The organism is Afipia sp. 1NLS2 (assembly GCF_000178995.1).
Lineage (GTDB): Bacteria > Pseudomonadota > Alphaproteobacteria > Rhizobiales > Xanthobacteraceae > Afipia.
On record NZ_ADVZ01000001.1, the window covers coordinates 110242 to 336681 of the forward strand.

Genomic DNA, 226440 nt, shown 5'->3' on the forward strand with positions numbered 1-226440 from the left:
ACCATGATCGGCAAAGGATTGGTACGAACGCGGCAGCCGCGGCATTCATGCCTCGCACCGCCGATTTGAAGTCCTGCATCACTTTCGCCCCCCGTTACAGGGCTTCACATCGAAAGCGGATCGAGTAGCCGGAGGACACCATGGCTCTAAAGGTCGAATTGAAGCCGCACGAAAAGATCATCATCGGCTCCTGCGTCATCACCAATACCGACCAGCGCGCCAAACTGCTGATCGAAGGCGAACGGGTTCCGATCTTGCGTGAAAAAGACATTCTGACTCCGGAAACCGCCGACACCCCGGCGAAGCTGCTCTATCTGGCCGTGCAACTGATGTATGTGGCGCGCGATCCGCAGGACCATCATCCGGTCTATTTCGACCTGATGCGCGATCTCCTCAGCGCGATGCCAAGCTCCGTCGAGATCATCCAGGAGATCAATAACCACATTTTAAGCGGCGACTATTACAAGGCGCTCAAGGAATCGCGAAAGCTGATCGCGCACGAGGCGGCACTTCTCGCCAAGGCTCGCCACAACGCCTCGGCTTCACCACTTCAAGGCGCCGCCTGACGACCTGCACACGGTCATGAAAAAAAGGGCTTCCAGAAGGAAGCCCTTTTTCATTTGCGGGGTGATGGCTGATGGCCGTCAACCGACAGGCAGGTATTTCACCAGGCTGAGCTGATAGAGCGATGCAGTGGTCTGGTACGAAGCCTGAAGGCTGGTCTGCAACGCGAGGATCTTCGCGGCCACCTCGTCGTCGTTGACGCCCTGAATCTGATCCAGCATCGTCTGCGCCATCGACGTCGTCTGCGTCTGCCTTGTACTGGCCGATTTCGTCGCCGACTGAGCGCCCGCGAACTGGGCTTCGATGTCCTCGACCGAGGTCGTGCCGGGCTGCACCGCAAGGTTCGCGTTGACCCGCTCGTTCAGTGCCGAGATCTGCGCATTGGCGAGATTCTGGCCGTTCGGATCATTCGGATCGACCGTCGTCGTCACCGCCGCATACACGGCCATATTCTGCAGCAGGTTACGGAAAGCGCTTTCGTTCGCCGTCGCGCCGTAGCTCACGGAAACCGAACCATCCACCTGTGCGACTGCGGTATTACGTGCATCGGCATCGGGATTGCCCAATTGTTCGCCGGTGTACCACTGTACGGTCGTGGCCGAACCATCGACCAGTGTGGTGGCGGTCGGCGAGACCGGCGAACCGCCGCCGACGCGCTGCGGTGGATTGTCGAAGAAATTCTGTCCGGCAGCCATCGCGGAGGCGGCCACCATCGGTCCCTTCACCAGTGTCTGGATCGAGGAATCGAGCGCGCTTTTCATGTTGGTCGCCGTGACCGTCGGGTCGGCGTCGATGGTGAAGCTGCCGTCCGGCGCGGGCGACGCCGTGGTCGCGGTGAGCTGCACCGTCTCCGTGGTCTGGTCCGGCAGCGTGAACGTGAAGGTGACGGTGTCGCCTTCCTTCGGTGTCGCGGCATTCAGATCGATCGTTTCGGAGGATGGCGTCGGAGGCCCCGCGGTCGCAGGCTGCGTCACCACAGCGCCATTGATCGACGTCGAGATGCGGCTAAGTTTCAGTCCGAAAGGCGAGGGATTGGCGTCTTCGCCAACCGTCACCACGCCGGGCGTGGTGGTGGCATCGGTCGTGAGGCGACCCATGTTGCCGGTGCCCTGATCGGCGATCAGCCGATCGGCAATCACCGCCTTCAAACCGTCCTTGCCGTCGGCGCCGTTGAGAATATCGTCGGCCGCCGCCGTGGAGGGCGTGTCGGTCGCGCGGCCGGAGAACAGATAACGGTCACCCGACTGCGTGTTGAGAAGCGAGATCGCCTGCGTGAAGGACGCATAGCCGATCTGCTGGCCCGAGGTCTGGCCGTTGGCGTTGAGAACCTGCGACGCGCCGGTGGCCGCCGATTGCACCTGCGTGCGCATATCGACAAGACCCTGCAGCGACAGGTTGGCGACATTGATGCGCGTCGTCACGTTGGTCTGCGTGTTCTGGTAGCCGGACAGCATCGAAATCTGCGAGCGCAGGCCGGTCGCGAATGCGCTGTCCAGGCCGAGACCGGAATAGGTCGTGGATTTCTTGCCGCTCGCCAGTTGCTGCGTCAGCGTATCGAGCTGCGTCTTGATGTTAAGCAGCGAGCTGCCGAGATAGGATGTCCGTCCGCTTACGCCTTCAATAGTCATTGCAGCCTCACACCGATTGCAGCAGCGAGTCGAACATGTCCTTGACCGTGGACATCACGCGGGCATTCGCCGAATAGGCGTTCTGCAATGCCAGCAGATGCGCCATTTCATCGTCGATATTCACGCCGGAAGACGAGTTCAGCTTATTCTGCAACGTCGAGAGCACGACATTCTGGCCGTCGGCCAGTTGCTGGGCGGAGGAAGCCGCCTGCCCCTGCATCGTGGTGAACTGTTGCAGGAAGCTCAGCATCGTGCCCTTAAAGGGCGTCGCATTCGAACCGATCCCGGTCTGCGGCGATACGTAGTAAGAGCTGTTCGTCAACTGCGAGAGAATGAAGTCGGACCGCGTGGTGTCGCCGGACTGCGTCCCCGAGCCGTACACAATCATCCGCGACGGATCGGCGAGCAGAAGGTTGTTGACGCTGATCCGTCCCGCAAGGCCCGTCTGCTGCGAGCCGGTCGCGGTGATTGCGCCCGTATATGGCACGCCATTATCGACGAACAGCGGCAACTGCGGATTGCCGCTCGTCAGATTCGTCATGGTGATCGTCGAGGACGCGGAATTGACCACCGCGGTGCCGCCTGCATCACCGCTGATCTGCAGCGTCTGTCCGCCCGAACTGGAGAATTGCAAACCCCTGTCGCCGAGCAACGCGGTCAACTGCGTGAGCGCCGGTCCCATGCCCTGAGAGAAGTCGACGCCGAAAACCTCGTCGTTGGGATTGTTGGTGGCGCTGTTCTTCAGCGGCAGCACCGAAGGATCGTTGACCTGCACCAGCGTGATGGTGTGGCTCTTGTTCGCCGTATCCGTATAGGTGAACTGGACGTTGTTGCCGTTCTGCAATCCGGTCAGATCGAGCGAGAACGTGTTGGGCGAGCCGCCATTCCCAGTGGAGTCGGTCGTGACCTTGTCCGACAGCGCGCTCGCCATCGAGGCCGCCAACTGGTCGATCTGCGCCTGCGCCTGCACCAGCGTCTGGTCGCGCAGTTGAAGGTTCGCCGCGATCGAGCCGGAGCGGATCGAATTGGTCGCAATGAGATCGATATCGCCGCCATGCGGGAAAGTCAGCGTCAGCGTGCCGAGCGTGCTTTTCGACGGATCGGAATTCCACGTTGTATTGGGCGTGACCGTGCCCTGCGCGTCGAACGTGATCTTCGCCGCTTCACTGCCGACGAGTTGCACGCCGGAATTGGTGAACACCGTGACCTGATTGCGGTCATTGGTGAGGACGCGAATGTCCATCAACTGCGACAACTGCGTGATGTACTGGTCGCGCTGATCGAGCAGCGAGGCGGCCGCAGCGTCGTCGCCGGTGGTCCCGAGCAACTGATTGTTGATGGTCGCGATCTGCTGCATCGCGTTGTTTGCAGCATCGACCGAACTCTTGATCGAAGACTCAGCATCGGCGCGCAGCGACTGGATGCCCGCCGAGGTCGAATTCAGCATCTGCGCGAGCGACTGCGCGGCATTCACCGCCGTCGAGCGCGCCGCCGGCGAATCCGAACTGGTGGACAGCGCCTGCAGCGCAGCCGTCAACTGGTTGAACGCCGCCTCCAGCGTCGTATCCGAACTGGGATCGCCGTAGATGCCCTGCAGCCGCTGCAAAGCGGCCGATAGCGTGCTGGCATAAGACGCGCCCGAGGTTTCGGTGAGAACCTGCTTCTGGACATAAACGTCCAGCTCACGGTTCACGCCGGTGACGGAAACACCGGCGCTTCCCGTTCCCGTGGTGGTTTGGACCTGATTGACGGTCTTGCGAACATAGCCCGGCGTCTCGATGTTGGCGACATTCGAGGAGACGAGCGAGAGCGCAGCCTGGTTCGCACGCAGACCGGACATCGCGGTAGCAAGAGCTTGTGTCAGACCCATAACTAACTGCCCATCTCAGCTACGAACGCGCGGAATATGCGCGCTAGTGGTCCGATTCCAACATTCGCATCCATTCTCAGCAGCCTCTCTTGCGAATGTTGAAATCCATGGACCACCAGCAATTATAAGTTTCTAGTGGAGTTTTGGATTTGACATTCGCTTTACGAACTCGCTGCCAGGGTGAGCGAATGTCAAATCCTCTCCACTAGCGCAGGACGTTCAGGAGATCCTGAACCATCTGGTTCGACGTGGTGATGACCTTGGTGTTCGCCGAGTAAGCCTGCTGCGTGACGATCAGCTTGGTGAACTCGTCGGCGATGTCGGTGTTGGAGCCTTCCAGCGAGGAGCCGACGATGGTACCGCCCTTGCCGAACAACGCCTGGCCGGATTCATCGGTCACCTCGAATGCGCCGCCGTCGACGCGCTTGAGGAAGTTCGGGCCGTTGAAGGTCGCGAGCGTGATCGCGGCGAGGTCGATGTTGCGGCCGTTGGAGTAGTTGCCGACGACGCGGCCGTTGTTGGAGATCGACACCGTCTGCAACTGACCGGCGGGGAAGCCGTCGTTCTGGATCTGGTTGACCTGCACGTTGCCGTTGGCGTCGGCGAACTGCGTCAGGCCGGTCGCGCCGAAATTCATCGTCACGTCGCCGAGCGCGATGCCGCCGATGGTGGCGTTGGTCAGCGTCACCGAGGGCACCGCCGGATTCATCTGGCCGTTGGCGCCGAAGGTGAAGTTCACGCCGACGTTCTGCCAGGCAACATCTGTACCGGTTGCATTTGGGTTGGTCTGGTAAAACAGGTTCCAGACGTCGCTATGTCCGGCGCCGAGGCTCGCGCTGTCGGTTTTCGCCCAGCGAAGCTGCAAACTGACCGGCGCGCCGGATACGTCGTAAGCGGTGGTCGCGCCGCCCGACACCGATTCGTCGATGAAATTCTGCGAATCCGATCCGATCACCGTGCCGGTGCCCGCGGTGCCGCCGCCAGTACGTGAAGCTGTCACCGTCGCGGTGGAGAAACCCAGCGCGGCAAACGCCGCAGCATTGCTGCTGGTGACGGTGAGGTTATTGGCGAGGCCAGTGTTCAGAGTGATCACGCCGCCGCTGACCGACGAAGGATTGGTCGTGTTTCCATTCGCCGCATCAATCTTGGCAAGCAAATCTGCAATGGTCCCATCGACTGGAATATGCGTGGCATCGTCGAGACCGCCTGAAGCAGTAAACGTGATCGTGGTTGTGCCATTGACGGTGATGGTATTACCGGCAGTGAAATCGGTGGCGATCGAATCGGTGTTGGTGGCACCCGAAAGCAAGGTGGCCGAAGTGATCTGCGTGGCCGTCGTCAGCTTGCTGTTCTGCACCGAGCCGTTCTTCGAACCATTGATGTAAGGCTGCGCGGGCGTGCCGACGATCAGCGGGTTCGCGGTGAAGTCGCCGACGTTGAGGAGTTCGGAGCCCGGCACCGATGTATCGTGCTTGGTGGTGAGCGGATAGCTCGCGAGGTTGGCGCGGTAGGTCACCGTCGTCGTCGGCTGCGCGGGCAGGAAGTCGTTGCCGAACTTCAGCACCGTCGGCACGCTGCCGGTGACGTTGCCGGTGGTCGGGTCGATCGGGATGCCTTCGAGGTAGTAGCCCGCGCCGTTGACGAGGTAGCCGTTCTTGTCGAGCGTGAAGTCACCGCGGCGAGTGTAACGATCAACGCCGTCGAACACCGGGTTGTTGTCGGTGAAGCTGCCGGGCTTCTGCACGGCGAAGAAGCCGTCGCCGTTGATCGCCATGTAGGTCGCGACCGAGGCGGCCTGCACGTCGCCCTGCACCGTGTTGGTTTCGCGCGAGCTCGAGCTGACGCTGCCGGCGAGCTGCGCGTTCGCACCCGTGTCCGGGATCAGGTCGAGGAAGCTCGTGTCGATGCGCTTGAAGGCGGTGGTCTGCGAGTTAGCGATGTTGCCGGAGATGTTCTCCAGGGCATAGGACTGAGAGCGCAGGCCTGCGACGGAGGTGGTGAGAGCGCCGAAAATACCCATTACTATCGTCTCCAGCTTCGAAATCCGGGCGGCCAGCCGGGTGCCGAAAAAAGCCGCATTCGAAGAAGGAGTCGCAAGCCTCGTGCCAAAGAAAAAAGCGAGGCTTGGTAATGAGTTATGAAAACGCCCCGGCCAGAATACCGGGGCGCTCTTGCCTATCCCCGGCAAGAATTGCCGCACGCATCAATCGAAAGATGCCGATCGATCGGGAATATCCGGGCGCCCTGCCTGCAACCTTATCTGCGGCCTCTGAGCGAGGTGACATCTGCTTGAACCGAGTAGCCCGGCATTTCAGGCGCTATTGTTCGGCCTGAAATATTTTCGTACGGCCATGTCGCGCGATGGTCCGAATTTTTATGACCGGGACTCTCGCGCCAGTCCTGCTCCGGCATCGTACCAGGATCGCGACGCCGTCACGATCTTAACGACCGACAGCATCACCGGCACTTCCACCAGCACACCGACAACAGTGGCGAGCGCCGCGCCCGAACTGAGCCCGAACAGGCTGATCGCCGCAGCGACCGCCAGTTCGAAGAAGTTACTCGCTCCAATAAGCGCGCTTGGCGCGGCCACGCACCATGCAACGCCCAGCCTCCGGCTCAGGAGATAGGCGATACCCGCGTTGAGGTAGACCTGAATCAGAATGGGCACGGCCAGTAGCGCGATCACGAGCGGCTGAGACAATATCTGCTGACCCTGAAACGCGAACAGCAGAACCAGCGTCGCGAGCAAGGCGACCAGCGAGACGGGTTGAAGCGTCCGCAGCGTCTGCTCCAGACGTCCCGGACGTCCGATGATGGATCGCCGCCAGCCCTGAGCGATCACCACCGGAATGACGATATAAAGGCCGACCGACAACAGGAGCGTGCTCCATGGCACCGTAATGGACGCAACGCCCAGCAAGAGGCCGACGAGCGGAGCGAACAGAAAGATCATAATCACATCGTTCAGCGCCACCTGGCTCAGCGTGTAGTGCGGCTCGCCATTGCAAAGATTCGACCAGACGAAGACCATCGCCGTGCAGGGTGCCGCCGCAAGCAGGATAAGCCCGGCGATATAGGATGAGATTTGCGAGGCCGGCAGCAGCGGCGCGAACCAGTGGCCGATAAAGAGTGAAGCCAGCAGCGCCATCGAAAACGGTTTGACCGCCCAGTTCACAAGCAGCGTGACACCGATGCCGCGCCAGTGCTGACGCACTTCCCCAATCGCCATGAAGTCGATTTTGAGGAGCATTGGAATAATCATCAGCCAGATCAGCACCGCCACCGGCAGGTTGACCTTGGCGACTTCCGCGCCAGCAATTGCTTCAAACAGCCCGGGGAAGAAATGCCCAAGAGCAATCCCAAGCACGATGCACAGAGCGACCCACAGCGAAAGATAACGCTCGAACACGCTCATGATTCAGGCCACATCGTTTTGACGCGACGTGCTGCCCTCGATTTTTCCAATCTCGTTGAGCTTCGTCTTCAGCGATAATTTATCGATGCTTGCGAGAGGCAGGCTCATAAACGCCTCGATCCGCTTCTTCATGAAGCCGAACGCGACAACAAAAGCCGTGCGTCTTGCGAATTCGGTCCCGACGACCTTGGCGGGGTCTTCAATGCCCCAGTGCGCCGTCGCCGGGTGGCCCGGCCAAACGGGGCAAGCCTCACCGGCGGCGTTGTCGCAAACGGTAAAGACAAAATCCATCACCGGAGCATCAGGCTGGGCGAACTCCAGCCATGTCTTCGAGCGAAGCCCCTCGGTGGGGTAGCCGAAATTCTCCAACGTCTGAACGGCGAGCGGATTGACGTGGCCATTCGGCGTGCTTCCAGCCGAGAACGCACGGAACCGTCCCTGCCCGTCCTTCCTCAGGATCGATTCGGCGAGAATGGAGCGGGCACTGTTGCCGGTGCAGAGAAACAGGGCGTTGTATATTCGATCGGTCATGTGAGCCTCACGCGCGTTCTTTTCGCCGGGTCTTTTTGCTGGCGGGCGTACAGCACGCGCTGGCCAGCAGGGGATCGCAGATTTCGGGGTGACCGCTGCAGCAATCCTTCATCAGGAAGGCGATCAGGCCGCGAAGCGTCTCGAAGTTTGCGGAATAAATGATGGAGCGGGCTTCCCGCCGCGAACTCACAAGACCTGCGTGTTCGAGGTCCTTCAGGTGAAACGACACGTTGGATGCGGCGACGCCGGCGCTTTCGGCAATCGAGCCGGCCGCCATGCCCAGGGGCCCTGCCTTGACCAACATGCGGATGATCGCAAGGCGCGTGTCTTGCGCCAGCGCACCGAACGCGGAGATCGCTTGACGTTGATCCATTGACGATCCTATATTTCAACAATTATCAAAATAACGAGGTACAGCAAATGTCCGAGCCTGGCAAGCCTGTTTTTCCCACCGACGAAATTCCGCTGGATTCGCTGCTGGGGACGCTGGAGGCGCATAAGGAAAAGGCGCTGGTCTTCCACTATGACGAGCGGGACGTGCGCCCGAGCTACCATGTGACCGAAGTGAAGACGGGTGCCTTCAATGCGCTCGATTGCGGCGCGAATCCTGAAAGCTGGCAGGAAACCTTCATCCAGCTATGGGACATCGTGGAAGACAATCGCGGTCACATGCCGGTCGGCAAGTTTCTGGCGATCATGAACAAGGTCGCTCAGAGCGTCCCATTCCCCCGAGACGCCAAACTGACCTTTGAGGTCAGTGACGGAGTTCGGCCGATGCAGCTTTACAAGGCCGATACGGTCATCATGGATGGGAATATCGTGCGTGTTCCGCTTTCGCCGCGCCCATCAAGCTGCAAACCGCGCGACCGATGGCTGGAAGAACAAAAGGCATCGTGCTGCACTTCCAAAAGCGCTTGATCGCTTAGGACGCCGATGGCGTGGCCGGTTTGAAGTTCAGCGCGAGACCATCCATGCAGTAGCGCAGGCCGGTCGGCTTCGGGCCGTCATTGAAGACGTGACCGAGATGCCCGCCGCAGCGGCTGCAATGCACCGCCGTGCGCACCATGAAGTAGCTGCGGTCAGTGGTGGTGCCAACGGCGTTCGGCAGATGATCGTAGAAGCTCGGCCAGCCGGTGCCGCTTTCGAATTTTGTCTCGGAGGCGAACAGCGCCTGATCGCAACCCGCGCAGGCGAACGTCCCCTTGCGATGCTCATTGTTGAGCGGGCTCGAAAAGGCGGGTTCTGTGCCTTCCTCGCGCAGGATGTGGTACTGCGCGGGCGTGAGCTGGCGCTTCCACTCTTCCGGAGTCTTTTCGACCGCGAATTTACCGGCCGCCTTTTCTGCCCGGGCCTTGCCCGAAAATGAAAACCAGCCTGCCGCAAGCCCCGCTGCCGTGGACAAAAGAACGCGCCGGTCGATCATGGCGATACCTCCGTAAGTGTGCCGTTTGTCCAAGGTACGAACCGGCCTCCCCGGCGTTACGTTCCAGCGGCAAATTTTCTACCCCGGCCGGAGCGTTTCCAAGCGAAGCATGCCCTCAGGGCTTGCCCCAAGGAAGGATGGTGCGGCCTCTAGTGTGGTGGTTCAGAAGTTCGCTTCATTTTCTCCACGAGTTCCTCAAGCGAACTTCGGATTCGGGGCACTAGCGCCGGTCCGACCCGAAGTCCTGCGACACCCGCTCGGTGCGCGCCAGCACCGCCGCGATCCGTGCGCTGCGGCGCTCCTCGCGAAGCCTCTCGCGCGCCGCCGCCCGTTCGCGCCAGCGCGCCAGCGCGCCGACAGCCGCGGAACGTCCGCGCGACAATCCATCGGCGAACTGGCCGACCACGCGGCCCGCCTTGCCTCCGGCCCAGACCAATTCGAACGGCGAGAACAGCCGCCAGCGGTCGTCGCCTTCTGTAATGCCTGCTGCGATCAGGCGTCCCGCCATCGCGCTGGTGTTCAGTCCCTGCCGGCCGAAGCCGCTCGCAACCCACAGCCCCGGCCGCAACTCTCCGATCTGCGGCATGCCGTGCACGGTCTGGCCGAACGCGCTCGAGAACACGCGTTCGATCCTCGCTTGCGCAAGCTGCGGAAAGACCGTCGCGATCCGGCGGCGGATCAGGCGGCCGAACCGCGCCGGCTTACCGCGCCATGTCGTCTCCGGGCTCGACCACAGCAGGCGGTCACCATCGACGATGCGGAAATGATCGATGCCGTCATCGTCGAGTACCGAACCGCGATAGGCGATCACCTCATTGAGAAGATCGCCGAGCGGTTCGGTCACCGCCGCGTAGCGCCACAGCGGCATCAAGGTGGAGGCAAGACGCAGCGCCGGCGTGCCGATATGGACGTTGCCCGCCAGCACGATCTGCCCGGCGCGCAGCCTGGCCGAGGGCGTGACGATGCGCTTGCGGATGCCCGCTGAATCGATGTTGATGACCGGCGTGTTTTCGAAGATGCGCACGCCCGCCTCTTCCGCAAGCTTCGCCAACGCGCGCAGATAGCGCGCACCGTCGATCTGAAACGCTCTGGGAAAATGCAGCGCATGAAAATAGCGGCGCGTCCGCAGCGCATCGCGCACTTGTTCGATCTGCCAGCCTTCGACCGCGGTGCCGAACTCGCCGCCGATGGTCTGCAGCCAGCCGATCAGCCGCTCGCCCACGTCGGTGGTGGAGACCTCGAGCGCGCCGGGTGTCATCGCGATATCCGGCACGGAGGTGGCGATGGTGTCGCGGATATAGTCGCCGCCCTCTTCCGCCAGCTTCCACAAGTCGCGCGCATGCGCAATGCCGACCCGCGCGATCAGATCATCGATCGGCACGCCATAGCCCGGCAGCACCGAGCCGAGATTGTGGCCGGAGGCGGCCCAGCCGACCTGCTGGCCTTCCAGTACCGCGACGCTCATGCCACGCCGCGCGGCTTCCCGCGCCGCCGTCAGCCCCGCGAGACCACCGCCAACGACGCAAATATCGACATCGAGGTCGAGCGACAATGCCGCGCGCGGCTCCGCCGCAGGCAAATCGCCCCAAAGGGCGTGGACAGGCGTCTCGGACGGAGGAATTGTCATTGGATTTATTTAGCGGCGGACGCCATGCTTGTCACGATGGGCCCTCACCAGACACCACCCATTATCTGCCACCCCCGGGAGACCAATGCGCCATTTAATCCTGCTGCGCCATGCCAAGACCGAACGCGATTCCGCGAGTGGCGAGGACTACGACCGCCGCCTCGATGAGCGCGGCCAACTGGATAGCGCGCTGACAGGCGCCTGGCTTTCCAGCCAGCCGGTGACGCCGGAGCTCGCGCTGGTGTCCGCCGCCGTCCGCGCGCGCGAGACATGGGACATCATCGCACCATACCTCCCCGGCTGCCGCGCCGAATTTCAGGATGCGCTCTATCTTTCGAATCCGTTGCAGATCTTCAAGGCGATCCGCCGCGCTCCGGATTCCATCACCACGCTGCTCGTGCTCGGCCACAATCCCGGCCTGCACGAACTCGCATGGAATCTGATTGGCGAAGCGCCGGCCGCCGAACATACCGCACTCGCCCACAACCTGCCGACCTGCGGCGCCGTGGTGTTCGATTGCCCGGTTTCCTCGTGGTCGAATCTCGGATTGCAGACCAACACGCTGCGGGAGTTCATGACACCCAAACAGCTCAAGGCCGAGAGCGACGCGCCCTAGGCGGCAATCCCGCGCGCTTGCCTGTCTGCATGCGCCATCCTACAACCGCGCAAACGGAACGATCCACGCCATGCCCGGCACGCCCTACTTCTCTCCCCGCCTCATCCTCGGCGCCGCCGCGATGTTCGGCATGCTGCTGGCGCTCGGCGTCCACATTCTCGGCCAGCGCTTCGGTCTCGATCTCGGCGATCTATGGGGCGCATCCAGCAACGGCGTCATTCCCGCAACCGCCGCCATCGCCTGGTGGCTGATCGCGGCGGTGGCCTTCGTCGGCGGATACGTCACGGCGTCGCTGTTATTCAGCGCGGTATCAGGCCATCTGCCGCGCCGATTGCAGCATGCGCTGATCGCGGGCGGGCTGCTTCTCCTGATCGCGGCCGGTCAGGCTGCCTCCGGCCCGAGCGCGGTGCCGACGTTGCACGGACTCTATAACGGCATTATCGCCTTGCTGCTGGGTGCAGCGATGGCGTTCGCGGGCGCCCATTTCGCGCTGGCCCGGCATTAAAAAAACGCCACGCAATGCCTGCGTGGCGTTTTTTTGAAAGCCTCAGCTCGCGGCCTTCAGATTGATCTTGGATTCAGCAAGCGCGGTGAGCTTCTTGTCCACCGCGCGCTCCTCATCCAGCGTCTTCTGCAGAACCGACGCGCAATCGTTGCGGCCAAGCTGCTTCGCCCATGCGACCAGCGTGCCGTAGCGGGTCATCTCATAATGCTCCGCCGCCTGTGCTGCGTTGATGAGCGCGGCGTCGAGCACCTCCTTGTCGGCCACCTCGCCCGATACCTCGTCGGCTTCCTTGATAATGCCGTCGATCGCGGGGCACTTGACGGCCTTCGCCTCGACGCCGTGCATCTTGAACACCTGCTCCAGCCGCGTCACATGCCCCTTGGTTTCTTCAAGGTGCGACAGGAAGCCCTGTTTGAGCTGCGGATTGGTCGCTTTGTCGGCCAGCGTCGGAATGGCCTTCACCAGTTGTTTCTCGGCGTAATAAATGTCTTCGAGCTGATGCACGAACAGATCGTTGAGTGTCTTGATATCCTTGCTGAACAGTCCCATCGGCGGCTCCCTTTGATGTGTGGCGGCGGCGCCTGAACGCCACCGCCGGATTGTGTACTGTCCGCTCAACGAGGACCGGCGCCGCAGGTTTCTGGGAAACGAGCTTTTTTATGCAGACACGCCAAATCGCGGTTTTGGCGCAATTGAGCCGCTTTTGTCGTCGATATGACATGGACCAAAGCGAATCCGCCCGCAGCCCGCCTGTGTTCTCTTGCGTCATGTTGTCCGTTAAGGCTTGCTATGCAAAGCCAAAATGGCCTGTTTTTCCGGTCCATGATTTGCCATATGAATACCCGGCTAGGCCGTTTGCGTTCGTATCCCTCAATCGGCTCATAACGGTCGCCGGAGGATGAATGCAGGGTTTGCTTAGCGCGTCGCGAAGCGTGTTCGACAGATGGATCGGTTGGAAACGGCTCGGCATTCTCGCCAGCCTGACCATCGTCGTCATCGCCGTCCTGCACCTCGTCAAGACGCTGAAAGGGATCGATACCTCGGCGGTTCTGGCGGCTCTCGAAGACAAATCCGCCAGCAACATCGCACTTGCCGCCCTCTGCGTGTTCTGCGCGTTCTGCACCCTGACCTTCTACGATCTGTTCGCGCTCCGCACGCTGGGTAAATTCCATGTGCCGTACCGCATCGCGGCGCTGTCGAGTTTCACGAGCTACACCATCGGTCACAATATCGGCGCCACAGTCTTTACCGGGGGCGCGATCCGTTTCCGCATCTATTCGGACTGGAATCTGACGGCCATCGATGTCGCCAAGATCTGCTTTATCTCGGGCCTGACCTTCTGGCTCGGCAACACCTTTGTGCTCGGCATCGGTCTGATCTGGCACCCCGCCGCCGCGGAATCCATCGTCCTGCTGCCGCAGGTGGTCAATCAGTTGATCGGCATCGGCCTGATCGCGGGCATCATCGGCTATCTGTGCTGGCTCGCAGTCGGCCGCAACCGCCGCGAACTCGGCAAGGATGGCTGGAAGGTGGTGCTGCCCTCGGCGCCGCTGACGCTGGTGCAGATCCTGATCGGCGTCGTCGATCTCGGCTTCTGCGCGCTCGCGATGTACCTGCTGCTGCCGAACGATCCGCCGATCGACTTCATGTCGATGGCGGTCGTTTTCATCCTGTCGACCCTGCTCGGCTTCGCGAGCCACGCGCCGGGAAGCCTCGGCGTGTTCGACGCCGCGATGCTCGTCGGACTTAACCAGTTCGGCCATGAGCAGCTTCTGGCCTCGCTGCTGATTTTCCGCATGCTTTATTTCTTCATCCCGTTCGCGATCGCGATCTCGATCATGGGAGTAAGGGAGCTTTGGCTCAGCGTCATCCTGCCCTGGCAGCAGAAGCGCAAGGCCTGCATGAGCCCGGCGCGGGCAACAGTGCCGCCGCCGTCGCAGAACAGAAACGGCTGACGGGCATTGTATCCCTGCAACCGCAACATGCAGTGAAAACAAACTCATGATCCGCCGAACCACCGCCCTCTTCGCACTCGCCCTCGCCATCCTGTCATGGGCCGGCGACGCGCGTGCCCAGGACACAGCATCCCCACCTTCCGCGGGCGGCATCCAGATTTCATGGGAAGTGCGCAACCGCTTCCGGCTGTTTCGCGAAGAGCGCGATTTCCAGCTTCAGGTCGAAGCCATGTCTTCCGGCCGCAGCGTGCTCGCCGCCGAGGACGCGCTTGAGATTCAGAGCGACGGCCGCGGCTGGGCGCGCAACACGGTCGGCAGACTTTGCATCGATCCCAGCGGGCACGTCAGCAATCCCTGCACGCGCGACGGCGTGAAGGAGGATTATCTCGCGCCGGTCGATCATGCGGTGACGGTCAGCCTGACCGGCGCGGTGCCGGTCGGCTCGGTATGCGCATGGTCGTTCAACGACAATGAAGGCCCGCCAATCCAGACCACGCTCGACTGCTCCGAGCCGATCAACTTCCGCGTCCGCAATGGACGCACCACGATCGCCAGCGTCGATGTTTCGAGCGGCGGCAGCGACACGCCGCTGCATGATTCCACCCAGATCGCGGTCCGCGACATCCTGATTGCCGGTCTTGGCGATTCCATCGCATCCGGCGAAGGCAATCCGGACCGGCCGGTGGCGCTGGCCGACGACGGGTTCTGCTTCCGCTCGTATCTGGAAGGCTCGACCGGGCAATACTACCGGCCAAGCCGCAAGGGCTATAAAGGCGCGCGCGCCTGTGAGAGCGCGGCGGGCTCGAATGAACTGTTCGCCTGGCAGAAATTCGGCGCGCAATGGTTCAACGCCGCCTGCCACCGCTCGCTCTACAGCTATCAGACCCGCGCCGCGCTCGCGCTCGCCATCCAATACACCCACATCGCGGTGACCTATCTGCCGCTCGCCTGTTCGGGCGCCACCATCGACGAAGGATTGCTCGGCTCGTTGCCCGCGCGCGAATGCCTCGTCACCAAGACGGCAATGAACTGCGCGGGGACCGTCGGTTCGCAGGTCGGCGAATTGAAGGAGGCTCTCGCAGCAGCGCAGCGCCGTCAGCCCGAGCGCCAGCTCGACCTGCTGTTCCTGTCGATTGGCGCTAACGATATCAACTTCTCCGGCCTCGTCGCCGATGTGATCGTGGACAGCACCACCGAACGCACGCTGTTCAAGCGCAGCGGCATGATCGGAAGCGTCGAGGATTCACGCAGCACGCTGACGCGCACGCTGCCGCAGAATTTCCAGCGGCTGCGCACTGCCTTGAAGCCGCTCGTCGGCGGCGACCTGTCGCGCGTGGTGTTCGTGTCCTATGCGAATCCAACGCTGTTCAACGGCGCGCCCTGTCCCGGCGGCCTCGCCGGTTTCGACATTCACCCCGCCTTCAACGCAGCACCCGAGCGCCTCGCGAAGACATCGCAGTTCGTCGAGAGCGAATTCCTGCCGCAACTTAAGAACATCGTACTGTGCACCGGCGGCACGATCTGCAACGGGCCGCGCGATGCGATGACGTTCGTCGATCAGCATCAGGTCGCGTTCCAGAACCACGGCTTCTGCGCCCGCGCCGCCACCGATCCCGCATTCGATCAGCAGTGCTTTTCCGCCGAGGGCAAGAGCTTCAACACCGATATCGTGGCGGCGGCATCCAATCCGCTGACCTGCGGCCAGGGTGCAAGCAAGTTTCGCGCTTATCTGCCGCGCGCGCGCTGGATCAGGGACGCGGACGACAGTTACTTCACCGCGATGACCTATCCGCTCGCGGCGAAAACGGCGAGCCAGCCCACCGATATTCATGACGCGACATGGGGCGTGCTGTCGGCGGTGTATGGCGGCGCCATTCATCCGACCGCCGAAGGCCATGCCGCGATGGCGGATGCCGCGTGGCCTGCCGCCGCCGCAATCCTCGGCCTGCCGCCAGTCGAGGCCGACGTCACGCGCGAGCCAATCGACCCGATTCAACAATTGAAGCGATAAAGGCAAATCGATGAATCGCGCGGCAACGCAGCCGCGCGATCATGCGCGTCTCAGTTGACGCCGAGCTTCTTCTGCAGGCTCGAGGACGACGTGGTGTACTGGAACACGACACGCTTGTCCGGAAACACGTAACGGCTGGCCTTCTGCGCCATCAGCGCGCCTTCGTGGAAGCCGGAGAGGATGAGCTTCAGCTTGCCGGGATAGGTGTTGATGTCGCCGATGGCGAAGATGCCGGGGACGTTGGTTTCGAACGCCTCGGTGTCGACCGGCAAGAGATTGTTTTCGAGCTTCACGCCCCACTCCGCGACCGGGCCGAGTTTCATGGTGAGGCCGAAGAACGGCAGGATCGTATCGCAGACGACCGTCGAGACGGCATTATCGCTGCCCTTGACCTGGGCGCCCTTCAGCACGCCGTTCTCGCCTTCGAGCGCGGTGACCTGACCGATCTTCAGATCCATCTTTCCGTCCGCCACGAGTGCGCGCATCTGCTCGACGCTGTGGGGTGCCGCACGGAAATCGTCGCGGCGATGCAGCAGCGTGACGCGCTTGGCGATCGGATGAAGGTTGAGCGTCCAGTCGAGCGCGGAGTCGCCGCCGCCGACGATCAGCAGCTCTTTGTCGCGGAACTGCTCCATCTTGCGCACGGCATAGAACACCGAGGAGCCTTCATAGGCCTCGATGCCCGGCACCGGAGGGCGTTTGGGCTGGAACGAACCGCCGCCCGCGGCGATCACCACGACCTTGGTCTCGAACACCTTGCCCGCGTCGGTGGTGACGCGGAACAAAGGATCGCCGATTTTCTCGACGCTCTGGATCATCTCGTTGAGATGGAAGGTCGGATTGAACGGCTTGATCTGCTCCATCAGCGCCTCGGTGAGGCCCTGTCCCGTCACCATTGGGATGCCGGGAATGTCGTAGATCGGCTTTTCAGGATAGAGCTCGGCGCACTGGCCGCCGATCTTGTCGAGGATGTCTACGACATGAGTCTTCATGTCGAGAAGGCCGAGTTCGAAAACCGCAAACAGTCCGCAGGGGCCTGCGCCGATGATCAACACATCGGTCTTGATCGCTTCGCTCATGATGGTGTTTCGTCGCCGTAAATGGAATGGAAGCGGCTCGGGCCAAAACGGCGGCCGCTGTCGGCGTCTGTCTAGCCAAGGATCGCCGCCGGGGAAAGGGCTAAAATACCACCCCCAGCCATACATCTAACAGATTGTAAGGATAGAAGAATTCTAAGCAGGCAGCGGCCGCTCAGGCCTGCCGCTCAGGCGTGCGCAGCACGAGGCCGTCCAGTTCGTCGGTGACTTTGATCTGGCAGGACAGGCGCGAATTGGGGCGCACGTCGTAGCCGAAATCGAGCATGTCTTCTTCCATCGGCGAAGGCGGGCCGACCTTCTCCTGCCAGGCTTCGTCGACATAGACGTGGCAGGTGGCGCAGGCACAGGCTCCTCCGCATTCGGCATCGATGCCGGGAACAGCGTTGCGGATAGCGGCTTCCATCGCCGTCGCGCCGGCATCGACGTCAACAGTGCGGGTGGTGCCGGCGTGATCGATGAAGTTGATTTTGACCATGGATCTCTTGGATGCGGCAGTGAGTTCGCAGCAGTCTATAGCCGCTCCAACAGCGTCATACCAGCGTCAAGCCGCGGATTATCTGGATAAATTGCCGCCCGCGAGATGTGCGTCGATCGCCGCGAAAGCCTCATCCACGCTGCCCCGAAGCTGCTTGAACGCAGCCGCAAAGCCGCTGTGTTCACGCAATCCGCTCTCCAGCGCATAGGCCGCCTCGCCGACCTCGAAGGCACCGATTGCGCGCGCGGAGCCCTTCAGCGTATGCGCAAGCTCGGCGGCGTTTTCAGGTCGCGGAGCGAGTTGCGCGAGCAGATCGCGGGTCTGCGCCTTGAACATCTCCAGCACTTCGCGCTCGAGCCGTATGTCGCCGAGCGTCATGCTGCGCAGATAGGACAAGTCGAGCGGCATTGGCATCGGGACCAGCGGCGGCGAAGGCATCCAGGGAACCTGTTCGATTGAAAACTGCATCGCACCCTGCTCGCAGGACGGCCTAACCGCCAGCGAACACGGATTCGGTTAACGCAATCTTTCCAAACCGGGCCCGTCATCCCCAACACGATTTTGCCACAATTTCAGACGGCCGCTAAAACAGCGGCTTTGGCGGGGGTGGCCATGGCCGTGTTAACGATGATTAAAATGTTCTTAACGCGAACCATTTCATTCGATCCAATCAGCCAATAGGATGTTGGCGGAAATGGGGGACAAGCCACCATCCGCAGCAGTCATGGCCTGCGGGATGTGGCAAGGACGGGCTGGCGCGGCGGCACATGGTTGCGGCTCCCCTCTTTAAGTGCGTGAATAAACAAGGGCGTACCAGTAAATGGCGAAAAATTCGAAGGTCAAAGACCCAACTGAAGTCGCCCTCTCCGCGATTCAGGAAGCGCTGAACATCTCCGATCCATCGCAAGCGGCCGATGACCAATCGTCCCTGTCCAACGAACCTCTCCGCGCGCCCGAAAACGATTTCGGCGATGTCCGTTTCGGCCGTCAGGCCGCCAATGACGACCGCGAAGCCATCGGCGCGGTCCTCCAGTCGCTTCAGCGCGGCCGCCCCCGCCGCAGCGCCTATACCTTCGCCGCCATTTTCTCGGGACTGTGGATTGCCGCCGCGGGCTTCCTGATCGTCTCTTTCCTGCCCTCGCTCGAAGCCATGGTCGGCTCGAACGGCGGCGCGCTGGCTCTCGTCGGCCTCGCCTGCGTGTTCGTCACGCCCCTCATCCTGTTCTACTTCATCGCGAGCGTTTCCTGGCGCAGCCAGGAACTGAGCATGATCGCCCAGTCCATGGCGCAGATGGCCGTGCGCTTCTCCGAGCCCGAGCACGTCGCGAGCGATGCCATGGTCACCGTCGGTCAGGCGATCCGCCGTGAAGTCGCGGCGATGGGCGACGGCGTCGAGCGCGCCATTGCGCGTGCCGGCGAACTGGAAGCCCTCGTCACCAACGAAGTTTCTGCGCTTGAACGCGCCTACAGCGACAACGAAGTCCGCATTCGCGCCCTGCTTCAGGACATCTCCACCCAGCGCGACAACCTCGTCGGCCAGGCCGAGCAGGTTCGCAACGCGATCTCGGGCGTGCAGATCGACCTGCGTCAGGACATCGCCATCATCAGCGACGCCATCGCCGCGCGCGTGGACGAGGTGACGAACAACATCACCCACATGCTGGAAGAGCGCAGCGACCACATTACCGGCGCGTTCGCTGCTGCCGGCGACAACATGATCATCGCGCTCGGCGAGCGCGGCGGCGACCTGCTCGACCGCCTCGAGGAAGCCAGCAACCAGACCGCCAACGCGGTGTTGGAGGCGAGCGAACAGCTCACCGCCAACCTCAATTTCAAAACCAGCCACATCCACGACGAATTCGCCGAACTCGCCGACAACATCCATGAGTTGCTCAACGACCGCGTCGAGCGCATCACCGGCGACTTCGAACAGCGTGCCAATTCGATCGTCGACGGCATCACGCTGCGCACCGAGCAGGTTCACGACACCCTCAAGAATTCCGGCGACTCGCTGCTGAACGAGATGGAGCTGCGCTCCATCGACCTCGCCGCGAAGGTGGACGAGGCCAGCACCCGTCTTGCGGACCACATCCTCACCAGCAGCGACAAGGTGAGCGAATCCCTCGACGTCACCATCAACACGCTGGTCGCCAAGGTCGCGAGCCAGACCGAAAGCACGCACGAAGCCCTCTCCTCCCGCATTGCCTCGTTCGAGACGCTGATGCGTGAACAGGGTGGCGAGCTGGCCGAGAAATTCGCCCGCGACAGCGGCACGCTCGGCGCATTGATCACGCGTCACGTCGCGGAGTTCGACCGCACGGTGAAGACCTATGGCGGCGAGATCGTCGAGCGCATGGGCCAGCACACCCAGGGCATTTCCGACAGCCTGAAAGCCTATGTCGACACCTTCGACACGCGCGTCACTACGCATGGCGCCCAGATCCGCGACACCCTCGACGAACGCCTTGGCGTCTTCCAGAGCGCTCTCGATTCCCGCGTCACCACGCTTGAAGTGTCGCTCGACACCACGATCAAGTCGTTCGACAACACCATCGACCAGCGCCTGTCCGCACTCGAAAGCTCCTTCGACAGGCGCGCCGAGACAGTCACTCAGGCCATCGACGCACAGAGCACCGCTCTCGCCGATACTCTCTCTACCCGCTTCGGCGAGATGCAGAAGGGCATCGAAAACCACGCAGGCTCGGTTGCGTCCGATATCGAGGCCCGCGTTGTCCGCTTCGAGAACCTGCTCGACATCCGCGTCGAATCCGCTGCCAGCCGCGTCGAGGCGAGCGGGCAGAAGGCCAGCGAGACCCTGATTTCACGCACCGAAGAAATCACGCAGAGCATCAAGGCCCGCGTCGAGGATTCGGAGCGCTCATTGACCAACCTCGCCGTGGAAACCAGCGAAGCGATCCAGAGCGGCGCCCGCAACGCCCAGCAGTCGCTGCTGGCCTTGTCCGGCGAAGTCGGCTCGCAGTTGCGCGCCACCACGACCGAGATGGAGCGCACCATCCAGACCAGTGCGCGCGAGACCGAGAGCACCCTCTTCCTCGCCTCCAACAACGCCAGTGCCCAGATCAAGTCGGCTTCCGCCGAGATCGAGCGCACCATCGCCACCGGCACCGAAAGCTTCGGCCAGACCCTTAGCAACAAGGTCGAGGAGATCACCGGCGGCGTTCGCGAACAGACTGACCGCATCGCGGCCATCCTCGACGAGAAGCGTGCACCGCTCACCGAGGCCATCACCGCCAAGACCGAACAGCTTGCGGCGATCCTCGGCGACAGAAGCGGCCAGCTCAGCCTGATGATCGATGGCAAGAGCGCGCAGCTTGTCGAGGCGCTCAGCACTAAGACACACGAGTTTGCCCATACCATCAGCGGCGCGACCACCAGCGCGCTCAAGGCGATCGAGACCCAGAGCAGCGACTTCACCGTGCAGTTGATGAACCAGAGCTCGGACATTTCGCGCCAGATCACCGCCGCGAGCGAGTTGGCCACCGGCTCCGTCGGCAGGGCGCTGAAGGACGTCGAGACCAGCACCCGCGCTGCGATCGACCAGTCGCGCCAGGTTGCGACCGCCGCCGTCACCGAAATGCAGGAGACCAGCAAGATCCTGCGCACGGATACGGTCGCGCTGTTCGAGCGGCTGCGTGAAGGCAACATCCTGCTGCAGGAAGTGCTCACCGGCGCCCACGAAAACCTCAACTCGCTGGAGCGGGCACTGGTCACGCGCGTCGCCGATTTCGTCACCGCGCTCAACGATGTCACCAGCCGCAACAGCGCCTCGACGAGCGCGCTGGAAGAACAGCTGCGCACCTTCAACGAATCCACCTCCGGCGCGCTGGAAGGCCTCAGCAGCCTCTCGGCCCAGTTCGAGAGCCATGGCCGCCTGCTGTCCGATGCGGTTCGCACCGTCGAAGAGAGCAACGAGCGCACCTCGCAGTCCGTCGCCGAGCGCCAGAGCCTGCTGGAACAGCTCACCACCACGATCGACACCCGCACCCTCGATCTCGACGAGCGCCTCAACCGCTTCGTCAGCCTGCTTGAGGAATCGCTCAACGCCGCCGAGCTGCGCGCGCGCGATATCGCGCGTGTCGTTGCCGAAAGCGCCGGGGCAAGCTCCTCCGCGGTTGGCCGTCAGTTCGAAGCCGTTCGCATGGCTGTCGAGGACGAGCGCCGCCAGACGCTCGAGGCGATGGGCGAGATTTACGATCGCGGCACTCAGGATGCAGCCAGCATGTTCGCGGAAGCATCCGACAAGTTCAGCAACATCGTCCACTCGATGAAGCAGATGGCTGCCGAACTGCATCAGGAACTTGACGCCACCCGCGCCGATCTGCGCCGCGGCGTGCTGGAATTGCCGCAGGAAGCATCCGAAAGCACCGCGCAGATGCGCAAGGTCATCGTCGATCAGATCGAAGCCCTGGCCGAGCTCAACCGCATTGTCGCCCGCCATGGCCGCGGCCTCGACGTTGCCGCGACGACGCGTCAGGAAGAGCCCGCGATGGCCGTAGCGAACAGCCGCAACGCAGCCCCTGCGCCGCGCAGCCGCGACTATGGCAGCGCCTCGAACCTGCCGCCGCCGGACCTCGGCGCGCCGAACGGCCGCCGCACCGAAGCACCGTCCGTCAGCCCCGCCGGCTCCGATCAGGCGCGCGACGGCTGGCTGTCCGACCTGCTCAATCGCACCGACGCGACCGTCAACGAACGTGGCCGCTCCTCTCAGACGGCCCGCGCTCCGAGTGGCAATCCGCTGGATGCCCTGTCACTCGACATCTCGCGTCTGGTGGATCGCGATCTCGCCGCCGAGATGTGGGACCGCTATCAGCGCGGCGAACGCAAGGCCTTCAACAAGCGCCTCTACACGCCGTCGGGCCAGAAGGCATTCGATGAAGTCGCCCGCAAGTATCGCGCCGACCGCGCCTTCAAGCAGACCGTGGACCGTTACATCAACGAGTTCGAACGGCTGCTGGACGAAGTCTCGCGCGACGAGCGTGGCCCGGCCGCGCTGCGTGGCCACCTGACGTCGGAAACGGGTCTGGTCTACACCTTGCTCGCCCACGCCGCAGGCCGCCTCGGCTGACAGCCACGCGAACGAATGAAATAAAAAAAGCGGAAGCTCAGGCTTCCGCTTTTTTATTTGGTTTCAGGCATCCACCTCGATCGGCACATTGGCGAGCCCGAGCAGCGCCGGGGATTCTTCGAGGATCAAGGGCGTGGGAACGGTTTGCAACCATTCGCGGAAGCGGCCCTTGCTCTCGAACTGCGCACGGAAACCGGAGGCTGCAAAAGCTTCCTTGAAGCGCAGCAGAATGCCGCCCGCGATGTAGATGCCGCCCGTTGCTCCCAACGTCAGCGCAAGATCGCCCGCGACCGTGCCCAGTATCTCGCAGAAATGTCCGAACGCCTTCACACAGGTCGGATCGGTGCCGCGCATGGCGTGGTCGGTGACATCGGCAGGCGTCAGCGGCGCAGCCATCGCGCCCTCGATCTCGCACAGGGCTTGATAAAGATTGACGAGACCGACACCCGACAATACGCGCTCGGCGGACACATGACCGAACCGCTTGCGGAGAATGACGAGAATCCGGTCTTCCATCTCATTGGACGGCGGGAGGCTGACATGACCGCCCTCTCCCGGAATGAGCGTCCAGCGGTCGCCGTTCGGCACCAGCGCACCGACACCAAGGCCGGTGCCGGGACCGATCACGCCGATCGGCCCTTTCGCACCGGCATGATCCGGCCCGATGGCAAAGCAATCGGCCTTCGGCAGATAGGGGATGGATAAGGCCGCCGCGGCGAAATCGTTGAGCACACGAAACGCTTTCAGGCCAAGGCGCTGCCTCATGTCCTCGGCGGAGAACGACCATGCAAGATTCGTCATCTTGATCTTGTCGCCGCGCACCGGTCCAGCGACATCGATCACAGCCACCGAAGGCTTCTTATCCGGCGGCAGCGCAGCGAGGTAATCCTGCATCGCCTCGAACAGCGAATTGTATTTGCCGACATCGCTGCGCCGCTCATGGCTGTACGCGCCATGCTGCGCCAGCGCGAAGCGTGCATGGGTGCCGCCAATGTCTCCGATGACCCGCAGGTCATCCAGTCCTGCGCTTGCCGTGACGTTCATCGCGCCGGCGGGCGGTGCGGCCGTGCCGGTGCGGGGGCCGGCTGCGGTTGCGGAGGTGCCGTGCGGTTGTCGGTGGCACTGGCGCCGAACAGCACACGGGTCGGGTTGCGATCGAAATTGTTCACCGCGCGGCTGATGTCGCCGAGCGTACGGCGGCTGTCGGAAATCAGCGCCCGTCCGTCCGATGTCAGCGCCGCTGTCCGCTTGTCGAGGTTGTCCGCCAGTTCGCGGAACGAGCGCGCGGCCTTCTGCAACTCACCGCCCTCGCCGTCCTTGCCGCCCATCAGCGAATCCACGCCGACCATGATGCTGTCGATGCGGCTGGAATTGTCGGCCAACGCCTTGGAGAACGTCTTCAAATTCTCCATGCTGTCATGCAGCGCCGCCTGATTGTCGGTCACGAGCTTGTTGACGTTTTGCAGCGTCGCCCGCACCGCCTCACCGATGTCCATGATCGCGTTCGGATCCGCCGTCAGCGTCGGCACGCCGTCATCGGCCACCGGAATGCCGCCCGCCTCCAATGAGCCGCCCTTCAGCGACACCGCCGACACGCCGGTGAGGCCCGCGAACTCCAGTCCGACAAGAGTGTCGGCGCGGATCGGCGCGCTCTTGTCGACGGAGGCGATCACCACCACACGCTTCGGATCGTCGAGCTTGATCGAGGTCACTTCGCCGATCTTGATCCCGTTGAAGTTGACGTTGCCGCCGGTGCGCAGGCCCGAGGCCGCGCCCTCGAAGACGATACGGATCGGCGAACGCTGCGCGACCGAGCCGAGGTTCTGAAACCAGAACACGAAGCCGAACGCCGCCGCGATCACGGCCAGCGTGAAGGCACCGATCAGAAGATAGTTCGCCCGCGTTTCCATCACTCAAACTCCGGTCTACGCAATAACAGTACGCGCACGTTTGCCATGAAAATATTCCCGCAACCACGGATGCTGGGACGCCAGCATGTCGTCCATGGTGCCGACGAGCAGCACTTTCTTGTCGCCAAGTACGGCGATCCGGTTGCATGCGGTTTTCAGGCTGTCGAGGTCATGCGTTACCATGAAAACGGTCAGCCCCAAAGCGCGCTGCAAGGTCATGACGAGTTCGTCGAAATCACCGGCGCTGATCGGATCGAGGCCCGAGGTCGGCTCGTCGAGGAACACGATCTCCGGATCGAGCGCGAGCGCGCGCGCCAAGGCCACGCGCTTGATCATGCCGCCGGACAATTCGGACGGATAGAGATCGGCCGTCTCGGGTCGCAATCCCACCATGGTGAGCTTGGCGACGACGATTTCATCGAGCAATCGCTCCGACACTTTCATGAACTCACGGACCGGAAACTGGATGTTCTGCCGCACCGTCAGCGAGGAGAACAACGCGCCCTGCTGGAACAGCACGCCCCAGCGGCGCTCGACCGCGCTGCGGGTCTTGTCGTCGGCCTCGTTCATATTGATGCCGAACACTTCGATCGTGCCAGAGCGCTTCGGCATCAGGCCGAGGATAGTGCGGGTCAGCACCGACTTGCCCGCGCCAGACGGGCCGACGAAGCCGAGGATCTCGCCGCGCTTCACGTCAAGACTGAGCTTGTCGAGGATCAGCCTGTCGCCGAATCCGACCGTAAGGTCGCGCACCCGGATGATCGCGTCATTCGCCGCATTCGCCATCGCTCAGACTCCGATCGAGGCGAAGAAGATGGCGAACAGACCATCAACGACAATGACGAAGAAGATCGACTTCACCACGGATGCCGTGGTGTGCTTGCCCAGCGATTCCGCGCTGCCCTGCACCGCCGCGCCCTCGACGCAGGCGATGATGCCGATGATGAGCGCCATGAACGGCGCCTTCACAAGGCCGACGGTGAAATGGTTGATCGAGATCGCCTCACGCAGCCGCGACAGGAAGGCGTCGGGCTGCACGCCACCATAGAGCCAAGCGGTGAGACCACCGCCGTAAAGCGCAGCCATCGCGCCGAGGAAAGCCAGGATCGGCATCGCGATCACCAGCGCAAGGATGCGCGGCAGGATCAGCACCTCGGTCGGATCGAAGCCCATGGTGCGCAGCGCATCGACTTCCTCGCGCATCCGCATCGAGCCGAGTTCGGCGGTGTAGGCGCTGCCCGAACGGCCCGCGACCATGATGGCGACCAGCAGCACGCCGATCTCGCGCAGCACCAGCACGCCGAGCATGTCGACCACAAACACGTCCGCGCCGAACTTGCGGAACTGGAAAATGCCCTGCTGGGCGATAATGCAACCGATCAGGAAGGTGATGAGCACCACGATCGGCACTGCGCGCCAGCACACCTGTTCCAGTTGATGAACAGTCGAGGTCAGGCGGAAGTGGCTCGGATGCAGAATCACGCGCCAGAACGCACTCAGGATGGAGCCTGTCATGTTGAGAAGGCCGAGCAGCGTATCGGCGACCCCGACGACGGTGCGGCCAACCGCCTCGACGGCACGGACCGGACCAAACGGCACCTTTGCCGGCTCCGGCACAGCCTTCACGCGCTTCACTTCTTCAACAAGACTCGCGTAATCCGCCGACAGGCCCGCAATCATCGGCGCGGTGTCGCCGCGCGTCAAAGCGCGGCGCAGCCTTTCGATCAGCCAGGCGCCGAACGTGTCCAGCCGCGAGATCTGCGAGACGTCGATGACAAGGCTCGCACGACTGCCATCACGGGAGCGCTCGGTGCGCTCCACAAGCTTCTCAAGCGCCGGCGCATGGTGCACGGTCCATTCCCCGCCCGCGCGTAATGCCACACCGGCGCCAAGCGGCGTCTGCTCGAGGGTTGGATTCCCGTTCACGAAAGGCTCCCGCATTTTTACGCCTACAGAACGCGAGCAATCGGTTCCCGGTCCGGCTTGTACGGAGAACCTCCTAAGAGCCATAATTGTGGCACAACGGCAAGCCCGTCATCAACCAAGCGTCACATTTCAATGACCTCTGTTCCTTTCCAGCTACAAGTCCACATCGAGCGCTGGCCGATCGCAGGCCGCTTCTCCATCAGCCGCGGCAGCAAGACCGAAGCGGTCGTCGTCGTCGCCGAAATCTGCCGCAATGGAATAACCGGCCGTGGCGAGTGCGTGCCCTATCCACGCTACAACGAGACGCCGGAAGCGGCCGTCGATGCGATACATTCGGTCGGCCACTGGACGAGTCTCACGCGCGAGATGCTGCGGGAGCGGATGCCGCCGGGAGCCGCACGCAACGCGCTCGACTGCGCGCTGTGGGATCTGGAAGCGAAGGAAGCGAAGCGGCGCGTCTGGGAGCTTGCGGGCCTTCTCGCGCCACACTCTCTCACCACCGCCTACACCATCTCGCTCGGCACGCCGGAGGAGATGGCGCTGGCCACATCGGCAGCCGCGCACCGCCCGCTGCTCAAGATCAAGCTTGGCGGCGAAGGTGACAAGGGCCGCATCGCCGCCGTACGGCGCGCAGCACCTGATGCGACCTTGATCGTTGATGCCAACGAGGCGTGGTCCGACACCAACCTGCAACGCAACCTCGATGCCTGCGCCGAAGCAGGCGTCGCTCTGGTCGAGCAGCCGCTTCCCGCGGGACGGGATGCCGCACTCGAACGGATCATCCGCCCGATCCCGGTCTGCGCGGACGAGAGCGCGCACGCCACCGCTTCCCTCAAGGAGTTGGTTGGGCGCTACGATGCGGTCAATATCAAGCTCGACAAGACCGGCGGCCTCACCGAGGCCCTGGCGATGAGCCGCGAGGCTGAGCGCCTTGGGCTGCGTGTTATGGTCGGCTGCATGGTGGCGACCTCGCTTGCAATGGCCCCGGCTCTGATCGTGGCGCAGCAGGCCTTTATCGTCGACCTCGACGGCCCGCTGCTGCTGGCGAAGGACCGCGAGCCCGCCCTGCGCTATGAGGGCTCGACCGTCGATCCGCCGGACGCAGCACTCTGGGGGTAGCCCAAAAATAAGTCGGTCGATAACTCAGTCTGGCCAATTGCCCGCCACACTCAAATCAGATTCGATGGGTCCGTCCGATTTGGAACCGTTTCCCCGCGGGTGGAATCACTTGCGCGGGCGAGTGTGAGTAACGTCCATGGCTGAAGAAGCCTTTGCATTGTCGCCGATTTCGGCGAGCGCTGCGGTCCCCACCGAGGCCGATTATCACGCTATCCGCGAAGCTTTCATGGAAACCGCGCGGGGGCGCTGGTTCCTGACCGAATACGCCAAGCGCAACCGCAACGCGGATACCGCCATGGTGCTGGAGGCGGTCGTGCGGATCGAGCAGAGCATTGGCGCGGCGCATCACGAAGCTGGAGCCTCGGCCCCTTCTGAAGCCCTCCTGGAAGCAGCACTCGAGAAGGCACGGGCGGCGATCCGCGAGCAGTTCACCGAAACCGGATTCGACCATACGTTGTTGCCGTGGCGCAAAAGCGCCCGGATCATTCGCGAGATCATCTGGGGCTTGCGAGAATCCGGGGCCGACCCCCGCATCTGCAATATCCTCGACGGTCAGGTCCGTGCCATCGAAGCGGCCTGCGACGACTTCCCTCTCGAGGCCATTCGCGACCGGATGCTGGCGGCCCTCGACACCGCAGTTTTGCAAGACCGTGAAGCCGCTCCGGCGACAACCGAGAGCGCAGGCGACGAACCCGCCGCCGCTGAAATCACCACGAACGCGACTCCTGCCCCGGTCCCAAACCTCGAAACGCAGCCGGAAGCTGCCGTTGCAGAGTCGGTCGTTACGGAAACTGCCGTTGTGGAGCCTCCCCTTGTGGAAACGGCTGTTGCGGAAGCCGTGACCGCGAAGATCGAGGCCGCGATGGAAACCATCGCGCCCGAGGCCCCTGCGCCTGAAATCCCCGCGCCTGAAGCCGCCTCTCTTGAAGTCGTCGCTTCGGAAGTCGAGGCCCTTCTTGAGGCCGCCGTCGAAGCTGCGCCTGCCGTAGCAGTTGCAGAGCTGCCGCAACCCGAACCGGCCCCGGCGGAAAGCGAGCCCGCTCCCGTGGCCGCAGCGCCGCGCTCGATCATGACGGCTTCGGCCTCGCAACCGGCCCCTCAGCCAATGGCCGACCCCGTGGCCGTCGAGGCATCGGTCGTGGCCACCGCCGCAACCCTTCCACAGGTTGCTCCAGCCACCGAACCGGCGCCCGAAACCACCATGGCGGCCGAGGCGGAAGGCGGCGGCTCCGAAGATCTCTGGGCCGACATCGAAGCCGAAATCGCTCCGCTGCCGCCTTTCGATCCGGTGCATGAGGCATCTCTTGGAGCCAGTCTGATCGCGCAGGGTGTCGTGGCGCGGCCGTCCAACGGCCGGGCGGATCTGCTTGCGCCAATCCGTCGCATGAGCCACGCCGAGCGGATCGCGTTTTTCAGCTAAAGCGTTTTCAAGCGAAGTGGGAACCGGTTCGCGTGAAGAAAACGCGTCAAGATTCTTGGCCCTCACGAATGGCGTCGGCATAAAGCCCGGCGTCGACATTGCCGCCGGACAGGACGATCACCACGGTCTTGCCGCGCGCGTCCATCCGGCCCGCCAGCAGCGCCGCCAGCGCCACGCTGCCGCCCGGCTCGGCCACCAGCTTCAACTCGCGAAACGCAAACGCCATCGCCTGCGCCACCTCGGCATCCGTCGCCGTGACGCCACCGGCGCCAAGCCCATGATTGATTGCGAATGTGAGTTCGCCCGGCTCGGGTGCCATCAGGGCGTCGCAGAAGGTGCGGTTCTGCGCGTGATGCCGCTGGCGCTGCCCGCTCGCAAACGAGCGCGCATGGTCGTCATAACCATCCGGCTCGGCGGTGAGGAATTTCGCCTGCGGAAAGTGGTGGTGGACCGCCAGCGCAATGCCCGCCATCAGCCCGCCGCCGGACGCCGGCGCGGACACGATGTCAGGGGCAACACCGAGCGCCCGCAGGTCCTCCACTATCTCGAGGCCCACGGTGCCCTGCCCCGCGATGATGCGCGGATCGTCGAATGGCGGCACCAGCGTCGCGCCGCTCTCCGTAGCAATGTTTTGCGCGATCTCCTCGCGGCTCTCGCGCTCACGATCATACAGAACCACCCGCGCGCCATAGCCCTTTGTGCGTTCGCGCTTGAACGCGGGCGCGTCCGCCGGCATCACGATGGTCGCGGGCAGGCCCAGCAACTGCGCGGCGGCGGCGACGCCCTGCGCGTGATTGCCGGACGAAAACGCCACCACGCCCTTGCCCCGCTCCGCCAAGGGAATCAGCGACAGGCGGTTATAGGCCCCGCGAAACTTGAACGAGCCGGTTCGTTGCAGCACTTCCGGCTTGAGGAATACACGCGCGCCGGTCTGCGCGTCGAGCGCGGGCGAGCTTAACAGGCGGGTTCTGACAGCAACCGGCGCAAGTGCTGCGGCCGCAGCCTCGATGTCGGCATAAACGGGCAAGGGAAGATGAGTCATGATCCCGTCTTATCGCGCCGGGCCATGGCCGATCAAGGCGCGCAGCCTTCACGCTGCCGTGCGCGTGGAATGCAGGCTGTCCCGGCGCGGATGGACGATATTGTCGATGAAAGCGCGCGCGCAGTTCTCCCAGGTGTGGTTCAGCGCGAAGGCCCGGCATCGCTCGGGAGAAATCGCCAGAGCGGCACGGCAGGCCGCGCCGAGGTCTTCACTGAGAACTCCGACCGGCGCATCGCCGATGACATCCTTCGGGCCGCTGACGGGGAACGCCGCCACCGGCACGCCGCTCGCCAATGCTTCCAGCAGCACCAGCCCGAACGTATCGGTGCGGCTGGGAAAGACGAACACATCTGCGGTCGCATAGATTTGCGCGAGCTGCTCGCCCTGCAGAGCGCCGAGGAAAATCGCATCCGGATATTTGCGCGCAAGTTCATGGCGAGCGGGGCCATCGCCCACGATGATCCTGGTGCCGGGAAGATCGAGGTCGAGAAACGCTTCCAGATTTTTCTCGACTGCAACACGCCCGACCGACAGGAAGATCGGACGCGGCAGCCCGAGATCGAATTGCCGCGGACAAAACAATTCCGTGTCCACCCCGCGCGGCCACAGCACCACGCGAGAAAAGCCGCGCTCGCGCAATTCTTCCGCCAGCGCGGGCGTCGCCGCCATCACTGCCTGACTTGCCGCATGAAATCGCCGCAGACCTCGCCATACCCATGATTCCGGGATCGGCGAGCGCGCCGACACATATTCCGGAAAACGGGTGTGAAAGCTCGTGGTGAACGGCAGCCCCCGCTTCAGGCAATAGCGGCGCACCAGCAAGCCAATCGGCCCTTCAGTCGCGACATGGATATTGTCGGGGCGCGCATCCGCGATCAGTTTCGCGATCCGCGCCGGGCCGGGAATGGCGACACGCAAATCCGGATAACTTGGCAGCGCGACAGTGGCGAAGGATTGCGGCGTGAGAAACGACACATCGACGCCGAGATCGCGCGCCGCATCCGCCATCATCGTCAGCGTGCGGACGACGCCATTGACCTGCGGGTGCCAGGCGTCGGTCGCGATCAGAATCCGCATCAGGCCGCCTGTGCCGCGATGGCGGGCGAAGGCGCGGCCTGCCGCAGCGGCGCGGTCCATGTGAGGATTTCAAACCGGCCGTCGTGATGCTCGACCAGTGCGGTGCAGCTTTCCACCCAGTCGCCGCAATTCATGTAGCGGATGCCGTCATGATCGCGGATCGTGGCGTAATGAATGTGGCCGCAGATCACGCCGTCCGCATTGTTGCGGCGCGCTTCCGCCGCCAGCGTCTGCTCGAACGCGCCGATGTAATTCACCGCGTTCTTCACCTTCTGCTTCGCCCATTGCGAGAGCGACCAGTAAGGCGAACCGAACATGCGGCGGAATACATTCACAAGGCGGTTGGCCTGAATCGCAAGATCGTAGGCCTTGTCGCCGAGATGCGCGAGCCAGCGCGCGTTCTGCACCACGAGATCGAACAGGTCACCATGAATGACAAGATAACGCTTGCCGTCGAATCCCTGATGGATCGCCTGCTCCACCACCTCGATGCCGCCGAAATGCGTGCCGTAATAGGAGCGCAGGAATTCGTCGTGGTTGCCGGGGATATAGAACACCTTCGCGCCCTTGCGGACGCGGCGAAGCATTTTCTGCACGAAGTCGTTATGCGATTGCGGCCAGTGCCAGTTCGATTTCAGTGCCCAGCCATCGATGATGTCGCCGACCAGATAGATCGTCTCGGCATCGTGCACGCGGAGGAAATCGAGAAGCCGCTCGGCCTGCGATCCCCTGGCTCCCAGATGGACATCCGAAATGAACAGAGTGCGGAAGGTCCGTTCCGGAGCGCCATCGGAGATGAAGGCTTTTTCCATGGGCGTGCAGCTAGCAGATTTGTGTGACAGACAAATGACGAAACAGGCCCGGCCTCACGCCGCAACCGGCCCCGTCCGTTCAAAAGAGACCAGCGTGTAGAAGGCCGCCACTTTCCGACGCTCGACGAGGGTCGCATTGTCGTTCTGCGCCCACGCGGCAAGCCGCGCGAACGGAAATTCGGGACGCAAGCCCAGCGCGCGGGTACGCTTCGCCGCCCAGCGCTCCACCGCAGCCGCAACACCTTTTTCCGAATACAGATGGTTGACGAGGATGATGCGGCCGCCCGGCTTCACCACCCGATGGCATTCGGACAGGACCTGCTCGGGATTGGCGACCAGCGTGATGACGAATTGCGCCACGACGCAATCGAATGTCGCATCGGGAAACGACATGTTGTGCGCATCCATCTGCAGCACGTCCCTGACGTGCGGATACCGGCCGCTCGCCATTTTCGCCCGCGCCTTGGCGAGCATCGGCGCGCTCATGTCGATGCCGGTGATTTCTGTCGCGGCGTTGTAATCGTCGAACGACAAGCCGGTGCCGACGCCGACCTCCAGAATTTTGCCACCGATGGCGCAGGCAGCGGCGGCAGCGGCGCGCCGTCCCTTGACCATCACAGGCCCGCATACCGCGTCATAGATCGGCGCCCAGCGGGCATACGCCGTTTCAACGGTTGATCGATCGAGGTCCGTGTTCATCGTGACGATCCAGACAGGCTCCGGGAATCGGAGCGTTGCGATGGATCGGGGGTAACAGCGCCATGCGACAGTTCGACGACAAGCGCCGTATCGCGCTTAATAGAAGGCGTGGAAATGGTGGATCGGGCCGTGATCGTTGCTGAGTTGCAACCGGTCCGCATTGGCGATGGCGGCGCTGACGTAATCCTTCGCCTGCCTCACCGCCGCCTCAAGTCCTTCGCCTTTGGCGAGGCCTGCCGCAATCGCGGATGACAGCGTGCAGCCCGTCCCGTGCACATTCTTCGTGTTCACCCGGACAGCAGCGAAGCGGGCCACCCGGTCCGCGGTGATGAGATAGTCGATGCTCGAAGGTCCCTCGCCATGGCCACCCTTGATGAGAACCGCAGGCACGCCGAACTTCAGGATACGGCGGCCTTGATCCGCGATATCGTCTTCGGTCCGCGCCACCTGCTCATCAAGCAGCGCGGCGGCCTCCGGCAGGTTCGGGGTCACCAGCGTGGCGCGCGGCATCAGCGTGGTGCGCATTGCCTCGATCGCGCCATCCGCCAGCAGGCGGTCGCCCGACGTTGCGATCATCACCGGGTCGAGCACCACGTTTTTCGCCTGCCAGTGCGCCAGCCGCTCCGCGATCACTTCGATGATCGGCTGCGAAGCCGTCATGCCAATCTTGACCGCGGCAACCGGCAGATCGCTCATCACCGCATCGATCTGTCTTTTGACGAAATCAGCCGGTGCTTCGTTGATGGCGGAAACGCCCTTGGTATTCTGCGCCGTCAGTGCCGTGATGGCGGTCGTGCCGTACACGCCCAGCGCGGCAAACGTCTTCAAATCAGCCTGGATACCCGCGCCGCCGATCGTATCGGAGCCCGCAATCGTCAGCGCAACCGGAAAAGCCATCGTCAAAACAACCCTCTAACCGTCGGAGCGACACTAGCGCCCCAATCAAGACTTCGCCAGCAATGAACTAAATGGCCGTGGCCGGGGTTGTAGAAGCGTTCCTCACCCTTTGTTCCGGGAGAATCCCATGTACGGCAAAACCATTGGTACCGCGGCCGTGATGCTCGCAGCAATTGCGATAGCCTCGCCGGCCAGCGCCGAAAAGATGACCATGAAGCTCAACCTCACCGGCGCGAGCGAAGTGCCGCCGAACGACAGCGCGGCCAAGGGCACCGCCGATGTCACTTATGACACCACCTCCAAAATGCTGACCTGGAAGGTGACCTATTCAGGGCTGACCGGCCCCGCCACCATGGCCCACTTCCATGGCCCGGCCGAGCCCGGCAAGAACGCGGGCATCATGGTGCCGTTCAAGGATGTCGCGAGCGGCGCACAAGGCAGCGCCACGCTGACGGATGCACAGGCCACCGCCCTGATGGACGGCAAGATGTACGTCAATGTTCATACCAAGGCACATCCGGGCGGCGAAATCCGTGCGCAGGTGACGAAGTAACAGCCATATCCGGTGCGGCTGTAACTCGCGTTACGGCCGCACCAGCGCCTTCAGCCAGCGCAAGCCGAACAGTCCACCGATGAGCGCGGCGTAGACAACGGCCCCAACCACAACCAGCATCAAGAGCGCGATCTCATCTCGCGCGGTGGGCAACGTTGCGATCCAGTGCGCCGAGGCGCGCGACGCCCCCCACAAGGCAGCGGCGAGCCCAAGTCCGGCCGCAGCGAATTTCATCAGCGATTGCACGAAGGCGCGGTCCATCTCAAGAAAGCCCCGCCTGATCGCAAAACCCGTCACCAGCAGCAGGTTGACCCACTGCCCAACCGCCGTCGCCAGCGCGAGGCCGATTTGCGCCAGCGATCCGACCAGCGCGAGTTTCAGCGCGAGGTTGACGGCAATGCCCGTCAGCGCCGACTTCACCGGCGTCGCGGTGTCCTTGCGCGCGTAGAAGGTCGCAACCGCGCTGCGGATCAGGACGAACGGAATGAGGCCGACCGCATAGGCCGCGAGCGTCGCCCCGGCAGCGGCAGCATCAGCCTTGGTGAAGGCCCCGCGCGCGAACATCGCACGCATGATGACATCAGGCACCGTCAGGAATGCCGCGACGAACGGCACCGAAAACAGCAGCGTGAAATCGAAGGCGCGCCGTTGCGCTGCCATCGCTCCCGCATGATCGTTCGCGCTGATCCGCCGCGACATGTCCGGTAGCAGCACCGTGCCGATGGCGATGCCGATCACGCCGATCGGCAATTGATTGAGCCGGTCCGCATAATACAGCGCCGACAGCGCACCGGAGGCGAGGAAGGTCGCAATGATTGTGTCGGCGAACAGCGCGATCTGCGTGCCCATCGAACCAACTGTCGCGGGCCCGAGCGCGCGGAAGAACCCGGTCACGTCCTCATCGAATTTGATCTTCGCGAAACGCGGCAGCACGCCGGTGCGCGCCGCGTCGCCCGCCAGCAGGAAATATTGCAGGAAGCCGGAAATCAGCACGCCCCACGCAGCCGCATGACCGGCGCTCGGGAAGAACGCCGCGAGCGCCAGCGTCATCATCATCGACAGGTTGAGCAGGATCGACGCCGCAGCCGCGCTGGCAAACCGCTGCATGACGTTGAGGATGCCGCCATAGAGCGTGACGAGCGTGATCAGCAGCAGGTACGGAAAGGTGATCCGGGTGAGTTCAATCGCAAGTTCGCGCCGGCCAGGATCGTCCGAGAAACCCGGCGCGAGCAGCGAGATCGCCTGCGGCATGAACAACCATGCCACCACCAGCAGCACGAGCTGGCTCGCGAACAACAGTGTGAAGATGCGGTCGGCGAACAGCCGCGCCGCCACGCCACCGCCCTTGTCCTGCACATGAGTATAGGCGGGAATGAAGGCGGCGTTGAACGCGCCCTCCGCGAAAATCGCTCGGAAGTGATTCGGCAGCCGCAACGCGACGAAGAAAGCATCCGCCAGCGGCCCAGCGCCGAGAATCGCGGCCAGCATGATGTCGCGCGCGAACCCAGTCAGGCGCGACAGCAGCGTATAACCGCCAACGGTGAAGATCCGGCCGAGCATCCGCCCGCTTCTAGCGCATTGGCCGCCGCCGCAAAATGGCTATGTCAGCCGGCGACTGCGTCGCGCACAGCCGAAATGATGCGGTCCTGCGTCGCCGTGTCCAGATAGGGATGCATCGGCAGGCTGATGCACTCCCGCGACAGCTTTTCACAGACCGGCAAGCCACCCTCCGCGACCGGGAAATGCCGGTAGGCCGTCTGCTGGTGCATCGACTTCGGATAATAGACCGCGGTCGGGACCCCCCTGGCTTTCAAGGCCTCGGCAAACGCCTCGCGGGTGCCGTCCTTGACGCGGATGGTGTACTGCGCCCAGACCGAGACATTGCCTTCCGGCACCTTCGGCACGTTCACCACGCCATCGAGGCCCTTGGCATAATAGCTGGCGACACGGTTGCGCGCTTCGATCTCGTCGGGGAAGATTTTCAGCTTCTCGATCAGGATCGCCGCCTGCATGGTGTCGAGACGGCCGGTGAGGCCGAGGCGGATGTTGTCGTATTTCTCGCTGCCCTGCCCGTGCACGCGCACGCTGCGCAGCGCCTCGGCAAGCGAGGCATCATCGGTAAAGATCGCGCCGCCGTCGCCGAAACAGCCGAGCGGCTTGGCCGGGAAGAAGCTCGTCGCGGTCGCCAGGCCGAAAGTGCCGAGCCGCTTGCCCTTGTAGGTCGCGCCAAAACCCTGCGCGGCGTCGTCAAGGACGAACAATCCCTCTTCAGCAGCCACCTTGGCCACCGCATCGTGATCGGCGCTCTGCCCAAACAGATCGACCGGGATGATCGCCTTCGGCTTCAATCCCGCCTTGCGGGCGGTGGCGATGCCACGCTTCAGCGAAGCGACATCGATATTGAAGGTCGTCTCGTCGACATCGACGAACACCGGCGTCGCGCCGGTCAGCGCCACGACCTCGCCGGTGGCGCAGAACGTGAACGACGGCACCAGCACCGCATCGCCCGGACCGATCTCCTTGGCCATCAGCACCATCAACAGCGCATCGGTGCCGCTCGCGCAAGCGACGACGTGCTTCGCCTCGCAAAACGCCGCGAGATCGGCTTCGAGTTTCGCAACCTCGGGGCCGCTGACGAACTGGCAATGAGTCAGCACGCGGCCAACAGCCTCATCGATCGCGGAGCCAAGCCGGCGGCGCTGCGCGCCAAGGTCGATAAACGCGACAGGATCGGGTCGTGGATTCATTGAATGTCACCAATCGGGAAAAGAAAAACGGAAGCGTATTACTTGGACGCCACATGCAGCTGGGGGGCCGCGACGGGCTTGGGGCGAGTCTCGAGGCACTTGATCGCGATCTCAAGGCTGGCGACACCTGCCTCACCGGTAATCGCGGGCGTGCTCCCCGTCTTGATCGCGTTGATGAACGCCATCAGCTCGGCGCGCAGCGGCTCGTCATGGCCGACCGGCAGATGCCGCATCGAATAACTGCCATCACGCTGGAAGCCAAAGCACTCCGTCACCTGCCGCGTCAGCAGGTCACCCTGGATATATTTGTTGCGGGTCGCGATGGTCGCGGTGCGCGCCTTGAACGGCGTCAGCCAGTTGGTATTGATGTGCGCGAGCACGCCGGACTCGGTGCGGAATTGCAATAGTGCGATATCCTCGCGCTCCGCCACCGCGCTGGTGAGTTGCGGCTGCACCTCAACGATGTCGGACCCCGTGAACCAGCGGATAAGATCGATGTCGTGCACGGCAAGATCGATCACCACGCCGACATTGGACATGCGCGGCGGGAACGGGCCAACGCGCGTAATGGCGACGGACAGAATCTCCTCACCCTGGATCGCTTCCTTGATCGTGGCGACAGCAGGATTGAATCGCTCAACATGGCCGACCATCAGCGTCACGCCCTTCTTGCGGGCGGCGTCGATGATCTCGCGCCCCTCCGCGCCGGTGGTCGCGATCGGCTTCTCGACGAGAACGTGAGCGCCGTAAGCGATGCAGGCGAGCGACACGTCGCGATGCAGGTGGGTTGGTGCTGCGATGGTCACCGCATCGACACCGGCCGCGAGCAGTTCATCGACCGTCGCGAAAGTCGGGCAATCGACGAAGCCGGTGATGCGCGAACGGCTTTCCGCCAGCGGATCGACAACGCCCGCGAGTTTCACGCCGGGCAATTGCGCCAAGACACGCGCATGGTTGCTGCCCATCACGCCCGCGCCGATAACACCCACGCGCAAATCCCCGTTGCCGCGCGTCGAATTCTTGGAAGTCATTGATCTTTTTACCCCTGAATCGCGGAACCCCGCGCCGTTTTCCTAGCACGGCAAAATCGCTCCGCCGACCCTCTGTGTTGAGTGTCAGAACACGTTTTGATGCAGAAAATGTCAGCCTTGCGGCGCGTTTGGGGCCGGAAAGCCTCCAAAATTCGTTAACGGCGGTAGTCATCCTCGATGCGGATGATGTCATCCTCGCCAAGATAGCTGCCGGTCTGGACCTCGATCAGTTCCAACGGGATTTTTCCGGGATTCTCCAGCCGGTGGGTCGCCCCGATCGGAATGTAGACCGATTCATTCTCGTGGACGACCTTCTCAAAATCATCGATCGTCACCTTTGCCGCACCCCGCACCACAATCCAGTGCTCGGAGCGGTGGTGATGCTTCTGCAACGACAGGCGCCCGCCCGCCTTGACGATGATCCGCTTCACCTGATGCCGCTCACCGGTATCGAGCGACTGATACGATCCCCACGGACGATGCACCTTGAGGTGATCCTCCGTCACCTGCGGGCGTACCTTCTTCAGCTTCGCGACAAGACGCTTGAGCGCGCCCGGGTCCTTCTGGCGCGACACCAGCACTGCATCCTGCGTCGCCACCACCACGACATCCTCGACGCCTTCCAGCGCCACCAGCGTCTTGTCGGAGGAGACGTTGCAGTTGGTCGCGCCTTCAAACACCGCCGCGCCCTGTGCCGCGTTGCCGTCCGCATCCTTCGGCGACAATTCCCACACCGCATGCCATGAGCCGACATCCGACCAGCCGCACGAGACGGGAATGACCGCCGCACGCGAGGTCTTCTCCATCACCGCATAGTCGATCGACATGGGCGTTGCCCGCGCGAAGGCGTCTTCCTGCAACGTCACAAAGCCGAGGTCGCTGCCTGCTTTCGCCACCGCCTCGCGCGCCGCTGCGACGCTGGCGGCGTCGGTCTGATCATACTCGTCGAGCAAAGCTCGCGCGCTGAACATGAAGTTGCCGCTGTTCCAGAGAAAGCCATCGCGCACGTAAGCCGCCGCTGTCGCCTCGTCCGGCTTCTCGACGAACTTCACAACCGACGACACATCACCCGCAATTTTGTCGCCGACCTGGATGTAGCCATATTCCGTCGCCGCACGCTCAGGCTTGATGCCGAAGGTCACGATTTTCCCGGAGGCTGCAACCTCGACCGCCTGACGGCAAGCCGCGACAAAGGCCGCCTCGTCGCCCACCACATGATCGGCGGCGAGCGCCAGCACCACCGCCTGAGGATCGCGGGTTGCCGCAAACGCTGCGCCCGCAGCAATCGCGGGGCCGGAATCCCTGCGGCAGGGCTCAAGCAGAATGTCGGCGTCGCGCTCAATCTCGGCGAGCTGCTCGCGCACCATGAAGCGATAGGCTGCGTTGGTGATGACGATCGGACGGTCGAACAGCGTGCCGTCACCGACCCGTGTCAGCGTGTCCTGGAACGTCGAGCGGCCACCGAACAACGACAGGAATTGCTTCGGCCGGTTCTCGCGCGACGCGGGCCAGAGCCGCGTTCCGGCGCCGCCGCACATGATCAACGGAACGATACGCTTCGTCATCGAAAACCGCTTTCCTGAAATTTTATGCGATCAGACCCGGTGATACTCGCGATACCATGCCACAAAGCGCGCGACGCCGTCAGCCAGCGGCGTGGAGGGATGGAAATCCACCTCCCGCTGCAAGTCGTCAATATCGGCATAGGTGGCATAGACGTCACCCGCCTGCATCGGCAGCAACTCCTTACGCGCAGTGCGGCCGAACTCTTTCTCAAGCGCCTGGACAAGATCCATCAGCTTTTCGGGCTGGTTGTTGCCGATGTTGTAGATTCGCCATGGCGCGCGGCTCGACGCGGGATCGGGATGCTGCGCATCCCAGGATGCATTGGGCGTCGCCGGGCGCTGTGCAAGGCGCACCACCGCCTCCGTCACGTCGTCGATGTAGGTGAAGTCCCGCATCATGTCGCCGTTGTTGAACAGGCGGATCGGCTTTCCTTCCGTGATCGCCTTCGCGAACAGGAACATCGCCATGTCCGGGCGACCCCATGGGCCATACACCGTGAAGAAACGCAGGCCCGTCGTCGGCAGCCCGTAAAGATGGCTGTAGGAATGCGCCATCAACTCGTTAGCCTTCTTGCTCGCGGCATAGAGGCTGATCGGGTGATCGACATTGTCGTGCACGGAAAACGGCAGCTTGGTGTTCGCGCCATAGACCGAGGACGAGGATGCGAACAGAAGGTGCTCGCAGCCATTGTGCCGGCAGCCTTCCAGCACGTTGGCGAACCCTTGAAGGTTGGCATCGATATAGACGGTCGGATGATCGATGGAGTAGCGCACCCCCGCCTGCGCGGCGAGGTGGATCACGACCGGGAAGCGGTGGCGCTCAAATATGCTTCGGGTGGCAGCACGATCCGCCAGATCGATCTTCTCAAAGGAGAAGTTCGAGTCATTGCGCAGGATGGCAAGCCGGGCCTCTTTCAGGCTCGGGTCGTAATAATCGTTGATGCTGTCGAGCCCGACGACACGATGACCGCCCTGCAACAGACGTTGCGACACATGAAAGCCGATGAACCCGGCCGCACCGGTTACGAGAATCGATTGCTTGGACATGATCTCAAACGGTTGACGGAAAAGATGGCCTCTTCACGGCTTTCCTATTGCTAGTTGCGGTGTAAAACCATACCACGCAGCGAAAATATATCCGTCCCGCGCGCAAATTTACGATACGTTTTCCTCACACGGCACAGACCGGCTCCGATGCGCCCCACCGTTTTCCTTCTCATCCGCATCCTGATGTCGGCCGGGTTATTGTACCTGTCGCTCCGCGGCATTCATTTCGACGCCCTCCGGGCACGCCTGGACCATTTCGGCTTCGGCTGGTTTGTGCTCGCCATTCTGGTCACCCTCTTCCAGATCGTCCTCAGCGCCGTCCGCTGGCGCGAAGTGACCAAGCGCTGCGACGCGCCGCTGGATGACGCCCGCGCGATCAAGTTCAACATGATCGGCACGTTCTTCAACCAGACCCTGCCCTCCTCGATCGGCGGCGACGCCATGCGGCTCTGGCTGCTCGGCCGCATCGCGGGCTGGCGCGAAGCGACCTATTCGGTGCTGGTGGACCGCGCCATCGGCCTGATCGCGCTTGCGGTCATCATCGTCTGCAGCCTGCCGTGGAGTTATCCGCTGATAACAAACCGGGAGGGGCAAGTGGCGCTCGTCGTCATTGGCTCGGCGGCACTCACGGCCAGCCTCGGTTTTCTCCTCGTCGGAGCACTCTCCTGGCCATGGCTGAAAGGCTGGTGGCCGCTGCGGCACGTCCACGCCTGCGGTGAGATCGCCAACAAAGTCCTGTTCAATGTCAAATCAGGCCTGACGGTAGCCGCGCTGTCGCTGGCGATCCATGTGCTCGCCGTCGTCATCGCCTGGTGCTGTGCGATGGCCATTCATGCGTCCGTGTCGTTCTGGCAGGTGTTTTTGCTGATCCCGCCGATCATGCTCATCACCATGCTGCCGATCTCGATCGCGGGATGGGGCGTGCGCGAGGCATCGATGACGGTGGCGTTCGGCTATGCGGGCCTGATGACCAGCGAAGGCACCGTGGTGTCGATCCTGTTCGGAATCGTTTATTTCATCGTCGGCGCAATGGGCGGGCTGATTTGGGTGTCGAGCCCGGAAAAGCACGACAAGGCAACAGCGGTCATACCCCGGCTCGATTAGAGCCGGACATCCTTATCCTTGATTGCTTCGCGCCCGGTTCACCAGCGATGTCGTGCTGTGGCCAGGAAGAATGTCGATCAGCACGACCTCGCCGCCATGCGCAGTGACGAACTCGTGCCCGACGACCTGCTCGCGGGTGTAGTCGCCACCCTTCACCAGCACGCTCGGCTTGACCTGACGGATCAATTCGAGCGGTGTGTCTTCTTCGAAGATCACGACGAGATCGACCGCCTCCAGCGCCGCCAGCACCTCGGCGCGGGCCAGCTCGGCCTGCACCGGACGGCTCTCGCCTTTCAGCCGACGCACCGAGTCATCGCTGTTGAGGCCGACCACAAGTCGATCACACGTTGCGCGCGCCTGCGTCAGCACCCGGACATGGCCCGGGTGCAGGATGTCGAAGCAGCCATTGGTGAAGCCGATCCGCAAGCCCTCCCGGCGCCAGTCATCAAGGCGCGCATCGATGTCCTTCCAGTTCGATACGATCTTCTCTTCCATCGTGAGGACCGCATGCGGCAGGATTTTCTTGCGCAGTTCGGCCTGGGTCACGCTCGCGGTGCCGCGCTTGCCGACAGCAACAGCCGCTGCCGCCGAAGCCGTGCGCACAGCATCTTCTTCCGCCGCACCGCTCGCGAGCGCCAGTGCCAGCGCCGCAGCTACCGTGTCGCCTGCGCCGGACACATCGCGCACCTTCACCGGATAGGCCGGCACATGCAGCACGTCGCCATTCTTCGCCACCAGCGTCATGCCGTTCTCGCTCTGCGTCACGAGCATCGCATCGCAGCCCGCGATCTCGATGGCGTCGCGCGCGGCAGTCCCGATTTCCTCCGGCGTACGGGCGCGGCTGCGGGTTGCCTCGGTGAATTCCTTGCGGTTCGGCGTCAGGATCGAGGCGCCGTGATAAACCGCGAAATTCAGGTTCTTCGGATCGACGATGGTGCGCTTGCTCATCTTGCGCGCGGTGTCGATGGTCTCGCGGATCACGCGATGGGTGAGCACGCCCTTGGCGTAATCGGACAGCAGCACGATGTCCGCGCGCGGCAACGCTTCCTTGATCGCGGCGATCAGCTTCGCCTCGGTCTGGGGCGACGCGGCCTGCGCCACTTCCCAGTCCGCACGCAGCATATGCGTGGCGTAATGCTCGGAGACGAAGCGCACCTTGCGCGTGGTCGGCCGCGACGGATCAACGACGAGATGCGCCTCAATGGCGGCATCCTTCGCCAGTTCGCTTTTCAGGGTCGCGCCCGCGGCATCCTCGCCGATCAGGCCGACGAAAATGCAGCGACCGCCGAGCGCTGCGATGTTGCGCGCGACGTTACCCGCGCCACCGATATTGAATTCGCTGCGCTGGGCCGCGATCACCGGCGCCGGCGCTTCGGGAGACACGCGCGAGACTTCGCCATAGACGAACTCGTCCAGCATCAGATCGCCGATGCACAAAACGGTCTGGCGCGACATCCGCTCCGACAGCGTATCGAAATCAATCATGAGTCACTCAACGATAGCGATCCGGACGATCGAGAAAATTTGTCACGTAAGAAGCAACCGAATCCTCGAGCGGCGTGAAGCCGCCATTATACCCGGCGCGGCGCAGGTGCTCGCCGTCGGCCTCGGTGAAATACTGGTAGCTGTTGCGGATCTGCTCGGGCATGTCGACATATTCAATGTTCTCTTTGGTGCCGAGCGCCGCATAGGCTGACACGATCAGATCGCGGAAGCTGCGCGCATGGCTGGTGCCGACATTGAAGATGCCGCTCACATTCGGGCTTTGCACCAGCCACATGACGACGCGCAGTACGTCGTCGATGTAAATAAAATCACGCCGCTGGTCGCCGTCGGCGATGCCGTCGCGATGCGACTTGAACAGCCGGATGGTCTTGCCCGCCTTGATGTCGTCGAAGGTCTTCGTGAGCACGCTCATCATCGCGCCCTTGTGATACTCGTTCGGGCCGAACACGTTGAAAAACTTCAAGCCCGCCCATTGCGGCGGCAGCTTCTCGCCTTTCGCCACCCGCGTCGCCACCGCGACGTCGAACAGATACTTGCTCCAGCCGTAGAGATTCATCGGCCGCAGCGCCTTCAGCGCATCGAGGCTGTTGTCGTCGCGGAAGCCCTGCTCGCCGTCGCCATAGGTCGCGGCCGAGGACGCATAGATGAAGGGTGTGGGGTTGGCAGTGCACCAGTCGAGCAGCCGCATCGACAGCCGATAATTGGTCTCGAACACATGGTCGCCGTCGGTCGCAGTGGTCGCGGAAATCGCGCCCATGTGGATGACGCCAGACAGCCTGCGCCCGCGCAGCCAGGCCATCAGCTCATCCGGTGGTACGATGTCGGCGATCTGCCGCTTGGCGAGGTTGCGCCATTTGCCCTCGTCGCCGAGATGGTCGGACACAACGACATCCGCATGACCCGCATCGTTCAGGGCCGCGACAATGTTGGAGCCGATAAACCCTGCGCCCCCGGTCACCAGAAACATCGAAACATCCCACTTTTTGCCAGTCTTGGCCGGGACCGCCTCGCCGCGTCCCTCGCCGGGAACAGGTCACGGTCCGCTCCGTCATATCCGACCGGCCGATCCGTCCCCCGGATAGCCTCATTCAGACAAAACGCTTCTAGACGGCCTTTCGGGAAAGCGATACCCCGATTGCCCATCCTTTGGCAGTCTCCTTAATTTGAGAAATGAATCATAATTCATCCATAGGGAATGTCCAACCGGACCCGAGCCAGACCGGCCCGATTCTGATTGTGCCGTATATGTGGATCGGCGATTTCGTCCGCGGGCATACCGCCGTCCGGCTGCTGAAAGAGCGCTGGCAGAACCGGCCGGTCGATCTTCTGAGCACGACATTATGCGCGCCGCTCGCGGACTACATGCCGGGGGTCCGGCAGGCGATCGTCTATGACCTACCGCGCGGCCGCATCGCCTTGGACAAGCAAAAGGCGCTGGCCGCGATCCTGCGCCAGCAAAACTACCAGACCGCGCTGATGATGCCGCGAACCTGGAAGTCGGCGCTGGCGCCGACGCTTGCCGGTATCCCGGAGCGCATCGGCTTTATCGGCGAAGCGCGGTTTGGCGTCGTCAACGATATGCGCCGGGGCGAACGCGCTCTGCCGCGCATGGTGGACAAGATGGCGGCGCTCACCCTGCCGCCCAATGCCGTGCACGAGGCGCGCGATTGGCCGATGCCGCAGCTTGAAGTGCCGCAAGCCGAGATCGCGGCATGGCGTGCGAAGAACGGTCTTGGTGATGGGCCTGCCATTGCGCTCGCGCCCGGCGCGGTCGGCCCTTCCAAGCGCTGGACTTATTACGCGGAAGCCGCGCGGCAGCTTGCCGAACGCGGCTTCGACATCTGGATCGTCGGCGGCCCCGGCGAGAAAGAACAGGCCACCGAGATTGCTGCCGCAGGAGGGCCGCGCGTGCGCGACCTGACCGGGACCGATTTGCGCAACGGCATCCTGGCGCTGGCGGCAGCGACGGAGGTCATCTCCAACGATTCCGGCCTGCTGCATGTCGCGGGCGCGATCGGCACACCGTCGATCGGCATTTTCGGCCCGACCAGCCCCTATCACTGGGCACCGCTGAACGGGCTCGCCGCCACCATGAAGCGGGCGACCAACCTGCCCTGCCAGCCCTGCCACAAGCCGGTCTGCACCGCGAACGACCACGCCTGCATGCGCGACATCACGGCCGCCGAGGTGGTGAACACCGCGCTGCGGGTGATCGCCGAGAAAACCCAAAACCGGCCGGTGTCCGGGTAGCCGCGCTCCGGCTTGCGCTGACCTCGCAGGCTGGCTACGACTGCCCCATCCTTTACCGACCAGGTGGCATGTGAGCGACAATCCGATTGCAGATCACTTCCAGAACTCGCTCGCGGGGCTGACGCGCGCCGTGCAAAGCGAGGCGCTGCAAGCGACCGTCAAAGCCATCGCCGACGCCATCGCGCAGGCCTTGCGCAATGGCAACAAGCTTCTCTTGATCGGCAATGGCGGCAGCGCCGCCGACGCCCAGCACATCGCCGCCGAGATCGTCGGCCGCTACAAGCTGGAGCGCCCGGCCTGGGCCGCCGTCGCGCTCACCACCGACACCTCGGCGCTCACCGCCATCGGCAACGATTACGGCATCGAGCAGATCTTCGCCCGTCAGGTGCAGGGGCTGGCGCGTCCGGGTGACGTGCTGATCGCACTCACCACCTCGGGCCGCTCGCCGAACATTCTCGCAGCGCTGCATGTCGCGCGCGGGATCGGCGTCACCACCGTCGGCTTCACCGGCACCAAGGGCGAAAGCATGCGGCCGCTCTGCGATCATCTGCTGGTCGCACCGAGCGACGACACGCCTGTGATCCAGCAGATCCACATGGTCGCCGCGCACGCGATCTGCGACGACGTCGAGCGCGCCGTGATGAACACGCCCGGCAAGGCATGAGCGAGACGACGCCCGAGCTTCGCCCGGCGGTGTTCCTCGACCGCGACGGCGTTCTCAATCACGACGACGGCTATATCGGCTCAACCGACCGCTTACGCTGGATGCCGAACGTGGCTGCGGCGATCCATCGCCTCAACGAGGCGGGCTATCTCGTCTTCATCGTCAGCAACCAGTCCGGCGTGGCACGCGGCCTGTTCACTGAAGAGGATGTCCGCGCGCTTCACCAATGGATGATCGAAGAATTGTCGCGCGACGGCGCACGCATCGACGACATCCGTTACTGCCCCTATCACGTCGATGGCACCGTTCCCGAATTCTGCGGCGACCATCCCTGGCGCAAGCCGAAGCCCGGCATGATCCTCGATCTGATGGTGCACTGGCCGGTCGATGCCGAGCGAAGTTTTGTGATCGGCGACAAGACGTCCGACATGGAGGCCGCGCAGGCGGCGAACATCGCGGGTTATCTGTTCAAGGCCGGCGATCTCGATGCGTTCGTCGCCGATGTTCTCGCGCAGCGCGCTTAAGCCTGCACGGACAACAGCCGGTTACTTTCCACCGCCGCGATTGCCTCACCGAACGCAGGCTGTGCGCCCTTGCCGCCCAGAATGACGATCGGCCCGCTGCCGACCGGCCCGGTCAAACCGGGATCTGTGGCCAGAAACACCGCGAGCAGCGGCACGCCATAGGCGGCGGCGAGATGCAGCAATCCCGTGTCCACGCCGACGACCAGCGCGGCATTGGCGATCACCTTCGCTGTCTCGTCCAGCGGCTGCCGGTCAAGAATACGGCTGCCCGGGATGCCGCCCGACAGACGCTGGCAGCGCAATCGCTCCCGCTCCGAGCCCCATGGCAGCACCACATCGAGCCCCTGCCCGCGCAGCCATTTGCCGAGGCCGATCCACTCACTCTCGCGCCATTCCTTGGTGGCTTTCGACGTGCCGTGAAGCAGCACCGCGTAACGCCCGTCTTTCCCCGCAGGCGGACGCTTGAGCCCGTAATCGGGCGCGCCTTCCGGCGCGTAACCAAGACTGAGACCCGTGAGAGTGCGATTGCGCACCACCGCATGCTGCGCGCGGGAGACGCTGTGCTTCACATCATAGAACAATGACGCCAGCGGCTCGCGGATGCTGGACCAGTCGTAGCCGTGACGCTTGCCGGGCGAAGCGCGCGCGATCAGGCCCGAGCGGATCAGGCCTTGCGTGTCGATCACCATTTCCGGCGAGGCATCGCGCAACCGCATCCTGAAATCGCCGATCTCCTCCCACGTCCCGGACGAGAACAGTTGCGAGCGCCAGCGCCGTGTCGCGACGGCAATGACGTCGGCCACACCGCGATGCAGCCGCGCGAGCGGCGCAAAGGATTCCTCGACGACCCACACAAGTCTCACATCGGGACGGTTCCTCCGTGCATCCGTCATCGCCGGCATCTGGTGCACGACATCGCCAAGCGAGGAGGTTTTCACGACAAGAACAGTTGTCATCGAACGGGCATGGTTTCGAATAATGGCCTTACGGTTTGGAAACCATAAAGCAGTTTCCCGGAGGAAAAGCCACGAAATCGGCCATCAAAGCCGCAGGTTTAATACTTCCATTCCCCGGTTGCGCGACACCATAGGTGTCGACAGAAGGCCGTCGCGACGTGCGGCCAATGATGGAAGCGCTTATGACCGTTCTCGTCACCGGCGGTGCCGGTTACATCGGCAGCCACACCGTTCTCGCTCTGGTCGAATCCGGCGCGAGCGTGGTGGTGATCGACAACCTTTCCACCGGCTTCTCGACCGCGCTGCCGGAAGGCGTGCCGCTGTTCATCGGCGATGCGGCCGACGAGAACCTCGTGGAAGGCGTGATCGCCGCGCACGGCATCACATCCATCATCCATTTCGCCGGCTCGGTGGTGGTGCCGGACTCGATGCGCGATCCGCTCGCCTACTACCGCAACAACACCATGACCACGCGCAACCTGCTCAATGCCGCGATCAAGGGTCAGGTAAAGAATTTCATCTTCTCATCGACCGCCGCCGTCTACGGCAATCCCGAGCAGATGCCGGTGCCGGAGATCGCGCCGACGCGGCCGCTGTCTCCCTACGGCTCCTCGAAGCTGATGACCGAGATCATGCTGCACGACGTGGCGACCGCGCACGACCTGAATTATGTCGTGCTGCGTTACTTCAACGTCGCGGGCGCCGACCCGCAGGCCCGCATCGGATTACAGACCGCCGGGGCGACGCATCTGCTCAAGATCGCGGTCGAGGCCGCCACCGGCCAGCGCGCCAAGATCGACGTGTTCGGCACCGACTACCCGACGCCGGACGGAAGCTGCATCCGCGATTTCATCCACGTCAGCGATCTCGCGCAGGCGCATCTCGCCGCATTGTCCTACCTCGCCCAGGGCGGTGAGTCGGTGACGCTGAATTGCGGATATGGCCGTGGCTATTCCGTGCTGGAAACCATCGAGGCCGTCCGCCGCGTATCCGGCCGCAACTTCGCGGTCCAGATGAGCCCGCGACGCCCCGGCGACATCATGACCATGATCGCCGATACCACCCGGATCAACGCGATGCTCGACTGGACGCCGCGCTACGACGACCTCGACACCATTGCCGCCCATGCCCTCGCCTGGGAGGAAAAGCTGCTTCAGGACCGCCTCGCCAACCGGCAGGAAGCGGTTCCGGCTTAAGTTTCAAGCCTTGTTTTGGCTTGAAAACCCCCGCCATTGCGGGCAATGAGGCGCATGTTTCATTGCAGCGCGGCATGGGAATGAGCAAGGTTCCCCGCAAAATCACCGATGACCCCTATGGCGCAGCCGAGCTGATCAAGCGGCTGGTGGCCGAACAGGGCCTCGCCTATTGGCGGCGCTACGCGGTCGCCTTCGGCATGATGGGATTGTCCGCGGCTGCGACCGCGGGCTCGGCCTATCTGCTCGGACAGGTCATCAACCAGGCCTACGTCAACCGCAGCATCTCGGGCATCGTCACCTTGTCCGCGATCATCATTGCGCTGTTCACGATCAAGGGTGCCGCGACCTACGGGCAGGCCGTGATCATGTCGCGGATCAGCAACGCCATTCTCGCCAACAACCAGCGCAGGCTGTTCGCCAAGCTGATGCGCGAGAATCTGACATTCTATTCGGAACGTCACTCCTCCGAATTCCTCGCCCGTCTCTCGGCCGGCGCATCCGCCGTCACGCAGGTGCTGGCGCTGCTCGTCACCTCGCTCGGGCGCGACTTCCTGTCATTAATCGGTCTCCTGGTGGTGATGATCGTGCAGGACCCGATCATGTCGCTGTTGAGCTTCGTGGTCGCGCCGCCTGCGTTCCTGTTCATCCGCAAGCTCGTCAAGCGCATCCGCCATCTCGCGCACGACCAGTTCACCGGCACCACGGACATCATGGAGACGGTGCAGGAATCGCTGCAGGGCATCCGCACCGTGAAGGCCTTCACGCTCGAGGAAGCGATGCAGGCCCGCATCAACAAGAGCATCGCCGACGTCGAAAGCTATTCCAACAAGATGGCGCGCGTCTCCAATCGTTCTGGTCCGCTGATGGAAATGCTGGGCGGCGTCGCCATCGCGGGCGCGCTGATGTATGGCGGCTACCGCGTGATCGCGACCAACGCTGCCCCCGGTCAGTTCGTCTCCTTCATTACCGCCTTCCTGCTGGCCTATGAGCCTGCCAAGCGGCTCGCGCGCCTCAACATCGACCTCAACGGGCTCCTGATCGGTGCACGCAAACTGCTCGAAATCATCGACAGCCCCGCCTCGGAGCCGAGCGACGACAACAAGCCGCCGCTGCAACTCACGCAAGGCCGCGTCGAACTGCGCGACGTGACCTTCTCGTATCGCCCCGACGAACCGGTGCTGAAGCGAATGAGTTTCGTCGCGGAGCCCGGCCAGACCACGGCGCTGGTCGGCCCTTCGGGCGGCGGCAAGTCTACGGTGCTGGCGCTGCTGCTGCGGCTCTACGAAGTGGATCGCGGCGCCATCGTGATCGACAACCAGATCATCTCCGACTGCTCACGCACATCGCTGCGCCAGCAGACCGCCTATGTCGGCCAGGACGTCTACCTGTTCCGTGGCAGCGTCCGCGAGAACATCGCCTTCGGCCGTATCGGCGTGACCGAGGATGAGATCATCGCCGCCGCAAAGGCCGCATTCGCGCACGATTTCATCATGAGCTTCCCGCAGGGCTACGACACGCCGGTCGGCGAGCACGGCACTCAACTGTCGGGCGGCCAGCGCCAGCGCATCGCCATCGCCCGCGCATTGGTGAAGGACGCGCCGATCATCCTGCTGGACGAAGCCACCGCCGCGCTGGATTCGGAATCGGAAAAATACGTGCAGGAGGCGATCGCGCATCTGTGCCAGGGCCGCACCACCATCGTCATCGCGCATCGCCTTCACACCATCATGCATGCCGACCGCATCCTCGTGATCGAGGGCGGCGAGATCGTCGAGACCGGCCAGCATGACGACCTGCTGCGCGCCGGAGGACGCTACGCCTCGTTCTTCCGCCTTCAGCAACGCGAAGAAGACAACGTCACGCCACTTGCCGCCAACGCCTAGATTTTTCGAGAGACATCCCATGAGCCTGCCCGAGACCGTGATCCCCGCGCTTGACTATCCGATGCTGCCGGTCGCCGGCACGGCGAAAAAATTCCCGGTGCGGCGGATCTGGTGCGTCGGGCGCAATTTCCTCGAGCACATCCGCGAACTCGGCAATGACGAGCGAAACCCGCCCTTCTTCTTCGCCAAGCATGCCGACATGATCGTGCCGAGCGGCGCGACCATTCCCTTCCCCGGCCTCACCAAGGACTGCCAGCACGAGGTCGAGATGATCGTCGCGCTGAAATCCGGCGGCGCCAATATCTCGCCTGAGACCGCGCTCGATCACGTCTACGGCTACGGCGTCTCCATCGATCTCACCCGCCGCGATTTGCAGATGGCCTCGCGCAAGAAGGAGCAGCCCTGGGAGATCGGCAAATCGTTCGACAACTCCGCACCCTGCGGACCCTTGCGCGCGGCCTCCGAGATCGGCCATCCCGCGAAGGGCAAAATCTGGCTCAACGTCAACGGCAAGGAACGCCAGATCGGCGACCTCAACCAAATGATCTGGAACGTGCCGGAAATCATCGCGCGGCTGTCGCTGCAGGTGACGCTTGGCGCGGGCGACATCATCATGACCGGCACGCCGAAGGGCGTGGCCGCGATCGCGCCGGGCGACCGCATCGAATGCGGCGTCGAAGGGCTGGAGCCGTTGTCGGTCAATATCGCCTGAGGCCAAGCGCGCGCCGCTCACCAGTGAACGTGCTGGCTCGGCACGATAAAGGACGTTTGCGTCGGGGCGATCTCGGGGCGGGTGAAATAGTAATAGCCCGCCAGCATCACGGCGAGCAGCACGACGATGCTGCCGATATCGATGAGGCGTCTGGCACGCCAGCCCGAGTCGCTTTCGCGAGGGTCTCGGAATGGTTCGATCCGCATCGCTCAGCACTCCTAAGGGGGCTGTAAATCAATGCGATGCTACACCCGCAGTTCCATGTGCGTCCGCAGCAAAATGCAAGGCTGACAGGGGTTTTTTGGACCGCCCTGGCTTAATGGGCGTCGCGCAACACGGTGTTGGCCTTGCCCTTCTCCACCATGTCGATGACGAGCAGCTTCACGACATCCTTGCCGGTGTTGGTGCCGAAGTGCCACTGGCCGACCGCCTCGACGATGAAATCGCCGGGCTTGAAATCCTCGCTCTTGCCGGTGTCGTTGTTGGTGACGCGAAGATGGCCCGCCTGCACGTAGGCGTAACGCGGAAACGGATGCTTGTGCACCGGCAGCACCGCACCGGGCGCGATCTCGTAACTGGAGACGACGACCTGCGCATCCTTTTGCGGCAGCACGATCGGCTGGCCGCTCGATGTCGCCGTGGCCGACGCCACCGGGCGGACGACGACAGGCTTCGCCGTTGTCTCGACGCGCGGGCTTTCGGCACTGCACGGCGACGCGGCAAACGCCACGGCGGCGACAACGGCAATCGATGCAATGTGCTTCATCGGCAATCTCCGGTTTGCGCCAGTCTAGGCGAAAGCCGTTAACGGATACCGCAGCACGCCGCGCCCCCTGTCCCGTTTGCGCCAAAACACCCTCCGTCGAGCCATCATGCGTGCGCCAGCCGCCCTGTTCTTTGAGACGCGGGCGCGTCTGAACGCTTCAACTGCGATCACCCTCAAACGAGGGCGCGCGGAACGCCGGATGCGCGCACGCATCCGCAGCCTCATGCGCGATAAAAACAAGCGCACGAGTAGAGTCACCACGGGCACGCCGCATCATCCGGCGTTCCGCACGCAATGGTTTTAACGGCTTGCTCCGCGAAAACCCCCGGTGACCGGCCCTTCGGTCCATCACCGCTGGAGGGGACTGCGCCGCTCTTCCTCTTGCGAGGAGAGAGAGTTGGCGCTGCCCCATGGCGCAAGGCGATGCGCCGGGATATCGCGACTTGGGCCGTCCGCTCACGGTGCGGCCGTCAGCCCGGGCAATAAAAAAGGCCCGGAGCTTTTTAAAGCACCGCGCCCGATCAATCGCCCGCGCATCGAACACCGTGCGCAGCCACCGCATCCCGCCCCGCGCATCGTGACGATCGCGAAACGCCCCTCAAACTAGGGACGGGACAGACACATCATAAGCGAGGTTTGGAGGGTGGGGATAACGATGCTCGGATTTTTTACGTCACCCCGCCGCCACCGAGTTCAAGGCGCAGCAACGGCGGCAAGCCGCGACAGGGAGAGGAAAGATAATGGTAGTGGGAATATTTCCAGAAGAACGATGAAAGCGGCTAAATAAATTTATCAAACTCTAACGCAAATTCTCGCTCAGCCTTTCTAGCTTGAAATACGCTCAAAGCTGGATTGATGGCTTTAGCAACTGACACCAGTTCCTCGCGGTCAGCTTCCGAACTGCGACAACCAAAATAAATGCCCGTCAATTCCGGAGGATTAAAAGGATTAAACTGAACTTCAGCATTGTCGGACGGCAAGTAAATTCGCCATTCATTTTCATACTGCCAGGCAGTCGCTTTATAGAAAATGGTCCTTTCCACAATTATTTCGTTCTGAAGATTTGCTTTGCCCGTTATCAAATCACGCAGCTCTTTTTCTTCGACAAAGCGCGGCATTTTATCAACATAGACAACCGGCCGAGCAACTGACCAAGAGCTATCTGTCTCTTCTAAGCAAGCTAAACGCAAAACCACTCCCCGATGATGATCCGCATAATGCGACCACATGAGAATGCTGTCGTTTATCGACGAAAGGCAAAGCACTTTGTACTTCGCAAAGTGCGCACGTAGGTCCTTGTGCATGACAGTGATATCTTTAGGAATATTCTGAATTGTTAATCGCAGACCATCCTCGATGAAACTGTCCAAAACAGTCGATGGTATTCGTGAAGCAGCCGCACGCAACCTCGACAAAACTGCTCCTAAACCAATACCGGGATCGAATTTTTGCTCCCCTAACAGTATCTTTTTGAAATCTGCCCTGCACGCCTCGACAAGGGCATCTTCATTAAACTCCAAATGAAGATCGAACTGCATATCGAATGGGTCATTAAATGCAGATGCAGGCGACCACTTCAACTTACGGCTCTGCAAAATCGCTCGAGCTCCGCGGATGTCGGTATATTTGAAGAAATAACCCCTGTCATGACGCCAATGTGCTGGTCGCGCGTGCAATGCCATTGAGGACTCAATCGAATAGTTGAACCGGTTTACCGTAGATACAATTTCACATGCGCGCTGGTGACGACGAATCGCACACAAAAAGATTCGTTTTCATCTTTACCGACAGATTCAGCATCGGGAGCAAAACAGACCTGTGGATTACATCAGCATTAAGCCATTGATTCAGAAAGAGATGCGGTTAATTACCCGCACCTGTCATGTGAATAAGTAAGTTGGTGCGTTGCAAGACCTCCGAAAGAAGCAGATAGATTCTCAATCCCCCCGCAGCTCTCAAATTTCAATGGAGAGCTACGTTATGTCCGAACGACCAAAGCTAGAAGTCGCTATCTGGGGTATCAGCATCAATGCGGAAGGGATCGCAGCAATAGCCGCAGCTTTTCTAATTGTGATGGTTATTTTGGCACTCTATCGGTTTTAATAATAGCTATCGCGAGCTTGGCCACGTCACTTCACTTCTCAATACCCCACCCTCGGAAACCACGTCTCCCCTCTCCCCTCCGGCATCATGTCTCGCCAATTCCATAACGGATCGGCCATGTCACCGGCGCGGTGGTGTTGCTTCCGCGCTGGTGGCGCGCAAACAAAAAGCCCCGGATCGCTCCGGGGCTTTTTGTTTCTCGCGATATCATTCCGGGATACGCGTTCTTCAAGCGCAGACCCGGAATCTCGAACTGCGGGATTCCGGGTTCGCTCGCTTCGCGAGCGCCCCGGAATGACGGGCACGACCTCCACTACCCACACAGCAAAAAGCCCCGTCATTTCTGACGAGGCCCCTGAACGTCTGCGTTTCAGTACATCCGTGAAACGAGGCGTGAAACTCTAAGCGCGTCCCGGTACATCCGCGGTGACGGCGCTTTTGAATCCCTGCATGGCGCCCACGTCATTCTTTGCGAATGACGGCAGGCGGCCGATGATTTGCTTAGAGAAGCTGGAGGTTTTCCGCGCTGGTCTTGCCGCGCATCTTGTCCGTCTTGGCTTCGAACTCAACCTTCTGCCCTTCGGCGAGGTTGGAAAGGCCTGCACGCTCGACTGCGCTGATGTGAACGAACACATCGGTGCCGCCGTCGGTCGGGGCGATGAATCCAAAACCCTTCTGGCTGTTAAACCACTTCACTGTACCTTGAGCCATTTGTCTCTGTCTTTCCTAAAGAAGCGCCAGGGCGCATTTCGCGCACCATTGCGCGAAGCATCCAATTTTCAGCATCGTCTTTGGGAAAGGAGCCTGGCGGCGCGTTAACAAAAGAAGGGCCAGCAATCGAATATAGCGATACGTAGCACGCCCTTTGCCAAAGCCAAAGGACTCAATTGTGTTCATTGGGGGGCGATATACCGCTTCCGGGAGCGAAAACACCCCGCAAACCCGATGTTTCCTGAAGATGGTGCGGCAAATGAGCCGGGAATGGACAAAGCCCCGGATCGCTCCGGGGCTTTATGTTTCTTACGATGGCATTCCGGGATGCGAGCGCAGCGAGCGAACCCGGAATCCAGCAGCTCGGGATTCCGGGTCTGCGCGTGAAGAACGCGCATCCCGGAATGACCCAATCATCAGTACCGGTAGTGCGCGGCCTTGTACGGGCCTTCCTGCTTCACGCCGATATAATCGGCCTGATCCTTGCGCAGCTCGGTGAGCTTCACGCCGATCTTGGCAAGATGCAGGCGCGCGACCTTCTCGTCGAGCGACTTCGGCAGCACGTAGACTTCCTTCTTGTACTTGCCGTCCTTGTTGTTGGCGAACAGCTCGATCTGCGCCAGCGTCTGGTTGGTGAACGACGCCGACATCACGAACGACGGATGACCCATCGCGTTGCCGAGGTTCACGAGGCGGCCTTCCGACAGCAGGATGATGCGATGACCATCCGCGAAGGTGATCTCGTCCACCTGCGGCTTGATGTTGGTCCACTTCAGGTTCTTCAGGGTCGCGACCTGAATCTCGTTGTCGAAGTGGCCGATGTTGCAGACGATGGCGCGATCCTTCATCGCGCGCATATGGTCGAGCGTGATGATGTCCTTGTTGCCGGTCGCGGTCACGAAGATGTCGGCGCGCGGGGCGGCGTCTTCCATCGTCACGACTTCGTAGCCTTCCATCGATGCCTGCAGCGCGCAGATCGGATCGATCTCGGAGACCAGCACGCGGCAGCCGGCCTGGCGCAACGATGCAGCCGACCCCTTGCCGACGTCGCCGAAGCCCGCGACCATCGCGACCTTGCCCGACATCATCACGTCGGTGCCGCGGCGGATGCCGTCGACCAGCGATTCACGGCAACCATAAAGGTTGTCGAACTTCGACTTGGTGACCGAGTCGTTGACGTTGATGGCGGGCCACAGCAGCGTGCCGGCCTTCTGCATCTCGTACAGGCGATGCACGCCCGTGGTGGTCTCTTCCGACACGCCCTTGATGCTGTCGGCGATCGCCTTGAAGTAGCCCTTCGGCTTCTCCTTGAGCTGCTTCTTCAGGAGCGCGAAGAACACTTCCTCTTCCTCGGAGCCGGGCTTGTCGAGGAACGCGGTGTCGCCGTTCTCGGCGCGCAGGCCGAGATGGACGTACATGGTGGCGTCGCCGCCGTCATCGAGGATCATGTTGGGGTGGCCGCCGCCGTGCCAGTCGAACAGCTTGGCGGTGTAGTCCCAGTAATCCTTCAGCGTCTCGCCCTTCACCGCGAACACCGGAATGCCGGCTGCGGCAATCGCGGCGGCGGCATGGTCCTGCGTCGAATAGATGTTGCACGACACCCAGCGGATATCAGCGCCGAGCGCCTTCAGCGTCTCGATGAGAACGCCGGTCTGGATCGTCATGTGCAGCGAGCCCGCGATGCGCGCGCCCTTCAGCGGCTGCTTCGGGCCGTATTCCTCGCGCGTCGCCATCAGGCCCGGCATTTCGGTTTCGGCGAGCGACAATTCCTTGCGGCCGAAATCGGCAAGGCCGATGTCGGCGACGATGTAGTCGGTGGCGGTGGTCATGTTGAGTGTTCCTGTCTCTGGCATGTCATTCCGGGGCGTGAGCGCAGCGAGCAAACCCGGAATCTGGAAGTTCGGGATTCCGGGTCTGCGCGCTCGATGCGCGCATCCCGGAATGACTTGGTGAAATCAAACCGCCTTCTTCAGCGCCTCGGCGAGATCGGTCTTCTCCCAGGAGAAGCCGCCGTCCTTGTCCGGCGCGCGGCCGAAATGGCCGTAGGCCGCGGTGCGCGCGTAGATCGGCTTGTTGAGGTCGAGATGCTTGCGGATGCCGCGCGGCGTGAGATCCATCGACTGGGCCACCGCCTTCTCGAGCGTCTCCTCCGACACCTTTCCGGTGCCGTGGGTGTCGATGTAGATCGACAGCGGACGCGCGACGCCGATGGCGTAGGCGAGCTGCAGCGTGCACTTGTCGGCGAGGCCCGCCGCGACGACGTTCTTCGCAAGGTAGCGCGCAGCGTAAGCGGCCGAGCGGTCCACCTTGGTGGAGTCCTTGCCGGAGAACGCGCCGCCGCCGTGCGGAGCCGCGCCGCCGTAGGTGTCGACGATGATCTTGCGGCCGGTGAGGCCGGTGTCGCCGTCGGGGCCGCCGATGAAGAACTTGCCGGTCGGGTTGATGTGCCAGATGGTCTTGTCGTTGATCCAGCCTTCCGGCAGCGCCTTGCGGATGTAGGGCTCGACGCGCTCGCGCACTTGGCTAGAGGTCATGTCCTCGATCAGATGCTGATGCGAAACAACGATCTCGCGCACCGCGACCGGCTTGCCGTTCTCGTACTGCACGGTGACCTGGCTCTTGGAGTCGGGGCCGAGCACCTTCTCGGTGCCATTGTGGCGCGCTTCCGAAATCAGGCGCAGGATCTTGTGCGCATAGTGCAGCGGCGCCGGCATCAGTTCCGGCGTCTCATTGGTGGCATAACCGAACATGATGCCCTGGTCGCCCGCGCCCTCTTCACGATTGGTCGGCTGCTGGGCATCGACGCCCTGCGCGATGTCGGCGGACTGTTCGTGCAACAGCACTTCGATGTCGACGGTCTTCCAGTGGAAGCCGTCCTGCTCGTAGCCGATGTCCTTGATCGCGTCGCGGATGACCTGCTCAAGCTGTTCCTTTGGCACGCTCGGGCCGCGCGTCTCCCCCGCGATCACCACCTTGTTGGTGGTGGCGAGCGTTTCGCAGGCGGCGCGGATCTGCCACGGATCGAGACCCTGCTTGGGGCCTTCGCGGAAGAACAGATCGACGATTTCGTCCGAGATGCGGTCGCAGACCTTGTCCGGATGACCTTCGGAGACGGATTCAGAGGTGAACAGATAGGACGAACGCATCTTGTCTTCCTTCGATATTGGCTGGCGGTTGTTTGGGAAATTCCATCAGGTGCGTCAATCGCGCCGTCGCGAAATGACGTAAGATTCATCGTAAAACCACAGTCCGTTATGCCGCCGCAGCACCTCGCGCGTGGCTTCCAGATAGCGGCCGCTTTCGGTGATGCCGGCGAGCCGCTCGTCCTCGATCTGGGCGACATAGACCGCCGCGTTCCAGGCCGCGAAAGCAGTCGAGGAGCCGATCGCGCCGGTGACCTCGTTGGGCAGGGCTTCCATATCATACCGGAAGATCGAGCGGTTATCGGCGTAGGCGTTAAAGTTAAGATCGCGCCCCGCCGAGCCGAGCTCGTATTTCACCGCCCGCAAAACCTCATGGCGGTTAACCGAGAACGGGTTCTCGTCCGGCCAGACCGACTGGATGATCTCCATTCCGGGGTCCTGCCCGTGGGAATGAATGCCGATCAGCCGCCCGCCGGGACGCAGCGCCCGCGCCAGCGGGCCGATGATGCGCTTGGCGCGGAAGTTCAGCGACGACTTGGCACGATAAGGCTGCGAGGCGATCACGAGGTCGAAATTGGCCTCGACCTTGCCTGCGCGCGGGATCACCGAATCCAGCATGAAGCGGTGGTCGTTGCGATAGATCACGATGGCGACCGGGCGCTCATAGACCGGCATGCCCGAGCGCGGCGAGACGTTCGCACGCCAGTTCTCCTCAAGGAACGGCTCAAGCTCGGCGATCTGCGCCTCGAACTCGCCTGAGGAGGAGCCGGTCAGCACCACTTCTTTCCAGATCATCCCGGCGGCGGCGGCGGCCGATTTCGGCGTCAGCCACGGGGCCTCGGCGTAGTTCATGTTGGTCAGCACGAACACGGTCGCCGGGTGCTCGAACAGCCGGTCCGGCACCTTGTCGAGCGTGAGCTTGACGTCCTCGAAGCTGATCTCCTTGCCCGCGACATAGAACGGCATGTGCGGAAAGCGGACGTGCATCGAGCGCATCACCCGCGACAGCACGGTGCCGTCGCCCACCCCGGCGTCAAACACCCGCAATGCGGGTGGGCTGGGGTGGATGCTCCCAAGCTCCAAAGCGACCCGTTGGGCAATGACGCGCTTCTCGCTACAGGTATGGACAAACAGCAGGTATTTCTGCCGGTTCTCGAAGAAACGGAAGTTGCCCGCCGGGTCGCGCTTCTCGATGGGCGGCTCCGGGAGCCGCCGCGCCGGGGTTCCATCGGCCATGAAGGCACGGATTCGCTCCAGCGTATCGACGGTAATGCGCTTGTTCTCGCGCAGCCGGGTCACGAGCTTGCCGTCGTTCACTGCGCGGCGGCCAAACGTTGATTCCGCCAGGCCCGCCTGGCGGCAATAGTCTGAAATCTCAGCCAAAAGGGCTTCGTTCTTCATGAGACCGCGCGGGAAGATGGAGTGGGCAGAATAAAATTGCGCGAGCTATCTACCACGCCATGCCCAACAATCAAATGACCAAAGAGGGGTTTTTGTTTGATTTGCCGCGCTGTTTTACCGCCCTGCCGGACGAACCATGACATCGGTACGCGCGACAAAGCCGATGATAACCTGTCGGGGCCCACCGTGATTTGGTCGGGGCCCCCGCTCTATTTCGCGAAAGTCATTTCAATGATCCGAGGCGCGAGAGCGTCTCTCGAAATCGCCCTGAGCCTGCCTGTCCAACCTGAGGTGGCAAGAGCCGCCGCAGAACGCATCGCCCAAGCCATTCGGGAGTTCATCAGCAAATGAGGGGCATTTTACTTTTCGGCGTAGGCTCTCCCATCATCGCCGACATTGAAGAGAGCCTTGATCGGGTTGAGATTCCGATTGTAGCTGGTATTCGCAACCACACTGATCCTTCCCAACTGTCGCGAGACATCCCGGTTATCGCCAGCGACGATATTCCCGCCGACAAGCTTTCCCTTCCTTTCCTGATACCTCTGTTCTCGCCGAACAATCGCCGAACAGCCGCCACGGAAGCGAAACGTCTCGGATTACATCGACCTTTCACCCTGCTCGACCCCACTTCAATCGTTCCGCGCGAGCTGGACGCGGCTGCCGGCACTTACATCAATGCCGGCTGCACGATCGGAAGCAGCGTTCATCTCGGCATGTTCAGCTTCATCAATCGCGGCGCCACCCTCGGCCATCATGCCCGGCTGGGCGATTTTGTCTCCATCGGACCGGGAGCCGTGATCGCAGGCAGCGTGACGATTGAAAGCGGCGCCCTTGTCGGCGCAGGCGCAACCGTCCTGCCCAAGATCACGGTGGGAGAAAATGCCGTGGTCGGAGCCGGCGCCGTCGTCACGCGCGATGTGCCCGCAGGGATGACTGTGATCGGAAACCCGGCGCGCCCGCTCGACACCTGAGGGATGGCTGATGAGCAAGCCAATCGTTCACCTGTATACGATCTGCTGGGACGAAGCGGACATGCTTGGATTTTTCTTCAGGCATTACGATTCCTGGGTCGATCGCTACGTGATCTACGACGACGGCTCGACCGACGGCTCGCTGGATATCCTGCGCGCGCATCCAAAGGTGGAAGTGCGCTCGTTCGCTCGCGTCGATCCGGATTCTTTCGTGCTTTCGCATACCATCATGCAGGATGGGGTCTGGAAAGAAAGCCGGGGCCAGGCTGACTGGGTCATCATCACGGCGATCGACGAACATCTCTGGATTCCGGGACAATCCATGGAGTCCTATTTGTCCGCGCAGCAGGAGCAAGGCGTGACTCTTATGCCGGCCCTCGGCTTCGACATGATCAGCCAGACCATGCCGCCAGACGAAGGACTGCTGATCGACCAGATCCGTCAGGGGCAACCATCAGTCCCATACAGCAAGCTCAGTATCTTCGATCCGAATGCCCTCAAGGAAACAAACTTTGCAAAGGGACGGCACGCCGCCCAGCCCGCCGGCAAACTGGTGCTGCCCGAATGCGATGAACTGCTCCTGTGGCACTTCAAGCGTCTGGGATTCGAGCGGACAATGGCTCGCGAGAAATTCCAGGGTGCCCGGCTTGGTCGCGTGGACATCGCCAATGCCTGGGGCTTCCAGTACCTGTGGTCTGCGGAAAAATTCGCATCCGAATGGGAGAAGTTCAGGCGGGATTCGATCTGCTTAAACCCGCGAAGTCTTCGATCTGCACGACCGAAAGCCAAGAAGCTCTGGTGGAATTCGTACCGGACTGCGGTTCGGGTGAAGGCGCGATGGTCCTGGCTTGGTAAAATCCTTCGGGCCGTCCTGCCCACCAGATGACGTGCACACCTCGCCCCCGGCGGCAATAGCCTGAAATCCTTAGCCAAAACAGCTTCGGTCTTCATATGGCCGGCGCGCACGGAACCGGATTTTGAGGATCGGCCCGATTTTTTTGAAGGGGCATGTCACTTCCGGGTCCCCCTGTCTCGTCTTGAAGCCAAATGGGCAAGAACGGCGTTCCTAGCAAGCGCCCAGAACTGCCGATCCCCGCTTCAGCGGCAACACACAGGAGGCACCATTGAAGATCGTCGTTATCGGAGGCTCCGGCCTCATCGGCTCCCGGGTCGTGGCCCGGCTGCGCCAGCGTGGCCATGAGGTTCTCCCGGCCTCGCCGTCCACCGGCGTCAACACCGTCACCGGCGAAGGGCTCGCCAAGGCGTTCGCCGGGGCGCAGGTCGTGGTCGATGTCGCGAACTCCCCCTCGTTCGAGCACAAGGCCGCGATGGCCTTCTTCGAGGCCGCGGGCCGCAACGTGCTGACGGCGGAAAAGGCCGCGGGCGTTAAACACCACGTCGCTCTGTCGGTGGTCGGCACCGAACGCCTGCTCGAATTCGGATACTTCCACGCCAAGCTCGCGCAGGAGCTTCTGATCGAAGCATCACGCCAGCCTTACACGATTGTACGTGCCACCCAGTTCTTCGAATTCGTCGGCGGCATCGCGCAAGAAGCGACGCGGGACGATGGCGTCCACGTCTCGCCTGCGAAGATCCAGCCGATGGCGGCCGACGATGTTGCCGCCGCCGTCGCGGATGCGGCCCTTGCCGAGCCCGTGAACGGGATGATCGAGATCGGCGGGCCGGAATCCTTTCAGCTCGATCAACTCGTCCGAAAATACCTGAGCGCGAAAAAGGACGGCAAAACAGTCATCACCGATCCTGACGCCCGCTATTTCGGCATCAGACTCGACGACCGCTCGCTGACTCCGGATACTGGCGCCCGTCTCGGCACCACCACATTCGACGCATGGCTCAATTCGCCTGCCGCCGCCCATTAACGAAGGAGCTACAACCATGACAGCACGCCTCAATGACCCCTACAAACTCGCCCCCGAGGCCATCAAGGCCATGCTGGCGCTTGAAGCCGCCATCAAAGGCAGCACGCTTGAGCAGAGCCTGATCGAACTCGTGAAGATGCGCGCCTCGCAGATCAACGGTTGCGCCTTCTGCCTGCACATGCATTCGACCGACGCGCGCAAGGCCGGCGAGACCGAGATGCGGCTCTATCTGCTCAACGCCTGGCGCGAATCCTCTCTCTACACCCCGCGCGAACGCGCCGCCCTGGGATGGACCGACGCGCTGACCCTGATTGCGCAAACCGGCGCGCCGGATGCGGACTGGGACGAGGTGAAGGCGCACTTCAACGAGGCCGAACAGGTCAATCTCACGCTGCTGATCGGCGCGATCAACTCGTGGAATAGGTTTGCGATCGGGCTGCGCATGCAGCACCCGAAGGGAGACAAGCTTGCAGCAGCCTGACGGCACAACGGACGTCTTCGAGACGCAACGGCCCCGGCTGGTGCGTCTCGCCTACCGCATGCTCGGCTCGCTTGCCGAGGCCGAGGATGTGGTGCAGGACGCATGGCTGCGCTGGCAGGATGTCGACCATGCCAAGGTCGAATCCGCGCCCGCGTTTCTCTCGCGCATCGTCACGCGGCTTTGCCTCGACGTGATGAAATCCGCGCGCATGCGCCGCGAATCCTATGTCGGTTCATGGCTGCCGGAGCCAGTCATCGAAGAGGATGACGGTCCGGATGAAGACAATCTCACCCTCACGCTGATGCTCGCGCTGGAACGGCTTTCGCCGCTCGAGCGCGCGGCCTTCCTGCTTCACGACGTGTTCGGCGTCGCGCTGAACGAAGTCGCGACCACCATCGAACGCGACCCCGCCGCCGTCCGGCAACTGGCGGCACGGGCGCGCCAGCACGTTCAGGACGCACGCCCCCGTTATACGGTCGCGCAGGATGAAGGCAGCCGCATCGCCGAGGCTTTCTTTACGGCGTCACGCAGCGGCGACATCGATGGCCTGCGCACGCTGCTGGCTCAGAATGTCGTGGTCACGTCCGATGGCGGCGGCAAGGTCCATGCCTTCCTCAATCCGATTGTCGGCCTCAATGCCGTGCTGCGGCTCTATGAGGGCCTGACGCGCAAACTCGGCATTACAGACGGCGGATTCTACAAGCCGGTGCGGATCGACGGCCTGCCGGGCTATGTCAGCTATGAGCGCGATAACGTCTTCCAGACCACGGCTTTTGAAATCGAGGACGGCAAGATCGTGACCGTCTACATCACCCGCAATCCCGACAAGCTTCAGCATGTCGCGAAGGCGCTGGCGATCACGCCGCCGAAGTCTCAATTGCGGCACTAGGCAGCGGGCTGTTGCGCGGATCAGTGCTCGCGGCCGGAGTTGTTGGGGTCTCGGACATCCTCGAAGGTCGCGAACTCAGCGTTCACATTCTCTCCGTTCACGGATTCGACCCTGCGCATGTCAATATTCTGCACGACCTCGCGGCTATGCCGGTCAATGGCGAACGGCCCGCGCGGGCTTTCCCATGCAGCCCCTTTCATTGCTTTCAGAAGCGCCTCGCCGTTCGTGTCGCCTTTCGCTGCCCGCAGCGCCTCGCGGATCAGGCGCGTGCCGTCATAGCCGCTCACCGCCATCGCGCCCGGCGTCTCGCCATAGGCCGTCCGGTAAGCCTCGACGAACAGCCGGTTCGTGCGCGAGGGATGCGCGGCCGAATAGAAATGCGCGGTCACGATTCCGAGTGCGGACGGCCCGAGAGTCTTCAGAATTGAATCGTCGGTGAGGTCGCCCGTCGCGATTAGCCTGATGCCATCTTGCCCGAAGCCTTGTTCCGCGATGGCCTCGAGCACCCGGTGTATCTGCCACGGCGCGATAAACAGAAACACCGCATCGGGCTTTGCCTGCTTGATCTGCATCAGCGGCGCGGCAAGATCGGGCTCGGTCAAGGCAATCCTGTATTCGTCGCTCACCGTGCGCTCGTCACCAGCGAACGCCCTGGAGAATTCCTTCAGCGCATCATTGCCCGGCGCATAGTCGGAGATCAGCGCGGCGACGTTGCGAATGCCGTTCTTCGCTGCCCATTTGCCGAGCGTCGCGGCGGATTGCGCCAGCGTCGCACCGCTGCGGACGATGAAGGGCGAACGGGTGGTGATGACCGAAGTCTGCGCGCCCATCACGACCATCGGAATTTTCGCATTGGTCGCGAACGGTGCCGCGACGGCGGCGGCAGGCGACGTGCCGAACCCCGCCAGCACATCGACCTTGTCTTCCTCGACGAGGCTCTTGACCGCTTCGCGCGTGTGATCGGGATTGCCTTCGTCATCGCGGACAATCACCTCGATCCGCGTCCCCTCGACGGTGTCGCCGTTCTGCTCAAGATAGAGCCGCATCGCGTCGTCGATCTGCTTGCCGGTCTCGGCGAGCGGACCCGACAGCGGCAGCACGAGGCCGATCTTTAGGGTAGGCTCGGCGGCAACGGCAGGCTGCGCCACGGCAATCCCCAGCGCGCCGGTCGCGACGAGGAGAAACTGCCGCAGCGAAAACGCCATCGCGCTCAATCCTTGAACACCACCGTCTTGCGGCCGTTGAGGATGACGCGATCCTCCAGATGATAACGCAAGCCGCGCGCCAGCACCTGCCGTTCGATGTCCGCGCCCTTGCGCACCAGAATCTCGGGCGGATCGCGGTGGCTGATGCGCTCGACATCCTGCTCGATGATCGGACCTTCATCGAGATCGCCGGTGACGTAATGCGCGGTCGCGCCGATCAGTTTCACGCCGCGCGCATGGGCCTGATGATAGGGCTTGGCGCCCTTGAAGCCCGGCAGGAACGAGTGATGGATGTTGATGCAGCGGCCCGACAGTTTCGCGGCAAGGTCGTCGGACAGCACCTGCATGTAGCGCGCCAGCACGACGAGATCGGTCTGCGTCTCCTGCACCAGCTTCCAGATCTGGGCTTCCTGCTCCGCCTTGGTGTCGCGTGTCACCGGCAGATAGTGGAACGGGATGTCGCCGAACTCGATGCCCTCATAGGTCTCGCGCGGGTGGTTGGAGACGATCGCGGTCGGCACCATCGGCAGGTCGGTGTAACGCCAGCGATAGAGCAGATCGGCGAGGCAATGGGTCGATTTCGACACCATCAGCATGACGCGCTGGTGCTCGCTACGGCTGCGCAACTGCCAGGTCATGCCGAACGGCACCGCGATGGCGCCGAAACCGCCGCGCAGCGTGGCTAGGTCGGAGGAGCCATCCACCGTGTTGAACGTCACGCGCATGAAGAACTTACCGGTTTCGGTGTCGTCGAATTGCTGGGCGTCGAGAATGTTCTGTCCGCTGGCGAACAGGAAGGTCGATACCGCCGAGACGATTCCGGGGCGGTTGTCGCAGGACAGGGTCAGAACGAATTGCTGGGCAAGCATGGGAAATCTGATCTTTTGGATGGGCGAGATGAGTGAAAGCGCGTCTGCTCTAGCACCCGCCTCCCCTTGCGCCAATCCTGTCCCGCCCGACATGATGAAATGGTATGACAAACCGACCCACCCTTCGCGAGGCACCATGGCCGGCAGACTAAGCGGATACCGCATCCTCATTCTGGAAACCCGCGAGGAAGCCCAGTTTTCCCGCCTGCTGCGGGACCAGGGCGCGGACGTGCTCCAGTGCCCGATGTTTACCATCGAGGACACGCCCGATCAGGACGCGGTCGGCGGCTGGATCAAAAACACGATCCACGAGCCGCTCGACGATCTGGTGCTGATGACCGGCGAGGGCGTGCGGCGGCTGGTGGCTGCGGCCAAACGGATCGGCCTCGAAAATGAATTCATTGCCGCATTGGCTCGGCCACGAAAATACGCGCGTGGCCCCAAGCCCGTGAATGCGCTCCGCCAGATCGGCCTCACCGCCGAAATGGTCGTGGAGCCACCCACAACGGAAGGCATCATCGCCACGCTGTCCAAAGCTGAATTGAAAGGCCATCGCGTCGGCCTGCAGCTTTACCCGGAGAAGGATCACAGCCCGCTGCTCGCCGCGGTGCGCGAGGCCGGCGCGACGCCCGTTCCGGTTGAGCCCTATGTTTATGATGCGCGAGCAGCGCAGCCGAACATCGCCGCCGCCATCGGCGAGATCGCCGCAGGGCGCGTCGATGCCATCGCGCTCACCAGTTCCGGGCAGGTGCGACGGCTGGTGGAGGCCGCGCGGGCGGAGGGCAGCGAAGAGCAGTTGCGGCTGGGACTCGCGCAGACGCCGGTGGCCTCCATCGGCCCCGTCGTCTCCAATGAACTGAAAGCCTACGGCCTGCAGACCGACATCTCTCCCGCCAACGGCGCTTATTTCATGAAGCCTTTAATTCAGGCCATCACCGCCCGACTCACGAAAACCCATCCGCTCCCGCACTGAGGCTCTGTAAAGGGATTTGCGGCGACAGGGCTGTGGATGACGCGGCTAATCCACAATTGCTAGCGGACAACGGCAGAACGATTTGGCAACCTGTGCGTTGAGGTGAACAGGCAGCCAGGGAACCGTGGAGCCGCATCATGACCTCCGCTCAGACCGCGACTGAACCCGTTGCGACCACCGTTTCATTTGAGGAGCAGTTGCGGCAGGCCCGCGCGCTGGTCGGCGAAGGACGCAGGCTCCTGCACATGGCGAACCGCAACTTGCGCACAGGCAATATTCTTGTCCGCCGCAGCCATCAGCGCCTCACCGACACTGAGGCCTATTTCCGCCGGACTCACCCGCGCTGAAATTTAGCCGCTGTTCCGCAATCCCGCCGAAATGCCGTTGATCGTGATCTGGATGCCGCGCAGCACCTGCGGGTCCTCGTTCTTGGCGCGATAGGCCTTGAGAAACTCGACCTGCACATGGTTGAGCGGATCGAGATAGGGAAAGCGGTGACGGATCGAGCGTTCCAGCAGCGGGTTGTGCCCGAGCAGCCGATCCTGCTCCATGATCTTCAACAGCCAGCCGATCGAATTCTGCCACTCGGTGCGGATGCGCAGGAAGATGGTGTCCCGCAACGTCTTGTCCGGCACCAGCTCGGCATAGCGCGAGGCGACCGCGATGCTGCTCTTGGACAGCACCATGTCCATGTTCGACAAAAGCATGCGGAAGAACGGCCACTCGCGATAGAGCTCGCGCAGGAAAGGCAGGCCCCTGTCCGGGTTCTTGCCGACCCATTCGCTGACCGCACTGCCGAAGCCGTACCAGCCCGGCAGCATGAGACGGCACTGCGCCCATGAGAACACCCATGGGATCGCGCGCAGATTCTCGATCCGCCGCGCCTTGCTGCGCGAGGCCGGGCGGCTGCCGATGTTGAGCGTCGAGATTTCGTTAATGACGGTGGAGGCCCAGAAATACTCCTCGAAGCCTTCCGTCTCATAGACAAGACCGCGATAGGAGGCGAAGGCGAGCGCCGACAATTCCTCCATCGCCGCGAGATACTCCTGGCGCGGCGCGGAGTGCTGCGGCTGTAACAGACTTGCTTCCAGCGTCGCGGCAGCGAGGATTTCCAGATTCTGCCGCCCGACCTCGGGGTTGGTGTATTTCGACGAGATGATCTCGCCCTGCTCGGTGATGCGGATCTGTCCCTGTACTGCCCCGCCCGGCTGCGCCAGCACCGCCTCGTAGCTCGGGCCGCCGCCACGCCCGACCGAACCGCCACGGCCATGGAACAACCGCAGCCGCACCCTATGCTTCTCGAATACCTCAACGAGGCTGATTTCCGCCTTGTACAATTCCCAGCCCGAGGTGACGAACCCACCATCCTTGTTGCTGTCGGAATAGCCGAGCATCACCTCCTGAAGGCCGCCGCGGCTGTCGACCAGACGGCGATATTCCGGCAGCGACAGCGCGCGATCCATGATGCCCGCGCAATTGCGCAAATCCTCGATGGTCTCGAACAGCGGCACCAGATTGATGTGGCTGACGCCATTGGGATCGATCAACCCGACTTCCTTAAGCAGCACCGCGATTTCAAGAAGGTCGGAGACACCTTCCGACATCGACACGATGCTCTGCGGAATACATTGACGCCCGAACCGCGCGTGAGCCTCGGCCGCCATCCGCAGCACCGCGAGTTCGCCGCTTGTCTCCTCGCCATAGCTTGCGAACGGGGAGATCAGGGACCGCGCGGTATGCAGTTCGCGCACCAAGAGCGCGCAGCGCTCATCTTCCGACCGATCAAGATAATTGGTGCCCGGCGCAACGGCTTCGAACAATTCCGCGATGGTGCGTTCGTGCACCGCCGAATTCTGCCGCAGGTCGAGACTGGCAAGATGGAATCCGAAGCAATCGACCGCGCGCCGCAACCGCCGCAGCCGTCCGCGCGCGATGACATGGGAGCCGTTCTCGATCAGCGAGCGGTTGATGATGTCAAGATCGCCGCGAAGGGCTTCGACGCTTTCGTAAGGCGCCGCTTCACCACCCGCCCGGCCGCCAGTGCGTACGCCGAACACACCCGCCGTCGCCTTCAGCCGCGAATAAACGCCATGGACGGCGCGGCGATAGGGCTCGCGGCCACGGTGCGCGGAGACGGACGGCGAACGCTCGATCAGCGCCTGCAATTCCTCCGTCACATCCACGAGATCCACGGCGAGAGACAATTCGCCATAGAGCTTCTGCAATTCCTGCAGGTAGAAATTCAGCACGCGCTCGCATTGCATCTGCAACGTGCCGCGCAAGACGTCGGCGGTGACGAACGGGTTGCCGTCGCGGTCGCCGCCGATCCAGCTTCCCATCTTCAGGAACGAGGCCAGTTCTTTTCCGTCCTCGTCGGCGCCGAGACGATCTTCCAGCAGGTTCAGCAGCCGCGGCAACTGTTTGAGGAAGGTATAATCGTAGAACGATAGGCCGTTCTGCACTTCGTCGAGCACGGTGAGCTTGGTCCGGCGCAACAGATTGGTCTGCCACAACGTCAGCACGCAGCGGCGAAGCTGTTCATCGTTGTCCGCAAGCTCCTCCGCCGTCATCTGGGTACGGTCGCGCTCCTCGAGCAGCGCCGCGATGTCCATTTCACGGTCGATGGTGCTCTTGCGGCGCACTTCGGTCGGATGCGCGGTCAGGACCGGGCTCACCAATGCGCCATCGAAAAAATCACGCAATTGTTTTGCCGAGAAGCCTGCCTCGCGGGCGCGCTCGACCGTCCCGGCGAGCGTCGTCGCCGCGGTCGCAAGCCCCGCACCGCTCTGGTTGCGGGTCTGGCGGATGTGGTTCTGGTCTTCGGCGATGTTGGCGAGGTGGGAGAAATAGCTGAAGGCGCGCACGATGCGCACCGTCTCGGCGATGGACCGGCCGTCCAGCATCGCCTCCAGTTCATGGCGGGCGCCGATGTCCTCGTCGCGATGGAAGCGGATCGACGCCTGGCGGATGCTCTCCACCAGATCGAAAACGTCATCGCCTTCCTGATCGCGAACCGTATCGCCCAGAATCCGTCCCAACAGCCGTATTTCCGCGCGTAATTGGGCGTCGGCCTGTGACGACAGGACATCCTCCCGGCTGGAGGGTTCGCTGGAACTGGAAAGAGGCTTTCGCTCGAAAGCCGAAACGTCGGACGCCATTGATGGATGCGCTTTCAAAAACTGCTTTCGACTTTCGTCGCAATTTTTGCAGGGCAGCGCAAGATAGTTTCATCTTTTGAAAAGATGTCCCACGGCCGTTGCCACGGGATTGGCCCTTTTAGCCCTTGCGCGGCTCCTTCCGGGCCTCGCCGGACTTTTTCGTGGTCGAAGGCTGCGTGACGCTCACCGGATCGGAGGCCGGAAACGTATCCCGCAGCCCCTTGTCGAGCTCCTTTTTCGCACGACGATCTTCCCGCGCGGCCGCATGCGGATTTTCCGCGTGCTTGTCATGCGGGGCCGGATCGAATTTGTCGTCCATCGCAACCTCTCCATTCACGTTCGAAATCGTCCGTGATGACCAATGCGCGGCGGCAGAGGATGTTCCGGCGGGAGCACCGGAACCTTCACAAGGTCCGCCGGTTGGCGCTGCGAACAAGGGAGCGAGATCATCATGGACGAGAAGCGTGTGGAAGGCGCGGCCAATTCGGTCGCGGGCAAGGCCGAAGCGGCCTACGGACGGTTGACCGGAGATGCGGCCGCAGAGGCGAAGGGCCGTGCGCGCGAAGCCACCGGCACCGTGCAGCGGATTTACGGACAGGCCAAGGATGCCGCGGCGGATGCTGCAGACAATCTCGGCGATGCCGCGTCCGATCTCGCCTCGCAGGCTGTAGAGACAGCCGGGCAGTATTACCGGCAGGGCAACCGCGCGCTCGCCTCCACCATCCGGCATCAGCCGCTGGGCGCGCTTCTTGCCGCCGGTGTGGCAGGCTTCGCACTCGCTCTGCTCATCAATCGCCCGCCGCCGCGCAGGCGTCCGCGCTGGATCGAACTGCGCGACTGGCGCGACCACCTGCGGTAAGCGGAGCGCGCACCGTCACGCCTATTGGACTGCACCGGAAGCGTGATTGAACGAAAATGCGCGTTTATTCCCGTTTCTGAAATGGCCCGCTTGCAGCGGGTCATTTCGATTTCCCATGCCGTTTTCCTTGCTGTAGAGAACGCAAAACCCCGGCACGGCGCTGGGGCGCACGCACTGACACATGACGGCACCCACCTCGAAATTATATCTGGAAGCGCCGCGCCGTTTGCGCGCGCTGGTCCGCGCGCGGGAATCCAGCCTGATCGTCCTCGCGGCGATCGTCGGTATTCTGGGCGGCCTTTTCGTGGTGCTGATGAGCCGTGCCGTCGGCCTGCTCCACGAGGTTCTTTTCAACATCCCTCACGGCGAACGGCTGTCGTCCCAATCGGTGCTGGAGCCGATGCGCGCGGTGATCATGCCAACCCTGGGCGGCCTCCTGTTCGGCCTGTCGTTGCTCGCCTTGCATCGCTGGAGACCCGGCCGGGAGGTCGACCCCATCGAAGCCAATGCTCTGCACGGCGGCAAGATGTCCTTCCGCGGCAGCATCATTGTCGCCCTGCAAACGATCTGGTCGAGCGGCGTCGGCGCCTCGGTCGGCACCGAGGCGGGCTATACCCAGATATCGAGCGGCACCGCCTCCGTGCTCGGGCAGGCGTTTCACCTGCGCCGCTCGGACCAGCGCATTCTCGTGGGGTGCGGCTCCGCCGCCGCCATCGCGGGCGCGTTCGGCGCACCGCTGGCGGGAGCCTTCTACGCCTTCGAACTGATCGTCAGCGGCTATACGCCCGCGAGCCTCGCCCCGATCGGCGTCGCCTCGATCACCGGTTATGCCGTGGCCCACCAGCTCGCACCGACCGTCCCCGGCATCATTCTCAGCCAGGTCGGAACGGTCACGAGTCAGGACATTGTCATCGCCGTGGCGCTCGGCTTTCTCTGCGCGCTGGCCGGCATCGCGGTGATGCGCGCGGTCGCGGTATGGGACACGGTCATGTCGCGCTCGCGGTTGTGGCTGCCGTTACGCCCGACCATCGGCGGCCTCGTTATGGGACTGTTCGCGTTGCAGGCCCCGCAGGTGATGTCCTCCGGCCATGGCGCGCTGCATACGACCAATGTGGTCACGCTGCCGGTTTTGATGGTCGCGTTCCTGTTCGCGCTCAAAATTCTCGCTTCGGTGATTTCTCTTGGCTCGGGCTTTCGCGGCGGTCTGTTCTTCTCCTCGCTGCTGAGCGGCGCGCTCGGCGGCCACCTGTTCGCGGCGGCCATGAATACACTGGTGCCGTCGCTGCATCTCGACATCAGCGTCTATGCCGTCATCGGCATGAGCGCGCTGTCGGCCGCCGTGGTCGGCGGGCCACTGACCATGACCTTCATTGCGCTGGAGACCACCGGCAATCTCTGGCTCACAACAGCGGTTCTGATCGCGGTCATCGTCTCGACCCAGGTCACGCGCGAGCTGTTTGGCTACTCCTTCGCGACCTGGCGCTTCCACCTGCGCGGCGAAACCATCCGCAGCGCGGCCGACATCGGATGGATTCGCGACCTCACCGTCGGCCGCATGATGCGCGGCGACGTCACCACCGTGCCGGTGGAGATGCCGATCGACACCTTTCGCCAGAGCTATCCGCTCGGCTCGAAAACACAGGTGATCGCGGTGGATTCGGAACAGAAATATGCGGGCATCGTCTTCGTCGCAGACGCCTACGCCTCACTCGACACGCCGGCCGACACGGTCGGCGACATCATCCGCTATCAGGACGCCTGCCTGTTGCCCGACATGAACGCACAGGATGCGGTGGCGGCGTTCGATCGCGCCGAGGCGGAATCGCTCGCGGTGATCGACAAGGCCGATACGCGCCGCGTCATCGGCATCCTGACGGAAGCGCATGCGCTGCGCCGCTATGCCGAGGAAACCGACCGCCATCGCCGCCACTCGATCGGCGAGGCATAAAAAATCCGCACGAGCGCATTGCGCCGCGGATCATGGTCGTTGAACAGAACTTATTGAACGGCCGGCGTTGCCGACGCGGAATGCTGATGCGCCCCCGCAGCAACCTTCGGCACGCGATGACCGCTGCGAAGCGCCGCCAGAATCTGACCCATCGTCCGCGCTTCCAGACGCGGCGACTTGTCCATGTTGAAATGGTTGATGTTCGGATCGCCGGCCAGATCGATGTTGGTGATCGCCGCGCGCGATCCGGGGCCGCGCACCGCAACGCCGCCCACGACACCGTAATAATTCACCACGCGGCCAACATTGGCCGGGATCACCTGCGTGCCGGGCGGGCCATAATTGACGATCAGTGCCACCTTGGCGCCCTGCTGCTGCATGATCTCAGCCATCTGGGTCGAAGCCTGACCGCCAAGCGAATGACCGACGATCACGATCGGGCCCTTGCCCGCCTTGTAAAGGCGCGCCGCCTCCATCGCGAGGCCCGCTGCTTCGCTGTGATTGGCGACAGTCACCGGAATATGGCGGCGAGACAGTTCGGCCGCGTAATTATCCAGGCCGGTCGAGAACACGTTCGCAAGACCCTTGAGCAAATACACATGGCCCGGCGCCGCCTGGGCGCCCACCGGAGCGAAAACCAATCCAACTGCAAAAACAATCGCCAACCAGAACGTGCGCATCTTCCACCGTCATGAAAAGAAGTTGTCCTAACGGGGGTCACTTAAAATAGCCGGCGGCGTGAAATCAAGCCGCCTGCCGCCGTTCCGCCGCATGGCCGTCTTTATCGCCATGCGTGTTGCATAATTCTCTCACTTGGGAACCGAATCGACTGGGCTTTGCGACGATCCGGTAACGCCCTGCGGGTGGCTTTCAGCGCCGGAGTATGGGATAGAGCCCCCGTTTCATTTGATACCTTTTGGGTAGAACAGGACGGCCGTGCTTCTTCTGGCGAGCAAGATTATCTGGGCCATCGGCGTGGTCGGGTGGTTCATCATCCGCCTGCCGCATGATCGCCGCTCGAAGCGCACGCCGAAAGCCCGCCAGGCTTCGGGGTTGCGCGAAAAACTGCTGCTCAGCGCCTCGACCACCGGGCTTGGCATCCTGCCCGCGCTCTACGTGTTCGGCCACGCCTTCCGCTTCGCCGACTACCCGCTGCACCCGCTTCAGGTCGTGATCGGCGGTAGCATTTTCGCAGCCGCGCTGTGGATGTTCTACCGCACCCACAAGGATCTCGGCCGCAACTGGTCGGTCACGCTCGAAGTCCGCGAACAGCACCGGCTCGTCACCGGGGGCGTCTACAACCGCGTTCGCCACCCGATGTACGCGGCATTCTGGCTGTGGGCGCTGGCGCAGGCGTTCCTGCTGCCGAATTGGATCGCAGGTCCGGCTGGCCTCATAGGCTTCGGCATCCTGTTCTTCATGCGCGTCGGCCGCGAGGAGCAGATGATGATCGACACCTTCGGCGACGAATACCGCGCCTACATGCAGCGTACCGCGCGCGTGGTGCCGGGCATCTACTGACCGGTGGAAGTGACCGCCAGCCGTTCGGGATTTTGCAGCGTCTCGCGCATGGCGGCGAGAAAGCGCCCGATCTGATAGGCGTCCGCAAGCCGGTGGTCGGCACGCATGAACAGCGGCATCACGCGGATTTCAACCGGCGCGCCGTCACGCATCACCAGTTTCGTTTCCGCCGGCCCCAATGTCAGATTGATCGAGTCGCTGCCATCGGCAAAACGGCTCGGCTTGTAGCTGCGCATCGGCGGCGAACCCGCATGCGAGAGGTCGTTCACCATGGCGCTGCCGCCGCGCAGCTCATCGAGACGGCTGACAGCAGGCAGGTGGAAATGGCGGTCGAGGAAACCGTAGAAGCGCATCATCTGCCGAAACCAGAACGCAGGCACCTTGCGCATCCGCGCCAGATCGCGGTCGCGGCCGCCGTTGCCGCGCGCGGCCTCCAGCAAGCGCCGCCAGACTTCCCCGGCGATGTCCTCGACGCTTTTTTTATCCGGCGATGTCACCAGCAGCAGATCGATTTCGTTGGCCTTGCGATGGAAAAACGCCATGCGAATGCCGATATCGCGAAAGCGGTAGACACGGCGTCCGACGACGCGGGTATTCATCTCGGGGAATTGCGCGAGTGCAAGGCCGGTCGCACGGATCAGCGCGTGGGCGGTGGTGAGGATGATGCCACCCTTGCGATTTTTCTCCTGAAGAAACGCCAGCAGCGCATCCGCCTCGAATTCGGTGCCCATCACGATCACCGGATCGACATGGCTCGCCTTCGGTGCGTGGAGGTAATAGCGGTTGTAGAGCGGGATTTCCGCGTTCGGCAGCGGGCGGCTGACGAGAGGCCATTTCATCGGTGTGCGACCCTCACGCCTGCGCCGCCGCGCTCTGGCTCATCACCAGATCGACGATCGCTGCGGGCGAACGGAAATGCACAGGGCCAACATGTTCACCGCCGAGCTTGATGCCGTACCGCTCCTCGATTTGAAAAATCACGTCGATCAGGAGCAGCGAATCCAGAAGCCCCTCCTCCAGCAGGTCGGTATCGAGCGCGAGGCCGGGATGGTTCGGGCAGCGCGACGCCACGAACTTCAGAATATCGGCCTCGACCTGTGTCCGCTCCGGCATCATCTTCACTCGATCTCCACTCACCATCCGCGCGGTTGCGCGACGCCTCTCATAGCCCAATTTCAGGGAAAAGTACGGTCTCAGCCAGCGGGCAGCCGCCCGGCGAGAGCCGCCCGGTCCACCTTGTAACCCGATGTCAAAGGAAGCTCGTCCAGAATCTCGACATGCACGGGAATTTTATAGGACGGCAATTCACGCTGGCAGGCTGCACGGAGATTGGCGAGATCGACCGCCGCCACGCCCTGCGGCGCCACGAACAGCGCAAAACGGGTTTCCCCGGCATGAAGCATCGGTACCGCCACGGCGCGGACGCCCGGAAACGCCACCTCCACCACGCTCTCGATTTCAGCGGGATGAACGCGATAGCCCTGCACCTTCACCAAGAGGTTCGCGCGGCCCTCGATATAGAAATAGCCATCCGCATCGGCGCGAGCGAGATCGCCCGTGCGCAACCAGCCGCCGCTCAATGCCTCCGCGCTCGCGGCCTCATCCTGCCAGTAGCCGAGCATGACGTTGGGCCCGCGCGCACAGAGCATCCCGGCCTCGCCCTGCGGCAAGGCCCGGTTCGATTCATCGAGAACCGCAAGCTCGACACCCGACAGCGCGCGGCCAATTGAGCCTTCGCGAACTTTCAACTGATCCGGCGGCAGCACCGCGAGCCGGGCGGCTGCCTCCGACTGGCCGTACATCACGTAGAACGCGGCGGGCGCGATCAGCTCCGCCATTTGCATCGACAGATCGTGGCGCAACCCACCGCCCGCGACCGACATGTAGCGCAGGCTCGGCATCTTCTGTTCGCCGAGGCGGCCATACTTCATCAGCATGCCATAGACTTCCGGCACCGCTGAAAAACTCGTGGCATCGAACTTGGCGATGGCCTGCGGGATCGTTGCCGGAAACATCAGCGCACCCGCGAACACCATGGTCGCGCCTGCCAGCATGTGTGTCTGCAAAATCGAATTGCCGAACGCATGGCAGAACGGCAGCAGCACCAGCGCACGCTCGTCCGCCGTGATCGGCAGGTCGTGCAAAATCGAACGCGCGTTGGAGAGAAGATTGCCGTGACTGAGCATCACGCCTTTCGGCAGACCTGTGGAGCCCGAGGTGAACAGCAGCATCGCCAGCTCGTCACGGCCGCGTGTGGGTGTTGGGCGTCGAACATCCACGGCGGATTCCGCGATCAGCGTCACCGTGTCAGCCGTCTCAGTCGCGAAATTCTTCGCGACGATCAGAATGTCGGGGCGGCAGGCGTCCTCGATCTGCTTGAGCCTCATCGGCTCCAGCGCCACCGGCAGCGGCACCACCACGCCATCCGCAAGCAGCGTACCGTAATAGGCCGCGACGTACTCCGGCGAGTTCGCAAGCTTCAGCGCGACGCGCGCGCCGGGCGCATGATCGGGACGGCTGCACAAATAGCGGCGCACGCTCTCGGCGGCGCGCAGCAGCCAGCCATAGGTGAAGGTGGCCTTCTCCGTGACGATGGCCGGATGATCGCCGCGCGCGCGGGCGACATCGAAGAACGCAAGCCCGAGGTTGGCGACACCTTCAAGCGACGGCACCCCATCGCCCGCCGCCGCATGCGCGGGCGTCTCGTCATCGCCGAATTGCAGGACAACTGTATCCATCACGTCTCACGCCGGGAACGGCGCAATCCTTGCCACATCACAACGCCGCACGATAGATGCCAAGCGCAGCGGCCTGCGTCATCTCGCGCGGATTGTTGATCAGGAGCCGCGTCTGCTTCATCGCGTCTTCGGCCAGCGCATCGAGATCGGTTTCCCTAATGCCGACATCGCGCAGCCGTGTCGGCAGACCAAGCGCGACAGGCAGTTCCGCGAGCCATTCGACCAATGAGGCCGCATCATTGCCTTTGCCCGGCATGAGAATGTCGGCGATCTCGGCATAATGCCCCTCGGCGGCCGGTGCATTGAATTGCAGCACCTGCGGCAGCACCAGCGAATTGGACAGGCCATGCGCGACATGGAAGCGCGCACCAACCGGATAGGCCAGCGCATGAACGGCGGCGACCGGCGCATTGGCAAACGCCATGCCCGCAAGCATCGAGCCGAACAGCATGTTGTGCCGTGCCTCGATGTTCGCGCCGTCACGGCAAACGATGCGGATATTGCCGCCGAGCAGCCGCAGCGCTTCACGCGCCAAGGCATCCGACATCGGGTTCTTCAGCCGCTTGCTGGTATAAGCCTCGATGGCGTGAACCATCGCGTCGATGCCGGTCGCGGCGGTGACATGCGCGGGCAGACCGAGCGTCAGTTCGGCATCGAGCACCGCCCAGTCCGGCAACAGCACCGGAGAGACAACGCCCTTCTTCTCGTTCTCACCCGTGGTGACGATCGAGATCGGCGTGACTTCCGATCCGGTGCCCGCCGTGGTCGGCGCCAGCACCAGAGGCAGGCGTTTGCCCTTCACCATGCCGACTCCGTAGATATCCGCGAGCTTCTCGTCGCCATGCGCGAGCAGCGCCACGAGCTTCGCCACGTCCATCGAACTGCCGCCGCCAATGGCGACGACGCCATCGGCCTTCGCCGCGCGCGCCATCGCGACGGCGCGCGCGATGACATGCACCGGCGGATCGGCCTCGACCTCGGAAAAGACCGTGACGGCGACGCCTGCTTGTCCGAGCCCCTTTAATCCGGCCTGCAGCAATCCTGCTTTCATCACGCCGGGGTCGGTGACGAGCAGCACCGAACGACAACCAAGCGCCTTAACAAGCTCACCGATGCGCGCGGACGCGCCCGGCTCCATCAAGAGCGATTTGGTCGATTGAAACGTAAAACCCGGCATCGCGGCTCCTGATCGATTTGCGGGGGATTGTTCAGCCGCCGCCGCAAAGGGTCAAGACGACTTCATTCCAATCGCTCGACCTTGCGCAAGGCCGGAAACAGCCGCATCCACGTCAGCGCGATCAGGATCGTGGCGATACCGCCGAGCAGCGCCGCGGGGACCGCGCCGAGCCAGGCCGCCACCACGCCGCTCTCGAATTCGCCGAGCTGGTTCGAGGCATTGACAAATAGGTAGTTCACCGCACCGACCCGACCGCGCATGTCGTCGGGCGTCGACAACTGCACCAGCGAGAAACGGATGACCACGCTGACGGTATCGACCGCACCCATCGCCGCCAGCGCCAGCAGCGACAGCCAGATGTTTGTCGACAGAGCGAAGATGATGGTCGCACCCCCGAACGCGATCACCGCCTGAAACATTCGCAGACCCACGCGGCGATTGAGCGACAGATGCGCGAGAACGACCGTCATCGCCAGAGCACCGACCGCAGGCCCTGCCCGCAACAGGCCGAGACCCCACGGCCCGGTTTGCAGAATGTCGCGCGCATAGATCGGCAGCAGCGCCGTGGCACCACCAAACAGCACCGCGAACAGATCGAGTGAAATCACGCCGAGGATGGTCGGGTTGTCGCGCACGAACCGTACCCCACCGAACAGCGCACCAAGCGTCGGCATCTCCTTCGGCACCGCCGGTCGCTCGAAGTGAATCGCCCGCGTCATGACCGAGGCGACAAACCACAGCACGGTCATGAGTGCATAAGGCACACCGGGCGAGATGGCGTAGACGAAGCCGCCGAGCGCCGGGCCGACGATGGTCGCCATCTGGTTGCCCGCCGTCGACAATGCAGTTGCCTGCTGCAACCGGCCGGGCGGCGCCACGGCAGGCAGGATCGCGGCCGTCGCCGGGCTTTCGAACGCCGTCGCGGTGCCGAGAACCGCAAGTGCCGCAAAGATCCATGGCACGGTGAGAATGCCGAGGAAGTTGCCGAGCGCCAGCGCCACGGCTGTCAGCCCTTCCACACTCTGGCAGGCCTGGAGCACCCGGCGGCGGTCGTAACGGTCGGCAACATGGCCCGCCAAAAACACCAGAATCGCGGTCGGCAGGAATTGCGTGAGCCCGGCAAGGCCGAGGTAAAGCGCGCTGCCGGTCAGATCGTAGATCTGCCACCCGATCGCGACGGTCGAAATCTGGGTTGCGAAGCGGGAAAAGCTCCGCGTCACGAAGAAAAACTGAAATGGCCGATGGCGCAAAATATCGCGCGGAGAATCGAATTCCATTCAGCCGTCATACCTTCGGTAAGGCAGCAGCGAGTGCTGGCCGGTGCAATATATCGCGTCCGTGCATGGCGCAGATCGGCCAGCATTGGCAAGACCTCGCATCGCGTGCGTGGCCTGCAACGCGTATTATAAGATCACAAAAGGGGGAGGTCGGCCGTCTTAGGTGTCGAGGTGGGCAACCACGACGAGCTTCTTCACTTGCTGCTTCTTATAGGCCTGAAGGAAGGCGTTGTAGTTCTTGAACGACACGCATCCGTTGGAGTCGCCGTTCGGCCCCAGCATGTAAGTGTGCGCCAGAAGCCCGGTGCGGCCGTAGACGGTGCTGTCCACCGGAGTCAGGCGGATCGCCTCGACGCCGTGGAACAGGGATTCGCGCAACTTCAGTTCATAGGTCGCGGGTGGCGTGGCGCCGCGCATGCGCTCGTTGACATAACGCGGATCGTCGAGGCGGCTGCCGAGACCGGAATGCGCTTCAAGCTTGGTGCCGTCCGGCATGTAAACGGTGCGCGCCGAAATGTCATAGACGGCGGTATGGGGATCGTAGCGGCCGCCGATGCGGCTCGTGCCGTTGCTGAAGATGCCGCCATCCGGGGAGGCATAGGCCAGCGTGGTGTTGGCCGGGCGCAGCTTGCCGAACAGTCGCTCGAAGATCGACGGCTGCTTGGCCGGCTCGGCGAGCGCAACGTCCTTGTTTTCCTGCGCCGCATCCTGGCGTGAGGGGCCGTTCTTGGCGACCTCGACGGACGGACGCGGCAACGGCAGCGGAACGGCTTCCGCGGTCTCCTGTGCGACATCGTCAGGCGGTGTCACAGACGCGGTGGCGGCCACATCGACCTTGGCCTGCTTCGGAGCGGGTTCAGGTGTGACCGCTGCCCAGCGGTCCTCGAAAGCTACTCCCGACCAGCGCTCTTCAAACGCGATCGGACGGTTGAAAGACGTCGCCGGACCAAGTGGCGAGGTGGCATCCAGCAAGGCGGCGTATTGTTTTGGAAAGGCGGTCGGGGCGGGAACGGTAGTCGCGAGATCGAACGGAGGTATCGGTTGGGCCGGGAGGGCCGCTTTGCCGAGACTCGCGTTCAGAATCCAGAGGCAGGACAGACCGCCGCCGGCCAGCAGGATGCCGCCAACGAAAGTCTGCCGGATCGCCTTACGGGCACGCACCTCGCGCTCAGGCGCGCGCGGAGGTACCGGCCTGCGTGGGCGTGACTTCATCTGCCTCGTGGTATGCACTACGTCCCCCGGGCCCCCTTCGTGCATGTGGTGCACACATGCCGATAGGCCATTCAATTGCGGATTTGTCATGACGGCAACCCCGTATTTACCGGGATTCCCCCGCGACGTGCCGATGACCCATTAAATGCGGGTTTTAGTTAAATGCGGATTAAATGCCGCGAGGGTTCGAATACGCCCTATTCGCATGCGTCCGCGCACGCCGAGTTTCAGGCAAAAAGCCTTGTTCCGGCCAGCCGGATTCATCCTAACTACTTGAAAGAAGTGATGATTTGGTGGGCGATGTAGGGCTCGAACCTACGACCCGCTGATTAAGAGTCAGCTGCTCTACCAACTGAGCTAATCGCCCGGCTCCGACCGGATTAAATGTCCGTGGAAGAGGCCGTCGTTTAGCAAAGGCATCCCCTGATGTCCAGCAAAGGCGGGCATGATTTTGTTCGTAAAATCATGGCCTCCGGCGTGGACTGTGGATGACCTGCCACCGCCACGGCAGGCCTTCCCCCTGAACGCAAAAACCGCCGAAACCGGCGGCTTTCACGATTCGGACCCTCGGCAGCCCCTGTCCGCTCTCTAGAGCATCCCGAGCATGCGTGGCAGCCACAGCGAGATTTCCGGAATGAACGTCACCGCCAGCAGGAACATCAGCATCGTCATCAGCCACGGCCAGACCGCGATGGTCAGTTCGGTGATGCCCATCTTGGCGATGCCCGAAGCGACGTAGAGGTTGAGGCCGACCGGCGGGTGGCACATGCCCACTTCCATGTTCACCACCATCAGGATGCCGAGATGGACCGGATGGATGCCGAGCTTCACGGCAATCGGGAATAGCAGCGGCGCGGTGATGAGCACGATGGAGCTTGCCTCCATGACGTTGCCCGCAACCAGCAACAGCACGTTGACGAAGATCAGGAACGTCACCCAGTTCACGCCGTTGCCGATGATCCATGACGTCAATTGCTGCGGAATCTGCTCGCTCGTCATCAGGAATGAGAACAGCACCGCGTTGGTGATGATGTAGAGGATCATCGCGCTCATATTGGCGGAGCCGAGCAGTACGCGCGGCACATCCTTCAGCGTCATGTCCTTGTAGACGAACACCGCAATGAAGAACGCATAGACCGCGCTCATCGCCGCCGCTTCGGTCGGCGTGAACCAGCCCGCATAGATGCCGCCCAGCACGATGATGATCAGCAGGAGGCCCCAGATGCATTCGCGGAAGGTCTTGATGCGTTCGGCCCAATCCGCGCGGGGAAGCCGCGGGTAGTCGTTCTTCCAGGCACGATAGAATGTCGTCACGCCGAGCAAGGTTGCCAGCATGATGCCCGGAATGACGCCCGCCATGAACAATTGCCCGACAGACGCCGACAGCACGCGTTCTCCGTTCGGCCCGAGAGCGACGCTACCGCCGGTGGCGACCGAATAGATCACCATCACGATCGAAGGCGGGATCAGGATGCCGAGCGCGCCCGAGGTCGTGATGACGCCTGCACCGAACCGCTTCGGGTAGCCCTGCTCCACCATCGCCGGCAGCAGGATCGAACCGATCGCGATCACGGTCGCCGGCGACGAGCCGGAGATCGCCGCGAACAGCGCGCACGCCATAACGCCCGCAAGCCCGAGGCCACCGTACCAATGGCCGACCATCGAGGTCGCGAACTTGATCATGCGTCTGGCGACGCCGCCATGTGTGAGGAAATTACCCGCGAGAATGAAGAACGGGATCGCCATGATCTCGAAATTCTCGATACCCGTGAACAGCTTCAGCGCCACCGACTCGATCGGCACCGTCGTCATGACGAACAGGAACGTCAGCACGGTGAGGCCGAGCGCGATCGAAATCGGCATGCCGGTCAGCATCAGGGCGATGAGAAGAAGGAAAATGAAAAGCGTACTCATCGCTGGCCCTCCGGCGTTGGGCCAATTGCATTATCGACTTCGATTCCCTCGACATGCGAATGATCGTGGTGCGGCAACTCATCGGTCCGCCAGTAGCCAAAGGCGACCTGCAGAAACCGGAAGCACATCAGATAGGAGCCGAGCGGAACGCACAGATAGACGATCCAGCTCGGCCATTCGAGATCCGGCGTGGTCTGGTCGGTCAGGCTGAGGCCATAGACGAATTTCGCGCCCATGGTGCCGACAACCCCCGTGAATAACGCGCCGCACAGCAGTCCGAACAGGATCGTGGCCTTGCGCGATTTCGGCGGCAGTTTGAGAACCAGCACGTCGACGCCGACGTGAATGCCGGTGCGCACACCGTAGGCGGCACCGAACTTCGCCATCCACACGAACATGAAGATGCACAGTTCCTGCGCCCAGGACATGTGGATTTGATGCAGATACGGATAGAGAAACGAGACGCCCGAGCCGTAGCGATGCACGACCGCGATAAAAATGATCACGGTGGCCGCCCCGATCAGGAAGGTAATCAGAATTTCCTCGAGTCGATCGAGGACTCTCAAGAACAACCCCACGGCAGCCCCCCGGTACCGGTTATCGATCCGGCCTTTCGCCGGTCAGCCATAGCACGATATGATTTATCGCTTGCTGGCAAGCCGTAAACGGCCCGGCTTACCGCCGGGCCGTTAGGCTTTTCACATCATTTGCCGGATGCGGCCGCTTCCTTGCGGAACTCGGCGATCAGCTCCTTGCCGACACGGCTGCCAACTTCGTCCGCAACCGGATCGAGCGCCTTGCGCCAGGCGGCCGTTTCTTCCGGCGTCAATTTGTAGAAGGTGGTGGTACCGGCCTTCTGCATTGCCGCCAGCGCATCGTCGTTTTCCTTCTGGGCGATGTCATTGGCATAGGTGGTGGCATCCGCCATCGCCTTTTCGAGCTGACCACGCACATCCGCCGGCAGCCCGTCCCAGAACTTCTTGTTCACGATCACGGCGTAACCGAGATAGCCGTGGTTCGAGAGCGTGGCGTGCTTCTGCACCTCGTTCATCTTCTGGGTGTACATATTGGACGGCGGATTTTCGGTACCGTCGACAACGCCGGTCTGCAGAGCCTGATAGACTTCCGAGAAAGCCATCACCTGCGGGATCGAACCCAGCGCGCGCATCTGCGCTTCGAGCACCTTCGAAGACTGGATGCGCATCTTCAGGCCGCGGAAATCTTCCGGCTTATGCAGCGGCTTGTTGGCGCTCATGATCTTGAAACCGTTGTCCCAGAAGGCCAATCCCTTGATGCCCTTGGGTTCGAGCTTCGCGAGCAGCTTCTTGCCGACCTCGCCATGCGTGACGCGATTGAGCGCCGCCTTGTCCGGCATGATGTAGGGAATGTCGAAAACCTCGAATTCCTTGACGCCGAGCGGGCCGAACTTCGCCAGCGAAGGCGCAAGCATCTGCACTGCGCCAAGCTGCAGCGCCTCGACTTCTTCCTTGTCCTTGTAGAGCTGCGAGTTCGGATAGACTTCGACCTTGACCTTGCCGTTGGTGTATTTTTCAGCGAGTTCCTTGAACTTCTCGGCGCCCTTGCCCTTCGGCGTTTCCGGGGCAACGACATGGCTGAACTTGATGACGATCGGCGGCGTCTGCGCATTGACCGGTCCGACCATGAAAGCAGCGGCAAGCGAAGCTGCGGCGATAACGATTTTCCTCATAGACGTACTACCTCCCAGGCCCATAGAAATCTTGACAGCTTTTTTTGATAGCGGATCGCAACCGACCATTACAGATAATGCCGGTCAAGCCTATTGATCCTTCGCAGGAATACGACACAATTTAGAAAATAAAAAAGCGGCGCAGGGCGCCGCTTTTTTGCATCCGCGAATAAAGGTGTGTCAGCTTGCCGCAGCCGCCGGTACCTCACGCTGCCGGCGCGATATAATTTTGTTGAGCGCGCTGAGATAAGCCTTCGCCGAAGCAACCAGCGTATCAGGATCGGAACTGCGCGCCGTGACCGAACGGCCATCCTGGGACAGCCGCACCGAAACCTCGGCCTGCGCATCGGTACCGGCCGTCACGGCGTGGACCTGATACAGTTCCAGCTTGGCCTCGTGCGGCACCAGCGCCTTGACGGCATTGAACACCGCGTCCACCGGACCATTGCCCTCGGCCTCGTCGATCTGCACCTTGCCTTCGACCTCGACCTTCATGGTGGCGCGTTGCGGGCCGTTGGTGCCCGCGATCACCGTCAGCGACACCAGACGCAGCCGATCATGCGACTGCGCCAGTTCCTGATCGACCAGCGCCTCGATGTCCTCGTCGTAGATGTCCTTCTTGCGATCGGCGAGCGCCTTGAAGCGCACGAAGGCATCCTGCAACTGATTGTCCGCCAGTTCGTAGCCCAGTTCCTTCAGCTTGTGCTGGAAGGCATGGCGGCCGGAGTGCTTGCCCATCACCAGCGAGGTCTGCTTCACGCCGACGCTCTCGGGTGTCATGATCTCGTAGGTCTGCGCATTCTTCAAAACGCCATCCTGATGGATGCCGCTCTCATGCGCGAAGGCGTTCCGGCCGACGATGGCCTTGTTGTACTGCACCGGGAACGAGGTCGCCGCCGACACCACCTTCGAGGCGCGAGTCAACGCGGTGGATTCCACATCGCACCAATACGGCATCACGTCGCCGCGGGTCTTGATCGCCATCACGACTTCTTCCAGCGCGGCGTTGCCCGCCCGCTCGCCGATACCGTTGATGGTGCACTCGATCTGCCGCGCGCCGCCTTCGACGCCCGCCAGCGAGTTCGCGACCGCGAGCCCCAGATCGTCATGGCAATGCACCGAGAACACCGCCTTGTCCGCGTTCGGCACCCGCTCGCGGATGGTCTTGAACATGCGGCGATATTCTTCCGGCACCGCATAGCCCACCGTGTCGGGCAGATTGATCGTGGTCGCGCCCGCCTTGATCGCGGTTTCGACGCAGCGGCACAGATACTCGATCGGCGTGCGGGTCGAATCCATCGCCGACCACTCGACGTCGTCCACCAGATTGCGCGCCTGCGTCACCGTCGCGGTGATGATGTCGAGCACGTCTTCTTCACTCTTGCGCATCTGGTGCGCCAGATGGATCGGCGAGGTCGAGACGAAGGTATGGATGCGGCCACGCTTGGCATGGCGCACGGCTTCACCCGCGCGGGCGATATCGGCGGGGATGGCGCGAGCGAGACCCGCGATCACCGCGTTCTTGGTCTGCCGCGCGATGTCGGCGACCGCCTCGAAATCGCCGACAGAGGCGATCGGGAAGCCGGCCTCGATGATGTCGACGCCCATGGCGTCGAGCATTTCGGCGACCTCCAGCTTCTCCTCATGGGTCATGGTGGCGCCGGGGCATTGCTCGCCGTCGCGCAAGGTGGTGTCGAAAATGACGACGCGGTCCTTGCCGGACGTGGTGGGGCTGGTCATGAAATTATTCCTTTGGTCAGGGGCGCCGTTCTGGTCAAACCGGACAGGCGCAATTGGGGGTTCGAGGCTTCTTCACGGTCCCCTGAGTGCCCAGGCTGCATGCCCAGACGGCCCTCAGGGGCGGATAAGAAGCAGGAGCCCGCCAAGAAGCGAGGCGCGGACCTTCAGAGCGGCAGCCGGGCGCACGGTGAAACCGGCGGCCAAAACCGCCCTTCCCTGTGCTGCGTAGGTCATTCCGCTCGACATCGATCGCCTTGATTGCTTCCGGTGGCAACATCCTCCGCCCAAACCGTTGAGGCTTGGTTGAAACCGCCATCCGCTGTTTGTTTTAGACGATTTGACCGCTACCGCAACGCCAAATAAACGTCAGGAACGCTGTCCATTTGATGCCGCTGGCTTGGCGCCACCCACGGTGTCGGCGATCTCCTTCGGCAAGGGCGGCCTCGGGACAACCTTTGAAACGGCCTTGGCAGTTCGCTTCGTGGAAACGGCCTTGCGGCGTGGCGGCCCTTCCTTTTCCAGCGCAACCTGCGCCTTCTTCAATTCCGACGGCGAGGCTTCTGACTTGGTCGGATAAGACAGGCCGAGCTTTTCGAGCGTCGAGACGATCGTAGAACTGATGACGAGGCGCGAGAACCATTTGTGGTCCGCCGGCACCACATACCACGGCGCATAGGATGAGGAGGTGTGACGCAGGACCTCCTGATAGGCGGCGTAATACCGGTCCCACAAGGCCCGTTCCTTGACGTCAGCCAGTGAGAACTTCCAGTTCTTTGAAGGCTCATCGAGACGTTCCAGAAAGCGCTTGCGCTGTTCCTCCTTCGAGACGTGAAGGAAGAACTTCAGGACCACCGTGCCGTTGCGCGTGAGATAACGCTCGATATTGGACACGTCCTCGAACCGTTCCTGCCAGACGTTCTTGGTGACGAGACGTTGCGGAATTTTCTCCTGCGCCAGAATCTCGGGATGAACGCGGACGACGAGCATTTCCTCATAGTAGGAACGGTTGAAGATGCCGATGCGCCCGCGCTCCGGCAGCGCGATCATGCTTCGCCACATGAAGTCGTGATCGAGTTCCTTCGTGGACGGCTGCTTGAAGGAAAACACCTGACAGCCCTGCGGATTGACGCCCGACATCACATGTTCGATGGCACTGTCTTTTCCGGCCGCATCCATGCCCTGAAAGATCAAAAGCAGAGACCAGCGGTCATGTGCGTACAACGTCTCCTGCAACGCGCGAAGCCTCAGGCGGCTCGCATCGAGCAGATCCTTGGCCGTGTCCTTGTCGAGTCCGCCCTTTTCGTCAGTCTTGTGAAATTTTAAATGAAATTCTCGCGAACCATCGACCCTGAACGGATCGACATAACGTGAGAGATTGACCTCGCCGCGGGACGCTTTGCCGTTCTTCTTAGCCATCGCACTCTCCCTTCACGCGGGTCAACGCTACAGGACCGCGGATGGGTTCGCCAGCGCTGCTTTCCTGCCATGCGAGCAGCGCCGGATATGCGCGCGCTAGCGGCTAAACAACGCGACGATGGTGCCGACACCCTTGGTATGGCCTTTGAGCTTCGCCACCAGTTCGTCGCGCGTGAGTCCGGACTCAAGAGCGTTCGGCTCAAGGTCGGTCGCAATCAGGCTGAAATTGTAATGATGCAGCCCGGTGTTCGCAGGCGGGCATGGGCCAAGATAGAAATTCAACCCCGCCGTATTCTTGCCGCCGACAAACTTGTCCGATGGCTGGCCGACCTCGCCTTCCGCGAAACTGCGGCGATCAGGCGCGATGCCGTAGGCGACCCAATGATAGACGCCAAGTCCTCTGCCGCCGTCGGGATCATAGACCACAAAAGCGAAACTCTTTGTGCCTTCCGGTGGATCGGTCCACGCGAGAGCCGGCGACACGTTTTCGCCGACGCAATTCGGGTTCGTCTTGAGGGCACCGGCATGTTTCACCGGCAGCTTTCCGCCATCCGTGAAATTCGACGACGTCAGAACCAGAGGATCGGCAAACGATGCGACCGTCGCGCCCAGAAGCAGCACGCCCGCCACCGCGCAAGATCCGGCGAACCTGAAACCAGTCATGTCCAACCTCCCCTATTTTTATGTCGGGAGGAAAAATGCGAAACGCGCGGCAGCCGATCAAGCCACCGCGCGCTCACATTGAGTTTATGGAATAAACTTGAGGCTCTTAGTTCTTGGCCTTGTCGACCAGAGCGCCCTTCTTGATCCAGGGCATCATGTCGCGCAGGCGCGCGCCGACTTCCTCGATCTGGTGCGCGTTGTTGTGCGCGCGGGTCGCCTTGAACGAAGGCTGGTTGACCTTGTTCTCGAGCATCCAGTCACGCGCGAAGCGGCCGGACTGAATGTCATCGAGAATGCGCTTCATCTCCTTCTTGGTCTCGGGAGTGATGACGCGCGGACCCGACCGGTACTCGCCATATTCGGCGGTATTCGAGATCGAGTAGTTCATGTTGGCGATGCCGCCTTCATAGATCAGGTCGACGATCAGCTTCAGCTCGTGCAGGCATTCGAAATACGCCATCTCCGGCGCGTAGCCGGCTTCCACCAGCGTCTCGAAGCCGGCGCGGATCAGTTCGACGGTACCGCCGCAGAGCACGGCCTGCTCACCGAACAAGTCGGTCTCGGTTTCTTCGCGGAACGACGTCTCGATGATGCCCGCACGGCCGCCGCCGATGGCGGAGGCATAGGACAGGCCGAGGTCGTGAGCGTTGCCCGAGGAGTCCTTGTGGATCGCGATCAGGCACGGCACGCCGCCGCCACGCTGATATTCGCCGCGCACGGTGTGGCCGGGACCCTTCGGCGCCACCATCAGCACATCGAGATCTTCGCGCGGCTCGATCAGGTTGAAGTGGACGTTGAGGCCGTGGGCGAACAGGAGCGCAGCGCCCTTCTTCATGTTGTCGTGCAGATGCTCGCGGTAGATGTCGGCCTGCAGTTCGTCGGGCGTCAGCATCATCATGACGTCGGCCCACTTCGCGGCTTCGGCAACGTCCATCACCTTGAAGCCGGCGCCTTCCGCCTTCTTCGCGGAGGCCGAGCCCTTGCGCAGCGCGATCGCGACGTCCTTGACGCCGGAATCCTTCAGGTTCAGCGCGTGGGCATGGCCCTGGCTGCCGTAGCCGATGATGCAGACCTTCTTGCCCTTGATGAGGTTCAAATCGGCGTCGCGATCGTAATAAACTCGCATGGTGCTTTCCTTGTGGATGTGGGGCTTTCAGGCCCGAAACGGGCCCTTCAGGACCGGACGGCCCTCGAAATTCCCGGGTTGTCTAATGCATTTTGATGGGAAGTAAAATCGGGTTTTAGCGCGGAGCGGGCCCTCACATGCCGTCCGGACCGCGGGCGATGGCGGCCACGCCCGTGCGCGCCACCTCGACGAGGCCGAGCGGCGCCATCAACGCCACGAACTGGCTGATCTTTTCGCTGGCGCCGGTAATTTCGAACACGAAACTCTCGGTGGTGGCGTCGATCACGCGGGCCCGAAACGCATCCGCGAGCCGCAGCGCCTCGACGCGGGCATCGCCCGTGCCCTTCACCTTGACCATCGCCAGTTCGCGCTCGATGGAGCGGCCGGTCAGCGTCATGTCCACGACGCGAAAGACCGGAATCATCCGGTCAAGCTGGTGCTTGATCTGCTGGATCACCATCGGCGTGCCGGTGGTGACGATGGTGATGCGCGACATGTGCTTGTGCTGCTCGGTTTCCGACACCGTCAGGCTTTCGATGTTGTAACCGCGTCCCGAGAACAGGCCGATCACGCGCGCCAGCACGCCCGGCTCGTTCTGCACCAGCACGGAGAGCGTATGCGTTTCGTTGGGATCGTGCCGCTCTTCCATGAAGTAGGCGGAAGCGGGCTGTTCGTTCGTCTGCTTGTCCATCGCCATTACACCAGTGCCGTTTAAACCAGAGCCTTGCCGCCGGCGAAGGCCGCCGCAGTCGTTTCATCGTTGGCTTCCGCGGGCAGAAGCATTTCGTTATGCGCCTTACCCGACGGAATCATCGGGAAGCAGTTTTCCAGCGCCGCGACGCGGCAATCGAAGATCACCGGCTTCCGAACCTTGATCATCTCCTCGATCGCGCCGTCGAGATCGCCGGGCTTCACCACCTGCATGCCGACACCGCCATAGGCTTCCGCAAGCTTGACGAAATCAGGCAAGGCTTCGGAATAGGAATGCGACAGGCGGTTGCCGTGCAACAACTGCTGCCACTGGCGCACCATGCCCATGTACTGGTTGTTGAGGATGAAAATCTTCACCGGCAGATCGAACTGAACCGCCGTCGACAACTCCTGCAGCATCATCTGGATCGAAGCATCGCCCGCGATGTCGATGACGAGGCTCTTCGGATGCGCGACCTGAACGCCGATGGCGGACGGGAAGCCGTAACCCATGGTGCCGAGGCCGCCGGACGTCATCCAGCGGTTGGGCTGCTCGAAGCCGTAGAACTGCGCGGCCCACATCTGATGCTGGCCGACCTCCGTGGTGATGTAGGTGTCGCGGTTCTTGGTCGCCTCGAACAGGCGCTGGATCGCGTATTGCGGCAGGATCACATCGTCGCTCTTCTTGAACGCCAGTGAATTGCGCGCGCGCCACTTTGCGATCTGCGCCCACCACGGCTTCAGATCAGGCCGCTTGCTCTCGGCCTTGAGGCCTTCCAGCAAGTCCGCCAGCACGTTGGCGACGTCGCCGATGATCGGCACATCGACGCGGATGTTCTTGTTGATCGACGACGGGTCGATGTCGATGTGAATCTTCTTCGAGTTCGGCGAGAACGCATCCGGCCGCCCGGTGACGCGGTCGTCGAAGCGCGCGCCGACGCACAGCATGACGTCGCAATCGTGCATCGCCATGTTGGCTTCGTAGGTGCCGTGCATGCCGAGCATGCCGAGCCAGTTCTTGCCCGACGCGGGATACGCGCCGAGACCCATCAGCGTCGAGGTGATCGGGAAATTGGTCGTGCCGACCAGTTCGCGCAGCAGGCGCGTCGCTTCAAGGCCGGAGTTGATGACACCGCCGCCGGAATAGATCACCGGCCGCTTGGCGGAGGCCAGCAGCGCCACCGCCTTGCGGATCTGTGCGGCATCGCCCTTCACCCGCGGCGTATAGGACACATGGACATCGTTCTTGCGCGGCGGATGATAGGTGCCGGTCGCGAACTGCACGTCCTTCGGAATGTCGACGACGACCGGACCGGGGCGGCCCGTGGTCGCGACATAGAATGCCTCGTGCAGGATTTTGGCGAGATCGTTGACGTCGCGCACCAGCCAATTGTGCTTGGTGCAGGGCCGCGTGATGCCGACCGTGTCGCACTCCTGGAACGCATCATTGCCGATCAGGTGCGTCGGCACCTGCCCGGTGATGCAGACCAGCGGGATCGAATCCATCAGCGCGTCGGTCAGCGCCGTCACCATGTTGGTCGCGCCCGGCCCCGACGTGACAAGCGCCACGCCCGGCTTGCCGGTGGAGCGCGCATAGCCTTCGGCCGCGTGGCCCGCGCCTTGCTCGTGGCGAACGAGGATGTGCTGGACGGCGTCCTGCTGGAAAATCTCGTCATAGATCGGCAGCACCGCACCGCCCGGATAACCGAAAATGTGCTGAATGCTGTGATCCTTCAGCGCCTGCACGACCATTGCCGCGCCGGTCATCTGCCGGGATTCAGTTTTCTTCGTCTCGCTCATCTTTCGCTCCGCTGCGCCTCATGGCGCCGTCTTGGATCACGCAGGTAATAAAAAAGGCCCCCGAGAGGACCCTGTGCACACCGCCTGTCTTGGGTCGCGTCAGCTCCCCCCGGCGATGCGCCCAGGTACGACTACGACAATAAGCAAACTTGTAATTTTATTGCGCATAAGTCGATTTCTATTTCCAAAGGTTGCGCGCCTTATAGACCTCTTCGGAGAGATGTCAAGGCTGCCTCGCAGCGCACTATAGCCGCCAATCCGACGGCGGCAGAATGCCGAAAAGCGCATGGGAGCCTTTCAAACGGAAACGGTCCTGCTGATCGAAAGTCCCAGTCTGGTCTCCAGCCACGCCTGCGCGGCATCGGGCGCGACCCACTCGAACTCCGGCAACTGATGCCTGAACCAGGTGAACTGGCGCTTGGCATAGTGGCGGGTGTCGATCTGGCCGATGGCGATGGCCTCCTCCCGCGACAGCTCGCCCGCGAGATGGCGGATCAGCGCCGGCACGCCATGCGCCTTCATCGCGGGCAACAGCGGATCGAGTCCGCGGCTGCCGAGCGCCCGCGCCTCCTCCAGCGCGCCGCGATCCATCATCGATTCAAAGCGGCGGTCGATTTGTTCGTAGACCACCTTGCGATCCGGCGCGAGAAACAGCGCCACCACCCCCTGTGGCGGCAACAGCGGCGGCAGGCCATGCGCATGCCATTCCGCCAGCGGCCGACCGGTGGCCTCCACCACTTCCAGCGCGCGGGCGATGCGGACACGATCGCGCGGCTTCAGCCGTCCCGCCGCCTCCGGATCACGCTTTCCGAGTTCCTCGTACAGGGCTTCGGGACCATTCTGTTCGAGCCGTTGGCGGATCGCTTCACGAACGGCATCCGGCACCGGCGGCACGTTGGAGAGCCCCCGTGTCAGCGCCTTGAAGTAAAGGCCCGTGCCGCCGATGAAAATCGGTAGCCTTCCATTCGCCTGTGTCTCCGCCAAAACCGCCGCCGCATCATTGACCCACGCGCCCGCCGAATAATTCACCGCAGCATCGACATGGCCATAGAGCCGGTGCGGAACACGCGCCTCCTCGTCCACCGTGGGCCGCGCCGTGAGCACCCGCAGGTCGCGATAGACCTGCATCGAATCCGTATTGATGACGGTACCGTGTGCGGCCTCGGCCAAATCGAGCGCCAACGCCGACTTGCCGCTGGCGGTCGGCCCTGCGATAAGCACCGCCTTCACACTATTCCGGCCCGAATTCATGTCCCTCGTCGCCACTCTGATCTGCAACCCCGCGCAGCCATCGCTCGATAGCACGGTCCTTGAGGCCGCGCGCGCGATATTGCCATCATCCTCGCTCGCCGAATGGCTCGATGCCGGGATCGCCGCCGACATCCCGTTCGCAAGCGAAGAGCCGCCGCACGCCATCGCCGACCGGCTGCGCGACGCGTTGCAGAGAATCCCGGTCGACATCGTCGTGCAGCCGCGCATCGCACGCCGCAAGAAGCTGCTGCTCGCCGACATGGACTCCACCATGATCGGTCAGGAATGCATCGACGAACTCGCGGCATTCGCAAACCTGAAAGACCACGTTGCGGCGATCACCGAACGCGCGATGCGCGGCGAAATCGAATTCGAGCCCGCATTGCGCGAGCGCGTCGCGCTGCTCAAGGGTCTGCCGGTGAGCATCGTCGACGAGGTGTTCACCAAGCACATCACGCTGACGCCGGGCGGCCCCGCGCTCGTGAAAACCATGCGCGCGAACGGCGCACACACCTGTCTCGTCTCGGGCGGCTTCACGCTGTTCAGCGAGCGCGTCGCTGCTGCGATCGGCTTTCAGGAAAACCGCGCCAACACCCTCATTGTCGAAGATGGCAAGCTCGCGGGCCGCGTACAGGAGCCGATTCTCGGCCGCGCGGCGAAACTCGCCACGCTGGTCGATCTCTTGGAAACATTTGAACAGGACGATATCGACACGCTCGTCATCGGCGACGGCGCCAACGATCTCGCGATGATCGAAAAAGCGGGCCTCGGCGTCGCCTATCACGCCAAGCCTGCGGTCGCGGCAGCAGCGGCCGCGCGGATTGATCATGGCGATCTCACCGCGCTGCTCTACGCGCAGGGTTACAAGCGCAGTGAGTTTGTAACCGAATAGTTGTCGTTCCCGCGAAGGCGGAAACCCAGCCCTTCAAATAAAGCTGACACAAAAATACGGGTCCCCGCCTATGCGGGGACGACGCTTTTTATATTGAACGCCTTAATTTACCGCGATTGCCACGAAGCGCAGTTCGCCTTCGGTGTTCGACACTAGAAGCAGGATCGACTTCTTGCCGTCCTTCTTGAGCTGGTCAATGCGCTTCTTGACGTCGGCGGGCGAATTCACCGCTTCCTGCGCGACCTCGACAATCACATCGCCCGCAGAAAGCCGCCGCTCGGCCGCATCCGAATTGCGGTCGACGCCGACAATGACCACGCCCTTGACCTTATCCTTGATCTTATAGCGCGTGCGCAGGTCCTTGGAGATCGCCGCAAGATCGAGCCCGAGCGCCTTCTGCGTCACCGTCTTGTCCGGCTCCGGCGCTGGCGTCTTCAGCGAAGCCTCGACCGGCTTGTCGCCATCGTCGAGACGGCCAAGCGTCACCTTATGTGTTTCTTCCTTGCCCTTGCGGATCAGCACGACATCGACGGTCTTGCCGACCGGCGTATCGGCCACCGCGCGCGGGAGATCCTTCATCTCGCGGATCGTCTTTCCGTCGAAGGATGTGATGACATCGCCGGCCTCGATGCCCGCAGGCTTGGCAGGCCCCTTGTCGTCGACGCCCGCAACCAGCGCGCCGCGCGGCGGCTTGACGCCGAGGCTATCGGCGATCTCGTCGGTGACCTGCTGGATGCGCACGCCGAGCCAGCCGCGCCGCACTTCCTTGTACTGCCGCAACTGGTTGACGATGCCGACCACTGTGTTCGAGGGCACCGCGAAGCCGATACCGATCGAGCCGCCCGACGGCGAGATGATCGCGGTGTTCACGCCGATCACTTCGCCATCGAGGTTGAACAGCGGACCACCCGAATTGCCGCGATTGATGGCGGCGTCGGTCTGGATGTAGTTGTCGTAAGGGCCAGAGTTGATGTCACGGTTGCGCGCCGAGACGATACCCGCCGTCACCGTACCCCCTAAGCTGAACGGGTTGCCGATGGCGATCACCCATTCGCCGAGCCGCAGCTTATCGGAATTACCGAACTTCACCGCCGTCAGCTTCTTCTCCGGCGGCTGGAATTTCAGCACGGCGAGGTCGCTCTTCTTGTCGCGACCGACAAGCTCCGCCTTGATCTTGGTGCCGTCATTGAGAATGACATTGATCTCGTCGGCATCCGCGATGACATGGTTGTTGGTCACGACAATGCCGCTGGCGTCGATGATGAAGCCGGAGCCGAGCGAATTGACCTTATGCTGGCCCCTGTCGGCGCGACGGTTCTTGAAGAAATCGTCGAAGAATTCGTTGAAGGGAGAATCCGGCGGCAGTTTCGGATTGGCCTTGTTGCGGCCCTCCTTCTGGGGTGTCGCTTCCTCGCCCTTCTCGTCCCGGCCGTTGACGGTCTGCGACGTGGAGATATTCACCACGGCGTCGATCACCTTCTCCGCGACGTCCGCAATGCTGTCAGGACCCCGCGCGAACGCAGGCTGAGGGGCGCTCGCCGCCATCATGAGAAAACCACCCGCGACGGCAAGCGGAAGCAGGCGGCTCAATCGCACAGGGGCGTGGAACATCGAAAACTTCTCCCGGAACGGAAAATGTCGTTAGAGCCGAGACTGCGCCCGGCCTCCTTGATCCGCAAGCGTATCAACGCGGCGAATAAGGCGGAAATACCGGCGCCCGGCTCACATGCCGTAGCGTATGAACCAGATCAACAGCAGTCCCGCCACTGCGACCGAAAGTCCCGTTATGCGCAGCAGGTTCTCGGAATGCTCGAGGGCCGCCTCCATCGCGCGGCGCATCGCCTGAGGGAACGCCGCGAAGGTCACGCCTTCGATGACGCAGAGGACACCAAAACCAATCAACAGCTCTTTCATGACAGGATTTCACCAGAGACCCGAGCAAAGGGAAATCCCGTTGACGAGATAAATTGCGTTTATCTTGGCGCCGCCGGAGCCACCGCCTTCAAGGGCGTCCCATTGACCGAGTTGAAGAACCGGAAGAACTCCGAATCCGGCTTCAGCACGAAACGGGTGTCGTTGTTCTTCAGGCTGGTCTCGTAAGCGGCCATCGCCCGGTAGAACGCGAAGAACTGCGGATCCTGGGAATAGGCTTCCGCGAAAATCCGGTTGCGCTCACCGTCGCCCTCACCGCGGATCTTGTCCGCCTGCGAATTGGCATCGGCGACGATCACGGTCGCCTCGCGGTCGGCCTTGGACTTGATCTCCTGCGCCTTCTGTCCGCCCTGGGCGCGGAATTCGGCGGCCTCGCGCTGACGCTCGGTCTGCATGCGCTGGTACACGGCCTGACTGTTCTGATCCGGCAGGTCCGCGCGACGGATGCGCACGTCGACGACTTCGATGCCGTAGGCGCCCGCCTGCTTGTCGAGCTGGTCGCGGATGCGGCCCATCAGCACCTCACGCTCGTCACGCACCACCTGAATGAACGTGACCTCGCCGAGCACACGGCGCAGGGCCGCGTTCAGCAACGCGGTCAACTGGAGGTTCGCCGCCGAAATGCTGCCGACGCTCTGATAGAAGCGCAGCGCATCCTTGATGCGGTAGCGTGCGAAAGCATCCACCACCAGACGCTTCTGGTCGGAGGCGATGATTTCCTGCGACGGATTCTCCAGGTCGAGAATCCGGTTGTCGATGCTGATGACCGTGTCGATGAACGGCGCTTTGAAGTGCAGGCCCGGATCGGTGATCGGGGCGCCCACCGGGGCGCCGAGCCGAACCACCAGCGCCTGTTCGGTCTGCCGGACGGTGAAAATCGAGCTGTAGCCGACGATAATCAGCAACAACAGAACGACGAGGGCGACGACGCCTGACAGCCCGCTTTTCATCGGCTTGCTCCGCTCTGCGAGGCCGGTGCGGCGGGCGCGGCAGTTGTCTTACGGCCCAATTCGTTGAGCGGCAGATACGGCACCACGCCCTGCCCGGACGAACCCGGATCGAGAATGACCTTGTCCGCCGGTCCGAGCACATGCTCCATGGTTTCGAGATAGATGCGTTGCCGTGTCACTTCGGGCGCCTTCTTGTATTCGTCATAAACGCTGAGGAATCGCGCGGCCTGACCCTTGGCCTCGGCCACCGTCTGCTCCTTGTAGCCCTGCGCCTGCTGCAGCACCTGGGCGGCACGGCCGCGCGCATCCGGGACGACGCGATTGGCGTAGGTCTGCGCTTCGTTCTGCAGACGCTCGAGGTCGGCGCGCGCCGCCTGCACGTCGCGGAACGAGTCGATCACCTGCTGCGGCGGATCGACCTTCTGCATCTGGACCTGCTGGACCATAATGCCGGCGCCGTAGCTGTCGAGCGTCTTCTGCATCAATTGATGGACCGCGCTTTCAATGGTGTTGCGCGCGCCGGTGAGGATCGGCTGGATATCGGAGCGGCCGATGACTTCGCGCATCGCGCTCTCGGCCACCGCCTTCACCGTGCCTTCCGGGTTCTGGATATTGAACAGGAATTTGCCGACGCCGTCCGGCGCGATGCGCCACAGCACCGTGAAGTCGACGTCGACGATGTTCTCGTCGCCGGTCAGCATCAGGCTTTCTTCCGGTACGTCGCGCACGACGCGACCTCGGCGTCCACTGTCGTCGCTGACCGTCATGCCGATATTGAGCGTGGAAACGCGCAGCGCCTTCGGCAGCAGCACGGTCTCAATCGGGTACGGCAGATGATAGTTCAGGCCGGGCTGCACCGTGCGCACATGCTTGCCGAAGCGCAGCACCGCACCGAGTTCGTCCGGCTGCACGCGGAAGAAACCGGACAACAGCCAGATCGCAATGCCTGCAATGACAATGAGTGCGATGCCCATGCCGCTCATATGGCCGCCCGGCAGCAATTGCTGAATCCGGTCCTGACCACGGCGCAGGAGATCTTCAAGATCGGACGGCTTGGGCCCTTGTGATTGCGGACCCGAGCCCCAGGGCCCCTTCGGACCGGGACCCCATGGACTTCCGCCTTGATTCTTCCAGGCCATCAGCAAGCTCCTTCGCGCCGTCTCGCGGCTGCGACCGGTTTATAAGAGACGCAGGGCCGCGGTACAACGCGGCCCTGCGCAGTTTCTAGCAGCTAATCCGCGTGCGGAAATTGTCAATGCAAACATTGACAAGCGGGGTTAATGAGCAGCCGCGCGAGCATATGTCGCATAGGAAAAATCGGCACTGTCCTCAGGCCCGCGCGCAGGGCGGGTGCGCGCCACATCCTGCCATTCCGCCATCTCGAACCGGAGGAACGTGTCTCCGTCCGGCTCGGCGTGGACATGCGTGATCTCGAGACGGGTGGCGCGCGGCATCCATTGCTGGAAAATCTCCGCGCCGCCGATCACCATGATTTCCGAGGCACCGCGCCGCAGGATATCGCCAAGCGCAACCTCATAGGCCGCATCGAGCGACGGCACGACCACCGTGCCTGCCGCGCGAAAACCGGGATCGCGCGTGACCACGATGTTGGTGCGCTTCGGCAGCGGCTTGCCGATCGAGAGATACGTCTTGCGGCCCATGATGACCGGCTTGTTCAGCGTCAGCTGCTTGAACCGCTGCAGGTCCGAGCGCAGGTGCCAGGGCATCGCATTGTCGCGGCCGATCACGCCGTTGTCGGCAACGGCGACGATGAAAACGATGTCAGGAGCGGCTCCAAGTGCGGTCACACCGCGACCTCGGCCTTGATGTGCGGATGCGGATCGTAGTTCTCGAGTTTGAAGTCCTCGTAACGGAACCCGAAGATATCCTTCACCGCCGGATTGATGTGCACGGCCGGCAGCGCGCGCGGCCGCCGCGTCAGTTGCAGGCGCGCCTGCTCCAGATGGTTGGAATACAGATGCGCGTCGCCGAGCGTGTGGATGAAATCGCCCGGCGCAAGATCCGTCACCTGTGCGATCATCATCGTCAGCAGCGCATAGGACGCGATGTTGAACGGCACGCCGAGAAACACGTCGGCCGAACGCTGATAGAGCTGGCACGAGAGTTTGCCGTTCGCGACGTAGAACTGGAACAGGCAATGGCATGGCGGCAGCGCCATGTGATCGACATCGGCCGGATTCCATGCGCTGACGATCAGCCGCCGCGAATCCGGCGTGGTGCGGATCATGCGGATGAGGTTCGCGATCTGGTCGATGCTGCGGCCATCCGGCGCCTGCCATGAGCGCCACTGCTTGCCGTAGACCGGACCAAGATCCCCGTTGGCGTCCGCCCACTCGTCCCAGATGGTGACACCATTATTCTGCAGATAGCGCACGTTGGTGTCGCCGGCGAGAAACCACAGCAGTTCGTGGACAATCGCCTTGAACGGCAGCTTTTTGGTCGTCGTCATCGGAAAACCGGCGGCGAGGTTGAAGCGCATCTGATGACCGAACACCGACAGCGTACCCGTGCCGGTGCGGTCGCCCTTCTGTGCGCCGTCGCTCAAAATCCGCTCAAGCAGGTCGTGATACTGATGCATGGCCGTAATCTATGTCGCTTAAGCGGAACGGACCACATCCGGGGCCGAATCAACAACCGCTTTCCCGCGTTGTCCCATCAAAAGTAGGCACCGCCTCCCGCGCCCGAAAGCACTTGCGGGATCAGACAAACCCGGCAAATCCCAGAATTCCCGCCACCGCGAGCGGCCAGAGCGGATTGATCCGGGTTCCCACCGCGACCAGCGCCGTGGCGAAAGTCACAAGCGTGGCAGCCAGCGACGTATCGACCGTGACCGCCAGCACATAGCCGCCCGCCGCCATCAAGCCGATCGAGACCGGCACGAAAGACGCCTGAATGATAGAGGGCCAGAACGAATGGCTCGAGCGGTGGAAGAAATTCGCCACGAAATAGGCCAGCACGCCCGCCGGGCCGCACATCGCGAACGTCGTCACGGCCGCCCCGGCAAGCCCCGCGACCTGATAGCCGATCAGCGTGACGATCAGCACATTCGGTCCGGGCGAAAACTGGGCGATGGCGAACATGTCGGCGAACTGCGCATCCGTCAGCCAATGGTTCACATCGACGGCGACACGATGCATTTCGGGAATCGTCGCGTTCGCGCCGCCGACCGCGAGCAGCGACATCAGGCCGAACGTCCACAACAGATTGAGATATGTGCCGAGCCCCGGATTCATGCGGTCGCACGCCTGCGCCAGAAATATGTCACGATAATACTGAGCGGCAACGCGATCAGCAGGACGACGGCAAGCGGCAGCCGCCCAAGCCCGACCGCAGCGAACACGGCGATCATCAATCCGATTTCGACCGGATTCTTCCGCGTCAGGAGCGGTCCCATCATGCGGATGATGACGGCCAGAAACAGGCCGACAGCCGCACAGGCGATTCCTGTCAGCGTCCGCTGCAATCCCGGCAGGTCGCCGAAATGAGAATAAAGGATACCGAGCGTCGTGACGATAAGCGTCGGCGGCAGCAGCAGGCCGAGAAACGCCGCGATGCTTCCGGCTGCGCCGCGAAACCGGCCGCCGAAGACAATCGACAGATTGACGATGTTCGCCCCCGGCAGCAGGTGGCACAGCGCGAAGGCTTCGTTGAACTCGTCCGGCGTCATCCAGCGGTGCTGCTCGACGATGGCGCGGCGGGCCCACACCAGCACGCCGCCAAAACCGGCCAGCGACATTTTCGAGAAGGCGAAAAACAGTTCAAGCAATCCCGGCGGCTCGGAGGCGAGATCGCGGGCAGCCGTATCGGAAGGCGGCGTAGGCTGGTCCATGGGTTCGTTCAGATCGTGAAGAAGATGGCGTCGGGACATCGTTTAGATGTGTCGTATCGCCCGGCCAAATCTTTTCCGGCGACGTGACGCTCTCTCCATTCAACTTTTCGCGGGCGCACGATCTTACCCGGACCGGGATAAGGCCCGCGCCTCCTGAAAGCCTCTTTTAAGAATGCCTGTCGCAGGGGCTATTTTCGGCAACCATTGCCGCCTATATTAAGCGTGCCGGTTCGCCGGCTATGGAAATAAATGGCCGTCGCAATAAACCATTCGGACCCGGGGGCAGCACCCGGCGCCTCCACCAAAGTTCCGCAAGGCGGGATTTCGGCGGGGGCGAAACAGGATCGACGAGGGCGTAAAGGGCGTGTTTTTTCCCGGTATTGTTCCGCCGTTATCGGGCTTCTCAATAGTTGCAAACGACAACTATGCTCCGGTTGCTCAGGCTGCGTAACGCAGTTTGAAATACCGACTTAAAGTCCTGATGGATTAAGCCCCGTCAGGCGGGGTTCGGAGGCACCTGGCAACAGAAGCCTCCACTTCATCTCTCCGATTTGATTCATTTGTATGCGTGCTGCGATCCGCGGGCTGGGGTGTCAATTTAGGCATCTTCCTGTCCTTGCGATGCAACAAGGCTGCTGACGCAGGCCGCCGGAGCAGTTAATCTGGCATGAAAGGGTTTGTTCACGAAAAGAGTGGCCAACGCCGCCTTCCATCGCGGACAGACTTGCTAACCACCATCCGCATGGAACAAAAGTGCGAGTCGGCTCCTCTCCTACCGGCACGCGACCCTTCGTTTTGACAGGACCGACCGATGGCCACCGATCTGATCCGCTATGATGTTCTGACCCGCGATGCGCTGCGCGGAGTCCTGCGGCGCGTGCTGAGCGACGCCGCCGAAAGCGGATTGCCGGGAGACCATCACTTCTACATCACCTTTCTATCCACCGCCGAAGGCGTGAAGCTGTCGCCGCGGCTGTTGTCGCAGTATCCGCAGGAGATGACGGTGATCCTCCAGCACCAGTTCTGGGATCTGGTCGTGACCGAGGATCATTTCGAGGTTGGCCTGTCGTTCGGTGGCATTCCCGAGCGGCTGGTCGTGCCGTTCAGCGCCATCACCCGCTTCTTCGATCCCTCCGTGCAGTTCGGGTTGCAGTTCGAGACGGCGGAAGCCGCAATCGGCGACGCCGAACCTGCGGCGGCCGAGGTCGAAAAGGCCGATCCTCCCGCTTCGCCAGACTCGCCCGACAATCCGGATGACGACGGCGGCGGCGGCGGCGGCGACCACCCGCGCGAAGGCGCGCAGGTGGTGCGGCTGGATCGCTTCCGCAAGAAATAAAACGCCTCTAATCGAGAGTCTCGTCTGCCCGTGCGGCATGGCTTCGCCCTGCCGCTTTCGGCATACTCGCGCCCGAAAGACGGGTCTGAGATGACAGCATGCGCCCGTCGCGACTGGCACGAGGCGAACATGGCACACAGCAAAACCACCCGCACCGAAACAGACACCTTCGGGCCGATCGAGGTTGCCGCCGACCGATACTGGGGCGCGCAGACCGAGCGCTCACGCAACAATTTCAAGATCGGCGCCGAGCACATGCCGCTGCCGCTGATCCGCGCGCTCGCCATCGTCAAGCTCGCCGCCGCGCAGACCAACCTCGAACTCAAGCTCATCGACAAGAAGCTCGCCGGCGCCATCATCGCCGCCGCGCAGGAGATCATCGACGGCAAGCTCAACGAGCATTTCCCGCTGGTGGTGTGGCAGACCGGCTCAGGCACGCAAACCAACATGAACCTGAACGAGGTCATCTCGAACCGTGCCAACGAAATGCTCGGCGGTGAGCGCGGCACCAAGAAGCCGGTTCATCCGAACGATCACGTCAACATGAGTCAGTCGTCCAACGACTCCTTCCCGACCGCGATGCATATCGCCGCGGCCCAGGAGATCGCCCACGATCTGATCCCGGCGCTGGAGGAATTGCTCGGCGGGCTGCGCGCCAAGCAGAAGGAATTCGCCTCCATCGTGAAGATCGGCCGCACCCACACCCAGGACGCGACGCCGCTCACGCTCGGTCAGGAATTCTCAGGCTATGCCGCTCAGGTGGAAAGTGGCATCGCGCGCATCAAGGAGAGTGCGAAGAGTCTCTCTCCACTGGCGCAGGGTGGTACCGCCGTCGGCACCGGGCTGAATGCGAAGCCGGAATTCGCAGCCTCGTTCGCCAGGCATGTCGCATCGATCACCGGGCTTCCATTCGTCACCGCGCCCAACAAGTTCGAGGCGCTCGCCTCCAACGACGCCTATGTCTACGTCCACGGCGCCATCAACGCGACCGCGACCGGCCTGTTCAAGATCGCCAACGACATCCGCCTGCTCGGATCAGGCCCACGTTCGGGCCTCGGCGAGTTGATTCTGCCGGAGAACGAGCCCGGCTCCTCGATCATGCCCGGCAAGGTCAATCCGACGCAGTGCGAGGCCATGACGATGGTGTGCTGCCAGATCTTCGGCAATCACACCACGCTCACCACCGCAGGCAGCCAGGGGCATTTCGAACTCAACGTCTACAAGCCCGTGATGGCCTACGGCATGCTGACATCCATCCGCCTGATGGCGGATGCGTCACGCTCATTTAATAAAAATTGTGTGATCGGAATTCGCGCCGACGAGAAACGGATCGGCGATCTGATGCAGCGCTCGCTGATGCTCGTCACCGCTCTTGCCCCGAAGATCGGATATGACAATGCCGCGAAAATCGCCAAGACAGCTCACGCAAACGGCACGACGCTGAAAGAAGAAGCGTTGAATCTTGGATTTGTCTCCGCAGAAGAATTTGATTCCATTGTGCGGCCCGAGCAGATGACAAATTCCGGGAAGTGAAATACGCGCGTGGTACGTGGCATACACAATACCTTTTGCTGCGCGTTTCATCACTCTTTCGTCTAAAGACGTAGCGTTATGCGGCTACCGCTCCTATGATGTGTTTGCTAGGAGCGAAGACAGAGCAGCTCTTCGCCAGTGGGACTTGTGGTCTGGGCGATTTTGATATTGATGCTGTTTAATCCGCGAGTGGCAGGTTCGTTTTCTGCAATCACGAGATTCCTGTGGGCGATCTGATCAATTTAAAGAGGTTCAAGAAGCGGCAGGAACGCCAGCGCGCCAATGTGGAAGCAAGCAGTCAACGCGCAAAGCATGGGCTCACAAAAGCCGAAAAGAACAACCAACGTGCACTCGAACAGCGCACCGAGGCATTTCTCAACCAACACCTACGCGATGACGGAAAGTCTTCATGAAGTCCCCTGTCGTTAAACGCTCCATCGTTGTTGCCGGCCACAAGACCAGTGTCAGCCTGGAAGAAGCCTTCTGGAACGGCATGAAGGAAATCTCATCGGCGCGCGGCATGACATTGTCCGAGCTGGTCGGCGAGATCGATGGCCAACGCAAACAGGGCAATCTCTCTTCGGCGATCCGGCTGTTCGTGCTCGATCATTACCGTTCGATGACACAGGGACCTTTGGAACCGAACGGCGCACATGATTCCAAGCGCGAGCCCGTGATGGATACTCAGGCCGCCGAGTAAGCGGCTGCGGGAATCTACGGACCGTCTCCGCAATATTCTGACTCATCCCTTAAGGCTTTCACCGAATATCGGCGCCCCCCGGTATCGGGTACGATGTAACTGTCTCGGCGATTCAGAGCGATCGCCGGGGTAAGACGATCGTCCCGGGCGCCATGCTGTTCGCGCGCGGGTCGAACCATCCTGACAATATCCGCCTCGCAGTCCGCGAGAAGAACCGCATGGCTTTGCCCGGCGAATGCTCGCGCACGCGTCTCAGAAGGAGTGACGGCGATGATCAGCCAGCGTGACGTGAGAGCCCCGGTAACCGACCCCGTGAAGGAATTCGCCGTCATCAAGCGGTCGGTGGTCGTCGATGGACACAAGACCAGCGTCAGCCTCGAGGATGCGTTCTGGTCGAGCCTGAAGGACATCGCCGCGCGCCGGGGCCTGTCGCTATCGATGCAGATCGCCGCCATCGACCAGCATCGCCGGACCAGCAATCTGTCATCGGCGATCCGCCTGTTCGTGCTCGATTACTTCCGCGAGCGCGCGATCAGCACGATGTTCATCGGCGAACGGCAGGCTTCGCCGAAACTCACAACTGCGCATTGAAGCGTTTTCAGCCCAAACAATTCTAGAACGTCGTGGCCGGTGTGGAAGAGCGGCGCGGCCGCGGAGCACCCGGCACGGGCTTGATATCGATTGGCGGCGGCAGCGGAGAAAGTTGCGCGCCCGGCGATGACGGATGCGCGCGGGGCACATGTGGCATCGCCTGGCGCTTACGCGGATCGACGCCCGGAATCTTCACCTCGGCGGGCGGCAGCGCCTGCTCGGGTTGCGCAAGGGAATTGGCCGGAGGATTGGCCACCGGTGCAGGCCTCGGTGGCGGCAATGCGCCCAGCTTCTCCAATGCATCGAGGCGCTGCGTCTCCCGCTCGATGGCGCGCAGCGACAGCCAGGATGACAGCGCCGCGACATCGACATCGCGCTCGAAGCGGTCTGCGCTGCCACGCAGGAAAATCTGGATGTCCGGTGCATCCTTCATCGCGCTGGACATCGCCTTCAGCCCTATCCGCAGATCGCCCTGGTCTTCCGGAATATCGTAGCTGCCCGAGATCGTGGCACGCGCCGCATCGGACTGGAAAACCGTCGGATCGGCATGCATGCGCGCGTCCTTGATGGCGAACGGCACATCGACAGAGGCGACCGCAAGCGGCGCGCGGTCGAGTGCGGTTGCGACGACCGATTCCATCTTGTTCTTCGCGGCCGGATCGTCCGATGCCTTTTCCGCAGCGTCGAATGCAGCGGCATCGAGCGCGGGAAGCTGCACACCGGTCAACGTCAACACACCGTTGCCCGAAAGCGCATTGCGCAAGGCCGCCGCGCTGCGCCCTCGCGTCGCCAGCGTCATCCGCACCGACGCCTTGCCGGGCGGCAATTGCAGCCCGCGATATTTCAGCGCGGAAGCATCAGCCTGCTCCAGCTTCAGGCTGGCATCGATGGCGCTCTCCGACGGGCTGCGCTTGATCACAGCAGAAAGCGTCGCCGCGCCGCCGCCGATCGTTCCTTTCACATTGTCAAAAGAGATCGACGTCCCATCTCCCTGCGCCGTACCACTGATCGTCGCAGCTTCCATGCCGCCGGGCAGAATCGCTTTGTCGGCTTTCACGGCCATCGCCCCTCGCCAGCCGACCAGGCCTTGCGCAAGCGGGTCCGTCATCGCGCGGTCGTCGGCACCGAGCATCAGGGCCATCAGCCCTTGCACATCGAGCGCATCCGTCTCGATGTTGCCAGTGAGAGTTTGCTCCCCCTGACGCGACAGGGACAGGTTGCCCTTCACCGGCGCCGCGCCAAGCTTGCCGGAGAAATTCTCCAGCGAGACTGCATCGTCGCTGACGGCAAGACGAGCGGACAAATGACTGACCACCTGCTGCGGCTTCAGCCACGGCGCAAGCGCCGCATGGCGAACATTGAGATCAAATATCCGCTTCTTCGGCTGATCCGTGACGGACGACAGGCTTGCTTGTAGCGGCGCAATCTCGTGGCCGAGAATTCTTGCCTTGGCGAGATCGAGATCGACATGCGTCTCGAAGCCGCCCTTCTCCCGCCACGTGATGATCCGGCGCGTCACATCTGCGAGACCATCGAAATCCACCTGCGGCGATCGCAGCGTGGCGTCGATCTTCTTCCCCGTCCGTGCAACACGTCCATAAAACCGGTTGTCGCCAAGATCGAGTTGCATCGCGTCGAGCCGAAGACGCTCCTTGCCGAGCGCCATGGTCGCCGCAAGATGAAGCGGTATCCGCGCGCCACGCGCCGTATCGGACTTCCCGAACGCCCAGTCGGCGAAACCCTGCGCATCGCTGGTTTTGACATCGAGCGGGCCGGAAAAATCCTCGCCTCCCTTGCCGCGCTCGACACGACCGTTGAACGCAAGATGCGCATCACCGGGACCGCTGAAGGCGAGCCTGGTGATGACCCACGCATCCTTCGTCCCTTCAAGATCGGCCGACAACGCACTGAGCGTCTGCCCGGCGAGCGTGAGGCGATCCGCGACCGCTTCGATCCGCGACGGCCATGGCAAGGCCGGCAGCGCTGTCAGTGCGCTCGCCAAGGAATCCGCAGGCGTCCTGCCCTGCGCGGCCTTGGTCTCGCCGAACGCGCGGTCGAGATCGAGTTGGGTGGCCGAGAGCTTCATTTCCAGCTTCGCCGGGCGGAACGACAGCGCGCCATGTCCCGACAGCTTCACCCCGGTCGCCTCCGCGCCGTAGAGAATCTCGCCTTGCGTGAATGCCGCACCGGACGGATCGAGCGCGGTGTGAGCGCTGATCCGCCATGGCGTCTCCCCGGCTGCCGCGAGCGTCATCGCACCATCGAAATGCGGAATACGCTTATCGAAGGTCAGCGCACCATCCAGCGACGACGACATCGCACCGGCCTGCGCGGAATCAAGATCGAGCCGCAGGCGCGTCGCCTCACCTTCGCCAGCCTTCGACAACGCAAGCCGGAACGGCTGCCGTACACCGTGCAGCAGGACATGTCCTTCCCCGCGCAGATTGCCGCCAAGCGAGCGGACGTCGCCGCTGAAATCGAGGCCTTCGAGATCGACATCGGAGCCGCTCGCCTCGTCATGCAATGCGACACGGCCGGACAGATCGAACTTGTCGATCGCGAGTGCGCCGAAATTGAACTCGCCCTTCGATGGCGCGATGATGCGCCCCTGCCTATCAAGACCGATATCGAGCGCGAGGCCATCCAGCGACAGTTGCGTCGCCCGCCATTCGCCGCGCAGCAACGAACCGAGGCTGAACTCGACATCGAGCTTGTCGGCGCGCAGTTTCGTCGGGTCCTTCGGCGCGCCGACCGAGAGCTTGTGCAGCCGCAGGATCGGCGCAGGCAGCAGCCGCGCATCCAGCGCGCCCTCGACGCGCACCGGCGCGCCGACCACGCGGGTGGCTTCCGCCTCGAATTGCGGCTTGTACTTATTCCAGTTGACGAACAGCGGCGCCGCCAGCGCCGCAATCAGCGCCATGATGGCGGCGATCGCCAATCCGAGCAGCGTCGTCTGCAACGTGGACCCCGCGGAAAAGCGGCGCGGTCAATCCCGCCGCGCCTCAACCGCCACCATCATAAAGAAAATTATGGCGGACTCACAACGCCGCAAAAAGGCTCACGCTGGGAGAATGATCTTGCCGGGATTGAAGATGTTCTGCGGATCGAGCGCGGTCTTCACCGCACGCATTGCTTCGATGGCCTCAGGCCCCAGTTCGGGAACAAGGTATGCCTGCTTGCCCTGCCCGATGCCGTGTTCGCCAGTGCAGGTGCCGCCCATGCGGTGTGCCCGCTCGGCCAACTGATGCACGAATTCGTGCCCACGCTGCACTTCGTCGGGATCGTTGACGTCGCACAGCATCAGGCAATGGAAATTACCGTCGCCGACATGGCCGACGATTGGCGCGATCAGCTTGAATCGCTCGATGTCCTGTTCGGTTTCGCTCACGCAATCGGCCAAACGCGAGATCGGCACGCAGACATCGGTGGACATCGGCCGCGAGCCGGGACGGATCGCCGCCGCGGCCCAATAGGCGTCATGACGCGCCTGCCACAATTTGGTGCGGTCCTCCGCGCGCGTCGTCCATTCAAACGCGCTGCCGCCGCAATCCTTCGCGATCTCGGCGAACGCGGCCGACTGTTCGGCCACCTCCGCCTCGCTGCCGTGAAATTCCAGCAGCAACAGCGGGGTCAGCGGCAAATTCAGTTTCGAGTAGGCGTTGCAGGCGGCGACCTGTGCGGCGTTGAGGAGTTCGATCCGCGCCAGCGGAATGCCGGTCTGGATCGCGAGGATGGTGGCGTCGCACGCGCCCTTGACGCTGCCGAACGAACAGGAGGCGGCGGCGATGCTCTGCGGAATGCCGCGCAACCGCATGGTCATTTCGCAAATAATGCCCAGCGTACCTTCCGCGCCGATAAATAAGTGAGTGAGGTCGTATCCGGCCGAGGATTTCTTCGCCCGCGTGCCAGTGGTGATGATCTCGCCGTCGCCGCGTACCACCTTCAGCGCCAGCACGTTGTCGCGCATGGTGCCGTAACGCACCGCATTGGTGCCGGAGGCACGCGTCGAGGCCATGCCGCCAAGGGTCGCATCCGCGCCGGGATCGATCGGGAAGAACAGTCCCTGATCGCGCAGATTCTCGTTGAGCGTCTTGCGGGTGATACCGGGCTCGATCACGCAGTCGAGGTCTTCGGCGTGCACCGCCAGCACGCGGTTCATCTCGCGCAGGTCGAGGCAGATGCCGCCCAATGGCGCGTTCACCTGCCCTTCCAGCGAGGTGCCCGCACCGAATGGAATGATCGGCACATGATAGCGCGCGCAAATCCGCACCAGATCCTGAATATCGGCCACGCTGCGCGCGAGCACCACCGCGTCAGGCAGTTGCGGCGCGATCCATGTGGTGGTGTGGGTGTGCTGTTCGCGCTGGGCCTGCGAGGTGAAGAAGTCGCGCTTGAAGCGCGTGGCGAGAGCTTCAAACGCGTTGCTCAGGGTCTGCGGCGAAAGCCGCGGTGCCGTCGTGGTATTCAAGGCATGCGTCCTGCAAGAGAGTGCGCAACCGTCGCAAACGAAAACCGGCCGGTCAAGCTGACCGGCCGGTTCACCACTCTACTCTCTCGGATTATGCCTTGATGCTTACGCTACACCGTCGGTCGTCCGCCACGCATCAAGCCTATCAGGGCCGAAACCGCAAACAGCACGATCGCGACAAAGAACACGATCTTGGCGATTTCGATCGAAGCGCCGGCAATGCCGCCGAAACCGAGAAGGCCGGCCACCAGCGCGATGATGAGAAACGTCACAACCCAACTCAACATGGCAATCTCCTGTATCTATCTCCGGTCAGGAGTCATCGCTCCTTTGCAGAACCAATCCGGGAGGGATTTGAAAGTTCCGGGCGGCTACCGCCTCGAAAACAGCTAAAAAATGAGATTTTTTGGGGAACAAAACCATTTCGGCACGGCATCCCGCGGCCTTCTGTACGCGGCCGCGCAGAACGCCTATATCTGAACATATCCCTGATAAAGAAGGCTCCCTTTCGCGCTCCCGCGGTGCCATCGTGGGTTTAATCGATTCGCATGACCGAACCTGTCCGCCGACCTTTTGCCGATACTCCCGCCCACCAGCCCGCCGCTGGCGGCATCGCTGCGCGTGCCCGCGCGGCGGCGGCTCCGCAATATCTGAGCGCGCTCAATCCGGAGCAGCGCGAGGCGGTCGAAACGCTCGACGGCCCCGTGCTGGTGCTGGCGGGCGCAGGCACCGGCAAGACCCGTGTGCTCACCTCGCGCATCGCCCACATCCTCAGCCAGGGCCGCGCCCGACCGTTCGAAATCCTGTCGGTGACGTTCACCAACAAGGCCGCGCGCGAGATGAAGCACCGGCTCGGCGAGATGCTCGGCCAGACGGTCGAAGGCATGCCGTGGCTCGGCACCTTCCATGCCATCGCCGGGCGCATCCTGCGCGTGCATGCCGAACTCGCGCAGTTGAAGTCGAACTTCACCGTGCTCGATGTCGACGATCAGATCCGCCTGTTGAAACAATTGCTGCAGGCTGAAGGCATTGACGACAAGCGCTGGCCTGCGCGGATGCTGGCCGGCCTGATCGACGGCTGGAAGAACCGCGGCCTCACACCGTCGCAGGTCCCGTCCGGCGAAGCCTCGATTTTCGGCAACGGCAAGGGCGGCAAGCTCTACACTGCCTATCAGGAGCGGCTGAAGATTCTCAATGCCGCCGATTTCGGCGATCTGCTGCTGGAAAACATCCGCATCTTCCGCGAGCACCCGGATGTGCTGCGGCAGTACCAGCACCGCTTCAAATACATTTTGGTGGACGAGTACCAAGACACCAACGTCGCGCAGTACCTCTGGCTGCGGCTGTTGGCGCAGGCGCCGTCGCAGTCCCCCGTCATTCCGGGGCGCACCGAAGGTGCGAGCCCAGAATCTGCAGGACAACAACTTCTGGATTCCGGGTCTGCGCCTGCGGCGCATCCCGGAATGACCAAACCCAAAAACATCTGCTGCGTTGGCGACGACGATCAGTCGATCTATGGCTGGCGCGGCGCGGAAGTGGATAACATCCTGCGCTTCGAGCACGACTTCCCCGGCGCGAAGGTCGTGAGGCTGGAGCGCAACTACCGCTCCACCGGCCATATCCTCGCCGCCGCCTCGCATCTCATCGCGCATAATGAAGGCCGCCTCGGCAAGACGCTGCGCACCGAGGATGTCGACGGCGAGAAAGTCACGGTCACTGGATCATGGGATTCGGAAGAGGAAGCCCGCTCGATCGGCGAAGAGATCGAGCAATTCCAGCGTACCGGGCAGAAGCTCAACGAGATCGCCATTCTGGTGCGCGCCTCGTTCCAGATGCGCGAGTTTGAAGACCGCTTCGTCACGCTCGGCCTGCCCTATCGCGTGATCGGCGGCCCGCGTTTCTATGAGCGCGCCGAAATCCGCGACGCGCTCGCGTACCTGCGCGTTATCAATTCACCAGCCGATGATTTGGCTTTTGAGCGCATCGTTAACACGCCGAAGCGTGGGCTTGGCGACGCCACCGTCCAACTGTTGCACGACATCGCCCGCAAGCGCCGCATTCCGCTGACCGAAGCCGCGCGGCAGGTGATCGAGACCGACGAACTGAAACCGAAAGCACGTGGCAGCCTGCGCGACCTCATCGCGAGCTTCGACCGCTGGACCACGCAACGCGACATCATCTCTCATACAGAGCTTGCCGAAACCGTGCTCGACGAGAGCGGCTATACCGAGATGTGGCAGAAGGACCGCTCGGCGGACGCCGCGGGTCGGCTCGAAAACCTGAAAGAGCTCGTGCGCTCGATGGAAGAATTCGAGAACCTGCACGGCTTCCTCGAACACATCTCGCTGGTGATGGACCGCGAAGGCGGCGCCGACGAGGATGCTGTGTCTGTCATGACGCTGCATTCTGCCAAGGGCCTCGAATTTGACAACGTGTTCCTGCCGGGCTGGGAGGAAGGCCTGTTTCCGCACCAGCGTGCGCTCGACGAACAGGGCCGCGCGGGGTTGGAAGAAGAACGCCGCCTCGCCCATGTCGGCATCACCCGCGCGCGCAGGCGGGCGAAGATCTATTTCGCCACCAACCGCCGCATCCATGGCTCGTGGACGACCACCATCCCCTCGCGCTTCCTCGACGAACTGCCGGCGGATCACGTCGAGATCGCCGAATCCAAGGGTGGTTCCGGATGGGGCGGCGCCGGCGGCTTCGGCTCCTCGCGCTTCGACAGCGTGGAATCGTTCGGCTCAGGCTATGCGACGCCAGGCTGGCAGCGCGCCCAATCGAACCGCGGGCGTGGCGGCGGTTTCAACGAAACCGGCGCGCGATACAATGCGGGCGGGCGCGGGCGCAAGCAGCTCACCATCGAGGGCGAGCTGGTTGCGAAATCGACCGGCAGCGAATCCGAATTCGGTACCGGCGAGCGCGTCTTTCATGAGAAATTCGGCTACGGCCGCGTCGCCCGCGTGGACGGCAACAAGCTCACCATCGCCTTCGACAAGGCCGGCGAGAAGAAGGTAATCGACAGCTTCGTGACACGGGCCTGAGGCGTTCCAAAACCCGTCGCCCGCCCCTTGTTTCGGTCAATCCGAGCCTCTATCTCTCCGCGACCCGCATTCCGCGAGCCCCCGCATCTGCATGCCAGCCATCATTACCGTCTCCAACCTGACCAAGACCTATGCGTCAGGCTTCACCGCGCTGAAGAACATCAACCTCGAGATTCGCCAGGGCGAGATTTTCGCGCTGCTCGGACCGAACGGCGCGGGCAAGACCACGCTCATCAGCACGATCTGCGGTCTTGCGATGGCGAGCGAAGGCACCGTCACCATCGGCGGCCACGATAACGTCACCGACTACCGCGCCGCGCGCGAAATGATCGGCCTCGTGCCGCAGGAATTGCATACCGACGCTTGGGAAACTCCGACAGCGACCGCCGCCTTCAGCCGTGGCCTGTTCGGCAAGCCGAAGAATTCCGCGCTGATCGAGAAAATCCTGAAAGACTTGTCGCTGTGGGACAAGCGCAAGAGCCAGATCATCACGCTCTCCGGCGGCATGAAGCGCCGCGTGATGATCGCCAAAGCGCTCGCGCACGAGCCGCAGATTCTGTTTCTCGACGAGCCGACCGCGGGCGTCGATGTCGAGCTGCGCAAATCGATGTGGCAGGTGGTGCGCGAATTACGCGATTCCGGCGTCACCATCATCCTCACCACGCATTACATCGAGGAAGCCGAGGAGATGGCCGACCGCGTCGGCGTCATCAACAAGGGCGAGATCGTGCTGGTCGAGGACAAGGCCACGCTGATGCAAAAGCTCGGCCGCAAGCAACTGACGCTGCATTTCAACGAACCGGTCGCCGCCCTGCCCGCCTCGCTTGGCGAGTACAAGCTTGAACTGTCGGACGACGGCAAGGAACTGACCTATACCTACGACACCAAGGGCGAGCGCACCGGCATCACAACGTTGCTGAACGATTTGCGCGCCGCCGGCCTCAACTTCAATGATCTCAACACGACGCAATCTTCGCTTGAGGAGATTTTCGTCAATCTGGTGCACAGCGCATGAACCTCTATGCTGTCCGCGCGATCTACAAATTCGAGATGGCGCGCACCTTCCGCACGCTGCTGCAAAGCGTCGTCTCGCCGGTGATCTCGACGTCGCTGTATTTCGTCGTGTTTGGCTCGGCGATCGGCTCGCGGATTCCGGAAATCCACGGCGTCAGCTACGGCGCGTTCATCGTGCCGGGCCTCATCATGCTGTCGGTGCTGACGCAGAGCATCGCCAATGCTTCGTTCGGCATCTATTTCCCGAAATTCACCGGCACGGTGTACGAGCTTCTATCGGCGCCGGTGTCGGCGTTCGAGGCGGTGCTTGGATATGTCGGGGCGGCGGCGACCAAATCCATCGCGCTCGGCCTCATCATTCTGGCGACCGCAGCGCTGTTCGTGCCGATCAAGATCGCGCATCCGGTGTGGATGCTGGCTTTCCTCGTGCTCACCGCGCTGACATTCAGCCTGTTCGGCTTCATCATCGGCATCTGGGCGGACGGCTTCGAGAAATTGCAGGCGATCCCGCTGCTGGTGGTGACACCGCTGACATTCCTCGGCGGCAGCTTCTACTCGATCGGCATGCTCCCGCCGGTCTGGCGCTTCATCACCCTATTCAACCCGGTAGTCTATCTCATCAGCGGCTTTCGCTGGAGCTTCACCGAGGTCGCCGATGTCAGCGTCTATCTCAGTGTCGGAATGATCCTGGTCTTCCTGCTTCTCAGCATGAGCGTGATCTGGTGGATCTTCAAAACCGGCTATCGCCTTAAACGCTGACCCGCCCGAAAAGAAAACGGCCCCGCAAGATTGCGGGGCCGTTTTGTATCAGCCGAATTCGCTCAGTAGCGATGATGGTGACGGCGGTAGTGGCGGTGACGGTGATAGTGGCGCGGATGGCCAATCACGCCGTTGACCGCGCCCACCGCGCCGCCGACACCTGCACCAATCGCACCGCCCACGACACCACCGACCGGGCCTGCGGCGCGGTTGCCGCGATAGGCACCTTCTTCCGCACCGCCGATAATGCCCTGTGCATGCCCGGCCAGAGGAGCGGCGAGCAGCACCAGAAGCGCCAGGGCGGAGGCCCATGCAAAGGTTCGATTTGCCGGCTGAACGGCGGAGGCGATTGCTTTCATTTCAGACTCTCATGTTGAAAGTGACAAATCATCGACGCGAGACTAACGCTCTGGCGGACCAAAGGTTTCACGCAAACGTTAGAGCGGTTAATGGATCATTTCGCCTGAACGGGATGTTCTAAACGTCAGCCCCGCTGGAAAAAGCCATCTTCAGCACATAACTCCCGAAGTCGTATCGGCCACATGGCGGGCCGCTGGAGATCGGTAACATGCGTAAATTGGTCATTCCCGTTGCGGCGCTGATCATGGCGGCCAGCGCGTCGATGGCTCGTGCCGCGGTCGATATCGAGGTCAACAAGGACATCCAGCAGATGACTGTCTCGGTCGATGGACAGGTGCTCTATCGCTGGCCGGTGTCGAGCGGCAATCCCACGCATGAGACGCCGAACGGTAAATTCCAGACCTTCCGCATGGAAGAAAACCATTTCTCGAAGGAGTTCGACGATGCGCCGATGCCGCATTCGATCTTCTTCACCAAGCAGGGCCACGCCATCCATGGCACCGATTCCGTCAGGAGCCTTGGTGTGCCGGTCTCGCACGGCTGCGTGAGGCTGTCGCGCGCCAACGCAACGACGCTGTGGAATCTGGTCAAGCGGGAAGGCCTGCTGAAGACGACGGTGCACCTCACAGGTTCGTCGCGCGTGGCGCTCGCGCGCAATCCGCGCAACGTCGCCACCCGTGGCGGCACGCTCGATGCCGACGCCAGCGCGGGTCAGCCTTTGGACACGACGCCGCAGCGCGTGCCGTCCGGCGCGATGTATGATCGCCCCGGCGACGATTCCTACCAGCAGCAGGTCCAGCGCCAGCCTTATTACAATTACGGCAACAACAGCCGATATGGCAGCGACGTATCAGCCCCCGATCCGCGCGACCCGACCCGGCGCATCTATATCGATCCGCGCTACAGCCGCGGCTACGACAACAACGATTATGCCCGGAGCGGGGGGCAGCGTTATTACCAGCGCCGCACCTATCAGACCCGGCCGCTGTTCGGTGACGACGACGATTGACGCCTAAGCGCTAAAGCGCGGGGTCAGTTATCCCCGTCGCGCAGGCGGCGATACACCGCACCCAGCACGTTGGAATAATCGTCGGTCCAGACCCATTCTCCGGGCGTCGGCGGTGTGCTCTGCCAATAGCTGTCCGATGCAAGACTACCGACATCTTCCGGCTTGCGCGCGGACACCACCACATTCGTGGTGAAGATGTATTCCGCGTCTCTCCCGCTGTCCTCGTTGTAGACCCAGCTTGTCAGGCCGTTGGCGTCGGCGATGCCGACGACGACGCTCGCCAGCTCGAGATGCCGGTTGGAAACGTGCATCACCACCGCGCCGCCCGGCGCGAGCTTGGCCTTGTAGATCGCCATCGCCTCCTGCGTCGCCAGATGGATCGGGATTGCGTCCGAGGAATAGGCGTCGACAACGATGAGATCGTAGGCGGCATCCGGCTCGCGCGCGAAGGTCAGCCGCGCATCGCCGATCACCGGCTTGATGTCCGGCATGCAGGCGGACAGATAGGTGAAATATTTCGGGTTGCGCGCGGTATCGACCATGGTCTGATCGATCTCGAAGAACTTCCACGTCTCGCCGGGCTTCGCCTGACAGGCAAGCGTGCCCGCGCCAAGGCCGATCACCGCAACCCGCAACGGCCCGCTCTTGCGGGCGCGAATCGCCGCGATCGCGCGGCCGATTCCGCCATCACTGTGATAATAGCTGATCGGCTCCGGCCGGCCCGTGACCCGCGTGCCATCGTCGTTGAGGAATTTCTCCGCGCCGTGAATCGTCGTGCCGTGCATCAGCACATGATAGTACCCGCCCGGCGTCACCACGATCTTGTGCACGCCGAAGAAGCTGCGCACCGTCTCCACCCGCCCCTCATCCAGCGGATAGACGCGCACCAGCAAGAGGCCCAGCGCCACCAGCGCGGCGAGTTGAAACCGCTCCAGCCGCATCGCAACCGCAAGCACGGCAGCCATCGCCGCGACCGCGCCGATCGCCCATACACGCCAGCTCTCAAGAAACACTTCCGCAGCATCCGCGCGATACGCCAGCGCGACCAGCACCAGCGCGGCCGCCATGGCTGCGAGCCAGAGCAGCATCGCGCCGCGACGCGACGGCTGCCATGGCCGGCACAGCGCCGCGAGCGCAAGCAGGATCGGATATTCCGCGATCCATGAGAACGTGAACGGCGCAACCAACCCCGCGAACAGCCCACCGATCATGCCGCCGAACGACAGCGCCACATAAAAGCCGGTGAGGTAGCGCGCGGGTGGACGGGTCCGCGCCAGTTCACCATGGGACGCCATCGCGATGATGAAGAAACAAAGCTGATGGCCGCCAAGCGTCAGCAAAAGGTTCTGCTCGCCGCCGATCGCCAGCAGCACCACGACGCCCGCGATCGCCAGCGGCTGCAGCTTCAGCATCCAGACATGCGGCAGCAGCGGCCGCGACTGGAACACCAGCACCCATGTCAGCAGATAGAGCGACAGCGGCAATACCCACAACAGCGGCGCGGCGGCGACGTCGGTCGAGATATGGGCGGTGACGGCGATCAACAGGCCGGAAGGAACGGCGGCGAGAAACACCCACCGTCCCCATTGCAGCCATGGCGGCGCAGGCGCGGCCTCGTCCCCATCGTTCAGGGCAAGGACCATTGGCGGCGCGCGCAGCAGCAAAAATCCGCAAACTCCGATCAGCAGGATCAGTAACCCGTAGCCGACAGTCCACAGCAGGTTCTGCGCATGCAACGTCAGCATCGGCTCCAGCAGCACCGGATAGAACAACAACGCAAGGAAGCTGCCGATGTTCGATGAGGCATAGAGAAAGTACGGGTCCGGCCCCTGCGGGTGCCCGGTGCGGACGAACCATGCCTGCAACATCGGATTGTTGGCGGCGAGCGCGAAGAACGGCAGGCCGATCGAAGCCGCGAACAGGCCAAGCAGCCAGAAGGGGTAGCCACTGGCGGGCGGCTCGGCCCAACCGCTCGAGATCGACAGCGGCAGAAACGTGAAGGCCACTGCCAGCACTACAAGATGAACCACAACCGGAGCCGTCCGGCTTTTCAGCGTCATCAGCACATGCGCGTAGGCATAGCCGCCGAGCAGCAGCGACTGGAAGAACACCATCGCCACCGACCACACTGCGGGCGATCCGCCGAGCCGCGGCAACACCATCTTGGTGAACAGGGGCTGCACGGAAAACAGCAACAGCGCGCTCAGGAAGATCGTCGCGGTGTAGGCCGCAAGCACAACACGGTTGCGCGCGGCGGGTGATGCCGCATCGGCCGGTGACGGGGAGGTCATGACAACTCCGCAAGCGGCCGCAAGGCCGGAAACGTCCGGAAACGCCGTTTCCACCAGTGGATCATAGCGAAGATGAACGGACAATAACGGGCCCATAACCATCCCCAGCGCGAGAAATCACTCGCCTGCGGAAGGGACCGCATTTAAGAAGACCAAATGTCACGGTACGACGCGATCATCATCGGCGCCGGCCATAATGGCCTCACCTGCGCGGCCTATCTCGCGATGAACGGCCTCACGGTCAAAATCGTCGAGCGGCGTAAGGTTGTGGGCGGCGCAGCCGTGACGGAGGAGTTTCACCCCGGCTTCCGCAATTCGGTCGCGGCCTACACCGTGAGCCTGCTGCACCCACGCGTGATCGCCGAGTTGAATCTCGCGGGCCATGGCCTGCGCATCGTCGAGCGGCGCGCGCAGAATTTTCTTCCCTCCCCCGATGGCCGCTATCTGCTCACCGGCGAGGGGCGCACCCATCAATCGATCGCAAAACTGAACGAGCACGATGCGCTGCACATCGACGCTTTCAACCGTGAACTTGAGATCGTCGCCGACGTGCTGCGGCAATTCCTGCTGCGCGCGCCCCCCAACATCACGGAAGGATTTTCGCTCAACACGCTGCGCGAATCCTTCAACGCACTGGAGAGCGGCAACATCCTGCGCAGGCTTTCGCTGGAGCATCAGCGGCTGCTGCTCGATTTGTTCACGCTGTCGGCAGGCGAAATGCTGGACGACTGGTTCGAGAGCGACCTCGTCAAGGCGCTGTTCGGCTTCGACGCCATCGTTGGCCACTATGCAAGCCCCTACGCGGCAGGCTCCGCCTATGTGATGCTGCATCACGCCTTCGGCGAGGTGAACGGCCGCAAGGGATTGTGGGGCCACGCCATCGGCGGCATGGGCGCGATCACGCAGGCGATGGCGTCATCCGCCCGCAGTCATGGCGTCGAGATCGAAACCGAAGCCGGTGTCCGCGAAGTTCTGGTCGAGAACGGCCGCGCCATCGGCGTCGCGCTGGAGAACGGCGAAACGCTGCGGGGGCGCTATGTCGTCTCCAACGTCAATCCGACGCTGCTTTACACGCGCCTCGTGCCGCAGGCCGCATTGCCCGCACCGTTTGCCGCGCGCATCAAAAAATATCGCAACGGCTCCGGCACGTTCCGGATGAACGTCGCGCTCGCCGCGCTGCCCTCCTTCACCGCGCTGCCGGGCATGGGTGACCATCTCACCAGCGGCATCATCCTTGCGCCGTCGCTTGCCTACATGGACCGCGCCTACCATGACGCGCGAGAGCATGGCTGGAGCCGCGAGCCGGTGGTGGAAATGCTGATCCCGTCCACGCTGGACGACAGCCTCGCCCCGCCGGACACGCATGTCGCAAGCCTGTTCTGCCAGCACGTCGCGCCGGAATTGCCGGATGGCAAATCCTGGGACGATCACCGCGAGGAGGTCGCCAACCTGATGATCGCAACCGTGGACCGCTATGCGCCCGGCTTCGCACGCAGCGTCATCGCCCGCCAGATCCTCTCCCCGCTCGACCTGGAGCGACAGTTCGGACTGATTGGCGGCGACATCTTCCACGGCAAGCTGACGCTGAACCAGTTATTCTCGGCGCGTCCGCTGCTCGGCCATGCCGATTATCGCGGGCCGCTGAAGGGACTCTACCATTGCGGCTCGGGCGCGCATCCCGGCGGCGGCGTCACCGGCGCGCCGGGCTACAACGCCGCCCAGACCATTCTGCGCGACCATCAGGGGATCTTTGCGTAAGCCGCCCTGTGGGAAAGCTGTGCGGAACCCGTGGATAGGCTGTGAACAGGTTGTGGAGATTTCGGCCTAGACACCACCGCCCGGCGGATTGTCCCTATGCCTGAGCGGGTCGGCAGCCTCGTCGTGACCGCTGCGGCTGCTGAAAAACATCAACGCCATCAATCCGCAGCCGATCACAAGAGAGAAAAACGTGCCGAGGCCGAGCGCGATCCAGCCGTGCTTGCCCATGTCGACGTTGCCGCTGGCGTTCCAGACCTCAACGGCCCATACGCCGGTGCCGATCAGCAGGGCGACCAAAGCGAGAACGACCAGAACCCGGCCCAGAGTCAGATTTTTCATGGCCACTCTCCCTTCGGTTGTCTCAGCATCCCTTTAACATCTATTCCTAATGTATCAAATTTAAACAGATCAACTGATGACGGATATGTGACCTCCGACCGGAGAGGAACTCCCCTGCCGGATGCAGGCTCCTGCCTGCGCGAGACATTTTCGGCTCATAGACCGGCTCGCACTTTATGAGGATATCCTGTAGGCATCGTGCCCACGCTGGACCCCAGACCGCCACAGCCCGGCAGGCTTCTCCATTCCTTGCATTCGAGCTTTCATGGCCCCCTCCGCGACGCCCTCCAGCCCCACCCATCACGCCACCTGCAGCGCCGGGAGCGAGGCCAGCGCCAACCGGATCGTCGATGTGCTGTCCGAAATCTTCGACGGCGGCGAGGTCGTCGTTTCGGCCTTCGAACGGCCGGGCAGCAGCGAGTGGGACGTGTCGCTGTATTTCGAGACGCAGCCCGATCAGGCAGCCATCCGCGCCATGGTCGCCCAGACTGTCGGCGATGAAACCGCCGCCGCGCTCGTGTTCGACACGGTGGAGGCCAAGGACTGGGTGAAAGCGAGCCTTGCCGACCTCGTGCCGGTCCGCGCCGGGCGCTTCGTCGTTCACGGCCAGCATGACCGCGACCGGATTCCGCCGAACAAGCTGCGAATCGAGATCGAGGCCGCGCTCGCGTTCGGAACCGGCCATCACGGCACCACGCGTGGCTGCCTCATGCTGCTCGACCGGGTGCTTTGCCAATCCACGCCCCGCCGCGTGCTCGACCTCGGCACCGGCACCGGCGTGCTGGCGATCGCAGCCGCCAAGGCGCTGCACCGGAGCATTCTCGCCAGCGACATCGACCCGCGCTCGGTTGTGGTCGCGAAGGAGAACGCCGTTCTCAACGGCGTCGGACGGGATGTGGAAGCGATCCACGCGATCGGCTTCGGCTCACCACGCTTTGCGGAAACCGGGCCGTTCGACCTCGTGCTGGCCAACATCCTCGCCAACCCGTTGCGCCAGCTCGCAGCACCGATGGCGCAGCATCTGGCGCCGTCCGCTTTCGTGATTCTGTCCGGCCTGCTGCCGCCCCACGCGCGCGGCGTGATCGCGGCTTACCGGGGCCAAGGCCTGCGGCTGATCCGCCGCTATGAACTCGACGGCTGGGTCAGCCTCTTGATGCAGCGGATTGCTTAAGATTCGCGCGTCCGTTTTGGCGTCACATCGCCCTCGGTATAGCCGATGTTGCGGGCATCACGCTGCAAGCGCGCTTCCGTGAGCCGGTCGAGCAATTCCACGATCAGGCCGCGCCGTTTAGCCACCATGCCAAACAGTGCCCCCTCTTCGCTCGAAACCGGGGGCAGCCTATCCGGCGACGGCTTTTCAAATCCGAAAGACCGCATTTTCACCCTCCTTGCCCGGTTGAATACTTCCATGCCGACACTTCTCCGGTCAGCGAATGAAACGCGCAGATGCCATCAATGGTTCCGGCGCTCGCCTTCCGCTTGAGCCGTGTTAATTTACAAAGCATGGTTCGTGCCAAACTCCGCTTGGAAGGTTGCTGATGTTCGAGGCCCAGTTTCAGAATTTCGACGAACCGGAAGGAGGCACCGCGCTTTCGGCGCGGCTGGCGGCTTTCCGCGAGGAAATCGTGCAGCGAGGTCTGGCCGGGTTCATTGTTCCACGCGGCGACAGTCAGCAGAACGAATACGTTGCGCCCTCCGAGGAGCGCCTCGCCTGGCTGAGCGGCTTCACCGGTTCGGCCGGGCTTGCGATGGTGACGATCCGCGATGCGGCTTTGTTCGTCGACGGCCGCTATACGTTGCAGGCTGCCCAGCAAGTGGACACCACGGCGTGGAGCATCGAGCCGCTGGCCGATCCGCCGCCGGAACAATGGCTGACGCAGCACATCAAGACCGGCGAGCGCTTCGGTTTCGATCCATGGCTGCACACCACGGCGGCAGCCGAACGGCTTGCGGCTGCCTGTGAGAAGGCAGGCGCAGAGCTTGTCGCGGTGGACGACAATCCGGTGGATGCGATCTGGAGCGAGCGTCCTGCCCCGCCTCTCGGTCAGGTGACGGTGCATGCATCCGAATTCGCCGGGGAGAGCGAGGCGGACAAGCTCACCCGCATCCGCGCCGAGATGGCACGGCTCGGTCTCGATGCGCTGGTGCTGTCCGACTCGCACGCGGTGGCGTGGACCTTCAACATTCGTGGCGCGGACGTGGCGCACACGCCGCTACCTCTGTCCTACGCGCTGCTGCCGAAAGACCGCGCGCCCACGATCTTCATCGATTCCCGCAAGCTCTCGAACGAGACGCGCGCGCACCTCGCCAACCACGCGGAGATCGCCGGGCCGGAAGCGCTGCTTTCCGCGCTCACCGCAGCTTCCCGGAACAACGCCGCCATCGGCCTCGACAATGCCACCGCCGCCGACGTGCTGAGCCGCACGATCAAGGATGCAGGCGGCATCGCCCGGCGCATTGCCGATCCCGTCACCCAACTCAAGGCGATCAAGAACGCGACCGAGATTTCCGGCGCGCGCACGGCGCACCGCCGTGACGGTGCGGCACTGGCACGATTCCTCGCCTGGATCGACCATGAAGCACCCGGCGGCGCGCTGACCGAGATCGACGCTGTCGAGGCGCTGGAAACCTTCCGCCGCCACACCGGCGCATTGAAGGATGTATCGTTCCCGACCATCTCGGGTACGGGACCGAACGGCGCCATCGTCCACTACCGCGTCACCCGCAAGAGCAACCGGCGCATCAAGCCGGGCGACCTGCTGCTGATCGATTCCGGCGCGCAATATGAGGACGGCACCACCGACGTCACTCGCACCATCGCCATCGGCGAGCCGACGGCGGAAATGCGCGACCGGTTCACCCGCGTGCTGCGCGGCCATATCGCGGTCGCCAGCGCGATCTTCCCCGACGGCACCCACGGCGTGCAGATCGATGCGCTGGCGCGGCAATTCCTCTGGCAGGCTGGCCTCGATTTCGAGCACGGCACCGGCCACGGCGTCGGCAGCTATCTCTCCGTGCACGAAGGCCCCGCCCGCATTTCGAAGCTCGGCCATGTGCCGCTGCGCCGGGGCATGATCCTCTCCAACGAACCCGGCTATTACAAAGCCGGCGCCTACGGCATCCGCATCGAGAATCTCGAACTGATCATGGAAGCAAAAGTCGATGGCGCGGAAAAGCCGATGGACGCCTTCGAGACGCTGACGCTCGCGCCGATCGACCGGCGGCTGATCGATGTCGCACAATTAAGCGCGCAGGAACGCACCTGGATCGACGATTACCATGCAAGGGTGCGGCGGGAGATCAAGCCGCTGGTCGATGACGAAGCCACCAAGGTCTGGCTCGATGCTGCGACGAAGCCGCTGGCTTAAGCCTCAATGAGCTTCAGCCACTCGTCTTCGGTGAGCACGGCGACGCCCAGCTCGCGCGCCTTGGTGAGCTTGGAGCCCGCCTCTTCGCCCGCGACGACATAATCCGTTTTCTTCGACACCGAGCCGGAGACTTTCGCGCCCAGCCGCTCGGCCTGCGCCTTGGCTTCATCGCGGGTGAACTTCGTCAGCGAGCCGGTGAAGACGACGGTTTTTCCCGCAACGGCGGAATCGGTACGCACCTGCTCGGCGGGCAGCACTTCGATTTCCGCGAGCAGTTCGTCGAGCGCCTTGACGTTGCGCTTCTCCGCAAAGAACTCGACCACCGCGTCGGCCACAATATCCCCGATGCCGCCGATATTGTTCAGATCGGCATAGGCCTCGGAAGTATTGCCTTCCTCCGTCTGCGCCGCGGCGGCTTCCGCCATCGCTGCGCGCAGGTTTTCGATGCTGCCATAATGGCGGGCCAGCAGCTTGGCATTGCCTTCGCCGACATGACGAATGCCGAGCGCGAAGATCAGGCGATTGAGCTCGATCCGGCGGCGCGCATCGATCGCGGCGAACAAATTGTTAACCGAAACATCGCCGTACCCCTCACGGTCCTTGAGCTTCTTAACCGCGCGCGCGTCACGCTTTTGCAGCGTAAAAATGTCGACGGGATGCATGATCAGCCCGTCGTCATAAAATTCCTGAATCTGCTTGTCGCCGAGCCCTTCGATATCGAAGGCAAGCCGCGAGACGAAATGCTTGAGCCTTTCCACCGCCTGCGCCGGACAGATCAGCGCGCCGGTGCAACGGCGCACCGCCTCGTCTTCCTCGCGCACCGCATGACTGCCGCAGATCGGACACTTGTGCGGAAACGAATAAGACTTTGCGTTCTTCCGCCGCTTCTCCGTTACCACGCTGACGACCTGCGGGATCACGTCACCCGCGCGCTGGATCACCACGGTGTCGCCTTCGCGAATATCCTTGCGGGCGATTTCGTCCTCGTTGTGCAGCGTGGCGTTCTGCACCACCACGCCGCCGACCGTGACGGGCGTCAACCGCGCCACAGGTGTCAGCGCGCCGGTCCGGCCGACCTGAATATCGATTTTCTCCAGTACAGTCGTCGCCTGCTCGGCGGCAAACTTGTGCGCGATCGCCCAGCGCGGGCTGCGCGAGATGAATCCGAGCCGGTTCTGCCAGTCGAGGCGATCGACCTTGTAGACCACGCCATCGATGTCATAGGGCAACGAGGCGCGCTCGGTCTCGATCTCGCGATAATATGTCAGCAACGCCTCGACATCGCGGCACAGCGTCATGCGCGGGTTGACGACGAAACCGGCCTTGTGAAGCCACTTCACCATCTCGAACTGCGTCGGCGCAGGCATCTCGCTCATCTCGCCCCAGGCATAGGCGAAGAACTTCAGCGGCCGTGAGGCGGTCACTTCGACGTTCTTCTGCCGCAGCGATCCGGCGGCGGAATTGCGCGGATTGGCGAAGATGGTGTCGTCCGCCTCCGCCTGCTTCTTGTTCAGTGCGAGGAAATCCTCGCGCATCATGTAGACCTCGCCGCGCACCTCGCAGATGGCGGGAACACCTTTACCCCTCAGCGTGTGCGGCACGTCCTTGATGGTGCGGACGTTGGCGGTGACATCCTCGCCCTCGAAGCCGTCGCCACGAGTCGCGGCGCTGACAAGCTCGCCATTCTCATAACGCAGCGACAGCGACAGCCCGTCGATCTTCGGCTCGGCGACGATCACAAGCGGCTCGTCGGCGCCGAGATTGAGAAAGCGCCGCACGCGCGTGGCAAACTCCGCGACATCCTCGTCGCTGAACGCGTTGCCAAGCGAGAGCATCGGCACGGCATGGCGGATTTTTGCGAACGCGCGTGAAGGCTGCGCGCCGACTTTTTGCGACGGCGAATCCTTCGCCACCAGCTCGGGAAAACGCTCCTCGATAGCGGAGAGACGCTGACGCAGTTTGTCGTAGTCCGCGTCGGAAACCGTCGGCGCGTCTTTCTGATAATAGCGCTCGTCGTGCATCGAGATTTCGAGCGCAAGACGCGTCAGCTCGACCTTGGCCTGTGCCTTGGTGAGGTTTTCGACCGGCGTCACCGCCTTTTTTGCCTTAACAGCCATCAGCAGCCGTCACGCCGTTGCGGCCTTGAGCAGCTGCTCCGCCGCAGCGCGGGCCTCGCGCGTGATCTCCGCGCCCGCCAGCATGCGGGCGATTTCCTCGCGGCGATGTTCCTTCACAAGCGGTGCGACACGGGTCGCGACACGTTTGCCCTTGTCGAGCGCCTCCTTGGAAATCAGCAGGTGCTGATTCGCGCGCGCGGCCACCTGCGGCGCGTGCGTCACCGCCATCACCTGCACCTTTTCCGCCAGCCGCGCGAGCCGTGCGCCGATCGCATCCGCCACCGCGCCGCCAACACCGGTGTCGATTTCGTCAAACACCAGAGTCGGCGCGGAGCCGCGATCCGACAGCACCACCTTCAATGCCAGCAGGAAGCGCGACAGTTCGCCGCCGGAGGCGACCTTCATCAGCGGCCCCGGCTTGGTGCCCGGATTGGTCTGCACCCAGAACTCCACACGATCGAAGCCCTCCGGCCCCGGCGATTGCGGTTCGCTTTCGATCTGGGTCGAAAACTTGGCGCGTTCGAGCTTGAGCGGAGCCAGCTCTGCGTTGACAGCCTTGTTCAATTTCTCCGCAGCCTTGATGCGCGCCTCCGAGAGTTTCTTCGCAGCCTCGAGATAGGCGGCATCCGCCGCGCTTGCCGCTTTCTCCAGAACTTTCAGCCTGTCCGCGCCCGCGTCGATCAAACCGACATCGGCCTTGAACTTCTCCGCCAGCGCGGCGAGGTCATCCACCGGCGTGGAATATTTGCGTGACGCCGCCCGCAGCGCGAACAGCCGCTCCTCGATCCGCTCCAGTTCGGCGGGGTCGTAGTCGGCGGCCTGGATCGCGACATTGAGATTCTGCTCGGCCTCGGCGAGTGAATTGAGTGCAGCGTCCATCGCCTTCACGGCATCTTCAACCAATTTCGGCGCGCTGGCGACGCGGCGCTCCAGCCGCCGCACGGCCGCAGCCAGCGAGGTGACCGACGATTGCGGCCCGGCGACCGCCGCGAGCGCATCGCGCAGATCCTCGGAAATCTTCTCGCCCTGCATCATCGCGGTGCGCCGCTCGGCTAGGCGGGTTTCCTCGCCCCCCTCCGGCGCAAGCTTCATTAGTTCCTCGGAGGCATGACGCAGATAGTCGGCATCGCGCGCGGCGCGCTCCATCCCGGCGCGATGCTCCTCGAGCGCATCGCGCGCGGTCCGGCGCGCGCCCCAAAGGGATTCGACGACAACGACGCTCTCATCAAGCCCGGCGAAGGCATCAAGCAGGCGGCGATGCGTCGCGACATCGACCAGCGCCCGCTCGTCATGCTGACCGTGGATCTCGACCAGCGTCGCACCAATGGCTTTCAGGGTCTGGATGCTGACGGGCTGATCGTTGAGGAAGCCGCGTGTGCGGCCGTCCGCAAGCTGCACACGGCGCAGGATCATCTCGCCTGATTCCGGATCATCGAAACCGTTCTCACGCAGGATCGCAAAGGCCGGGTGCTTTTTCGGCAGATCGAAGGCCGCCGTCACCTGGCCCTGCTCGACGCCATGGCGCACGAGGCTTGCATCACCACGCCCGCCGAGCGCCAGCGCGAAGGCATCGAGAAGAATGGATTTGCCAGCCCCGGTCTCGCCGGTCAGCACGGCGAGCCCCTTGGCGAAGTCGATATCGAGCCGCTCGATCAGGACGATGTCGCGGATCGAAAGGCGGGCCAGCATTGCGGTGAAATCCTATCCGAGGCCGAACTTCTTGAAGGCCTTGCTGATGTAGGAGCCCTTGTTTTCCTGAGGCTCGACGCCGCCCGACTTTACAAGATTGTAGGCGTCTTTGTACCAGCGGCTGTCCGGAAAGTTGTGGCCAAGCACGGCGGCGGCGGTCTGCGCCTCGCTGACCACGCCGATCGCCATATAGGCTTCCGTCAGGCGCGCCAGCGCTTCCTCGACGTGGCGGGTGGTCTGGTACTGCGTCACCACGACCTTGAAGCGGTTGATCGCGCCGGTGTAGTCGCGCTTGTCCATGTAATAGCGGCCGATGGTCATCTCGCGGCCGGCAAGCTGGTCGCGCGCACCTTCGATCTTCTTCTTGGCGGTGGTCGCATATTCCGAGTTCGGATATTTGCGAATCACCTCTTCCAGCGCGGCGATGGCTTTTTCGGTGCGCCCCTGATCGCGGCTGACGTCGGGAATCTGGTCGTAGTTCGACACCGCCACGAGATATTGGGCGTAGGCCGCATCCGGGCTGCCGGGATGCAGGCTGATGTAGCGGTTGGCGTTGGCGATGCACTCGTCGTAATCGCCGCTCTGATAGGATGCGTAGGCCGACATCAAGAGCGACTTGCGCGCCCAGTCCGAATATGGATGCTGGCGGTCGACCTCTTCGAATTTCTTGATCGCGCCCTTGCGGTCGTTCTTCTCGTTCAGGAGGAAGAGGCCCTCGTTGTAGAGCTTGTCGGCGGGCTGATCGACGAACGTCTCGTCCTTGGCGAAGAATTTGTCCCACAGGTTGCCGGTGCCGCAGCCGCCAAGCGGCGCAGCGAGGACGATCACGCCCATGGCAAAGCAAAGCTGGCGACCCAGCCGGTCGAAAAAGGGCCGCTTGGGCGAATGGCGCAAAGGCGTCGTCATGTGTTTCGCAAGACCTGAGTAAATCGACCGGAACGGAAGACTGCCCGGCATGACCGGAACCCCTGCCCGCATTCCCGCCGGCTTATGTAGCTGAAATCGCGTTCCCGACCAACCGGATAGGGAGACATTTCGCCCGCATTAAGGCGGTTCTCACTGGGTCCCAAGCGGTTTGTAAAGGCGGCTTGGGTAAAGCCCTGCGCCCGAAGGCGTCGCAGGGACGTCAGGAAACGTCGGGCGCGAAGGCCGGCGCGACCATGCCGCCGCCCAGCATGCCACCAACCGCATCCGACACCGAAGCACGGCGGCGTGCTGCCACCGGTTCGACCTCGACCACCCGCCAGGCATGGCGATCGGCCATCAGAGCCGTCAGAACTGCATGGTTGAGCTTGTGGCCGCCACGAACCGAGCGATACAGGCCGATCAGGGGCAGGCCCGAAAGCGCCAGATCGCCGATCAAGTCCAGCACCTTGTGGCGGACGCATTCGTCGGCATAGCGCAGACCCTCGGCATTGAGCAGACGGTCCTCGTCGAACACCACGGAATTGTCGAAAGATGCCCCGCGGGCATAACCGGCCTTCCAGAGCTTGGCCACGTCCTTCATGCAGCCGAAGGTGCGGGCGCGCGCGATATCGCGGCGGAAGGCGTCCGGCGTCAGATCAAAATTGTAGGCCTGACGGCCGATCAGCGGATTGGCGAAATCGATCTCGACCTCGGCGCGGAAGCCGTTTGCGTAGGGCCGCAGCTCGCCGAAGGATTCGCCAAGCGTGACCTGGATCGGCTTCAAAACTTCAATGAAACGGGACGGAGCGGACTGCTCGACGATGCCCGCACGGTCAATCGCCGCGACGAATGCCGCGGCGCTGCCATCCATGATCGGAATTTCAGGACCATCGACTTCGATGGTGGCGTTGTCCACGCCCATGCCGCGCAGGGCGGCAAGCACATGCTCGGCGGTGGACACCACGGCGCCCGCCTTGTCACCAAGGACGGTCGCAAAAGCTGTGGCCGAAACGGATGCAGCCAGCGCGCGAACCTCGCGCTCGGTACCATCAGCATCCGTGCGGATAAAAACGAAGCCGGCATCGACGTCTGCCGGTCCAAGAACCAGATTGACGGGAGCGCCCGAGTGAACGCCGACGCCCGTCAACGAGACGTGCGAACGGAGCGTCTTTTGCCGGCTGAATTTCATCCCCGCCTTCACCTAACTTAACAGACTTGGGAAATCCGAACCCAAAACCGAAATCCCCGCAGGTTTCGATTTCGCGGCATGGAGGCCAGAAAACTGGCCAGTGATTCCCGAAGTCCCCCCAACGTGGTCAGGACCTTACCCATTGCAGCGGGCAGCGCCACTCACGGTTGTTTACCGATTGTTACCCCAAAGGCGCCGCATATGACGCGCGATCCTGCCACAATTGATTTGGCGGACCCAAATGAAAGTCGGCCCCGATCACTTACTATTCTCATTGTAAATCAAAAGGTTGTGAGGCGGCCATTGCCCTACCCCACTCCTCAAAAGAAAATGCCCCGGCGGTGAGCCGGGGCATTCGCAGATACAGATTGTTACAATGATCAGTTGGCCTGACGCCGCAGAAACGCCGGGATATCCAGGTGGTCGTCCACAGCCGCGGGGGCAGCCTGAGCCGGACGGCCATGCTGGTCGAGACCCTGGGGCGCCGGGCGGCGTCCGTACTCGGACACCGGCTCGCCCATGTTCGCCGGATTCGAGCGCTGCGGCTTGCGCTCGGGCAGCGGCGGCATCTGCGGCATGGCGGGACCGGAGGCGCGGGCTGCGATCGGAGCCTCATGCTCCTCGTCGCGGCGGCCAAGGCCGACATTGGCGAGGCGCTGCAGCAGCGAAGTCCGGGTCTTCTGCGGATGCTCCTCCTTCATGTCGCCGCGCGCCTTGCGAATCTCGTTCTGGGCCGGCATCGGCAACTCATCGAAATTCGGCATGCGCGGCGCACGCAGCGGCACCCGTTCAGCCGACGGCGGAATAAACGCCGCCGCCGGTGCCGGCTCGTTCAATTCCATCGGCTCTTCCTTTTCGGGGAACAGCGAGGGCCTCGGCGGGATCGGACGGATGCTGACGTCGCCATAGGACGCAGCCGCCGGAGCGGCGGGCGGCGCAGGCGACACGGCTTCGGCAATCGCGGCGAGCGCGGCGCGGTCAATCTGTTCGGCCGTCGGGCGGGCGGCCGGGGCGTGCGCAGCAACCGGAGCAGCCGCAGTTTCGATCTTCTGCATCCGCTCGGCGACGCGCAGGTTGTCGGCACGCAGGCGGGCGGTGAGCTCGGCGAGGCGGTTTTCCGGGCTGCTAGACGAAGCCGTAGCCGCGGGAGCTGCGGCAGGCACCGCCTTGGTCGCGACTTCCTTGTCGATGCCGGTGGCGACCACCGAGACGCGGATCAGGCCGTCGAGCTGCTCGTCGAAGGTCGCGCCGACGATGATGTTGGCGTCGGCATCCACTTCCTCGCGGATGCGGGTCGCGGCTTCATCGACTTCGAACAGCGTAAGGTCCTTGCCGCCGGTGATCGAGACGAGAAGGCCACGCGCGCCCTTCATCGAAGAATCGTCGATTAGCGGATTGGCAATCGCGGCTTCGGCGGCGGCCAGCGCGCGCTTCTCGCCGGTCGATTCGCCGGTGCCCATCATCGCCTTGCCCATCTCCTTCATCACCGCGCGAACGTCGGCGAAGTCGAGGTTGATGAGGCCTTCCTTGACCATCAGGTCGGTGATGCAGGCAACGCCCGAATACAGCACCTGATCGGCCATCGCGAAGGCGTCAGCGAAGGTGGTCTTTTCGTTGGCCACCCGGAACAGATTCTGGTTTGGGATGATGAGAAGCGTATCCACCACCTTCTGCAGCTCGATGATGCCCTGCTCGGCCGTGCGCATGCGGCGCTGGCCTTCGAAGTGGAACGGCTTGGTGACGACGCCGACGGTGAGGATGCCCATCTCGCGCGCGGTCGCAGCGATTACGGGGGCAGCGCCGGTGCCGGTGCCGCCGCCCATGCCGGCGGTGACGAACACCATGTTTGCGCCCGAGAGATGATCCTTGATCTCGTCGATCACTTCCTGCGCCGCAGCCGCGCCGACATCCGGCTGCGAACCTGCGCCGAGGCCCTGCGTCACCTGCGTGCCCATCTGCACGAGGCGTTCAGCCTTCGACATCGTCAGCGCCTGAGCGTCGGTGTTGGCGACGACGAAGTCGACGCCCTCAAGGCCTGCCGTGATCATGTTGTTGACGGCGTTGCCACCCGCGCCGCCGACGCCGAACACGGTGATTCGCGGCTTCAGCTCGCGAATGTCGGGTTTTTGAAGATTGATGGTCATGGGATGCCTCTCGTTACGCGTGCGCGCTGTCACTTCGGCGCAGCGCCGAAGACGTTGGTGGAAGGAAGTCGTTCGGTGTCATCAGAAGCCCTCGCGAAGCCATCGTCCGACCTTTCCGAAATAACCATTGGTCCCTGTCATAAGATGCCGCGTGTGCCGCGGTTCGATGTATTCGAGTTGTGCGAATTGCGGATAAACCAGCAGTCCCGCCGGTACCGCGAACGACGCGCTCTTCGCCTCGCCCGGCACCTTGCCGAAACCGAGAGGCCGGCCGATGCGCACGGGGCGGCCAAGGATGCGGCTTGCGAGATCCGGAAGGCCGGTGAGTTGCGACGCACCGCCGGTCAGCACGATCTGGGCGCGCGGTTCGCCTGCAAACGGGGACTGGGCCAGCCGATCGCGGACCATCTCGAAAATCTCCTCGACCCGCTGCTTGACGATGTTCGCGATCGTCGCACGGGTGACAATCTGCGGCGCATCGCGCTCGTAGTCGTCCGCAGCCGGAACACTCAGCGTCTCGCGCGCGTCGACGCCACCGGTCAGCACCGTGCCATATAACGTCTTGATTCGCTCGGCATCCGCAATGCAGACCCCAAGTCCGCGCGCCAGATCCATGGTGACGTGCTGACCACCGAGCGCGAAGCCGGACGCATGCACGAACTGCCCGCCGGAATAGGTCGCAATGGTTGTCGTACCGGCACCCATATCGACCACCGCGGCGCCAAGATCGGCCTCGTCATCGGTCAACACGGCCAGGCCCGCGACGTAAGGCGCCGCCGCCATGGCCTCAACATTGAGGTGGCAACGCTCGACGACCAGCATCAGGTTACGCGCCGCCGAGACGTCGGCGGTCACGACGTTCATATCGACGCCGAAATGACGGGCGACCATGCCGCGCGGATCGCGCACGCCCCTCACGCCGTCGAGCGAATAGCCCACCGGCAGGGTATGGAGGACGGTCCGCCCCTCCCCGGTTGCGTGATGCATGCCGGCGCAGACGATCCGGTCGATATCCGATTGCGTGACCGCGCCCTGACGTAATTCCGCAGCCGCTTCCATCAACTGTCCGCTGAGGCGGCCGGACGACATCGACAGCAGAACTGATTCGACGCGAACCCGCGCCATCCGTTCGGCGAGCGCGACCGCATGACGGACCGCATGCTCGCATTCGTTGAGGTCAGACACCGCGCCGGCCTTGATGCCGCGCGACTGGATGTGGCTCATGCCGATCAGCTCGATCGCATGGGTCCGGCCGCGCAGCGTCTCGCTCGGCGGGCAGGGCTTCAGCCGCGCGATCAGGCAGGCGATCTTGCTCGATCCGATATCGAGGGCAGCCACCAGCGCCGTCTTGTTCGGCGGCATCTGGCGCGTCTTCGGAGTCTGGCCATGATCGAAGCCGCTCATGCGTCACCTGCCTTGCGCTTCGGCTTGCTGGCCGCAATCGCGTCCGCGCGGGCCTTGGCGGCATCTTCCGACAGCCGCACCGTCACCCGGTCGGGCAGGCGCAGGTCGATGGAGGTGATGTCGCGGGACAGCAGTTGCTCGTCGCTGTCGAGCTTGACCAGCGTGGCGAGCGCCGCCTCGGTGCCGGTCTCCGGCAGCCGCACGTCCAGACCGTTGGTCAGGCGCAGATTCCAGCGCCGATCGCCGACGAGGATGATGGCGCGGGTCTGGTTGCGGATGTTCGGATAATTCGCCAGCAGGTCGAGGAACGCATGGGCGCGCTCCTGCGCACCCTCGCCCACCACCAGCGGCAGGAGGTTGAAGCGGTTGGCAACATACGGCTCAAGCACGGTGCCGTCTTCCGCGATCACGGAGAGGCGACCCTCCTGCTGCCACAGCGCGTAGGGCTTGCGTTCGGTGATGTCGATCTGGAGACGGCCGGGATAAAGCTTCTGTACGGTCGCATCCGCGATCCACGGATCACCCTTCAGGCGGTCGCGGACCGTCGCGGCATCGAGGAACAAGAGCGATGAGCGGCCATTGACGCCGCCGACCGCGAGAATTTCGTCCTGGGTCAATTGCTTGCGGCCGGAAATGGCCACTGAGGTGATACGGAAGCCGACGGCATTGGCCAGCGCGTTGCGGGTATCCTGGAAAGCGGTGACGACATTGTCGGCATGACCGCCTTTGACGGCACCGAACAGACCTGCGCCGACCAGCAGAACCACGGTGGCCGCGACGCCGAGACCGCGCGGCAGGCGGCGTTCCAGCTTGGCAAAAAAGCCGTTGGGATTTTCCTCGCGCTCCGGCTCGAACACATAGCGGCGCGTCGAGACCATGGCGTCACGGGACGGGGCAGCAGCCTTCCGGGCCGGGGCAGAACGCGATTGCGTCTGTCTCACCGATCGAGAGAGGCGTCCTCCACCATCCATTGAACCAACTCGTCAAATGCAACGCCCGCATATCCTGCAAGCTCTGGAACAAGTGACGTCTCGGTCATGCCGGGTTGGGTATTCACCTCAAGACAGACGAGTCCCCCCGTCCCCTCGATGCGATCGTCGTAGCGGAAATCCGCCCTACTCACACCCCGGCAGCCAAGCGACACATGCGCGGCCAGCGTCAACCTTCGGACTTCCTGGTAAACAAAGGGTAAAATAGGTGCGGGCAGAACGTGTTTTGATGCGCCTTTTGAATACTTTGCCTCGTAATCATAGAATTTTAGCAGAGGAACAATTTCCGTGACCTCGCTGGCCTCCCCCTTGATGACGGCGCAGGTCAATTCACGGCCGGCGACGTATTTTTCCACCAGCAGGCGCTCGCCATGAGACCAGTCGTCCCGAAACAGTTCCTGCGGCGGGTGGGCATGCTCCTCGGTGACGATGAACACCCCGACGCTGGAGCCGTCCGCAACCGGTTTGATGACGTAAGGCGGCTCCATGGGATGCGCCTTGGCGATGTCCGTGCGCGACAGCGTCAATCCTGCCGCAACCGGCACGCCCGCCGTCGCCATCACCGTCTTGGCGAGATCCTTCTGCATGGCAAGCGACGACGCCAGCACGCCGGAATGGGTGTAGGGAATCCCGATCGTCTCCAGCACGCCCTGAATGGTACCGTCTTCGCCGGGCCGCCCATGCAGCGCCATGAAGGCGACATCCGGCTTCAGCGCAGCAAGCACGGTCGCGATGTCACGCTGCACGTCGACGCGCGTCACGCGGTATCCCCGGCTCTCAAGCGCCGCGGCACAGGCCGCGCCGGATCGCAGCGAAACTTCCCGTTCAGAGGACCATCCGCCCATCAGGACGGCGACGTGTTTGGATGCAGCCATTGTCACTCCTTGATCTGCCCTAACTACGCTGATTTGCCGAAGCGACCAAGGGGCGGAAACAGACGCGAGGGGTTCGCGCGCCCGCATTCTGCATGTAGATTTGGGTTATCCGACTCCGCCTTGCAGGCCACGACACAACTGACCGGATACCGGTTTTCGTCATGATCAGAACCTGGCTCGAACTGCCGCCGATGGGCATTTTTCTGACGTTGACCGCGCTGTATTTCGGCATGGTCGTCGTGTTGCGCACCTTGTTCTTCTGCCCGCCGTTCCGCCGCCCGATGCAATCGCTGAACGGCATCGTGGCCCCGTTCTTCAATGCCTCCGCCATCCTGTTCGCCCTGCTCGCAGGCTTCCTCGCCAACGACATCGCCGATCGCAGCCGCCAGGCCAATCGCGCGATACAGGCCGAAGCGGGCGAACTGCGCAACGTCCACACCCTGAGCGTTGCGGCGGTGGCCGACATGGCGGCGATCCGCGACGCGCTGAAAACCTATGTCGGCTCTGTGGTCGCCGACGAATGGCCCACAATGATGGAAGGCCACAGTTCGCCCCGAACCACCGCCGCCTATGACGAACTGCTGCGCAAGATCAGCGATCCCGGTATCGCGCGCACTTCCGGCAACGCCGTTCACACAGCACTCCTGAATGCGGCGGTGCGGGCGGGCAATGCGCGCACCGAGCGACTCGCGATAGCGTCCGACCACACCAACGATCTGACTTGGATCGTGGTGATCGTGCTCGGCTTGATTACGGAAATCTCGATCGCGCTGGTTCATATCGAGCGGCTGCGCGCCATGACGGCCGCCCTCATCGTTTTCGCGAGCGCCGCCGTTATCACGCTCACTCTGGTGGCGTTTCAGGAATACCCGTTCTACGGCGCATTCCGTCTCTCACCCGCGCCGATCGAGGCGATCCGCGCGCTGAATGGCTGAGAAAAACTACGGAACGCCGATCCGCTTGATTTCCCAGTGCAGCTCGATGCCGGACTGCGCCTTGACGCGCTCGCGCACCGTCTCGCCCAGCGTCTCGATGTCATGAGCTGTGGCATCGCCGGTGTTGATGAGGAAATTACAGTGCATCTCCGACACCTGCGCGCCGCCGACCCGAAAGCCGCGCAGGCCCGCCGCATCGATCAGCTTCCATGAACTGTGGCCGGGCGGATTCTTGAAGGTCGAGCCGCCGGTCTTCTCGCGGATCGGCTGCGCGGTTTCGCGATGCTGCTGCACCTCGTTCATACGCGCGCGGATTTTCTCAGTCTCCGTCACGACGCCGCGATACAGCGCCGAGGTGAAGATGATCGACGGATCGACGCCATGGCTGCGATAGACGAACTTCATCTCCGCGTTGCTGAACGTCACCTTGTCGCCATTGCGCGTAACGCCACGGGCTTCAACCAAGACATCCTTGGTCTCGCCGCCATTGGCGCCCGCGTTCATGCGCAACGCGCCACCGATCGAACCCGGAATGCCGAAATAAAACTCAAGACCACCGATGTTGGCGGCAGCAGCAGCCTCCGCCACGCGCTTGTCGAGCGCCGCCGTGCCCGCGCGCACCGTATCGCCCTCTGCCACCACCGAACCGAAGCCGCGCGGTGACAGACGGATGACGACACCCTCCACGCCGCCGTCACGGACGATCAGGTTCGAGCCGACACCGATGACGTAGACCGGAATGTCTGTCGGAAGATGCTTCAGGAAATAAGCGAGATCATCCTCGTCGGCGGGCGTGAACAGAATCTGCGCCGGACCGCCGACGCGAAACCATGTCAGCGGCCCCAGTAGCTCATTCGCAAGCACCCGCCCGCGCAATTGCGGCATCGCGGCTTTCAGGTCGGCGCTAATATCGGGAAAATTCACTTGTCGAGCGCCTTCAATTCGCCCGGCAGCGCATAGGCCCATTGCGAGATGCTGCCTGCACCAAGACAGACGACGAAATCGCCCGGCTGCGCGATGCGGCGGACGATGGAGGCCAGTTGCGAGGCGCCTTCCAGCGGGATCACCTCGCGGTGGCCGTGCGCACGCAGACCGAGGACGAAGGAATCGCGATCGATGCCGGGGATCGGCGCTTCGCCCGCGGGATAGACGTCGGCCACCACCACGGTATCGGCGTCATTGAAGCAGGTGCAGAATTCCTCGAACAGCGATTGCAGCCGGGTGTAACGATGCGGCTGCACCACCGCGATCACCCTGCCCTTGGTCGAATCACGCGCTGCCTTCAGCACCGCCGCGATCTCAACCGGATGATGGCCGTAATCGTCGATGACGGTGACGCCGTTCCATTCGCCGGTGCGCGTGAAACGCCGCTTGACGCCGCCGAAGCCCGCCAGCGCCTTGCGGATGGCCTCATCCGACATGCCGACCTCATACGCGACCGCAATCGCGGCCGTCGCATTGAGCGCATTGTGGCGACCCGGCATCGGCAACACGAGATCGGAAATGACATGCGCCGCACCCGCCTTACGATGGCGAATCTCAACCTTGAACTTCGAGCCGCCCGTGAACGGCTGCAGATCGACCAGCCGCGCATCGGCCTGCGGGTTCTCGCCGTAGGTGATGATGCGGCGATCCTCGATCTTGCCGACCAGCGCCTGCACCACGGCGTGATCGATGCACATCACCGCGAAACCGTAGAATGGCACGCCTTCCACGAAATGCCGGAACGCTTCCTGCACCGCCTCGAACGTCTTGAAATGATCGAGATGCTCGGGGTCGACATTGGTGACAATGGCGACATCGACGGGCAGCTTCAGGAAGGTGCCGTCGCTCTCGTCCGCCTCGACCACCATCCAGTCGCCTGCGCCGAGTCGCGCGTTGGTGCCGTAAGCATTGATGATGCCGCCGTTGATGACGGTCGGGTCGAGGGCACCCGCATCGAGCAGCGTCGCAACCATCGAGGTCGTGGTGGTCTTGCCGTGGGTTCCGGCGATGGCGATGCAGCTTTTCAGCCGCATCAGTTCGGCGAGCATTTCCGCCCGGCGCACGACAGGAATACGCTGCGCGCGCGCCGCCATCAGCTCCGGATTGTCACGCTTGATCGCGGTGGAGACGACCAGCACATCGGCACCGCTGACGTTCTCCGCCTTGTGGCCGACCGAAACCTTGATGCCCTTGTCGCGCAACCGCACGACATTGGCGTTCTCGGCAACGTCCGACCCCTGCACGGTGTAACCGAGATTGCACAGCACCTCGGCGATGCCACTCATGCCGATACCGCCGATACCGACGAAGTGAATGGGTCCGATTTCGCGCGGCAGTCTCATGCAAATATCCTTGTCATGCCCTATTGGATGCCTCGCTTCGGCGGTCCCTGACAAGGGCTAAATCAGTCTCAAGACGTTAGATTCCGGCGACTTTCACGACCAGATCGGCCAGCCGGTCGGCGGCATCGAGCCTCCCCGCCTTGCGGGCATTCGCGGCCATGTCCGCGAGCCGCTGCGGCTCGGCCGCCAAGGCGGAAATCTCAGATGCCAGCCGATGCGGCGTGAATTCGGATTGCGGAATCCGGATCGCGCCGCCCGCATCCACCAGCACGCCCGCATTGGCGAACTGGTCCTGATCGATGGCGCCCGGCAGCGGCACCAGGATCGAAGGCCGCCCGATGGCAGCGAGTTCAGCCACGGTGCCCGCGCCCGAGCGCGACACGACAAGATGGCTCGCAGCAAGCCGCGCCGGAAGATCGCTGAAGAACGGCGCCAGTTCAGCATGAACCTTGAGGCGCTCATAAATCGCGCGAACGCGCGGCATGTCTTCCTCGCGTACCTGCTGGATCAGCGACAGCCTGTTCCACAGCGCAGGCTCCAATTGTTCGATGGCTCCGGGCACGATATCCGACATCACGCGCGCACCCTGGCTCCCACCGACCACCAGCAGACGGAACGGCCCCGCCGCCTCCGGTGCCTTGAACGGAACAGCAGCCGCGGCCAGAATATTCGAGCGCATCGGCGTGCCGGTAGTCGTCGCTTTGGACGCGAGCGCAGGATCGCGATCCAGCACGCCCGGCAGCGAGGTCGCAATCGCATTGACGCGCGACGATAACAGCCGATTGGCGCGGCCGAGCACCGCGTTGGAATCGTGAATGAGGGAGGGCACGCCGAGCAGCTTGGCCGCCATTAACGGCGGCAGCGTCGGGTAGCCGCCGAAGCCGACCACCACGGCAGGTTTCAACCTGCGAATCAACAGCACCGCCTTGGCGGCACCTGACGACAGCATCGCCGCGGTGCGCGCCAGCGACAGCGGATTACGGCCGCGCACGGTTTCGCTTGGCACCACGTCGATCATGTCGTTGGAAAACAGGCCACTGTAGCGCACGGCGCGGTCGTCGGTGACGAGCCGCACGCGATAGCCGCGCTTCATCAGCACAGCGCCAAGCGCCTCGGCAGGAAACAGGTGTCCGCCGGTACCGCCAGCCGCCAACAATACGAGGGGAGCGTCCGTCATCACACCATCATATCATATCGTGCGCTCAGGCGTAGGCGCGCGCCGCGTTGGCAGCACCCATTGAATCCATTTCGACGCTCGGCCGCTGCCGCGTCAGCGCCAGCAGCATGCCGATGCCGTAGGCCAGCGATACCATCGACGAACCGCCATAGGAGATGAACGGCAACGTCATACCCTTGGCGGGCATCAGGTGCAGGTTCACCGCCATGTTGATGCAGGCCTGAGTGCCGAACATGATGGCGAGGCCGGAGGCCGCAAAGCGCGTGAACAGGTCCTCGCTCGCATAGGCGCGTGACAGCGAGCGCAGCACGATGAAGGCGAACAGCGCGAGCAGCGCGAGGCACAGCACGATGCCGAATTCTTCCGCACCGACCGCAAACACAAAATCGGTGTGGCTGTCAGGCAGCAACCGTTTCACGGTGCCCTCGCCCGGCCCCTGCCCGAACCATCCGCCCCGCATGAAAGAATCGGCGGCGAGATCGACCTGGAAAGTGTCGCCAGACGCTGGGTTCATGAATCGCTGAATACGCGCCGCCACATGCGGCACCGTGAGATAGGCCGTGAACAGCCCGACCGCCGATACGCCCGCGAGGCCGAACACCCACACCATTCGCATGCCCGCGATGAAGAACAGCGCACCCCAGACGGTGAGCATCAACATGGTCTGGCCGAAATCCGGCTCAAGCACCAGCAACGTGATCAGCATGCCGAGGAGAACAAGCGCCATCGAGGTCGCGGGCATTTCCGGACGCCGCGTCGATTCCGCGAACAGCCACGACACCACCACGACGAACGCGGGCTTGGCGGCTTCCGAGGCCTGAATGTTGACGCCGATGATGGTGATCCAGCGTCTTGCACCCTTCACCTCCGGGCCGAACAGAAGCGTCGCCACAATCAGCGCCATGCTGATCGCCAGCACAATCAGGGCGCTGCGGCGAACATGCTTTGGCGACAAAAACGATGTCCCGATCATCACGATGATCGATGGCACCAGAAACAGCACGTGGCGATTGAAGAAATGAAACGGATCGAGCCCGATGCGGGTCGCGACCGGCGGGCTCGCCGCCAGCGACAGGATCACGCCCGCCAGGATCAACGCCATGATCGCCGCAAGCAGGAGCTTGTCGACGGTCCACCACCACTCGCTCAGCGGCGTGCGTTGTTCGCGTGACATCATGGCGGCGGTCCTTCAGGCGGCTATCCGCCATTGGTCGCCGATCATGGTTTCGGGAGAGTTAACGAGATGTAAAAAACTTTTACGGCTTCACCGGCGCGACGCCCGGAAGCGCCATCACCAGCTTGCGGAAATGATCGCCCCGCACCTCGAAATTCGGGAACTGGTCGAACGAGGCGCAAGCCGGCGACAGCAGCACCACGGCCTGCCCGCCCGCCGCCTCCGCGTCACGCGCCGCATGCGGCACGGCGACGTCGAGCGTGCCGGACATTTCCTGCGGCACACCTTCGAGGGTCTTGGAGAACTCCTCCGCCGCCTCGCCGATCAGATAAGCCTTGCGGATGCGCGGGAAGAACTCACGCAACGATTCAATGCCGCCGCTTTTCGGCTTGCCGCCCGCGATCCAGTAGATATCGCTGAAGGACGACAGCGCGCGGCCCGCCGCATCGGCATTGGTGCCCTTGGAGTCGTTGACGAACAGCACCTCACCCTTGCGCCCGACCTGCTCCATCCGATGCGCCAGCCCCGGAAAGCTGCGCAGGCCCCGCTGCACCACGTCGAACGGCACACCGAGCGCAAGTGCCGCGCTCGCGGCACAAGCCGCGTTTTGTGCGTTGTGACGGCCGCGTAGCGAACCGATGCCGCGCAGATCAACCAGCTTCGCAGTGCCGCCAGCCGCGCCGCGCACGATGGTTTCGCCTTCGAGAAACACGCCATTGTCCAGCCGGCGCTGCACCGAAACCGTGACGACATGCTTGCCCGCCAGTTCCGCATTGCGCGCCGCCTTGGCGCTGAAATCGTCGTCGACGCCAACGATCGCCGTGCCGCCACGCTGCACGCCGACCACAAGGCGCTCCTTCACCTCGGCATAATTCTCGATGCTGCCATGACGATCGATGTGATCTTCCGTGACATTGAGCAGAATGCCGACGCTGGGATCGAGCGATGGTGTCAGATCGATCTGGTAGGACGACATCTCGATGACGTGCACGCGCCGCGCGGCAGGCGGCTCCAGCGACAGGATGGCGGTACCGATATTGCCGCCCATCTGCACATCGAAGCCTGCCTGACGCATCAGATGCGCGGTCAGTGCGGTGGTGGTGGACTTGCCATTGGTGCCGGTGATGGCGACGAACGGCGCGCTCGGCGCATGCCGCCGCCGCTCGCGGCAGAACAACTCGACATCGCCGATGACTTCGATGCCAGCCTTGTGCGCCATCTCGACGCTCCAGTGCGGCGCCGGATGGGTCAGCGGCACGCCCGGCGTAAGAATAAGCGCCGCGAAATTCTCCCACGACACGGTACGCAGGTCGGCGGTGATGAAACCCGCCTTCGCGGCCTGCGCCAACCGCTCGGCGCTGTCATCGCCGGCGATGACTTCCGCGCCGCCCGCTTTCAGTGCATGGCAACTGGCCAGACCAGAGCCACCGAGACCGAATACGGCGACGGTCTGTCCTTCGAAACAGGTGACGGGAATCATAGGCTCACCGCAATTTCAGTGTCGACAAACCGGCGAGCGCCAGCATCACCGCGATGATCCAGAAGCGGATCACGATCTGCGGTTCGGTCCAGCCCTTCTGTTCGTAATGATGATGGATCGGCGCCATGCGGAAGATGCGCTTGCCGGTCAGCTTGAAGGACGCGACCTGCACGATCACCGACAGCGCCTCGAACACGAACAGCCCGCCGATCACCGCCAGCACGATCTCGTGCTTCACCGCAACCGCGATGCTGCCGATCATGCCGCCCAGCGCGAGCGAGCCGGTGTCGCCCATGAAGATCGAAGCGGGCGGCGCATTGAACCACAGAAAGCCAAGGCCAGCGCCGAGCACTGCGCCGCACAGCACCGCAAGTTCGCCGGTGCCCGCGACGTAGCGGATCTGCAGATATTCGGAGAACACCGCGTTGCCGACGAGATAGGAGATCATGCCGAAGCTCGCGGCGGCGATCATCACCGGGACGATGGCCAAGCCGTCGAGGCCGTCGGTCAGGTTCACCGCATTGCCCGCGCCGACGATGATAAAGCCGCCGAAGATCACGTAGAACCAGCCGAGGTTGATGGCAAAATCCTTGACGAAGGGAATGCCGAGTTGAGTCACGGCAGAATCGCGCGCCGACCAGACAATCGCCGCACAGGCAAGCAGCGCGATCAGCCCCTCGACCGCGAGCCGCGACTTTCCCGAGAATCCGGCATGGGTCTGCTTGGTGACTTTCAGATAGTCGTCATAGAAGCCGACGAAACCGAAACCGAGCGTGACCATCAGCACGACCCACACATAGGGGTTGCGCAGGTTGGCCCACAACAGCGTCGCCACCACGAGGCCGGACAGGATCATCAGCCCGCCCATGGTGGGCGTGCCCTTCTTGGTGACGAGATGCGTCGGCGGCCCATCAGCGCGGATCGGCTGGCCCTTGCCTTGCGCGAGTCGCAGATGGTCGATGATCCAGGGTCCAAACATGAACACGAACAACGCACCCGTCACCATCGCGCCGCCGGTGCGGAAGGTGATGTAGCGAAAGACGTTGATGCCCGGAATCGTACCTGCGAGATCGGTCAACCAATAAAACATGCAAACCGCCTATACCGTGAGATCGTCCGCATCCGCGCCGCTCGGAAAATTCTTCTCAAGCGCGGTTACAATCAATTTCATGCGCGAGCCGAGCGATCCCTTGACCATGATCGCATCGCCCGCGCGAATTCCCGCGACGAGCTGTGATTCCAGCTTTGCCGAGTCTTCGGCATAGCCCCCCTTCTTCGCCGAGGGAAGGGCATCCCACAACGCACGCATTAAAGGACCGCAACAAAATACCAGATCGATTTTATTGGCCGCAACCGAGGCGGCCAGACCGCCATGAAGCTCCCGCCCCTTCGGGCCAAGCTCGAGCATATCGCCCAGAACCGCGATACGGCGGCCCCGCGGGCCGATCGCGGTCTGGCCCAGCACGTTCATGGCCGCCGTCATGGAAGCCGGATTGGCATTATAGCTTTCGTCGATCAGCGTCACCGCTCCGCCCGGAAGTTCGAGCATCTGGCGGACGCCCCGCCCCGCGGCGGGCCGAAATTCCGCGAGCGCCAGCGCCGACAGCGCGAGGTCGGCTCCCGCCAATGTCGTTGCCGCAAGTACCGCGAGCGAATTCATCGCCATGTGCCGCCCCGGCACACCAACCTTGTACGTCACATCATGATGGAGCAGGTCGGCATGGACGGCGGAGCATTCGCCATGCAGCGCGACGTCAAGCAGGCGCGCATCCGCCTTCGCATTCTCCCCGAACGTCACGATACGGGAGACGCCACTAGCCTTCGCTTTGTCCCGCAGGCGCGCGAACTGCGAATTGTCGATATTGAGGATCGCCGCGCCATCCGGCTCGAGCCCGGTGAAGATTTCCGCCTTGGCATCGGCAATCGCCTCGATGCCGGAGAAGAATTCGAGATGCACCGGCTCCACCGTGGTGATGATCGCCAGATGCGGACGCACCAGTTTCACCAGCGGTTCGATCTCGCCCGCATGGTTCATGCCGATCTCGAAGATCGCGAACCGCGCACTCGAAGGGCAGCGCGCGAGCGACAGCGGCACGCCCCAGTGATTGTTGAAGGACGCCGCCGATGCATGGGTCTTGCCCTGCGCCTGCAACACCGTACGCAGCGCCTCCTTGGTCGAGGTCTTGCCGACCGATCCCGTCACCGCGATGATTTTCGCATGCGCGCGCGCGCGCGAGGCTTTTGCGAGATCGACAAGACCCGCGAGCACGTCCGGCACCACCAACAGCGGCAGATCATCGGGGAATTCTGCGCGATGCGACTGCGCGATCACGGCGACACCGCCGCCGTTCTTCAGCGCCGCCTCGACAAAGGCGTGGCCGTCGTGCACGTCACCCTTGATCGCGAAATACGCCTCGCCCGGCGCGATGGTGCGGCTGTCGATGGAGATGCCGGTCACGCCTTCGGGCAACGCGCCGACGCGTTCCGCGCTCATCGCTTCCGCCATCGCGGCGATCGTCCAGAGCTGTCCGGTCATGCGGCATGCTCCGCAAGCGCGGCCGATGCGGCCTCGTGATCGCTGAACGGCAACACTTTATCTCCGACGATTTGCCCAGTCTCATGACCCTTGCCCGCGATCAGGAGCACATCGCCGGGTTGAAGGGAGGCCACAGCGGAACGGATCGCTTCCGCCCGGTCGCCAATTTCTTTTGCCCCTTTTGCCGCCGCCAGAATTTCTGCGCGGATCGTGGCAGGCCTTTCGCTGCGCGGGTTGTCGTCGGTAACGATCACCGCATCGGCGTACCGCATGGCGATGGCGCCCATCAGAGGCCGCTTGCCCGCATCGCGGTCGCCGCCCGCGCCGAACACCACGACCAGTCGCCCCTTCGCGTAAGGCCGCAGCGCCTCGAGCGCCTTCATCAGCGCATCAGGCTTGTGCGCGTAATCGACAAACACCGGCGCGCCGCGGCAATCGCCGATCAGTTCGAGACGCCCCTTGGCGCCTTCGAGTTGTTCCAGCGCTGAAAATGTTTTCGTCGCATCGCCCCCCGTGGCGATCACAAGACCTGCTGCAACCAGCGCGTTCTCGATCTGGAATTCGCCGACCAGCGGCAGGCGCAACCGATGGGTCTGCCCGCGATGTTGGATCGTCATCTTCTGCCCGAACCCGTCAATCGTGGCATCGACAAGCCGAATGCCCTCACCCTTCCGTCCAATCGTGATGACATCCAGCTTGCGCGCACGGGCCGCGGCGATCACCGCGGCGGAATGCTCATGATCGGCGGCGATCACCGCGGGCGCGCCTTCGGGCGCAAGGTCGGTGAACAGCCGCAGCTTGGCCGCGAGATAATGTTCGACGGTCGGATGATAATCCATGTGGTCGCGCGAGAGATTGGTGAAAGCCGCCGCCGCGATCCGCACGCCATCGAGCCGGTGCTGGTCGAGGCCATGCGAGGATGCTTCCAGCGCGAGATGCGTTACGCCATCGCCCGCCAGTTCATCGAGCGCACGATGCAGCGCGACGGGATCTGGCGTCGTCAGGGAGCCGTAGACGTTACGGTGACGCGAGACGATGCCGATGGTGCCCAGACTCGCCGCGTCATAACCGAGACTGTCCCACAATTGCCGCGTGAACGCCGCGACCGAGGTCTTGCCGCTGGTGCCGGTGACGGCGGCGATGGTCTGCGGCTGGCGCGGATAGAAGGCGGCGGCGGCAAGCGCCAGCGCCCGGCGCGGATTCGACGTGACGATGACAGGCACAGAGACGGAATGAGCGTGATCCGCGACGACCGCCACGGCGCCCGCCTCAATGGCCGCGCCGATGAAGCGTGCGCCATCGGTCTTGCTGCCGCCAAGCGCAAAGAACACGTCGCCCGGTTTCACCGCACGGCTGTCCACGGCAAGTCCCGCCACCGCAAGCTCACTCGTTTGCGGGTCGAAAGTGGCATCACCGCTGAAAAGTTCGCGTAGATTCATGGGGTCCTGGTGGTCCGAGGGTCGCGGATGTCCAAATCCACTTCCCTAGCCGAAGGCGGGCGGCAACCCGTTGCGCTTACCGATTCTCCCTCGATGTCGCAAGAATAAGGCGCTCGGACGGCGGCAAATCGAAGCGCGGTTTGATCCCCAGAAGCGGCGCGATCCGCGCGATCACCTTGCCACCGGTCGGCACGGCGTTCCAGCCCGAAGTGATGAACCCATGGGTTTCCGGCAGCGCCTGCGGCTCATCCAGCATGACAAGCAACTGATATTGCGGATTATCGGCGGGCATGATCGCCGTGAAGGCGTTCAGCACCTTCTTCTTGGCATAGCGGCCGTTGATGACCTTCTCGGCGGTGCCGGTCTTGCCGCCGATATAATAGCCCGGCACGTCTGCCTTGCGGGCGGTTCCGACCTCGGCATTCAGCCGCATCAGGAAACGCATCTTGTCGCTGGTTTCCGGCTTGATGACGCGCTTAGCGAGTTTCATCGCATCCGCCTCGCTGCGCTTGAGGAAGGTCGGCGGAATGAGGTAGCCCCCATTCACCAGCGCGTCGATGCCCATCACCGCCTGCAAGGGCGCCACCGCGATGCCGTGTCCGAAGGCAATGGTCACGGTGTTCAGTTCACCCCAGTGCCGCGGCAGGATCGGCGAGGCGCTTTCCGGCAGTTCGGTACGCAGCCGCGTCAACTGCCCCATTTTGGCAAGAAACGCCTTGTGCGCCTCGATGCCCTGCGACAGAGCAATGCGCGCCGCACCGATGTTGGAGGAATAGGTAAAGACCTCCTTGGTGTTGATCGCGCGGCCGAGCGGGTGATCGTCGTGAATCCGGAAGCGGCCATATTGCAGCGGCGTGCGCACATCCCACATCGAATTCAGCGTGGTCTTGCCGGAATCCAGCGCCATCGCCAGCGTGAACGCCTTGAAGGTCGAACCCATTTCATAGACGCCGGTGGTCAGGCGGTTGATGCGGTCGGGATCGTTGGCTTCCTTCGGGTTGTTCGGATCGAAATCGGGCAGCGACACCATCGCGACGATTTCGCCGGTATGGACGTTGCTGACGATGCCGGACGCCGCCTTGGCGTGGAATTTCTCCTTGGCCTTCACCAATTCGTCGCGCAGCGCGTGCTCGACACGCAGATCGACGGCCAGCTCGATCGGTTCCTGCTGGCGGTCGGTGGCGAAGCCCGCCCGATGCAGATCGGCGAGGCCGTTGCCGTCGAGCCACTTCTCCATGCCGGCGATGCCCTGATTGTCGATATTGACGAGACCGATCAGGTGAGAGACGTCGCGGCCGGTCGGGTAGACGCGCTTGTTCTCGCGCAGGAAGCCCACGCCCGGCAGGCCGAGCTTGAACACGTCGCGCTGCTGCTTCGGCGTCAGTTCGCGCTTGAGCCAGACGAAGCCCTTGCGAGACGACAGCCGGTCGCGCACTTCGCCGGGATCGAGATCGGGCAGCGTCGCCGTCAGAAGCTCGATCGCCTCATCCTTGTCGATGAGCTTGCGCGGTTCGGCATAAAGCGAGGCCGCTTTGATGTCCGTCGCGAGGATTTCGCCGTTGCGATCCAGAATATCGGGTCGCGCGGTCGCGACCGCGTCCTGCGCACCGCCACGGCGCCCGTTATGGGTATCACCCATCACCCCGTACATCACGAGCCGCAGCGCGATGACCGCAAAGACCGCCGAGAACGCCAGCATCGCAAGCCCGACGCGCGCGCGCGCCTTGGCGGCGCGGTCGACATTGCCATACAGCAACTTACGGATCAGCCGCTGACGCAGCGGCTCAGCCGGGGTCACGGAAACGCCGTCGCTCATTGCGCGCCTCCCGTGACTGCGGATGAAGATGGCGCCGGTGCAGGCGCAGGAATCGAGCCAGTCGCTTCATCCGGGCTGACGACATCGATCATCGCACCGATCGGATCGGGGTCGTTCGGCTTGATGTAGCTCGGCGGTCGCGACGGCAGGTTCTTCAGGGAGTCAAACTGGTTGGCATCGATCGGCCGAAGCTGGAGATGGCGCTCCACCAGCCCCTGCAACCGCGCGGGCGAGGACAGCTTGGCCCATTCCGCACGCAACGCCGCAATCTTATTGCGCTCCTCGCGAATATCGGCACGCAGCCGCAACACGCGCTCGGTGCGCACCGTCGAGTCCATCTTGATGCGATAGACATAGGCCGCCGAGATCACCAGCGCGCAGATGACAAGGAAATGGATGATCCTCAAGACCGTCCCCCCTTCATCACCGAACGCAGGGTCGGCCAGTCAAAGCTCATGTCTTCATGATGCGAGGGGTTGGCGGTGCGCTGTGCCGCGCGCAGCTTGGCGGAACGCGCGCGCGGATTGACAGCCGTCTCGTTGTCATTGGCCACCACGGGGCGCTTGGTCAGGATCTCGAAGCTCGGCGCGATCTGCTCGACCTCCGGCAGATGGCGCGAACCGCCACCCTGCTTCGCGCGGCTAGCGAGGAAATTCTTGACGATGCGGTCCTCCAGCGAGTGGAACGACACGACCACCAGCCTGCCGCCCGGCTTGAGCGCACGCTCGGAGGCGTGCAGCGCGGTCTGCAATTCGTCGAGTTCTTCGTTGATGAAAATCCGCAGCGCCTGAAACGTGCGGGTCGCAGGATGAATCTCGTTGGGGCGCGCCCGCACGACGCTCGACACGATGTCGGCCAGCGCCTTGGTGGTGACGATCGGATTGTCCTGCCGCGCCTTGACGATGGCGCGCGCCACGGCGCGGGAGTGCCGCTCCTCGCCGAAAATGTAGATGATGTTGGCGAGATCCTTCTCCGAGGCCACCGCGACCACATCGGCGGCACTCGCACCCTCCTGCCCCATGCGCATGTCGAGTGCCCCGTCATGGCGGAACGAAAAGCCGCGCTCCGCCCGGTCGAGCTGCATCGACGACACGCCGATATCCATTACGATGCCATCGACCTGCGGTGCCCCTTCCGCCGCGCAAACCTCGGCGAGATTGGAAAACCTGTCCTGCACCACCGTCAGGCGGCCCTCTGCGCGCTCGACCAGATCGAACGCCTCCGCCACAGCGGTGCGGTCGCGGTCGATGCCGATGACGCGGGTGCCGGCGACTTCGAGAATACGTTTGCTGTAGCCGCCCGCGCCGAAGGTCGCGTCGACGTAGATGCCGCCCGCGTGCGGTGCGAGAAACTCCACCGCCTCGCGGCCGAGAACGGAGATATGGCGGGAAGAGGCTGTGCTCATGCCGCACTCCTCACCCGGAACCCTTTGGCTCCTCCATAATAACAGTCGTGCCCACCACGCGTTTCCATGCGCACACGCGATGGCTTGCCTGCCGGAAGCCCGCGCAGGCAAATTGTCGTCATGAGCGGAGTTCCGTCTGTATGGCGAGGGTCTGCCAAGAGTCTTGCCATGGGTCGAGCGCACCGGGGAACCGCGATTGGGTACAAATCGGGCGCGGTTCTTCACCCTTCAGTAGCGGTAATTATCGTTAAGGAATGGTTGATGACCGCCGGGATGGCCCTCAATCAGTGCCCGGCCACCGATTCAGACCGGATGTGGATAAAGGGAACCTGCTGATTGCGCCGCGCGTTCCGGGAGCGCGATACTGACGGTACCGTTGAGTACGTCGTGGTCTTGCCTCGTTTGGTTGTCACATGTCGTTTGAGTCGTTCGCATCTGCTGGATTCGCCGCACACCGCGAACGGTTGGCATCCCCCCTCGGATCGCAAGACGACATGGTGAGCTTTACTCCGGATTCGTCCGTCGTCTTCGACGTACGACCGTCTCCGAACTTCAATGAGCGCAAGGCCGGGCGCCAGCCCGACATGATCGTGCTGCATTACACGGGCATGTCCGATGCTTCGAGCGCGCTGAAGCGCCTGTGCACCGCCGGCACCGAAGTCTCCGCGCATTATGTCGTGATGGAAGACGGCAACATCATCCAGTGCGTCCGGGAATCCCACCGCGCCTGGCATGCCGGCACATCGTCATGGGACGGCGACAGTGACGTCAATTCCGCCTCGATCGGCATTGAGATCGTCAATCCCGGCCACGATCTGGGCTATCCGGATTTTCCCTTACGCCAGGTCGCAGCGGTGATCGCGCTGTGCAAAGGCATCATGCTACGGCGGAAAGTGCCGAAGCATCGCGTGCTGGCGCACTCCGATGTCGCCCCCGCGCGCAAGAAGGATCCGGGCGAGAAATTTCCCTGGCGGCTTCTGGCCGATTCCGGCGTCGGGCACTGGGTCGAGCCTGCCCCGCTTACGCATAGCGACCGCAAGTTTCTGGGAACCACCAGCGACGAGATCATGGCGCTGCAGCGCGCACTGGTCCGTTACGGCTACCCTGTCCTGCCGAGCGGCCAGTATGACGGCGTGACGATGGACGCGGTGGCGGCATTCCAGCGTCATTTCCGCCCCGAGCGGGTCGACGGCATCGCGGACCAGTCGACGCTGACGACGCTCACGAGCCTGCTCGAAACCCTGCCAGACGCCTCCAAAGTCGCCTGATCTGGCCTTCGCACCTCCTAACCTCTCCCATCGGTCGGATCGCGATAGCCCTCGCTCGGCTTGACGCCGGGAAGCGAAACCGCCATGTGGTCAGCGTCAGTCGGCCGGACGGCCGCTCTTGCAGGATCGAAAGGTCGCAAGGGAGGAAAGTCCGGGCTCCATCGACATACGGTGCCGGATAACGTCCGGCGAAGGCGACTTCAGGGAAAGTGCCACAGAGAACGAACCGCCTCGCCTCCGCAAGGAGCGCGCGGTAAGGGTGAAAAGGTGCGGTAAGAGCGCACCGCGTTTCCGGCAACGGCGACGGCATGGCAAACCCCACCGGGAGCAAGACCGAATAGGGATGGCACAGTGGAAAGTTCGCCTCAGGGCGATAACTCCGCGGGGCGATGTCGAGCCCGCCATCCGGGTAGGTTGCTAGAGGCGCGGAGCAATCCACGTCCCAGAGGAATGGCCGTCACGTCTGCGTGGTGCAAACCATTCAGGCCCTACAGAACCCGGCTTACAGGCTGGCTGACATCCGCATCGCGACAAGCGATGGTCTATGAAGGGTCCGGCGCAACCGCACCGGGCCCTTCACCACATCAATGCCCCGCGCCGGCTCCGGCCCCGGGTTTCGGCCGCTTCACCACGACAACGAGCAGGCTGAGGCCGATATAAAACACTGTCAGCAGATAGAAGGCGTCCGCGTATCCCATCACAGCCGCCTGCTGATGCACCCGCTGCCATAGCACCTTCAATGCCATCAACTGCGCATCGCCCTGCCCCTGAAAACGCTGCGTCAACGTATTCAGCATCTCGACCGCGCTCGCGTTACCCCAATTCACCACGTCATGAAGACGGGAGATGTGAAGATCGGTGCGATCGTTCAGAACCGTATTGATGAGCGCAAGCCCGACTGCGCCACCCATGTTGCGGGTCAGGTTGAACAGTCCGGAGGCGTTCTTCATCCGCTCCGGCGCCAGCGTACCGAGCGCGATGTTGTTGACCGGGATCATCGCCAGCATGATGCCGAGCCCGCGGAAAATCTGCGGCCACAACAATTCATAGAAATCATACTGCGACGTGATCCACGTCATCTGCCACGTACTGATCGCGAACACGATCAGGCCGATGCCGATCATGTAGCGCGGATCGACCTTGTTCATCAGGCGGCCGACGAGCGGGGCCGTCATGAACATCGCAAGACCGGAGACGAACATCGTCTCGCCGATCATTAGCGGGTTATAGCCGCGTATCTCGGCAAGATAGCGCGGATAAATATACGTCATGCCATAAAGGCCGATACCGACGCAGAAAGAGAAGATGCTGCCGATCGCAAAATTACGATCGGTAAAGGCGCGGATGTCGACGATCGGCTCTTTCGCTGTGAGCACCCGATAGAAGAATGCCACGGTCGAGATGGCGCAGACGACGCCCATGATCGCGACCGACTCGTCTTCGAACCACTGGTATTGCGGCCCCTCTTCCAGGACGTATTCGAGCGAGCCGAGAAAGCCCGCCATCGCTGCGAAACCGAACCAGTCGAAATGATCCAGCAAGGCGAAGTTCGGCTGATCGAAATCGACCAGCGCCAGCACGCCGAGCGTCACAAGGATGCCCGGCACCACGTTGATGAAGAACAGCCAGTGCCACGACGCGGCATCCGTGATGTAGCCGCCCACCGTAGGACCGATCGTCGGCGCAAGGGTTGCGACAAGGCCGATCGCGGGCGTGACGATCGACAGCTTGCTGCGCGGAAACACGGTGTAGGCAGAAGCAAACACCGTGGGGATCATGCCCGCGCCGAGAAAGCCCTGCACCGCGCGCCACAGGATCATCTCGTCGATGGTCGAGGTCAGGCCGCACATGAAGCTCGATATGGTGAAGCCCGCCGCGGAGATCGCGAACAACAGCCTCGTGCCGAATGCGCGCGACAGGAAGCCCGAGAGCGGGATCGCGATCACTTCCGCGATCAGATACGCGGTCTGCACCCACGATACTTCGGTCGCGGACGCCGACAGGCCGGCCTGAATTTCGGACAGTGACGCCGACACGATCTGGATGTCCAGGATCGACATGAACATGCCGAAGATCATGATCAGGAACGCGATCATGCGGCGCGGCGCCACGCTCTCCGAAGCAGGCGTGGCGGCTGGTATCGATCCTATGGTGCCGGATGCTGCGCTCATGCGCGAACTCCGCGAGTGCTACTCTGCTTTGGCAAGAGCTTGTTTGGAGGACTTCCGCGTATCGACTTCAACCTCGACCGACATGCCCGCGCGGAGAAGATTCTCATGCGCGACGGCTTTCGGTACGCGCACGCGAACCGGCAGGCGCTGCACGATCTTGGTGAAGTTGCCGGTGGCGTTGTCCGGCGGCAGCAGCGTGAACACCGAACCCGACGCGGGCGACAGGCTCTCGACGGTGCCGACGATGTCGCGGCCCTTCACAGCGTCAACGCTGATGTAAACCGGCTGGCCGGGACGAATGCGTGCGAGCTGGGTTTCCTTGAAATTGGCGTCGATGAACACGTCATCCAGCGGCACGACATTGGCGAGACGCTGGCCCACTGAAATATTGTCGCCTTCGTTGACGAGGCGATTGGAGAACACGCCGTCGATCGGCGCGCGAATGGTGGTGAAGGACAGGTCGCGCTCGGCCTTGGCAAGCGCAGTCTTCAATTCGCCGAGCTGTCCTTCGGCTTCAGTCTGCTGCGCCTTGATGACGTCGATCTGCGCCTGCGCGGCGTCGAGATTGGCCTGGGCCCCCTGCACCGAGGCATTGCTCTGGTCGCGGGTCGCCTGCGACTGGTCGAAGGTCGCCTTCGAGGCAAAACCCTTCTCGCTTAACTGGCTCTGGCGGACGAAATCAGCTTCGGCGCGCTTGGCCGCAGCCTGCGCGGACTCGAGTTGCGCTTGCGCCTGCTCGACCGCACTTTCCTGCGCTTTCGCCTGACGGCCAATGCGTTGGATGGTGGCTTCCTGTGTCGCGATCTTGGCGCGAGCGTTGTCGACCGCGATCTTGTAATCACCATCGTCGATCTGGAACAAAAGATCGCCCGCCTTCACCTCGGTGTTGTCACCGACCGCGATCTTCGCGAGATAGCCGGAGGCGCGCGCGCCAAGCATTGTGTTGTTGGCGCGGACATAGGCGTCGTCGGTCGACACCATGTAGCGGCCGACCAGAAAATAGTGGATGCCGAACACGGCCAGCGCGATCGCGGCCACCGCTCCGAGCCCGGCGAAAATTTTCTGGCGGCGGCCAAGCCGCGCCCAGCGGGAGCCCCCCGCAGCCGGGGCATCGGCTACGGTGTCGGGGCTTTCCGTTGTGCGGCGTGCGGTCACATCCTCCAGCCGGGGGCGCAGCGGAGAACCGGAAGGCGACGAAACATCGCCATTTTCGTCAACATCAGCCTTGCGGACGGCAGATTGCTCACGCGGGGCCATCGGAGGAGCCTTTCATTGACCAAACGGTTCGGTCAACGCTATTTACTATTGACCGAACCGTTCGGTCAATAGTAGGAAAGGCACAGGGGAACAAATTTTTGCGAGCGAAATCCCCCTTGATGGATCAAACTGCACCTATGATTCCTACCCAGCCCCTTCCCGCCAATGACGAGGACAGCGCCAAGCGCCGCCAGATCGTCGAGGGTGCGCGCAAGGTATTCCGGGAACTCGGTTTTGACGCCGCCAGCATGGGCGAGATCGCCAAGGCGGCCGGCGTCTCCAAGGGCACGCTCTACGTCTATTTCGCGGACAAGCTCGCGCTGTTCGGCGCCATCGTCACCTGCGAGCTGCGCGATCAGGGCATCAACAAACTCGTCATTGATCCGACCGAGGACGTTGAAACGACCCTCAGAAAGTTCGGCCAGAGCTACATGGAAATGCTGTGCCGCCCGACCGGCGGCTCCACCATCCGCACCATGATGGCGATCGCCGAACGTATGCCTGAGCTTGGCCGGCGCTATTATGAGCATGTCCCCGCGTCGTGGCTCGGCAAGCTGGCGGAATACCTGAAGACGCGGGTGGCGAATGGGACGCTCGTCATCGAGGATTGCGATCTGGCGGCCGCGCAATTCATGCTGTCCTGCCAGGCCAGCCTGTTTCTGCCATTCATCTTTCAGGTGACGCCCGCGCCGAGCAGCGAGCGGATCGCCGAGGTGGTGGCCAGCGGGACCCGGATGTTCCTCGCCGCCTACCGCCGGCAATCCTGAGCCGCCCTGCTCCGCTCGTCTATTTCTGATCTGGTTCCAGAAATTTTCAAAAATTCTCGCGCGCGACCGCCTGCAAACGGCTGTGAAATTGGATTAGTCTTGTGTGCGGCTCACAGACCTTCGCAAGGAGATCGGGGATGAAACCGCTGACATGGTCCGAATTCCTGGCGATCTTCGTGGCTGCGTTCGTCACCGCCGTCTCGCTCAACCTGCTGTGGGGAAGCTACTCACAGGCGCGAATGGCGCATAACGAGCCACTGTTTGCGCCCATCATGCTCGACAAGACCACACAGCTCGGCCCCTGAGAGCCGCTACCGAATGCGGCTTTCGTCCTCGATCGAGTCGCGATCTTCTTTCGACAGCGGCCCATGGGCGAACGCGCGGCGCACCTTCTGTCCAATGGATCCCGTAATTCCAGGATCGCGATTGGCATAGCTGCGCCCCCCCGCGCGCGCAGCAACCTCCTCGCCCGACACGGCCGCCGGCTTGCAGATGATGCGCCCGCTCGCGCGGCGCATCAGATCGACGTGAATGTGATTGTAGTGATAGACGTTGGCGCCCGGCGCGAGCACGGTGTTGAACCGCTGACAGGCGGCGCCCTCAACGTCGCGCAGAAAGCCCTGCTCCTCCGGCAATCCCTTCCAGCCATGCTGCACCGAGATATAGCGTCCATCAGCCAGCGTGAATCCCGCGACATCGAGCGCGTTGCCGAACGCATGTTCCGAAATGTGCGCGTTGGGATTCCCGTTCATGCCGCGGCATGAATAGGCCGAGATCTGCTTGATCTCCACGACACGCGCGCCGAACCAGCGCATCGCCGCAGGCTGGATGGCTTCCGTTATCCAGCGATCGAGCGCGGAGACAATGGGACATGCGAGCGTCGCAGTCGGCTTCAAAGTGACAGATCCGAAAGACGACACCGGATTGCCAACAGGGCCAAGCCGTTGCTGCGAATACGGCGGCGGTTGCTGCGCCCCCTGCTGGTACGGCGCATTTCGATAAGGCGCGCTTTGATAAGGTGCGGGCGAACCACCCGGTCGGCTTTGCACGGCTTCTTCATGCGCCATGTCGTCTTCACCATCGGCCGGTGATGTTGCCTGAATATTCAATGGCACCGGCTCGCCGGACGGCACATAACCAGTAGGCGCGGATGAATAGGCCGGGCGCTGATACGAAGACGGCTGCTGATACGACGGTGAAGGCTGGGCAACCGGCCAGCGCGGCTGGCCCGCGATCGAGCCCGGCGGCCGCAGATCATCGGCATAACCCAGCGAACTGTTGCTTTCACCGAGCGCGCTGACCTTCAGCGGAAATTCCGCGCCGCAAACCCCCGGCCCGGAAATCGGACTGATGCGCACAACCTCGGCGCTTTCCTTGACCTCTCCGGTCTTCAGGCATGCCTGTTCCGCCTCGGCTCGCCAGGGTTCGCGCTCTGCGGTTTGGAAAAAACCGCGACCGCAACCCGCCAGGGAGACAAGGGCAAGGGAGCCGACGAGATACAAACTCACTCCACGCGCCATGCGCGGGAGAGTCCGCGAATAAACTTAAAGACTTATCAACGACTTGCTTTTCAGATTCTTTTAACCACGATGGGCGCGTTCGGGCCCCGTTGCGGGCAAATCATCTCAATCAACAACGGACATTATGCGCTTCAAACCCCTCGCGGCTGCGATCCTGATCCTGGCCGGTTCTTTCTTCATCAGCCTCGAGGTGATGGACTGGATATGGCCGCCGCGCGCGTCGAAGCCTGCGCTCGTCAAGCTGCCGCCGCTGCCATCTGCAACTCGCAAATCCGAATTCGTGGCGCCGATCACCATTCCGCTTGGTGTGATCGCTTCGGCGCTCGATCGTGCCGCGCCGCGCGACTTCAGCGGCAAGGCCGACAATCCGGCCAGCCAGATTCTGACCGATGCCGACCTCAACTGGCACATCACGCGCGGCAGCATCACCGCAAGCGGCGAACAGAACGCGCTGACCGTATCCACCCCGCTCAATGGAAAGCTCACCGTAACCGGATCACTCTCCACCGCCGCAGGCTCGCCACTCAACAACACGCTCGGCAATCTGTTCGGCGCGAAAACCGCGCAGAAGCTCGGCAACATTTCCATCAAGTCGCTGAACGCAAGCGCCGCGATCAACGGCACCGCGACCGCGACCGCGCGCCCCCGCCTCACACCCGATTGGCATGTCGATCCGCAACTGACCGCGCAGGTGGCCCTGGCCAACAACAGCCTCTCTGTTGCCGGCGCAAAGGTCGCCGTCCCCGCCCAGATCAAGCCGGTCATCGACAAGACCGTGAACGAACAAGTGGTGCGCCTGCAACAGCGGCTACGCAACGACGAGGGTTTCCGCCGCGCAATGCAGCAGCAATGGGCACGCGCCTGCAAATCGATCGCGCTGCCTTCGCCCGCGCCGGGCGCGCCGCCGCTGTTCCTGGAAATGCGGCCGATCAAGGCCATGGCGGCGCAACCGCAGATCGATAGCGCCGCAGTCAAACTCGCGGTCGGCCTGCAGGCCGAAACACGGATCGTCGACAAGCCGACAACCCCGCAATGCCCCTTCCCGCAAACACTCGACATCCAGCCAGCGCTCAATGAGGGGCACGTCAACATCGGCGTTCCAATCGATATCCCATTCGTCCAACTCGGCAAGATCGCCGAGGCCGGACTCAAGGGCCGCACCTTTCCGGAAGATGGCAGCGGCGCAATCGCTGCCCGCATCAAGAGCGTCGACATCGATGCCAGCGGCAACCGCCTTCTGGTGTCGCTGCTGGTTCATGCGAAGGAAAAGGCAAGCTGGTTCGGGCTTGGCGCCGACGCCACCGTACGAATCTGGTGCCGTCCCGTGCTCGATGCCGACGCTCAAGTTCTTCGCCTGACCGATTTGTCGGTCGCCGTCACATCCGATGCCGCCTTCGGCCTGTTCGGTGCGCTCGCGCAACGCGCCGCGCCTTATCTGCAGCAGGCATTGCAGGAGCATGCGACGATCGATCTAAAACAGATATCATCCGGCGCACAGCAAAAGCTCGCCGGTATCATCGACGGCCTCAAGACCGAGCAGAACGGCGCCAGGGTCAACGCCAGCGTGACCAGTGTGAGACTCGGTGCAGTCTCGTTCGACTCCTCGACGCTGCGCGTGATCGCCGAGGCGACAGGAACGCTCAACGTCACCGTGACCCAATTACCCTCGCTGTAAGCGCCTTCCTGTGCGGGTTCCATTGTGATGGATGGGCCAAATGACTGGTTCCGCAGCCATCTTTCGATGACATGATATCTCCACATTATCGGAGCAATCAGGCCGCATCCGCGCGTCGCCCCTGAGGGACGCAATCGTTCGCGCATCTGGCCATGGGCCTGCCGAACCAAATTCATCGAACCCAAGGATTTTTGACATGAAAAGATTTGCGCTCGCCGCGGTTGCGGCGTTGTCGGCGATTCCGTTTGCTCATGCCGAAGGCGAATCCTATCGCGCCATGGTGGAAAGCCATGCCGCCGCCGAGGGTGTTCCGGCAGAACTCGTTCATCGGGTCATTATGCGCGAGAGCCGATACAATCCCCGCGCCGTTCATGCGGGAAATTACGGCATGATGCAGATCAAGCTGCAGACTGCACGCGGCCTCGGCTACACCGGAACGGCGCAAGGCCTGCTCGATCCTGAAACAAACCTCACTTATGCGGTGAAATATCTCGCCGGCGCCTATCGCGCCGCGCATGGCAACCACAACCGCGCCGTCGCCTACTATGCCGGCGGATATTATTATGCCGCCAAGCGTCAGCGCTTGATGGAAGCGAACGCAGCCATGCTACCGAATTCCGGGCTTGCGCCTGCGCTGGACATTACACCGCCGCAATACGCTACGCCGGTGCGGTACGTTGATCACCGGCGTCATCGCCATCACCGTCACCATCGCTGACCGACAACAGCCGGTCAGCATAACCGGACTGTTTCAAACAGGCTTATGCCGCGCGATCGGCTGCGGCTGTCCCTTTTCGTCAATGGCGACGTAGGTGAAATTGCCATCGGTCACCAGAATGATGCCCATCTCGTTGCGCCGCTGCACCCATGCTTCGATGTGCACGGTGATCGAAGTGCGCCCTACGCGGACCTGCGTGCCGTACACCGACACCAGATCTCCCACAAACACCGGCTTGCGGAACGTCATCGCCTCAATGGCGACCGTGACATTGCGCGCCAGCGTCGTCTTGTAGGCGAACACGCTGCCTGCAAGGTCCATCTGGCTCAACAGCCAGCCACCGAAAATATCACCGTTCTGGTTGGTGTCGGCCGGCATCGCGATGGTGCGGACACACAGTTCACCTTGTGGCGCCGAGTCGTCCAATACGATCGATCTGGTTTCATGACCCGTCACAGGGGTTTCTGTCATGTGATACTCTGTTCCTTGAAGATCAGCGGAATGTTGCCCAGCCGGCATCCGGCTTGAAGCGTTCTCCATATTTCGCCGCCAATGCCGAAAGCGCATTGGCGACATTCTCCGGACCCCGCTCACGCGCATAATTCAGCGGTCCGCCGCGGAACGGCGCATAGCCGGTGCCGAAGATCATCGCGCCGTCCACGGTGTCTGGATTATCGACGATGCCTTCGCGCAGGCACGCAACGCAGACATTCGACATCGGCAGCACCAGACGGTCGATCATGTCCGGCGTCGCATGCACATGGGCATGGCCCTTCTGCACGCGGCCATCCTTCCACTCATAGAAGCCACGGCCGGTCTTGCGGCCAAGCTCGCCCTTGGCGACCTTTTCACGCAGCCATTCCGGGGCGGACGGAATGGAATCGCCGAGCTTGGCGCGCAACTCGTCGCCGACCGCAAGGCAGATGTCGAGACCGACCTGATCGGCGAGCTCGATAGGTCCCATCGGCATGCCGAACTTTTCTGCCGCCTCGTCGATGGTGAGCTTGTCGATCTTCTCGTCGAGCATCAGCAGCGCTTCCATCAGGTATGGCATCAGCGCCCGGTTGACGAGGAAGCCGGGCGAGCTTTTCACCGGCAGCGGCAGACGATCGATGCCACCGACAAACTTCATCGCGTTCGCAAGCGCTTCACGGTCCACCTGATCGTGGCTGATCACCTCGACAAGTTGCAGCCGCGAGACCGGATTGAAGAAGTGAATGCCGAGCAGCCGTTCGGGCCGCTGCAACGACGTACGCAATTCTTCCAGTGGAATGCTGGAGGTGTTGGTCGCCAGAATGGCCTCCGGCTTCATCACCTTCTCGAGTCCGGCGTAGATCGACTGCTTGAGCTGCAGCTTTTCCGGCACCGCCTCGATAATGAGATCGGCGTGTTTGGCACCCTCACCTGTCATATCCGGGATCAGGCGATCCAGTTCGTCACGTTGGCCGATACGGCTGCGGGTGATTTTTGAGAACAGATCGGACGCGCGCTTCATCGCGCCAGCGATTGCCGCCGACTCCATGTCGGCCAGCGTAACGCGCAGTCCCTGATGTGCGCACCACGACGCGATGTCACCACCCATCGCGCCGGCGCCGATCACATGGACATGCTTGATCTCGCTCTTGCCGCCCGCAAGCTTCTTCATCTCGTCGCGCAGGAAGAACACGCGGATGAGGTTCTGCGCGGTCGGCGTTACCATCAATTTCGCAAAAGACGGCTTTTCGGCCTCCAGCATGCCTGCGCGGCTGCCACCGTGCTTTTCCCACAGATCGATCAGCGCATAGGGCGCGGGATAATTCTCCTGCGGCGCTTTCTTGCGGGTCTCGGAACGCATCCGCGACGCCAGCAGGCCACGAACCGGGCCGAAGTTCATCACCTTGGGCAGCATCGAACGGTTGCGCTTCAGGCGGCCGAAGATCGCATCCTTCACCGCACCACGCACATGGCGCTCTTGCGTCACTGCATCGACAAGACCGAGCGATTTCGCCTTGCGCGCCTCGACTGTCTTGCCCGTTAGCATCATGGTCATCGCTTCAAGCGGATTGAACAGGTGCGTCGAACGTGCCGTACCGCCGAACCCTGGATGCAGACCAAGCAACACTTCGGGGAAACCGAAGCGCGCGCCGTCGATCGCGATTCGCATGTTGCAGGCGAGGACGACTTCCAGACCGCCGCCGAGACAGAAACCGTGGATGACCGCGACCGTCGGCAGCTTGATGTTTTCAAGCCGGTTCAGGATGTCGTGGCCCCGCCCGAGTTGCTGTTCGACGAGAGCCGGATCGGACAGACCGCGAAATTCAGTGATATCCGCACCCGCGATGAAGCCGGAACGCTTCGCCGAGCGGATGACGAGTCCGGCGGGACGCTCGCTCTCCAGCGCGGTGAGAATTTGCGAGAATTCCTCCAGCACTTCGGTCGACAGCGTATTCGCGCTCGCTCCTTCGCGGTCGAACAACAGCCACGCAATGCCGTCTTCGTCGCGTGTCAGCTTGAAATGACGATAGGGCCCGGATGACGGCTGAGGGCCGAGTTCGAGGACGTGGTCCTTCATCACATTGAGGATTTTGCTGTCCATCGCCGTTTCCTAAACCGTCTCGATCAACATGGCGCCGCCGAGGCCGCCACCGATGCATTCCGTCGCAACGCCCCGTTTGGTACCAAGACGATGCATCGCATTGACCAGATGCAGCACGATGCGATTGCCGCTGGTGCCGACCGGATGGCCGAGGCTGATTGCGCCCCCATCCACATTGAGCTTTGCCTGATCGATTTCGCCCGCGGCACCGTCGAGGCCGAGGATGTCGCGGCAGAATTTGTCGTCCTTCCAGGCCGCGAGACAGGCGAGCACCTGCGAAGCGAACGCCTCGTTGATCTCCCAAGTCTCGACGTCCTGAATCGTCATGTTGTTACGCTTGAGCAGCCGGTTTGACGACAGCACCGGGCCGAAGCCCATCACGGTTGGATCGAGCCCCGACCATGCGCTGTCGACGATGCGCGCTTTCGGCTTCAGCCCGTATTTATTGACCGCATCTTCCGAAGCCAGAATGGTCCAGCAAGCGCCGTCGGTGATCTGCGAGGAGTTACCCGCCGTCACCTGTCCCCACGGCCGCTCGAATGCAGGCTTCAGCTTGGCGAGCTTCTCCACCGAGGAATCGGGCCGCACGCCATCGTCGTGATCGTAGAACTTGCCCTTGCGGTCAAAGGCGGTTTCGACTTCGCCCTTGAGATAACCCTGCGCCTGCGCGTTGGCGAGCCGCTTATGGCTTTCCACCGCATAGGCATCGGCCTGCTGGCGGGTGATGCCCATCAGATGCGCGATCACTTCCGCAGTCTGCCCCATGTTGAGGTCGGTTACCGGATCGGTCAGCCCGCGCTCAAGGCCAATGATCGGCCTGAAGTAAGACGGCCGCAATTTGAAGAACGCCGCGAGCTTCGCAAGCGTCGTGCGCGCCGAAGCCATGCCTGCGAACCAGCGCACGCCTGACTGCGGAAACACCAGCGGCGAATAGCTCAACGCTTCCGTGCCACCCGTAAGAATCATGTCGGCCTGCCCGGCCTGAATATAGCGGTAGGCGGTGTCGATCGACTGCATGCCGGAGCCGCAATTGATCTGCACGCCGAAGGCGACCATGTCTTCGCCCATGCCGAGCCGCAACGCCGCGACACGCGCCGGATTGACCTCGTCGGCGATGGGGCTGACGCAGCCGACAATGACCTGATCGAACTCGGAGGACTTGAACGGCTGCCGCGCGAGCAGCGGGCGCCCGGCCTGAACCGCCAGATCGACCGGCGTGAACGGACCCGGACCGCCCTGCGCCTTCAAGAACGGCGTACGGCTGCCATCGATAATATAGACAGGACGGGACATCAGCTTGCGGCCCTTTCCGCCGTTGCGGTGGCAGGATGGTTCTGACGGTAGATCGGAGACAGGGCTTCCGGCGCGAAGTCATCGACCTCGATCACCTTCGCCACTGCTTCTTGCGCTGTCTTGATTGCTTCCACATCCGCCGCCGTGATGATGCCGCGCGAAGCGGCCTCCTGCCAGTCGCGAATATGAGCGGCACGCATTTTCTTTTCAATTGGCTCATTGGCGGTGACGAGCAGGAAAGCGCGCTCCAGCCGTGCCAGCGGCCCGTCGTCGTTCGCGCCAGCATGATAAAGGCCCGCCGTGAGGCGATCGCGCTCCGGCGAGGGCGACAGGATCATCTGCGCGCACTGATGCACGACCTTGTCGGACGGGCCCAACGCGTTCGATCCGAGCGGCTGCACAACAAATTTCAAGAGCCACGCCACGGGCCGGTTCGGCAGGTTCGCCAGCACTTCGGCGAAACGCAGCTCCATGGTGCGGATGCCGTTCGCCATTACCCAGCGCAGCGCGGGCAGATCGGCGTCCTGACGCCCTTCGTCTTCCCAGCGCTTCAGGGCGGCCGACAACAGATAAAGCTCGGAGAGAATGTCGCCGAACCGCGCCGACAGCATTTCCTTGCGCTTCAGCGCGCCGCCGAGCGTGAGAAGAGCCATATCAGCGCACAGCGCGAACGCGGAGGAATAGCGCGAGAGCTGGCGATAATAACCGGTCGCGGCTCCTGCATCGGGTGCCGGCGCGAACAGGCCGCCGGTCCAGCTTCGGCCCCAGGCCCGGAACAGGTTGGTGAAGGCGTGGCCGACATGCTTCCAGAACGATTGATCGAACGCGTCCAGTCCCGCATCTTTATCCGGGTTGCCGATCGCATTGATCTCGGCCAACAGATAGGGATGCGCGCGCGTCGCGCCCTGCCCAAACACGATCAGATTCCGCGTGAGAATATTCGCACCCTCCACCGTAATCGCCACCGGCACCGAACGGTAAAGGTTGCCCATGTAGTTCTGCGGGCCTTCAATGATCGCCTTGCCGCCATGAATGTCCATCGCGTCATCGACGACGATCCGCAGCCGCTCGGTCGCATGCAGCTTCATGATGCCGGAAATGACGGCGGGATGCTTACCCTGATTGAGCGCCGCGCAGGTCAGCCGCCGCGCGGCATCAAGCTGATAGGCCGTGCCCGCGATACGCGCGAGCGGCTCCTCGATGCCCTCGAACTTGCCGATCGGCACCTTGAACTGTTCGCGGACGCGCGCGTAGGCGCCCGCATTGCGTGCGCAGTAAGCCGCCCCCGAAGCCGACTGCGATGGCAACGAAATGCCGCGCCCCGCCGCCAGCGCGCTCATCAGCATCTTCCAGCCCTGGCCGATCCGCGCCTGCCCGCCGATGACGTAGTCCATCGGAATGAAAACGTCCTTGCCCCAGTTCGGGCCATTCTGAAACACCTGCATCGCAGGCAGATGACGATGGCCGATGGTGACGCCGGGCAAATTCGTCGGGATCAGCGCGACGGTGATGCCAAGGTCCTCCGCTCCGCCCAGAAGGTGGTCGGGATCGCGCGCTTTGAAAGCAAGACCGAGCAGCGTCGAGACGGGGCCCAGCGTAATGTAGCGCTTGTGCCAGTTGAGCCGAAGGCCGATCACCTCCTGTCCCTCGAACGTGCCCTTGCACACGACGCCGGTGTCGGTCATCGACGCGGCATCCGAACCCGCCTCCGGGCTGGTGAGGCCGAAGCAGGGAATTTCGCGGCCAGCCGCCAAGCCCGGCAACCATTTATCCTGCTGCGCGCGGGTGCCGAATTTCATCAGCAATTCGCCCGGCCCGAGCGAATTCGGCACCATCACGGTGACGGCGGCGGCAATGGAACGCGAGGAGATTTTCCGGATCACTTCCGAATGCGCGAAGGGCGAGAAGCCCAACCCTCCGAATTCCTTCGGGATGATCATGCCGAGAAACTTGTTGGCCTTGATGAAGGCCCAGACTTCGGGCGGCAGATCGCGCCATTCCCCGTTGACCTTCCAGTCGTCCACCATGGCGCAGAGTTCTTCGACCGGACCCGCGAGAAACGCCTGCTCCTCATCCGTCAATTTCGCCGGTGCATTGGCCAGGAGCTTCGACCAGTCCGGGTTGCCGGTGAACAGGTCCGCATCCCACCATACATCGCCCGCTTCCAGAGCCTCGCGCTCGGTGTCGGACATCGCCGGAAGAACTTTGTGAGCCCACGCAAAGATCGGACGCGTCAGAACATCGCGGCGGAAGGAGAAGCTCATGGAGGCGTCCTTTTCGGTACGGGCAGAATAGCCCATCGGCGGACAAGAAGGCGGGACTTTGAAATATCAACAATATGAGCCTGGACTGCACTCTCCTTACAAATTCTCACCATCGATCCTGAATTGATCCCCGCGCGGCATCGAATCTCAACATCGTGAATGAGATTATACGAAGTCGGAGATGCTTTCAGGTGATCTTCCCCACCTGCAGTAGAGGTACGTTTTCTGCCGGCCCACCCGTCCTATACCGTGCATGCAAAATTCGGCCATTGCTTTTCATGTTCCCCCGATTTTTCATTTATTTCAGATTGTTAGGCAGGAACGTGCACGGCGCCCCGGTGTTTCCCCCGCGAACCTCAAGCAAGGAGTTTGCAATGGGTAGCACCACCGACAAGATCAAGGGCAACGCCAACGAAGCCATCGGCAAGGCCAAGCAGGGAATCGGCGAAGCCACCGGCTCGGATCGCCTGCAGGGCGAAGGCGCGATGCAGGAAGCCAAGGGCCACGTCCAGAAAGCGGTCGGCGATGCGAAGGACGCTGCCAAGGAGGCCGTGGACAAGGCCGCCGCCGCGGCCAAGCGCAACCTCTGATCGCGCGATCAACCTGACGATAAAGCCGGCCTTCGGGCCGGCTTTATTTTGCTCGTTGTTATTTCCCCTCGCCTGACGGCAGCGCACCTGTTTCTTTCAGCACCTCGTGCGCCGTCTTGAAGGCCTCAAGGCCCGCCGGCACGCCGCAATAGGTGGTGGCGTGGATCAGGATTTCCTTGATCTCATCCACCGTTACGCCATTGTTGAGCGCGCCTTTGACATGCAGCCGCAACTCGGCCGGCTTGTTCAACGCCGTCAGCATCGCGATGTTGATCATACTGCGCGTTTTGCGCGACAGGCCAGGGCGGGCCCAGGCATGACCCCAGCACCATTCAGTCGTAATGGTCTGGAAGGCCATCATGAAATCGTCGGCACGCGCGAGGCTGCCATCGACATAATCGGCGCCCAGCACCTCGCGCCGGACCTTTAGCCCGCGTTCGAACTTCTCACTCCGTGCCATTCCTCATCTCCCGATTAATTATGGTGTCTCATAAAGTGCAGCGACGGGCTCTTCATCGATGCATGGCGGAAGCTTTCTGCCTTCGATCTCGATGATGTCGTAACATCCAAGACTGTTGCTGATGAACGCAGCATCGACAGAACGCAGATCGGCCTCTGTAAGCGAGGCCTCCCTTGCGCTTATCTGCCCGAGAATTTTTGCGCGCGCGATACCGGGAAGAATTCCATCGTTCACAGGCGGCGTGACCCACTCGCCTGCAACCCGCGCAAACAGGTTTCCGACCGTGGCGCAAACGGCGTGGCTACGCGTGTTTAGCATCAACGCATCGGTTGCACCGCGCACCAAAGCCTCACGCCGCGCCAGAATATTGTCCCCGTAATTAAGTGACTTGATCTGTGATAGCGGTGAGTATTCGTTACGCTTGGTCGATCGCGCAATCACTACCCGTTGCGGCACTCCGAGCGTAGCTGTGGGGGCGCAGGTCATCAGCAGCGTCGGCATCACCTTCTCTGCAACCCAGAGCCCGCGCTTTATCGCCGGGCCCCGGGTCAGAGTGATGCGAACTGCACTTCGTGGAAATCTGTTTTCGCGCAACAGCCCGGTGACGGCTGATTCAAGCGCCCGATCATCAAAGTCCACAGAGAGAGCAAGCACGGACGCACCTTCGCGCAGACGACGTAGATGCTCAGGAAGCCAGACAGGTTTTTCACCGACCCCGAGCAGCGTCTCGAAAATGCCATCCGCCAGCGTGAAACCACGATCCGCAATCGACAGCCACGCATCCTTCTCGTCGAGAAATGCTCCGTTGAGCCAGACCTGCGTCACGAGGCGTGCTCCTCGATCCGGGCCTGTGCGCGATCCGAGAGCCGATACAGGCCTTCATCAAACCGGCCGAACGCGGCCACGACCAGTGCCTTGATCGATGCCTGCGCTTTCAGCAGCATTTCGGCGTATTCCGCCTGCGGTATTGATGCCGCCACGACACCGCCGCCAACACCGATGGTGAAGCGGCCTTGCTCCACAACGATGGTTCGGATGACGATGGACAAGTCGGCTGCACCATCGTCACCAATCCATCCCAGCGCGCCCGAATAAATTCCGCGCGCGCGCCTTTCCAGCCGGTCGATGATCTCCAGTGTCCGCAGTTTCGGTGCACCCGTCATCGATCCACCGGGGAAAGCCGCCTGCAACAGATCGACCACTGCGCAATCGGGCCGCAACGTACCGCGCACCGTACTGACAAGCTGATGAACGGTTTCATAGCTTTCCACACCGAACAATTCACTGACGTGCACGGTGCCGGGCTCACAACAGCGCGACAAATCATTGCGCAGGAGGTCGACGATCATCGCATTCTCGGCGCGGTCCTTGCGGCTCTGGCGCAGGCCCTCGCGCAATTCATGATCGCGGCGCGGATCAGGATCGCGCCGCGCCGTGCCCTTGATCGGCTTGGTTTCGACCTCGCCTTTTGTATCGGCCGACAAAAACCGTTCCGGCGAGGCACTTAGCACCGCGCCACCCGGCCAGCGTACAAACGCTGCGAATGGCGCCGGGTTGATCCTGCGCATCACGCGATAGACATCAAGCGGATCAAGGTCGGCCTCGCATGACAGTTCGTTGGTCAGGCAGACCTGATAGCTCTCGCCTTCCCGGATCGCATGCAGGCATTCCTCGACGCTGGCGCGATAGTCTCGCTCGCCTTTCGCCATGACGACATCGAGCGGCCTCGTGCCATGAGGGACGACGGAAGGCGGCGCTTGCAAACGCGCGATGACGGATTCCATCTCATCCAGCCATTGCCGCGCGCGAAGTTCGTGCTCCGGCGCATCGATAGCAATCAGATAACTTTTGCCGTCAACGTGATCGACTGCAATGAAGCGATCGGCGCGGATCAGCAGGCTGTCGGGCGTCGGCGCATGGCGACGAACCCGAGATCCGCAATCCTGCTGTAATTCATAACCGAACCAGCCTACATACCCGCCCGTGAACGGGCACGGCGGCGGCGTTTGCGGCAACGCCTGTGGCTGCATTTTCAGATAATCGAAAATGTTGCCGCCATGACGGAAGCGTTCGCCGCCACGCTCCACCTCAACAAACCCATCCGCGCAATCATAGCTGACGATTTCCGCGTTCGGCCCCGATGCGTCGCCAAGATACGACCATCGCGACAGGCCGGGCTCAACAAGGCTGCTGTCGAGCCAGAAAGCATGGGGCGACGTGGCGAACAACGAGCAGAACGCCGCCTCCGTATCGAGCGCGCGCGGCAGTTCGCGCCAGAAGGCCTTCCACGTGCTGGAAGGCTGTGGCACGTCGCGAGGTCGTCTCGCCGAACGCCGCACAACACCCGCACTGCCGGACAAATCCCGGAAATTTTTCAGCAAGCGCCGCCCATGCTCGGTCAGAATCGATTCGGGATGAAACTGCACACCCCATTGCGGCTTCTCGCGATGCGCGATTGCCATCAGCAGACCGTCCTCGGTCCATGCGATCTCTTTCAGATGCGACGGCAACGGTCGCTCGATCATGAAGGAATGATAGCGTCCCGCCGCGAAAGGTGATGGCACGCCCGCAAATATCGGATCGCCATCATGGCGCACCAGCGACGCCTCACCATGCACCAGCGACGGCGCATACGCGAGTCTTCCGCCTGCCTCCATCGCCAATCCCTGAAAGCCGAGACACACGCCGAGCACCGGAACATTCGCCTTCAGTAACGCATCGCGCGACAGGCCAAAATCAGAGGCGCGATCCGGACGGCCGGGACCCGGCGAGATCACGATATTGCCGAACGGCTCTCTCGAAATTTCGTCCCACGTCGTGGCGTCATTCTTCACCACCACCGGCGCGGACTGATTTATGTCCGCAATCAGGTCGGCGAGGTTATAGGTGAAAGAGTCGTAGTTATCGATGATGAGGGTTTTCATCGCCGCCGAGGCAAAACTGCCATTGTGGTTTCCGCCGCACCCGATCCTGACCATGGCTTATATAATGGTCGGATCAGCTATCTCCGGCAGGCCGGCGCGGCATCATGACCGCCGGAAAGACCACCCAAGATCGCGGCAATTATGCGCCAAATCCGCAAGCCTCCGCAACACGGCGGTAGGCCTGCTCCCATGGGACGCGGCCCATTTCCTGTCATGTCCATAAGAAAAATGGCGGCCCACGGCCGCCATTTTGAACCGGTTGAGAATATCGGGAGCGGCGTTCAGGCCGCAGCCACGCCGCGCATTTCGCCATTCCCCGGTGGCGGGATCGGCTGCCCCTCGTCGGCATATTCGTTGAGCTTGTTGCGCAACGTGCGGATCGAGATGCCAAGAATGTTCGCCGCATGGGTGCGGTTGCCAAGGCAATGCTTGAGCGTCTCAAGAATAAGGTCGCGTTCGACATCGGCCACGGTGCGCCCGACTAGCGCACGCGTCACCTGCTCGGCGGCGAACGTCGCATGCGCGACCACGGGCGCGGTCTTGGCAAGATCGAGCCGGTCTCCATCCGGCGACAGGATCGCCTCGGCGCCGATCTCGTCGCCCTGCGCCATCAACACCGAACGATGGATGGTGTTCTCAAGCTCGCGCACGTTACCTTGCCAGCGGTTCGCCGTAAGCACGTTCTTCGCCTCGGCCGACAGCGGGCGCACCGGCACGCCGTTGGCATTGGCGTATTTCTGCGCGAAATGCTGCGACAGTTCCAGAATATCCGCCGGTCGCTCGCGCAGCGCCGGGATTTTCAGGTTCACGACGTTGAGCCGGAACAGCAGGTCTTCGCGGAACGTACCCTCCTTCACCGCATCCGCGAGGTTGCGGTTCGAGGTGGCGATGATGCGGATATCGACCGGCACCGGCTTGGTGCCGCCGACGCGATCGATCACGCGCTCCTGGATCGCGCGCAGCAGCTTCGATTGCAGCCGCACGTCCATTTCCGAGATTTCATCGAGCAGCAGCGTGCCGCCGGTCGCTTCCTCGAACTTGCCGATGCGGCGTGCGATGGCGCCGGTGAACGACCCCTTTTCGTGCCCGAACAATTCGGATTCCAGAAGATGCTCCGGAATGGCCGCGCAGTTGATCGAGATGAACGGCTTCTTCGCCCGTGCCGAACGGCTGTGGACATACCGCGCCAGCACCTCCTTGCCGGTGCCGGACTCGCCGGTAATCATCACCGAGGCATCGGAGCCCGCGATCTGCTGCGCGAGCTTGACCACTCTCACCATCGCATCGTCGCGATAGATCAGATCGCGCGAGTCGTTGGCCACCGCGGCCAGCACCGCCGCAATGAGCTCCGGCTCCGGCGGCAGCGGGATGTATTCCTTCGCACCGGCATGGATCGCGGCAACCGCGGCGCGGGCATCATTGGTGATGCCGCAAGCGACGATCGGCACATGGATGTGTTCGGCCTCGAGCCGCATCACCAAATCCCGGATGTCAATGGCCACATCCACCAGCAGCAGGTCAGCGCCCTTGCCGCCGCGCACCACCCGCATCGCCAGTTCGATATCCTCGGCGTGCGTCACGGTCGCGCCGTTGTCCATCGCGATCTTGGTTGCGGTTGTCAGTTGCCCCTTCAGGGTTCCGACGATGAGAAGCCGCATGATTTGCTCCTGTCAGTATCGCGCCATTTGCGGCGTTCGGTTTGATTTTCCGCGCGGTCTACGCGCGTTCCGCCTTGATGATTTCCGTCATGGTTACGCCGAGCTTGTCTTCCACGAGAACCACTTCGCCACGCGCCACCAGACGGTTGTTGACGTAAATATCGATCGCCTCGCCGACGCGGCGATCCAATTCGAGCACCGTGCCCGGACCGAGCTTCAGAAGATCGCTGACATCCATTTTCGAGCGGCCAAGCACCGCCGACACCTGCACCGGAACATCAAATACCGCTTCCAGATCGGAGGCGATGCGTGCGCTGCGCTCTTCCTCCTCCGAATAGGCCGCCTGATCGAGCGGCGGAGCTTCGGTCTCGTTCAGGTCCGGCAACGGCACCTGCCCCTGTCCATCAGTATCACTCATGAGTTTCTCCCGGCCGTATCTTCGGCCTGATTGCGAGCCGCCATGTAGCGCTCCACCAATTCACCGATCCTGGTATCCGTCGCGGCACGATCGAGCGTGCAACCACCGTCCGCCCATTCGATCTTGCAGTCCGAAATATCGATGTCCGGCTCCGCCAGAATCACCAGCCGCCCCTCGAACCCGCTGCGGCGCGCCAGATCCTCGATCCGTGTACGCGCGCGATCGTACAGCGCGTCGTTCACCCGGATCGCGATATGAGGCGTCGACGTCAGGTGCCGCAGGCAATCAGTAATCAGCGCCGTCATCTCCGCAAGCGGTTCGGCTGCGACAAGCTCGCTGCACAGTTTACGCGCCACCGCCACCGCCACATCCACGGCCTCGGTCTCGACCCGCCCTTCGACTCTCTTGAAATTCCCGGCAAGCGAACGCATGGCGATGGCAATTTCCTCCATGGCCAACGCCGAACGGCGGTCGCTCTCCACGCTCGCCTCTTTCTGCGCGGCCTGAAATCCATCGCGGAAAGCGCGCGCCTCGGCATCGGCGACCAGTTGGGCAATTTCCGCGCGCGAGGCCTGCCGCTCGGTATTCGCCGGAGCGGCAAAGTCCATGTCGAACAGGAATTTCGCGGGCGCGCTCATCAGTACACCAATTCATCGTCGGCACGATTCTTTTGCAGCATGATCTCACCCTTGGCGGCGAGATCCTTGGCAAGATTCACCAGAAGCGCCTGGGCTTCATCCACGTCACGCAACCGTACCGGGCCGGCAGCAGCCATGTCGTCCTGCAGCATCTTCGCCGCGCGGCTCGACATGTTGCCCATGAAGAATTCGCGCACGGCATCGTTGGCCCCCTTCAGCGCGACGCCGAGCTTGTCCTTGTCGACATGGCGCATCAGTGTTTGCGCAGAACCCGCATCGAGCTTGACGAGGTCGTCGAACGTGAACATCAGCGACTTGATACGCTCGGCCGCCTCGCGGCTTTCCTCCTCCAACGCGGTGAGGAAGCGGGTTTCGGTCTGGCGGTCGAAATTGTTGAAGATTTCAGCCATCACCTCATGGGCGTCACGGCGGCGAGTCTGCGACAGATTGGACATGAATTCGGTACGCAGCGTACTTTCGACACGCTCGATAACTTCCTTCTGCACCGCTTCCATGCGCAGCATCCGGTTAACGACATCGAGCGCCATGTCTTCGGGCAGGATCGCCAGCACGCGCGCGGCATGTTCCGGTTTAAGCTTCGACAGCACCACCGCGACCGTCTGCGGATATTCGTTCTTGAGATAGTTGGCGAGAACCTCTTCCTGCACGTTGGAGAGTTTCTCCCACATGTTACGGCCGGCCGGGCCGCGGATTTCATCCATGATGCCGGTGACGCGTTCGGACGGCAGGTATTGCTGCAACAGGCGTTCTGTCGCATCGAAATTGCCCATCAGCGCGCCCGAAGCGGACATCCGCGAGACGAATTCGAGCAGCAAATCCTCGACCACATTGGCCTCGATGGTCCCGAGCGAAGACATCACCGCGGAGAGTTCACGCACTTCATCATCGTCCAGCAGCGACCAGACCTTGCTGCCATATTGCTCGCCCAGCGCCAGCATCATGATCGCCGCGCGCTTGGGACCGCTCAACGGCGCCGCTGCCGGCCCCGTACGCCCGCTCTGACGGCTCGCAAGCGTCGCGACGACACTGGCGATATCTTCTGGTTTCTGTTGAGCCGGAAGGGATGCCATGTTTTATGCCGGTTGCTCTGTCAGCCATTGACGGATGATGGAAACAGTCTCGTTTGGATTGCGGTCAGCCAGTTCGCCAACACGATGAACGGATTGCGCGTGGACCTGTCCCTGCACTTGCGCGACATCGATCATCTGCGCGGTGGCGGCGGTATGAACGGGCCCTGCGACGGCGGCGGGCTCGGCTTCGGGCAGCGCCGGCACCGAAGCGGGTGGCGGGTCTTCGGCCAACACGCGCTTGACGAGCGGGCGAACAACCATGAACACGACCACGATGGCGAGCAGCGACATCACGCCGAGCTCGATGAAATACATCACATCGTCCTTGGTGAACTGGAATACGCTCAGCCAGCCGGTCGGCTCCGGCAGCGGCACGGCCGCAGGCGCCTCGGCGAAGCGCAGATTGACGACATCGACCTGATCGCCGCGATTCTTTTCAAAGCCGATCGCCGAGCGCACCAGTGTAGCGATGCGCTCGAGGTCTTCCTTGCTGCGCGGCGCATAGACCATGTCGCCTTTTTCGTTCTTGGAATAAGTGCCGTCCACCAGCACGGCGACCGACACGCGCTGCACGCGCCCTGCTTCGGTCACTTCCGTCTTGGTGGTGCGGGAAATCTCGTAATTGTTGATTTCCTCGCTCTTCTTGCTCTGGTCCTTGCCCGCATTGGCTGCATTCTGCTGCTGGTTGCCGGGCATTTCGTTATTGACGGTGACCTGACCGTTCTGCCCGTTCGACGTCGCGGACGATTCCTCGCGCGTCTGGCTGGAGCGCAGCACGCGCCCTTCGGGGTCGAACTTGTCGGATGTCTCGGTGACCTTGTTGTAATCGAAATCAGCCGAGAGCTGGACACGCGCGCGGCCGGCGCCAACCACCGAGGTAACGATGCTTTCGATCTGCTTGCGTAGCCGGTTCTCATAGGCGATACGCCGCTCGTCCGCGCCGACATCGCCCATCCCGTTGGCATCACCCGACCCGTCCGCGAGCAATTGGCCATTCTCGTCGACGATCGAGACGCGCTGCGGCTTCAGGCCATTGACGGACGATGCGACGAGATGGCGGATGGCGCGAACCTGCTGCGGCTCGAGCGCCCCGCGGACACGAACCACGATCGCCGCTGAAGGCTCCGGTTTCTCGCGCGAGAACAGGGGCCGGTCCGGCAGCACCAGATGCACCCGCACCGCCTGGATGCGGTCGATGGACTTGATGGTGCGGGCAAGCTCGCCTTCGAGCGCGCGCAGATGATTGACGTTCTGGACGAAACTGGTCGACCCCAGCGTATCGGACTTGTCGAAGATCTCGTAGCCGACGCCGCCGCCCTTCGGCAGGCCGCCTTCGGCGAGCTTCATCCGCAGACGGGTGACCTTGTCTTTCGGCACCATGATGATGGCGCCGTCGTTCTTCAGCTCGTAAGGGATGCCCTGCCGGTCGAGCTCCTTCATGACGCCGGACGCGTCGTCGTAGCTCAGATCGGTATAAAGGGTGACCATCTGCGGAGCCGTCACCCGCAGGATGACGAACCCAAAAAAGCCAAGCAAGGCCATGGTCACGGCCAACATCGCCGCGAGCCGCCCTGCACCCATACCCCGAAGGAATGAAACCAGCCCTTGCAAAGACCACCCCAAAGATTCGGCCAAATCGGACCGACTGGGCAGAATTTGCCTAGGGATGGTTTCTAGATGGTTAACGCCGGTTAACAGCCTGGCAGAAATTGAGACATCCTCAAGCTCCGCTTCATGGAATGAAGCGGATTTTCGGAAAATCCCGGCTGCGGGCCGTTGGTGTTATTGGCGATATTGCTGGATTCGGGTGGTGCGCAGCCCGGCCAGACCGTGCTGGTCGATCGAAAACTGCCAGGACAGGAATTCGTCCACCGTCAGCGTATAGCGGCTGCAGGCTTCTTCCAGGGAAAGAAGGCCGCCACGGACGGCTGCGACAACTTCGGCCTTGCGGCGGATAACCCACCGTTTGGTACCAGGAGCCGGAAGATCAGCAATCGTCAACGGGCTACCATCAGGCCCGATGACATACTTTACCCTCGGGCGGTGGGGTTCTGTCATGGCGTACTCACAAACTCAAACTGCACTCGTGGGAACAAGGTACCCCGCGCCGCTTAAAATTTGCCTAAGCCTAAGCGTCGAATGCAGTTCTCCTGAAACCCGCCTCTCTCAACGACTAACCCCGCCTCCTGAGAGACGGGGTAGGAATTCTTAAACAATCAGATAACGGTACTTAGGTGCTGCTGTCGCCCGTGCCGCTTCCGGTGTCGGACGTGCCGCTGCGAACCACCCGCTTGATCTGGTCGATCGTGTAATTGTTGCCACCCATCGAGAGCAGCGCCGGGCTCGCCGTCATGTCCACGGAATCCACCACGCCCTGCACTTCGGTCGTCACCGTAACATCCTTGCCCGAAGTGTCCTTGCCGGTCACCGTCAGCTTGTAATTGTCGGCCGGCCATTGCGTCCCGTCATTGCCCTTGCCGTCCCACACAAAGCTCGCATTGCCCGCCGTCAACGAATAGCTGCCGGTATAGGCGGTTTCGCCATTCGGAGCTGAAATCGTCACGACGGCGTTGCAGTTGGCCGCCGCATTGAAATTCCAAGTCGCCGACCCATTAAAGGCGGCGGTCGAACCATCAACCGAGATGGTCTGGCCGACGAAGCTCAGCGCTTGCGTCGATTGCGCCGTCTTCTGTAGCGCCACCAGCGAACTCAATTGATCGTTGGCCTTCAACTGCTGCTCGACCTGGGCGAACTGCACAAGCTGCGCGGTGAACTGGTTGGTATCGAGCGGGTCGAGTGGATTTTGATTCTGCAACTGCGTGGTCAGCAGCGTCAGAAACGTCTGGAAGTTATCCGCGATGCCCGTGGAGCTTGAACTCGAACTGCTGCTGCTCGACGACGAACTTGTATTCGTCGTCGACGCGGGGGCCGATGTCACCGGTGTTGCTGTTGTCGCGTCAACCGACATGGCTTGTCCTCAAATGCTGATATCGACGCCGGAGCTCGAACCGGAAGGCCGGCCGTAGCTCGCGCCCGCAGCCTGCGGCGTGGTTGAAACCTCTTCGGAGACGATCAGGCGTTGCGAATGGCGCCCCTGCCCGTTGTCGCCCTGACCTCCTTGCGGCGATTGATCGCGCAGGCTGAACTGCAACCCGCCATCGCCCGTCTTGAGGCCGGCATCCTCCAGCGCGCGCTGCAATTGCGGCGCATCCTTGCGCAGCATGTCGAGCGTCGCGGGTTGATCCACCGTGAGGTGCGATGTCACCCGGCCGTGCTTGTCGACGTCGAGCCGCACATCGATGCGGCCAAGATCGGCGGGATCGAGACGGATCTGGAAGCTAGTATTGCCCGCTGCCGCGCGCGTCGCGATGTCGACCGCGAGCCCATTGACCGGCACAGGAACGCTGGCAGCCTGCGCGGAGGCCGTTGGCCCCGCCGCCGTCACCGTGAATTGCTGTTGGGTTTGAGTCTGTTGTGTGGCGGGCGCTTGCAGATCGAGGGCTGCCTGGAAGCTGACATCCGGCTTCGAACTCTGGATATCGGCGCCGTGCCGATCATGCACGGTAGCGGCAGGCGCAGTCCCATTGTCCGCTTTCGTCGAAGCGGCATTACTCTTGCCATTATCCGCATTCGTGTCATCGGAGGAAGAAGCGGCAGGCTTATCGCCGGAAGGCTTGGCCTCGGCTCCGGTTTTTGTGCCGACCTCATCCGCATCGGCTGTTTTGGCCTGTGCTTTCGCCGACTTGCCATTCCCGATGCCCGCGACGGCATCCGTCTTCACGACACCGGTGGAAGTTGGCGTAGCACCTGCTGTCGTAACCTGCTGCGACATGACGATACCGGTGGACAGCGCTGTTGCATCCGCGCCATCACCGGTCGCTGCCGGCGCAGCACCATCGGCAGATGCCTGCGCGTGATCGGTCTTCGCTTTCTCGGAAAACGAATGTCCGGCCACGGGCTCGGTGCCCGGCTTGGCTGCGGTTGTCGTTGCGACTGCCTTTGCATCCGTACCGGCAGCGGCGTCTTTGGCCGAAGTTGCTGCAGCGGCGGCGACCGCCGAGACACCTGTGGCAGGTGTCTCAGTCTCACCCGACGCATCGGATGATTTGCCATCCGGCTTGATAGCCGCCTCCGGCGTCGTCGCGGGAATCGCGACCGCAACCGCATTCGGATTTGTCAGATCGGCCGCCGTCTCCTGGGTCTTGCTTGTGTCCGCCGATGTCTCGTCAGCTGCACCATCTTTCAGCTTGGGCTTGGATTTTCCCTCGATCAGACCGGTTTTCGCCGTAGCCGACCCGGCATGAGTAGACGGCTTCTTTCCTTTTTGATTGGAAACGCCGGTGCGCGGCGTGGCCTGCTGCGTATCCGCTGCATTGCCAGCATCGCTCCTGTCATCGCGCTTGGCAGGGCGATCGTTGCCACTTGCCTGCTGAGCTGCATTGTCCTGGGAAGACGGCGCGGGAGGATCACGATCGGCCGCCGATGTATTGCTATCGACCAGGGAACCGAAATCGTCCGCGGACCCGCCCTGATCCTGCCTGGGCGGGGTACGGTGGCTGTAAACTTGGGAATTGACGGCTGGATCGTGCGCAACGTTCAACACGGGACTGGTTCTCGCAAAGGTACCTACAGCTTTCTCAGCAAGGACCGGGCCAGCCTTGATTTCTTGATATATGTAATAAAAACAATATCTTAAATGGAATGACAGTCTCCCGTCGGAGCCTTTGCAGGCTGCTTTTTCTGCCTTCCGGCAAGTTTTGCCGGACGAAACCGTTCTAATTGCCACCCATCGTCCCCAACTATAATAAAGTAACTAGATAGGACGCGGCCTTCGCGCCCTTGGATCAATGCGATGCTCAACAGTCTCGACCTCGAAGGACCGCCGTCCGGCACGCGCGTGGTCGTCGCCATGTCCGGTGGCGTCGACTCCTCGACCACGGCTGCCTTGCTGAAGGCCGAGGGCTATGACGTCATCGGCATCACGCTGCAACTTTACGATCATGGCGCCGCGACCCACCGCAAAGGCGCCTGCTGCGCGGGACAGGACATTCACGACGCGCGCGATGTCGCCGAACGCATTGGCATTCCACATTATGTGCTCGACTATGAGAGCCGCTTCCGTGAATCGGTGATCGACCGCTTCGCGGAGAGCTACGTCCTCGGCGAAACGCCAGTGCCGTGCATCGAGTGCAACCGTTCCGTCAAATTCCGCGATCTGCTCACCACCGCGCGAGAACTCGGCGCCAAGGCGCTGGCCACCGGCCATTACGTCGCCTCGCGGCGTCAGGCTGACGGCTCGCGCGCCATGGTCTGCGCCGCCGATGCCGACCGCGACCAGAGTTATTTCCTGTTTGCGACGACGCAGGACCAGCTCAACGATCTGCGTTTCCCGCTCGGCGACATGACCAAGACCCAGACCCGCGAATTGGCGCGCCGTTTCGATCTGCCGGTCGCCGAGAAACACGACAGTCAGGACATCTGCTTCGTGCCGACCGGCCGCTATACCGACGTGATCGAGCGCATGAAGCCAAATGCGCTGCAGCCGGGCGACATCGTCGATCTGCGCGGCCGCGTTCTCGGCCATCATCAGGGCATCGTGAACTTCACGATCGGCCAGCGCCGCGGCATTGGCATTGCAGCCGCCGAGCCACTTTACGTCGTTGCGCTCGACGCCGCAGCGCGCAGAGTCATCGTCGGCCCGCGCGCCGCGCTGCGCAAAAGCGTCATCACCCTGCGCGATATCAACTGGATCGGCGACGGCTCATTCGAGCGCGCGGCAACCGAAGGTCGCGATCTCTACATCAAGGTGCGCTCGACCCGTCCGCCTCAGGCGGCCCATCTGCGGATGAATGGCGATCATTGCGAAGTCGAACTTCTCGCCGGAGAGGAAGGCATCTCGCCCGGACAGGCTTGCGTGTTCTACGATGCACCGGCAGGGCAGGCGCGCGTGCTCGGCGGCGGGTTCATCACGCACGCTTTCAATCACGGCGACAAAACGGATTTCCAGCACCTTGCGGCCTCCGCCGCGATCTAGAGGTTTCGAACCATCGTGGGTAACGACATCGATCGCGCCGGAGTGGCGAAGGCTTATGCCGCTTGGGCCCCGATCTACGATCTCGTCTTCGGGCAAGTCTTCGATGCCGGACGCAAAGCCACGATCGCACTGGCCGACCAGATCGGCGGACGTATCCTCGATGTCGGTATCGGCACCGGCCTGTCGCTGACCGACTATTCGCGCACCACGAAAATCTGCGGCGTCGACATTTCGGAGCCTATGCTCCGCAAAGCTCGCGAACGCGCCCGGACGCTCAACCTGACCAACGTGGAAGCCCTGTCGGTGATGGACGCCAAGCATCTGGCATTCGCGGACGGCACCTTCGACGCCGTGGTCGCGCAATATGTCGTCACCGCCGTGCCCGAGCCCGAAGCCACGCTCGATGATTTCGTGCGCGTGCTGAAGCCTGGCGGCGAGCTCATTCTCGTCAACCACATCGGCGCGGAAGGCGGCCCTCGCAAACTTTTCGAGTTGGCCTTCGCGCCGCTGGCGCGGCGGCTGGGCTGGCGGCCCGAGTTCCCCTGGGCACGCCTCGTCAACTGGGCAGCCCGCCACGGCGGCATCGATCTGATCGAGCGGCGACCAATGCCGCCGATGGGGCATTTTTCCCTGATCCGTTACCGCAAGCTCTGACTTCGCGCCGGAACATCCGCGGGCCGGAATCGTTCAGCCGTCATGCGGATATCCATGACTTTTGCTGCGATGATCTGTGTGCTGGCGGCCATGCCTGCACGCATGTTTGCCCAGGCCGCACCTGCACCCGCGACACCGCCGGCGCAGACGGCACCGCCCCATCCTAATCGTGCAACGACCGGCTGCGCACCTACTCAGATTTCGCCGAAAGAAGGCCGTGTCCAGCCGTCGAATCCGAAGAGCGAAACTGGCAGACCGCTCGGCGACACGCTCGCCCAATCAGACGGGGTGCTGTGCCCTCCTGCTGGCGTCGACCCCGAGATGCACGCGCCGACTCCAAACCCACCCAGCAGTTCCATGCCGGTGATCCCTCCGCCCGGCAGTCCGGGCGGCAATCCGAACGTGCGGCCGAAATGATGCGTTTTCGGAGCTTTCTCTTGCTTGACAGCCATTTGCCTCCCTCTTTATATGCGCCATTCGCGGGTGGCCGGTCACATCGGCCATGCGGATTTTGGCGAGGTAGCTCAGCTGGTTAGAGCACGGGAATCATAATCCTGGGGTCGGGGGTTCGAGTCCCTCTCTCGCTACCACCTTCTCGTGACAATTTTCCAGCATTCAGCTCCTTCGCGACGAACCTTACGTTCGCGGCGAACCTCACGCGCTTTTCCATATTGTGCAACTTCACACACGCACTGCACACGTCGTCGTCCGCGCCGCTGCGAACATGCGGTCTGGAAATTGGCATTACCGTGCCGAAAGTGCCGCCCCGCGCGCATTTGCATCCGGCGGTCGACCGGGCATATGATCTTCAGACGTTTTGTCACTCTCCGCTCCGCGTAGTGCGCGGAATGCAGGTGAGGCTGCCGCTGTGCGGCGCAATCCCAGGAGACCTATGACAATGAATGCCCCCATCGTGCGTCTGACGAGTCTTGCTCATGGTGGCGGATGCGGCTGCAAGCTCGCACCCGCCATGCTGCAGGAATTGCTCGCTAACCAGCCCGCCGCTGCACCGTTCCGTCAACTGCTGGTCGGTGTCGAAACCGGCGACGACGCCGCGGTATGGAAAGTCGACGACTCCACCTGTGTGGTTGCCACCACGGATTTCTTCATGCCGGTCGTGGATGATCCCTTTGACTTTGGCCGGATTGCCGCGACCAACGCGATCTCCGACATTTACGCCATGGGCGCGAAGCCGATCATGGCGCTCGCGATCCTCGGCATGCCACTCAACAAGATCACGGTCGATGACGTACGCAAGATCATCGCGGGCGGCAACGCCGTCTGTGCGACAGCTGGAATTCCCGTCGCGGGCGGCCACTCGATCGACGCGCCGGAGCCGATCTACGGTCTTGCCGTCATCGGTCTCTGCCGCCCCGATCAGGTACGCCGCAACGCCGACGCCAAACCTGGTGATGCGCTGATCCTGACCAAGGCCATTGGTGTCGGTATTTATTCCGCCGCTATTAAGAAGGCCGAACTCTCCGGTCAGGGTTATGCCGAAATGGTTGCTTCAACCACACAGCTTAATCGCATTGGCGGCGAGCTTGCCGACGACAAGACCGTTCATGCCATCACCGACGTCACAGGTTTCGGCCTGCTCGGCCACGCGCTGGAGCTTGCACGCGGCTCGAAACTCACCGTCACGCTGAAGGCCGGCGACGTGCCGCTGTTCACGCAAGCCGCACATCTTGCGCAGCAGGGTTACGTCACCGGCGCATCCACGCGAAACTGGGCAAGCTATGGCGATGCAATCCGCTTGCCCGAAGGTCTGCCCGACTGGCAGCGCAACCTGCTGGTCGATCCGCAGACGTCGGGTGGACTGCTGATCTCTTGCGCCGCCGATCGGGCGCAAGAAATCCTCACAACGATTCAGCGTGCGGGATATGATGCCGCGCGGATCGTCGGCCACACCGAAGCGGGCCCCGCCGAGGTGCGCGTCATAGCGTAAATCGCGGCATCTCCGGGCCGATCCACGCAGTCGTCTTGCAAAAACAAATGGATTGCCGGGTCAAGCCCGGCAATGACGGATCGATCCATCCGTCAATTCGCCGTCGCAGGCTCGACCTTCATGCGGCGGCCCCAATTATCGAAGAAGTGCCCTTCATTGACCACCATGCGGTCCTCATTGACGCGATCCTCCAGCGCGCGCAGCTCCTCTGCCGCGCGGCGATCCTCGATTGGGCCTCCATCTTCGTCACTGACCGGCATGATCAGAACGCCGTCCCACGCGACACCAGCGCCTCGCATCAGCATGCTGAACTGATGCCAGTCAAGTTCATCCCCGATCATATGCGTAAATGTCGAGCGCAACGGCAACACGCTGAGATTTGCCGTCGAAACCAGCAGGATCAGTGCGGTGAAGCCATTCCTGCGCCGATATTCCTTGACGATCCAGTCGTCGAACAAGGCATCGTCGAGCTTCTCCCGGTGCCCCCTAGCAGATTTCGACAAGCGGCAGCTCCACGATTTCTCGCTCAAGCACGCTGAGGAAGGGGCCATTGCGTGCATTGCCGAACCAATTCTCGAACTCGCTCAACTGCTTTCCGATGTCGGCCGGCTTCTCTTCCGGCTTCGCATCGTCGCTCGCTTCATCTCCGGTCCCGGCCTGTTTCATTTGCCAGCAGGCACGAATGACCGGCTGGAATTTCTCCAGCGATTCCTGTTGGGATTCGTTTTCCGCCGACCAGCCGACCTCCCGCAGGAAGGCCGCCGAGCCTCTGACGACAGCATCATCCTCGGTCTCGCAATCCTGAATCGCCGCGACGACCGTCCGCATGAGATTTAGCCTGCGAAAACCGAAAGCGCGTTCGTTTGCAAGCTCCTTGAGGCGAACAGCAATTTCGCGGCGATAATTTTCCTCGTTCACGCTCGCCTCGTGCGCGGAGCGCTCGAAATCATCGAGAAATGCGGAAAGCTGCTGCGTCGTCATCGCACACCCAATTTCGGTGAGAGAGGATTTGGCGGAAGAGAATGGGAGTCGAACCCACCAAGAACCGTCTCGCGGCCCTTCCCGGATTTGAAGTCCGGACGCCCCACCGGGAACGATGCTCTTCCGTTAAGGTCTATCTTCGCAACCTTCGCTGACGCTGGCAATTCATCAAACGATCTGCCGAAAAGGTCAAGCCGGTACTTATTGACGCGGCGTAAATCGCCATGACGAATGGTGACACCGTGCCGGTCGAAGAATTCGAGAATCTGTATTGCAACCTTGCGGCCATTGTCGAGGCGATCGCGTAGCTGTGCCGCGGTGAAATAGCCATCTGGCGCTACGGCGGCCACGGACGTCATGATCTGGACAATCTCGGCGACAGTCCCGCGCAGGAAAAAATGATCGTGAGCGACCTCGTCGACCTTGCCCATGCGGCCAATCAACTTGAAAACCCGCCTCACCTCGGGCTCGGAGATGCCCGTAAAACCCGCGATATCGCGCACGCGCGGCGGCCGGAAGCGTGCTTCGCCGCCAATATAATGGGCTACCTTGGCCCACACCGCCTCATCGGCCGACGACAATCGCACCTCATGACCCGGCAGGCGAACCCATGCGCCATCGAGTGCCACCTCCTTATTGCGCGCGAGTCCCTGCAATAATGCGACGACGACTGGCGTCGCGAGCCGTGGCTCGAGTTGCAGCCGCAACCGTTCAAGCCCCATGCCGGGGAGGTTGGGATGGTCCGCGTGAAAAGCCGTGAGCGTCGCGTTGATCGCATTCTTCAGGCGAAGCCATGCCGCCGGCGCGATCACATACTCTGCTTTCGGAGTTGGCAGCCGCAGCAGGCTGAGGCGCTGGATCATCGCCTCGCGCTCGCTTGCCGACAGCGCATGGTCGCGCACGAAAGCGGTGAAATCGATATAGCCGGTGACCGCGAGCATCGCCCACAGACTTTTATCGGCGTCGGCAATCGCTCCCGCTTCGAGCTGGGCGATCCGCTCCGGTGTCCGCCGCTTGCGCGCGGGGGCGCGTAAATCCACGAGAACGCCACCGCCGATTGTGCGTTGTGCCGTGGTGTCGCGAAGCACGAACCGGTCTCCCGCCACAGCAGCAATCGGCCGATCCATCACGAGTTGGACAAAAGCTTCACCGCCCGGCGGCACCGGATCGTCGCCCAGCAGCACCACCCGCGCACCAATCTCAGACGCTGCGTGATGCAGCCGTACCGGCATCCATTGGGTGACAGACCGCGTTTCCGAGGAAAGCACCTGCAATTTTGCATCGATCCGATTGGCCGGCGCATGCAGTACGGGATCGAGCACGACGTCGCCGCGACTGATCGCATCCTTACTGATCTGATCGCCCGCAAGATTGAGCGCACAGCGATCCCCCGCCTGCCCATGCTCCGCAGTACGATTTTGCACATGAATGGCACGCACACGTGCCATTCGCCCCGACGGGCTGATGACGACCTGATCACCTACCGTAACGCTGCCAGAGAGCACGGTCCCCGTCACCACGGTGCCCGTGCCGGACAATGTGAACGAACGGTCAACTGCGAGACGGAAACGTCCCTGCGCCGAGCGGCCGGACCACGCTGTCGCCGCCGCGAAAAGGTGCGCGCGCAATTCCGCGACACCTGCCCCCGTCGCGCTGGATACCGCAAACATCGGCGCATCGTGCAGCGCCGTTGGCGCCAGAAAATTCGAAATCTCAACCCGAGCCTCCGCGAGGCGCTCGGCGTCCACCATATCCGACTTCGTAATCGCGACCGCACCAGCATGGATGCCGAGTAGATTGACTATCGCAAGATGCTCGATGGTCTGCGGCATGACGCCGTCGTCGGCAGCGATCACCAGGAGAACGAAATCGATTCCGGTCGCGCCTGCGAGCATGTTGTGAACAAAACGCTCATGCCCCGGCACGTCGACGAAACCGAGAATGCCGCCCTCCGGCATCGCCAGATAGGCAAAGCCTAGGTCGACAGAGATGCCGCGCGCCTTCTCCTCCTTCAGGCGATCGGTATCGACGCCGGTCAGCGCTCGCACCAGCGAGGTCTTGCCATGGTCGATATGTCCTGCGGTGCCGACAATCATTATGCAGGCTCCGGCAATGGGAGATTCGCAAGCTTTTTGGCGCGTTCGATCTCCGCAACCGACAATGCCGCGAATGTCGGATGAATGAACGATTCCGCAAGCGGGCTCGCACCGGCCTGCGCCCGCAGCAGCCACATCAACGCCGCGACGCCGTCACGCGGCACCCCCGCGCCGAGTTGATAGGCCGCGCCGAGCATCGCCTGCGCATCGGCATCGCCGAGCGCCGCCGCCTTGTCCCACCAGCGCGCGGCTGCGGCAGCATCACGTTCGACGCCAAGCGCGTTGTGATACATCATGCCGAGCCGCGTCATTGCGGGCACGATGCCCTGCGCGGCTGCAGCTTCCGCCCAGCGCTTCGCATCCGAAATGTCGCCGGGGATCATCTCGCCCTCGACCAGCATCCACGACAGCATGTCTTGCGCCGGCCCGTCACCTGCTTCCGCTGCCATCCGGTAGAGTTCGGCGGCCCGGACCGCATTGGCCTGGACGCCTTCACCCTTAAAGTAGATTTCGGCAAGGTTGCGTTGGCCGACCGGATCGCCGCCTTCGGCCGCAAGCGTCAGCCATCGCAAGGCGAGCGCGCTGTCGCGATCGACCCCAAGCCCGTCGCTGAAACACTTGCCGATATTGTTCTGGGCGCGCGCAACACCTTGATGCGCCAACGGCCCCCAAATCGCCAGTGCGGATTCGTAATCATTTGCCTCAGCGGCTTCATAGGCCAGCGCCATCCGTTCGGCGACCAGCGCTTCGCCCGCAGCTTCGCCCGGCGCATCCGCCCCGCGCTGTTGACGCAAATCCTCAAAGAATTTGCGCAGGCCCATCAGCGCCGCTCCTCTACATGTAACGTCGCAAGATTACGCACGAACGCTGCCTCATCTTCGAGGCAGCGGAGATCCAGCACGAGAGCATCATTCTCGACGCGGCCGATGACCGGCTGGTCCAGCGTGCGGAGCGCAGCCGCCAGCGCCGTCAGCGCGCGACCTTTTCCACGTGTTGCTGTCGCGCTTAGCGCAATTCCCGCGCTTGGAATCACCTCGGACGGCAATGATCCCGAACCGATTTGGCTTGCGCAGGCAATCACGACAGCGGTGAAGTGCGAACCGGCGGCGGCTGCGACGACAGGCCTGAGGCGCGCTGCCGCGGCTTCGATATCGGCAAGTGGGCGCGCCATCATGCGCAATGTCGGCAACCGTTCGGCCAGACGATCCGGGTCGCGATAGAGCCGCAACGTCGCCTCGATCGCCGCAAGGCGAATCTTGTCGATACGCAGCGCACGCTTCATTGGATTGCGGTTCAGCCGCGCAATCAATTCCCGCTTACCGACGATGAACCCGGCCTGCGGGCCGCCAAGGAGCTTATCGCCAGAAAATGTCACGAGGTCCGCGCCCTCAGCCACGGCCTCCACTACGGTCTGCTCGTGCGTCAGCCCATAGCGCGCCAGATCGACCAGTGTGCCGGACCCAAGATCGTTCAGGAGCGGTACGTGACTCGCGTGCGCCAATGCCGAGATGGCCTTGCCGGATACCGATTTGGTGAAGCCCTCGATGCGGTAGTTTGACGTGTGCACCTTGAGGATCAGCCCGGTCTTCGGACTGATCGCCGCCGCATAATCCTTTTCATGCGTGCGATTGGTGGTACCGACTTCAAGCAGCTTGGCGCCAGCGCGCGCCATGATCTCCGGCATGCGGAAGGCGCCGCCGATCTCGATCAACTCACCGCGCGAAACGATCGCCTCTTTACCCTTGGCCAGTGTATTGAGCGCGAGCAGAACGGCGGCGGCATTGTTGTTCACAACCGTTGCATCTTCGGCGCCGGTCAATTCGCACAACAGGCCACGAACCAGGCTGTCGCGCTCGCCGCGCTTGCCCTGCGCAAGATCGAATTCCAACGCCAGAGCTTCGCGCATCGCGACCGTCGCCGCGTCAATCGCCGCTTCCGCAAGAATGGCGCGTCCGAGATTGGTATGCAGCACGGTACCGGTGAGGTTGAACACCGGCCGTGCATTCGGGCGCGCATCCGTCTCAAGCCATAAAACAGCATCGGCGGCGATGGCTTCGGCACTGGCCGCAGGCGCCTCGCCCGCGCCAATTCCGCGCCGCACGGCAGCGGTCGCCTGACGTATCGCTTCCACGGCGCGCGTTCGCCCAAAGCGGGCAACCGCCTGCTGCGCCGGCGGCGTTTTCAGAATTTCATCGACGGACGGAATTCGGCTGGGGGTGGAAATTCCTGTATCCATATCGGCCTCCTTAGTAGCCGATCAGAAACGGATTGACGCCACCGCGGCGGAAGCCGAGCTCGCGCACCAGAAGATCAAGCCCAAGCGTCGCGACATCGTCGGCGACCGGATCGAGGCGATCATCCTTCTGGTGATTAAGCACTTTCATATAACCGTGACAATCATCGCAGGTTTCAGCCTTGATGTTGCCGGCCCCTTCGATTTCCTGAAACAAAATTTTGCGGGTCGAACCGCAGAGCGTGCATTTGGAGCGAACGTAGTTCCAAAGCGTTCCGCAGAGCGAGCAAGAACAATAACGCGCACCCGGCGTATGCGGCGAATTGATCAGCACCGTCGCTGTCGGAGCACCGCCGCAGGACGGGCATGCACCGTCACCGACCGATTGCAGGCTCTTGGGATCGAGCCGCGCGGCGAGACGAGCAAAATGCACCTGGAGGGCCGCAGCGAGAAAGATGTGCTCGGCGAGTGCTTCGACCGGAATGGCTTCTGCCAGCACATTCTCGACCATGCGCGTACGCCCGTCGGCATCCGCTTTCGTAACCTTCTCAAGCGCGATACGTGCCTGTGCCGGCATATCGAGGTCGGCCGCCGCAACAAGCAGCCGGTCCAGCGTCGCAGTAAAGGCGGCGTCGGCCGTGAAATGTCCCCGATCGAGCGGCGGCATGGTGTGCTGGCGCGCGCGCTCCAGTGTTTCCAATGCAATGGCGTCCGGCTCCGGCAGTCCCTCCTGAATGGCCGCCTGCACCCGGCACAAACCGGACAGGAACCTCAAATAGGGCGCAAGTTCATGGCCTTCGGCGAGTGAGCTAAAACGCGCCGCGCGAACCGAAAACAACTGGTTTGGGTCGGGGAGCCGCACAAACGGCGGCGTCGGAATATTGCTGACAACGGATGGATCAGGCGCAGTCGAATCGACGCTGGACATCATTTATCCTCACGAACCTCACGGGTCACGTGGTTTCACCAAAACGTGGCGCGAGATATATACCCCGCCTGGCTGAGCACTTCAACACAACCTCCTTAACGACGCCGGCATGCTCATCATGCCGGCGTCGTTTGCACTCTCAGTGCTTTGTTGTCGTGACCAGATCTTTCAGCCACTTGCGATGGTGCCGCCAGGCCCAGCCACCCGTCACCTGACCACGCGTCATCGCTCCGATCGTGCCGCGCACCCAAATGCCCGCATAAACGTGAACGATCCAGACACAGATCGCCACAATCGCAGCCCCCGAATGCACCAGCACAGCAATCCGCCGCTGTTCGATCGTGAAGTAGCTCGCGAAATACTCATCCCAACTGATAAGTCCGGAGACGATCAGAACGAGGATCAGGAGCGACATCGACCAGAACACCACCTTCTGTCCGGCATTGTACTTGCCGACTTCGGGCAACTTGTTCTCGTCGCCAGCCAGCACATCACGCAACCGGCCCAGCCAGACGCTGTCGTTTTTCTTCCAGAGATTGAGCCGGAAGAAACGGAAGAACAACCCCATGAAGCTGAAGAACAGCACCACGCCGATCCACGGGTGGATCGCCCGCGTCAACTGCCCACCACCGAACAGGCCTGTCAGGAAATACAGACTCGGGCTGTACAACGCGAGGCCGGACAAGGCGAGCAGCACGAGGCTGACCGCCGTGATCCAGTGGTTGATGCGCGCACCGACGGTGTAGCGGTCGACGATGACCGGTTTACCGGGATGAACGCTGTCGCCCGTATCGACTTCCAACTCGCTCATGACCGTCCCTCCGTCAATCGCTCGGCGTTCTTCTCATCCTCCTCCGACACCCTGTTGGGGCCGGCGATGGCATGATGCAGGAAGCCGATGGCGGCAAAGGCACCGATGGCGGCGAGACCGGCGTATTTGGTCACGCCCTTCCAGACTTCAACGATCGGACTGATCGATGGGTTGTTCGGCAGGTTGGCATAGATCTGCGGCTTATCGAGATGCTGCAACACGTACATGACGTGCGTGCCACCCACGCCCGGAGGATCGTAGAGGCCGGCATTGGTAAAGCCGCGCGACTTGAGATCCTTGATGCGGTGGTCGGCCCACTGCTTCATCTCGTCCTTGGTGCCGAATACGATCGCCTGTGTCGGGCAGGCCTTCTGGCACGCAGGTCCCTGCCCAACCGCGACGCGGTCGACACAGAGTGTGCACTTGTAGACCTTGGAGTCCGCCTTCGACAGACGCGGGATGTTGAACGGGCATCCCTTGATGCAGTAGCCGCAGCCGATGCACTTGTCGTGGACGAAATCCACGATGCCGTTGGAGTACTGCACGATGGCGCCAGGCGCCGGGCAAGCCTTGAGGCAGCCCGGATCCTCGCAATGCATGCAGCCGTCCTTGCGGATCAGCCACTCGAGATTGCCGGTTTCGGCATTCTCGTACTCGGTGTAGCGCATCAACGTCCAGGTGTTTTCCGTCAGATCGTGCGGGTTGTCATAGACACCCGTGTTGATACCGACTTCCTCGGTGAGGTTATTCCACTCGAGGCACGCCACCTGGCAGGCCTTGCAGCCGATGCACTTCGATACGTCGATCAGCTTCGCCACCTCCGTCTGCCGCTTGGCAGGCGGAGTGACGGTGGAAGCCGAACGGCGGATCAGATCCTGGTCACCGAACTTCGCGGGAGCCGGATTGGTGGTCGGGTTAGGAACAGGTGTAAACATGTCTTTGCCCTCCCTTTAAGCCACCGGACCCGTGATGGGTTCGATATTGACAAGGAACGCCTTGTATTCCGGCGTCTGCGAATTCGCGTCGCCGATCGCGGACGTGAGCCCGTTGATCGGAGAAGCCTTCTTGGTCTCGCCGATGAAGCCGAAGTTGAGCGGAAGCCCCACTTCGTGCACCGGCTTGCCGTCGATCATGAACGGCTTGAGGCGTTTGGTGACGACCGCCTTGCCCTTAACCTCGCCGCGCTTGGATCGAACCCGGACCATCTGTCCGTGCTTGATCCCCTTCTCCTTCGCGAGTTGCTCGGAGATTTCCACGAAGAACTCGGGCTGCATCACCGCGTTGGCATGCACGCTCTTTGTCCAATAATGGAAATGCTCAGTGAGGCGATAGGTCGTACCGACGATCGGGAAGTCCTTGGACGTGCCAAGCGCCTCCAGATCGTTCTTGAACGCCCGCGCCACCGGATTGCCCTTGAGTTTCGGGAACACAAGGTTGCCCACCGGCGATTCGAACGGCTCCATATGCACCGGGAACGGACCATCGGCCATCAAGCCACGAACCCAGAGGCGTGACACGCCTTCCGCATTCATGATGAAGGGTCCGACTGCCCGGCTCGGCGGAATGGTCGGCACATAGTCCGGCACATCCGGTCCGGTCCAGCGTTCGCCGTTCCAGTACATGTACTTCTTGGCTTCGCTCCACGGCTTGCCGTCAACGTCAGCAGAAGCACGGTTGTACTGAATGCGGCGGTTGGCCGGCCACGCGAAGCCCCAGCTACCGTACACACCGAGCCCCGAGGGGTCGCTGTTGTCGCGGCGCTGGGCATTGTTGCCGGTCGGACCGTAGACGCCGGTGTAGATCCACATGCAGCCGTCAGTCGAACCATCGTCCCGCATCTCGCCGAACGAAGCGAGGCGCTGGCCGGCGGCACGAACCACCTTGCCGTCTGCATCCTTGAGATCGACAAGAGCCTTACCGTTGAGCTCGGTTAGAAGCTCCTCGACCGTCGGATGGAGCGGATCCTTGTAGCTCCAATCAACCGCGAGGATCGCATCCTTACCCTTGCCGCCATCCTTCTCGTACATCTTGCGCATGCGCACAAAGAGATCCGACAGGATTTCGATATCAGTCCGCGACTCGAAGTACGGATCGGCGGCCTTCCACTTCCACTGGATCACGCGACTCGAGTTGGTGACGCTGCCCTCCTCTTCCGCGAAGGAAGTGACGGGCAACATGAACACCTCGGTCTGGACCTTGGCGGGGTCGATATTATTGAACTCGCCATGATTTTCCCAGAACCGGACGGTATCCGTCTCGATTGGATCCATGCTGACCAGGAACTTCAGCTTCGACAGCGCTTCCCGGCTCTTGTTCGAGTTGGGAATTGCCATCAGCGGATTGAAGCCCTGACAGAGAAGACCGTTGGTCTTACCCTGGTGCATCACATCAAACATCTTGATGCAGTCATAGATGCCGTCGAGCTTCGGCAGGTAGTTGTAGCCGAATTCGTTCTCCTTGGTGGCATTGGCGCCGAACTGCGATTTCAGGAAGCTGACATAGAACTTGCGATAGTTCTGCCAGTAGCTGGTCTGGTTCGGCGTCAGCGGCTTGAAGGTGCGCTTCGCAAGATGCGACTCCAGTGTCGGCTCCTGCTCGGTTGGCAATGCCAGATAGCCCGGAATTGCCGCCGTCAGGGTGCCGACATCGGTGATGCCCTGCACGTTGGAGTGACCGCGCAATGCGTTCACGCCGCCGCCGGGAATACCGATGTTGCCGCACAGAAGCTGAATCATCGCCGCACAGCGGATGTTCTGAGCACCATGGCTGTGCTGCGTCCATCCGAGCGCATACATGATCGTCATCGCGCGTTCGCCATTGGCGGTTGACGAAACCCACTCGGCCACCTTCAGGAACTTGTCCTTTGGCGTGCCCGAGACACGTTCCACCAGCTCCGGCGTATACTGCGCGAAGTGCTTCTTCATGAGTTGGAACACGCAGCGCGGATCCTGCAACGTCATATCGCGTATCGCGAAGCCGTCAGGACCGAACTTGTATTCCCACGTGCTGCGATCATACGAACGCTTGCCCTCGTCGTAACCGGAGAACAGGCCTTCGTTGAACTCGAAATCGTCGCGAACGATGAACGCCGCGTTCGTGTAGTTGCGCACGTACTCTTTATGGATCTTGTCGTTGGTGAGCAGGTAGTTGATCACACCCGACAGGAACGTGATGTCCGATCCGGAACGGATCGGAGCATAGTGATCCGCCATGGCTGCCGACCGGTTGAACCGGGGGTCAACCACCATCAGCTTGGCGCCACGCTCGGCTTTCGCCTCGGTGACCCACTTGAATCCGCAGGGATGTGCTTCCGCTGCGTTACCACCCATAATCCAGACGAGATCAGCGTTCTTGATGTCCGTCCAGGAATTCGTCATTGCACCGCGACCAAATGTGGGGCCCAAACTGGCCACCGTCGGTCCGTGTCAAATTCTCGCCTGGTTTTCGATCTGCAACAGACCAAGGCCACGCGAGACCTTGAACGTCGCCCATCCGCCTTCGTTGGCCACCGAACTGCCGGCAAGGAACGCGGTCGTCATCCACCGATTGACGGTGATGCCGTCGCGATTCTTCTCGACCCAGTTGGCGTCGCGATCTTCCTTCATCAATTTCGCGATGCGCTCCATCGCGAAATCCCAGCTCACCCGCTCGAAGCCATTGCTGCCGGGCTTGCGGTACATCGGGTACTTCACCCGCGTCTTTGATTTGATGTAATCAAGTGCGCCTGCACCCTTGGGGCAGAGCGTACCGCGATTGACCGGATGATCCACGTCACCCTCGATGTGGGTGACTTCCATTTTGCCTTTTTCTTCCTTGCTCTCAGCAGAGAAGATCAGCATTCCGCAGCAAACCGCACAGTACGGACACTGGCTGCGAACTTCCTTGGTCTGCGCAAGCTTGAAAGGCCGGATTGAGAGTGCATGGGCCGCTTCGATTTCACCAAATCCAAGAGCGCCAAGACTTGTTCCGACCAAACCCGCGCCGGCCCCGAGCATAAACGAGCGCCGCGAGAGTTCCATGTTCATGGAACGTTTCCTCCGAGTTGGCCCCCGCCGGGGGACAGCCGACTTTAGAGTTAGTCAAAATAAAAGCTATGCTCAGTTCAAGTTACTGTCAAAGCTACGTTTTTGTCGCAGTTCATCTGACACTTGCGCGCATCACTGGCTTTCCTGCCTTGCTGCAAAGCGGCATCTCTTTGCGCCTGTTCATTTATCCATGCAGATGAAATGCACATTTAAAGCGCGCTCAGTGACAACAAACTCGCGTGAAGTCATTTCGTCGCAGCACAACGCTTGACGACAGACTCAACGAGTCGCAAAAGAAATGCGTGGCGACACAGGCTGCTCCCGCGGGTCGGGGCTTTCGAATCGGATGGTACAGACGCGATATATTCGCGAATCGCGGAGCCGCATTCCGCAAGTATGCGATATATTCAAGTTATTCTACGATATATCCGATACATCGCATCTTCCAATCCCTCAGCAGATTCTTGGCCGTATCCCTTGGCGCCACCTATGTGCTGGTCTGCCTTGCCACGTCCGCCGTGGCCGGCCCCTCAGAGACACCGCAAAGCTCTCCTCCAGCCACGCTAAGAAATTGGTCCGGACCAGAAAAACCACTGTTTTTACTGGACGATCTGCATGGCAATCCGCGCGATCTGCGCGCCTTCGCTGGAAAAGTCGTCCTAGTGCACTTCTTCGCAACATGGTGTGAGCCATGTGTGAGCGAAATGACGTCGCTGCAGCGGCTGGCCACGGCGACTCGCGGAAAGCCGCTCGTCATCACCGCCGTCGACGTCGCCGAAGTTGATCTTCGTGTTCGGGCGTTCTTCGAAAAACGTCCTGTCGACTTCGCCGTCCTGCTCGACCGCGATCGCGCCGTCAGCAAATCCTGGGACGTCACTGCGCTGCCGACCACGTTCGTGCTCGACTCCAATCTCACACCACGGTTCTTCATCGAAGGCGATCTTGACTGGTCGCGCTCCGATGTTCTGACCGCGCTTGAATCTCTCTATCCCGCTGCGGATCGACCGCAACGCGCAACAGCCAACCGCAAATAACCCAAGCATTCCAAGAGGAGGAGAATATGCAACGGCGAGAATTCCTGAAGGCTACGGCAGCACTGTCATTTGCAACCATACTGCCTGACACAGCCCGCTCAGAGGTCGTATTCGCACCGCAGCCAGGCGCATGGCGGAGCGTCGATCTTGTCACCAAGATCGAGATCGACAGACCGACAGGCAAAATGCAGGCATGGATACCCCTCCCCTCCGTTAACGAGAGCGCGTGGATGCGGCCCGGCGAATCCACATGGAGCAGCAACGCTGCCAGCGTCACGCGCGTGCGTGATGCGAAATACGGCGCCGAGATGCTGCATGCGATTTGGAAAGACGACGAATTCATACCGTCAATCGAGGTCACCAGCCGCGTCGCGATGCGCGACCGCGCAATCGATCTCAGCAAGCCCGGCAACGCCGCGTCGCTCAGCGATGCCGAACGCAAGCTGAACCTGGAAGGCACCGAACTCATTCCGATCGACGGCATCGTCAAGCAGACTTCGGACAAGATCGTGACGACCGCCAACGCCAAGACCGATCTCGAGAAAGCCCGCGCGATCTACGAGTGGGTCGTCGAGAACACCGTCCGCGTCGCATCCACGCGTGGCTGCGGCGTCGGCGATGTCGCAGCAATGCTCAAGAGCGGCAATCTCGGCGGCAAATGCGCCGATCTCAACGCACTTTATGTCGGGCTGGCACGCGCAGCCGGGGTGCCGGCGCGCGATGTCTACGGCGTTCGCGTCATCCCTTCACAATTCGGCTACAAGAGCCTCGGCGCCGGATCGGCCAACGTGACCAAGGCACAGCATTGCCGTGCCGAGGTTTTCCTCGAAGGCTTTGGCTGGGTTCCGGTCGATCCCGCCGATGTCCGCAAGGTGATGCTTGAAGAACCGCCGACAAATCTCGCACTTACCGATCCGAAGGTCGTCGCGGCACGCAAGACGCTGTTCGGAGCATGGGAAGGCAACTGGGTTGCTTACAACACCGCGCATGACCTCACGCTACCGGGGAGTAAGCATACCAAACTGAGCTTCCTGATGTATCCGCAGGCAGAACGTGCGTCGCTTCTGCTCGACTGCCTCGATCCGGACAACTTCAGATACACCCTGATGGTGAAGGAAGTGAAGGCGAGCTAGACGCGCTTGACCGTGCGTATTACGCCAAAATAATCCCGGCAATGGCGACGGCCACCGCCATTGCCGGCTTAGTCCAACTCGATGAGATCAATGCCCGGCGGGCGCCGGCGCGCCATCGATCATCACATTGACGCAGGCCACCTTGCCACTCGCCACCGCGCGCGACAAAGCCGCATCGAGTTCGTCCAGACGAGTGACATACTCACCATGGCCACCCATCGCCTCAGTTGCCAGGTCGTAACGCGCGCCGCTTAGTTGGCAACCGATCAATCGATTGGGGCCATATTCTCGCAATTGAATCTGATGCTCGGCATTCCAGCGCATGTCATTGCCGATGACGATCACGTACGAGGCACCATGGCGTGCAGCGGTTTCCACCTCCGCGAAATGGAAACCAACTGTTCCGTCTCCCATCATGGCAAATACCTTATGACCGGGCTTCGCCAGCGCCGCCGCCAGCCCGTAGCATAACCCGCCACCAATCACGCCGGAAACGCCGTTGATAATCCGATGGTCGGCTGCGGTGAGAGCCTGCGCCCATTGCCCGATTTCTCCGCCATCGCAAACGGCTACGGAATTCGAAGCTAACTTGATCTGACGTTGCACGGCCTCGCACAATTGTGCGGACGTAATCGTCTCTCCTCCCGCGCCGGCTACGGAATTGCGTGTTGCCAAACGCTCCGCGGCCTGCGAGCGCCACTTGGCATGATCCTGCGCATGTGACGCCTTGCCAAGCTCGATCAACTGCATGGCTGCATCAACAGCGGTGGCAGCGGCAGTCATCTTCAGCCGAGAGCCGAGATTCAGATGAGCGCGATCGAATTCACTATTCTCGGCATCGACAACGATCCAGCCCGCATTCGCGTCGAATGAGTTGGCGCCGCCGAACGCCAGCGTAAAGTCGACCCTCTTTCCGAGACTGACGATCAGGTCGGCCTGTGCCAGTACCTTGCCGATTTCGCCTAGGGAAGGATCCCTCAATCCCCGTGGACTTTCCATCACGATCACTGGCACATCGAGCGCTGCCGCCAGACGTTCGGTCAAATTCCCATTGCGCGTACGGTTCAGCGCCGGGCCACAAACCAGAACCGGCCGTTGCGCGGTGGCGATAGCTTGCGCGATACGCTTCGTATCTTCATTGCCGAGCCATTGCGGCACGCGCTCGAAAGCAGACGGCGCCGCTGTCGCTCCCGCATCCGCTTCGAGCACATCGAAAGCCAAAGCGACATGAACCGGGCCGGGGCGGCCCGAGCGCGCGGTGCGTATCGCACGCGCCGTCTCATGCCCAAGATCGGAAGCCTTCGTCGGGCGCACCGACAGCTTGGTCAATGGTGCCGTCACTGCACATTGACTCATCTCCTGAAATGCTCCGCGTCCATCCTGCGCGACAGGCGAGTCACCACTCAACAACAGGACAGGCGTTTCGGATTCACCGACCGAGAACAGCGGCCCAACCGCATTCCCCAATCCACCACCCGCGGTCACCAGCGCCACACCGACCTCTCCGGTCAGTTGCGCGTGAGCTTCCGCCATGAAGACAGCAGCGGCTTCGTGCCGCGTGTGGACGATCTCGATGCCAAGTTCGAAGCAGGCATCGTAGACCGGCATGATCTGATTTCCCGACAGGGAAAAAATCCGGCTCGTCCCGGCCGCTTTGAGCGTTTGTGCAAGAAGATCCGCGCCGCGCATCACAAAGTCCCTTTCATGATTTTTCTTGTACGAGCCGAGAACTCGATCGTGTTCTTGACAGTGTTCAGATTATGGACTGCAACCCCTGCCCTGTGATTGCTATGCGGAGGCACCGATCGCGTGATCAAGCTGATCAACGATCTTTCTCGCAATAGGAATAGCCGATGTCGCCGCTGGCGACGGAGCGTTGCAGACATGCACTTGACGGCTGGTGTTCAGAAACAGGAAATCCTGCAGCAACGAGCCATCAGCCATGACGGCCTGCGCCCGAATTCCTGCCCCGGGCTGCCCCATGTCCGCGAGCGTCAGCCCTGGACAGTACTTTCTGCACAGGTCCAAATAGCGTCGTCGCGAAATGGAATTTCCGAACTCGCTCAGCGCCGCACGAGAGTGCTGCAAGATCAACTTCCAGAACCCGCCGAAGCTTGCCATGCTGATGATGTCGGGTAGGTTCATGCTTCCCTTGTCATAACCCTCGCGATGAAATCCCAGCACTGCATTCGGTCCGATGGTAATGCGGCCATCGATCATCCGGGTCAGATGAATTCCGAGAAATTGCAGATCGGGATCCGGAACGGGATAGATCAAATGCTTGACGATCGACGAGCGCGACGGCGGAAGCGTGAAATACTCCCCTCGGAACGGCACGATCCGATGCGTTGGCTTGAGGCCACCCATCCGGGCGATGCGATCCGATTGCAAGCCAGCACAGGCGATCAGCCGATCTGCCGTCAATCGCTCTCCGCTGTCGAGCATGACGGATACGCCTCGCTCGCTCTCCTCGATTTGCGTGACGGCAGTTCCGGTCACAACTCGCGCACCATTTTGACGGAGTTCTTCCGCCATCGCCGCGCAGATCTGGCGATAATCGACAATACCAGTCGCATGCACAAGAATGGCGCCGTCGCCGGTAATGTTCGGCTCAAGCTGCCGGAGGCGCGTGGCTGAGATTTCCTCGATCGAAATGTTGTTCTGCTCAGCACGGCCGATCAAGGCCTGCATCCTCTCCATTTCGGCAGCATCTGTCGCGACGATCAGCTTGCCGCACGTCTCGAAAGGAATGTTACGCGCGGTGCAAAATTCCTTGGTCGCCATCTCCCCTTCGCGGCAAAGCTGAGCCTTCATCGACCCGGGTGCATAATAAATACCTGCGTGGATGACGCCGCTATTGTGACCCGTCTGGTGAAACGCGAAGCCGTTTTCCTTTTCGACCAGCACGACCCGCGCCTTGGAATCCCTGCGCATGATTTCGGTTGCAGTGGCAAGCCCGACAATGCCGCCGCCGATGACGCAATGGGTATAGGACATCCAGCCAAATCCGACGTTTCTGCAACTTCAAGGACTAGGCGCCGCATCGCCCTGGCGATGCGGCGCTCCGGAAATCAGGATCCGTTAAGATCGTAGATTGCGGGGAAATAAACGTCCTTCCAGTTGGTCGTCGTTCGCTCGACCAATCCCACCTTGTTCATGTGCTTCAGAAAGGTGAGCGTATTTTGGGGTGCCGCATCCCAAATCATTTTCGGATTCTTCAGGATCGCGAGGGCGTCGTCCATGCTGAATTTCTTGACGTCCATCTCGATCCAGACTTTCGCAGCATAGTTGATGTCCGAACGGATCATGCCCTGCGCTTCCTTCAGCGCATCGACGAAAGCCTTCAGCAGTTTGGGATTTTGCTGAATGAAGCGATCGGTCGCATAGGCCACCGCGATCGGATAAGGCCCGCCGACGGCATCGTAGCTGTTCAGCACCACATGAACCCGTGGGTCCTTCAGCTCGATATCCTGGAATGGCGACTGGCCAAAGTGTGCGTCGATGCTGCCGCCGAGCATAGCCGCCATTGCATCGCCGTGCCCCATGGAGATCGTATAAGGATCGACGGAAAACGCCTTGGCTTCGCCCATCTGCTTTATGGCTGCCATCTGGATCATGACCGCCTGGTTTGAAATCTTGACGGCAGGCAGCGCGATCTTGTCAACCGAGGAGAAATCGGCCAGCGTTTTCACCTTGGGATTTGTCGTCACAAGAAACTGCGGATGCGAAGAGATCGAGGCAATCCCCTTCACTTTGTAATTGTTCTGGGTCTTCGACCAGATGGTTAGCAGCGGCGGAATGCCGCCCGTCGCGATATCGAGATTGCCGGAAAGAAGCGCCTCGTTCATCGCCGCACCGCCGGTGAATTTCAGCCATTCTGTCGTGATGTCGACGCCAGCCTTTTTCGCATATTTCTCAAACAGCTTCTCGTGCTCCATCACCATCAGCGGCAGATAGCCAACGCCCGGCTGCTTGGCGATGCGCACGTTAACGGGCGCAGCAAAGGCAGGCGCCGCCATGAGAGAGACAAGACCTGCAGCAAATACCTGACGGATCCATTTCATGATATCTCGACCTCACTTTTGATGATTGGTTCTCGATCAAACTGTTCGGATTGCGCGTGACTGAAAATCCTTATCCAGCAGCCAAAATCGCAGCCTCCGCTTCGCGAAGCTGCAACCATTTTCGGGAGGGTTTGGAAAAGAGAAGATGTCGCAGGACCACGTCCTGCATGACGAGCAGCACCATGTCACTGCACCCTCCCCAGGTTTCGACACAGTTCTTTGCGGAATCTGCGCCACGTTCTGAGCTTTTCTTTTGCACGATTCATGCGGATTGTTAGCTCCGCCACTCCGTGCAGAAGTCGCCAGAATTCTTATTCGATGATCCTAACGAAGAAATCGCTGAGTAGCACAGAATAAATTTCTAATACTTACGATATAAATAGAATTACCCGCTCGGCGCGTATCGACATCATCAAATATCAATAAAGAAAGCGCTGCCGCACCGCGAATATGCAATCGCAGCATGCGACGTTTTGGCTTTTGATCGATCGTCTCAGAACGATCGATCCATGAAATCCATCATGCCGCGCGTGCGCCGTAGAACAGCGTCACGACATGGCGCGCTTCCGCGAAAAACAGCCAGCGCTCAACCAGTACACCCACCGCGGCAAGCAGAACCGCGATCATCAACGGGATCGTGGCCGCAACGCCACTCACCAGAATGGCGATCAACACCAGAACAAACGGCGCCGCGAACAGCGCAAGCAGCGACATCCTACGCAGCTTATCGGCGTGCTTACGGGCAATGGTGAAGCCCATCTCGCGCATCAGATAGTTTTCTTCGGTGTGAGGCGCCTCGAACAGGCGCACCTTGCCGATGTTGCCGAGGCCGGTCGCGCTTTCAGGGCTGCTCGGATGCCGGGTCGTTGCGATGAAGCGCCAATAGCTCAGCTTGGCGATCAGCGCGGCAACACCCGCCACCAGCACGACAATATCGACGCCCTGCGAACCCTGACCGAACAGGTGCAGGATCGTGGCTAGCAACAGCGCGCCGCTGTAAAGACCGAGCGCCAGATAGTTCGGCACAACATAGGCGTTGTGCCACTGGTGGATCGTTTTCAGCGACGCATAGATCATCGCGGTGCAATAGATCGTCACAAGCGAGGCGACCGCCGTGATGAGCCCAAGCGCCACCGCGGCGGCGCCCGGCGCAGGCGAGACGATCCAGGCCAACAGCAAGAGTCCGGCCGGAACATACGTCACGAACGAGCAGATGCCTTCACGCGATAACCATGAGGTGCGCCATTGCGAGAACGCGCGCCACGCGCGCTCAGGTCGGCCGAGATGGAATGTCGAGGACAACAGTCCAACTGTCACCAGCGTAAGCGCAAGTGGCAACACGACGAGCGCGACCATTCGATCTCCCGGCGCACCGGAGAATGCCGACATCAGGCCATACCAGACGAGCAGGCCGTAGCCTGCGCCCGATGCCGTGGTGAAAATGATAACCGAGAGTGCGGGATGCATCGTTTCACCTCAGCGCGACAGGACGCGATCGGCCCAGCGGAGCAAGGCAGCGCCCTTGCCCTCCGAGGCCGATTTCTTCGCCACGATATCGACCAGCGAAATGTCGTTCTGCGAACTGCACGAGCCGTTCTTGCGCGGCCGCGGCGGCAGATAGCGGTTGACCGGCTTGTAGCCGAGTTCCGGCATCAACTCATAACCGCCACGCTCCGCGACAAGGCGCGAGACATCGGAGTCCGGATCGCCGAGATCGCCGAAATGGCGGGCGCTCGCAGGACAGGTCGCGACGCAAGCCGGAACACGATCCGCCTCAGGCAGATTCTCGTTGTAGATTTTGTCAACGCACAACGTGCACTTCTTCATCACGCCGTCGTCTTCATCGAATTCGCGCGCGCCGTAAGGGCACGCCCATGAGCAGAGCTTGCAGCCGATGCAGGTGTCGGCATTAACCAGAACAATGCCGTCTTCGGTGCGCTTGTAGGACGCGCCGGTCGGGCACACGGTGACACAAGCCGGCTCCTCGCAATGCAGGCAGGAACGCGGGAAGTTGACAGTTCGCGACGCCTCACCTTGCCCTGCTTCGTAGGTGTGCACGCGATTGAACCAGACGCCGTCGGACTTCTTCTGGAAATCGCTCAGCGGCCCGGAATGACCGCTCGCGTTCCACTCCTTGCAGTTCACCGCGCAAGCATGGCAGCCGACACAGGTGTCGAGATCGATGACAAGGCCGAGCTTCTTCTGGCCGGGCACGGGTGTGGGAAGCGACGTCACTTTGCGGCTCCTGTTGATTTGCGGGCCGGAAGCGGATCCCACGGATTCTTGCGGCCTTCGGCGTCGAAGCGCAGCACGTCGGGACGCTGCGGCATGTGCGGTGGACGCTTGAGCACCGGGAATTCCGGCAATGGCGTACGTTCGTTCATCGCCGCCTTCTCGATACGCACGCGAACGTCGTACCAGGCCGCCTGTCCGGTCACCGGATCGGAATTGGAATAACGATAGCCGTCCTTCTCGGGCAGTTGCTCTGAAATGACGTGGTTCAACAGGAAACCCTCGGTGCCCTCCGGCGCGTCGGACGGCAGATTCCATGCGCCCTTGCGCTTGCCGATCGCATTCCACGTCCACACCGTGTCTGGATTCACACCCTCCATGGTGCGTACCGGCACACGAATGCGTCCGTGATAGCTCGTCACCCAGACGTAATCGTCGTCAGCAAGGCCAAGTTTCTCCGCCGTCTCGCGATTCATATAGAGGAAGTTTTTCGAGAATATCTGGCGCAGCCAGGCATTCTGCGAGTGCCACGAATGGTACATCGCCATCGGGCGCTGGGTGATAGCGGAAAGCGGAAATTCGGTTGCCGACACCGCCTGCTCTTCCAGCGGCTGATACCAGATCGGCAACGGATCGAAATAGGTCTTCACCCGCTCGCGATCGCGCTCCGGCGGCTGGATCGGGCCGTGGCCTTCCGCCGCCAGCTTAAACTTCTGCAACGGCTCGCTGTAGAGATGCAGCACAATCTGATCGGCCTTGTCGATCATGCCGAGTTTCACGGCATGCTCGAGATAGTTCTTATTGCCGTGCTTGAAGTAGACCTCGTCATGCGGCAGTTCGAGCCGCCAGAAGCTCTTGTTCTCGATGTAGCGATCGAGCTGGTTCTTGTTCGGCGCGCCCTTACCGGACGCCTCGCCATCCTCACCACGAAAACCGGCGAGTGGGCCGATACCCGGCTTGCGCTGGTGGTTGACGATGTAATCAGGATAGCCGCCGGGATATTTCGGCGTACCGTCGTCGTTGACGAAACCCGGCAGCTTGAGACGTGCGCCGAGTTCAATCAGCACATCCTGGAACGGCCGCACGTCGCGGTCGGGCTTCAGCACCGGGCGGCGGATCGCGTCCGCAGGACCATGCGCGCTGCCGATCGGACGATCGAGCAACGAAATGCAATCCCAGCGCTCGAGATATGTCGTGTCCGGCAGCACGAGGTCGGAATAGGACACCATCTCGGACGCATAGGCATCCGAATAGATGATCTTCGGAATCTTGTAGCTGCCGTCTTCATTCTTGTCGGTCAGCATCTTCATGGTACCGGCCGTGTTCATGGACGAATTCCACGCCATGTTGGCCATGTACATGAACAGCACATCGACCGGATAAGGATCGGCCGCCCACGCATTGTGGATCGCCATGTGCATCAGCCCGTGCGACGACAGCGGCGCTTCCCACGAATAAGCCTTGTCAAGGCGGAGCGGCCCGCCGTTCTCATCGACAAGCAGGTCCTCGGGACCCATGGTGAAGCCAAGCGGCATGCCGTCGAGCGGCTTGTCCGGCGCCCACGTCTTGCCGGCGGGCTTGGGGCCGCCGGGCAGCGGCTTCGGATACGGCGCCTTGTAGCGCCATGAACCGGGCGTATCGACCGCGCCGAGCAGCATCTGCAACACATGCAGCGCGCGGCAGGTGTGGAAGCCGTTGGAATGTGCGGATATCCCGCGCATCGCGTGCATCGAGATCGGACGGCCAACCATCTTGTTATGACGCCGGCCGGCCCAGTCGGTCCACGGCTGATCGAGTACAACGGGCTCGTTGAAAACTTCGGCGATTTCATCGGCAATGCGGCGGATGCGCTCTGCCGGCACACCGCAACGCTCCGCAACCGCCTCGGGCGAAAATTCATCGCTCATATAGCGGTCAGCAAGAAGCTGGAACGACGGGGTCACACGGCGACCGTCTTCAAGCTGGAAATGACCCACGATCGCGGGCGAGAAATCCGTGCCGCTCGCGGCAACCGCCTTCCCTGCTTTGCTGTCCCACGCGAGCGGCGCACCATTGGTGTCGCGCGCGAACAGGCCATGATCGGCGCCGCCCGGATTTTGCACGACCAGCCATGTCGCGTTGGTGTAGCGCGCGAGGAAATCGAGATCGACGATATCCGCCTGCAGCAGGCAATGGATCAGTGCGAAAACAAAAAGCCCATCGGTACCCGGGCGAATGCCAACCCACTCATCCGCGATCGCGGAATAGCCGGTCTTGACCGGGTTGATCGACATGAACTTGGCGCCGCGCTTCTTGAGCTCGGCAAGACCGATTTTGATCGGGTTGGAGTCGTGGTCTTCCGCAACACCAAACAGCATGAAATACTTGGTGTGCTCCCAGTCTGGCTCGCCGAATTCCCAGAATGCGCCGCCGACCGAATAGAGGCCGCCGGCTGCCATGTTGACCGAGCAGAAGCCGCCATGCGCGGCAAAGTTCGGGGTCCCGAACTGCATCCCCCACCAGCCAGTGAGAGACTGGCTCTGATCACGCCCGGTGAAGAAGGCGAGCTTCTTGGGATCGGTATGGCGGATATCGCCGAGCCACTTCGTAGCGAGATCGAGCGCTTCCTCCCACTCGATCTCCTTGAACTCGCCGCTTCCGCGCTCGCCGGTGCGCAACAGCGGCTTGCGCAGCTTTGCCGGGGAATATTGCTGCATGATGCCGGCGGAGCCCTTGCCGCATAGCACGCCGCGATTGACCGGATGATCCTTGTTGCCTTCGATATATCGGATGCGGCCGTCCTTGATGTGGACTTTGATGCCGCAACGGCAGGCGCACATGTAGCATGTGGTGTACTTCACCTCGTCGCCGACGACGGGTGAGGTCTCGACGACCTCGGCGGGACCCGCCAGCATCTCCAGCAGATCGCGCCCCTCGCCCGTAGCCGCATCATGCTGCTCGGCACCAACATCACGATGGAGCATGCGGCCCGCATGACCCAGTGCGTCTCCGATCAAACTCATCCTGGTCCGACCTTCCTCATTGGGATCGCCCATCGGTCAATCCGCGTTTCCGATTAGAACGAGTCGAAGAGATAATTTCAACGCGAAATCAAATACTTATCGATTGATTTTTACGAACGATCCAATCGCCTGTGACGATTGGTGTGCATCGCGGAAAGAAAAATGCCGGCGGCTTTCAAACGGCCACCGGCGATCTTTGTTCGATGATGACGACGCACGCGATGCGTGCGCGAGGGCATTTATTGAAAGACTTCCTCGGTCGCGCGATTGATTTCGTCGACGTATCTCTTGCGGGCAAATGCCTCGGTGAGAAAGCCGAGGACTTCATGCGTGGTCTCGTCACTGACGGCAAGGATCTCGGATTCCGCCTTGTCGAAGCAAGCCATCGCAACCTTGATGTTCATCGATGGCGTCAACGTCATGTCGCGATATTTCGCCAGTTCGGAAACCTCGCGCGTGTCCGCGCCGACATCGAAGTCGCTGGAGAACAGATCCGCCAGCAGCACGGTCCCCGCATAATGCCCTTCTTCGTCGAGCAGAAAGATCGCGTGGGTCGAGCCGAGCGGATGGAGATGGCGGCACACCTCGATCGTCGCCCGGCGTGGCTCGGTCTTTACATCGGTGCGCATCAGCCGGGACACCGTGAGGCTTCGCAACCAGCCGACATCATGCGCACCCCGGATAGTTTCGCCGCGCAGATGCAATCGCCATGTCGAGAACGAATGTCCAAAAAACTGGCGCACCATCATGCTCGTGACGAGGCAAGAGGCGAGCACGCCCGCCGTGATCTCGAGGCTGCGCGTCATCTCGAGCACAAGGAAAGACATCGTCAGCGGACCGCCGACGATCGCGACGCCGAGACACGCCATCGCCGTCAGCGCGCTGACGTTCGGGTCGACGTGAAACGCCAGTGCTGGAACGTACAGATGAAGGACTGTCGCAAACAATTTTCCGATCAGGGAGCCGATGAACAGCGACGCAAAAAACAGCCCGCCCCGGAATCCCGATGCGAGAGAAATCAGACATGCCCCAAGTTTGAGAACGATCAACAAGGCGATATGGCTGGGAAGCATGTCGCGCGACAGGTCCAGAACCATCGCGCCATGCCCTGCACCAAGCACCTGGGGGGTTATCCCTGCCATAGCTGCAATGCAGATGCCGCCGATCACCGGGCGCAGCCAGATCGGCACGACCTTGTGCCCGAAGACACGTTCCACCAGCGGCGCGGCCCGCATGACCAAAATGCCGATCACGCTGACGAGAACGGCCAGGACGAGCATCAGGCCATATTGGCGCAGGTCGCTCATCACCAGATCGGGGACATTCAAGGAATAAGTGTTCGTCCCAAGCCACCGCACCACCAGCGTCCCCGAGATCGCCGCCGCCAGAATTGGCGCCGCGCTCGCGACCGTGTACGTTCCCACAATCAGCTCGCAGGCATAGAAAGCACCGGTCAACGGAGCATCGAACGCCGCTGCAATGGCGGCGGCGGCGCCCGCTCCGACGATAATGCGCAGGTCGCTGCGGCGAAGGTTCAGGAAACGGCCTCCGAGAGACGACAATCCCGCGCCGATCTGGGTGTAGCCCGCCTCCAGTCCCACGGAAGCACCCGACCCGTTTGAGATCAGGGTCTGAAGGCTGACAATGACACTGTCGCGCAGGGACAATCGGCCGCCGCGCAATGCATTGGCTTCCACCGGATCGACGGCGGCCGATATTTTTTTCCGCCGCCGATACCATTCCATAAGGCCCAGTATGAATCCGCCAACGACAAGCGAGGCGCCCGCAACCCACGGATTGATCACGTCATTGGCGCTGAGCCGGACATCGATGCGAATTCCATAGATCAGTACATGGGCAAGCTGGGCAAGCTCGCTCATGAGCGTCACGACAAATCCGGTTCCGACACCAAGAGCAACCGCAAGAAAGACGAGGAAAAACTCGTTCGTCCGCACCCTCGCTCGCAGCCAAGCTCTCAGCGACATCCGAGCACACTCATCAAATGACAGCCTCGGCAGGCCGATCGCCGTGCCGCAGACTGCGGGCCGTTTGTCAGGATCGATTGCGTTTCAGAAGATGAGACGGCCATCAACCCGGAGGACACGATGGAATAGGTATTTCCGACTCAGTTCGGCGTGTCCAATGGAATCGCGGCCCGCTTCGGGGAAACGCGATAGGTTGACGCTCAAATTCAACGAGCGCGCAGGGCTAGCCAGCGGCCCGGATTCGGTCTTGCAGACCAGATCAGGATTTGGGTGCGCCTGCGTGACGGTAGAACTCGACGAACATCCGGCCTGGTTCGATGAACTGGACGTGATGGGCGACCTCGCTCTCGATCACAACCGTTTCCCCGGCCTTCACCAGCCGTTCGTCCTGGCGCGGCGGCTCCAACCGATAAACCAGCGCGCCTTCCAGCACGTGAAGCAGGCCCCATGTCCCTGCCTTCGTGGCATGGCCCGCCTGCAGCTTCGCCGGCAGGCTTTTGGAGTTGAATTCCGGCGATCGTGCATACGCCTCGAACCCGTCCGGTAACTCATCGGGAATGGGCATGGCGTCTTGCTCCAATCAGGCTTCAGGAAATCGCCGCAACAACCAGCATCCCAATGACTATCATGATCAGGCCACTGACCAGCATCGGAATGAGCGAACTGCTGGCCTGAGAATCAAGCCCCCGGTCGGCGGCGAGGGTCGCGAGTTTCTTGTAGGTTCCAATTGCAGCTTTAGGCATCGGTGACACCCTTTCTGAGCAAAAACACCTTGCATAGAGCGCGGTACCGAGTGGCGGGTCGGCGGCCATGCCCATTAAGATATATACAAAATACCTGTTTTATTCAACCTCCTGGCCGGATTTTTCAGGATATAAAAATACTTAGGATGTATCTTTAGACCAGATGTGATAGGATAATTATCAGCCGGGGATCCCATTCATGCGCCTGACAAATTTCTCAGACTATGCGTTGCGTATTCTGATGTATGCGGCAGTCGTCCCGGACGGCCGCCTCATTACCATCGAGGAAACCGCAGAGGCCTATGGCATCTCCAGAGCCCATCTGATGAAGGTTGCCAACCAGTTGACCCGGGCGGGTTACATGAAAGCCGTCCGCGGCCGGTCCGGCGGGCTAACGCTCGCCAAACGCCCCGACCGTATCCGTCTTAGCGATGTCCTCCGCGCCACCGAGCCGGATTTCGCGCTGGTCGAGTGCATGACAGCCGATAACCGCTGCATGATCTCGCCACGCTGCCGCCTGCGAGGCGCGCTCAACGAAGCGCTCGCTGCCTTCCTTGAAACACTCGACGGCTACACCCTCGCCGATCTCATTCTCTCGCCCAAAGATTCAGCGAGGCCCCTTCTCGCCATCGGAGCCCGCAGAGCTTAAGCGGCATCAGGCTCGTGACGGCCGATCGGTTCGCTCGAAGATGATCCCCGGCTGGTTATCGCCCTCGCCAGTCAGATGGCGGTAAAACTGCAGCGCAAAAACAATAATGATGGTGGCGATCACAATCGCCGCAAGACCGAGCACGATTCGCTTCACCATCGGCAGCGTCATTTCCTGAACAAGAATCGCGACAGCGCGAACCTCATGACAGACTCGCTGCCTTACGCGCAATATGCCGCTGGCCAAGCCATAACAGCGGAACGAACACCAACTCCATGAACAGCATGAACAAGGTGCCCACCGTCGGCGTCGGCCGGACGCTGAACGTATAAAGGTGTGCAAGGCCGCCGATGAAAATCAGAAATGACAGCGTACCGATCCGCTCATGATGGGTTTCGATATGGGGAATCGTCATCGCGAACATCACACCCATCGCGGCCGTCATCGCGGAGAGATAGCGGAAATAGCTGTCGACCAGTCCGCCGTTGCGGCCATGAATCAAATCGACCCCAAGCAGCGCGCCGGCCGTACCCGCGCCGATCAGCACGATGGCAGCGAAGGCAATCGCGGCCTGCAAAACGATTCGTTCCATTGTCCCGCATCCATAGTTCGACGCAGATTATATGTGCTTCGCACCCCCGGCGGATCACAGTTTGTCGTGATATCCCGCCTCAAAATGCGCCATTCGGTATCATGTTTCCCTCGCTGCTGTACCGCGCGGCCAACTCTCTCTATATCGGTGCCCCATGCCCACCTTCACCCCCCATCAGGACCGTGCGCTGTCCGCCGTCAGTGCCTGGCTCAAGGCGAAGCCCGGCCGTGGCAATACACCGCCGGTGTTCCGCCTGTTCGGCTATGCCGGGACCGGCAAGACCACCCTCGCCCGTCATATCGCCGATGCCGTCAATGGCGAGGTGAAGTTCGCTGCTTTCACCGGCAAGGCCGCGCTGGTAATGCGCAACAAAGGGTGCGATGGCGCTTCCACCATCCACTCGCTGATCTACCGGACCCGCGAAACTGGCGACGAACAGCCGAGTTTTGAGCTGTGGGACGATGCCCCCGCATCAAAAGCGAAGCTGATCGTGATCGACGAATGTTCGATGGTCGATGCCGATCTTGGGCGCGACCTGATGTCGTTCGACTGCCCTCTGCTGGTGCTCGGCGATCCCGCACAGTTGCCACCGATCGCGGGGGGCGGCTTCTTCACCGAAGCGGAACCCGACGCTATGCTGACCGAGGTACATCGCCAGGCGCAGAACGATCCGATCGTGCGCATGTCAATGGCGGTGCGCGAGGGCCGTGCATTGGAGAACGGCCAGTTCGGTGACAGCGAAGTGGTGAGCCGCAACGGCCTCGATCCAGACCGCGTGATGGCGGCAGACCAGATTCTGGTCGGGCGCAACAACACGCGCCGCGCCTACAACATGCGGGTGCGACAGAAAAACGGAATCGAAGATGCATTGCCGGTGGCGGGCGACAAGCTGGTCTGCCTGCGCAACAACCGCAAGAAGGCGCTGTTCAACGGCGGCCTGTGGCGGGTGAAGGCACGGGCGCAGTCGAAATCGAAGATCATCACCATGCGCCTGTCACCCGAGGAGGATTTCGGCGCCAAGGTGACGAAAGTCTCTGTCCGCGCTGATTGCTTCAACGGCGGCATCGAGAATCTGCCATGGGACCAGCGCAAACCCTACGACGAGTTCGATTACGGTTACGTGCTGACCGTTCATAAATCGCAAGGCTCGCAATGGAACGACGTGGTGCTTTTCGACGAGAGTTTCGCTTTTCAGGACAGCCGCGCCCGCTGGCTCTATACCGGTATCACCCGCGCCGCAAAGCGGTTGAGCGTGGTGGTCTGAGCGTTCCGCGCGGCGATCTCCCGGCGACCGGCCAGTAACAATCGTCCCGGAATAGCGTAGACTTATCGGAGCGGCCCTGTCGCCGCAATCGAAGGACGCTTTCTCATGACGATCCTCAAACCAAACCGCATCGCTTTTGCCGCATTTGGCGCCTTGGCGCTCGCCACCCTCGCCGGCGTTTCATCCCGCGCGTCGGCCGAACCCTTCATTATTCCGCCGCCGAAAACCGACGTTGCAACAAACACCGCAACTTCCAGCGAGCCCAGATCCATTGTTCTTGCCGGCGGCTGCTTCTGGGGTGTGCAGGGCGTCTACCAGCACACCAAGGGCGTGCTTCAGGCTGTCTCCGGTTATGCCGGTGGCTCGGCGGACAGTGCCCGTTACGACACCGTCTCGACTGGATCGACCGGGCATGCCGAGTCCGTGAAGATCACCTACGACCCCAAGCAGATCAACCTCGGCAAGATCCTGCAGATTTATTTCTCCGTGGTCCATGATCCGACCCAGTTGAACCGTCAGGGCCCGGACAGCGGCACGCAGTATCGCTCAGCGATCTTCACCTCGCAGCCTGAGGAGCAGAAGATCGCGAAGGACTACATCGCTGAACTCAACGCTGCGAAGATCTACAAGAGGCCTATCGTCACTAAAATCGAGCCGATGAACGGCTTCTATCCGGCCGAAAATTATCATCAGGACTATCTGACGCTGCACCCCTACCAGCCCTATATTGCATTCAACGACATCCCGAAGGTCGACAATCTGAAAAAGCTGTTCGCCGCCGACTATCGCGACAAGCCTGTGCTGGTACGCGATGCGAAGGCGACCAATTGAACGAGGAGCGCATGACGACCAAAACTCAGAACGGACACGTCGAAAAATCCGAACAGGAGTGGCGCGCAGAACTCACGCCGATGCAGTACGCCGTGCTGCGCGAGAAGGCGACCGAACGTCCCTTCACGGGCGAATATGACCATTCGTTCGATCCCGGCACCTATGTCTGCGCAGGTTGCGGCCAACCGCTGTTTTCGTCTGACGACAAGTTCGATTCCGGATGCGGCTGGCCCGCATTCAGCGCACCCGTTGACGCCGAAAAGCTCGATGAGGAGCATGATGCGAGCCACGGGATGGTCCGCACCGAAGTGCTCTGTTCCCGCTGCCAAGGCCATCTCGGGCACGTTTTTGACGACGGTCCGGGGCCAACGGGACTGCGCTACTGTATCAATTCGGCGGCGCTGAAACTCGAGCCGAAGTAAGAGACCCCGCAAATCCGGCCATATCGCGGGTTCCGTACCCTCTAAGTGATTGATTCAAAGGCCTCTGCGCACTCAAACCGCGCAGAGGCCTTCGTTCATCATGCTGCGAATCGGAGGTCGCATTCTGGGCAGAAAGCGCCTATATTGAAGATCAATGAAGAAGCGCGGCGCGTATCGTTTCAACGTGGCAGCCGCGGCAATGGTTAGCAACCCAACTTGAAGAATGAGAGGCCGAAAACGATGGCGGCATTCAACTACAATACCGAGGCCGAACTTTTTCCCGCAGCAATCCGGAAGAAGAAGCGTGCAGGCTTCGCATATCGCCGTTTCGGCACTGCGGCCGAGGCCGTGCAATTCGCAATCGAACAGCTCCCGGCGGATTCGCTGAACGGAGCCTATCTGCAGGTGGATGAAGCCCGCTTCGACCAGAACGGCATCCGGTCGCTCTATGAGAGCAGCGCCTTCCCGCTGCCGCGCCGCCGCGATCAGGAAGAAGAAGAAGAGAAGGCCGAAGCGGAAGCCACCGACGCGGCCTAAGGCTTTCCGCCTCTTCAGCCCTTCACAATCAATCCATCCGCGGCTGCTTGTCCATCCAGCGCCGCAGGATACGGATGTTGCGCATGTTGGCACGGAACATGACGTCGAACGCATCGCCGACGAATGGAACGATGCCGACGACGCCATCGAGCGCCACGTTACCGAGCATCCGCGCGACAATGTGAGCCGGCGCACCAAGCGCACGCGCCTCGCGCACCAGCCACAATGACATCGCAGTCGTCAGCAGGTCGCCGACAATGGGAATGAGGCCGATCAACCCGTCGATGCCGTAGCGTACGTTGGTGCCCGGCACCACGAACGCGACATCCATCAGCCGCGCCAACGCCTCAAGACGCGCGAAGCGTTGCTGGCGGGTCAGCGGACCGAACCCGATATTGCCAAACACCGTGCCATTAAAAGCCGTGCCGCTGAAGGCCGTACCGTACAGGCGTTGCCCGGCGCCTCCGAAACGCCCGCCACCGACCTCATTGCCATCCTGATCGATGACCGGCGGCGGCTGACGGCGGCGCGGGGCGCTTTGGGGATGGGTGAAAAAAGTGTCCGACTTCGCTGTCACAACCTTGATCCCGTATTTGCTTTGGCCAGCACACCTTCCATACCGGCAGGCACAAATTATGGCGGGGAGCCGCCCACAACAATAATCGCCCCGCGCCGAAGGGACGCGGGATGCGATCGATGTCGCGAAAGTGAATGGCTTCAGACTGCCTTACGGCCGCCTTCTTCCTCGAACGTCAAGGCAACGGCGGCATTGGCCGATAACCGGACCTTCTTGCCTTCGACATCCGCCACCAGGCCAAGGTCGATGAAGTGGTGGTGGCCCTTGTGGCCGCCCATTCCGCTGTCGGCTTTGGTCAGCTTGATGCGGCCACCCTCGACGCGGTCGACTGTGCCGACATGCACGCCGTCGGCGCCGATCACTTCCATGTGTTCCTTGATACGCGGGTCGCTCATCGTCAAATCCTCACGGGTTTTTTATCCCGGAACTAACGCACAAGCGGCCGTTATGTTCACGCGGCCCTTCAGCCGCATGCATGAAATGATTTTCATGACGGGAAAGCTTACGCGCTCTTGCGCAGCGGCGGTTCAGCTTCAGACAACGGCGTTGCCGCATAAACGGAGTAGCGGCTCTTTCCGTCGCGCTTGGAGGCATAAAGCGCCTCGTCCGCCGTAACGATCAACCGATCGAAGTCATGCCCGATTTCCGGGCGCCATTGAGCAACACCGATCGACGTCGACAGCTTGATCGCTGCCGCACTCCAATGAACCTGCGCCGCCACGCACAGACCAAGCATGTCGCGCGCGATAAGCCCCGCTTCGTGCAAAGTGGTCGCGGGCAGCACGACGCAGAATTCGTCGCCGCCCATGCGCGCCAGCAGATCGCCGGTGCGGAGCCTTTGCTGGACGGTGCGGGTAAACTGCCGCAGACATTCGTCTCCCGCCGCATGGCCATAATTGTCGTTGATGGCCTTGAACTCATCGATATCCATCAGCAGGACAGAAAACGGCTGCATCGAACGATCCGACCGCGCGCACTCTTCCGCGAGGCACGTCAGCAAACGTCGGCGATTGGCCACTCCCGTCAGATCGTCGAACAACGCCAGATCAGCGACCTCGGCACGGAGGCGATCGATCGCCATCAGCAGAAAGCCGAAATTCCACACGATCGACAGGAACACCAGCACCAGCACGATCACCGACTGGAGCGGCGTGAAGTGGATCATGTAGATATTGTCCGGCGGCTGGGATAATCGCAGGATACATCGTACGGCCACCACGGTCGCGAGGATGGCTCCGACCACGCCGGCAAACCGTGCGCCCGGATGGCGCGCGCCGTACCGCCAAACCAGCACTGTCGCCAGACCGATGGAGAGAGACTGGCTGAACGAATAGATCACGATCCGCATCGGCGGACTGGCGTGCCAGGCGAAGAAGGCGATGCTGAGCGCGCTGAAGCCGATGAGCGCGGCATGCGTCCGCCACGAGACCGGCAGGCCGTAGAACCGCTCGACGCCCATCGCGACGAGGCTCGTCGAGGAAATCATCATCACGGCGCCGAGAAACAGCGGTAAGATGGGATCAACGTACATCCGCAGCACGGACAACGCCGCACCCGCGGATGCGATGAACGCGCCCGCAGCCCAGAACCGTGCCGCCTCGAAATTCGGATAGGAGCGCGCGACGTAAGCCCACACCACGCCGAGCGCGACAAAATTGACGACGAACACAAGCCAGAGGGTGACGACGTTCAGCACGCGCAACCTCCCCGGTTGCGGCCCGTCCGCGCATGACCGCGCGACTTATCATGTCGGCTGCTGGTCGTTTGACCCATGTCCCCGCCTCAATACCGGTCACCGCCGGTTTCGTCCGGGGAACATGCACCTTGGGAACTTAACGGACCTTCACCGGAAGCAAGGACCATTTGGCTTGGTTTTAAATCAATGAAGATGAAACGGGATCGCAATTGCCCGAACCACGCCAACAGGCATCCCGCGCAAGAAACGGCGCGTCATTCGCACACCATTAACCCTGTGGCCTCGCCCCACCACGCCTTACGGCGTGGCCAGCTTGTCGGCGAAATAGGCGATGGTCTTGCGATAGATCACCGCCCTGTTCCATTCGCGCATCGCATCGAAATTGGCGCTGCCCTCGTGATAGTCGGCGCCGGCCTTGAAGCCTGAGGTGTGCAAAAGGTTCGCGGTGGAGGCGAGCACGTCCGGCACGCTGTGACGCAGATCGACATGGCCGTTGCCATCGAAATCGACGCCGTACTTGATGTAGCTTGAGGGGAGGAATTGCGTCTGGCCGATCTCGCCTGCGAAGGCGCCGACCAGATCGTCGAGCCGCAGGTCGCCGCGCTGCACGATCTTCAACGCCGCTAAAAGTTCGCCCTGAAACAGCTCGGTGCGGCGGCAATCATGCGCGAGCGTCGCGAGCGTCTTGATCACAGGCCGCTTGCCCATGTCGCCCTTGCCGAAATCCGACTCCAGCCCCCAGATCGCAACGATGATCTGCGGCGGCACGCCGAAGCGCTGCTCGATGCGCGACAAGAGCGAAGCATTCTTCTGCATCATGAAGCGGCCGCTCTTGATGCGCTGGGCACCGACGCGGGTGGAGACATACTGCTCGAAGGTCTTGTTGAAGGTGTAGCGCTGGCGGCGGTCGAACCGCAGCACTTCGGGATCCTCCGTCACGCCCGCGAACGACTGGCTGACGACGCTTGGCGAAATGCCTGCGGCCACCGCCTCACGCGAGAAGGTCGAGACGAAGGCGTTGAAGTCGCCGCCGCATTGCGCGGCGGAAGCCGATGACATCAAGCCCCCCGCGCCGAGGAAGCCGAGCGAGAGCGCCAAAAGAGACAATTTGCGTGAAAAGGCACTGGAGAAATTGCGCATGAAAACCTCTTTGGCTGCCGGGACCGGCGGGCGGGAAATTCAGGCTGCCTTTATAGCACGGCGAATCGGGGCGGGAGGATGACGTAAACACACCCGCAAGCGTCATCACCCGCCTGCCCCGGTTTGCACGGCTCACGCGCGATACCGCGATGTCGTTGTGCCATGTCAAATTTCGAGGCCGGCAAAGCCGGTAGAAAAAGCCATCCCATCATTCAGGAGTCCATCCATGGCGACAAAGCGCATCCTTCTCGAAGTCGGAACGGGCAACGACTGGCATGGAGGCAGCTACACCAAGGCTGCCGTGCGCGCGGTGGAGGATGCGATCCATCACAGTTCGCTGGTGCTGCTGAAAACGCTCGATCTCGATCCGAGCAAGATGCTGGTCGATGTCAAAATCGGCGTGCAGCAGCCGGAGAAGGTGGACCCCGCCGCCGTGAAGGCGGTGCTGCCTCACGGGCAGATCACGGTCGAGGTCGTCAAGGGCGGCCTCAACGCCGCCAACACCGGACCGGATGACATTTCGATCATCGCGGTCGCCGCGATCACGGTCCATCTCGATCTCGCATAGAGCCTGCTCCAGATTCCGCTGAAGGCTGGCGATCGGACCCGGGCGGCGGCGACATCGCGACAGGACACGCGCCATCAGCCCTGTTCTTGTGACGGCGCGGGCGCGCCCGAAGTTCTGACCGTTTCCCGCGCGCTTGGGGCTTGCCCCATTCGCGCCGCCCTCAAGACCGAGGGCGCACGGAACGCCGGACGCGCGATGCGTCCGCAGCCTCATGCGCGATGAAAACAAGCGCACGAGTTCGTCACCACGAAAGCACCGGACACGTCCGGCGTTCCGCGCGCGATGGGCTTCCGGCTTGCTTCGTGCTCTCCCCGGTGACCGCACGTTTGGTTGTCACCGTCGTTGCGACTGAGGATGTGTCCGCCTCCGGTTGGAAGCGGCTCTCCGGGGCAACTTGACGCCACGTCCGGGGCGCCAGGACCACACGCTTTGGGCCGTCCGCGGCAACATCGTCGTCAGCGCCTCATCTGCGCGGGTCACGACGCCCCTTGAAAACAAGGCGAAGCCCTCCCGCGCGTCATCCGCGCCTGACGCTGCCGCGTCCACCGCATCCCGCCCCGCGACAAGTGACGATCGCGAGCCGCCCCTCGGGAGTGGAACGGGATGAATAGGAAAATAGTCACAATCTCTATTTTGTCAACGACAAAATAATTTCGATGAAAAATGCCCCACAAACCAAACAGTTTAAATCAAAGGAAATGCTGGATTTACCGGAACGTAGAAGAGCAGACTCTCACGCGATGCCGACATTTGGTGGGACGTTGCTAAGCAGGGATGTTGCGGAATCCGCGCTCATAGTAATCTGTTCGAAAATGCAGTGCGAAGCTACTCGTCGAACAGCCGCTCTTCGAGCCGACTTATGAAACTGCGCGTTCTAGCGAGCGCGATTTGCAAATCTGAATGAATCTTCGGGATGCCTTGCCAAACCCGTCCTCGACATTTTTCGAAATCTGCGACTTCATTCTTGGCTATGATCGAAGCTAAGCGGGTCTGCATGCGAACTTTCGTCGCATAACGCATCGACGCAGAAGATACGGTCAAACACGTATCGATAAAATGGTCCCGGTTCGCCTGCTGCTGCGACGTGCCCCAAACAAAGCCTCGCGCAACCTGCAAATCTTTGACGCAATCATTCAACTCATCGCATGCCTGCTCATAAGCGGCGAATGCAACTGTCTTGTCGACCGCATCAACATTTACATCAGCCATTGCGATTTGGACAACATCGATCTTTGCAGCAACAGTTGTAATCAACGAAAGCTCGTTCGTCAGTTTGGCTGCACGATCGCAAAGGCGTTCGTGGGAAACATGGTCATTTTGGCGGGTCATTTCTGCCAACTGACTTTTGACAGGCTTGATCGCGATCATTGCTGCCGTAAGTGCGATTAGAGCGCCAATGATGCTGCCCGAAAAGCCAAGCCAGTCAGACGTGTGGACAGATGGGTCAGACTTCACAAGTGGCAGCGATACCGCCAGCATGCAGGCAAGGGCAGCAAAAAGGACGAGGAGGCCGATCGCACTCAGACCGGGGTCGAGTTTTTTCATTTAGCCAATCTGTCCTCTCGCCGTAGTATCGTCGAGAGGGGCGCATGACCGAATCCACAGCAGCTTACAAAGACAGGAAGAAAAGACCCGTTCGCTGTGATCGCTGTTTGGGAGGCCGATGCGTAAGACGCATCGCGTAAAGATTGAGGGGTCACCGCACATCAATAGCGGTTACTCTCACCCGCCCCTACTTCGGCGGCTGAAGGCCCGGGCTGTTGGCCCATTCGTCGCGATGCTCGTATGCGCTCTGCTGCTCGCTCTCGCGAGGCCGCCGCTCCTGCGAGGCCGAATTGCGTTCAGGCCATTCCCGCTCCGTCGTCTTCGGCGCTTTGCTCATGTGCGGGATTCCTTCTTGGCTGCTGAAAACGCCACCCTATGCTGGCCCCGTCATCTCCGCAACATCTAACTTATTGATTTTACTATAGTTTTTTACTCATTTCACGCCTGTTCGGGAACTTACCCACGATGAGTAAGTTGAGTAAGTGACGCCTCCAGAACATGGGAAAAGGCCATGAACTCAGACTTACGCGGCGAACGCCTCCAGATCATGCTCTCCCCCGAAGAGCTTTCTGCGATTGACGATTTTCGCTTCCGCCACCGCATGCCGACGCGCGCTGCGGCCGTGCGCGAGCTTTTGAAGCTCGGCCTTGCCGCCTTCGCGACCGACGGCGGACCGAACATGAAGTCGAGCAGCTATGGCGTGTTCGGCCGCGGCAAGGATGGCCATCGCGACCCGACCGGCGAGGACGACGTCGCCTGACGATATTCCGGCGCGGGCCTGCCTGCGACTTTCCAGCAAAAACGGCGGCCTTTGCGGGCCGCCGTTTTTGTTTGTCGCGTTGCCGCGAGGATCAGTTGTCGAGGAAGCCGCGCAGCTTCCCGCTTTTTAGTTGTCCAGGAAGCTTCTCAGCTTTCTGGAGCGCGACGGATGCTTGAGCTTGCGCAGCGCCTTCGCCTCGATCTGGCGGATGCGTTCGCGCGTCACCGAGAACTGCTGGCCGACTTCTTCCAGCGTGTGGTCGGTGTTCATGCCGATGCCGAAGCGCATGCGCAGCACGCGCTCCTCACGCGGCGTGAGCGAGGCCAGCACGCGCGTCGTGGTCTCGCGCAGGTTCGACTGGATCGCCGCGTCGATGGGGAGGATCGCGTTCTTGTCCTCGATGAAATCGCCGAGGTGCGAATCTTCCTCGTCGCCCACCGGGGTCTCGAGCGACAGCGGCTCCTTGGCGATCTTGAGAACCTTGCGCACCTTCTCCAGCGGCATGCCGAGCTTCTCGGCCAGTTCTTCCGGCGTAGGCTCGCGGCCGATTTCGTTGAGCATCTGGCGCGAGGTGCGCACGATCTTGTTGATCGTCTCGATCATGTGCACCGGGATACGAATGGTGCGCGCCTGGTCGGCGATCGAGCGGGTGATGGCCTGACGGATCCACCACGTCGCATAGGTCGAGAACTTGTAGCCGCGGCGATATTCGAATTTATCGACCGCCTTCATCAGGCCGATGTTGCCTTCCTGAATGAGGTCGAGGAATTGCAGGCCGCGGTTGGTGTATTTCTTGGCGATGGAGATGACGAGGCGGAGGTTCGCCTCCACCATTTCCTTCTTCGCCTGCCGCGCCTCGCGCTCGCCCTTCTGCACGCCGAGCACGATCTTGCGGAATTCGCCGATCTCGAGGCCGGTCAATGCGGCGAGCTGCTGGATCTCGTGGCGCAGGTCCTTGATCTTGTCCTTCTCGTGCGCGACGAAATTCTTCCAGCCCTTGGCGGCGAGTTTCGACACACGGTTGAGCCAGCGCGGATCGAGCTCCGAGCCGACATAGTTCTTCAGGAAGTCCTCGCGGCCGACGCCGTGGCTATCGCCGAGGCGGAACAGGCGGCCTTCGTACGACACGAGGCGCTTGTTGATGTCGTAAAGCTGCTCGACGAGTGAGTCGATGCGCGCCTGATTGAGGCGCAGCGACTTCACCTCGACGATGATTTCGTCCTTCAGCTTCTTGTATTTGCGCTCCTGCGACGGCGACAGCGACTCGCTCTGCAACTGGTTGGCGATGTCCTGCTCCTGCAGGCGGCGCAGTTTCTTGTATTCGGACGCGATCTTGTCGAAGGTCTCGACCACGCGCGGCTTGAGCTCCGCCTCGATCGCGGCGAGCGACATCTGGTTCTCGAACTCATCGTCCTCGTCGCCATCGCCTTCGGGTGCTGCGGCGTCATCGCCCGCGGCGGGCGCGGGACGGAACGGGGTCGCGGTCTGCGGCGCGGTCTGCGCGGGCGCGGCCTGCTGGGCCGCGATCACCTGCACGGTGCCGTCGCCGTTGACGACGGCGGCGGTCGGCTGGCCATCGGGGCCGACGGGACCCGCGATCATCGCCGGGTTCACGCCGTTCTTGCCCTCGGGGCCGGCATAGGTCGCTTCAAGGTCGATGATGTCGCGAAGGAAAATCTTTCCTTCGTTGAGTTCGTCGCGCCAGATGATGATGGCCTGGAAGGTCAGCGGGCTTTCGCACAGGCCCGCGATCATCGCCTCGCGGCCGGCCTCGATGCGCTTGGCGATGGCGATTTCGCCCTCGCGCGACAGAAGCTCGACGGTGCCCATCTCGCGCAGATACATGCGCACGGGATCGTCGGTGCGCTCGCCGGGCTCCGACTTCTTGGTTTCGGTGACGGCCTTGGAGGTGACCTCGACAAGCTCGTTATCGGTGTCGTCGTCGGCCTCGTCCTTCTCCTCGTCCTCGTCGTTGGCATCGTCGGCTTCGGAGACGTTGATGCCCATGTCCGAGAGCATCGCCATGATGTCCTCGATCTGCTCCGGCGAGGTCTGGTCGGAGGGCAGCACTTCGTTGAGCTGATCGAAGGTGACGAAGCCGCGCTTCTTCGCCTGCTTGATCATCTTCTTGACGGCAGCATCCGAGAGATCGAGCAAGGGCGACGGCGCGTCGGCGGAATCCTTTTCGGGAGTCTCGGCGGCCTTGGCTTCTTTTTCCTTGTCCTTGACCGCTACCGTCTTCGCCTTGGTGGCCATACTTGTCGCTCCTGAAACGCACGTCGCGCGCGAGGCTTTCGCCTTGCGCGGAATTCGAATTTGGTGATCGCGCCGGGCCAAAGGTCCGCGCCGATCAGGTCAACGGTCTGACACGGAAAAGGCGGCGCGCACCCTACGCCACCCTTTGACCTGTCCCCACGATTCAGCCGCCGTTTTGGCCCAGAGGCCGTTAATCTTCGATTAACCCTGTATTTGCGGGTAAATCCTCGTTTTGGCGAGTCTTTTTCGCAAAAAACGAAAGCCCGCCGCCGCCGAAATTCCTGCCCCGTCAGGCGCGGAACCGCCCCGAGGACTCCCCGAAGCCTTCAATGAGCGCTTCGGTCCCGTCCGCCGCCGCAAGCCTCGCTTTGACATCGTTCAGCCAGACGTTGTTCGCCTCGCTGCCGTCATGTCCGAGCGCCTGTTCGGCATCCTTCAACTCCCTAAGTAGGGCGTGGGATTGCCGATGCAAGGCAACGAGTTGCTGCCAGGTCGACAAAACATCCTCGCGCGCCGCGCCCGCCTGCGTACCCCACACGTCCTTGGTGGTGAGGGCCTTCTCAACTCGTTGAATTTGCTCGGAATAATTGTTCTTTTGCAACCATGAGGCGATCCGGTCACGTTCCGCCTCCGGATCGTCGGCCGCGCCATAATTGGCAAACGCCGCGATAATGCCGGCGCGCAATTTCACCGCATCGGGGTGGGCGAGCTCAAGGCCCGCGATCTCCTCGAGGTGGTCGTGCAAGAGCCAGGGGTGATTGATGAGCGACTGCAGGATCAGCGCCTCGCGCCGCGACAGCGCGCTGCGCTGGCCCCGCATCAGGGGGGAGTTCGCCAGTTGAGGGCTCGCGGCCTGGTACGGTCCACGCCCCAGCGCGGCTGTGGATAGATTGGCCCGGCTGCCCGGCCGACCGCCGGAACCGGCTCCGAAACCGCCCCGGCCCGGAAAACGCCGCGGTGATTCGCTCCGGAAACCGCCCCGCGCCCCGCCATAGCCGCCGCCCGGCGCGGCCCCCTCGGGCGCGAACATCCGGCGCAATCGCTCGGCAAAATCCTGCCGGTAGTAGCGCCGCACGGTCTCGTCGCGGATGCCGTTGGTGAGTTCGTGGAGTTTTGCTTCCAGTGCGGCGCGGCGCTCCGGTGTCGCAAACTCGCCGCCCTCGGTCGCGCGCGCCCAGATCATGTCTGCGAGCGGACGCGCGGCGGCGAACACCTCATCAAGCGCGGCACGGCCGCCGGTGCGCGCGAGATCATCGGGGTCCTGCCCTTCCGGCATCATCGCGAAACGCAAACTCTTGCCGGGCATCAGATGCGGCAGCGCGAGGTCGGCGGCACGAAACGCCGCACGCTGGCCAGCGCCATCGCCGTCGAAGCATAGCAGCGGCTCGTCGGCCATCTTCCAGAGTAACGAAAGCTGGCTTTCGGTCAGCGCCGTGCCGAGCGGTGCGACCGCAGCGGGAAAGCCCGCGCCGACCAGCGCGATGACATCGACATAACCTTCGGCGACGATCACCGGCGCGCCGTCATGCGCCGCCTGCCGCGCCGTTGCCTGATTGTAGAGATTGTCGCCCTTGTGAAAGAGCGTCGTTTCCGGCGAATTGAGATACTTCGCAGGCACATCCTTTTCGAGCGCACGGCCACCGAACGCGATGATGCGGTTGCGTGCATCGGTGATCGGAAACATCACGCGATCGCGGAAGCGATCGTAAGGCACCGGAATGTCGTCGCCCGCGATCAGCAAGCCCGCTTCCACCATGTCATCGACCGACACGCCGTGCGAACCAAGATGCTCTTTCAGCGCGAAGCGCTCGCCCGGCGCGTAGCCCATGCGAAACTGCAACTGTGTGGCGGGCGAAATCGAACGGTCGGCAAGATAGCCGCGCGCTTTCGCGCCGGTGCGCGAAGCCAAAGTCTCCGCGAAGAACTTCGAGGCCAACTCCATCACGTCATACAGCGTACGGCGGCGCTGCTCGTGACGCGCGGCGTCCGGCGTCACCGCAGGCAGCGCCATGCCCGCCAATGAGGCGAGCCGCTCCACCGCCTCGACGAAACCGACGCCTTCGGTCTCCATCACGAAGTCGAAAATGTTGCCATGCTTGCCGGAAGAGAAGTCGTGATAAAAACCCTTCTGGTCATTGACCGTGAAGGACGGCGTTTTCTCCTGATGAAAAGGCGACAGCCCTTTCCACTCCTTGCCCGCCCGCTTCAACTTCACGCGCTTGCCCACGACTTCCGACACCGGGAGCCGCGCGCGCAGATCGTCGAGAAATTGGGGCGTGAAACGCATAGGGTCGAATGGAATCCTAGTCAGCCGACCATCAATATAGGACCGGCAGCGCCAAACCCATAATCCGCCGCCGATGTGCGGAAATACCGGCATTTGTCGCCGCTATTCACAGGGTTCCTGCGGGACCACGCACCCGCGAAGCGATTCCCACGTCGTCCCCGCGTAGGCGGGGACCCAGTTCTAAAACTTCATAATGCACACCGTCGGAGCGGCAATGACGTGCCTTTCAATCGATGCATCGTGCGCCGGTGACAGATTTCATGGGTCCCCGCCTTCGCGGGGACGACACGGCGAGATCGCATCACGTCTGCGTCATCCGCCTGCAAGGCATGAATGGCTCCATGCCGGGCACGCGCTGGACAACCAACGGACGATGAATTGAAAACCTGCGGATCGATTCCTAAGTGCCCCTCTCCTTAAGCACCTGCCTTCTTTCCCGGACAATTTCCCGAATGACCACAACTCCTGCCAAGTCCGATGATCCCGGATTCTGGATCATCCTGTCATTTGCGATCGCCTGCGGCGTCACGGTCGCCAACCTTTATTACGCGCAGCCGCTGATCGGGCCGATCAGCGAAGCCTTCCACCTCGACATCTCGGCGTCCGGCCTGATCGTGACGATGATCCAGCTCGGCTACGTCATCGGGCTGATCTTTCTCGCCCCGCTAGGCGACCTCGTCGAAAACAAGACGCTGATCCTCACCGCACTTTGCGCGGTGATCGCAAGCCTCGCCATCTCCTCTTTCGCGCCGACCGCTTCGGTCTTCATCGCGGCCTCGCTGTTGCTCGGCATCACGGCGACCGCAACGCAGATGGTGCTGCCGGTCGCGGCCCACCTCGCGCCCGATCACAAACGCGGCCAGATCGTCGGTACCGTGATGAGCGGCCTGCTGTTCGGCATCCTGCTGGCGCGGCCGGTCTCGACGTTGGTGGCGGGCGTTATCGGCTGGCGTGGCGTCTATGCCGCCTCGGCGGTCGCCATGCTCGCCGTGCTGGTGATGCTGGCGTTCACATTGCCGCGACGGCAGCCGGACCACACGCTCAATTACGGGAAACTACTTGGTTCGATGTGGTCGCTGCTGCGCACCACTCCGGCGTTGCAGCGCCGCACCGCCTATCAGGGCATGATGTACGGCGCGTTCTCGCTGTTCTGGACAGCCGCGCCACTGATCCTGCTGCAGCCGCCGTTCTCATTGAGCCATACCGTGCTGTCGCTTTTCCTGCTGAGCGGTGCCGCGGGCGCCTTCGTCGCCCCCATTGCGGGCCGCCTTGCCGACAAGGGGCATGGCGATGCATTGACCATCGCCGCCATCGTCATGGTCGCGATTGGCTTCGCGCTGGTCTGGGTCAGCGGCCACTCCCTGACGCTATGGGTTCTCGCAGGCATCATTCTCGATGCGGGCGTGCAGATGAACATGCTCGTTGGGCAGCGCACCATTTATGCACTCGGCGCAGACATCCGCAGCCGCGTGAACGCCCTTTATATTGCGCTGTTCTTTCTCGGCGGCGCGATCGGCTCGGCGCTCAGCGGTTGGGCCGTGAGTCATGGCGGCCATGCCAAGGTCGCAATGATCGGCCTATGCTTTCCCGCAATCACGCTTATACTCTTTCTGGGGGAGCTATCCCGGCGCGATTGACGAGGGACCCATGCATTCACCTGTTTCACCCCTCCTGCTCGATACCGATGAAGTCGCGCCCGTGCGCGAAGACAACGCAGACAGCACGTCTCCTTTTCTGCTCACCTGCGATCATTACGGCAAACGCATCCCGGAACGCCTCGGCCGGCTCGGCCTCACTGAGAGCGATCTGGAACGGCACATCGCATCGGATGTCGGCATCGCCGGTGTCGCGCGGCGGCTTGCGGAGGCCACCGGCGCGCATTTGATCGCACAGCGATATTCTCGGCTCGTGATCGACTGCAACCGGCCGTTCGAAAGTCCGGGCTCGATCCCGCTGATGAGCGAAGCCACTCACATTCCCGGCAATGACGGCCTGAACTTCGAGGACATCGCCGCGCGCCGGCGCGAGATTTTCACGCCCTATCACGCGCGCATCGCGCAAGCGATCGACCGCCGCGCCGCAAAGAACCTGCCGACCATTCTTCTGTCGCTGCATTCGTTCACGCCGGTCTATGCCGGCGTGGCCCGGCCGTGGCATGTCGGCACGCTCTATCAGAACGGCAACGGCCTGCCGCCCTTGCTGCTCAAGCTGTTGCGCGCCGAAGGCCATTTCCTGGTCGGCGACAACGAGCCTTACTCGGTAAGCGACGCGACCGACTACACCATCCCCGTGCATGGCGAGCGCCGTGGCATCGCCAATTCCGGCATCGAAATCCGGCAGGATCTGATCACTGACGAAGCCGGCCAGATCGAATGGGCCGAGCGGCTTGCGCGCATCGTTCACGAGATCGAAGGCCGCCTGCTGGCGCAGGGGCTGGTGAAACGCTGACCTAAATTTTCAGGAATTTCCCATCGCGAATTATTGCTTCTTGACATGCAACCATTTGGTTGCCTATTATCCGAACCATGGATGAGGTCTTCAAGGCACTGGCGGACGCATCGCGGCGCTTGCTGCTCGACAGGCTTCATGCCCGCAACGGCCAGACACTGCTGGAGCTTTGCAACGGCCTCGACATGACGCGGCAGGCCGTCACCAAGCATCTTGCGATTCTGGAAAACGCCAATCTCGTCGCCACCATCAAGCATGGCCGCGAGAAGCTGCACTACCTCAACCCCGTGCCGATCCATCAGATCGGCGAACGATGGATCAAGAAGTTCGAGCGCGGAAAACTCGAAACCCTCAGCGAGTTGAAACGAAAACTGGAGAAGCGTGATGAGTAAGCCGGAATTCGTCTATGTTACCTACATCAAGACCACGCCGGAAAAGCTCTGGCATGCGCTCACCGACAAGGCCTTCACCGAGAAGTACTGGTACTGCTGCAGCCTGACGTCCGACTGGAAGGTCGGCTCGCGCATGCACATGGACCGCGGCGGCGAGGTGAAGAACGAATGCGTCATTCTCGAATCCGATCCGCCGCGCAGGCTGTCCTATAGCTGGCAGTCGGTGTTCGACGAGGAGATGCGGAAAGAGAAACCCTCGCGCGTCACCTATGTCATCGAGCCGTCCTACGACGGCGTCAAGCTGACCGTGACGCACGAAGGCTTCGCACCAGACAGCAAGACGTTGCCGAGCATCTCGACCGGCTGGCCACTCGTGCTTTCAAGCCTCAAGAGCATTCTCGAAACCGGACAGCCGCTCGCCTTCGAGCACGCGTGAGGCGGCGCACGTCGATCATGCGTCGCTCAATGAGGCGATGAAAAAATTGTCGTCCCCGCGAAAGCGGGGACCCAGTGACCGTATTGAAAGAAAACTGGATTCCCGCTTCCGCGGGAATGACCGGTGGCTGACTAACCCGTCAGCGCGGCCTTCACGAGGCCGCTGGCCTTGCCGAAATCCATCTGGCCGGCGTACTTGGCCTTCAGCGCGCCGATCACCTTGCCCATGTCCTTCATGCCGGCCGCGCCGGTGTCCTTGATGGTGGCGGCGATGGCGGCCTTCACCTCGTCCTCAGACATCTGCTTCGGCAGATAGGCGGAGATCACCGCGATCTCCTCGCGCTCCTGGGCGGCGAGTTCCGCGCGGCCACCCTTGTCGTAGAGCTCCACCGATTCCTGGCGCTGCTTGATCATCTTCTGCAACAGGCCGAGGATGTCATCGTCGGACAAAGGCGGCTTGCCCTGCCCGCGCGCCTCGATATCGGCGTTCTTGATCGCCGAGTTCACCATCCGCAGCGTGGAGAGCTTGCGCTCCTCCTTGGCCTTCATCGCCTCTTTTACGGCGGTGCTGATGTCGTCGCGCAGCATGGTCAATCTCCCCGGGCGCACAGGCGCCATCAAATCCGCGTTGGATTTACGGGGTTTTTCGCCCTTGGACAACCATCCCCTGCCTTGGGCGCGGGGCGCGGACGGCAAACATGAGGAAAGCGCATGGAATGCCGCCCTTTGCCCTTTGACGCGCTGCGGCACCCGCGTTATGTCATGGGCTTATGACAACAAATGACAATTCCCCCGCCTGGCCGGACAAAAAACCGACCGCGCTGCTCGTGCTTGCCGATGGGACCGTGCTGGAAGGCTTCGGCCTCGGCGCAGAAGGCTCCGCTGTCGGCGAGGTCTGCTTCAACACCGCGATGACCGGCTACGAGGAGATCCTCACCGATCCCTCCTATGCCGGACAGCTCATCACCTTCACTTTCCCGCATATCGGCAATGTCGGCGCCAACGACGAAGACATTGAGACGGTGAACATGGCGGCGACGACAGGCGCGCGCGGCGCGATCCTGCGTGCGTCCATTACCGATCCGTCGAACTATCGCGCCACCCGCCACCTCGACAACTGGCTGAGTGCGCGCGGCATCATCGGCCTCGCGGGCATCGATACCCGCGCGCTGACCGCCTTGATCCGTCAGAAGGGCATGCCGAACGCGGTGATCGCCCACAGCAAGAGCGGCACATTCGATCTCGCCGCGCTGAAGAAGGAAGCTGCCGCGTGGCCGGGGCTCGAGGGCATGGACCTCGTGCCGATGGTGACGAGCGCGCAGCGCTACGACTGGGACGAGACCGACTGGCACTGGGGCAAGGGCTTTGGCCGTCAGGACAAACCGGAATTCCATGTCGTCGCTGTCGACTACGGCATCAAGCGCAACATCTTGCGCCTGCTCGCGGGTGAAGGCTGCAAGGTCACGGTCGTCACCGCCAAGACCTCGGCGGAAGATATTCTCGCCATGAAGCCCGACGGCATCTTCCTATCAAACGGCCCCGGCGATCCGGCGGCGACCGGCGAATATGCCGTGCCGGTCATTAAGAAGATCATCGACAGCGGCGTACCGACCTTCGGCATTTGTCTGGGGCACCAGATGCTCGGCCTCGCCGTCGGCGGCAAGACCATGAAGATGCATCAGGGCCACCATGGCGCGAACCATCCGGTGATGGACCTCACCACCGGCAAGGTCGAGATCACCTCGATGAATCATGGCTTCGCGGTGGACAAGACCACGCTGCCATCGAACGTCGAGCAGACGCATTATTCATTGTTCGACAATTCCAACTGCGGCATCGCGCTGAAGGACAAGCCTGTTTTCTCGGTGCAGTACCACCCGGAAGCGTCTCCCGGCCCGCGCGACTCGCACTATCTGTTCACGCGCTTCGTCGATCTGATGCGCGCGAAGAAGCGGGCCTGAGCACAGCCGATGGCGACCATCATCTTCGCCGACAAGACGCTGCGCTATGACGGCCGCGATT

Annotated in this window: 204 protein-coding genes, 3 tRNA genes, 2 other RNA genes and 2 pseudogenes (1 of these 211 only partly in view); 70 read left to right on the plus strand and 141 right to left on the minus strand. The window is 62.2% G+C overall.

Annotation, left to right across the window (positions count from 1 at the left end; translation table 11 throughout):
• The first annotated feature begins 140 nt into the window (after window positions 1-140).
• Entirely contained in the window at window positions 141-566 is a 426-nt protein-coding gene (flbT, locus tag AFIDRAFT_RS00595) for a flagellar biosynthesis repressor FlbT (RefSeq protein WP_009336986.1), read from the plus strand.
• Between the two features lie 78 nt (window positions 567-644).
• Here the strand turns inward: flbT and AFIDRAFT_RS00600 are convergent, their stop codons facing one another.
• From AFIDRAFT_RS00600 to AFIDRAFT_RS00625, 6 genes are all read right to left on the minus strand, one after another.
• Window positions 645-2192, minus strand: coding sequence for a hypothetical protein (locus tag AFIDRAFT_RS00600; protein WP_009336988.1), 1548 nt, complete (start codon window positions 2190-2192; stop codon window positions 645-647).
• A gap of 7 nt (window positions 2193-2199) precedes the next feature.
• Window positions 2200-4062: a flagellar hook-associated protein FlgK gene (flgK, locus tag AFIDRAFT_RS00605; protein ID WP_040297677.1), complete on the minus strand. Its 1863-nt coding sequence runs from the start codon at window positions 4060-4062 to the stop codon at window positions 2200-2202.
• Between the two features lie 205 nt (window positions 4063-4267).
• A complete protein-coding gene (locus AFIDRAFT_RS00610) occupies window positions 4268-6082 on the minus strand; it encodes a flagellar hook-basal body complex protein (protein WP_009336993.1) in 1815 nt (604 codons plus the stop codon).
• Window positions 6083-6436: 354 nt separating this feature from the next.
• The gene (gene arsB, locus AFIDRAFT_RS00615) at window positions 6437-7480 is read right to left on the minus strand and encodes an ACR3 family arsenite efflux transporter (protein ID WP_009336995.1); all 1044 of its coding nucleotides are present in this window, start codon (window positions 7478-7480) and stop codon (window positions 6437-6439) included.
• Window positions 7481-7483: 3 nt separating this feature from the next.
• A complete protein-coding gene (locus tag AFIDRAFT_RS00620) occupies window positions 7484-8011 on the minus strand; it encodes an arsenate reductase ArsC (RefSeq protein WP_009336997.1) in 528 nt (175 codons plus the stop codon).
• 7 nt (window positions 8012-8018) lie between these two features.
• On the minus strand, window positions 8019-8384 hold the full coding sequence (locus AFIDRAFT_RS00625) for an ArsR/SmtB family transcription factor (protein ID WP_009336999.1): 366 nt from the start codon (window positions 8382-8384) through the stop codon (window positions 8019-8021).
• Between the two features lie 47 nt (window positions 8385-8431).
• Here AFIDRAFT_RS00625 and AFIDRAFT_RS00630 point away from each other — a divergent pair, with 47 nt between their 5' ends.
• Entirely contained in the window at window positions 8432-8929 is a 498-nt protein-coding gene (locus tag AFIDRAFT_RS00630) for a DUF6428 family protein (RefSeq protein WP_009337001.1), read from the plus strand.
• 4 nt (window positions 8930-8933) lie between these two features.
• On the opposite strand, the gene msrB (AFIDRAFT_RS00635) is transcribed toward AFIDRAFT_RS00630, so the two are convergent.
• Both msrB (AFIDRAFT_RS00635) and AFIDRAFT_RS00640 read right to left on the minus strand, forming a co-directional pair.
• Complete coding sequence (gene msrB, locus AFIDRAFT_RS00635; RefSeq protein ID WP_009337003.1) at window positions 8934-9434, minus strand: peptide-methionine (R)-S-oxide reductase MsrB; 501 nt, start codon at window positions 9432-9434, stop codon at window positions 8934-8936.
• A 220-nt stretch (window positions 9435-9654) separates the two neighbouring features.
• Window positions 9655-11061 (minus strand): NAD(P)/FAD-dependent oxidoreductase, encoded by a 1407-nt coding sequence (locus tag AFIDRAFT_RS00640; RefSeq protein WP_009337004.1) that lies wholly within the window; start codon window positions 11059-11061, stop codon window positions 9655-9657.
• Window positions 11062-11146: 85 nt separating this feature from the next.
• On the opposite strand from AFIDRAFT_RS00640, the gene AFIDRAFT_RS00645 reads away from it, so the two are divergent.
• Both AFIDRAFT_RS00645 and AFIDRAFT_RS00650 read left to right on the plus strand, forming a co-directional pair.
• Complete coding sequence (locus AFIDRAFT_RS00645) at window positions 11147-11677, plus strand: SixA phosphatase family protein (protein WP_009337005.1); 531 nt, start codon at window positions 11147-11149, stop codon at window positions 11675-11677.
• 70 nt (window positions 11678-11747) lie between these two features.
• Window positions 11748-12182, plus strand: coding sequence for a hypothetical protein (locus AFIDRAFT_RS00650; RefSeq protein WP_009337006.1), 435 nt, complete (start codon window positions 11748-11750; stop codon window positions 12180-12182).
• A 42-nt stretch (window positions 12183-12224) separates the two neighbouring features.
• On the opposite strand, the gene AFIDRAFT_RS00655 is transcribed toward AFIDRAFT_RS00650, so the two are convergent.
• Window positions 12225-12731: a YciE/YciF ferroxidase family protein gene (locus tag AFIDRAFT_RS00655; RefSeq protein WP_009337007.1), complete on the minus strand. Its 507-nt coding sequence runs from the start codon at window positions 12729-12731 to the stop codon at window positions 12225-12227.
• A 353-nt stretch (window positions 12732-13084) separates the two neighbouring features.
• Here AFIDRAFT_RS00655 and AFIDRAFT_RS00660 point away from each other — a divergent pair, with 353 nt between their 5' ends.
• The gene (locus AFIDRAFT_RS00660) at window positions 13085-14137 is read left to right on the plus strand and encodes a lysylphosphatidylglycerol synthase transmembrane domain-containing protein (RefSeq protein WP_009337008.1); all 1053 of its coding nucleotides are present in this window, start codon (window positions 13085-13087) and stop codon (window positions 14135-14137) included.
• Between the two features lie 46 nt (window positions 14138-14183).
• Window positions 14184-16148: an SGNH/GDSL hydrolase family protein gene (locus AFIDRAFT_RS00665; protein WP_009337009.1), complete on the plus strand. Its 1965-nt coding sequence runs from the start codon at window positions 14184-14186 to the stop codon at window positions 16146-16148.
• Between the two features lie 50 nt (window positions 16149-16198).
• Here AFIDRAFT_RS00665 and AFIDRAFT_RS00670 read toward each other — a convergent pair whose 3' ends face one another.
• The 3 genes from AFIDRAFT_RS00670 to AFIDRAFT_RS00680 form a co-directional block, all read right to left on the minus strand.
• Complete coding sequence (locus tag AFIDRAFT_RS00670; protein WP_009337010.1) at window positions 16199-17227, minus strand: NAD(P)/FAD-dependent oxidoreductase; 1029 nt, start codon at window positions 17225-17227, stop codon at window positions 16199-16201.
• Between the two features lie 172 nt (window positions 17228-17399).
• Window positions 17400-17720 carry a 2Fe-2S iron-sulfur cluster-binding protein gene (locus AFIDRAFT_RS00675; protein WP_009337011.1) on the minus strand — a complete coding sequence of 107 codons (321 nt, stop codon included), beginning with the start codon at window positions 17718-17720 and terminating at the stop codon, window positions 17400-17402.
• A 78-nt stretch (window positions 17721-17798) separates the two neighbouring features.
• On the minus strand, window positions 17799-18188 hold the full coding sequence (locus tag AFIDRAFT_RS00680) for an Hpt domain-containing protein (RefSeq protein ID WP_009337012.1): 390 nt from the start codon (window positions 18186-18188) through the stop codon (window positions 17799-17801).
• Between the two features lie 352 nt (window positions 18189-18540).
• Here AFIDRAFT_RS00680 and AFIDRAFT_RS00685 point away from each other — a divergent pair, with 352 nt between their 5' ends.
• A complete protein-coding gene (locus AFIDRAFT_RS00685; protein WP_009337013.1) occupies window positions 18541-22806 on the plus strand; it encodes an apolipoprotein A-IV repeat region-like domain-containing protein in 4266 nt (1421 codons plus the stop codon).
• 63 nt (window positions 22807-22869) lie between these two features.
• Here AFIDRAFT_RS00685 and glk read toward each other — a convergent pair whose 3' ends face one another.
• The 4 genes from glk to AFIDRAFT_RS00705 are packed head-to-tail and all read right to left on the minus strand — an operon-like array spanning window position 22870 to window position 26642.
• Window positions 22870-23850 carry a glucokinase gene (gene glk / locus AFIDRAFT_RS00690; RefSeq protein WP_009337014.1) on the minus strand — a complete coding sequence of 327 codons (981 nt, stop codon included), beginning with the start codon at window positions 23848-23850 and terminating at the stop codon, window positions 22870-22872.
• Window positions 23847-24716: an MlaD family protein gene (locus AFIDRAFT_RS00695; RefSeq protein ID WP_009337015.1), complete on the minus strand. Its 870-nt coding sequence runs from the start codon at window positions 24714-24716 to the stop codon at window positions 23847-23849. Before AFIDRAFT_RS00695 ends, glk begins: the two co-directional genes overlap by 4 nt.
• 15 nt (window positions 24717-24731) lie before the next feature.
• Complete coding sequence (locus AFIDRAFT_RS00700) at window positions 24732-25502, minus strand: ABC transporter ATP-binding protein (RefSeq protein ID WP_009337016.1); 771 nt, start codon at window positions 25500-25502, stop codon at window positions 24732-24734.
• 3 nt (window positions 25503-25505) lie between these two features.
• Window positions 25506-26642: an ABC transporter permease gene (locus AFIDRAFT_RS00705; protein ID WP_198007790.1), complete on the minus strand. Its 1137-nt coding sequence runs from the start codon at window positions 26640-26642 to the stop codon at window positions 25506-25508.
• Window positions 26643-26774: 132 nt separating this feature from the next.
• Between AFIDRAFT_RS00705 and dgcA the strand changes: the two genes are divergently transcribed.
• On the plus strand, window positions 26775-27761 hold the full coding sequence (dgcA, locus tag AFIDRAFT_RS00710) for an N-acetyl-D-Glu racemase DgcA (protein WP_009337018.1): 987 nt from the start codon (window positions 26775-26777) through the stop codon (window positions 27759-27761).
• 136 nt (window positions 27762-27897) lie between these two features.
• Window positions 27898-29181 carry a hypothetical protein gene (locus AFIDRAFT_RS00715; RefSeq protein ID WP_009337019.1) on the plus strand — a complete coding sequence of 428 codons (1284 nt, stop codon included), beginning with the start codon at window positions 27898-27900 and terminating at the stop codon, window positions 29179-29181.
• Between the two features lie 46 nt (window positions 29182-29227).
• Here AFIDRAFT_RS00715 and AFIDRAFT_RS00720 read toward each other — a convergent pair whose 3' ends face one another.
• The 5 genes from AFIDRAFT_RS00720 to thiD all read right to left on the minus strand — a co-directional run bounded on the left by AFIDRAFT_RS00720 (window position 29228) and on the right by thiD (window position 33708).
• Complete coding sequence (locus AFIDRAFT_RS00720) at window positions 29228-30223, minus strand: threonine ammonia-lyase (RefSeq protein WP_009337020.1); 996 nt, start codon at window positions 30221-30223, stop codon at window positions 29228-29230.
• A 48-nt stretch (window positions 30224-30271) separates the two neighbouring features.
• Window positions 30272-31300, minus strand: a complete 1029-nt coding sequence (locus tag AFIDRAFT_RS00725) for a glycosyltransferase family 4 protein (protein ID WP_009337021.1) — start codon at window positions 31298-31300, stop codon at window positions 30272-30274.
• On the minus strand, window positions 31300-32112 hold the full coding sequence (locus AFIDRAFT_RS00730) for a UDP-2,3-diacylglucosamine diphosphatase (protein ID WP_009337022.1): 813 nt from the start codon (window positions 32110-32112) through the stop codon (window positions 31300-31302). Before AFIDRAFT_RS00730 ends, AFIDRAFT_RS00725 begins: the two co-directional genes overlap by 1 nt.
• Before the next feature lie 54 nt (window positions 32113-32166).
• Window positions 32167-32811, minus strand: coding sequence for a class I SAM-dependent methyltransferase (locus AFIDRAFT_RS00735; RefSeq protein ID WP_009337023.1), 645 nt, complete (start codon window positions 32809-32811; stop codon window positions 32167-32169).
• Window positions 32812-32907: 96 nt separating this feature from the next.
• Window positions 32908-33708 carry a bifunctional hydroxymethylpyrimidine kinase/phosphomethylpyrimidine kinase gene (gene thiD / locus AFIDRAFT_RS00740; protein ID WP_009337024.1) on the minus strand — a complete coding sequence of 267 codons (801 nt, stop codon included), beginning with the start codon at window positions 33706-33708 and terminating at the stop codon, window positions 32908-32910.
• A gap of 127 nt (window positions 33709-33835) precedes the next feature.
• Here thiD and AFIDRAFT_RS00745 point away from each other — a divergent pair, with 127 nt between their 5' ends.
• Window positions 33836-34261: a CHRD domain-containing protein gene (locus tag AFIDRAFT_RS00745; RefSeq protein WP_009337025.1), complete on the plus strand. Its 426-nt coding sequence runs from the start codon at window positions 33836-33838 to the stop codon at window positions 34259-34261.
• A gap of 30 nt (window positions 34262-34291) precedes the next feature.
• On the opposite strand, the gene murJ is transcribed toward AFIDRAFT_RS00745, so the two are convergent.
• The 5 genes from murJ to AFIDRAFT_RS00770 form a co-directional block, all read right to left on the minus strand.
• A complete protein-coding gene (gene murJ / locus AFIDRAFT_RS00750) occupies window positions 34292-35821 on the minus strand; it encodes a murein biosynthesis integral membrane protein MurJ (RefSeq protein WP_009337026.1) in 1530 nt (509 codons plus the stop codon).
• Window positions 35822-35865: 44 nt separating this feature from the next.
• The gene (locus AFIDRAFT_RS00755; protein ID WP_009337027.1) at window positions 35866-37008 is read right to left on the minus strand and encodes a DegT/DnrJ/EryC1/StrS family aminotransferase; all 1143 of its coding nucleotides are present in this window, start codon (window positions 37006-37008) and stop codon (window positions 35866-35868) included.
• A gap of 38 nt (window positions 37009-37046) precedes the next feature.
• The gene (locus AFIDRAFT_RS00760) at window positions 37047-38039 is read right to left on the minus strand and encodes a Gfo/Idh/MocA family protein (RefSeq protein WP_009337028.1); all 993 of its coding nucleotides are present in this window, start codon (window positions 38037-38039) and stop codon (window positions 37047-37049) included.
• Between the two features lie 155 nt (window positions 38040-38194).
• The gene (locus AFIDRAFT_RS00765; RefSeq protein WP_009337029.1) at window positions 38195-39604 is read right to left on the minus strand and encodes a mannose-1-phosphate guanylyltransferase/mannose-6-phosphate isomerase; all 1410 of its coding nucleotides are present in this window, start codon (window positions 39602-39604) and stop codon (window positions 38195-38197) included.
• Between the two features lie 30 nt (window positions 39605-39634).
• Window positions 39635-40651 carry an NAD-dependent epimerase gene (locus tag AFIDRAFT_RS00770; protein WP_009337030.1) on the minus strand — a complete coding sequence of 339 codons (1017 nt, stop codon included), beginning with the start codon at window positions 40649-40651 and terminating at the stop codon, window positions 39635-39637.
• A 147-nt stretch (window positions 40652-40798) separates the two neighbouring features.
• Here AFIDRAFT_RS00770 and AFIDRAFT_RS00775 point away from each other — a divergent pair, with 147 nt between their 5' ends.
• Complete coding sequence (locus AFIDRAFT_RS00775) at window positions 40799-41755, plus strand: lysylphosphatidylglycerol synthase transmembrane domain-containing protein (RefSeq protein ID WP_009337031.1); 957 nt, start codon at window positions 40799-40801, stop codon at window positions 41753-41755.
• Between the two features lie 12 nt (window positions 41756-41767).
• Here the strand turns inward: AFIDRAFT_RS00775 and rfaE1 are convergent, their stop codons facing one another.
• Window positions 41768-43240: a D-glycero-beta-D-manno-heptose-7-phosphate kinase gene (rfaE1, locus tag AFIDRAFT_RS00780; RefSeq protein WP_009337032.1), complete on the minus strand. Its 1473-nt coding sequence runs from the start codon at window positions 43238-43240 to the stop codon at window positions 41768-41770.
• Window positions 43241-43247: 7 nt separating this feature from the next.
• Window positions 43248-44228 carry an ADP-glyceromanno-heptose 6-epimerase gene (gene rfaD, locus AFIDRAFT_RS00785; RefSeq protein WP_009337033.1) on the minus strand — a complete coding sequence of 327 codons (981 nt, stop codon included), beginning with the start codon at window positions 44226-44228 and terminating at the stop codon, window positions 43248-43250.
• 203 nt (window positions 44229-44431) lie between these two features.
• On the opposite strand from rfaD, the gene waaF reads away from it, so the two are divergent.
• From waaF to AFIDRAFT_RS00800, 3 genes are all read left to right on the plus strand, one after another.
• Window positions 44432-45511, plus strand: coding sequence for a lipopolysaccharide heptosyltransferase II (gene waaF / locus AFIDRAFT_RS00790; protein WP_009337034.1), 1080 nt, complete (start codon window positions 44432-44434; stop codon window positions 45509-45511).
• Between the two features lie 70 nt (window positions 45512-45581).
• Complete coding sequence (locus AFIDRAFT_RS00795) at window positions 45582-46175, plus strand: D-sedoheptulose 7-phosphate isomerase (RefSeq protein ID WP_009337035.1); 594 nt, start codon at window positions 45582-45584, stop codon at window positions 46173-46175.
• The gene (locus tag AFIDRAFT_RS00800; RefSeq protein WP_009337036.1) at window positions 46172-46699 is read left to right on the plus strand and encodes a D-glycero-alpha-D-manno-heptose-1,7-bisphosphate 7-phosphatase; all 528 of its coding nucleotides are present in this window, start codon (window positions 46172-46174) and stop codon (window positions 46697-46699) included. The genes AFIDRAFT_RS00795 and AFIDRAFT_RS00800 overlap by 4 nt, the downstream gene beginning before the upstream one ends.
• On the opposite strand, the gene waaC is transcribed toward AFIDRAFT_RS00800, so the two are convergent.
• Window positions 46696-47655 carry a lipopolysaccharide heptosyltransferase I gene (gene waaC, locus AFIDRAFT_RS00805; protein ID WP_009337037.1) on the minus strand — a complete coding sequence of 320 codons (960 nt, stop codon included), beginning with the start codon at window positions 47653-47655 and terminating at the stop codon, window positions 46696-46698. The two genes, AFIDRAFT_RS00800 and waaC, sit on opposite strands and share 4 nt — an antisense overlap.
• A gap of 182 nt (window positions 47656-47837) precedes the next feature.
• Between waaC and galE the strand changes: the two genes are divergently transcribed.
• The 3 genes from galE (at window position 47838) to AFIDRAFT_RS00820 (ending at window position 51446) form a co-directional block, all read left to right on the plus strand.
• Window positions 47838-48851: a UDP-glucose 4-epimerase GalE gene (galE, locus tag AFIDRAFT_RS00810; RefSeq protein WP_040297948.1), complete on the plus strand. Its 1014-nt coding sequence runs from the start codon at window positions 47838-47840 to the stop codon at window positions 48849-48851.
• 80 nt (window positions 48852-48931) lie between these two features.
• The gene (locus AFIDRAFT_RS00815; RefSeq protein WP_040297949.1) at window positions 48932-50734 is read left to right on the plus strand and encodes an ABC transporter ATP-binding protein; all 1803 of its coding nucleotides are present in this window, start codon (window positions 48932-48934) and stop codon (window positions 50732-50734) included.
• Window positions 50735-50753: 19 nt separating this feature from the next.
• Window positions 50754-51446 carry a fumarylacetoacetate hydrolase family protein gene (locus AFIDRAFT_RS00820; RefSeq protein WP_009337040.1) on the plus strand — a complete coding sequence of 231 codons (693 nt, stop codon included), beginning with the start codon at window positions 50754-50756 and terminating at the stop codon, window positions 51444-51446.
• 17 nt (window positions 51447-51463) lie between these two features.
• Here AFIDRAFT_RS00820 and AFIDRAFT_RS00825 read toward each other — a convergent pair whose 3' ends face one another.
• Both AFIDRAFT_RS00825 and AFIDRAFT_RS00830 read right to left on the minus strand, forming a co-directional pair.
• Complete coding sequence (locus AFIDRAFT_RS00825) at window positions 51464-51652, minus strand: hypothetical protein (RefSeq protein ID WP_009337041.1); 189 nt, start codon at window positions 51650-51652, stop codon at window positions 51464-51466.
• Between the two features lie 110 nt (window positions 51653-51762).
• Entirely contained in the window at window positions 51763-52212 is a 450-nt protein-coding gene (locus AFIDRAFT_RS00830; RefSeq protein ID WP_009337042.1) for a cupin domain-containing protein, read from the minus strand.
• Window positions 52213-52318: 106 nt separating this feature from the next.
• Here AFIDRAFT_RS00830 and AFIDRAFT_RS00835 point away from each other — a divergent pair, with 106 nt between their 5' ends.
• Window positions 52319-52516, plus strand: coding sequence for a hypothetical protein (locus AFIDRAFT_RS00835; RefSeq protein WP_009337043.1), 198 nt, complete (start codon window positions 52319-52321; stop codon window positions 52514-52516).
• Between the two features lie 475 nt (window positions 52517-52991).
• Here AFIDRAFT_RS00835 and AFIDRAFT_RS00840 read toward each other — a convergent pair whose 3' ends face one another.
• The 5 genes from AFIDRAFT_RS00840 to AFIDRAFT_RS00860 form a co-directional block, all read right to left on the minus strand.
• Window positions 52992-53894: a DUF2971 domain-containing protein gene (locus AFIDRAFT_RS00840; protein WP_009337044.1), complete on the minus strand. Its 903-nt coding sequence runs from the start codon at window positions 53892-53894 to the stop codon at window positions 52992-52994.
• A gap of 922 nt (window positions 53895-54816) precedes the next feature.
• Window positions 54817-55026 carry a cold-shock protein gene (locus tag AFIDRAFT_RS00845; protein WP_009337045.1) on the minus strand — a complete coding sequence of 70 codons (210 nt, stop codon included), beginning with the start codon at window positions 55024-55026 and terminating at the stop codon, window positions 54817-54819.
• A gap of 416 nt (window positions 55027-55442) precedes the next feature.
• Window positions 55443-56855, minus strand: coding sequence for an adenosylhomocysteinase (gene ahcY, locus AFIDRAFT_RS00850; protein ID WP_009337046.1), 1413 nt, complete (start codon window positions 56853-56855; stop codon window positions 55443-55445).
• A gap of 126 nt (window positions 56856-56981) precedes the next feature.
• Entirely contained in the window at window positions 56982-58172 is a 1191-nt protein-coding gene (gene metK, locus AFIDRAFT_RS00855) for a methionine adenosyltransferase (protein WP_009337047.1), read from the minus strand.
• 54 nt (window positions 58173-58226) lie between these two features.
• Window positions 58227-59570: a hypothetical protein gene (locus tag AFIDRAFT_RS00860; RefSeq protein WP_009337048.1), complete on the minus strand. Its 1344-nt coding sequence runs from the start codon at window positions 59568-59570 to the stop codon at window positions 58227-58229.
• Window positions 59571-59917: 347 nt separating this feature from the next.
• Here AFIDRAFT_RS00860 and AFIDRAFT_RS00865 point away from each other — a divergent pair, with 347 nt between their 5' ends.
• From AFIDRAFT_RS00865 to AFIDRAFT_RS00885, 5 genes are all read left to right on the plus strand, one after another.
• Window positions 59918-60541: a DapH/DapD/GlmU-related protein gene (locus AFIDRAFT_RS00865; RefSeq protein WP_009337049.1), complete on the plus strand. Its 624-nt coding sequence runs from the start codon at window positions 59918-59920 to the stop codon at window positions 60539-60541.
• Window positions 60542-60650: 109 nt separating this feature from the next.
• Window positions 60651-61427, plus strand: a complete 777-nt coding sequence (locus AFIDRAFT_RS00870) for a glycosyltransferase family protein (protein ID WP_245258096.1) — start codon at window positions 60651-60653, stop codon at window positions 61425-61427.
• A gap of 238 nt (window positions 61428-61665) precedes the next feature.
• On the plus strand, window positions 61666-62421 hold the full coding sequence (locus AFIDRAFT_RS00875; protein WP_009337051.1) for an SDR family oxidoreductase: 756 nt from the start codon (window positions 61666-61668) through the stop codon (window positions 62419-62421).
• A gap of 16 nt (window positions 62422-62437) precedes the next feature.
• On the plus strand, window positions 62438-62902 hold the full coding sequence (locus AFIDRAFT_RS00880) for a carboxymuconolactone decarboxylase family protein (RefSeq protein WP_009337052.1): 465 nt from the start codon (window positions 62438-62440) through the stop codon (window positions 62900-62902).
• Window positions 62889-63791, plus strand: coding sequence for a sigma-70 family RNA polymerase sigma factor (locus AFIDRAFT_RS00885; RefSeq protein ID WP_009337053.1), 903 nt, complete (start codon window positions 62889-62891; stop codon window positions 63789-63791). The genes AFIDRAFT_RS00880 and AFIDRAFT_RS00885 overlap by 14 nt, the downstream gene beginning before the upstream one ends.
• A 20-nt stretch (window positions 63792-63811) precedes the next feature.
• Here AFIDRAFT_RS00885 and AFIDRAFT_RS00890 read toward each other — a convergent pair whose 3' ends face one another.
• Entirely contained in the window at window positions 63812-64996 is a 1185-nt protein-coding gene (locus AFIDRAFT_RS00890; RefSeq protein WP_009337054.1) for an ABC transporter substrate-binding protein, read from the minus strand.
• Between the two features lie 5 nt (window positions 64997-65001).
• On the minus strand, window positions 65002-65865 hold the full coding sequence (gene purU, locus AFIDRAFT_RS00895) for a formyltetrahydrofolate deformylase (protein ID WP_009337055.1): 864 nt from the start codon (window positions 65863-65865) through the stop codon (window positions 65002-65004).
• Between the two features lie 136 nt (window positions 65866-66001).
• Here purU and AFIDRAFT_RS00900 point away from each other — a divergent pair, with 136 nt between their 5' ends.
• Window positions 66002-66838 carry a uroporphyrinogen-III synthase gene (locus AFIDRAFT_RS00900; protein ID WP_009337056.1) on the plus strand — a complete coding sequence of 279 codons (837 nt, stop codon included), beginning with the start codon at window positions 66002-66004 and terminating at the stop codon, window positions 66836-66838.
• 137 nt (window positions 66839-66975) lie between these two features.
• Window positions 66976-67185: a hypothetical protein gene (locus AFIDRAFT_RS19180; protein ID WP_009337057.1), complete on the plus strand. Its 210-nt coding sequence runs from the start codon at window positions 66976-66978 to the stop codon at window positions 67183-67185.
• 3 nt (window positions 67186-67188) lie between these two features.
• Here the strand turns inward: AFIDRAFT_RS19180 and ppc are convergent, their stop codons facing one another.
• Both ppc and AFIDRAFT_RS00910 read right to left on the minus strand, forming a co-directional pair.
• Window positions 67189-69996: a phosphoenolpyruvate carboxylase gene (gene ppc / locus AFIDRAFT_RS00905; RefSeq protein ID WP_009337058.1), complete on the minus strand. Its 2808-nt coding sequence runs from the start codon at window positions 69994-69996 to the stop codon at window positions 67189-67191.
• A gap of 118 nt (window positions 69997-70114) precedes the next feature.
• Complete coding sequence (locus AFIDRAFT_RS00910; RefSeq protein ID WP_009337059.1) at window positions 70115-70315, minus strand: hypothetical protein; 201 nt, start codon at window positions 70313-70315, stop codon at window positions 70115-70117.
• Window positions 70316-70447: 132 nt separating this feature from the next.
• Between AFIDRAFT_RS00910 and AFIDRAFT_RS00915 the strand changes: the two genes are divergently transcribed.
• Window positions 70448-70855 carry a CsbD family protein gene (locus AFIDRAFT_RS00915; protein ID WP_009337060.1) on the plus strand — a complete coding sequence of 136 codons (408 nt, stop codon included), beginning with the start codon at window positions 70448-70450 and terminating at the stop codon, window positions 70853-70855.
• A gap of 181 nt (window positions 70856-71036) precedes the next feature.
• Window positions 71037-72803 carry a chloride channel protein gene (locus AFIDRAFT_RS00920; RefSeq protein WP_009337061.1) on the plus strand — a complete coding sequence of 589 codons (1767 nt, stop codon included), beginning with the start codon at window positions 71037-71039 and terminating at the stop codon, window positions 72801-72803.
• A gap of 50 nt (window positions 72804-72853) precedes the next feature.
• On the opposite strand, the gene AFIDRAFT_RS00925 is transcribed toward AFIDRAFT_RS00920, so the two are convergent.
• Window positions 72854-73483, minus strand: coding sequence for an alpha/beta hydrolase family protein (locus AFIDRAFT_RS00925; RefSeq protein WP_009337062.1), 630 nt, complete (start codon window positions 73481-73483; stop codon window positions 72854-72856).
• Window positions 73484-73739: 256 nt separating this feature from the next.
• Between AFIDRAFT_RS00925 and AFIDRAFT_RS00930 the strand changes: the two genes are divergently transcribed.
• A complete protein-coding gene (locus AFIDRAFT_RS00930) occupies window positions 73740-74324 on the plus strand; it encodes a protein-S-isoprenylcysteine O-methyltransferase (RefSeq protein WP_009337063.1) in 585 nt (194 codons plus the stop codon).
• On the opposite strand, the gene AFIDRAFT_RS00935 is transcribed toward AFIDRAFT_RS00930, so the two are convergent.
• From AFIDRAFT_RS00935 to miaA, 17 genes are all read right to left on the minus strand, one after another.
• Window positions 74318-75163 carry a 2-oxo acid dehydrogenase subunit E2 gene (locus tag AFIDRAFT_RS00935; RefSeq protein ID WP_009337064.1) on the minus strand — a complete coding sequence of 282 codons (846 nt, stop codon included), beginning with the start codon at window positions 75161-75163 and terminating at the stop codon, window positions 74318-74320. The two genes, AFIDRAFT_RS00930 and AFIDRAFT_RS00935, sit on opposite strands and share 7 nt — an antisense overlap.
• Before the next feature lie 13 nt (window positions 75164-75176).
• The gene (locus tag AFIDRAFT_RS00940) at window positions 75177-75440 is read right to left on the minus strand and encodes an acyl carrier protein (protein WP_009337065.1); all 264 of its coding nucleotides are present in this window, start codon (window positions 75438-75440) and stop codon (window positions 75177-75179) included.
• A 77-nt stretch (window positions 75441-75517) separates the two neighbouring features.
• Window positions 75518-77062 (minus strand): class I adenylate-forming enzyme family protein, encoded by a 1545-nt coding sequence (locus tag AFIDRAFT_RS00945; RefSeq protein WP_009337066.1) that lies wholly within the window; start codon window positions 77060-77062, stop codon window positions 75518-75520.
• A 37-nt stretch (window positions 77063-77099) separates the two neighbouring features.
• The gene (locus tag AFIDRAFT_RS00950) at window positions 77100-78239 is read right to left on the minus strand and encodes an iron-containing alcohol dehydrogenase (protein WP_009337067.1); all 1140 of its coding nucleotides are present in this window, start codon (window positions 78237-78239) and stop codon (window positions 77100-77102) included.
• Between the two features lie 62 nt (window positions 78240-78301).
• Entirely contained in the window at window positions 78302-79516 is a 1215-nt protein-coding gene (locus tag AFIDRAFT_RS00955) for an MFS transporter (protein WP_009337068.1), read from the minus strand.
• Window positions 79517-79675: 159 nt separating this feature from the next.
• Entirely contained in the window at window positions 79676-80728 is a 1053-nt protein-coding gene (locus AFIDRAFT_RS00960; RefSeq protein ID WP_040297681.1) for a DUF2778 domain-containing protein, read from the minus strand.
• Window positions 80729-81019: 291 nt separating this feature from the next.
• Window positions 81020-81095, minus strand: a tRNA-Lys gene (locus tag AFIDRAFT_RS00965).
• Between the two features lie 221 nt (window positions 81096-81316).
• Window positions 81317-82642 carry a TRAP transporter large permease gene (locus tag AFIDRAFT_RS00970; protein ID WP_009337070.1) on the minus strand — a complete coding sequence of 442 codons (1326 nt, stop codon included), beginning with the start codon at window positions 82640-82642 and terminating at the stop codon, window positions 81317-81319.
• Entirely contained in the window at window positions 82639-83220 is a 582-nt protein-coding gene (locus AFIDRAFT_RS00975; RefSeq protein WP_009337071.1) for a TRAP transporter small permease, read from the minus strand. The genes AFIDRAFT_RS00970 and AFIDRAFT_RS00975 overlap by 4 nt, the downstream gene beginning before the upstream one ends.
• Before the next feature lie 125 nt (window positions 83221-83345).
• Complete coding sequence (locus AFIDRAFT_RS00980; protein WP_009337073.1) at window positions 83346-84350, minus strand: TRAP transporter substrate-binding protein; 1005 nt, start codon at window positions 84348-84350, stop codon at window positions 83346-83348.
• 180 nt (window positions 84351-84530) lie between these two features.
• Window positions 84531-86090 (minus strand): 2-isopropylmalate synthase, encoded by a 1560-nt coding sequence (locus AFIDRAFT_RS00985; protein ID WP_009337075.1) that lies wholly within the window; start codon window positions 86088-86090, stop codon window positions 84531-84533.
• A gap of 366 nt (window positions 86091-86456) precedes the next feature.
• On the minus strand, window positions 86457-87506 hold the full coding sequence (locus AFIDRAFT_RS00990; protein WP_009337077.1) for a polyphosphate kinase 2 family protein: 1050 nt from the start codon (window positions 87504-87506) through the stop codon (window positions 86457-86459).
• A gap of 96 nt (window positions 87507-87602) precedes the next feature.
• On the minus strand, window positions 87603-88169 hold the full coding sequence (locus AFIDRAFT_RS00995; RefSeq protein ID WP_009337078.1) for a YbhB/YbcL family Raf kinase inhibitor-like protein: 567 nt from the start codon (window positions 88167-88169) through the stop codon (window positions 87603-87605).
• Window positions 88170-88275: 106 nt separating this feature from the next.
• Window positions 88276-89295, minus strand: a complete 1020-nt coding sequence (gene ilvC, locus AFIDRAFT_RS01000) for a ketol-acid reductoisomerase (protein ID WP_009337079.1) — start codon at window positions 89293-89295, stop codon at window positions 88276-88278.
• 133 nt (window positions 89296-89428) lie between these two features.
• On the minus strand, window positions 89429-89986 hold the full coding sequence (gene ilvN / locus AFIDRAFT_RS01005) for an acetolactate synthase small subunit (RefSeq protein WP_492950893.1): 558 nt from the start codon (window positions 89984-89986) through the stop codon (window positions 89429-89431).
• Between the two features lie 20 nt (window positions 89987-90006).
• The gene (locus tag AFIDRAFT_RS01010; protein WP_009337081.1) at window positions 90007-91785 is read right to left on the minus strand and encodes an acetolactate synthase 3 large subunit; all 1779 of its coding nucleotides are present in this window, start codon (window positions 91783-91785) and stop codon (window positions 90007-90009) included.
• Between the two features lie 297 nt (window positions 91786-92082).
• Window positions 92083-93036, minus strand: coding sequence for a tRNA (adenosine(37)-N6)-dimethylallyltransferase MiaA (miaA, locus tag AFIDRAFT_RS01015; protein WP_040297684.1), 954 nt, complete (start codon window positions 93034-93036; stop codon window positions 92083-92085).
• On the opposite strand from miaA, the gene serB reads away from it, so the two are divergent.
• Window positions 93035-93928: a phosphoserine phosphatase SerB gene (gene serB, locus AFIDRAFT_RS01020; RefSeq protein ID WP_009337083.1), complete on the plus strand. Its 894-nt coding sequence runs from the start codon at window positions 93035-93037 to the stop codon at window positions 93926-93928. The genes miaA and serB overlap by 2 nt on opposite strands.
• Window positions 93929-94030: 102 nt before the next feature.
• Here serB and AFIDRAFT_RS01025 read toward each other — a convergent pair whose 3' ends face one another.
• From AFIDRAFT_RS01025 to AFIDRAFT_RS01060, 8 genes are all read right to left on the minus strand, one after another.
• The gene (locus AFIDRAFT_RS01025) at window positions 94031-95539 is read right to left on the minus strand and encodes a DegQ family serine endoprotease (RefSeq protein ID WP_009337084.1); all 1509 of its coding nucleotides are present in this window, start codon (window positions 95537-95539) and stop codon (window positions 94031-94033) included.
• A 111-nt stretch (window positions 95540-95650) separates the two neighbouring features.
• On the minus strand, window positions 95651-95842 hold the full coding sequence (locus tag AFIDRAFT_RS01030) for a DUF2065 domain-containing protein (RefSeq protein WP_009337085.1): 192 nt from the start codon (window positions 95840-95842) through the stop codon (window positions 95651-95653).
• Window positions 95843-95901: 59 nt separating this feature from the next.
• Window positions 95902-96810: a protease modulator HflC gene (gene hflC, locus AFIDRAFT_RS01035; RefSeq protein WP_009337086.1), complete on the minus strand. Its 909-nt coding sequence runs from the start codon at window positions 96808-96810 to the stop codon at window positions 95902-95904.
• Complete coding sequence (gene hflK / locus AFIDRAFT_RS01040) at window positions 96807-97949, minus strand: FtsH protease activity modulator HflK (protein ID WP_009337087.1); 1143 nt, start codon at window positions 97947-97949, stop codon at window positions 96807-96809. The genes hflC and hflK overlap by 4 nt, the downstream gene beginning before the upstream one ends.
• A gap of 138 nt (window positions 97950-98087) precedes the next feature.
• A complete protein-coding gene (locus AFIDRAFT_RS01045; protein ID WP_009337088.1) occupies window positions 98088-98618 on the minus strand; it encodes a dihydrofolate reductase in 531 nt (176 codons plus the stop codon).
• A complete protein-coding gene (locus AFIDRAFT_RS01050) occupies window positions 98615-99409 on the minus strand; it encodes a thymidylate synthase (RefSeq protein ID WP_009337089.1) in 795 nt (264 codons plus the stop codon). Before AFIDRAFT_RS01050 ends, AFIDRAFT_RS01045 begins: the two co-directional genes overlap by 4 nt.
• Window positions 99410-99530: 121 nt before the next feature.
• Window positions 99531-100064 (minus strand): chromate transporter, encoded by a 534-nt coding sequence (locus AFIDRAFT_RS01055; protein WP_009337090.1) that lies wholly within the window; start codon window positions 100062-100064, stop codon window positions 99531-99533.
• Window positions 100061-100660 carry a chromate transporter gene (locus AFIDRAFT_RS01060; RefSeq protein WP_009337091.1) on the minus strand — a complete coding sequence of 200 codons (600 nt, stop codon included), beginning with the start codon at window positions 100658-100660 and terminating at the stop codon, window positions 100061-100063. Before AFIDRAFT_RS01060 ends, AFIDRAFT_RS01055 begins: the two co-directional genes overlap by 4 nt.
• 185 nt (window positions 100661-100845) lie before the next feature.
• On the opposite strand from AFIDRAFT_RS01060, the gene ssrA reads away from it, so the two are divergent.
• The 6 genes from ssrA to AFIDRAFT_RS01085 all read left to right on the plus strand — a co-directional run bounded on the left by ssrA (window position 100846) and on the right by AFIDRAFT_RS01085 (window position 104820).
• Window positions 100846-101198: a transfer-messenger RNA gene (ssrA, locus tag AFIDRAFT_RS19185) on the plus strand.
• Between the two features lie 273 nt (window positions 101199-101471).
• Window positions 101472-101996, plus strand: coding sequence for an SspB family protein (locus AFIDRAFT_RS01065; protein ID WP_009337092.1), 525 nt, complete (start codon window positions 101472-101474; stop codon window positions 101994-101996).
• 129 nt (window positions 101997-102125) lie between these two features.
• Window positions 102126-103529, plus strand: coding sequence for a class II fumarate hydratase (gene fumC, locus AFIDRAFT_RS01070; protein ID WP_009337093.1), 1404 nt, complete (start codon window positions 102126-102128; stop codon window positions 103527-103529).
• A 224-nt stretch (window positions 103530-103753) separates the two neighbouring features.
• Complete coding sequence (locus tag AFIDRAFT_RS01075; protein WP_040297686.1) at window positions 103754-103942, plus strand: DUF4169 family protein; 189 nt, start codon at window positions 103754-103756, stop codon at window positions 103940-103942.
• Complete coding sequence (locus AFIDRAFT_RS01080; protein WP_009337094.1) at window positions 103939-104229, plus strand: ribbon-helix-helix domain-containing protein; 291 nt, start codon at window positions 103939-103941, stop codon at window positions 104227-104229. Before AFIDRAFT_RS01075 ends, AFIDRAFT_RS01080 begins: the two co-directional genes overlap by 4 nt.
• 270 nt (window positions 104230-104499) lie before the next feature.
• A complete protein-coding gene (locus AFIDRAFT_RS01085) occupies window positions 104500-104820 on the plus strand; it encodes a ribbon-helix-helix domain-containing protein (protein WP_009337095.1) in 321 nt (106 codons plus the stop codon).
• Between the two features lie 22 nt (window positions 104821-104842).
• On the opposite strand, the gene AFIDRAFT_RS01090 is transcribed toward AFIDRAFT_RS01085, so the two are convergent.
• From AFIDRAFT_RS01090 to AFIDRAFT_RS19190, 3 genes are all read right to left on the minus strand, one after another.
• Complete coding sequence (locus AFIDRAFT_RS01090) at window positions 104843-107779, minus strand: AsmA family protein (protein ID WP_009337096.1); 2937 nt, start codon at window positions 107777-107779, stop codon at window positions 104843-104845.
• Between the two features lie 99 nt (window positions 107780-107878).
• Window positions 107879-109288 carry an FAD-binding oxidoreductase gene (locus tag AFIDRAFT_RS01095; RefSeq protein WP_009337097.1) on the minus strand — a complete coding sequence of 470 codons (1410 nt, stop codon included), beginning with the start codon at window positions 109286-109288 and terminating at the stop codon, window positions 107879-107881.
• A 110-nt stretch (window positions 109289-109398) separates the two neighbouring features.
• Window positions 109399-109575: a DUF1328 domain-containing protein gene (locus tag AFIDRAFT_RS19190; RefSeq protein ID WP_009337098.1), complete on the minus strand. Its 177-nt coding sequence runs from the start codon at window positions 109573-109575 to the stop codon at window positions 109399-109401.
• A 261-nt stretch (window positions 109576-109836) separates the two neighbouring features.
• Here AFIDRAFT_RS19190 and AFIDRAFT_RS01105 point away from each other — a divergent pair, with 261 nt between their 5' ends.
• The 3 genes from AFIDRAFT_RS01105 to AFIDRAFT_RS01115 all read left to right on the plus strand — a co-directional run bounded on the left by AFIDRAFT_RS01105 (window position 109837) and on the right by AFIDRAFT_RS01115 (window position 114102).
• Complete coding sequence (locus AFIDRAFT_RS01105; RefSeq protein ID WP_009337099.1) at window positions 109837-112329, plus strand: ATP-dependent helicase; 2493 nt, start codon at window positions 109837-109839, stop codon at window positions 112327-112329.
• 91 nt (window positions 112330-112420) lie between these two features.
• Window positions 112421-113344: an ABC transporter ATP-binding protein gene (locus tag AFIDRAFT_RS01110; RefSeq protein ID WP_009337100.1), complete on the plus strand. Its 924-nt coding sequence runs from the start codon at window positions 112421-112423 to the stop codon at window positions 113342-113344.
• On the plus strand, window positions 113341-114102 hold the full coding sequence (locus tag AFIDRAFT_RS01115; RefSeq protein ID WP_009337101.1) for an ABC transporter permease: 762 nt from the start codon (window positions 113341-113343) through the stop codon (window positions 114100-114102). Before AFIDRAFT_RS01110 ends, AFIDRAFT_RS01115 begins: the two co-directional genes overlap by 4 nt.
• Before the next feature lie 62 nt (window positions 114103-114164).
• On the opposite strand, the gene AFIDRAFT_RS01120 is transcribed toward AFIDRAFT_RS01115, so the two are convergent.
• On the minus strand, window positions 114165-114461 hold the full coding sequence (locus AFIDRAFT_RS01120; protein ID WP_009337102.1) for a hypothetical protein: 297 nt from the start codon (window positions 114459-114461) through the stop codon (window positions 114165-114167).
• Window positions 114462-114670: 209 nt separating this feature from the next.
• Between AFIDRAFT_RS01120 and AFIDRAFT_RS01125 the strand changes: the two genes are divergently transcribed.
• On the plus strand, window positions 114671-115471 hold the full coding sequence (locus AFIDRAFT_RS01125; protein ID WP_009337103.1) for a L,D-transpeptidase: 801 nt from the start codon (window positions 114671-114673) through the stop codon (window positions 115469-115471).
• A 23-nt stretch (window positions 115472-115494) separates the two neighbouring features.
• Here the strand turns inward: AFIDRAFT_RS01125 and AFIDRAFT_RS01130 are convergent, their stop codons facing one another.
• A complete protein-coding gene (locus AFIDRAFT_RS01130) occupies window positions 115495-117762 on the minus strand; it encodes a fused MFS/spermidine synthase (RefSeq protein WP_009337104.1) in 2268 nt (755 codons plus the stop codon).
• Between the two features lie 156 nt (window positions 117763-117918).
• On the opposite strand from AFIDRAFT_RS01130, the gene AFIDRAFT_RS01135 reads away from it, so the two are divergent.
• A complete protein-coding gene (locus AFIDRAFT_RS01135; protein WP_009337105.1) occupies window positions 117919-119520 on the plus strand; it encodes a phytoene desaturase family protein in 1602 nt (533 codons plus the stop codon).
• Window positions 119521-119586: 66 nt separating this feature from the next.
• On the opposite strand, the gene AFIDRAFT_RS01140 is transcribed toward AFIDRAFT_RS01135, so the two are convergent.
• A complete protein-coding gene (locus tag AFIDRAFT_RS01140) occupies window positions 119587-119859 on the minus strand; it encodes a hypothetical protein (RefSeq protein ID WP_009337106.1) in 273 nt (90 codons plus the stop codon).
• Between the two features lie 265 nt (window positions 119860-120124).
• On the opposite strand from AFIDRAFT_RS01140, the gene AFIDRAFT_RS01145 reads away from it, so the two are divergent.
• Window positions 120125-121030 carry a 50S ribosomal protein L11 methyltransferase gene (locus AFIDRAFT_RS01145; RefSeq protein WP_009337107.1) on the plus strand — a complete coding sequence of 302 codons (906 nt, stop codon included), beginning with the start codon at window positions 120125-120127 and terminating at the stop codon, window positions 121028-121030.
• Here the strand turns inward: AFIDRAFT_RS01145 and AFIDRAFT_RS01150 are convergent.
• On the minus strand, window positions 121027-121269 hold the full coding sequence (locus AFIDRAFT_RS01150; protein ID WP_349509548.1) for a hypothetical protein: 243 nt from the start codon (window positions 121267-121269) through the stop codon (window positions 121027-121029). The two genes, AFIDRAFT_RS01145 and AFIDRAFT_RS01150, sit on opposite strands and share 4 nt — an antisense overlap.
• Before the next feature lie 128 nt (window positions 121270-121397).
• Here AFIDRAFT_RS01150 and AFIDRAFT_RS01155 point away from each other — a divergent pair, with 128 nt between their 5' ends.
• On the plus strand, window positions 121398-123227 hold the full coding sequence (locus AFIDRAFT_RS01155) for an aminopeptidase P family protein (RefSeq protein ID WP_009337109.1): 1830 nt from the start codon (window positions 121398-121400) through the stop codon (window positions 123225-123227).
• Here the strand turns inward: AFIDRAFT_RS01155 and ligA are convergent.
• The 8 genes from ligA to AFIDRAFT_RS01195 form a co-directional block, all read right to left on the minus strand.
• Window positions 123224-125344, minus strand: a complete 2121-nt coding sequence (ligA, locus tag AFIDRAFT_RS01160; protein WP_009337110.1) for an NAD-dependent DNA ligase LigA — start codon at window positions 125342-125344, stop codon at window positions 123224-123226. The two genes, AFIDRAFT_RS01155 and ligA, sit on opposite strands and share 4 nt — an antisense overlap.
• Before the next feature lie 9 nt (window positions 125345-125353).
• Entirely contained in the window at window positions 125354-127033 is a 1680-nt protein-coding gene (gene recN, locus AFIDRAFT_RS01165; protein WP_009337111.1) for a DNA repair protein RecN, read from the minus strand.
• A 12-nt stretch (window positions 127034-127045) separates the two neighbouring features.
• A complete protein-coding gene (locus AFIDRAFT_RS01170; RefSeq protein ID WP_040297687.1) occupies window positions 127046-127939 on the minus strand; it encodes an outer membrane protein assembly factor BamD in 894 nt (297 codons plus the stop codon).
• Between the two features lie 220 nt (window positions 127940-128159).
• A complete protein-coding gene (gene lpxC, locus AFIDRAFT_RS01175; RefSeq protein WP_009337113.1) occupies window positions 128160-129128 on the minus strand; it encodes a UDP-3-O-acyl-N-acetylglucosamine deacetylase in 969 nt (322 codons plus the stop codon).
• Between the two features lie 380 nt (window positions 129129-129508).
• Window positions 129509-131272, minus strand: a complete 1764-nt coding sequence (gene ftsZ / locus AFIDRAFT_RS01180; RefSeq protein WP_009337114.1) for a cell division protein FtsZ — start codon at window positions 131270-131272, stop codon at window positions 129509-129511.
• An 81-nt stretch (window positions 131273-131353) separates the two neighbouring features.
• A complete protein-coding gene (gene ftsA / locus AFIDRAFT_RS01185; RefSeq protein ID WP_009337115.1) occupies window positions 131354-132676 on the minus strand; it encodes a cell division protein FtsA in 1323 nt (440 codons plus the stop codon).
• Window positions 132673-133647: a cell division protein FtsQ/DivIB gene (locus tag AFIDRAFT_RS01190; protein WP_009337116.1), complete on the minus strand. Its 975-nt coding sequence runs from the start codon at window positions 133645-133647 to the stop codon at window positions 132673-132675. The genes ftsA and AFIDRAFT_RS01190 overlap by 4 nt, the downstream gene beginning before the upstream one ends.
• On the minus strand, window positions 133614-134540 hold the full coding sequence (locus tag AFIDRAFT_RS01195) for a D-alanine--D-alanine ligase (protein WP_009337117.1): 927 nt from the start codon (window positions 134538-134540) through the stop codon (window positions 133614-133616). Before AFIDRAFT_RS01195 ends, AFIDRAFT_RS01190 begins: the two co-directional genes overlap by 34 nt.
• 161 nt (window positions 134541-134701) lie before the next feature.
• Here AFIDRAFT_RS01195 and AFIDRAFT_RS01200 point away from each other — a divergent pair, with 161 nt between their 5' ends.
• On the plus strand, window positions 134702-135475 hold the full coding sequence (locus AFIDRAFT_RS01200; protein ID WP_009337118.1) for a bestrophin-like domain: 774 nt from the start codon (window positions 134702-134704) through the stop codon (window positions 135473-135475).
• A 6-nt stretch (window positions 135476-135481) separates the two neighbouring features.
• Here AFIDRAFT_RS01200 and murB read toward each other — a convergent pair whose 3' ends face one another.
• The 11 genes from murB to rsmH form a co-directional block, all read right to left on the minus strand.
• Entirely contained in the window at window positions 135482-136399 is a 918-nt protein-coding gene (gene murB, locus AFIDRAFT_RS01205) for a UDP-N-acetylmuramate dehydrogenase (protein ID WP_009337119.1), read from the minus strand.
• Entirely contained in the window at window positions 136396-137802 is a 1407-nt protein-coding gene (gene murC, locus AFIDRAFT_RS01210; protein WP_009337120.1) for a UDP-N-acetylmuramate--L-alanine ligase, read from the minus strand. The genes murB and murC overlap by 4 nt, the downstream gene beginning before the upstream one ends.
• Before the next feature lie 76 nt (window positions 137803-137878).
• A complete protein-coding gene (gene murG / locus AFIDRAFT_RS01215; RefSeq protein WP_198007791.1) occupies window positions 137879-138982 on the minus strand; it encodes an undecaprenyldiphospho-muramoylpentapeptide beta-N-acetylglucosaminyltransferase in 1104 nt (367 codons plus the stop codon).
• Window positions 138983-139004: 22 nt separating this feature from the next.
• Window positions 139005-140156, minus strand: coding sequence for a putative lipid II flippase FtsW (gene ftsW, locus AFIDRAFT_RS01220; protein ID WP_009337122.1), 1152 nt, complete (start codon window positions 140154-140156; stop codon window positions 139005-139007).
• Window positions 140157-140235: 79 nt separating this feature from the next.
• The gene (gene murD, locus AFIDRAFT_RS01225; RefSeq protein ID WP_009337123.1) at window positions 140236-141633 is read right to left on the minus strand and encodes a UDP-N-acetylmuramoyl-L-alanine--D-glutamate ligase; all 1398 of its coding nucleotides are present in this window, start codon (window positions 141631-141633) and stop codon (window positions 140236-140238) included.
• Between the two features lie 4 nt (window positions 141634-141637).
• Window positions 141638-142723, minus strand: a complete 1086-nt coding sequence (gene mraY, locus AFIDRAFT_RS01230) for a phospho-N-acetylmuramoyl-pentapeptide-transferase (protein WP_009337124.1) — start codon at window positions 142721-142723, stop codon at window positions 141638-141640.
• Window positions 142724-142732: 9 nt separating this feature from the next.
• A complete protein-coding gene (locus AFIDRAFT_RS01235; protein ID WP_009337126.1) occupies window positions 142733-144169 on the minus strand; it encodes a UDP-N-acetylmuramoylalanyl-D-glutamyl-2,6-diaminopimelate--D-alanyl-D-alanine ligase in 1437 nt (478 codons plus the stop codon).
• Entirely contained in the window at window positions 144166-145608 is a 1443-nt protein-coding gene (locus AFIDRAFT_RS01240) for a UDP-N-acetylmuramoyl-L-alanyl-D-glutamate--2,6-diaminopimelate ligase (RefSeq protein WP_009337127.1), read from the minus strand. The genes AFIDRAFT_RS01235 and AFIDRAFT_RS01240 overlap by 4 nt, the downstream gene beginning before the upstream one ends.
• Before the next feature lie 76 nt (window positions 145609-145684).
• Window positions 145685-147424, minus strand: coding sequence for a peptidoglycan D,D-transpeptidase FtsI family protein (locus AFIDRAFT_RS01245; RefSeq protein ID WP_009337130.1), 1740 nt, complete (start codon window positions 147422-147424; stop codon window positions 145685-145687).
• Window positions 147421-147831 (minus strand): cell division protein FtsL, encoded by a 411-nt coding sequence (gene ftsL / locus AFIDRAFT_RS01250; RefSeq protein WP_009337133.1) that lies wholly within the window; start codon window positions 147829-147831, stop codon window positions 147421-147423. Before ftsL ends, AFIDRAFT_RS01245 begins: the two co-directional genes overlap by 4 nt.
• Window positions 147828-148829: a 16S rRNA (cytosine(1402)-N(4))-methyltransferase RsmH gene (rsmH, locus tag AFIDRAFT_RS01255; protein ID WP_009337135.1), complete on the minus strand. Its 1002-nt coding sequence runs from the start codon at window positions 148827-148829 to the stop codon at window positions 147828-147830. The genes ftsL and rsmH overlap by 4 nt, the downstream gene beginning before the upstream one ends.
• 494 nt (window positions 148830-149323) lie before the next feature.
• On the opposite strand from rsmH, the gene AFIDRAFT_RS01260 reads away from it, so the two are divergent.
• Together AFIDRAFT_RS01260 and rnpB are read left to right on the plus strand one after the other, a co-directional pair.
• Window positions 149324-150097: an N-acetylmuramoyl-L-alanine amidase gene (locus tag AFIDRAFT_RS01260; RefSeq protein WP_009337137.1), complete on the plus strand. Its 774-nt coding sequence runs from the start codon at window positions 149324-149326 to the stop codon at window positions 150095-150097.
• A 96-nt stretch (window positions 150098-150193) separates the two neighbouring features.
• Window positions 150194-150618: RNase P RNA component class A (gene rnpB, locus AFIDRAFT_RS19115), an RNA gene on the plus strand.
• Window positions 150619-150681: 63 nt separating this feature from the next.
• Here the strand turns inward: rnpB and AFIDRAFT_RS01265 are convergent.
• Window positions 150682-152268 (minus strand): DHA2 family efflux MFS transporter permease subunit, encoded by a 1587-nt coding sequence (locus AFIDRAFT_RS01265; RefSeq protein ID WP_009337139.1) that lies wholly within the window; start codon window positions 152266-152268, stop codon window positions 150682-150684.
• A gap of 18 nt (window positions 152269-152286) precedes the next feature.
• Entirely contained in the window at window positions 152287-153525 is a 1239-nt protein-coding gene (locus tag AFIDRAFT_RS01270) for an HlyD family secretion protein (RefSeq protein WP_009337141.1), read from the minus strand.
• Between the two features lie 137 nt (window positions 153526-153662).
• Between AFIDRAFT_RS01270 and AFIDRAFT_RS01275 the strand changes: the two genes are divergently transcribed.
• Window positions 153663-154292 carry a TetR/AcrR family transcriptional regulator gene (locus tag AFIDRAFT_RS01275; RefSeq protein WP_009337143.1) on the plus strand — a complete coding sequence of 210 codons (630 nt, stop codon included), beginning with the start codon at window positions 153663-153665 and terminating at the stop codon, window positions 154290-154292.
• Between the two features lie 137 nt (window positions 154293-154429).
• A complete protein-coding gene (locus tag AFIDRAFT_RS19930) occupies window positions 154430-154597 on the plus strand; it encodes a hypothetical protein (protein WP_009337144.1) in 168 nt (55 codons plus the stop codon).
• A gap of 6 nt (window positions 154598-154603) precedes the next feature.
• Here the strand turns inward: AFIDRAFT_RS19930 and AFIDRAFT_RS01280 are convergent, their stop codons facing one another.
• Window positions 154604-155812, minus strand: coding sequence for an extensin-like domain-containing protein (locus tag AFIDRAFT_RS01280; protein ID WP_009337146.1), 1209 nt, complete (start codon window positions 155810-155812; stop codon window positions 154604-154606).
• Window positions 155813-155936: 124 nt separating this feature from the next.
• Between AFIDRAFT_RS01280 and AFIDRAFT_RS01285 the strand changes: the two genes are divergently transcribed.
• Both AFIDRAFT_RS01285 and AFIDRAFT_RS01290 read left to right on the plus strand, forming a co-directional pair.
• Window positions 155937-157487 carry a DUF4403 family protein gene (locus AFIDRAFT_RS01285; protein ID WP_009337148.1) on the plus strand — a complete coding sequence of 517 codons (1551 nt, stop codon included), beginning with the start codon at window positions 155937-155939 and terminating at the stop codon, window positions 157485-157487.
• Window positions 157488-157683: 196 nt separating this feature from the next.
• Window positions 157684-158205 (plus strand): transglycosylase SLT domain-containing protein, encoded by a 522-nt coding sequence (locus AFIDRAFT_RS01290; RefSeq protein ID WP_009337150.1) that lies wholly within the window; start codon window positions 157684-157686, stop codon window positions 158203-158205.
• Between the two features lie 33 nt (window positions 158206-158238).
• Here the strand turns inward: AFIDRAFT_RS01290 and AFIDRAFT_RS01295 are convergent, their stop codons facing one another.
• Genes AFIDRAFT_RS01295 through AFIDRAFT_RS01310 form a run of 4 tightly spaced genes read right to left on the minus strand, consistent with a single transcriptional unit; the run spans window position 158239 to window position 164337 of the window.
• Entirely contained in the window at window positions 158239-158676 is a 438-nt protein-coding gene (locus tag AFIDRAFT_RS01295) for an acyl-CoA thioesterase (RefSeq protein ID WP_009337151.1), read from the minus strand.
• Window positions 158677-158698: 22 nt separating this feature from the next.
• Window positions 158699-160780: a 3-hydroxyacyl-CoA dehydrogenase NAD-binding domain-containing protein gene (locus tag AFIDRAFT_RS01300; RefSeq protein WP_009337153.1), complete on the minus strand. Its 2082-nt coding sequence runs from the start codon at window positions 160778-160780 to the stop codon at window positions 158699-158701.
• A 9-nt stretch (window positions 160781-160789) separates the two neighbouring features.
• The gene (locus tag AFIDRAFT_RS01305; protein WP_009337154.1) at window positions 160790-162073 is read right to left on the minus strand and encodes an acetyl-CoA C-acetyltransferase; all 1284 of its coding nucleotides are present in this window, start codon (window positions 162071-162073) and stop codon (window positions 160790-160792) included.
• Window positions 162073-164337 (minus strand): acyl-CoA dehydrogenase, encoded by a 2265-nt coding sequence (locus AFIDRAFT_RS01310; RefSeq protein ID WP_009337155.1) that lies wholly within the window; start codon window positions 164335-164337, stop codon window positions 162073-162075. The genes AFIDRAFT_RS01305 and AFIDRAFT_RS01310 overlap by 1 nt, the downstream gene beginning before the upstream one ends.
• 374 nt (window positions 164338-164711) lie before the next feature.
• Between AFIDRAFT_RS01310 and AFIDRAFT_RS01315 the strand changes: the two genes are divergently transcribed.
• Entirely contained in the window at window positions 164712-164927 is a 216-nt protein-coding gene (locus tag AFIDRAFT_RS01315; protein ID WP_009337156.1) for a CsbD family protein, read from the plus strand.
• A 58-nt stretch (window positions 164928-164985) separates the two neighbouring features.
• Here AFIDRAFT_RS01315 and AFIDRAFT_RS01320 read toward each other — a convergent pair whose 3' ends face one another.
• From AFIDRAFT_RS01320 to AFIDRAFT_RS01370, 11 genes are all read right to left on the minus strand, one after another.
• A complete protein-coding gene (locus AFIDRAFT_RS01320; RefSeq protein ID WP_009337157.1) occupies window positions 164986-165387 on the minus strand; it encodes a carboxymuconolactone decarboxylase family protein in 402 nt (133 codons plus the stop codon).
• An 18-nt stretch (window positions 165388-165405) separates the two neighbouring features.
• Window positions 165406-166212 carry an aminotransferase class IV gene (locus AFIDRAFT_RS01325; protein ID WP_009337158.1) on the minus strand — a complete coding sequence of 269 codons (807 nt, stop codon included), beginning with the start codon at window positions 166210-166212 and terminating at the stop codon, window positions 165406-165408.
• Window positions 166209-168311: an aminodeoxychorismate synthase component I gene (pabB, locus tag AFIDRAFT_RS01330; RefSeq protein ID WP_040297955.1), complete on the minus strand. Its 2103-nt coding sequence runs from the start codon at window positions 168309-168311 to the stop codon at window positions 166209-166211. Before pabB ends, AFIDRAFT_RS01325 begins: the two co-directional genes overlap by 4 nt.
• A 281-nt stretch (window positions 168312-168592) precedes the next feature.
• Window positions 168593-169969: a sigma-54-dependent transcriptional regulator FlbD gene (flbD, locus tag AFIDRAFT_RS01335; protein WP_009337160.1), complete on the minus strand. Its 1377-nt coding sequence runs from the start codon at window positions 169967-169969 to the stop codon at window positions 168593-168595.
• Window positions 169970-170027: 58 nt separating this feature from the next.
• Entirely contained in the window at window positions 170028-170387 is a 360-nt protein-coding gene (gene fliN, locus AFIDRAFT_RS01340) for a flagellar motor switch protein FliN (protein ID WP_009337161.1), read from the minus strand.
• Window positions 170384-171025: a FliH/SctL family protein gene (locus tag AFIDRAFT_RS01345; RefSeq protein WP_009337162.1), complete on the minus strand. Its 642-nt coding sequence runs from the start codon at window positions 171023-171025 to the stop codon at window positions 170384-170386. The genes fliN and AFIDRAFT_RS01345 overlap by 4 nt, the downstream gene beginning before the upstream one ends.
• Window positions 171025-172116, minus strand: a complete 1092-nt coding sequence (gene fliG, locus AFIDRAFT_RS01350) for a flagellar motor switch protein FliG (protein ID WP_009337163.1) — start codon at window positions 172114-172116, stop codon at window positions 171025-171027. Before fliG ends, AFIDRAFT_RS01345 begins: the two co-directional genes overlap by 1 nt.
• 3 nt (window positions 172117-172119) lie before the next feature.
• The gene (gene fliF / locus AFIDRAFT_RS01355) at window positions 172120-173727 is read right to left on the minus strand and encodes a flagellar basal-body MS-ring/collar protein FliF (protein WP_040297689.1); all 1608 of its coding nucleotides are present in this window, start codon (window positions 173725-173727) and stop codon (window positions 172120-172122) included.
• Between the two features lie 171 nt (window positions 173728-173898).
• Window positions 173899-174174, minus strand: a complete 276-nt coding sequence (gene sciP, locus AFIDRAFT_RS01360; protein ID WP_002714638.1) for a CtrA inhibitor SciP — start codon at window positions 174172-174174, stop codon at window positions 173899-173901.
• Between the two features lie 172 nt (window positions 174175-174346).
• On the minus strand, window positions 174347-175084 hold the full coding sequence (locus tag AFIDRAFT_RS01365; protein ID WP_009337165.1) for a flagellar hook assembly protein FlgD: 738 nt from the start codon (window positions 175082-175084) through the stop codon (window positions 174347-174349).
• A 9-nt stretch (window positions 175085-175093) separates the two neighbouring features.
• Complete coding sequence (locus AFIDRAFT_RS01370) at window positions 175094-176719, minus strand: flagellar hook-length control protein FliK (protein WP_009337166.1); 1626 nt, start codon at window positions 176717-176719, stop codon at window positions 175094-175096.
• Window positions 176720-176968: 249 nt separating this feature from the next.
• Between AFIDRAFT_RS01370 and mnmA the strand changes: the two genes are divergently transcribed.
• The 5 genes from mnmA to selD all read left to right on the plus strand — a co-directional run bounded on the left by mnmA (window position 176969) and on the right by selD (window position 180752).
• Window positions 176969-178150, plus strand: a complete 1182-nt coding sequence (mnmA, locus tag AFIDRAFT_RS01375; protein WP_009337167.1) for a tRNA 2-thiouridine(34) synthase MnmA — start codon at window positions 176969-176971, stop codon at window positions 178148-178150.
• A 15-nt stretch (window positions 178151-178165) separates the two neighbouring features.
• Window positions 178166-178804: a class I SAM-dependent methyltransferase gene (locus tag AFIDRAFT_RS01380; protein WP_009337168.1), complete on the plus strand. Its 639-nt coding sequence runs from the start codon at window positions 178166-178168 to the stop codon at window positions 178802-178804.
• A 54-nt stretch (window positions 178805-178858) separates the two neighbouring features.
• Window positions 178859-179221, plus strand: a complete 363-nt coding sequence (locus AFIDRAFT_RS19195; RefSeq protein ID WP_198007792.1) for a hypothetical protein — start codon at window positions 178859-178861, stop codon at window positions 179219-179221.
• A 96-nt stretch (window positions 179222-179317) separates the two neighbouring features.
• Window positions 179318-179394, plus strand: a tRNA-Met gene (locus AFIDRAFT_RS01390).
• A gap of 308 nt (window positions 179395-179702) precedes the next feature.
• Complete coding sequence (gene selD, locus AFIDRAFT_RS01395; protein ID WP_009337170.1) at window positions 179703-180752, plus strand: selenide, water dikinase SelD; 1050 nt, start codon at window positions 179703-179705, stop codon at window positions 180750-180752.
• Window positions 180753-180844: 92 nt separating this feature from the next.
• Here the strand turns inward: selD and AFIDRAFT_RS01400 are convergent, their stop codons facing one another.
• The 10 genes and pseudogenes from AFIDRAFT_RS01400 to fdnG form a co-directional block, all read right to left on the minus strand.
• On the minus strand, window positions 180845-181255 hold the full coding sequence (locus AFIDRAFT_RS01400) for a hypothetical protein (RefSeq protein WP_009337171.1): 411 nt from the start codon (window positions 181253-181255) through the stop codon (window positions 180845-180847).
• Complete coding sequence (locus tag AFIDRAFT_RS01405) at window positions 181239-181733, minus strand: hypothetical protein (RefSeq protein WP_009337172.1); 495 nt, start codon at window positions 181731-181733, stop codon at window positions 181239-181241. The genes AFIDRAFT_RS01400 and AFIDRAFT_RS01405 overlap by 17 nt, the downstream gene beginning before the upstream one ends.
• A 29-nt stretch (window positions 181734-181762) precedes the next feature.
• Window positions 181763-181858: transfer RNA gene (locus AFIDRAFT_RS19650), tRNA-Sec, on the minus strand.
• Window positions 181859-181954: 96 nt separating this feature from the next.
• Window positions 181955-183829: pseudogene (gene selB / locus AFIDRAFT_RS01410) on the minus strand (selenocysteine-specific translation elongation factor); the annotation flags it as partial.
• Window positions 183829-184650 (minus strand): tetratricopeptide repeat protein, encoded by an 822-nt coding sequence (locus AFIDRAFT_RS01415; protein WP_009337174.1) that lies wholly within the window; start codon window positions 184648-184650, stop codon window positions 183829-183831. The pseudogene selB and the gene AFIDRAFT_RS01415, both read right to left, overlap by 1 nt.
• A complete protein-coding gene (selA, locus tag AFIDRAFT_RS01420) occupies window positions 184650-186065 on the minus strand; it encodes an L-seryl-tRNA(Sec) selenium transferase (protein WP_009337175.1) in 1416 nt (471 codons plus the stop codon). The genes AFIDRAFT_RS01415 and selA overlap by 1 nt, the downstream gene beginning before the upstream one ends.
• Window positions 186066-186075: 10 nt before the next feature.
• Window positions 186076-186990: a formate dehydrogenase accessory protein FdhE gene (gene fdhE / locus AFIDRAFT_RS01425; RefSeq protein ID WP_009337176.1), complete on the minus strand. Its 915-nt coding sequence runs from the start codon at window positions 186988-186990 to the stop codon at window positions 186076-186078.
• 139 nt (window positions 186991-187129) lie between these two features.
• Window positions 187130-187801, minus strand: a complete 672-nt coding sequence (locus AFIDRAFT_RS01430; protein WP_009337177.1) for a formate dehydrogenase subunit gamma — start codon at window positions 187799-187801, stop codon at window positions 187130-187132.
• Window positions 187798-188736 (minus strand): formate dehydrogenase subunit beta, encoded by a 939-nt coding sequence (fdxH, locus tag AFIDRAFT_RS01435; protein WP_009337178.1) that lies wholly within the window; start codon window positions 188734-188736, stop codon window positions 187798-187800. Before fdxH ends, AFIDRAFT_RS01430 begins: the two co-directional genes overlap by 4 nt.
• A gap of 15 nt (window positions 188737-188751) precedes the next feature.
• A complete protein-coding gene (gene fdnG / locus AFIDRAFT_RS01440) occupies window positions 188752-191826 on the minus strand; it encodes a formate dehydrogenase-N subunit alpha (RefSeq protein ID WP_083801608.1) in 3075 nt (1024 codons plus the stop codon).
• A gap of 491 nt (window positions 191827-192317) precedes the next feature.
• On the opposite strand from fdnG, the gene AFIDRAFT_RS01450 reads away from it, so the two are divergent.
• Together AFIDRAFT_RS01450 and AFIDRAFT_RS01455 are read left to right on the plus strand one after the other, a co-directional pair.
• A complete protein-coding gene (locus AFIDRAFT_RS01450) occupies window positions 192318-192860 on the plus strand; it encodes a TlpA disulfide reductase family protein (RefSeq protein ID WP_245258097.1) in 543 nt (180 codons plus the stop codon).
• Between the two features lie 26 nt (window positions 192861-192886).
• On the plus strand, window positions 192887-193993 hold the full coding sequence (locus AFIDRAFT_RS01455; protein WP_009337182.1) for a transglutaminase-like domain-containing protein: 1107 nt from the start codon (window positions 192887-192889) through the stop codon (window positions 193991-193993).
• A gap of 87 nt (window positions 193994-194080) precedes the next feature.
• Here the strand turns inward: AFIDRAFT_RS01455 and AFIDRAFT_RS01460 are convergent, their stop codons facing one another.
• From AFIDRAFT_RS01460 to AFIDRAFT_RS19935, 10 genes and pseudogenes are all read right to left on the minus strand, one after another.
• The gene (locus AFIDRAFT_RS01460) at window positions 194081-195202 is read right to left on the minus strand and encodes a thiamine pyrophosphate-dependent enzyme (RefSeq protein WP_245258139.1); all 1122 of its coding nucleotides are present in this window, start codon (window positions 195200-195202) and stop codon (window positions 194081-194083) included.
• A gap of 192 nt (window positions 195203-195394) precedes the next feature.
• Window positions 195395-195682: pseudogene (locus AFIDRAFT_RS20095) on the minus strand (thiamine pyrophosphate-binding protein); the annotation flags it as partial.
• Between the two features lie 99 nt (window positions 195683-195781).
• The gene (lhgD, locus tag AFIDRAFT_RS01465; protein ID WP_009337184.1) at window positions 195782-196990 is read right to left on the minus strand and encodes an L-2-hydroxyglutarate dehydrogenase; all 1209 of its coding nucleotides are present in this window, start codon (window positions 196988-196990) and stop codon (window positions 195782-195784) included.
• Between the two features lie 74 nt (window positions 196991-197064).
• Window positions 197065-198057, minus strand: a complete 993-nt coding sequence (locus AFIDRAFT_RS01470) for an ABC transporter substrate-binding protein (protein ID WP_009337185.1) — start codon at window positions 198055-198057, stop codon at window positions 197065-197067.
• Between the two features lie 519 nt (window positions 198058-198576).
• Window positions 198577-199524: a dimethyl sulfoxide reductase anchor subunit family protein gene (locus AFIDRAFT_RS01475; RefSeq protein WP_009337187.1), complete on the minus strand. Its 948-nt coding sequence runs from the start codon at window positions 199522-199524 to the stop codon at window positions 198577-198579.
• A gap of 9 nt (window positions 199525-199533) precedes the next feature.
• A complete protein-coding gene (locus AFIDRAFT_RS01480) occupies window positions 199534-200292 on the minus strand; it encodes a 4Fe-4S dicluster domain-containing protein (RefSeq protein WP_009337188.1) in 759 nt (252 codons plus the stop codon).
• Entirely contained in the window at window positions 200289-203324 is a 3036-nt protein-coding gene (locus tag AFIDRAFT_RS01485) for a molybdopterin oxidoreductase family protein (protein ID WP_009337189.1), read from the minus strand. Before AFIDRAFT_RS01485 ends, AFIDRAFT_RS01480 begins: the two co-directional genes overlap by 4 nt.
• Window positions 203325-203530: 206 nt before the next feature.
• Complete coding sequence (locus AFIDRAFT_RS01490) at window positions 203531-205276, minus strand: chloride channel protein (RefSeq protein WP_009337190.1); 1746 nt, start codon at window positions 205274-205276, stop codon at window positions 203531-203533.
• Window positions 205277-205535: 259 nt separating this feature from the next.
• Window positions 205536-205841 carry a TehB family protein gene (locus tag AFIDRAFT_RS01495; protein ID WP_009337191.1) on the minus strand — a complete coding sequence of 102 codons (306 nt, stop codon included), beginning with the start codon at window positions 205839-205841 and terminating at the stop codon, window positions 205536-205538.
• A gap of 22 nt (window positions 205842-205863) precedes the next feature.
• Entirely contained in the window at window positions 205864-206019 is a 156-nt protein-coding gene (locus AFIDRAFT_RS19935) for a hypothetical protein (protein ID WP_009337192.1), read from the minus strand.
• A gap of 199 nt (window positions 206020-206218) precedes the next feature.
• On the opposite strand from AFIDRAFT_RS19935, the gene AFIDRAFT_RS01500 reads away from it, so the two are divergent.
• The gene (locus tag AFIDRAFT_RS01500) at window positions 206219-206668 is read left to right on the plus strand and encodes an Rrf2 family transcriptional regulator (RefSeq protein ID WP_009337193.1); all 450 of its coding nucleotides are present in this window, start codon (window positions 206219-206221) and stop codon (window positions 206666-206668) included.
• A 6-nt stretch (window positions 206669-206674) separates the two neighbouring features.
• Here the strand turns inward: AFIDRAFT_RS01500 and AFIDRAFT_RS19655 are convergent, their stop codons facing one another.
• Window positions 206675-206839 (minus strand): hypothetical protein, encoded by a 165-nt coding sequence (locus AFIDRAFT_RS19655; RefSeq protein WP_156186812.1) that lies wholly within the window; start codon window positions 206837-206839, stop codon window positions 206675-206677.
• Between the two features lie 31 nt (window positions 206840-206870).
• The gene (locus AFIDRAFT_RS01505) at window positions 206871-207260 is read right to left on the minus strand and encodes a DUF4345 domain-containing protein (protein ID WP_009337195.1); all 390 of its coding nucleotides are present in this window, start codon (window positions 207258-207260) and stop codon (window positions 206871-206873) included.
• A 154-nt stretch (window positions 207261-207414) separates the two neighbouring features.
• On the opposite strand from AFIDRAFT_RS01505, the gene AFIDRAFT_RS01510 reads away from it, so the two are divergent.
• The 4 genes from AFIDRAFT_RS01510 to AFIDRAFT_RS01525 all read left to right on the plus strand — a co-directional run bounded on the left by AFIDRAFT_RS01510 (window position 207415) and on the right by AFIDRAFT_RS01525 (window position 210314).
• Entirely contained in the window at window positions 207415-208524 is a 1110-nt protein-coding gene (locus tag AFIDRAFT_RS01510) for an ATP-dependent DNA helicase (RefSeq protein WP_009337196.1), read from the plus strand.
• Between the two features lie 105 nt (window positions 208525-208629).
• Entirely contained in the window at window positions 208630-209355 is a 726-nt protein-coding gene (msrA, locus tag AFIDRAFT_RS01515) for a peptide-methionine (S)-S-oxide reductase MsrA (RefSeq protein ID WP_009337197.1), read from the plus strand.
• Window positions 209356-209366: 11 nt separating this feature from the next.
• A complete protein-coding gene (gene msrB / locus AFIDRAFT_RS01520) occupies window positions 209367-209777 on the plus strand; it encodes a peptide-methionine (R)-S-oxide reductase MsrB (protein ID WP_009337198.1) in 411 nt (136 codons plus the stop codon).
• A gap of 240 nt (window positions 209778-210017) precedes the next feature.
• The gene (locus AFIDRAFT_RS01525) at window positions 210018-210314 is read left to right on the plus strand and encodes a hypothetical protein (protein ID WP_009337199.1); all 297 of its coding nucleotides are present in this window, start codon (window positions 210018-210020) and stop codon (window positions 210312-210314) included.
• Window positions 210315-210342: 28 nt separating this feature from the next.
• Here the strand turns inward: AFIDRAFT_RS01525 and AFIDRAFT_RS01530 are convergent, their stop codons facing one another.
• The 4 genes from AFIDRAFT_RS01530 to AFIDRAFT_RS01545 form a co-directional block, all read right to left on the minus strand.
• Complete coding sequence (locus AFIDRAFT_RS01530; RefSeq protein ID WP_009337200.1) at window positions 210343-210891, minus strand: DUF4112 domain-containing protein; 549 nt, start codon at window positions 210889-210891, stop codon at window positions 210343-210345.
• Between the two features lie 140 nt (window positions 210892-211031).
• Window positions 211032-211286, minus strand: coding sequence for a DUF2171 domain-containing protein (locus AFIDRAFT_RS01535; protein WP_009337201.1), 255 nt, complete (start codon window positions 211284-211286; stop codon window positions 211032-211034).
• Window positions 211287-211393: 107 nt separating this feature from the next.
• Window positions 211394-212587 (minus strand): GGDEF domain-containing protein, encoded by a 1194-nt coding sequence (locus AFIDRAFT_RS01540; RefSeq protein ID WP_009337202.1) that lies wholly within the window; start codon window positions 212585-212587, stop codon window positions 211394-211396.
• A gap of 297 nt (window positions 212588-212884) precedes the next feature.
• The gene (locus tag AFIDRAFT_RS01545) at window positions 212885-213727 is read right to left on the minus strand and encodes a lytic murein transglycosylase (RefSeq protein WP_009337203.1); all 843 of its coding nucleotides are present in this window, start codon (window positions 213725-213727) and stop codon (window positions 212885-212887) included.
• 226 nt (window positions 213728-213953) lie between these two features.
• On the opposite strand from AFIDRAFT_RS01545, the gene AFIDRAFT_RS01550 reads away from it, so the two are divergent.
• Entirely contained in the window at window positions 213954-214295 is a 342-nt protein-coding gene (locus AFIDRAFT_RS01550; protein WP_009337204.1) for a Lin0512 family protein, read from the plus strand.
• Between the two features lie 825 nt (window positions 214296-215120).
• Here AFIDRAFT_RS01550 and AFIDRAFT_RS01555 read toward each other — a convergent pair.
• A complete protein-coding gene (locus AFIDRAFT_RS01555; RefSeq protein ID WP_009337205.1) occupies window positions 215121-215840 on the minus strand; it encodes a hypothetical protein in 720 nt (239 codons plus the stop codon).
• 187 nt (window positions 215841-216027) lie between these two features.
• Entirely contained in the window at window positions 216028-216177 is a 150-nt protein-coding gene (locus AFIDRAFT_RS19660; RefSeq protein WP_009337207.1) for a hypothetical protein, read from the minus strand.
• Window positions 216178-216351: 174 nt separating this feature from the next.
• Between AFIDRAFT_RS19660 and AFIDRAFT_RS01560 the strand changes: the two genes are divergently transcribed.
• Window positions 216352-216600, plus strand: coding sequence for a hypothetical protein (locus AFIDRAFT_RS01560; protein WP_009337209.1), 249 nt, complete (start codon window positions 216352-216354; stop codon window positions 216598-216600).
• Between the two features lie 126 nt (window positions 216601-216726).
• Here AFIDRAFT_RS01560 and rpoD read toward each other — a convergent pair whose 3' ends face one another.
• Complete coding sequence (gene rpoD / locus AFIDRAFT_RS01565; protein WP_009337211.1) at window positions 216727-218856, minus strand: RNA polymerase sigma factor RpoD; 2130 nt, start codon at window positions 218854-218856, stop codon at window positions 216727-216729.
• Between the two features lie 289 nt (window positions 218857-219145).
• Window positions 219146-221143, minus strand: coding sequence for a DNA primase (gene dnaG, locus AFIDRAFT_RS01570; RefSeq protein WP_009337213.1), 1998 nt, complete (start codon window positions 221141-221143; stop codon window positions 219146-219148).
• A 452-nt stretch (window positions 221144-221595) separates the two neighbouring features.
• On the opposite strand from dnaG, the gene AFIDRAFT_RS01575 reads away from it, so the two are divergent.
• The 4 genes from AFIDRAFT_RS01575 to AFIDRAFT_RS01590 all read left to right on the plus strand — a co-directional run bounded on the left by AFIDRAFT_RS01575 (window position 221596) and on the right by AFIDRAFT_RS01590 (window position 224419).
• Window positions 221596-222780, plus strand: a complete 1185-nt coding sequence (locus tag AFIDRAFT_RS01575) for an MFS transporter (protein ID WP_009337215.1) — start codon at window positions 221596-221598, stop codon at window positions 222778-222780.
• A 10-nt stretch (window positions 222781-222790) separates the two neighbouring features.
• Window positions 222791-223591, plus strand: coding sequence for an N-formylglutamate amidohydrolase (locus tag AFIDRAFT_RS01580; RefSeq protein WP_009337217.1), 801 nt, complete (start codon window positions 222791-222793; stop codon window positions 223589-223591).
• 77 nt (window positions 223592-223668) lie between these two features.
• The gene (locus AFIDRAFT_RS01585; RefSeq protein WP_009337219.1) at window positions 223669-223983 is read left to right on the plus strand and encodes an ArsR/SmtB family transcription factor; all 315 of its coding nucleotides are present in this window, start codon (window positions 223669-223671) and stop codon (window positions 223981-223983) included.
• Complete coding sequence (locus AFIDRAFT_RS01590) at window positions 223976-224419, plus strand: SRPBCC family protein (RefSeq protein WP_009337221.1); 444 nt, start codon at window positions 223976-223978, stop codon at window positions 224417-224419. The genes AFIDRAFT_RS01585 and AFIDRAFT_RS01590 overlap by 8 nt, the downstream gene beginning before the upstream one ends.
• A gap of 131 nt (window positions 224420-224550) precedes the next feature.
• Here the strand turns inward: AFIDRAFT_RS01590 and AFIDRAFT_RS01595 are convergent, their stop codons facing one another.
• Complete coding sequence (locus tag AFIDRAFT_RS01595; RefSeq protein WP_009337222.1) at window positions 224551-225006, minus strand: GatB/YqeY domain-containing protein; 456 nt, start codon at window positions 225004-225006, stop codon at window positions 224551-224553.
• A 182-nt stretch (window positions 225007-225188) separates the two neighbouring features.
• Here AFIDRAFT_RS01595 and carA point away from each other — a divergent pair, with 182 nt between their 5' ends.
• Window positions 225189-226379, plus strand: a complete 1191-nt coding sequence (gene carA / locus AFIDRAFT_RS01600) for a glutamine-hydrolyzing carbamoyl-phosphate synthase small subunit (RefSeq protein WP_009337224.1) — start codon at window positions 225189-225191, stop codon at window positions 226377-226379.
• A 9-nt stretch (window positions 226380-226388) separates the two neighbouring features.
• Window positions 226389-226440, plus strand: the start of a protein-coding gene (locus tag AFIDRAFT_RS01605) for a glycosyltransferase family 4 protein (protein WP_009337226.1). It continues 1049 nt past the right edge of the window; 52 of the gene's 1101 nt are visible here — the first part of the coding sequence; its start codon is at window positions 226389-226391; the stop codon falls past the right edge of the window.

Excerpts from the sequence above, each read along its gene's own strand:
- AFIDRAFT_RS00970 (WP_009337070.1), bottom strand. The coding sequence starts at position 82,642 with ATGAGTACGCTTTTCATTTTCCTTCTTCTCATCGCCCTGATGCTGACC.
- AFIDRAFT_RS00820 (WP_009337040.1), top strand. The coding sequence starts at position 50,754 with ATGAGCCTGCCCGAGACCGTGATCCCCGCGCTTGACTATCCGATGCTG.
- AFIDRAFT_RS01555 (WP_009337205.1), bottom strand. The coding sequence starts at position 215,840 with ATGAAAAAACTCGACCCCGGTCTGAGTGCGATCGGCCTCCTCGTCCTT.
- ftsW (WP_009337122.1), bottom strand. The coding sequence starts at position 140,156 with ATGATGTCACGCGAACAACGCACGCCGCTGAGCGAGTGGTGGTGGACC.
- AFIDRAFT_RS01290 (WP_009337150.1), top strand. The coding sequence starts at position 157,684 with ATGAAAAGATTTGCGCTCGCCGCGGTTGCGGCGTTGTCGGCGATTCCG.
- AFIDRAFT_RS01155 (WP_009337109.1), top strand. The coding sequence starts at position 121,398 with ATGTTCGAGGCCCAGTTTCAGAATTTCGACGAACCGGAAGGAGGCACC.
- AFIDRAFT_RS01535 (WP_009337201.1), bottom strand. The coding sequence starts at position 211,286 with ATGAGCGACCCGCGTATCAAGGAACACATGGAAGTGATCGGCGCCGAC.
- AFIDRAFT_RS01455 (WP_009337182.1), top strand. The coding sequence starts at position 192,887 with ATGCAACGGCGAGAATTCCTGAAGGCTACGGCAGCACTGTCATTTGCA.
- AFIDRAFT_RS01500 (WP_009337193.1), top strand. The coding sequence starts at position 206,219 with ATGCGCCTGACAAATTTCTCAGACTATGCGTTGCGTATTCTGATGTAT.
- AFIDRAFT_RS01305 (WP_009337154.1), bottom strand. The coding sequence starts at position 162,073 with ATGTCCCGTCCTGTCTATATTATCGATGGCAGCCGTACGCCGTTCTTG.
- AFIDRAFT_RS01065 (WP_009337092.1), top strand. The coding sequence starts at position 101,472 with ATGGCCACCGATCTGATCCGCTATGATGTTCTGACCCGCGATGCGCTG.
- AFIDRAFT_RS00625 (WP_009336999.1), bottom strand. The coding sequence starts at position 8,384 with ATGGATCAACGTCAAGCGATCTCCGCGTTCGGTGCGCTGGCGCAAGAC.
- AFIDRAFT_RS00940 (WP_009337065.1), bottom strand. The coding sequence starts at position 75,440 with ATGATGCCGGAGCGGACACAGGTCGAGGCCGATATTCTGAAGTTCGTG.
- AFIDRAFT_RS00925 (WP_009337062.1), bottom strand. The coding sequence starts at position 73,483 with ATGCGCACGTTCTGGTTGGCGATTGTTTTTGCAGTTGGATTGGTTTTC.
- AFIDRAFT_RS01085 (WP_009337095.1), top strand. The coding sequence starts at position 104,500 with ATGATCAGCCAGCGTGACGTGAGAGCCCCGGTAACCGACCCCGTGAAG.
- fdxH (WP_009337178.1), bottom strand. The coding sequence starts at position 188,736 with ATGTTTACACCTGTTCCTAACCCGACCACCAATCCGGCTCCCGCGAAG.
- AFIDRAFT_RS01545 (WP_009337203.1), bottom strand. The coding sequence starts at position 213,727 with ATGCGCAATTTCTCCAGTGCCTTTTCACGCAAATTGTCTCTTTTGGCG.
- AFIDRAFT_RS01055 (WP_009337090.1), bottom strand. The coding sequence starts at position 100,064 with ATGAATCCGGGGCTCGGCACATATCTCAATCTGTTGTGGACGTTCGGC.
- AFIDRAFT_RS01265 (WP_009337139.1), bottom strand. The coding sequence starts at position 152,268 with ATGAGCGCAGCATCCGGCACCATAGGATCGATACCAGCCGCCACGCCT.
- AFIDRAFT_RS00800 (WP_009337036.1), top strand. The coding sequence starts at position 46,172 with ATGAGCGAGACGACGCCCGAGCTTCGCCCGGCGGTGTTCCTCGACCGC.
- arsB (WP_009336995.1), bottom strand. The coding sequence starts at position 7,480 with ATGAGCGTGTTCGAGCGTTATCTTTCGCTGTGGGTCGCTCTGTGCATC.
- ilvN (WP_492950893.1), bottom strand. The coding sequence starts at position 89,986 with ATGGACAAGCAGACGAACGAACAGCCCGCTTCCGCCTACTTCATGGAA.
- AFIDRAFT_RS00835 (WP_009337043.1), top strand. The coding sequence starts at position 52,319 with ATGCGTGCGCCAGCCGCCCTGTTCTTTGAGACGCGGGCGCGTCTGAAC.
- fliG (WP_009337163.1), bottom strand. The coding sequence starts at position 172,116 with ATGGCATCCCTTCCGGCTCAACAGAAACCAGAAGATATCGCCAGTGTC.
- ppc (WP_009337058.1), bottom strand. The coding sequence starts at position 69,996 with ATGGCGTCCGACGTTTCGGCTTTCGAGCGAAAGCCTCTTTCCAGTTCC.
- AFIDRAFT_RS00700 (WP_009337016.1), bottom strand. The coding sequence starts at position 25,502 with ATGGCGAATGCGGCGAATGACGCGATCATCCGGGTGCGCGACCTTACG.
- AFIDRAFT_RS01030 (WP_009337085.1), bottom strand. The coding sequence starts at position 95,842 with ATGAAAGAGCTGTTGATTGGTTTTGGTGTCCTCTGCGTCATCGAAGGC.
- AFIDRAFT_RS00890 (WP_009337054.1), bottom strand. The coding sequence starts at position 64,996 with ATGGCGTTTTCGCTGCGGCAGTTTCTCCTCGTCGCGACCGGCGCGCTG.
- AFIDRAFT_RS01415 (WP_009337174.1), bottom strand. The coding sequence starts at position 184,650 with ATGGGCCTGCGCAAATTCTTTGAGGATTTGCGTCAACAGCGCGGGGCG.
- fumC (WP_009337093.1), top strand. The coding sequence starts at position 102,126 with ATGGCACACAGCAAAACCACCCGCACCGAAACAGACACCTTCGGGCCG.
- AFIDRAFT_RS00985 (WP_009337075.1), bottom strand. The coding sequence starts at position 86,090 with ATGACCAGCCCCACCACGTCCGGCAAGGACCGCGTCGTCATTTTCGAC.
- AFIDRAFT_RS00950 (WP_009337067.1), bottom strand. The coding sequence starts at position 78,239 with ATGCCGGGTTTTACGTTTCAATCGACCAAATCGCTCTTGATGGAGCCG.
- AFIDRAFT_RS01485 (WP_009337189.1), bottom strand. The coding sequence starts at position 203,324 with ATGGGCGATCCCAATGAGGAAGGTCGGACCAGGATGAGTTTGATCGGA.
- AFIDRAFT_RS00630 (WP_009337001.1), top strand. The coding sequence starts at position 8,432 with ATGTCCGAGCCTGGCAAGCCTGTTTTTCCCACCGACGAAATTCCGCTG.
- murC (WP_009337120.1), bottom strand. The coding sequence starts at position 137,802 with ATGAGACTGCCGCGCGAAATCGGACCCATTCACTTCGTCGGTATCGGC.
- AFIDRAFT_RS01270 (WP_009337141.1), bottom strand. The coding sequence starts at position 153,525 with ATGGCCCCGCGTGAGCAATCTGCCGTCCGCAAGGCTGATGTTGACGAA.
- AFIDRAFT_RS00645 (WP_009337005.1), top strand. The coding sequence starts at position 11,147 with ATGCGCCATTTAATCCTGCTGCGCCATGCCAAGACCGAACGCGATTCC.
- AFIDRAFT_RS00830 (WP_009337042.1), bottom strand. The coding sequence starts at position 52,212 with ATGAAGCACATTGCATCGATTGCCGTTGTCGCCGCCGTGGCGTTTGCC.
- AFIDRAFT_RS01120 (WP_009337102.1), bottom strand. The coding sequence starts at position 114,461 with ATGAAAGCAATCGCCTCCGCCGTTCAGCCGGCAAATCGAACCTTTGCA.
- AFIDRAFT_RS19930 (WP_009337144.1), top strand. The coding sequence starts at position 154,430 with ATGAAACCGCTGACATGGTCCGAATTCCTGGCGATCTTCGTGGCTGCG.
- msrB (WP_009337198.1), top strand. The coding sequence starts at position 209,367 with ATGACGACCAAAACTCAGAACGGACACGTCGAAAAATCCGAACAGGAG.
- sciP (WP_002714638.1), bottom strand. The coding sequence starts at position 174,174 with ATGACAGAACCCCACCGCCCGAGGGTAAAGTATGTCATCGGGCCTGAT.
- AFIDRAFT_RS01115 (WP_009337101.1), top strand. The coding sequence starts at position 113,341 with ATGAACCTCTATGCTGTCCGCGCGATCTACAAATTCGAGATGGCGCGC.
- carA (WP_009337224.1), top strand. The coding sequence starts at position 225,189 with ATGACAACAAATGACAATTCCCCCGCCTGGCCGGACAAAAAACCGACC.
- AFIDRAFT_RS19190 (WP_009337098.1), bottom strand. The coding sequence starts at position 109,575 with ATGTTGAGTTGGGTTGTGACGTTTCTCATCATCGCGCTGGTGGCCGGC.
- msrA (WP_009337197.1), top strand. The coding sequence starts at position 208,630 with ATGACGATCCTCAAACCAAACCGCATCGCTTTTGCCGCATTTGGCGCC.
- AFIDRAFT_RS00650 (WP_009337006.1), top strand. The coding sequence starts at position 11,748 with ATGCCCGGCACGCCCTACTTCTCTCCCCGCCTCATCCTCGGCGCCGCC.
- AFIDRAFT_RS00720 (WP_009337020.1), bottom strand. The coding sequence starts at position 30,223 with ATGACTCATCTTCCCTTGCCCGTTTATGCCGACATCGAGGCTGCGGCC.
- ftsA (WP_009337115.1), bottom strand. The coding sequence starts at position 132,676 with ATGAGCGGCTTCGATCATGGCCAGACTCCGAAGACGCGCCAGATGCCG.
- AFIDRAFT_RS00715 (WP_009337019.1), top strand. The coding sequence starts at position 27,898 with ATGGCTGAAGAAGCCTTTGCATTGTCGCCGATTTCGGCGAGCGCTGCG.
- AFIDRAFT_RS01300 (WP_009337153.1), bottom strand. The coding sequence starts at position 160,780 with ATGGACAGCAAAATCCTCAATGTGATGAAGGACCACGTCCTCGAACTC.
- AFIDRAFT_RS19660 (WP_009337207.1), bottom strand. The coding sequence starts at position 216,177 with ATGAGCAAAGCGCCGAAGACGACGGAGCGGGAATGGCCTGAACGCAAT.
- AFIDRAFT_RS01345 (WP_009337162.1), bottom strand. The coding sequence starts at position 171,025 with ATGAGCGCGCCCGCGAAATTCCTGTTCGACATGGACTTTGCCGCTCCG.
- thiD (WP_009337024.1), bottom strand. The coding sequence starts at position 33,708 with ATGGCTTTTCCGGTTGCGCTGACGATTGCGGGCTCCGATACGATCGGC.
- AFIDRAFT_RS00900 (WP_009337056.1), top strand. The coding sequence starts at position 66,002 with ATGGCCGGCAGACTAAGCGGATACCGCATCCTCATTCTGGAAACCCGC.
- AFIDRAFT_RS00665 (WP_009337009.1), top strand. The coding sequence starts at position 14,184 with ATGATCCGCCGAACCACCGCCCTCTTCGCACTCGCCCTCGCCATCCTG.
- AFIDRAFT_RS00935 (WP_009337064.1), bottom strand. The coding sequence starts at position 75,163 with ATGAAATGGCCTCTCGTCAGCCGCCCGCTGCCGAACGCGGAAATCCCG.
- lhgD (WP_009337184.1), bottom strand. The coding sequence starts at position 196,990 with ATGTCCTATACCCATTGCGTCATCGGCGGCGGCATTGTCGGGCTTGCC.
- AFIDRAFT_RS00880 (WP_009337052.1), top strand. The coding sequence starts at position 62,438 with ATGACAGCACGCCTCAATGACCCCTACAAACTCGCCCCCGAGGCCATC.
- glk (WP_009337014.1), bottom strand. The coding sequence starts at position 23,850 with ATGAACGTCACGGCAAGCGCAGGACTGGATGACCTGCGGGTCATCGGA.
- msrB (WP_009337003.1), bottom strand. The coding sequence starts at position 9,434 with ATGATCGACCGGCGCGTTCTTTTGTCCACGGCAGCGGGGCTTGCGGCA.
- AFIDRAFT_RS01140 (WP_009337106.1), bottom strand. The coding sequence starts at position 119,859 with ATGAAAAATCTGACTCTGGGCCGGGTTCTGGTCGTTCTCGCTTTGGTC.
- miaA (WP_040297684.1), bottom strand. The coding sequence starts at position 93,036 with ATGAATTCGGGCCGGAATAGTGTGAAGGCGGTGCTTATCGCAGGGCCG.
- AFIDRAFT_RS00685 (WP_009337013.1), top strand. The coding sequence starts at position 18,541 with ATGGCGAAAAATTCGAAGGTCAAAGACCCAACTGAAGTCGCCCTCTCC.
- AFIDRAFT_RS00745 (WP_009337025.1), top strand. The coding sequence starts at position 33,836 with ATGTACGGCAAAACCATTGGTACCGCGGCCGTGATGCTCGCAGCAATT.
- hflC (WP_009337086.1), bottom strand. The coding sequence starts at position 96,810 with ATGAAAAGCGGGCTGTCAGGCGTCGTCGCCCTCGTCGTTCTGTTGTTG.
- AFIDRAFT_RS00910 (WP_009337059.1), bottom strand. The coding sequence starts at position 70,315 with ATGGACGACAAATTCGATCCGGCCCCGCATGACAAGCACGCGGAAAAT.
- rpoD (WP_009337211.1), bottom strand. The coding sequence starts at position 218,856 with ATGGCCACCAAGGCGAAGACGGTAGCGGTCAAGGACAAGGAAAAAGAA.
- AFIDRAFT_RS01365 (WP_009337165.1), bottom strand. The coding sequence starts at position 175,084 with ATGTCGGTTGACGCGACAACAGCAACACCGGTGACATCGGCCCCCGCG.
- AFIDRAFT_RS01525 (WP_009337199.1), top strand. The coding sequence starts at position 210,018 with ATGGCGGCATTCAACTACAATACCGAGGCCGAACTTTTTCCCGCAGCA.
- pabB (WP_040297955.1), bottom strand. The coding sequence starts at position 168,311 with ATGAAAACCCTCATCATCGATAACTACGACTCTTTCACCTATAACCTC.
- AFIDRAFT_RS00945 (WP_009337066.1), bottom strand. The coding sequence starts at position 77,062 with ATGGATACAGTTGTCCTGCAATTCGGCGATGACGAGACGCCCGCGCAT.
- AFIDRAFT_RS01260 (WP_009337137.1), top strand. The coding sequence starts at position 149,324 with ATGGTGAGCTTTACTCCGGATTCGTCCGTCGTCTTCGACGTACGACCG.
- AFIDRAFT_RS00730 (WP_009337022.1), bottom strand. The coding sequence starts at position 32,112 with ATGGAAAAAGCCTTCATCTCCGATGGCGCTCCGGAACGGACCTTCCGC.
- ilvC (WP_009337079.1), bottom strand. The coding sequence starts at position 89,295 with ATGCGAGTTTATTACGATCGCGACGCCGATTTGAACCTCATCAAGGGC.
- AFIDRAFT_RS01430 (WP_009337177.1), bottom strand. The coding sequence starts at position 187,801 with ATGAGCGAGTTGGAAGTCGATACGGGCGACAGCGTTCATCCCGGTAAA.
- murD (WP_009337123.1), bottom strand. The coding sequence starts at position 141,633 with ATGATTCCCGTCACCTGTTTCGAAGGACAGACCGTCGCCGTATTCGGT.
- AFIDRAFT_RS01110 (WP_009337100.1), top strand. The coding sequence starts at position 112,421 with ATGCCAGCCATCATTACCGTCTCCAACCTGACCAAGACCTATGCGTCA.
- rfaD (WP_009337033.1), bottom strand. The coding sequence starts at position 44,228 with ATGTTTCTGGTGACCGGGGGCGCAGGGTTTATCGGCTCCAACATTGTC.
- AFIDRAFT_RS00755 (WP_009337027.1), bottom strand. The coding sequence starts at position 37,008 with ATGAATCCACGACCCGATCCTGTCGCGTTTATCGACCTTGGCGCGCAG.
- fliN (WP_009337161.1), bottom strand. The coding sequence starts at position 170,387 with ATGAGTGATACTGATGGACAGGGGCAGGTGCCGTTGCCGGACCTGAAC.
- recN (WP_009337111.1), bottom strand. The coding sequence starts at position 127,033 with ATGCTGGCCCGCCTTTCGATCCGCGACATCGTCCTGATCGAGCGGCTC.
- AFIDRAFT_RS01080 (WP_009337094.1), top strand. The coding sequence starts at position 103,939 with ATGAAGTCCCCTGTCGTTAAACGCTCCATCGTTGTTGCCGGCCACAAG.
- dgcA (WP_009337018.1), top strand. The coding sequence starts at position 26,775 with ATGACCTCTGTTCCTTTCCAGCTACAAGTCCACATCGAGCGCTGGCCG.
- AFIDRAFT_RS01170 (WP_040297687.1), bottom strand. The coding sequence starts at position 127,939 with ATGACGACGCCTTTGCGCCATTCGCCCAAGCGGCCCTTTTTCGACCGG.
- metK (WP_009337047.1), bottom strand. The coding sequence starts at position 58,172 with ATGCGTTCGTCCTATCTGTTCACCTCTGAATCCGTCTCCGAAGGTCAT.
- AFIDRAFT_RS00825 (WP_009337041.1), bottom strand. The coding sequence starts at position 51,652 with ATGCGGATCGAACCATTCCGAGACCCTCGCGAAAGCGACTCGGGCTGG.
- AFIDRAFT_RS01575 (WP_009337215.1), top strand. The coding sequence starts at position 221,596 with ATGACCACAACTCCTGCCAAGTCCGATGATCCCGGATTCTGGATCATC.
- AFIDRAFT_RS19935 (WP_009337192.1), bottom strand. The coding sequence starts at position 206,019 with ATGCCTAAAGCTGCAATTGGAACCTACAAGAAACTCGCGACCCTCGCC.
- AFIDRAFT_RS01060 (WP_009337091.1), bottom strand. The coding sequence starts at position 100,660 with ATGGACCAGCCTACGCCGCCTTCCGATACGGCTGCCCGCGATCTCGCC.
- AFIDRAFT_RS01150 (WP_349509548.1), bottom strand. The coding sequence starts at position 121,269 with ATGGAAGTATTCAACCGGGCAAGGAGGGTGAAAATGCGGTCTTTCGGA.
- AFIDRAFT_RS00735 (WP_009337023.1), bottom strand. The coding sequence starts at position 32,811 with ATGAACACGGACCTCGATCGATCAACCGTTGAAACGGCGTATGCCCGC.
- AFIDRAFT_RS01190 (WP_009337116.1), bottom strand. The coding sequence starts at position 133,647 with ATGGATGGTGGAGGACGCCTCTCTCGATCGGTGAGACAGACGCAATCG.
- AFIDRAFT_RS01275 (WP_009337143.1), top strand. The coding sequence starts at position 153,663 with ATGATTCCTACCCAGCCCCTTCCCGCCAATGACGAGGACAGCGCCAAG.
- AFIDRAFT_RS01130 (WP_009337104.1), bottom strand. The coding sequence starts at position 117,762 with ATGACCTCCCCGTCACCGGCCGATGCGGCATCACCCGCCGCGCGCAAC.
- waaC (WP_009337037.1), bottom strand. The coding sequence starts at position 47,655 with ATGACAACTGTTCTTGTCGTGAAAACCTCCTCGCTTGGCGATGTCGTG.
- AFIDRAFT_RS01585 (WP_009337219.1), top strand. The coding sequence starts at position 223,669 with ATGGATGAGGTCTTCAAGGCACTGGCGGACGCATCGCGGCGCTTGCTG.
- waaF (WP_009337034.1), top strand. The coding sequence starts at position 44,432 with ATGAATCATAATTCATCCATAGGGAATGTCCAACCGGACCCGAGCCAG.
- AFIDRAFT_RS01580 (WP_009337217.1), top strand. The coding sequence starts at position 222,791 with ATGCATTCACCTGTTTCACCCCTCCTGCTCGATACCGATGAAGTCGCG.
- AFIDRAFT_RS01105 (WP_009337099.1), top strand. The coding sequence starts at position 109,837 with ATGACCGAACCTGTCCGCCGACCTTTTGCCGATACTCCCGCCCACCAG.
- AFIDRAFT_RS00765 (WP_009337029.1), bottom strand. The coding sequence starts at position 39,604 with ATGACGAAGCGTATCGTTCCGTTGATCATGTGCGGCGGCGCCGGAACG.
- AFIDRAFT_RS01550 (WP_009337204.1), top strand. The coding sequence starts at position 213,954 with ATGGCGACAAAGCGCATCCTTCTCGAAGTCGGAACGGGCAACGACTGG.
- AFIDRAFT_RS00815 (WP_040297949.1), top strand. The coding sequence starts at position 48,932 with ATGAGCAAGGTTCCCCGCAAAATCACCGATGACCCCTATGGCGCAGCC.
- AFIDRAFT_RS00610 (WP_009336993.1), bottom strand. The coding sequence starts at position 6,082 with ATGGGTATTTTCGGCGCTCTCACCACCTCCGTCGCAGGCCTGCGCTCT.
- AFIDRAFT_RS01145 (WP_009337107.1), top strand. The coding sequence starts at position 120,125 with ATGGCCCCCTCCGCGACGCCCTCCAGCCCCACCCATCACGCCACCTGC.
- AFIDRAFT_RS00695 (WP_009337015.1), bottom strand. The coding sequence starts at position 24,716 with ATGGAAACGCGGGCGAACTATCTTCTGATCGGTGCCTTCACGCTGGCC.
- AFIDRAFT_RS00955 (WP_009337068.1), bottom strand. The coding sequence starts at position 79,516 with ATGGAATTCGATTCTCCGCGCGATATTTTGCGCCATCGGCCATTTCAG.
- dnaG (WP_009337213.1), bottom strand. The coding sequence starts at position 221,143 with ATGCGTTTCACGCCCCAATTTCTCGACGATCTGCGCGCGCGGCTCCCG.
- AFIDRAFT_RS19195 (WP_198007792.1), top strand. The coding sequence starts at position 178,859 with ATGACTTTTGCTGCGATGATCTGTGTGCTGGCGGCCATGCCTGCACGC.
- AFIDRAFT_RS00775 (WP_009337031.1), top strand. The coding sequence starts at position 40,799 with ATGCGCCCCACCGTTTTCCTTCTCATCCGCATCCTGATGTCGGCCGGG.
- AFIDRAFT_RS01025 (WP_009337084.1), bottom strand. The coding sequence starts at position 95,539 with ATGTTCCACGCCCCTGTGCGATTGAGCCGCCTGCTTCCGCTTGCCGTC.
- selA (WP_009337175.1), bottom strand. The coding sequence starts at position 186,065 with ATGGATACAGGAATTTCCACCCCCAGCCGAATTCCGTCCGTCGATGAA.
- ahcY (WP_009337046.1), bottom strand. The coding sequence starts at position 56,855 with ATGACCACCGCCACCGACTACATCGTCGCCGACATCGGCCTTGCCGAT.
- AFIDRAFT_RS01505 (WP_009337195.1), bottom strand. The coding sequence starts at position 207,260 with ATGGAACGAATCGTTTTGCAGGCCGCGATTGCCTTCGCTGCCATCGTG.
- galE (WP_040297948.1), top strand. The coding sequence starts at position 47,838 with ATGACCGTTCTCGTCACCGGCGGTGCCGGTTACATCGGCAGCCACACC.
- mraY (WP_009337124.1), bottom strand. The coding sequence starts at position 142,723 with ATGTTTTATTGGTTGACCGATCTCGCAGGTACGATTCCGGGCATCAAC.
- hflK (WP_009337087.1), bottom strand. The coding sequence starts at position 97,949 with ATGGCCTGGAAGAATCAAGGCGGAAGTCCATGGGGTCCCGGTCCGAAG.
- AFIDRAFT_RS01050 (WP_009337089.1), bottom strand. The coding sequence starts at position 99,409 with ATGCATCAGTATCACGACCTGCTTGAGCGGATTTTGAGCGACGGCGCA.
- AFIDRAFT_RS01235 (WP_009337126.1), bottom strand. The coding sequence starts at position 144,169 with ATGACCGGACAGCTCTGGACGATCGCCGCGATGGCGGAAGCGATGAGC.
- flbD (WP_009337160.1), bottom strand. The coding sequence starts at position 169,969 with ATGCGGCTTCTCATCGTCGGAACCCTGAAGGGGCAACTGACAACCGCA.
- AFIDRAFT_RS01280 (WP_009337146.1), bottom strand. The coding sequence starts at position 155,812 with ATGGCGCGTGGAGTGAGTTTGTATCTCGTCGGCTCCCTTGCCCTTGTC.
- AFIDRAFT_RS00920 (WP_009337061.1), top strand. The coding sequence starts at position 71,037 with ATGACGGCACCCACCTCGAAATTATATCTGGAAGCGCCGCGCCGTTTG.
- murJ (WP_009337026.1), bottom strand. The coding sequence starts at position 35,821 with ATGCTCGGCCGGATCTTCACCGTTGGCGGTTATACGCTGCTGTCGCGC.
- serB (WP_009337083.1), top strand. The coding sequence starts at position 93,035 with ATGTCCCTCGTCGCCACTCTGATCTGCAACCCCGCGCAGCCATCGCTC.
- rfaE1 (WP_009337032.1), bottom strand. The coding sequence starts at position 43,240 with ATGATTGATTTCGATACGCTGTCGGAGCGGATGTCGCGCCAGACCGTT.
- AFIDRAFT_RS00915 (WP_009337060.1), top strand. The coding sequence starts at position 70,448 with ATGGACGAGAAGCGTGTGGAAGGCGCGGCCAATTCGGTCGCGGGCAAG.
- purU (WP_009337055.1), bottom strand. The coding sequence starts at position 65,865 with ATGCTTGCCCAGCAATTCGTTCTGACCCTGTCCTGCGACAACCGCCCC.
- AFIDRAFT_RS01595 (WP_009337222.1), bottom strand. The coding sequence starts at position 225,006 with ATGCTGCGCGACGACATCAGCACCGCCGTAAAAGAGGCGATGAAGGCC.
- lpxC (WP_009337113.1), bottom strand. The coding sequence starts at position 129,128 with ATGAAATTCAGCCGGCAAAAGACGCTCCGTTCGCACGTCTCGTTGACG.
- AFIDRAFT_RS00675 (WP_009337011.1), bottom strand. The coding sequence starts at position 17,720 with ATGGTCAAAATCAACTTCATCGATCACGCCGGCACCACCCGCACTGTT.
- AFIDRAFT_RS01590 (WP_009337221.1), top strand. The coding sequence starts at position 223,976 with ATGAGTAAGCCGGAATTCGTCTATGTTACCTACATCAAGACCACGCCG.
- AFIDRAFT_RS01295 (WP_009337151.1), bottom strand. The coding sequence starts at position 158,676 with ATGACAGAAACCCCTGTGACGGGTCATGAAACCAGATCGATCGTATTG.
- AFIDRAFT_RS00680 (WP_009337012.1), bottom strand. The coding sequence starts at position 18,188 with ATGCAGTTTTCAATCGAACAGGTTCCCTGGATGCCTTCGCCGCCGCTG.
- AFIDRAFT_RS01405 (WP_009337172.1), bottom strand. The coding sequence starts at position 181,733 with ATGACGACGCAGCAGCTTTCCGCATTTCTCGATGATTTCGAGCGCTCC.
- rsmH (WP_009337135.1), bottom strand. The coding sequence starts at position 148,829 with ATGAGCACAGCCTCTTCCCGCCATATCTCCGTTCTCGGCCGCGAGGCG.
- AFIDRAFT_RS01560 (WP_009337209.1), top strand. The coding sequence starts at position 216,352 with ATGAACTCAGACTTACGCGGCGAACGCCTCCAGATCATGCTCTCCCCC.
- AFIDRAFT_RS01320 (WP_009337157.1), bottom strand. The coding sequence starts at position 165,387 with ATGGCACGGAGTGAGAAGTTCGAACGCGGGCTAAAGGTCCGGCGCGAG.
- AFIDRAFT_RS01495 (WP_009337191.1), bottom strand. The coding sequence starts at position 205,841 with ATGCCCATTCCCGATGAGTTACCGGACGGGTTCGAGGCGTATGCACGA.
- AFIDRAFT_RS01245 (WP_009337130.1), bottom strand. The coding sequence starts at position 147,424 with ATGAGCGACGGCGTTTCCGTGACCCCGGCTGAGCCGCTGCGTCAGCGG.
- ligA (WP_009337110.1), bottom strand. The coding sequence starts at position 125,344 with ATGGCTGTTAAGGCAAAAAAGGCGGTGACGCCGGTCGAAAACCTCACC.
- AFIDRAFT_RS00860 (WP_009337048.1), bottom strand. The coding sequence starts at position 59,570 with ATGAAGAACGAAGCCCTTTTGGCTGAGATTTCAGACTATTGCCGCCAG.
- AFIDRAFT_RS00980 (WP_009337073.1), bottom strand. The coding sequence starts at position 84,350 with ATGAGGAAAATCGTTATCGCCGCAGCTTCGCTTGCCGCTGCTTTCATG.
- AFIDRAFT_RS01475 (WP_009337187.1), bottom strand. The coding sequence starts at position 199,524 with ATGCATCCCGCACTCTCGGTTATCATTTTCACCACGGCATCGGGCGCA.
- AFIDRAFT_RS01285 (WP_009337148.1), top strand. The coding sequence starts at position 155,937 with ATGCGCTTCAAACCCCTCGCGGCTGCGATCCTGATCCTGGCCGGTTCT.
- fdhE (WP_009337176.1), bottom strand. The coding sequence starts at position 186,990 with ATGTCCAGCGTCGATTCGACTGCGCCTGATCCATCCGTTGTCAGCAAT.
- AFIDRAFT_RS01315 (WP_009337156.1), top strand. The coding sequence starts at position 164,712 with ATGGGTAGCACCACCGACAAGATCAAGGGCAACGCCAACGAAGCCATC.
- AFIDRAFT_RS00760 (WP_009337028.1), bottom strand. The coding sequence starts at position 38,039 with ATGACTTCCAAGAATTCGACGCGCGGCAACGGGGATTTGCGCGTGGGT.
- AFIDRAFT_RS00840 (WP_009337044.1), bottom strand. The coding sequence starts at position 53,894 with ATGGCATTGCACGCGCGACCAGCACATTGGCGTCATGACAGGGGTTAT.
- AFIDRAFT_RS00845 (WP_009337045.1), bottom strand. The coding sequence starts at position 55,026 with ATGGCTCAAGGTACAGTGAAGTGGTTTAACAGCCAGAAGGGTTTTGGA.
- AFIDRAFT_RS00770 (WP_009337030.1), bottom strand. The coding sequence starts at position 40,651 with ATGTCCAAGCAATCGATTCTCGTAACCGGTGCGGCCGGGTTCATCGGC.
- mnmA (WP_009337167.1), top strand. The coding sequence starts at position 176,969 with ATGCTCAACAGTCTCGACCTCGAAGGACCGCCGTCCGGCACGCGCGTG.
- AFIDRAFT_RS00640 (WP_009337004.1), bottom strand. The coding sequence starts at position 11,061 with ATGACAATTCCTCCGTCCGAGACGCCTGTCCACGCCCTTTGGGGCGAT.
- AFIDRAFT_RS01200 (WP_009337118.1), top strand. The coding sequence starts at position 134,702 with ATGATCAGAACCTGGCTCGAACTGCCGCCGATGGGCATTTTTCTGACG.
- AFIDRAFT_RS01125 (WP_009337103.1), top strand. The coding sequence starts at position 114,671 with ATGCGTAAATTGGTCATTCCCGTTGCGGCGCTGATCATGGCGGCCAGC.
- AFIDRAFT_RS01195 (WP_009337117.1), bottom strand. The coding sequence starts at position 134,540 with ATGGCTGCATCCAAACACGTCGCCGTCCTGATGGGCGGATGGTCCTCT.
- AFIDRAFT_RS00670 (WP_009337010.1), bottom strand. The coding sequence starts at position 17,227 with ATGAGCGAAGCGATCAAGACCGATGTGTTGATCATCGGCGCAGGCCCC.
- flbT (WP_009336986.1), top strand. The coding sequence starts at position 141 with ATGGCTCTAAAGGTCGAATTGAAGCCGCACGAAAAGATCATCATCGGC.
- AFIDRAFT_RS00990 (WP_009337077.1), bottom strand. The coding sequence starts at position 87,506 with ATGGCTAAGAAGAACGGCAAAGCGTCCCGCGGCGAGGTCAATCTCTCA.
- AFIDRAFT_RS00960 (WP_040297681.1), bottom strand. The coding sequence starts at position 80,728 with ATGAAGTCACGCCCACGCAGGCCGGTACCTCCGCGCGCGCCTGAGCGC.
- AFIDRAFT_RS01510 (WP_009337196.1), top strand. The coding sequence starts at position 207,415 with ATGCCCACCTTCACCCCCCATCAGGACCGTGCGCTGTCCGCCGTCAGT.
- AFIDRAFT_RS19655 (WP_156186812.1), bottom strand. The coding sequence starts at position 206,839 with ATGACGCTGCCGATGGTGAAGCGAATCGTGCTCGGTCTTGCGGCGATT.
- AFIDRAFT_RS00995 (WP_009337078.1), bottom strand. The coding sequence starts at position 88,169 with ATGACTGGTTTCAGGTTCGCCGGATCTTGCGCGGTGGCGGGCGTGCTG.
- AFIDRAFT_RS00660 (WP_009337008.1), top strand. The coding sequence starts at position 13,085 with ATGCAGGGTTTGCTTAGCGCGTCGCGAAGCGTGTTCGACAGATGGATC.
- selD (WP_009337170.1), top strand. The coding sequence starts at position 179,703 with ATGAATGCCCCCATCGTGCGTCTGACGAGTCTTGCTCATGGTGGCGGA.
- AFIDRAFT_RS00655 (WP_009337007.1), bottom strand. The coding sequence starts at position 12,731 with ATGGGACTGTTCAGCAAGGATATCAAGACACTCAACGATCTGTTCGTG.
- AFIDRAFT_RS00865 (WP_009337049.1), top strand. The coding sequence starts at position 59,918 with ATGAGGGGCATTTTACTTTTCGGCGTAGGCTCTCCCATCATCGCCGAC.
- AFIDRAFT_RS01135 (WP_009337105.1), top strand. The coding sequence starts at position 117,919 with ATGTCACGGTACGACGCGATCATCATCGGCGCCGGCCATAATGGCCTC.
- AFIDRAFT_RS00600 (WP_009336988.1), bottom strand. The coding sequence starts at position 2,192 with ATGACTATTGAAGGCGTAAGCGGACGGACATCCTATCTCGGCAGCTCG.
- AFIDRAFT_RS01240 (WP_009337127.1), bottom strand. The coding sequence starts at position 145,608 with ATGAATCTACGCGAACTTTTCAGCGGTGATGCCACTTTCGACCCGCAA.
- ftsZ (WP_009337114.1), bottom strand. The coding sequence starts at position 131,272 with ATGACCATCAATCTTCAAAAACCCGACATTCGCGAGCTGAAGCCGCGA.
- AFIDRAFT_RS01310 (WP_009337155.1), bottom strand. The coding sequence starts at position 164,337 with ATGAGCTTCTCCTTCCGCCGCGATGTTCTGACGCGTCCGATCTTTGCG.
- AFIDRAFT_RS00725 (WP_009337021.1), bottom strand. The coding sequence starts at position 31,300 with ATGCGGATTCTGATCGCGACCGACGCCTGGCACCCGCAGGTCAATGGC.
- flgK (WP_040297677.1), bottom strand. The coding sequence starts at position 4,062 with ATGGGTCTGACACAAGCTCTTGCTACCGCGATGTCCGGTCTGCGTGCG.
- AFIDRAFT_RS01490 (WP_009337190.1), bottom strand. The coding sequence starts at position 205,276 with ATGTCGCTGAGAGCTTGGCTGCGAGCGAGGGTGCGGACGAACGAGTTT.
- AFIDRAFT_RS01470 (WP_009337185.1), bottom strand. The coding sequence starts at position 198,057 with ATGAAATGGATCCGTCAGGTATTTGCTGCAGGTCTTGTCTCTCTCATG.
- AFIDRAFT_RS19180 (WP_009337057.1), top strand. The coding sequence starts at position 66,976 with ATGACCTCCGCTCAGACCGCGACTGAACCCGTTGCGACCACCGTTTCA.
- AFIDRAFT_RS01010 (WP_009337081.1), bottom strand. The coding sequence starts at position 91,785 with ATGAGCGAGACGAAGAAAACTGAATCCCGGCAGATGACCGGCGCGGCA.
- AFIDRAFT_RS00620 (WP_009336997.1), bottom strand. The coding sequence starts at position 8,011 with ATGACCGATCGAATATACAACGCCCTGTTTCTCTGCACCGGCAACAGT.